Source organism: Halomonas alkalicola, from assembly GCF_030704205.1.
GTDB lineage: Bacteria > Pseudomonadota > Gammaproteobacteria > Pseudomonadales > Halomonadaceae > Halomonas > Halomonas alkalicola.
In genome coordinates this window covers 2,428,300-2,656,136 of record NZ_CP131913.1, presented here as the reverse complement: position 1 = coordinate 2,656,136, position 227,837 = coordinate 2,428,300, and the positions used below count along the sequence as shown (strand labels likewise).

205 protein-coding genes, 4 tRNA genes and 11 pseudogenes (2 of these 220 only partly in view) are annotated in these 227,837 nt (G+C 67.9%); 61 read left to right on the top strand and 159 right to left on the bottom strand.

The window, feature by feature from the left end; all coding sequences use genetic code 11:
• The 10 genes in view from smc to ccmA are tightly spaced (at most 19 nt apart) and all read right to left on the bottom strand, a layout consistent with a single transcriptional unit that may run on beyond the window.
• A protein-coding gene (gene smc, locus B6N23_RS12620) for a chromosome segregation protein SMC (RefSeq protein WP_305499419.1) crosses the window boundary here: on the bottom strand, positions 1-2,866 show its 5' portion. The gene continues 620 nt to the left of window position 1, outside the view; only the first 2,866 of its 3,486 coding nucleotides appear in the window; it begins with the start codon at positions 2,864-2,866; its stop codon lies beyond the left edge, outside the window.
• A gap of 19 nt (positions 2,867-2,885) precedes the next feature.
• A complete protein-coding gene (ccmI, locus tag B6N23_RS12615; RefSeq protein ID WP_305499416.1) occupies positions 2,886-4,136 on the bottom strand; it encodes a c-type cytochrome biogenesis protein CcmI in 1,251 nt (416 codons plus the stop codon).
• Entirely contained in the window at positions 4,133-4,606 is a 474-nt protein-coding gene (locus B6N23_RS12610) for a cytochrome c-type biogenesis protein (RefSeq protein ID WP_305499411.1), read from the bottom strand. Before B6N23_RS12610 ends, ccmI begins: the two co-directional genes overlap by 4 nt.
• Positions 4,597-5,130, bottom strand: a complete 534-nt coding sequence (locus B6N23_RS12605) for a DsbE family thiol:disulfide interchange protein (RefSeq protein WP_169959277.1) — start codon at positions 5,128-5,130, stop codon at positions 4,597-4,599. The genes B6N23_RS12610 and B6N23_RS12605 overlap by 10 nt, the downstream gene beginning before the upstream one ends.
• Positions 5,127-7,145, bottom strand: a complete 2,019-nt coding sequence (locus B6N23_RS12600) for a heme lyase CcmF/NrfE family subunit (protein WP_302139541.1) — start codon at positions 7,143-7,145, stop codon at positions 5,127-5,129. Before B6N23_RS12600 ends, B6N23_RS12605 begins: the two co-directional genes overlap by 4 nt.
• 12 nt (positions 7,146-7,157) lie before the next feature.
• Positions 7,158-7,679, bottom strand: coding sequence for a cytochrome c maturation protein CcmE (gene ccmE / locus B6N23_RS12595; protein WP_169959644.1), 522 nt, complete (start codon positions 7,677-7,679; stop codon positions 7,158-7,160).
• 1 nt (position 7,680) lies between these two features.
• Positions 7,681-7,920, bottom strand: a complete 240-nt coding sequence (ccmD, locus tag B6N23_RS12590; protein WP_305499402.1) for a heme exporter protein CcmD — start codon at positions 7,918-7,920, stop codon at positions 7,681-7,683.
• The gene (locus B6N23_RS12585; RefSeq protein ID WP_305499400.1) at positions 7,920-8,660 is read right to left on the bottom strand and encodes a heme ABC transporter permease; all 741 of its coding nucleotides are present in this window, start codon (positions 8,658-8,660) and stop codon (positions 7,920-7,922) included. Before B6N23_RS12585 ends, ccmD begins: the two co-directional genes overlap by 1 nt.
• A gap of 14 nt (positions 8,661-8,674) precedes the next feature.
• Positions 8,675-9,418, bottom strand: a complete 744-nt coding sequence (gene ccmB, locus B6N23_RS12580; protein WP_169959280.1) for a heme exporter protein CcmB — start codon at positions 9,416-9,418, stop codon at positions 8,675-8,677.
• Positions 9,405-10,052, bottom strand: coding sequence for a cytochrome c biogenesis heme-transporting ATPase CcmA (gene ccmA / locus B6N23_RS12575; protein WP_305499397.1), 648 nt, complete (start codon positions 10,050-10,052; stop codon positions 9,405-9,407). The genes ccmB and ccmA overlap by 14 nt, the downstream gene beginning before the upstream one ends.
• A 216-nt stretch (positions 10,053-10,268) precedes the next feature.
• Here ccmA and lexA point away from each other — a divergent pair, with 216 nt between their 5' ends.
• Together lexA and B6N23_RS12565 are read left to right on the top strand one after the other, a co-directional pair.
• The gene (gene lexA, locus B6N23_RS12570) at positions 10,269-10,754 is read left to right on the top strand and encodes a transcriptional repressor LexA (protein ID WP_302139544.1); all 486 of its coding nucleotides are present in this window, start codon (positions 10,269-10,271) and stop codon (positions 10,752-10,754) included.
• Positions 10,754-11,371 carry an IMPACT family protein gene (locus tag B6N23_RS12565; RefSeq protein ID WP_305499393.1) on the top strand — a complete coding sequence of 206 codons (618 nt, stop codon included), beginning with the start codon at positions 10,754-10,756 and terminating at the stop codon, positions 11,369-11,371. The genes lexA and B6N23_RS12565 overlap by 1 nt, the downstream gene beginning before the upstream one ends.
• 75 nt (positions 11,372-11,446) lie before the next feature.
• Here the strand turns inward: B6N23_RS12565 and B6N23_RS12560 are convergent, their stop codons facing one another.
• The 3 genes and pseudogenes from B6N23_RS12560 to B6N23_RS12550 all read right to left on the bottom strand — a co-directional run bounded on the left by B6N23_RS12560 (position 11,447) and on the right by B6N23_RS12550 (position 14,929).
• On the bottom strand, positions 11,447-12,778 hold the full coding sequence (locus tag B6N23_RS12560) for a sodium ion-translocating decarboxylase subunit beta (protein WP_305499391.1): 1,332 nt from the start codon (positions 12,776-12,778) through the stop codon (positions 11,447-11,449).
• An 11-nt stretch (positions 12,779-12,789) separates the two neighbouring features.
• Positions 12,790-14,623, bottom strand: a pseudogene (oadA, locus tag B6N23_RS12555) (sodium-extruding oxaloacetate decarboxylase subunit alpha).
• A 54-nt stretch (positions 14,624-14,677) separates the two neighbouring features.
• The gene (locus B6N23_RS12550) at positions 14,678-14,929 is read right to left on the bottom strand and encodes an OadG family protein (protein WP_169959286.1); all 252 of its coding nucleotides are present in this window, start codon (positions 14,927-14,929) and stop codon (positions 14,678-14,680) included.
• A gap of 180 nt (positions 14,930-15,109) precedes the next feature.
• Between B6N23_RS12550 and B6N23_RS12545 the strand changes: the two genes are divergently transcribed.
• Positions 15,110-16,069 carry a tRNA dihydrouridine synthase gene (locus B6N23_RS12545; RefSeq protein ID WP_305499388.1) on the top strand — a complete coding sequence of 320 codons (960 nt, stop codon included), beginning with the start codon at positions 15,110-15,112 and terminating at the stop codon, positions 16,067-16,069.
• 170 nt (positions 16,070-16,239) lie between these two features.
• Here B6N23_RS12545 and B6N23_RS12540 read toward each other — a convergent pair.
• The 9 genes from B6N23_RS12540 to B6N23_RS12500 all read right to left on the bottom strand — a co-directional run bounded on the left by B6N23_RS12540 (position 16,240) and on the right by B6N23_RS12500 (position 23,339).
• Positions 16,240-16,316 (bottom strand) — tRNA-Arg (locus tag B6N23_RS12540).
• Between the two features lie 48 nt (positions 16,317-16,364).
• Positions 16,365-16,441, bottom strand: a tRNA-Arg gene (locus B6N23_RS12535).
• Between the two features lie 53 nt (positions 16,442-16,494).
• Positions 16,495-16,587: transfer RNA gene (locus B6N23_RS12530), tRNA-Ser, on the bottom strand.
• 80 nt (positions 16,588-16,667) lie between these two features.
• The gene (csrA, locus tag B6N23_RS12525; RefSeq protein ID WP_119023335.1) at positions 16,668-16,865 is read right to left on the bottom strand and encodes a carbon storage regulator CsrA; all 198 of its coding nucleotides are present in this window, start codon (positions 16,863-16,865) and stop codon (positions 16,668-16,670) included.
• Between the two features lie 196 nt (positions 16,866-17,061).
• Positions 17,062-18,312: an aspartate kinase gene (locus B6N23_RS12520; protein WP_305499386.1), complete on the bottom strand. Its 1,251-nt coding sequence runs from the start codon at positions 18,310-18,312 to the stop codon at positions 17,062-17,064.
• Between the two features lie 106 nt (positions 18,313-18,418).
• A complete protein-coding gene (gene alaS, locus B6N23_RS12515; protein WP_305499384.1) occupies positions 18,419-21,031 on the bottom strand; it encodes an alanine--tRNA ligase in 2,613 nt (870 codons plus the stop codon).
• A 134-nt stretch (positions 21,032-21,165) separates the two neighbouring features.
• Complete coding sequence (locus tag B6N23_RS12510) at positions 21,166-21,654, bottom strand: regulatory protein RecX (protein ID WP_305499382.1); 489 nt, start codon at positions 21,652-21,654, stop codon at positions 21,166-21,168.
• Between the two features lie 3 nt (positions 21,655-21,657).
• Positions 21,658-22,719: a recombinase RecA gene (gene recA / locus B6N23_RS12505; RefSeq protein WP_305499380.1), complete on the bottom strand. Its 1,062-nt coding sequence runs from the start codon at positions 22,717-22,719 to the stop codon at positions 21,658-21,660.
• A 107-nt stretch (positions 22,720-22,826) separates the two neighbouring features.
• Positions 22,827-23,339 (bottom strand): CinA family protein, encoded by a 513-nt coding sequence (locus tag B6N23_RS12500; protein WP_169959292.1) that lies wholly within the window; start codon positions 23,337-23,339, stop codon positions 22,827-22,829.
• A 106-nt stretch (positions 23,340-23,445) separates the two neighbouring features.
• Here B6N23_RS12500 and mutS point away from each other — a divergent pair, with 106 nt between their 5' ends.
• Together mutS and fdxA are read left to right on the top strand one after the other, a co-directional pair.
• Positions 23,446-26,034 carry a DNA mismatch repair protein MutS gene (gene mutS / locus B6N23_RS12495; RefSeq protein WP_305499378.1) on the top strand — a complete coding sequence of 863 codons (2,589 nt, stop codon included), beginning with the start codon at positions 23,446-23,448 and terminating at the stop codon, positions 26,032-26,034.
• Between the two features lie 323 nt (positions 26,035-26,357).
• Positions 26,358-26,681, top strand: a complete 324-nt coding sequence (gene fdxA, locus B6N23_RS12490; protein WP_102627034.1) for a ferredoxin FdxA — start codon at positions 26,358-26,360, stop codon at positions 26,679-26,681.
• A gap of 506 nt (positions 26,682-27,187) precedes the next feature.
• Here fdxA and eno read toward each other — a convergent pair.
• From eno to pilM, 12 genes are all read right to left on the bottom strand, one after another.
• A complete protein-coding gene (gene eno / locus B6N23_RS12485) occupies positions 27,188-28,480 on the bottom strand; it encodes a phosphopyruvate hydratase (RefSeq protein ID WP_305499371.1) in 1,293 nt (430 codons plus the stop codon).
• 33 nt (positions 28,481-28,513) lie between these two features.
• Positions 28,514-29,365: a 3-deoxy-8-phosphooctulonate synthase gene (gene kdsA, locus B6N23_RS12480; protein ID WP_305499369.1), complete on the bottom strand. Its 852-nt coding sequence runs from the start codon at positions 29,363-29,365 to the stop codon at positions 28,514-28,516.
• 4 nt (positions 29,366-29,369) lie between these two features.
• Entirely contained in the window at positions 29,370-31,025 is a 1,656-nt protein-coding gene (pyrG, locus tag B6N23_RS12475) for a CTP synthase (protein ID WP_305499367.1), read from the bottom strand.
• 379 nt (positions 31,026-31,404) lie between these two features.
• Complete coding sequence (locus tag B6N23_RS12470; protein ID WP_110068888.1) at positions 31,405-32,823, bottom strand: FAD-dependent oxidoreductase; 1,419 nt, start codon at positions 32,821-32,823, stop codon at positions 31,405-31,407.
• A 125-nt stretch (positions 32,824-32,948) separates the two neighbouring features.
• Positions 32,949-37,400 carry a glutamate synthase large subunit gene (gene gltB / locus B6N23_RS12465; RefSeq protein ID WP_305499363.1) on the bottom strand — a complete coding sequence of 1,484 codons (4,452 nt, stop codon included), beginning with the start codon at positions 37,398-37,400 and terminating at the stop codon, positions 32,949-32,951.
• Positions 37,401-37,857: 457 nt separating this feature from the next.
• Entirely contained in the window at positions 37,858-38,964 is a 1,107-nt protein-coding gene (aroB, locus tag B6N23_RS12460; RefSeq protein WP_305499361.1) for a 3-dehydroquinate synthase, read from the bottom strand.
• A gap of 5 nt (positions 38,965-38,969) precedes the next feature.
• Positions 38,970-39,512, bottom strand: a complete 543-nt coding sequence (gene aroK / locus B6N23_RS12455; protein WP_169959299.1) for a shikimate kinase AroK — start codon at positions 39,510-39,512, stop codon at positions 38,970-38,972.
• Positions 39,512-41,566, bottom strand: a complete 2,055-nt coding sequence (locus tag B6N23_RS12450) for a type IV pilus secretin PilQ (RefSeq protein ID WP_305499358.1) — start codon at positions 41,564-41,566, stop codon at positions 39,512-39,514. Before B6N23_RS12450 ends, aroK begins: the two co-directional genes overlap by 1 nt.
• A 99-nt stretch (positions 41,567-41,665) precedes the next feature.
• Positions 41,666-42,196: a pilus assembly protein PilP gene (locus B6N23_RS12445; RefSeq protein WP_305499356.1), complete on the bottom strand. Its 531-nt coding sequence runs from the start codon at positions 42,194-42,196 to the stop codon at positions 41,666-41,668.
• Positions 42,193-42,816, bottom strand: coding sequence for a type IV pilus inner membrane component PilO (locus B6N23_RS12440; protein WP_305499354.1), 624 nt, complete (start codon positions 42,814-42,816; stop codon positions 42,193-42,195). Before B6N23_RS12440 ends, B6N23_RS12445 begins: the two co-directional genes overlap by 4 nt.
• On the bottom strand, positions 42,813-43,394 hold the full coding sequence (locus B6N23_RS12435) for a PilN domain-containing protein (protein ID WP_305499352.1): 582 nt from the start codon (positions 43,392-43,394) through the stop codon (positions 42,813-42,815). Before B6N23_RS12435 ends, B6N23_RS12440 begins: the two co-directional genes overlap by 4 nt.
• Positions 43,391-44,452, bottom strand: coding sequence for a type IV pilus assembly protein PilM (gene pilM, locus B6N23_RS12430; protein ID WP_305499350.1), 1,062 nt, complete (start codon positions 44,450-44,452; stop codon positions 43,391-43,393). Before pilM ends, B6N23_RS12435 begins: the two co-directional genes overlap by 4 nt.
• Before the next feature lie 257 nt (positions 44,453-44,709).
• Here pilM and B6N23_RS12425 point away from each other — a divergent pair, with 257 nt between their 5' ends.
• Positions 44,710-47,238, top strand: coding sequence for a penicillin-binding protein 1A (locus B6N23_RS12425; RefSeq protein ID WP_305499348.1), 2,529 nt, complete (start codon positions 44,710-44,712; stop codon positions 47,236-47,238).
• A gap of 101 nt (positions 47,239-47,339) precedes the next feature.
• Positions 47,340-48,089 (top strand): DUF481 domain-containing protein, encoded by a 750-nt coding sequence (locus B6N23_RS12420; RefSeq protein WP_305499346.1) that lies wholly within the window; start codon positions 47,340-47,342, stop codon positions 48,087-48,089.
• Positions 48,090-48,176: 87 nt separating this feature from the next.
• On the opposite strand, the gene B6N23_RS12415 is transcribed toward B6N23_RS12420, so the two are convergent.
• Both B6N23_RS12415 and rpmE read right to left on the bottom strand, forming a co-directional pair.
• Positions 48,177-49,445: a malic enzyme-like NAD(P)-binding protein gene (locus tag B6N23_RS12415; RefSeq protein ID WP_169959306.1), complete on the bottom strand. Its 1,269-nt coding sequence runs from the start codon at positions 49,443-49,445 to the stop codon at positions 48,177-48,179.
• 237 nt (positions 49,446-49,682) lie between these two features.
• Positions 49,683-49,895, bottom strand: coding sequence for a 50S ribosomal protein L31 (gene rpmE / locus B6N23_RS12410; RefSeq protein ID WP_110068898.1), 213 nt, complete (start codon positions 49,893-49,895; stop codon positions 49,683-49,685).
• A 189-nt stretch (positions 49,896-50,084) separates the two neighbouring features.
• Here rpmE and B6N23_RS12405 point away from each other — a divergent pair, with 189 nt between their 5' ends.
• From B6N23_RS12405 to tatC, 13 genes are all read left to right on the top strand, one after another.
• Positions 50,085-52,328 (top strand): primosomal protein N', encoded by a 2,244-nt coding sequence (locus tag B6N23_RS12405; RefSeq protein ID WP_305499344.1) that lies wholly within the window; start codon positions 50,085-50,087, stop codon positions 52,326-52,328.
• Positions 52,329-52,483: 155 nt separating this feature from the next.
• Positions 52,484-54,169: an arginine--tRNA ligase gene (gene argS / locus B6N23_RS12400; RefSeq protein ID WP_305499342.1), complete on the top strand. Its 1,686-nt coding sequence runs from the start codon at positions 52,484-52,486 to the stop codon at positions 54,167-54,169.
• 3 nt (positions 54,170-54,172) lie between these two features.
• Complete coding sequence (locus B6N23_RS12395) at positions 54,173-54,907, top strand: SPOR domain-containing protein (RefSeq protein ID WP_305499340.1); 735 nt, start codon at positions 54,173-54,175, stop codon at positions 54,905-54,907.
• 205 nt (positions 54,908-55,112) lie between these two features.
• Positions 55,113-55,631 carry an ATP-dependent protease subunit HslV gene (gene hslV / locus B6N23_RS12390; protein WP_119022368.1) on the top strand — a complete coding sequence of 173 codons (519 nt, stop codon included), beginning with the start codon at positions 55,113-55,115 and terminating at the stop codon, positions 55,629-55,631.
• An 11-nt stretch (positions 55,632-55,642) separates the two neighbouring features.
• Positions 55,643-56,965 carry an ATP-dependent protease ATPase subunit HslU gene (hslU, locus tag B6N23_RS12385; protein ID WP_305499338.1) on the top strand — a complete coding sequence of 441 codons (1,323 nt, stop codon included), beginning with the start codon at positions 55,643-55,645 and terminating at the stop codon, positions 56,963-56,965.
• 227 nt (positions 56,966-57,192) lie between these two features.
• Positions 57,193-57,576: a gamma-butyrobetaine hydroxylase family protein gene (locus B6N23_RS12380; protein ID WP_305499336.1), complete on the top strand. Its 384-nt coding sequence runs from the start codon at positions 57,193-57,195 to the stop codon at positions 57,574-57,576.
• 93 nt (positions 57,577-57,669) lie between these two features.
• Positions 57,670-58,437: a bifunctional demethylmenaquinone methyltransferase/2-methoxy-6-polyprenyl-1,4-benzoquinol methylase UbiE gene (gene ubiE, locus B6N23_RS12375; RefSeq protein ID WP_119022371.1), complete on the top strand. Its 768-nt coding sequence runs from the start codon at positions 57,670-57,672 to the stop codon at positions 58,435-58,437.
• A 7-nt stretch (positions 58,438-58,444) separates the two neighbouring features.
• Positions 58,445-59,095, top strand: coding sequence for a ubiquinone biosynthesis accessory factor UbiJ (locus B6N23_RS12370; protein WP_119022372.1), 651 nt, complete (start codon positions 58,445-58,447; stop codon positions 59,093-59,095).
• Positions 59,095-60,717 carry a ubiquinone biosynthesis regulatory protein kinase UbiB gene (ubiB, locus tag B6N23_RS12365; RefSeq protein WP_305503797.1) on the top strand — a complete coding sequence of 541 codons (1,623 nt, stop codon included), beginning with the start codon at positions 59,095-59,097 and terminating at the stop codon, positions 60,715-60,717. Before B6N23_RS12370 ends, ubiB begins: the two co-directional genes overlap by 1 nt.
• Positions 60,718-60,750: 33 nt before the next feature.
• On the top strand, positions 60,751-61,086 hold the full coding sequence (locus B6N23_RS12360; protein WP_169959309.1) for a phosphoribosyl-ATP diphosphatase: 336 nt from the start codon (positions 60,751-60,753) through the stop codon (positions 61,084-61,086).
• Between the two features lie 50 nt (positions 61,087-61,136).
• Complete coding sequence (gene tatA, locus B6N23_RS12355; protein ID WP_302139575.1) at positions 61,137-61,397, top strand: Sec-independent protein translocase subunit TatA; 261 nt, start codon at positions 61,137-61,139, stop codon at positions 61,395-61,397.
• A gap of 6 nt (positions 61,398-61,403) precedes the next feature.
• On the top strand, positions 61,404-61,844 hold the full coding sequence (gene tatB, locus B6N23_RS12350; protein ID WP_305499331.1) for a Sec-independent protein translocase protein TatB: 441 nt from the start codon (positions 61,404-61,406) through the stop codon (positions 61,842-61,844).
• Positions 61,841-62,611, top strand: a complete 771-nt coding sequence (tatC, locus tag B6N23_RS12345) for a twin-arginine translocase subunit TatC (protein ID WP_305499329.1) — start codon at positions 61,841-61,843, stop codon at positions 62,609-62,611. The genes tatB and tatC overlap by 4 nt, the downstream gene beginning before the upstream one ends.
• Positions 62,612-62,726: 115 nt before the next feature.
• Here the strand turns inward: tatC and elbB are convergent, their stop codons facing one another.
• Entirely contained in the window at positions 62,727-63,389 is a 663-nt protein-coding gene (gene elbB, locus B6N23_RS12340) for an isoprenoid biosynthesis glyoxalase ElbB (protein ID WP_305499328.1), read from the bottom strand.
• A 220-nt stretch (positions 63,390-63,609) separates the two neighbouring features.
• On the opposite strand from elbB, the gene hemB reads away from it, so the two are divergent.
• The gene (gene hemB / locus B6N23_RS12335; RefSeq protein ID WP_379686757.1) at positions 63,610-64,608 is read left to right on the top strand and encodes a porphobilinogen synthase; all 999 of its coding nucleotides are present in this window, start codon (positions 63,610-63,612) and stop codon (positions 64,606-64,608) included.
• Between the two features lie 43 nt (positions 64,609-64,651).
• Positions 64,652-66,862, top strand: a complete 2,211-nt coding sequence (gene ppk1 / locus B6N23_RS12330; RefSeq protein WP_305499321.1) for a polyphosphate kinase 1 — start codon at positions 64,652-64,654, stop codon at positions 66,860-66,862.
• Positions 66,863-66,913: 51 nt separating this feature from the next.
• Here the strand turns inward: ppk1 and B6N23_RS12325 are convergent.
• The 8 genes and pseudogenes from B6N23_RS12325 to rho form a co-directional block, all read right to left on the bottom strand.
• A pseudogene (locus tag B6N23_RS12325) lies at positions 66,914-67,433 on the bottom strand (DUF3087 family protein).
• 223 nt (positions 67,434-67,656) lie between these two features.
• On the bottom strand, positions 67,657-68,706 hold the full coding sequence (locus B6N23_RS12320) for a 3-deoxy-7-phosphoheptulonate synthase (RefSeq protein ID WP_305503795.1): 1,050 nt from the start codon (positions 68,704-68,706) through the stop codon (positions 67,657-67,659).
• A gap of 367 nt (positions 68,707-69,073) precedes the next feature.
• Positions 69,074-69,214 carry a hypothetical protein gene (locus tag B6N23_RS12315; protein WP_305499319.1) on the bottom strand — a complete coding sequence of 47 codons (141 nt, stop codon included), beginning with the start codon at positions 69,212-69,214 and terminating at the stop codon, positions 69,074-69,076.
• 71 nt (positions 69,215-69,285) lie between these two features.
• On the bottom strand, positions 69,286-69,414 hold the full coding sequence (locus B6N23_RS12310; RefSeq protein ID WP_276110390.1) for a hypothetical protein: 129 nt from the start codon (positions 69,412-69,414) through the stop codon (positions 69,286-69,288).
• Between the two features lie 58 nt (positions 69,415-69,472).
• Positions 69,473-70,186: a dihydromonapterin reductase gene (gene folM / locus B6N23_RS12305; protein ID WP_305499313.1), complete on the bottom strand. Its 714-nt coding sequence runs from the start codon at positions 70,184-70,186 to the stop codon at positions 69,473-69,475.
• Entirely contained in the window at positions 70,183-70,962 is a 780-nt protein-coding gene (locus tag B6N23_RS12300; protein WP_110068917.1) for an NAD(P)H-flavin reductase, read from the bottom strand. Before B6N23_RS12300 ends, folM begins: the two co-directional genes overlap by 4 nt.
• Before the next feature lie 18 nt (positions 70,963-70,980).
• Positions 70,981-72,468, bottom strand: coding sequence for a 4-hydroxy-3-polyprenylbenzoate decarboxylase (ubiD, locus tag B6N23_RS12295; protein ID WP_169959318.1), 1,488 nt, complete (start codon positions 72,466-72,468; stop codon positions 70,981-70,983).
• A gap of 262 nt (positions 72,469-72,730) precedes the next feature.
• The gene (rho, locus tag B6N23_RS12290; RefSeq protein ID WP_169959319.1) at positions 72,731-73,990 is read right to left on the bottom strand and encodes a transcription termination factor Rho; all 1,260 of its coding nucleotides are present in this window, start codon (positions 73,988-73,990) and stop codon (positions 72,731-72,733) included.
• Positions 73,991-74,412: 422 nt separating this feature from the next.
• Here rho and ppx point away from each other — a divergent pair, with 422 nt between their 5' ends.
• Positions 74,413-75,921, top strand: a complete 1,509-nt coding sequence (ppx, locus tag B6N23_RS12285; RefSeq protein WP_305499309.1) for an exopolyphosphatase — start codon at positions 74,413-74,415, stop codon at positions 75,919-75,921.
• Positions 75,922-75,951: 30 nt separating this feature from the next.
• Here the strand turns inward: ppx and tilS are convergent, their stop codons facing one another.
• From tilS to rpsB, 18 genes and pseudogenes are all read right to left on the bottom strand, one after another.
• Entirely contained in the window at positions 75,952-77,244 is a 1,293-nt protein-coding gene (tilS, locus tag B6N23_RS12280; RefSeq protein WP_305499307.1) for a tRNA lysidine(34) synthetase TilS, read from the bottom strand.
• A gap of 21 nt (positions 77,245-77,265) precedes the next feature.
• The gene (accA, locus tag B6N23_RS12275) at positions 77,266-78,219 is read right to left on the bottom strand and encodes an acetyl-CoA carboxylase carboxyl transferase subunit alpha (RefSeq protein WP_302139584.1); all 954 of its coding nucleotides are present in this window, start codon (positions 78,217-78,219) and stop codon (positions 77,266-77,268) included.
• Between the two features lie 196 nt (positions 78,220-78,415).
• Entirely contained in the window at positions 78,416-81,922 is a 3,507-nt protein-coding gene (dnaE, locus tag B6N23_RS12270) for a DNA polymerase III subunit alpha (protein WP_305499304.1), read from the bottom strand.
• 203 nt (positions 81,923-82,125) lie between these two features.
• The gene (gene rnhB / locus B6N23_RS12265) at positions 82,126-82,752 is read right to left on the bottom strand and encodes a ribonuclease HII (RefSeq protein WP_305499302.1); all 627 of its coding nucleotides are present in this window, start codon (positions 82,750-82,752) and stop codon (positions 82,126-82,128) included.
• Positions 82,749-83,963: a lipid-A-disaccharide synthase gene (gene lpxB, locus B6N23_RS12260; protein WP_305499300.1), complete on the bottom strand. Its 1,215-nt coding sequence runs from the start codon at positions 83,961-83,963 to the stop codon at positions 82,749-82,751. The genes rnhB and lpxB overlap by 4 nt, the downstream gene beginning before the upstream one ends.
• Positions 83,964-83,965: 2 nt before the next feature.
• Positions 83,966-84,733 carry an acyl-ACP--UDP-N-acetylglucosamine O-acyltransferase gene (gene lpxA, locus B6N23_RS12255; RefSeq protein WP_305499298.1) on the bottom strand — a complete coding sequence of 256 codons (768 nt, stop codon included), beginning with the start codon at positions 84,731-84,733 and terminating at the stop codon, positions 83,966-83,968.
• On the bottom strand, positions 84,730-85,173 hold the full coding sequence (gene fabZ, locus B6N23_RS12250) for a 3-hydroxyacyl-ACP dehydratase FabZ (protein ID WP_305499296.1): 444 nt from the start codon (positions 85,171-85,173) through the stop codon (positions 84,730-84,732). The genes lpxA and fabZ overlap by 4 nt, the downstream gene beginning before the upstream one ends.
• A 105-nt stretch (positions 85,174-85,278) precedes the next feature.
• Positions 85,279-86,316 (bottom strand): UDP-3-O-(3-hydroxymyristoyl)glucosamine N-acyltransferase, encoded by a 1,038-nt coding sequence (gene lpxD / locus B6N23_RS12245; protein ID WP_305499294.1) that lies wholly within the window; start codon positions 86,314-86,316, stop codon positions 85,279-85,281.
• A gap of 23 nt (positions 86,317-86,339) precedes the next feature.
• Positions 86,340-86,822: an OmpH/Skp family outer membrane protein gene (locus tag B6N23_RS12240; RefSeq protein WP_305499292.1), complete on the bottom strand. Its 483-nt coding sequence runs from the start codon at positions 86,820-86,822 to the stop codon at positions 86,340-86,342.
• Between the two features lie 63 nt (positions 86,823-86,885).
• On the bottom strand, positions 86,886-89,225 hold the full coding sequence (gene bamA, locus B6N23_RS12235) for an outer membrane protein assembly factor BamA (RefSeq protein ID WP_305499290.1): 2,340 nt from the start codon (positions 89,223-89,225) through the stop codon (positions 86,886-86,888).
• Positions 89,226-89,476: 251 nt separating this feature from the next.
• Positions 89,477-90,836, bottom strand: a pseudogene (rseP, locus tag B6N23_RS12230) (RIP metalloprotease RseP).
• Between the two features lie 40 nt (positions 90,837-90,876).
• Entirely contained in the window at positions 90,877-92,082 is a 1,206-nt protein-coding gene (ispC, locus tag B6N23_RS12225) for a 1-deoxy-D-xylulose-5-phosphate reductoisomerase (protein ID WP_305499289.1), read from the bottom strand.
• A 1-nt stretch (position 92,083) separates the two neighbouring features.
• Positions 92,084-92,884 (bottom strand): phosphatidate cytidylyltransferase, encoded by an 801-nt coding sequence (locus B6N23_RS12220; RefSeq protein ID WP_305499283.1) that lies wholly within the window; start codon positions 92,882-92,884, stop codon positions 92,084-92,086.
• On the bottom strand, positions 92,877-93,665 hold the full coding sequence (gene uppS / locus B6N23_RS12215; RefSeq protein WP_305499281.1) for a polyprenyl diphosphate synthase: 789 nt from the start codon (positions 93,663-93,665) through the stop codon (positions 92,877-92,879). The genes B6N23_RS12220 and uppS overlap by 8 nt, the downstream gene beginning before the upstream one ends.
• 66 nt (positions 93,666-93,731) lie before the next feature.
• Positions 93,732-94,289 (bottom strand): ribosome recycling factor, encoded by a 558-nt coding sequence (gene frr, locus B6N23_RS12210; protein WP_110068933.1) that lies wholly within the window; start codon positions 94,287-94,289, stop codon positions 93,732-93,734.
• Between the two features lie 4 nt (positions 94,290-94,293).
• A complete protein-coding gene (pyrH, locus tag B6N23_RS12205) occupies positions 94,294-95,055 on the bottom strand; it encodes a UMP kinase (RefSeq protein WP_169959333.1) in 762 nt (253 codons plus the stop codon).
• A 110-nt stretch (positions 95,056-95,165) separates the two neighbouring features.
• Positions 95,166-96,035 carry a translation elongation factor Ts gene (gene tsf, locus B6N23_RS12200; RefSeq protein ID WP_110068935.1) on the bottom strand — a complete coding sequence of 290 codons (870 nt, stop codon included), beginning with the start codon at positions 96,033-96,035 and terminating at the stop codon, positions 95,166-95,168.
• 176 nt (positions 96,036-96,211) lie between these two features.
• On the bottom strand, positions 96,212-96,958 hold the full coding sequence (gene rpsB / locus B6N23_RS12195; protein ID WP_169959334.1) for a 30S ribosomal protein S2: 747 nt from the start codon (positions 96,956-96,958) through the stop codon (positions 96,212-96,214).
• Positions 96,959-97,256: 298 nt separating this feature from the next.
• On the opposite strand from rpsB, the gene map reads away from it, so the two are divergent.
• The 7 genes from map to B6N23_RS12160 all read left to right on the top strand — a co-directional run bounded on the left by map (position 97,257) and on the right by B6N23_RS12160 (position 105,107).
• Positions 97,257-98,048, top strand: coding sequence for a type I methionyl aminopeptidase (gene map / locus B6N23_RS12190; protein ID WP_305499276.1), 792 nt, complete (start codon positions 97,257-97,259; stop codon positions 98,046-98,048).
• Positions 98,049-98,052: 4 nt separating this feature from the next.
• Positions 98,053-100,737 carry a [protein-PII] uridylyltransferase gene (locus tag B6N23_RS12185; protein WP_305499274.1) on the top strand — a complete coding sequence of 895 codons (2,685 nt, stop codon included), beginning with the start codon at positions 98,053-98,055 and terminating at the stop codon, positions 100,735-100,737.
• A gap of 100 nt (positions 100,738-100,837) precedes the next feature.
• Positions 100,838-102,091, top strand: a complete 1,254-nt coding sequence (gene dapC / locus B6N23_RS12180) for a succinyldiaminopimelate transaminase (protein ID WP_305499272.1) — start codon at positions 100,838-100,840, stop codon at positions 102,089-102,091.
• Positions 102,091-102,435: an arsenate reductase gene (locus tag B6N23_RS12175; RefSeq protein ID WP_305499268.1), complete on the top strand. Its 345-nt coding sequence runs from the start codon at positions 102,091-102,093 to the stop codon at positions 102,433-102,435. Before dapC ends, B6N23_RS12175 begins: the two co-directional genes overlap by 1 nt.
• A 78-nt stretch (positions 102,436-102,513) precedes the next feature.
• Positions 102,514-103,539, top strand: a complete 1,026-nt coding sequence (gene dapD / locus B6N23_RS12170) for a 2,3,4,5-tetrahydropyridine-2,6-dicarboxylate N-succinyltransferase (RefSeq protein WP_305499266.1) — start codon at positions 102,514-102,516, stop codon at positions 103,537-103,539.
• Positions 103,526-104,698, top strand: coding sequence for a succinyl-diaminopimelate desuccinylase (gene dapE / locus B6N23_RS12165; protein WP_305499265.1), 1,173 nt, complete (start codon positions 103,526-103,528; stop codon positions 104,696-104,698). Before dapD ends, dapE begins: the two co-directional genes overlap by 14 nt.
• A gap of 7 nt (positions 104,699-104,705) precedes the next feature.
• Complete coding sequence (locus B6N23_RS12160) at positions 104,706-105,107, top strand: hypothetical protein (protein ID WP_305499263.1); 402 nt, start codon at positions 104,706-104,708, stop codon at positions 105,105-105,107.
• Between the two features lie 93 nt (positions 105,108-105,200).
• Here B6N23_RS12160 and B6N23_RS12155 read toward each other — a convergent pair whose 3' ends face one another.
• On the bottom strand, positions 105,201-105,665 hold the full coding sequence (locus B6N23_RS12155) for a cold-shock protein (RefSeq protein ID WP_305499261.1): 465 nt from the start codon (positions 105,663-105,665) through the stop codon (positions 105,201-105,203).
• 94 nt (positions 105,666-105,759) lie between these two features.
• On the opposite strand from B6N23_RS12155, the gene B6N23_RS12150 reads away from it, so the two are divergent.
• Entirely contained in the window at positions 105,760-106,005 is a 246-nt protein-coding gene (locus B6N23_RS12150; RefSeq protein ID WP_305499259.1) for a SlyX family protein, read from the top strand.
• A 164-nt stretch (positions 106,006-106,169) separates the two neighbouring features.
• On the opposite strand, the gene trxB is transcribed toward B6N23_RS12150, so the two are convergent.
• Positions 106,170-107,120 carry a thioredoxin-disulfide reductase gene (trxB, locus tag B6N23_RS12145; RefSeq protein ID WP_305499257.1) on the bottom strand — a complete coding sequence of 317 codons (951 nt, stop codon included), beginning with the start codon at positions 107,118-107,120 and terminating at the stop codon, positions 106,170-106,172.
• 318 nt (positions 107,121-107,438) lie between these two features.
• Here trxB and acnA point away from each other — a divergent pair, with 318 nt between their 5' ends.
• Positions 107,439-110,195, top strand: coding sequence for an aconitate hydratase AcnA (gene acnA / locus B6N23_RS12140; RefSeq protein ID WP_305499255.1), 2,757 nt, complete (start codon positions 107,439-107,441; stop codon positions 110,193-110,195).
• 252 nt (positions 110,196-110,447) lie between these two features.
• Here acnA and B6N23_RS12135 read toward each other — a convergent pair whose 3' ends face one another.
• From B6N23_RS12135 to radC, 9 genes are all read right to left on the bottom strand, one after another.
• Entirely contained in the window at positions 110,448-112,127 is a 1,680-nt protein-coding gene (locus B6N23_RS12135; protein WP_305499253.1) for an NAD-dependent malic enzyme, read from the bottom strand.
• A gap of 141 nt (positions 112,128-112,268) precedes the next feature.
• Positions 112,269-113,477, bottom strand: coding sequence for a YeeE/YedE family protein (locus tag B6N23_RS12130; protein ID WP_305499250.1), 1,209 nt, complete (start codon positions 113,475-113,477; stop codon positions 112,269-112,271).
• Between the two features lie 214 nt (positions 113,478-113,691).
• Positions 113,692-114,717 (bottom strand): tryptophan--tRNA ligase, encoded by a 1,026-nt coding sequence (locus tag B6N23_RS12125; RefSeq protein ID WP_305499248.1) that lies wholly within the window; start codon positions 114,715-114,717, stop codon positions 113,692-113,694.
• A 70-nt stretch (positions 114,718-114,787) separates the two neighbouring features.
• Positions 114,788-115,222, bottom strand: a complete 435-nt coding sequence (locus tag B6N23_RS12120) for an acyl-CoA thioesterase (RefSeq protein ID WP_305499246.1) — start codon at positions 115,220-115,222, stop codon at positions 114,788-114,790.
• A gap of 75 nt (positions 115,223-115,297) precedes the next feature.
• Positions 115,298-116,491 carry a class I SAM-dependent rRNA methyltransferase gene (locus B6N23_RS12115; RefSeq protein WP_305499244.1) on the bottom strand — a complete coding sequence of 398 codons (1,194 nt, stop codon included), beginning with the start codon at positions 116,489-116,491 and terminating at the stop codon, positions 115,298-115,300.
• Positions 116,492-116,507: 16 nt separating this feature from the next.
• Positions 116,508-117,353 (bottom strand): bifunctional DNA-formamidopyrimidine glycosylase/DNA-(apurinic or apyrimidinic site) lyase, encoded by an 846-nt coding sequence (mutM, locus tag B6N23_RS12110; protein WP_305499242.1) that lies wholly within the window; start codon positions 117,351-117,353, stop codon positions 116,508-116,510.
• Between the two features lie 136 nt (positions 117,354-117,489).
• Positions 117,490-117,645 (bottom strand): 50S ribosomal protein L33, encoded by a 156-nt coding sequence (gene rpmG, locus B6N23_RS12105; protein ID WP_086509014.1) that lies wholly within the window; start codon positions 117,643-117,645, stop codon positions 117,490-117,492.
• A gap of 41 nt (positions 117,646-117,686) precedes the next feature.
• On the bottom strand, positions 117,687-117,923 hold the full coding sequence (gene rpmB, locus B6N23_RS12100) for a 50S ribosomal protein L28 (RefSeq protein ID WP_110068955.1): 237 nt from the start codon (positions 117,921-117,923) through the stop codon (positions 117,687-117,689).
• A gap of 328 nt (positions 117,924-118,251) precedes the next feature.
• On the bottom strand, positions 118,252-118,926 hold the full coding sequence (gene radC, locus B6N23_RS12095) for a RadC family protein (protein WP_305499235.1): 675 nt from the start codon (positions 118,924-118,926) through the stop codon (positions 118,252-118,254).
• Between the two features lie 136 nt (positions 118,927-119,062).
• Between radC and coaBC the strand changes: the two genes are divergently transcribed.
• The 5 genes from coaBC to slmA all read left to right on the top strand — a co-directional run bounded on the left by coaBC (position 119,063) and on the right by slmA (position 123,962).
• Positions 119,063-120,337 (top strand): bifunctional phosphopantothenoylcysteine decarboxylase/phosphopantothenate--cysteine ligase CoaBC, encoded by a 1,275-nt coding sequence (gene coaBC, locus B6N23_RS12090; protein WP_305499233.1) that lies wholly within the window; start codon positions 119,063-119,065, stop codon positions 120,335-120,337.
• Positions 120,338-120,365: 28 nt separating this feature from the next.
• Positions 120,366-120,842, top strand: a complete 477-nt coding sequence (gene dut, locus B6N23_RS12085; protein WP_119022422.1) for a dUTP diphosphatase — start codon at positions 120,366-120,368, stop codon at positions 120,840-120,842.
• 37 nt (positions 120,843-120,879) lie between these two features.
• Positions 120,880-122,274 (top strand): phosphomannomutase/phosphoglucomutase, encoded by a 1,395-nt coding sequence (locus B6N23_RS12080; RefSeq protein ID WP_305499229.1) that lies wholly within the window; start codon positions 120,880-120,882, stop codon positions 122,272-122,274.
• A 79-nt stretch (positions 122,275-122,353) separates the two neighbouring features.
• A complete protein-coding gene (argB, locus tag B6N23_RS12075) occupies positions 122,354-123,262 on the top strand; it encodes an acetylglutamate kinase (protein ID WP_305499227.1) in 909 nt (302 codons plus the stop codon).
• An 88-nt stretch (positions 123,263-123,350) separates the two neighbouring features.
• Complete coding sequence (slmA, locus tag B6N23_RS12070; protein WP_119022425.1) at positions 123,351-123,962, top strand: nucleoid occlusion factor SlmA; 612 nt, start codon at positions 123,351-123,353, stop codon at positions 123,960-123,962.
• 99 nt (positions 123,963-124,061) lie between these two features.
• Here slmA and rpoH read toward each other — a convergent pair whose 3' ends face one another.
• From rpoH to ftsY, 4 genes are all read right to left on the bottom strand, one after another.
• On the bottom strand, positions 124,062-124,928 hold the full coding sequence (rpoH, locus tag B6N23_RS12065; protein ID WP_305499224.1) for an RNA polymerase sigma factor RpoH: 867 nt from the start codon (positions 124,926-124,928) through the stop codon (positions 124,062-124,064).
• 140 nt (positions 124,929-125,068) lie between these two features.
• Positions 125,069-126,046 (bottom strand): permease-like cell division protein FtsX, encoded by a 978-nt coding sequence (gene ftsX, locus B6N23_RS12060; RefSeq protein WP_305499222.1) that lies wholly within the window; start codon positions 126,044-126,046, stop codon positions 125,069-125,071.
• Complete coding sequence (gene ftsE / locus B6N23_RS12055; RefSeq protein ID WP_119022428.1) at positions 126,043-126,711, bottom strand: cell division ATP-binding protein FtsE; 669 nt, start codon at positions 126,709-126,711, stop codon at positions 126,043-126,045. The genes ftsX and ftsE overlap by 4 nt, the downstream gene beginning before the upstream one ends.
• Positions 126,708-128,219, bottom strand: a complete 1,512-nt coding sequence (ftsY, locus tag B6N23_RS12050) for a signal recognition particle-docking protein FtsY (protein WP_305499217.1) — start codon at positions 128,217-128,219, stop codon at positions 126,708-126,710. Before ftsY ends, ftsE begins: the two co-directional genes overlap by 4 nt.
• A 90-nt stretch (positions 128,220-128,309) precedes the next feature.
• Here ftsY and rsmD point away from each other — a divergent pair, with 90 nt between their 5' ends.
• The gene (gene rsmD, locus B6N23_RS12045; RefSeq protein WP_305499215.1) at positions 128,310-128,957 is read left to right on the top strand and encodes a 16S rRNA (guanine(966)-N(2))-methyltransferase RsmD; all 648 of its coding nucleotides are present in this window, start codon (positions 128,310-128,312) and stop codon (positions 128,955-128,957) included.
• A gap of 305 nt (positions 128,958-129,262) precedes the next feature.
• Entirely contained in the window at positions 129,263-129,463 is a 201-nt protein-coding gene (locus B6N23_RS12040) for a cell division protein ZapB (protein WP_305499212.1), read from the top strand.
• A 6-nt stretch (positions 129,464-129,469) separates the two neighbouring features.
• Here the strand turns inward: B6N23_RS12040 and B6N23_RS12035 are convergent, their stop codons facing one another.
• The 8 genes from B6N23_RS12035 to B6N23_RS12000 form a co-directional block, all read right to left on the bottom strand.
• The gene (locus tag B6N23_RS12035; RefSeq protein WP_305499210.1) at positions 129,470-130,036 is read right to left on the bottom strand and encodes a GNAT family N-acetyltransferase; all 567 of its coding nucleotides are present in this window, start codon (positions 130,034-130,036) and stop codon (positions 129,470-129,472) included.
• Positions 130,026-130,832, bottom strand: coding sequence for a hypothetical protein (locus B6N23_RS12030; RefSeq protein ID WP_305499207.1), 807 nt, complete (start codon positions 130,830-130,832; stop codon positions 130,026-130,028). The genes B6N23_RS12035 and B6N23_RS12030 overlap by 11 nt, the downstream gene beginning before the upstream one ends.
• The gene (locus B6N23_RS12025) at positions 130,829-131,140 is read right to left on the bottom strand and encodes a BolA family protein (RefSeq protein ID WP_305499205.1); all 312 of its coding nucleotides are present in this window, start codon (positions 131,138-131,140) and stop codon (positions 130,829-130,831) included. Before B6N23_RS12025 ends, B6N23_RS12030 begins: the two co-directional genes overlap by 4 nt.
• A 331-nt stretch (positions 131,141-131,471) precedes the next feature.
• Complete coding sequence (locus B6N23_RS12020) at positions 131,472-132,878, bottom strand: MFS transporter (RefSeq protein WP_305499203.1); 1,407 nt, start codon at positions 132,876-132,878, stop codon at positions 131,472-131,474.
• Positions 132,879-132,952: 74 nt separating this feature from the next.
• Entirely contained in the window at positions 132,953-133,339 is a 387-nt protein-coding gene (locus tag B6N23_RS12015) for a hypothetical protein (RefSeq protein ID WP_110068971.1), read from the bottom strand.
• A 221-nt stretch (positions 133,340-133,560) separates the two neighbouring features.
• Positions 133,561-135,102, bottom strand: coding sequence for a lysine--tRNA ligase (gene lysS, locus B6N23_RS12010; RefSeq protein ID WP_305499194.1), 1,542 nt, complete (start codon positions 135,100-135,102; stop codon positions 133,561-133,563).
• A 4-nt stretch (positions 135,103-135,106) separates the two neighbouring features.
• Positions 135,107-136,205 (bottom strand): peptide chain release factor 2 gene (prfB, locus tag B6N23_RS12005; RefSeq protein WP_369424592.1). Its coding sequence is split into 2 segments (ribosomal slippage): positions 135,107-136,129 and positions 136,131-136,205, totalling 1,098 coding nucleotides; the frame shifts between segments, so codons are not numbered across the junction.
• 208 nt (positions 136,206-136,413) lie between these two features.
• Positions 136,414-137,766 carry an OmpP1/FadL family transporter gene (locus B6N23_RS12000; RefSeq protein WP_305499192.1) on the bottom strand — a complete coding sequence of 451 codons (1,353 nt, stop codon included), beginning with the start codon at positions 137,764-137,766 and terminating at the stop codon, positions 136,414-136,416.
• 323 nt (positions 137,767-138,089) lie between these two features.
• Between B6N23_RS12000 and B6N23_RS11995 the strand changes: the two genes are divergently transcribed.
• Positions 138,090-138,581, top strand: coding sequence for a MerR family transcriptional regulator (locus B6N23_RS11995; RefSeq protein WP_110070883.1), 492 nt, complete (start codon positions 138,090-138,092; stop codon positions 138,579-138,581).
• Between the two features lie 35 nt (positions 138,582-138,616).
• Positions 138,617-141,178 carry a heavy metal translocating P-type ATPase gene (locus tag B6N23_RS11990; RefSeq protein ID WP_305503791.1) on the top strand — a complete coding sequence of 854 codons (2,562 nt, stop codon included), beginning with the start codon at positions 138,617-138,619 and terminating at the stop codon, positions 141,176-141,178.
• Positions 141,179-141,363: 185 nt separating this feature from the next.
• Here B6N23_RS11990 and B6N23_RS11985 read toward each other — a convergent pair whose 3' ends face one another.
• From B6N23_RS11985 to B6N23_RS11955, 7 genes and pseudogenes are all read right to left on the bottom strand, one after another.
• A complete protein-coding gene (locus tag B6N23_RS11985; RefSeq protein ID WP_169959366.1) occupies positions 141,364-141,558 on the bottom strand; it encodes a hypothetical protein in 195 nt (64 codons plus the stop codon).
• Entirely contained in the window at positions 141,555-142,145 is a 591-nt protein-coding gene (locus tag B6N23_RS11980) for an ATPase (RefSeq protein WP_302139631.1), read from the bottom strand. Before B6N23_RS11980 ends, B6N23_RS11985 begins: the two co-directional genes overlap by 4 nt.
• 247 nt (positions 142,146-142,392) lie before the next feature.
• The gene (locus B6N23_RS11975; RefSeq protein ID WP_305499187.1) at positions 142,393-143,454 is read right to left on the bottom strand and encodes a transposase; all 1,062 of its coding nucleotides are present in this window, start codon (positions 143,452-143,454) and stop codon (positions 142,393-142,395) included.
• 191 nt (positions 143,455-143,645) lie between these two features.
• On the bottom strand, positions 143,646-143,885 hold the full coding sequence (locus B6N23_RS11970) for a hypothetical protein (RefSeq protein ID WP_369424590.1): 240 nt from the start codon (positions 143,883-143,885) through the stop codon (positions 143,646-143,648).
• A gap of 17 nt (positions 143,886-143,902) precedes the next feature.
• A pseudogene (locus tag B6N23_RS11965) lies at positions 143,903-145,157 on the bottom strand (IS256 family transposase).
• A 504-nt stretch (positions 145,158-145,661) separates the two neighbouring features.
• A pseudogene (locus tag B6N23_RS11960) lies at positions 145,662-145,871 on the bottom strand (hypothetical protein); the annotation flags it as partial.
• Positions 145,872-145,899: 28 nt separating this feature from the next.
• The gene (locus tag B6N23_RS11955) at positions 145,900-146,454 is read right to left on the bottom strand and encodes a transposase (protein WP_305499184.1); all 555 of its coding nucleotides are present in this window, start codon (positions 146,452-146,454) and stop codon (positions 145,900-145,902) included.
• Positions 146,455-146,577: 123 nt separating this feature from the next.
• On the opposite strand from B6N23_RS11955, the pseudogene istA reads away from it, so the two are divergent.
• The 4 genes and pseudogenes from istA (at position 146,578) to B6N23_RS11935 (ending at position 149,818) form a co-directional block, all read left to right on the top strand.
• A pseudogene (gene istA / locus B6N23_RS11950) lies at positions 146,578-147,886 on the top strand (IS21 family transposase).
• On the top strand, positions 147,886-148,680 hold the full coding sequence (istB, locus tag B6N23_RS11945; RefSeq protein ID WP_305499182.1) for an IS21-like element helper ATPase IstB: 795 nt from the start codon (positions 147,886-147,888) through the stop codon (positions 148,678-148,680). Before istA ends, istB begins: the two are co-directional and overlap by 1 nt.
• Before the next feature lie 97 nt (positions 148,681-148,777).
• Positions 148,778-149,188: a GspH/FimT family protein gene (locus tag B6N23_RS11940; RefSeq protein WP_379687610.1), complete on the top strand. Its 411-nt coding sequence runs from the start codon at positions 148,778-148,780 to the stop codon at positions 149,186-149,188.
• Positions 149,189-149,239: 51 nt separating this feature from the next.
• The gene (locus B6N23_RS11935; RefSeq protein WP_305499174.1) at positions 149,240-149,818 is read left to right on the top strand and encodes a hypothetical protein; all 579 of its coding nucleotides are present in this window, start codon (positions 149,240-149,242) and stop codon (positions 149,816-149,818) included.
• Between the two features lie 438 nt (positions 149,819-150,256).
• On the opposite strand, the gene B6N23_RS11930 is transcribed toward B6N23_RS11935, so the two are convergent.
• The 22 genes and pseudogenes from B6N23_RS11930 to rplU form a co-directional block, all read right to left on the bottom strand.
• Positions 150,257-151,381 carry a pilus assembly PilX family protein gene (locus B6N23_RS11930; RefSeq protein ID WP_305499173.1) on the bottom strand — a complete coding sequence of 375 codons (1,125 nt, stop codon included), beginning with the start codon at positions 151,379-151,381 and terminating at the stop codon, positions 150,257-150,259.
• Between the two features lie 49 nt (positions 151,382-151,430).
• On the bottom strand, positions 151,431-151,991 hold the full coding sequence (locus B6N23_RS11925; RefSeq protein WP_305499172.1) for a PilW family protein: 561 nt from the start codon (positions 151,989-151,991) through the stop codon (positions 151,431-151,433).
• A complete protein-coding gene (gene pilV / locus B6N23_RS11920) occupies positions 151,988-152,446 on the bottom strand; it encodes a type IV pilus modification protein PilV (RefSeq protein WP_305499170.1) in 459 nt (152 codons plus the stop codon). Before pilV ends, B6N23_RS11925 begins: the two co-directional genes overlap by 4 nt.
• Complete coding sequence (locus B6N23_RS11915) at positions 152,430-152,855, bottom strand: GspH/FimT family pseudopilin (RefSeq protein WP_305499168.1); 426 nt, start codon at positions 152,853-152,855, stop codon at positions 152,430-152,432. The genes pilV and B6N23_RS11915 overlap by 17 nt, the downstream gene beginning before the upstream one ends.
• A 248-nt stretch (positions 152,856-153,103) precedes the next feature.
• A pseudogene (locus tag B6N23_RS11910) lies at positions 153,104-154,525 on the bottom strand (IS1380 family transposase).
• A gap of 93 nt (positions 154,526-154,618) precedes the next feature.
• Positions 154,619-155,035, bottom strand: coding sequence for a type IV pilin protein (locus tag B6N23_RS11905; RefSeq protein WP_305499166.1), 417 nt, complete (start codon positions 155,033-155,035; stop codon positions 154,619-154,621).
• Positions 155,036-155,512: 477 nt separating this feature from the next.
• On the bottom strand, positions 155,513-155,782 hold the full coding sequence (locus tag B6N23_RS11900) for a BrnA antitoxin family protein (protein WP_305499164.1): 270 nt from the start codon (positions 155,780-155,782) through the stop codon (positions 155,513-155,515).
• A 25-nt stretch (positions 155,783-155,807) separates the two neighbouring features.
• Positions 155,808-156,776 carry a 4-hydroxy-3-methylbut-2-enyl diphosphate reductase gene (gene ispH, locus B6N23_RS11895; protein WP_305499161.1) on the bottom strand — a complete coding sequence of 323 codons (969 nt, stop codon included), beginning with the start codon at positions 156,774-156,776 and terminating at the stop codon, positions 155,808-155,810.
• Positions 156,777-156,793: 17 nt separating this feature from the next.
• Positions 156,794-157,054 (bottom strand): hypothetical protein, encoded by a 261-nt coding sequence (locus B6N23_RS11890; RefSeq protein WP_305499158.1) that lies wholly within the window; start codon positions 157,052-157,054, stop codon positions 156,794-156,796.
• A gap of 47 nt (positions 157,055-157,101) precedes the next feature.
• A complete protein-coding gene (locus B6N23_RS11885; protein ID WP_305499156.1) occupies positions 157,102-158,049 on the bottom strand; it encodes a DUF4351 domain-containing protein in 948 nt (315 codons plus the stop codon).
• A 9-nt stretch (positions 158,050-158,058) separates the two neighbouring features.
• The gene (gene fkpB, locus B6N23_RS11880; protein WP_305499154.1) at positions 158,059-158,505 is read right to left on the bottom strand and encodes an FKBP-type peptidyl-prolyl cis-trans isomerase; all 447 of its coding nucleotides are present in this window, start codon (positions 158,503-158,505) and stop codon (positions 158,059-158,061) included.
• 13 nt (positions 158,506-158,518) lie between these two features.
• Positions 158,519-159,010 carry a signal peptidase II gene (gene lspA / locus B6N23_RS11875; RefSeq protein WP_305499151.1) on the bottom strand — a complete coding sequence of 164 codons (492 nt, stop codon included), beginning with the start codon at positions 159,008-159,010 and terminating at the stop codon, positions 158,519-158,521.
• 55 nt (positions 159,011-159,065) lie between these two features.
• Positions 159,066-161,909 carry an isoleucine--tRNA ligase gene (gene ileS / locus B6N23_RS11870; RefSeq protein ID WP_305499149.1) on the bottom strand — a complete coding sequence of 948 codons (2,844 nt, stop codon included), beginning with the start codon at positions 161,907-161,909 and terminating at the stop codon, positions 159,066-159,068.
• Positions 161,910-161,919: 10 nt separating this feature from the next.
• Positions 161,920-162,957, bottom strand: coding sequence for a bifunctional riboflavin kinase/FAD synthetase (ribF, locus tag B6N23_RS11865; RefSeq protein WP_305499145.1), 1,038 nt, complete (start codon positions 162,955-162,957; stop codon positions 161,920-161,922).
• Positions 162,958-163,588: 631 nt separating this feature from the next.
• Positions 163,589-164,739: pseudogene (locus B6N23_RS11860) on the bottom strand (IS110 family RNA-guided transposase).
• 154 nt (positions 164,740-164,893) lie between these two features.
• A complete protein-coding gene (gene murJ, locus B6N23_RS11855; protein ID WP_305503789.1) occupies positions 164,894-166,417 on the bottom strand; it encodes a murein biosynthesis integral membrane protein MurJ in 1,524 nt (507 codons plus the stop codon).
• 197 nt (positions 166,418-166,614) lie between these two features.
• The gene (rpsT, locus tag B6N23_RS11850) at positions 166,615-166,881 is read right to left on the bottom strand and encodes a 30S ribosomal protein S20 (RefSeq protein ID WP_302139648.1); all 267 of its coding nucleotides are present in this window, start codon (positions 166,879-166,881) and stop codon (positions 166,615-166,617) included.
• 208 nt (positions 166,882-167,089) lie between these two features.
• On the bottom strand, positions 167,090-168,229 hold the full coding sequence (gene proB, locus B6N23_RS11845; protein WP_305499139.1) for a glutamate 5-kinase: 1,140 nt from the start codon (positions 168,227-168,229) through the stop codon (positions 167,090-167,092).
• Positions 168,230-168,281: 52 nt separating this feature from the next.
• The gene (locus B6N23_RS11840; protein ID WP_169959383.1) at positions 168,282-168,506 is read right to left on the bottom strand and encodes a DUF433 domain-containing protein; all 225 of its coding nucleotides are present in this window, start codon (positions 168,504-168,506) and stop codon (positions 168,282-168,284) included.
• A gap of 44 nt (positions 168,507-168,550) precedes the next feature.
• Positions 168,551-169,738, bottom strand: a complete 1,188-nt coding sequence (gene cgtA, locus B6N23_RS11835) for an Obg family GTPase CgtA (RefSeq protein ID WP_305499135.1) — start codon at positions 169,736-169,738, stop codon at positions 168,551-168,553.
• Positions 169,739-169,838: 100 nt separating this feature from the next.
• Positions 169,839-170,096, bottom strand: coding sequence for a 50S ribosomal protein L27 (rpmA, locus tag B6N23_RS11830; RefSeq protein ID WP_110070533.1), 258 nt, complete (start codon positions 170,094-170,096; stop codon positions 169,839-169,841).
• 31 nt (positions 170,097-170,127) lie between these two features.
• Positions 170,128-170,427, bottom strand: a complete 300-nt coding sequence (rplU, locus tag B6N23_RS11825; protein WP_305503787.1) for a 50S ribosomal protein L21 — start codon at positions 170,425-170,427, stop codon at positions 170,128-170,130.
• Between the two features lie 295 nt (positions 170,428-170,722).
• Between rplU and ispB the strand changes: the two genes are divergently transcribed.
• Together ispB and B6N23_RS11815 are read left to right on the top strand one after the other, a co-directional pair.
• Positions 170,723-171,718 carry an octaprenyl diphosphate synthase gene (gene ispB, locus B6N23_RS11820; RefSeq protein WP_305499133.1) on the top strand — a complete coding sequence of 332 codons (996 nt, stop codon included), beginning with the start codon at positions 170,723-170,725 and terminating at the stop codon, positions 171,716-171,718.
• 79 nt (positions 171,719-171,797) lie between these two features.
• Positions 171,798-171,874, top strand: a tRNA-Pro gene (locus tag B6N23_RS11815).
• 145 nt (positions 171,875-172,019) lie between these two features.
• Here B6N23_RS11815 and B6N23_RS11810 read toward each other — a convergent pair.
• From B6N23_RS11810 to B6N23_RS11795, 4 genes are all read right to left on the bottom strand, one after another.
• Complete coding sequence (locus B6N23_RS11810; RefSeq protein WP_305499130.1) at positions 172,020-172,472, bottom strand: universal stress protein; 453 nt, start codon at positions 172,470-172,472, stop codon at positions 172,020-172,022.
• A 93-nt stretch (positions 172,473-172,565) separates the two neighbouring features.
• Positions 172,566-174,080, bottom strand: a complete 1,515-nt coding sequence (locus B6N23_RS11805) for an SLC13 family permease (RefSeq protein ID WP_305499128.1) — start codon at positions 174,078-174,080, stop codon at positions 172,566-172,568.
• Between the two features lie 39 nt (positions 174,081-174,119).
• Complete coding sequence (locus tag B6N23_RS11800; RefSeq protein WP_305499126.1) at positions 174,120-175,694, bottom strand: phospholipase D family protein; 1,575 nt, start codon at positions 175,692-175,694, stop codon at positions 174,120-174,122.
• Entirely contained in the window at positions 175,687-175,926 is a 240-nt protein-coding gene (locus tag B6N23_RS11795; RefSeq protein ID WP_110070530.1) for a hypothetical protein, read from the bottom strand. Before B6N23_RS11795 ends, B6N23_RS11800 begins: the two co-directional genes overlap by 8 nt.
• A 180-nt stretch (positions 175,927-176,106) precedes the next feature.
• Between B6N23_RS11795 and B6N23_RS11790 the strand changes: the two genes are divergently transcribed.
• Together B6N23_RS11790 and rapA are read left to right on the top strand one after the other, a co-directional pair.
• Positions 176,107-176,907, top strand: coding sequence for a TlpA disulfide reductase family protein (locus tag B6N23_RS11790; RefSeq protein WP_305499123.1), 801 nt, complete (start codon positions 176,107-176,109; stop codon positions 176,905-176,907).
• A 299-nt stretch (positions 176,908-177,206) separates the two neighbouring features.
• Positions 177,207-180,155 (top strand): RNA polymerase-associated protein RapA, encoded by a 2,949-nt coding sequence (rapA, locus tag B6N23_RS11785; RefSeq protein WP_305499121.1) that lies wholly within the window; start codon positions 177,207-177,209, stop codon positions 180,153-180,155.
• Positions 180,156-180,180: 25 nt separating this feature from the next.
• On the opposite strand, the gene B6N23_RS11780 is transcribed toward rapA, so the two are convergent.
• On the bottom strand, positions 180,181-181,086 hold the full coding sequence (locus B6N23_RS11780; RefSeq protein WP_305499119.1) for a TIGR01777 family oxidoreductase: 906 nt from the start codon (positions 181,084-181,086) through the stop codon (positions 180,181-180,183).
• Between the two features lie 116 nt (positions 181,087-181,202).
• Between B6N23_RS11780 and B6N23_RS11775 the strand changes: the two genes are divergently transcribed.
• The 9 genes and pseudogenes from B6N23_RS11775 (at position 181,203) to B6N23_RS11735 (ending at position 189,967) form a co-directional block, all read left to right on the top strand.
• On the top strand, positions 181,203-182,240 hold the full coding sequence (locus B6N23_RS11775; protein WP_305499116.1) for an NAD(P)/FAD-dependent oxidoreductase: 1,038 nt from the start codon (positions 181,203-181,205) through the stop codon (positions 182,238-182,240).
• Between the two features lie 76 nt (positions 182,241-182,316).
• Positions 182,317-183,237 (top strand): MerR family transcriptional regulator, encoded by a 921-nt coding sequence (locus tag B6N23_RS11770; RefSeq protein ID WP_379686265.1) that lies wholly within the window; start codon positions 182,317-182,319, stop codon positions 183,235-183,237.
• Between the two features lie 7 nt (positions 183,238-183,244).
• A pseudogene (gene phrB / locus B6N23_RS11765) lies at positions 183,245-184,667 on the top strand (deoxyribodipyrimidine photo-lyase).
• Between the two features lie 32 nt (positions 184,668-184,699).
• Positions 184,700-185,140, top strand: coding sequence for a nuclear transport factor 2 family protein (locus B6N23_RS11760; RefSeq protein ID WP_305499114.1), 441 nt, complete (start codon positions 184,700-184,702; stop codon positions 185,138-185,140).
• Between the two features lie 51 nt (positions 185,141-185,191).
• Positions 185,192-185,983, top strand: a complete 792-nt coding sequence (locus tag B6N23_RS11755) for an SDR family NAD(P)-dependent oxidoreductase (RefSeq protein ID WP_305499112.1) — start codon at positions 185,192-185,194, stop codon at positions 185,981-185,983.
• Entirely contained in the window at positions 185,980-187,341 is a 1,362-nt protein-coding gene (locus tag B6N23_RS11750; protein ID WP_305499110.1) for an NAD(P)/FAD-dependent oxidoreductase, read from the top strand. The genes B6N23_RS11755 and B6N23_RS11750 overlap by 4 nt, the downstream gene beginning before the upstream one ends.
• Positions 187,338-188,165, top strand: coding sequence for a DUF1365 domain-containing protein (locus tag B6N23_RS11745; protein ID WP_305499108.1), 828 nt, complete (start codon positions 187,338-187,340; stop codon positions 188,163-188,165). The genes B6N23_RS11750 and B6N23_RS11745 overlap by 4 nt, the downstream gene beginning before the upstream one ends.
• Positions 188,162-189,433, top strand: coding sequence for an SAM-dependent methyltransferase (locus tag B6N23_RS11740; protein ID WP_305499107.1), 1,272 nt, complete (start codon positions 188,162-188,164; stop codon positions 189,431-189,433). Before B6N23_RS11745 ends, B6N23_RS11740 begins: the two co-directional genes overlap by 4 nt.
• Before the next feature lie 3 nt (positions 189,434-189,436).
• Positions 189,437-189,967: a DUF2878 domain-containing protein gene (locus tag B6N23_RS11735; RefSeq protein WP_379688504.1), complete on the top strand. Its 531-nt coding sequence runs from the start codon at positions 189,437-189,439 to the stop codon at positions 189,965-189,967.
• Here the strand turns inward: B6N23_RS11735 and B6N23_RS11730 are convergent.
• Positions 189,926-191,784 (bottom strand): annotated as a pseudogene (locus B6N23_RS11730) (putative bifunctional diguanylate cyclase/phosphodiesterase). The gene B6N23_RS11735 and the pseudogene B6N23_RS11730 sit on opposite strands and share 42 nt — an antisense overlap.
• Before the next feature lie 221 nt (positions 191,785-192,005).
• Here B6N23_RS11730 and fabA point away from each other — a divergent pair.
• Positions 192,006-192,521 (top strand): 3-hydroxyacyl-[acyl-carrier-protein] dehydratase FabA, encoded by a 516-nt coding sequence (gene fabA / locus B6N23_RS11725; protein WP_119022599.1) that lies wholly within the window; start codon positions 192,006-192,008, stop codon positions 192,519-192,521.
• A 14-nt stretch (positions 192,522-192,535) separates the two neighbouring features.
• A pseudogene (fabB, locus tag B6N23_RS11720) lies at positions 192,536-193,758 on the top strand (beta-ketoacyl-ACP synthase I).
• Positions 193,759-193,895: 137 nt separating this feature from the next.
• Here the strand turns inward: fabB and B6N23_RS11715 are convergent.
• The 4 genes from B6N23_RS11715 to B6N23_RS11700 all read right to left on the bottom strand — a co-directional run bounded on the left by B6N23_RS11715 (position 193,896) and on the right by B6N23_RS11700 (position 197,720).
• The gene (locus tag B6N23_RS11715; RefSeq protein ID WP_302139667.1) at positions 193,896-194,666 is read right to left on the bottom strand and encodes a lysophospholipid acyltransferase family protein; all 771 of its coding nucleotides are present in this window, start codon (positions 194,664-194,666) and stop codon (positions 193,896-193,898) included.
• Positions 194,663-195,556, bottom strand: coding sequence for a sugar nucleotide-binding protein (locus B6N23_RS11710; protein WP_302139668.1), 894 nt, complete (start codon positions 195,554-195,556; stop codon positions 194,663-194,665). The genes B6N23_RS11715 and B6N23_RS11710 overlap by 4 nt, the downstream gene beginning before the upstream one ends.
• 36 nt (positions 195,557-195,592) lie before the next feature.
• Entirely contained in the window at positions 195,593-196,246 is a 654-nt protein-coding gene (locus B6N23_RS11705; RefSeq protein ID WP_302139670.1) for a single-stranded DNA-binding protein, read from the bottom strand.
• Positions 196,247-196,331: 85 nt separating this feature from the next.
• A complete protein-coding gene (locus tag B6N23_RS11700) occupies positions 196,332-197,720 on the bottom strand; it encodes an MFS transporter (RefSeq protein ID WP_305499102.1) in 1,389 nt (462 codons plus the stop codon).
• A gap of 161 nt (positions 197,721-197,881) precedes the next feature.
• Here B6N23_RS11700 and uvrA point away from each other — a divergent pair, with 161 nt between their 5' ends.
• Positions 197,882-200,743 carry an excinuclease ABC subunit UvrA gene (gene uvrA / locus B6N23_RS11695; RefSeq protein WP_305499100.1) on the top strand — a complete coding sequence of 954 codons (2,862 nt, stop codon included), beginning with the start codon at positions 197,882-197,884 and terminating at the stop codon, positions 200,741-200,743.
• Between the two features lie 230 nt (positions 200,744-200,973).
• Here uvrA and rplQ read toward each other — a convergent pair whose 3' ends face one another.
• From rplQ to rpoB, 34 genes are all read right to left on the bottom strand, one after another.
• On the bottom strand, positions 200,974-201,366 hold the full coding sequence (rplQ, locus tag B6N23_RS11690) for a 50S ribosomal protein L17 (RefSeq protein ID WP_110070687.1): 393 nt from the start codon (positions 201,364-201,366) through the stop codon (positions 200,974-200,976).
• Positions 201,367-201,405: 39 nt separating this feature from the next.
• Positions 201,406-202,404: a DNA-directed RNA polymerase subunit alpha gene (locus B6N23_RS11685; RefSeq protein ID WP_110070686.1), complete on the bottom strand. Its 999-nt coding sequence runs from the start codon at positions 202,402-202,404 to the stop codon at positions 201,406-201,408.
• A 79-nt stretch (positions 202,405-202,483) separates the two neighbouring features.
• The gene (rpsD, locus tag B6N23_RS11680) at positions 202,484-203,104 is read right to left on the bottom strand and encodes a 30S ribosomal protein S4 (RefSeq protein WP_110070685.1); all 621 of its coding nucleotides are present in this window, start codon (positions 203,102-203,104) and stop codon (positions 202,484-202,486) included.
• 12 nt (positions 203,105-203,116) lie between these two features.
• The gene (gene rpsK / locus B6N23_RS11675; RefSeq protein ID WP_013331014.1) at positions 203,117-203,503 is read right to left on the bottom strand and encodes a 30S ribosomal protein S11; all 387 of its coding nucleotides are present in this window, start codon (positions 203,501-203,503) and stop codon (positions 203,117-203,119) included.
• A gap of 39 nt (positions 203,504-203,542) precedes the next feature.
• Positions 203,543-203,899: a 30S ribosomal protein S13 gene (rpsM, locus tag B6N23_RS11670; RefSeq protein WP_110070684.1), complete on the bottom strand. Its 357-nt coding sequence runs from the start codon at positions 203,897-203,899 to the stop codon at positions 203,543-203,545.
• A gap of 123 nt (positions 203,900-204,022) precedes the next feature.
• Positions 204,023-204,136, bottom strand: coding sequence for a 50S ribosomal protein L36 (gene rpmJ / locus B6N23_RS11665; RefSeq protein ID WP_031384759.1), 114 nt, complete (start codon positions 204,134-204,136; stop codon positions 204,023-204,025).
• A 77-nt stretch (positions 204,137-204,213) separates the two neighbouring features.
• Positions 204,214-205,545, bottom strand: a complete 1,332-nt coding sequence (gene secY / locus B6N23_RS11660) for a preprotein translocase subunit SecY (RefSeq protein WP_305499074.1) — start codon at positions 205,543-205,545, stop codon at positions 204,214-204,216.
• Positions 205,546-205,980, bottom strand: coding sequence for a 50S ribosomal protein L15 (rplO, locus tag B6N23_RS11655; RefSeq protein WP_110070682.1), 435 nt, complete (start codon positions 205,978-205,980; stop codon positions 205,546-205,548).
• A gap of 3 nt (positions 205,981-205,983) precedes the next feature.
• Entirely contained in the window at positions 205,984-206,166 is a 183-nt protein-coding gene (gene rpmD / locus B6N23_RS11650) for a 50S ribosomal protein L30 (RefSeq protein ID WP_110070681.1), read from the bottom strand.
• A 5-nt stretch (positions 206,167-206,171) separates the two neighbouring features.
• Positions 206,172-206,672: a 30S ribosomal protein S5 gene (gene rpsE / locus B6N23_RS11645; RefSeq protein ID WP_110070680.1), complete on the bottom strand. Its 501-nt coding sequence runs from the start codon at positions 206,670-206,672 to the stop codon at positions 206,172-206,174.
• Positions 206,673-206,683: 11 nt separating this feature from the next.
• Positions 206,684-207,034 (bottom strand): 50S ribosomal protein L18, encoded by a 351-nt coding sequence (gene rplR / locus B6N23_RS11640; RefSeq protein WP_305499071.1) that lies wholly within the window; start codon positions 207,032-207,034, stop codon positions 206,684-206,686.
• A 9-nt stretch (positions 207,035-207,043) separates the two neighbouring features.
• Complete coding sequence (gene rplF / locus B6N23_RS11635) at positions 207,044-207,574, bottom strand: 50S ribosomal protein L6 (RefSeq protein WP_110070679.1); 531 nt, start codon at positions 207,572-207,574, stop codon at positions 207,044-207,046.
• A 9-nt stretch (positions 207,575-207,583) separates the two neighbouring features.
• The gene (gene rpsH, locus B6N23_RS11630) at positions 207,584-207,976 is read right to left on the bottom strand and encodes a 30S ribosomal protein S8 (protein WP_110070678.1); all 393 of its coding nucleotides are present in this window, start codon (positions 207,974-207,976) and stop codon (positions 207,584-207,586) included.
• A gap of 32 nt (positions 207,977-208,008) precedes the next feature.
• Positions 208,009-208,314, bottom strand: coding sequence for a 30S ribosomal protein S14 (gene rpsN / locus B6N23_RS11625; protein ID WP_110070677.1), 306 nt, complete (start codon positions 208,312-208,314; stop codon positions 208,009-208,011).
• A gap of 11 nt (positions 208,315-208,325) precedes the next feature.
• Complete coding sequence (gene rplE / locus B6N23_RS11620; protein WP_023007540.1) at positions 208,326-208,865, bottom strand: 50S ribosomal protein L5; 540 nt, start codon at positions 208,863-208,865, stop codon at positions 208,326-208,328.
• An 18-nt stretch (positions 208,866-208,883) separates the two neighbouring features.
• Entirely contained in the window at positions 208,884-209,201 is a 318-nt protein-coding gene (gene rplX, locus B6N23_RS11615) for a 50S ribosomal protein L24 (protein WP_023007541.1), read from the bottom strand.
• A 14-nt stretch (positions 209,202-209,215) separates the two neighbouring features.
• The gene (gene rplN / locus B6N23_RS11610; protein ID WP_110070676.1) at positions 209,216-209,587 is read right to left on the bottom strand and encodes a 50S ribosomal protein L14; all 372 of its coding nucleotides are present in this window, start codon (positions 209,585-209,587) and stop codon (positions 209,216-209,218) included.
• Between the two features lie 52 nt (positions 209,588-209,639).
• Complete coding sequence (gene rpsQ / locus B6N23_RS11605; protein ID WP_110070675.1) at positions 209,640-209,900, bottom strand: 30S ribosomal protein S17; 261 nt, start codon at positions 209,898-209,900, stop codon at positions 209,640-209,642.
• Between the two features lies 1 nt (position 209,901).
• The gene (gene rpmC / locus B6N23_RS11600) at positions 209,902-210,093 is read right to left on the bottom strand and encodes a 50S ribosomal protein L29 (protein ID WP_110070674.1); all 192 of its coding nucleotides are present in this window, start codon (positions 210,091-210,093) and stop codon (positions 209,902-209,904) included.
• Positions 210,093-210,506 carry a 50S ribosomal protein L16 gene (gene rplP / locus B6N23_RS11595; protein WP_305499063.1) on the bottom strand — a complete coding sequence of 138 codons (414 nt, stop codon included), beginning with the start codon at positions 210,504-210,506 and terminating at the stop codon, positions 210,093-210,095. The genes rpmC and rplP overlap by 1 nt, the downstream gene beginning before the upstream one ends.
• 15 nt (positions 210,507-210,521) lie before the next feature.
• Complete coding sequence (gene rpsC, locus B6N23_RS11590; RefSeq protein WP_110070672.1) at positions 210,522-211,220, bottom strand: 30S ribosomal protein S3; 699 nt, start codon at positions 211,218-211,220, stop codon at positions 210,522-210,524.
• 11 nt (positions 211,221-211,231) lie between these two features.
• Complete coding sequence (gene rplV / locus B6N23_RS11585; RefSeq protein ID WP_010626471.1) at positions 211,232-211,564, bottom strand: 50S ribosomal protein L22; 333 nt, start codon at positions 211,562-211,564, stop codon at positions 211,232-211,234.
• Positions 211,565-211,582: 18 nt separating this feature from the next.
• The gene (rpsS, locus tag B6N23_RS11580; protein WP_009098993.1) at positions 211,583-211,858 is read right to left on the bottom strand and encodes a 30S ribosomal protein S19; all 276 of its coding nucleotides are present in this window, start codon (positions 211,856-211,858) and stop codon (positions 211,583-211,585) included.
• Positions 211,859-211,880: 22 nt separating this feature from the next.
• Positions 211,881-212,708, bottom strand: a complete 828-nt coding sequence (gene rplB / locus B6N23_RS11575; protein WP_119022611.1) for a 50S ribosomal protein L2 — start codon at positions 212,706-212,708, stop codon at positions 211,881-211,883.
• A 17-nt stretch (positions 212,709-212,725) separates the two neighbouring features.
• Positions 212,726-213,022 carry a 50S ribosomal protein L23 gene (gene rplW / locus B6N23_RS11570; protein ID WP_110070670.1) on the bottom strand — a complete coding sequence of 99 codons (297 nt, stop codon included), beginning with the start codon at positions 213,020-213,022 and terminating at the stop codon, positions 212,726-212,728.
• Positions 213,019-213,624 (bottom strand): 50S ribosomal protein L4, encoded by a 606-nt coding sequence (gene rplD / locus B6N23_RS11565; protein WP_119022612.1) that lies wholly within the window; start codon positions 213,622-213,624, stop codon positions 213,019-213,021. The genes rplW and rplD overlap by 4 nt, the downstream gene beginning before the upstream one ends.
• Positions 213,625-213,638: 14 nt before the next feature.
• Entirely contained in the window at positions 213,639-214,277 is a 639-nt protein-coding gene (gene rplC, locus B6N23_RS11560) for a 50S ribosomal protein L3 (protein ID WP_119022613.1), read from the bottom strand.
• 162 nt (positions 214,278-214,439) lie between these two features.
• Complete coding sequence (rpsJ, locus tag B6N23_RS11555; protein WP_021819602.1) at positions 214,440-214,751, bottom strand: 30S ribosomal protein S10; 312 nt, start codon at positions 214,749-214,751, stop codon at positions 214,440-214,442.
• Between the two features lie 161 nt (positions 214,752-214,912).
• Complete coding sequence (tuf, locus tag B6N23_RS11550; protein ID WP_119022614.1) at positions 214,913-216,106, bottom strand: elongation factor Tu; 1,194 nt, start codon at positions 216,104-216,106, stop codon at positions 214,913-214,915.
• A gap of 29 nt (positions 216,107-216,135) precedes the next feature.
• Complete coding sequence (gene fusA / locus B6N23_RS11545) at positions 216,136-218,256, bottom strand: elongation factor G (protein ID WP_305499012.1); 2,121 nt, start codon at positions 218,254-218,256, stop codon at positions 216,136-216,138.
• A gap of 98 nt (positions 218,257-218,354) precedes the next feature.
• Positions 218,355-218,825, bottom strand: a complete 471-nt coding sequence (gene rpsG, locus B6N23_RS11540; protein WP_110070665.1) for a 30S ribosomal protein S7 — start codon at positions 218,823-218,825, stop codon at positions 218,355-218,357.
• A 131-nt stretch (positions 218,826-218,956) separates the two neighbouring features.
• Positions 218,957-219,331 (bottom strand): 30S ribosomal protein S12, encoded by a 375-nt coding sequence (rpsL, locus tag B6N23_RS11535; RefSeq protein ID WP_110070664.1) that lies wholly within the window; start codon positions 219,329-219,331, stop codon positions 218,957-218,959.
• Positions 219,332-219,489: 158 nt separating this feature from the next.
• Complete coding sequence (gene rpoC, locus B6N23_RS11530) at positions 219,490-223,710, bottom strand: DNA-directed RNA polymerase subunit beta' (protein WP_169959411.1); 4,221 nt, start codon at positions 223,708-223,710, stop codon at positions 219,490-219,492.
• An 83-nt stretch (positions 223,711-223,793) separates the two neighbouring features.
• Positions 223,794-227,837, bottom strand: partial view of a DNA-directed RNA polymerase subunit beta gene (gene rpoB, locus B6N23_RS11525; RefSeq protein WP_305498997.1) — the 3' portion only. 36 nt of this gene lie beyond the right edge of the window; only the last 4,044 of its 4,080 coding nucleotides appear in the window; its start codon lies off the right edge, out of view; its stop codon occupies positions 223,794-223,796.

Below are 227,837 nucleotides of genomic sequence, written 5' to 3'. Positions count from 1 at the left end.
GGATGCGCTCGCCGAGCTCCTCCAGGCGAGTCTGCCAGGCGGACTCGGTGGCGTTGGGGTCGAGCCCCTCGGCCAGCTCGCGCTCCTCGAGGCCCAGTTCGCGCAGCTGCTCGTCCTGGGTCTCGGCCTTGAGGTGCAGGGCCTGAACCTGCATGCGCGCCTCCTGGAGGCGTTCGCGAATGCCCTCCAGGCGGCGCTCATGGCCCTGGCGCGCCTGCTCGTCCTCGCGCAGGCGCTCCACCAGCTCGGCGGAGCGGGCACGCACCGCGTTGAGGGCGCGCTCCTCGCGCTCGCGGCGGTCGAGCAGCTCGTCGAGGCGTTCGCGGCGCTCCTCCTCCGGCTCGCGCAGCAGCTCGCGCTCCTCCTCGAGCTCCTCGCGGCGCCCCTGCAGGCGTTCGCGTGCCTCGGCGGCGCGCCCCTGCTGTTCGGCGAGGCCGGTGCGCTCGGCGGCCAGGCGCTCCTGCTCGAGGGCCAGGCGCTGCAGCTGTTCGGCCAGGGGGCGCTGGCGGGCCCGCAGCGAGGCGAGCCGCTCCCGGGCGGCCTGCCGCTCGCGCTCGAGCCGCTCGCGGCGCTCGGCGCCCTCCTCGAGCCGCGTCATGGCCTGCTGCCAGCGGTCGCGCGCCTCCTCGATGTCGAGCCGCGCCTCCTCGCGCGCCTCGGCGAGGCCAGCGAGCTCCTCGGCCAGTTCGGCGGCGCGGCCCTCCAGGTGCTCCAGGCGGCTGGCCAGCCCGCTCTGCTGCACCGCCAGCTGCTGGCGCTGCTGATCCAGGTCGCGCTCCTCGAGGCGGCACGCCTCCAGGTCCCGCTCGGCCTGCTCGGCGCTTTCCAGCTGCTCGGCCAGCCGCCGCTCCTGCTCCTCCAGGCGAGACTCGACGGCCGCGCAGGCGGCCTCGGCCTCGGCCTGGCGGCGACGGCTCACCAGCAGGGCATCGGGGCCATCGCCCAGCCCGCGATGGCGCATCCAGCCTGCGCCCAGCCAGAGGCCGTCGGGGGTGATCAGGCTCTCGCCGGGGGCGAGGGTCTCGCGCTCGGCCCAGGCGGCCTCGCGGCTCTCGACGCAGCGGATGGTCGCCAGCCAGCGGGCGGCGGCGCCCGCGCCCCGGACGCGGCTCGCCAGGGTGCCGGCGGGCGCCTCGCTCTCGCGCGCCTCGACCAGCCCCAGCTCCGCCGGAGGCGCCGTCAGGGCGGCGGGGTCCAGGGAGGCCAGTCGGGCCCGCAGCCAGGGCGCCAGCACCCAGGACACCGCGGCCTCCCAGCCGTCATCGACCGAGAGGCACTCGCCGAGGCGCGGAGCCTCGGCGAGGCCCAGCCCGGCCAGGTGGGCATCCAGCGCCTCGTCGTGATCGGCCAGCCCGGCCTGGATCAGCGCCTCCAGGGAGGCGAGCTCCCCCTGCAGTTCACTGCGGCGCTGACGCTGCTCCTCGCGGGCGGCCTCGCTGTCGCGGGCCGCCTCCCGGGCCGCGTCGCGGGCCTGCTGCAGGCTCTCGCGGCGCGCCTCCAGGGACTCGCGCCTGAGCTCCAGCTCGGCCAGCCGCTCGGCGAGCTCGGCCCGCTGCTCGGCCAGCGCCGCGATGTCGGGCAGCTCCGCCTGCTGCTGGCGGCGGCGCTGTTCATCGGCGCCGAGGCGCTCCAGGCGTGACTCCTGCTCGCGCAGGCGATCCTGGCCGCGTTCGGCCTCGCGACTCGCCTCGCGCCACTGCTCACTGAAGGCCTCCCAGGCGGCGTCGGCCTCCTCCGCCTCGGGCTCGGCCTCCTCGAGGGCCGCCTCCAGCTCCTCGAGCTGCTCGGCCAGGGCCTCGCGCTCCGGGGTGAGGGTCTCCAGGCGCTCCTCAAGGCGCGCCAGCCGCTCGCCGTCGTCCTCGCCCAGGCGCGCCAGCTCCTGGAGGTCGCGGTGGGCGGCCTCCAGGTCGCGGGCCAGCTGGGCATCGCGGGCGCGGGCATGCTCGAGATCCTGCTCCAGCCTGGCGATGGCGGTGGTGGTCTCGAAGAAGCGTGACTGCTCGGCGTCGAGTTCGGCGGCCAGGCGGTCGTGGTCGACCCGGGCCTCCTCGAGGCGAGTCTCGCACTGACGCAGTCCCAGCACCTCGCGCTCCACCGCGGTCTCGAGCTCGCCGACCCGGCTCTCCTCCTCGCCCTGACGGGCGCGCAGGGCCCGGGCGCGCAGCAGGGCCAGCTCGCCCTTGACCCGGTGCTCCTCGTTCTTGAGCTGCTGGTAGCGGCGCGCGGCCTCGGCCTGGCGCCGGAGGCGCTCGAGCTGCTTGTCGAGCTCCTCGCGGATATCCTCCAGGCGATCCAGGTTCTCCTGGGTGCGGCGCATGCGGCTCTCGGTCTCTCGGCGTCGCTCCTTGTACTTGGAGATGCCGGCGGCCTCCTCCAGGGTGGCACGCAGCTCCTCGGGGCGCGCCTCGATCAGGCGCGAGATCATGCCCTGGCCGATGATGGCGTAGGAGCGCGGACCGAGGCCGGTACCGAGGAAGAGGTCGGCGATGTCGCGGCGGCGACACTTCTGGCCGTTGAAGAAGTAGGAGGACTGGGCGTCGCGGGTCACCACCCGCTTGACGGCGATCTCGGCATACTGGGCGTAGATGCCGCCCATGGCGCCGTCACGGTTGTCGAAGAGCAGCTCGATGGCGGCCTGCCCCACCGGCTTGCGGCCGGTGGAGCCGTTGAAGATGACGTCGGTCATCGACTCGCCGCGCAGGGTCTTGGCGGAGGACTCCCCCATGACCCAGCGCACCGCGTCGATGATGTTGGACTTGCCACAGCCGTTGGGCCCGACGATGGCGGTCATGTTGCCATCGAAGGGCACCGTGACCGGGTCGACGAAGGACTTGAAGCCAACCAGGCGGATCGACTTGAGGCGCATCGGCGACTATCCGCCGAGGCTAGTCGAAGACACGGTCGACCACCACCTCGACGGGCTCGCCGTCGGTGGCACCCACCGGCACCCCCTCGCGATCGCCGAACAGGTCGCCGGCCTGGGGGGCCGCGTCGCCGCTGGCCGAGACGCGCACCATCAGCCGCGCCTCGCGCACCTGGGCGAGGCTCGCCTCCGGCGACATGGCGTGGCGCTCGTCGAGGACCACCTCGGTGGGCAGCTCGCTGACCGGGAAGCGGGCCACGGCCAGGGGGGGCAGCTCGCCCTCCATATCGCGCGCCACCACGAACACCGTGGCCTGCTCGCCCAGGCGCCCCTCGAGGGCCTCATCCAGGCTGACCCGGACGCGGATGCCGTCTCCCTGGGCCTCGCCCATGGTCGGCTCCCGAGCCTCGGGCTCGACGCCCAGCCGCTCCTGAGCGACGCGGATGCCTTCCCGCAGCGCCTGGCCGGAGGCGGCATCCGACATGCCCGCGATGGCGCGCCGCCAGTAGTCGATGGCGCCTTCGTAGTCGCTGCGGTCGAAGGCCTCGATACCCAGCACCCCGAGCACCGTGGGCTGGCTGGAGTCGCGCTCCAGGGTCTCGTCCACCAGCGCCTGCACCCGGGGGGTCAGCTGGCGGTCGGCGACGAAGAACTCGATCTGGGCCAGCTGGCCAAGCAGCGAGGGGTGGCGCCCTTCGAGCTCGATCAGCCGCTCCAGGGCGTGGATCGCCTCACGGCCCTGGCCCATATCCCGGTAGAGCGGAAACAGCGAGGACCAGACGTTGGGATTGCCGGGCTGGCGCACGGCCTGCTCCTCGAGGCGCTCGATCAGCATCTCGATGGAGCCATCGGGGTGGTTCTGCACCTCCTGCTGCAGCGCGAGCAGGGTGAGGTCGCCCTCGGCACCTTCGCGCTGGTACCAGAGCACGCTGGCTGCCACCACCAGCACCATCACGATCGGCACGACCAGGCGGCCGGAGGCGGAGGCCTTGAGCGGCGCCCGCTTGAGGCCCTCGGTGTCCTCGAGCAGGCCGCGCTCGAGCTCCAGGCGATCCTCCTCGTAGCGGGCCTGGTCGATATCGCCACGCTCGAGGGCCGCCTCCAGGGACGCCAGGCGCCGCTGGAAGATCGCCACGTTCTGCTCCGCGGTACGGTCGTTGATCTCGTGGTCGCGCTGAGCGTCATGCACGGCACGCGCCCGGCGCAGCGGCGCGACCAGCAGCCAGAGTGCCGGCAGCAGCAGGACGGCGAAGGCAATCCATAACAGAGTCATTCGGTTCTCTCGCGGTTGATCAGGGCTTGCAGGCGGGCACGCTCCTCGGCAGAGAGCGCCTGCGCGGAGGCGTTCTGGCGGGACCGCACGATCAGCACCACCAGCAGGGTAGCGAGCAGCACCAGGCCGGCTGGCAGCCCCCAAAGCAGGAAGGTGCGGCCCTCCAGGCGCGGGTTGTAGAGCACGTAGTCACCGAAACGCTGCACCATGTGGTCGCGGATCTCGATGTCGGAAATGCCTTCATGCAGCAGCAGGTAGACGCGGTCACGCATGTCGCCGGAGACCGGTGCATCGGAGTCGTTGATCGCCTGGTTCTCGCAGGTGGGGCAGCGCAGCGAGGCCGTCAGGCTTCGGTAGCGCTGCTCCAGCACCGGGTCGTCGAACTCGCGCACCTCGATGGCCCCGGCCTGGGCCAGGCCGGCCACCAGCAGCAGGGCGAGCGTCGTGATCAGGTTTCGCATCAGCGCCATCTTTCCACCTCCGGCAGGATCTTTTCGCGCACCTCGCCCGGCGAGATGTAGCCCACGTGGTGATAGCGAATCACCCCGTCGGCATCCACCAGGAAGGACTCCGGCGCACCGAACACGCCGAGCTCGAAGCCCAGCTCGTTGTCCGGGTCGAAGATATTGATCTCGAAAGGATTACCGAACTCCTCGAGGAAGCCGAGGCCCTTCTCGCGGGTGTCCTTCCAGCTGATGCCGACCATGCGGACATCGTGGCGATGGGAGAGGTCGAGCAGCTGCGGCATCTCGCGCTTGCACTCCGGACACCACTCGCCCCAGACGTTGACCAGGGTGAGCTCGCCGGTAGTCAGCAGCGAGCGATCCACCCGGCGCTCCGGGTCCTCCAGGGTGGGGAGGTCGAACTCCGGGAAGTCACGGGCCATCAGCGCCGATTCCCGGTGGAAGGGGTTCAGCGAGAGCCCCTGGTAGAGGAACAGCGACAGCGCCAGGAAGCCAACCAGCGGCAGCAGCAGCAGCAGGCGACGATTCATGCAGCCGCCTCCTTGCCGGGGGCACCCGAGGCGGCCTTGAGCGCGGCCTCCTCGGGATCCGGCGCGGTGGCCAGGCGGCGGTAGCGCTTGTCGGCCACGGCCAGTACGCCGCCGATGGACATCAGCAGGCCGCCCAGCCACAGCCAGCGCACGAAGGGCTTGTACTGCACCCGCATGGCCCAGCTGCCGTCGCCCAGGTCCTCGCCCATGGCGACGTAGAGGTCGCGGAACAGGCCGGGGCGCAGTGCCACCTGGGTCATCGGCATGCCGGTGGCGATGTAGAGGCGCTTCTCGGGGTTCATGGTGAAGCTGCGCTCACGGTCGCCACGCTGCACCTCGATCACCGCGCGGTCGGCCAGGAAATTGGGGCCGCGACGATCGGTGAGCTCGATCATGGTGAAGGTGTAGCCGGCGACCTGGACGCTGTCGCCCGGCCCCATGCGCACATTGCGCTCGATGTTGTAGTTGGAGACGATCGCCACGCCGACGATGGTCACCGCCACGCCCAGGTGGCCGAGCTGCATGCCCCAGTAGGCCAGCGACAGCTTCTTGAGCCCCGCTCCGAGGGAGCTGGCGTGGCGGGTCTTGTCATAGAGATCGCGAAGCATGGGCAGCACGATCCACAGCGCGGCGATCAGGCCGATGGCCACCGGCGCGCTCCAGCGCTCGGCGAAGATCAGCGGCAGCGCCGCCCCCAGCACCACGGCCACCGCGGCGGAGAGCCACAGCCGCTGGATCAGCAGGCTCGGCGCGGTGTCCTTCCAGCGGGCGATCGGCCCGAGCCCCATGAACACGCACATGATCAGGGTCAGCGGCACGAAGAGCGCATTGAAGTAGGGAGGCCCCACGCTGATCTTGCCCAGGTCCAGGGCATCCAGGATCAGCGGATAGACGGTGCCCATCAGCACGGTGATGGTGATGATCACCAGCATCAGGTTGTTGATCAGCAGCAGGGCATCACGCGAGAGCCAGCCGAAGCCCACCTTGTGGCTGACCCGCGGGGCGCGCAGCGCGAAGATCAGCAGCGACAGGCCCACGGTGATCCCCAGCAGCATCAGGATGAAGAAGCCGCGGGAGGGGTCATTGGCGAAGGCGTGCACCGAGGTGAGCACCCCGGAGCGCACCAGGAAGGTGCCGAGCAGCGACAGCGAGAAGGTGGAGATCGCCAGCAGCAGGGTCCAGCTCTTGAAGGCGCCGCGCTTCTCGGTGACCGCCAGGGAGTGCATCAGGGCGGTGCCGGTCAGCCAGGGCAGCAGGGAGGCGTTCTCCACCGGATCCCAGAACCACCAGCCGCCCCAGCCCAGCTCGTAGTAGGCCCACCAGCTGCCCAGCGCGATGCCCACGGTGAGGAAGGCCCAGGCCAGGTTGGTCCAGGGGCGCGCCCAGCGCGCCCAGGCAGCATCCAGGCGCCCGCCCAGCAGGGCGGCGATGGCGAAGGCGAAGACCACCGAGAAGCCCACATAGCCCATGTAGAGCATCGGCGGATGCAGGATCAGGCCGATGTCCTGGAGCAGCGGATTGAGGTCCGCGCCGTCCGCCGGCATGTGCGGCAGGATCCGCTCGAAGGGGTTGGAGGTGACCAGGATAAAGAGCAGGAAGCCCACGCAGACCAGGCCCATCACGCCCATCACCCGGGCGACCATGTCGCGGGGCAGCTCCCGGGAGTAGCGCGCGGCGAAGTAGCCCCAGCCGGCCAGCATCAGGCTCCACAGCAGCACCGAGCCCTCGTGGTTGCCCCACACCGCGCTGAACTTGTAGTACCAGGGCAGCATGGAGTTGGAGTTGTTGGCCACGTTCATCACGCTGAAGTCGTCCAGCATGTAGCTCGTGGTCAGGCAGGCATAGGCGATGGCCACGAACAGAAACTGACCGGCCGCCATGGGCCGGGCATAGGCCATCCACAGCGGGCGACGGGTCGCCGCACCGGCCAGGGGCATCACCGCCTGCACCATCGCCAGCAGCAGGGCGATGACCAGGGCGTAGTGGCCGATCTCGGGAATCATCTTGGTCAGCATGGGCACTCCTGATCAGTACGAGCTGCTGGTGGCGCCGTCGCCGTTGGCTTCCTCGGCCTCCAGGCGCTTGGCCACCTCGGCGGCCTTCTGCTGGAAGTCCTCGGGCTTGTAGCCGGCGTCCACCAGCGCCTGGGCTACCTCGGGCGGCATGTAGTTCTCGTCGTGGCGCGCCAGCACCTGGTCGGCCTTGAGGTAGCCCTCGTGCTGCAGCTGGCCGACCACCACCACGCCCTGCCCTTCCCGGAACAGGTCGGGCAGGATACCGCTGTAGTGCACGCGCAGGTCGTCCACATAGTCGGTCACGTAAAATTCCACGTCCAGGCTGTCGGGGTTGCGTACTACCGTCCCCTCCTTGACCATGCCGCCGGCGCGGATCTGGCGCTCGAAGGGCGCCTCGCCGGCGGCAATCTGGATAGGGCTGAAGAAGAGGTTGATGTTGGCGCGCAGGGCATAGAGGGTCAGGCCCACGGCCACGGACGCCAGGGCGATCAGGCCCAGGATCACGTAGAGCTTCTGCTTGCGCTTCGGTGTCAGGCTAAGTGTCATGGCGATTACCACCCGTGTGATGTGAAACTCCAGCCATCTCGTTCTGGTTGGCACCCAGGCGCTCCTCGCGCCGCACCCGGCGCTGCAGGTTGCGCAGCAGCTGGCGACGCTCGGCGCGGGCGTGCAGGACGATCGCCACCAGCAGTGCGCCGGTCACGCCCCAGGCGGCCCAGACGTAGGGGGCATGGCCCCCCATGGCAATAAATTCGTTGAAGGATTCGAAGGTCATCAGCGTTCCTCCCCGGCCAGGTCACGCACCCAGCGCTTGTTGGACTCGCGGCGCAGGATCTCGCTGCGGGTGCGCATCAGGGTCAGGGCAATGAAGAAGCTGTAGAAGCCCAGCACCATGATCAGCAGCGGCGCCCACATCTCCATCGGCATGCCGACGCGCCCGGTGATGGTGAAGGTGGCCGGCTGGTGCAGGGTGTACCACCAGTCCACCGAGTACTTGATGATCGGGATGTTGATCACCCCCACCATGGCCAGCACCGAGGCGGCCCGGGAGGCGCTGTCGCGGCTCGTGAAGGCGCCGCGCAGGGCGATCACCCCCAGGTAGAGGAAGAGCAGGATCAGCATCGAGGTCAGGCGGGCGTCCCACACCCACCAGGTGCCCCAGGTGGGCACGCCCCACACCGCGCCGGAGAAGAGCGACACGAAGGTCATGGCCGCGCCCAGCGGTGCCATCATGGCGGCGGCCATGTCGGCCACCTTGATCTTCCAGACCATGTAGACCAGGCCACACACCGCCATGCTGACGAAGATGGACTGGGCCAGGAAGGCCGACGGCACATGCACGTAGATGATGCGGAAGCTGTTGCCCTGCTGGTAGTCGGCGGGGGCAAAGGCCAGGCCCCAGACGGTGCCGACCAGGATCAGCGCGGCCGCGGCGAGCCAGAAGAACGGCTGCAGCCTGGCCCCGATGGCGTAGAACCACTTGGGGGAACGCAACTTGTTAATAAAGGCCCACATGCTTCTTCCACCTCTCAACCGTTGATGCTGATACGCAGTGACGCCGCGATGGCCCAGGGGGCCAGCATCAGCGCCAGGGCCAGCAGGGCGCCCAGGATTGCCAGATGGGCGACGGCTCCGTCGCCGAGGATTGCCGCCTGTACCGCACCGGCGCCGAAGATCAGCACCGGGATATAGAGCGGCAGCACCAGCAGCGACAGCAGCACGCCGCCGCGGGAGAGCCCCACGGTCAGCGCCGCGCCGATGGCGCCGATCAGGCTCAGGCTGGCCGTGCCCAGCGCCAGCGAGAACGCCAGTGTCAGGTAGCTGCCGGCCGGCAGCGACAGCATGATCCCCAGCACCGGCGCCATCAGCGCCAGGGGCAGGCCGGTCAGCAGCCAGTGCACCGCCACCTTGGCCAGCGCCAGCATCGGCAGCGGCTGCGGCGTCAGCAGCAGCTGTTCGAGGGAACCGTCGTCGTAGTCACCGCGGAACAGGCTGTCCAGGGAGAGCAGCGCCGCCAGCAGCGCCGCCACCCACAGCAGGCCCGGGGCGATGGTGGCCAGCAGCTGCGGATCCGGCGAGATGCCGATCGGAAACAGGGTGATCACCAGCGCGAAGAACACCAGCGGGTTGAGCACCTCGCTGCGCCGGCGCATCAGCAGGACCAGGTCACGGCGTAGGGTCGCCCAGAGTGCGACCCCCAGGCCGCCGCCAGGTTCCCCGTGCCGTGACTCGCGGCTCTCGGCGGCCGCCAGCCGAGTCTCAGAGCCCGCCATGCGGCTGCCCTCCTCTGCCCAGGCGCACGCGGCGCAGCTCGTCGGTCTGCCTGAGCTCATGGTGGGTGGTGACCAGCACGCAGCCGCCGGCGCGGGCATGCACGATCAGTCGCTCCTCCAGCGCCGCCACGCCGTCGCGGTCGATGGCGGTGAAGGGCTCGTCCAGCACCCACAGCGGGCGCGGCGTCAGCTCCAGCCGCGCCAGCGCCACCCGACGCTGCTGCCCGGCGGAGAGCTGCCCGGCCGGCACATCCTCGAAGCCCACAAGCCCCACCGACTCCAGGGCGGCCAGGCGCGCCGCCTCGTTGCCGCGCTCGCCGGCCAGGGCCTGGTACCAGGTCAGGTTCTCCAGCGGCGTCAGGGCCCCCTTCACCCCCGGGGCATGGCCCAGGTAGAGCAGGCTCTCGAGAAAGGCCTGGCGCGATTCACGCATCGGCGCGCCGTTCCAGTAAAGCTCGCCCTGATAGTCGGCGAGCTGGCCGGAGAGGATCTTGAGCAGCGTGGTCTTGCCGCTGCCGTTGGGGCCTTCGATGCGAACGATCTCGCCCGCGTGGATATCCAGATCGAGATCCTCGAAGAGCCAGCGATCATCCCGCTCACAGGCCAGCTTTCGGGCTTGCAGGCTCAGGGTCAAGGCACACTCCGGGATGGGTAATTTGGCTCGAGACTCTACACGGAAAGCGGTTTTGCTGCCAGATTACCGCCTGCGTCAGCCGGTCGCGGTTGACCCGGGTCAAGCCACCCGCCGATGCCCTCCCCTTGCGCGATCGGCCGGCCCTGCTATGCTTGCCAGATACTGTATATACCAACAGTATCCAGCCGACCAGGCTGACGACAGGAGACCCACGCCATGCCCGAGGTCAACGCCCAGTTCCTTCTTCGCCGCCCCAACCTGCCCCTGGCCGAGGCCTGGGCCCTGCTCGACGAGGCGGACGCCACCGACGAACACCTGATCGAGGTGCCGCTGCTCGGCAGTGTCTCGGCGGGCCTGCCCATCGAGGCCTGCCTGGACAGCACCAGCATCCGGGTCCCCCGGCGCATGGTGCGCCGCAACACCTATGCGCTGCGGGTGCGCGGCGACTCCATGATCGATTGCAACATCTTCGATGGGGATGTGATCATCATCGAGCGCCAGGAGAGCGCCGAGAACGGCGAGACCGCCGTCGTGATGATCAACAACCAGGAGGTCACCCTGAAGAAGCTCTATATCGACCGCGCCGGCGTGCGCCTGCAGCCGGCCAACGAGCGCATGGCGCCGATCTTCCTGAAGAACAGCGACATCCAGGTGCTGGGGCTGGTGATGGGCGTCGTGCGCCAGGAGGAACTGGCCGCCTGATGCGTTACCCCGTCCCCGACCTGCCCGCCGGCACCTGGCAGGAGAGCGAGCTGGAGGTGGAGAAGAGCCGCTTCATCACCTGGCTGTGCCACGCCCACGACGCCGCCGCCTTCGAGGCGCTGCTGGTCGAGGCCCGGCGGCGCCACCCTGCGGCGAGCCATCACTGCAGCGCCTTCATCGCCGGCCCGCCCGGCGAGCAGGCCGCCATCGGCTTCTCCGACGACGGCGAACCCGGCGGCACCGCCGGGCGCCCCATGTATCAGGTACTGCAGGGCTCGGGGCTCGGCCAGGTGGGCTGCGTGGTGACCCGCTACTTCGGAGGCACCAAGCTGGGCACCGGCGGCCTGGCCCGCGCCTATGCCCAGGCCGTGACCCAGGGCCTGGAGAGCCTGCCTCACCGCCAGGTAGTGGAGCGCACGCCGCGTCGGCTGCAGGTGGCCTTCGCCGGCGAGGCCGAGGCCCGCGGCTGGCTGGCCAGCCGGGAGATCCCCGTGGAAGCCGCCGACTACGCCGCCGACGGCGTGGTGCTGACCGTGGGCTGGCCCAGCGACACCCCCATCGACCTCAGCGAGCTCGAATCGCGACTGCGCGGGCGGCTCACTCTGCTGGAGAGCTGACGCCCCCCCCCTCGCGTACCCACCGCGCAAACGGCGCCCCGCGGGGCGCCGTTTGCGTGACGGTACCGACGAGCCTCAGCCCAGGTACTTGATCATCACCCCCGCGGCCACCGCCGAGCCGATGACGCCGGCCACGTTGGGCCCCATGGCGTGCATCAGCAGGAAGTTGTGCGGGTTGGACTCCAGCCCCACCTTGTTGGCCACCCTGGCTGCCATGGGCACCGCGGAGACGCCGGCGGCGCCGATCAGCGGGTTGATCGGCATCTTGCTCATCACGTTCATCAGCTTGGCCATCAGGATGCCGGCGGCGGTGCCGATGGCGAAGGCCACCATGCCCAGCGCCATGATCCCCAGGGTCTCCAGGGCCAGGAAGCTCTCGGCCATCAGCCGCGAGCCCACGGCCAGGCCCAGCACGATGGTGACGATGTTGATCAGGGCGTTCTGGGCGGTGTCGGTCAGGCGCTCGACCACGCCGCACTCGCGCATCAGGTTGCCGAAGCAGAACATCCCCAAGAGCGGCGCGGCGTCCGGCAGGAACAGCGCCACCAGCATCAGCAGGGCCAGCGGGAAGACGATCTTCTCGAGCTTCGACACCGGGCGCAGCTGCGTCATGGTGATCTCACGCTCGCGCTTGGTGGTGAGCAGGCGCATGATCGGCGGCTGGATCATCGGCACCAGCGCCATGTAGGCGTAGGCGGCCACGGCGATGGCCCCCAGCAGCTCCGGGGCCAGCACGCTCGACACGTAGATCGAGGTGGGGCCGTCGGCGCCGCCGATGATGCCGATGGCGGCGGCCTGCTCGATGGAGAAGTCCATCCAGCCCAGGGCCGACACAGGGCCCACCGCGCCGAACACCGTGGCGAAGATGCCGAACTGCGCCGCCGCGCCCAGGAACAGGAACAGGGTGCGCGGGTTGGCCAAGAGCGGCCCGAAGTCGGTCATCGCCCCCACGCCCATGAAGATCAGCAGCGGGGCGATGCCCGAGGCGACCGCGACCTGGTAGAAGGTGTAGAGCAGGCCGTCGCCGTAGCCGACGTTCATGGCCACGTCCTTGGCGGCACGCAGCTGGTCCGGCGAGGCGCCGTTGTCGACCAGCGCCTTGAGGGTGGCCCGCCAGGCCTCCTCGCCGGCCAGCGGGTCCAGGGTCGCCCCCAGCGCCATGGCCATCTGGTGGAGCACCGCGGGGCGCGCCACCTCGATGGCCTGGTCCAGGGCCGAGATGGCCAGGCCCGCCTCGGGAATGTTGGCCAGTATCCCGCCGAAGCCGATAGGCACCAGCAGCAGCGGCTCGAACTTCTTGGCGATGGCCAGGTACAGCAGCCCCAGGCCCACCGCGATCATCAGCGTCTGGCCGAGGGTCAGGTTGTAGGCACCCGAACCCTCCCAGAGTGTCAGCAGATTCTCCATGGTCAGGGCCCTTAGAGCTCGATGAGGACGTCACCGACGGCGACGCTGTCGCCCTCGCCGACCTTGACCGCGGAGACGGTACCGGCGCTCGCCGCACGCACCTCGGTTTCCATCTTCATGGCCTCGAGGATGATCACCACGTCACCCGCCTTGACCGCATCGCCCGGGCGCACGTTGACCTTGAAGATGTTGCCGGCCAGCGGCGCGCTGATCACCTCGCCGGTTGCGGCCGGCGCGGCCTCGGCGGCGGGCTGGGCGGCAGTGCCCTGCGCCTGGACATCGGCGATCTCGCCGCCCTCGGCGACCTCGACCACGTAGGCCTTGCCGTTGACCTTGACGGTGTAGGTCTCGGGGCCGGCCGGGGCGCCTGCGCTGACGGCCGGCGCCCCGCCCTTCTGGGCAGCGACCGGCAGGTTGGCACCGGCGGCGTCCTTGCCCGGCGCCTGGGGCGCCGGCTCGAAAGCATCGGGGTTGTCGCGGTTCTTGAGGAACTTCAGGCCGATCTGCGGGAAGAGCGCATAGGTGAGCACGTCATCGATCTCGCGCTCGCCCTCGGCCAGGCGGATGCCGTCGGCCTTGGCCTTCGCCTTGAGCTCCTTGGTCAGCGTATCCATCTCCGCCTCGAGCAGGTCGGCGGGGCGGCAGGTGATGGGCGCCTTGCCCTCCAGCACGCGAGCCTGCAGCTCCTTGTTGAAGGCGGCAGGCGCGGCGCCATACTCGCCCTTGAGCAGCGCCTGGACCTCCTTGGAGATCGACTTGTAGCGCTCTCCCATCATCACGTTCATCACCGCCTGGGTGCCGACGATCTGGGAGGTGGGGGTGACCAGCGGGATGAAGCCCAGGTCCTCGCGCACCCTGGGGATCTCCTGGAGCACGTCGTCGAGCTTGTCGCCGGCGCCCTGCTCCTTGAGCTGGTTCTCCATGTGGGTGAGGCATGCCGCCCGGCACCTGGGCGATCAGGATGCGCGAGTCGATGCCCTTGAGCGAGCCCTCGAAGGCGGCGTACTTCTTGCGCACCTCGCGGAAGTAGGCGGCAATCTCCTCGAGCAGCTCGAGGTCCAGGCCGGTGTCGCGCTCGGTGCCCTGGAGGATCGCCACCACGGACTCGGTGGGGCTGTGGCCGTAGGTCATCGACATCGAGGAGATGGCGGTATCGACGTTGTCGATGCCCGCCTCGGCGGCCTTGACGATGGTCGATGTGGAGAGGCCGGTGGTGGCGTGGCACTGCATGTGGATCGGGATGTCCACCGCGGCCTTGAGCTTGGTGACCAGCTCATAGGCGTCATAGGGCTTGAGCAGGCCGGCCATGTCCTTGATGCACAGGGAATCGGCGCCCATGGCGGCGATGGTCTTGCCGAGCTCGACCCAGCCGTCCAGGGTGTGCACCGGGCTCACCGTGTAGGAGAGGGTGCCCTGGGCGTGGCCCTCGACGTTGCGCACCGCCTGAATGGCGCGCTCCAGGTTGCGCGGGTCGTTCATGGCATCGAAGACGCGGAAGACGTCGACGCCGTTGGTCTTGGCGCGCTCGACGAATCGGTCCACCACGTCATCGGCGTAGTGGCGATAGCCGAGCAGGTTCTGACCCCGCAGCAGCATCTGCTGGGGGGTGTTGGGCATGGCCGCCTTGAGCTCGCGGATACGCTCCCAGGGATCCTCGCCCAGGTAGCGGATGCAGGCGTCGAAGGTGGCGCCGCCCCAGGACTCCAGCGACCAAAAGCCGACGCGGTCGAGCTTCTCGGCGATGGGCAGCATGTCATCGAGGCGCAGGCGGGTGGCGAACAGCGACTGGTGGGCGTCACGCAGGACGACGTCGGTGATACCGAGCGGGCGAGCGGTGTCAGTCATTGGCTTGACCTTGTCGTAATTGAAGGGAACGTCGGGAAAGCGGGGAAGCCGGCGTCAGCGGCGATGGCGCTGACGGTAGCGATGCAGGGCGGCGCCGATCACCGCCATCAGCTCGTCATCCTGCCGGGCGGGTGCCGGCGAGCGAGCGGGCGTGGCGGCGGGCGCGGGCGGCTCGGGGGCGAAGCGCCGGATCACCAGCGACATCAGGGTGGTCACGATCACCAGAACGGTAAGAAAAACAAAAACGAAGCCCATGCCGAGCCCCATCAGGGCCAGGCCCTCCTCCAGCAGTTCCACATCCTGCATGCCGTGCCTCCGTATCAATCGTCAGCCACCGTGCCGCCAACACTCAGCAAGATAGCGTCTTGCGCAAATTTTCCGATGGTATAACCTGCCACACTCCCGTCAGATTGCAATGAGGGCATGGTGGAAGTCAGCGTTGTTAATTTACTACAAGACTGTAGCGGACGGCTCGGACTGGCGCCCATGGAAGGCGTCATCGACGCCCATACCCGTGACCTGCTGACCCGCCAGCCGGGCTTCGACTGGACGGTCACCGAGTTCGTGCGCGTCGTCGATGCCCGGCTGCCGCCGCGGGTCTTCCACAAGCACTGCCCGGAGCTGCTCGGCCCCAGCGTCACGACCCCGAGCCGGATACCGGTCCATCTTCAGCTGCTGGGCTCCGACCCCGCGACCCTGGCCGCCAACGCCTCCCAGGCGCTGAGCCTCGGCGCCGTGAGCCTCGACCTGAACTTCGGCTGCCCGGCCAAGCTGGTCAACCGCCACGACGGTGGCGCCTCGCTGCTGCGCGACCCGCGCCGCGTCTATGCCGCCGTGGCCGCCGTGAACGATGCCGTGGGCCACGCGATCCCGGTCACCGCCAAGGTCCGCCTGGGCTTCGCCGACAGCCGCCTGGCGCTGGCCTGCGCCCTGGCCGCCGAGGCCGGCGGCGCGCGCCAGTTGGTCGTCCACGCCCGTACCCGCAACGAAGGCTATCGGCCCCCGGCCCACTGGGAGTGGATCGGGCGCATCCGCTCTCGCCTGTCGATCCCGGTCGTCGCCAATGGCGACATCTGGACCCTCGAGGACTACTGGCGCGCCCGCACCCTCTCGGGCTGCCGCGACGTGATGATCGGCCGCGGCGCCCTGGCCGACCCCTGGCTGGCCCCGCGCATCCGCCACTGGCAGCTCACCGGCGAGCGCCTGCCGGCGACGCCCTGGTCGGCGCGGGCCGAGATCCTGACCCGCTTCGCCGAGCTTCAGCGCAGCACGCTTCCCGAGCGGGTCGTGGCCTCCCTGATCAAGCAATGGCTGAATCACATGCGCGTCAGGGACCCGGAGGCCGCCCGCCGCTTCGAGCGCCTCAAGCGGATCAATGACCTGGAGGCTCTGCTGGAGGGGCTGGCGACTCGGGAGGAAGCCGCAGGTGCCGCGGCAGGCGCATAAGCCGTAAACAAGCCATAAACCATAAAAAAGAGGCGCACGTCGCAATGGCGACGGCGCCTCAAACGATCGCGGAGTCACGCTCGAACTCGGGCGACTCCGGCTAGCAGAAAACGAAGGGGGCGACCCCGGAAAGCAGAAGACCCGCCCTCCTGAGAGGACGGGTCCAGATCTGGCGCGCCCGGGAGGATTCGAACCTCCGACCACCTGATTCGTAGTCAGGTACTCTATCCAGCTGAGCTACGGGCGCGTGGTGCGATGATTAGCGTGATCGCCATCACGTGGAAATGTTCTGAAGTGGCGCGCCCGGGAGGATTCGAACCTCCGACCACCTGATTCGTAGTCAGGTACTCTATCCAGCTGAGCTACGGGCGCCCTGTCTTCAATAGTGTCGACCCTATGATTGCGAGACCTGAGCCTTGCGGTCATGGCGGAGAGGGAGGGATTCGAACCCTCGATGAGGCTATAAACCCCATACTCCCTTAGCAGGGGAGCGCCTTCAGCCACTCGGCCACCTCTCCCTCATCGACACGGGGCGTATCCTACCGTTTATGAAGCGCTTTGTCCAGCGACGCCTGTTTCTTTTTTCATGGGCGCGGGATCAGTCGTCGTGGCCGGAGGCGGCCTCCTCGCCCTTCTCGCGCTGGATGCGCTGGTAGATCTCCTCGCGGTGCACGGCGACGTCCTTGGGGGCATTGACGCCAATCCGGACCTGATTCCCCTTGACGCCCAGCACCGTCACGGTGATGTCGTCTCCGATCATCAGGGTCTCGCCGACTCGGCGGGTCAGGATGAGCATGGCTGATCTCCTTCTCAGGCTTGTTCTGAAACTCGGCGGCGGCATGTTCGCCGCGGGAAGCACACCGAGTCATTATGTGGCACAGCGTCGTCCGTGACCAATTCGGCAGCCGATGACACCTGACCTCCCCGCTGAAGGGAAGCCCCGTCACGGGCCTCCCTGTCAGCGTAGAAGGTGTCGGTCGCCCGGGGCAGCCTTATTCGCTCTCGATATCGCTCTTGTCGAGGCCGAAGGCGGTATGCAGGGCGCGCACGGCGAGCTCCATCTGCTTCTCGTCGATCACCACGGAGATCTTGATCTCGGAGGTGGAGACCATGCGGATATTGATGCTTTCGTCGGCCAGCACCCGGAACATCTTGGAGGCCACGCCGGCGTGGGAGCGCATGCCGACACCCACCAGGGAGACCTTGGCGATGTTCTCGTCGCCGCGCACCTCACCGCCGCCCAGATCGGGGATCACCTGCTCCTCGAGGATCCGCAAGGTCTTCTTGTAGTCGCCCTTGGCCACGGTGAAGGTGAAGTCGGTGTAGTCACCGGCCGGCGCCACGTTCTGGACGATCATGTCCACTTCGATGTTGGCATCGGCGATCGGGCCCAGGATGCGCGAGGCGACGCCCGGCACGTCCGGGGTGTTGAGCAGGGTCAGCTTGGCCTCGTTGGCGGTGAAGGCGATACCGGAGATCAGCGGTTCTTCCATGGAGTCCTCGTCTTGGTCGGAGTCTGCAACGATCAGGGTGCCGGGGCCATCCTCGAAGCTGGAGAGCACGCGCAGCGGCACGTTGTACTTGCCGGCGAATTCGACGGAGCGAATCTGCAGCACCTTGGAGCCTAGGCTGGCCAGTTCCAGCATCTCCTCCACGGTGATGGAGTCCAGGCGCCGGGCCTTGCTGCAGACCCGCGGGTCGGTGGTGTAGACGCCGTCGACGTCGGTATAGATCTGGCACTCATCCGCCTTCAGCGCGGCCGCCAGGGCCACACCGGTGGTATCGGAGCCGCCGCGGCCGAGGGTGGTGATGTTGCCCTCTTCATCCACGCCCTGGAAGCCGGCGACCACCACCACCTTGCCCTCGTCCAGGTCGTCCTGGATCTCGTCGGTCTCGATGCGCTGGATGCGCGCCTTGGTGTGGGAGCTGTCGGTGAGGATGCCCACCTGGGAACCCGTGTAGGAGGTGGCCGGCACGCCCAGCTTGTGCAGCGCCATGGCCAGCAGGGAGATGGTGACCTGCTCGCCGGTGGAGACCAGCATGTCCATCTCGCGCGGCGTCGGCTCGTCGTTGATCTCGTTGGCCATGCCGATCAGGCGGTTGGTCTCGCCGCTCATGGCGGAGACCACGACCACGACCTGATGGCCGCCGTCGCGGAACCCCTTGACCTTCTCGGCCACGGCCTTGATGCGCTCCACGGAGCCCACCGAGGTGCCGCCGAATTTCTGTACGTATAGTGCCATATGCCGATTTTCCCTCGTGAGTCGAACGCCAGGGGCGCCCGGATGAGTGAAAGGTGAATCCCTGCAAACAGGGCCGGTACCCTGCGGTCACCGGCCCTGTGGATGGTTACTGGAGGCGCGCCTCGACCCAGGCGGGCACGCTCGCCAGGGCCCCCGGCAGGGCGGCGGCGTCGCTGCCCCCGGCCTGCGCCATGTCGGCACGGCCGCCGCCCTTGCCGCCCACCTGGGAGGCCACGTGGTTGACCAGCTCGCCCGCCTTGACCCGACCGATGAGGTCATCGGTGACGCCGGCAATCAGGCTGACCTTGCCGGCCTCCTTGTCCGCCACGCCGAGCACCACGATGCCGGAGCCCAGCTTGTTCTTGAGCTGGTCCAGGACGTTGCGCAGCTCTTTGGCGGAGACCCCCTCCAGGCGGGTCGCCAGCACCTTGACCCCGGCGACCTCGGCCGCCTGGCTCAGCATGTCGCTGCCGGCGGCGCTGGCCAACTTGGCCTTGAGCCGCTCGAGCTCCTTCTCCAGGCTGCGGTTGCGCTCCACCAGCGACTCGACCCGCTCCTCGACCTGCTCCGGCTTGGCCTTGAGGCGCTCGCCGATGCGGTTGAGGCGGGACTCCTGCTCGCGGAACCAGGCCAGCGCCCCCTCGCCGGTGATCGCCTCGATGCGGCGCACCCCGCTGGCGATGCCCTGCTCGCTGACGATATGGAAGCAGCCGATGTCGCCGCTGCGCGCCACGTGGGTGCCGCCGCACAGCTCGATGGAGAAGTCGTCGGCGCCGATGGTCAGCACCCGCACGCTGTCGGCGTACTTGGCCTCGAACAGCGCCGCCGCCCCCTTCGCCTTGGCCTGGTCCAGGGTCATCTGCTCGATCTTCGTCGCCGCATTGGCGAGGACCTGCTCGTTGACCAGGCGCTCCACCTCGGCGAGCTGCTCGGGGGTCACGGGCTCGAAGTGGCTGAAGTCGAAGCGCAGGCGCTCCGGCGTCACCAGCGAGCCCTTCTGGGCCACGTGCTCGCCCAGCACCATCCGCAGCGCCTTGTGCATCAAATGAGTGGCGGAGTGGTTGCGGATGGTAGCGGTGCGCAGCTCGGCGTTGACCTCGGGACGCACCTCGGCGCCCACGGCGAGCGCGCCCTCGAGCAGCACACCGTGGTGCAGGTGGTGGCCGGACTGCTTCTGGGTGTCGGTGACCAGGAAGCGGCCGCCATCGGCGAGGTGCAGGTAGCCGGTGTCGCCCACCTGGCCGCCGGACTCGCCGTAGAAGGGGGTGCGGTCGAGCACCACCAGGCCGCGCTGCTCCGGCGCGAGGCCGGCCAGGGCGTTGCCCGCGTGGTCGACGATGGCGGTGACGGTAGCGCTGTCCTCCAGGCGGTCGTAGCCGGTGAAGGTGGTCTCGCCCTCGAGATCGAGGGCGGCGCCGTAGTCGGCACCGAACTGGCTGGCGGCCCGGGCCCGCTCGCGCTGGGCCTCCAGAGCGCGCTCGAAGCCGATCTCGTCCAGGGTCACGCCGCGCTCGCGGCAGACGTCGGCGGTGAGGTCGTAGGGGAAGCCGTAGGTGTCATAGAGCTTGAACACCGTCTCGCCGGGGAGCACCTCGCCGTCGAGGTCGGCCAGCGCCTCCTCCAGCAGGCCCATGCCGTGCTCCAGGGTGCGGGCGAACTGCTCCTCCTCCTTGAGCAGCACGCGCTCGATCTGGTGGCGCGCCTCGCGCAGCTCGGGGTAGGCGTCGCCCATCTCGGCATCGAGCGCCCCCACCAGCTTGTGGAAGAAGTTGCCCTGGGCGCCCAGCTTGTGGCCGTGGCGGATGGCGCGGCGGATGATCCGACGCAGCACATAGCCGCGCCCCTCGTTGGAGGGCAGCACGCCGTCGGCGATCAGGAAGGCGCAGGAGCGGATATGGTCGGCGATCACCCGCAGCGAGGGGTTGCGAGTGTCGGCATGGCCGGTATGGCGCGCCGCCGAGGCCAGCAGGTTCTGGAAGAGGTCGATCTCGTAGTTGGAGTGCACCCCCTGCATCACCGCGGCGATGCGCTCCAGGCCCATGCCGGTATCGATGGAGGGCTTGGGCAGCGGGTGCAGGGTGCCCTCGGCGTCGCGCTCGAACTGCATGAAGACCAGGTTCCAGATCTCGATATAGCGGTCGCCATCCTCCTCCGGGCTGCCGGGGGGGCCGCCCCACACCTCGGGGCCGTGGTCGAAGAAGATCTCGGAGCTGGGGCCGCAGGGACCGGTATCGCCCATCTGCCAGAAGTTGTCCTCGTCGAGCTTCGAGAAGCGTGCCGGGTCGATGCCCATCTCCTCCTTCCAGATCGCCTCGGCCTCGTCGTCGCTGATGTGGACCGTCACCCAAAGCTTCTCCTTGGGCAGGCCCAGGGTCTCGGTGAGGAAGGTCCAGGCGAAGCGGATGGCGTCGCGCTTGAAGTAGTCGCCGAAGCTGAAGTTGCCCAGCATCTCGAAGAAGGTGTGGTGGCGGGCGGTGTAACCGACGTTGTCCAGGTCGTTGTGCTTGCCGCCGGCGCGCACGCAGCGCTGGGACGAGGCCGCCCGCACGTAGGGGCGCGGGTCACGCCCCAGGAAGACGTCCTTGAACGGCACCATGCCGGCATTGGTGAACAGCAGGGTCGGGTCGTTGCCCGGCACCAGGGAGCTGGAGGGCACGACGGTGTGGCCGTGCTCCTCGAAGTAACTCAGGAAGGCCTGTCTGATGTCTGCGCTTTTCATGGGGTATCCGTGGCGATGGGCAGGGTGACCGTCGGCAACGAGGCCACCCGGGGCGTTCGCAAAGGGAGACATTATAGCGCAGCTGTCAAGGGACTGAAGAGGCAGCACCCGCAAGAACGGGGCGGATCCTGCCATTAGTCGAGATCCGGTGCCGAGTCCCAGGCGTGATCCAGGGCGTGACGCACCTGCTCGAAGTCGAAGCCGCGACCGGCCAGGAAGCGCTCGCGCCGGGCGCGCTCGCGGGGGGTGTCGCCGGGGCCGGAGAAGCGCCGGGCGAGGGTCTCGCAGGCCAGGGCGAACCAGTCGACCCCGCCCTGCCCCTCCTGCTCGCTGAAGGCGCTGCGCACCAGCTCCCGCTCGATGCCGCGCTGCGAGAGCGCCTGGCGGATCTTCAGCGGGCCCTGGCCGCGCAGGATGCGCGAGCGCAGGAAGCTCTCGGCGAAGCGGGCGTCGGACTGCAGGCCCTGCGCCTCGAGGGCATCGAGGCACTCGCCGATGGCCGCCGGCTCGTGCCCCTTGGCCGCGAGCCGGGTGGCCAGCTCGGCGCGGGAGTACTCGCGCCGGGCCAGAAGGCGGATCGCATCGTCACGTGGCGTGGCGTCGGAATCGGCCTGCGCGAACATGGCTTACAGCAGGTCGTCCTCGCGGCCGGCCTCGGCCGCCGCGGGCTCCTCGGCTTCCTCCTTGGGGGCCGGAGCGGCGAGCAGCTGGGCGCGGATCTGGCTCTCGATCTCCTCCATGATGGCCGGGTTGTCCTCGAGGAACTGGGCGGCGTTGGCCTTGCCCTGGCCGATCTTGTTGCCCTGGTAGCTGTACCAGGCGCCGGCCTTGTCGACCAGGCTGCACTGCACGCCCAGGTCGATCACCTCACCGGCGTGGTAGATGCCCTTGCCGTAGAGGATCTGGAACTCGGCCTGGCGGAACGGCGGAGCCACCTTGTTCTTGACCACCTTGACCCGGGTCTCGTTGCCGGTGACCTCGTCGCCCTGCTTCACCGAGCCGGTGCGACGGATATCCAGACGCACGCTGGCGTAGAACTTCAGGGCGTTGCCGCCGGTGGTGGTCTCGGGGCTGCCGAACATCACGCCGATCTTCATGCGGATCTGGTTGATGAACACCACCAGGCAGTTGGCGTTCTTGATGTGGCCGGTGATCTTGCGCAGGGCCTGGGACATCAGGCGCGCCTGCAGGCCGACGTGGGAGTCGCCCATCTCGCCCTCGATCTCGGCCCGCGGGGTGAGTGCGGCCACCGAGTCGATGATGATCACGTCGACGCCGCCGGAGCGCACCAGCATGTCGCAGATCTCGAGGGCCTGCTCGCCGGTGTCGGGCTGGGAAACCAGCAGGTCATCGAGGTTGACGCCGAGCTTCTCGGCGTAGCTCGGGTCCAGGGCGTGCTCGGCGTCGATGAAGGCGCACACCTTGCCCTGCTTCTGGGCCTGGGCGATCACCGAGAGGGTCAGGGTGGTCTTGCCCGAGGACTCCGGGCCGAAGATCTCCACCACGCGGCCGAAGGGCAGGCCGCCGATGCCCAGTGCGATGTCGAGCCCCAGGGAACCGGTGGACACCGACGGCATGACCACCCGCGGGGCATCGCCGAGGCGCATCACGGTGCCCTTGCCGAACTGGCGCTCGATCTGGGAAAGCGCGGCGCTCAGCGCCTTGGAGCGGTTGTCATCCTGAGCCATGTCGGATCTCCTGGTCGAGGTGTCTGAATACTGTATGACTGGACAGTAGTATGGCGAAAAAGGGTGGGGAGGACCAGTGCAAATTCGGCCCGGATACGGGGCGGGGCTCAGCGAGCCTCGAGGCGACGGACCAGACCCACCAGGGCCTCGCGCACCGCCTGCTCGCGCACCGCACGGCGATCACCGGGATAACGATGGCACTCGGCGCTGGCGCCCCCGGCATCGCCCCAGGCCAGCCATACGGTGCCCACCGGCTTCGCGTCGCTGCCGCCCCCGGGGCCGGCCACGCCGCTGATCGCCACGCCGAGGCCGGCGCCGCTGTCGCGACAGGCGCCGACCACCATGGCCTCCACCACCTCGCGGCTCACCGCCCCATGGGCCTCGAGCAGCGCCTCGGGAACGCCCAGCAGGCGGGACTTGGCGGCGTTGGAGTAGGTCACGTAGCCGGTCTCGAACCAGTCGGAGCTGCCGGCCACCGCGGTGATGGCGCTGGCCACCCCGCCGCCGGTGCAGGACTCGGCGGCGGTGATCGTCACGCCCCGCTCTCGACAGAGCCGGCCCAGGCGCTCGGCCAGGGTGATGAGGTCGAGGTTGGCCAGGCTGGCGGCGGAACGGGGCATGGGGCGGTCTCCTGAGTCATCTGCAATCGCTCCTGACGGAGCCGATGCCTGGACGGTAGAATACTGGCTTTTGCCAGCGAGTGCAGAGCCTCAACAGGGAGCTCCGATGTCACAGGCCGCAAGCCCCTCTCATACGCCGATGATGGTCCAGTACCTGAAGATCAAGCGCGACCATCCCGACGTGCTGCTCTTCTACCGCATGGGCGACTTCTACGAACTCTTCTTCGACGACGCCCGCCGCGCGGCGGCGCTGCTCGACATCACCCTGACCCAGCGCGGCCAGTCGGCCGGCAAGCCGATCCCCATGGCCGGGGTCCCCTACCACAGCGCCGAGGGATACCTCGCGCGCCTGGTGGCGGCCGGCGAGTCGGTGGCGATCTGCGAGCAGGTCGGCGACCCGGCCACCAGCAAGGGGCCGGTGGAGCGGCGCGCGTGCGCATCGCGCATCGTCACCCCCGGCACCCTCTACGACGAGGCGCTGCTCGACGCCCGCCGCGACAACCTGCTGGTGGCCGTTCACGCCGCAGGCGAGCGCATGGGCCTCGCCTGGCTGGAGCTCTCCAGCGGGCGCTTCAGCGTGCTGGAGGTCGAGGGTGAAGGCGAGATGCTGGCCGAGCTCCAGCGCCTCGACCCCGCCGAGCTGCTGGTGGCCGAGAGCCAGACCCTGCCCCCGGCCCTGGAGGGCCGGCGCGGCCTGCGCCGTCAGGGCGACTGGCTGTTCGACCTGGAGAGCGCCACCCGCCTGCTGTGCGACCAGTTTCGGGTCCAGGACCTGCGCGGCTTCGGCTGCGCCCATCTCACCGCGGCCCTCACCGCCGCCGGCGTGCTGATCGAGTACGCCCGGGACACCCAGCGCTCGGGCCTGCCCCATGTCACCGCCATCGGCGTGGAGAGCCGCGACGATGCCGTGGTGATCGACGCCGCCAGCCGCCGCAACCTGGAGATCGACATCAACCTCGGGGGCAGCGGCGACAACACCCTGGCCAGCGTGCTCGACACCACCGCGACGGCCATGGGCTCGCGGCTGCTCAAGCGCTGGCTCAACCGCCCGCTGCGCGACCGCGAGCGGGTGCAGGCCCGCCAGGCCGCGGTGGCGCTGCTGCTCGAGGCCGAGGGGTTCGTGGCGCTGCGCGAGTCGCTCAAGGCGATCGGCGACGTGGAGCGCATCCTGGCCCGGGTCGCCCTCTACAGCGCCCGCCCGCGGGACCTGGCCCGGCTGCGCGATGCCTTCAACGCCCTGCCGGCACTGGAGCAATCGCTTGCCGACTATCCCGAGGGCACGGCGCTTGACGAGCTCCGGCGCCATATCCGCCCCTACCCGGCGCTCGCCGATACCCTGACCCGCGCCCTGATCGAGAACCCGCCGGTGGTGATCCGCGACGGCGGGGTGATCGCCGAGGGCTTCGACGCCGAGCTCGACGAACACCGCGGCCTGGCCGAGCATGCCGGCGACTACCTGGTGAGGCTGGAGACCCGGGAGCGCGAGCGCACCGGCCTGCCCGGCCTCAAGGTGGGCTACAACCGGGTCCACGGCTACTACATCGAGATCCCCCGCGCCCAGGCCAGGGACGCCCCGGCGGACTACGTGCGCCGCCAGACCCTGAAGAACGCCGAGCGCTTCATCATCCCCGAGCTGAAGGAGTTCGAGGACAAGGCGCTGTCGGCGAAGTCGCGGGCGCTCGCCCGGGAGAAGCTGCTCTACGACGGCCTGCTCGACACCCTCAACGCCGAACTCGACGCCCTGCAGGCCAGCGGCCGCGCACTGGCCGCCCTGGACGTGCTGTGCGCCTTCGCCGAGCGCGCCCAGGCGCTGGACTTCGTGCGGCCGCGGCTGGCCGAGACCCCCGGCATCGCCATCCGGGGCGGCCGCCACCCGGTGGTGGAGCAGGTCTCCGACGCCCCCTTCGTGCCCAACGACCTGGTGATGGGCGACGACCGCCGCATGCTGGTGATCACCGGCCCCAACATGGGGGGCAAGTCCACCTTCATGCGCCAGGCGGCGCTGATCGTGCTGCTCGCCCATACCGGCAGCTTCGTGCCGGCGGACGCCGCCGAGATCGGCCCGGTGGATCGCATCTTCACCCGCATCGGCTCCTCGGACGACCTGGCCGGCGGGCGCTCCACCTTCATGGTGGAGATGACCGAGACCGCCAACATCCTGCACAACGCCACCGACGAAAGCCTGGTGCTGATGGACGAGATCGGCCGCGGCACCAGCACCTTCGACGGCCTCTCGCTGGCCTGGGCCAGCGCCGAGCAGCTGACGCGTACCCGCGCCTTCACCCTGTTCGCCACCCACTACTTCGAGATGACCGCCCTGCCCGAGCAGGCCGAGGGGGTGGCCAACGTGCACCTGACGGCCGCCGAGCACCGTGACGGCATCGTCTTCATGCACCGCGTGGAGGAGGGCCCGGCGAGCCAGAGCTACGGCCTGCAGGTGGCCCAGCTCGCCGGCGTGCCCCAGGGGGTGATCGCCCGGGCCCGGGAGAAGCTCGCCCAGCTGGAGCAGCAGGAGGTGGACCAGGGCAGCCGGACCGCGCAGCGACTCGGTGACCATCCCCCGATGCCGCAGCAGAACGACCTCTTCGCCAGCGCCCCCCATCCTCTGGTGGAAGAGCTCGGCGGCCTGGCCCTGGATGACCTGACGCCGCGCCAGGCCCTGGCGCTGCTCTACCGCTGGCGGGAGTCATTGTAAGGTGCACGGAGTTACCAAGCCGTGTCAGCGAAAGGCGCCGGAGACAGGTCGGAGAGGGGGTCCGAGGACCAGGGATGGCCGAGGTAGCGTACAGGGAGGTATTCATAGCGCCCCCGAACAGGCCTGTCGCCGGAACAGCCTTGAGCGATCCAGCCATCTGCGATGGTCCTGAACATGCCGTCCTTCGTCTTGCTAGGCCAGGGGGCCGCGACTAGAATGGTCTGATTCACCGCCGCCTTAGCATAAGAAACACGGCTTTTATAACCGTTTCATCAACTATCCACAGTGGCCGTGCGACGCCGGCCCGAGGAAGGGAGAGTGGCATGACATTCGTCGTCACCGAGAACTGCATCAAGTGCAAGTACACCGACTGTGTCGAGGTGTGCCCGGTGGACTGTTTCTATGAAGGCCCCAACTTCCTGGTGATCCACCCCGACGAGTGCATCGACTGCGCCCTGTGCGAGCCGGAGTGTCCCGCCGAGGCGATCTTCTCGGAAGACGAATTGCCGGAGGGCCAGGAGCCGTTCATCGAGATCAATGCCGAGCTCGCCGAGGTATGGCCCAACATCAGCGAGAAGAAGGACCCGCTGCCCGACGCCGAGGAGTGGGACGGCAAGCCGGGCAAGCTCGAGCAGCTGGAGCGCTGAGAGCGTCGCCTGCCTCGCACGCGGGCGCCAGCACGAAAAAAGGAACGCCGAATGTCTCGCGACATTCGGCGTTCCTGCTTCTGCCTGCCATGCTGGAGAACACCGGCAAAAAAGGCGGCCCGCAGGCCGCCCGCTCCAAGCTGTTCCTTGAGCGGCTCCCTCCGCCCGACTCCCGTGATGCCTTCCCTGCCCGGAAGCAGCCTCCTGCCGCACCTGGCGCATCACTCAGCATCCCGTTGCATCCTGCCGGGAGCAGCAATGCTGCCCCCTTGTCCCGAGTTCATTGTGGCAGAGCTGCATTGCAACACAAGCGCGACCAACGGCGACCAACCTCGACCGGCGCGCTGGCCCAGCAGCGGAAATCCAAAAAAACACGTTAAATAACATATGGTTAAAAAAAGACCGACGCCAAAGGCATCGGTCTTTCCGCTGAACCCGAGCAAATCTCTTCGCCAAATTGTCAGCGATTTCCTACACGGGTTCCCGCCAGAGGCAACAGTGTTCGCTTACTGGCCCCTGATGGCCGAGAGCCCCGGGTAGCGGGCGCGCTCGCCCAGCTCGTTCTCGATCACCAGCAGGCGGTTGTACTTGGCGACGCGATCGGAGCGACACAGCGAGCCGGTCTTGATCTGGCCGGCGCAGGTGCCCACGGCGAGATCGGCGATGGTGGTGTCCTCGGTCTCGCCGCTGCGGTGGGAGATTACCGCGGTGAAGCCGGCGTCCTGGGCCATCCTGATGGCGTCCAGGGTCTCGGAGAGCGAGCCGATCTGGTTGAACTTGATCAGGATGGAGTTGCCGATCTGCTCGTCGATGCCGCGCTTGAGGATCTTGGTGTTGGTGACGAAGAGATCGTCGCCCACCAGCTGCACGCGATCGCCCAGCTTGTCGGTCAGCGCCTTCCAGCCGGCCCAGTCGGACTCGTCCATGCCGTCCTCGATGGAGACGATGGGGTAGTCATCGCACAGGCCGGCCAGGTAGTCGGCGAAGCCCTGGGCGTCATACTGCTTGCCCCCGCCGGCGAGGTCGTACTGGCCATCCTTGAAGAACTCGGAGGAGGCGCAGTCCAGGGCCAGGGTGACGTCGCTGCCCAGCCGGTAGCCGGCGTCCGACACCGCCTGCTTGATCACCGCCAGCGCCTCGGCGTTGGACTCGAGGTTCGGCGCGAAGCCGCCCTCGTCGCCCACCGAGGTGGAGAGCCCCTTCGCGGAGAGCACCTTCTTCAGGGCGTGGAAGATCTCGGCGCCCATGCGCAGGCCTTCGCGGAAGTTGGGCGCGCCCACCGGCTGCACCATGAACTCCTGGATGTCGACGTTGTTGTCGGCATGCTCGCCGCCGTTGAGGATGTTCATCATCGGCACCGGCATGCTGTACTGGCCCGGCTGGCCGAAGAGCTCGGCGATATGGGCGTAGAGCGGCACGCCCTTGGCGTTGGCGGCGGCCTTGGCAGCGGCCAGCGACACGGCCAGGATGGCGTTGGCGCCAAGCTTGGCCTTGTTGTCGGTGCCGTCGAGGGCCAGCATGGCGTCATCCAGGCCGCGCTGATCGCGGGCATCCATGCCGACCAGACACTCGCGAATGGCACCGTTGACCGCCTCGACCGCCTTCAGCACGCCCTTGCCCAGGTAGCGGCTCTTGTCGCCGTCGCGCAGCTCCAGGGCCTCGCGGGAGCCGGTGGAGGCGCCGCTGGGCGCGCAGGCCACGCCCACGGCACCGCTCTCCAGCCGCACCTCGGCCTGGACGGTGGGGTTGCCGCGGGAATCGAGCACCTCGAGGGCGCGAATGTCGACGATCTTGGTCATGCGAGTTTCCTCAGTTGTGTCAGCGATGGAACATTATTGGATGTCGAGGGGCGCGAAGCCCTTCACCAGCTCATCGATGGCCTTGAGCTGGGCCAGGAAGGGCTCGAGCTGGGCCAGCGGCAGCGCGCAGGGGCCGTCGCAGAGGGCGGCGTCGGGGTCCGGGTGGGCCTCCAGGAAGAGGCCGGCGAGCCCTACGGCCACCCCGGCACGCGCGAGCTCGGCCACCTGGGCACGACGCCCGTCGGCGCTGTCGGCGCGCCCACCGGGGCGCTGCAGCGAATGGGTCACGTCGAAGAACACCGGGCGGCCGGTCTGCTTCATCTCGCCGAAGCCGAGCATGTCCACCACCAGGTTGTTGTAACCGAAGCTCGAGCCGCGCTCGCAGAGGATCACCCGGTCGTTGCCGGCCTCCTCGCACTTGCGAATGATGTGGCGCATCTCGTGGGGCGCCAGGAACTGCGGCTTCTTGATGTTGATCACCGCCCCGGTGCGCGCCATGGCGACGACCAGGTCGGTCTGGCGGGCCAGGAAGGCGGGCAGCTGGATAACGTCGGCGACCTCGGCCACGGGGGCGGCCTGCCAGGGCTCATGGACGTCGGTGATAATCGGCACACCGAAGCGCGCCTTCACCTCGGCCAGGATCTCGAGTCCCTTCTCCAGGCCCGGGCCCCGGTAGGAGTGGATCGAGCTGCGATTGGCCTTGTCGAAGCTCGCCTTGAAGACATAGGGCATGCCGAGGCGTCCGGTCACCTCGACGTAGGCCTGGGCCACTTCGAGAGCCAGCTCGCGGGACTCCAGCACGTTCATGCCGCCGAACAGCATCAGCGGCAACGAATTGCCGGCCTCGAGGCCGGCAATGGAGACATGACGCTCGGGTGCGCTCATCCCGTTACTCCTGGTGGGAGGACTGCGCGCGGGTGCGCGCCGCCTTGTGCTCCAGCGCCGCGTTGACGAAGCCGGTGAACAGCGGGTGGCCGTCGCGGGGGGTGGAGGTGAACTCCGGGTGGAACTGGCAGGCCACGTACCAGGGGTGGTCGGGCAGCTCGACCATCTCCACCAGGGAGTTGTCGACGCTCTTGCCGGAGACCACCAGGCCCGCCTGCTCGAGCTCCTCGATGAACTGGTTGTTGACCTCGTAGCGGTGACGGTGACGCTCGACGATCTCGTCATTGCCGTAGGCCTCGCGGGCCTTGCTGCCGACCTTGAGACGGCACACCTGGCCGCCCAGGCGCATGGTGCCGCCGAGGTCGGAGGCGGCGTCGCGCAGCTCGATCTTGCCCTCGGGGGTGATCCACTCGGTGATCAGGCCCACCACCGGATGCTGGGTGTCGTGGGTGAACTCGGTGGAGTCGGCGTCATCCCAGCCGGCCACGTTGCGGGCGAATTCGATCACCGCAACCTGCATGCCGAGGCAGATGCCGAGATAGGGAATGCCGTTCTCCCGGGCATAGCGGGCCGTGGCGATCTTGCCCTCCACGCCGCGCTCGCCGAAGCCGCCCGGCACCAGGATGGCGTCCTTGCCGGCCAGGCGCTCGGTGCCGTGGCGCTCGATGTCCTCGGAGTCGATGTAGTCGACGTTGACCTTGACCCGGGTCTGGATGCCGGCGTGGATCAGCGCCTCGTTGAGCGACTTGTAGGCGTCGAGCAGCTCCATGTACTTGCCGACCATGGCGATATTGATCGACTTCAGTGGGTTGAGCTTGGCGTCGAGGACCTTGATCCACTCGTTGAGATCGGCCTCGTCGGCCGTGAGCCGCAGCTTGTCGCAGACGATCTCGTCCAGGCCGTGCTCGTGGAGCATGATCGGGATGCGGTAGATGGTATCGGCATCCTGCAGCGGGATGACCGCCCGCTCCTCCACGTTGGTGAACAGCGCGATCTTGCGGCGCTCGCTCTCCTCGAGCTCCACCTCGCTGCGGCAGATCAGGATGTCCGGCTGGATACCGATGGAGCGCAGCTCCTTGACGCTGTGCTGGGTCGGCTTGGTCTTGGTCTCGCCGGCGGTCTTGATATAGGGCACCAGGGTCAGGTGCATGAAGAGCGCCCGGTTGGCCCCCAGCTCGCTTCTGATCTGGCGGATGGACTCCAGGAAGGGCAGCGACTCGATGTCGCCCACGGTGCCGCCGATCTCCACCAGCGCCACGTCGAAGCCCTCGCCACCCTCAAAGACCCGGCGCTTGATCTCGTCGGTGATGTGCGGGATTACCTGGACGGTACCGCCCAGGTAGTCGCCGCGGCGCTCCTTGCGCAGCACGTGCTCGTAGACCCGACCGGTGGTGAAGTTGTTGCGCTGGGTCATCTTGGTGCGGATGAAGCGCTCGTAGTGGCCCAGGTCGAGATCGGTCTCCGCGCCATCCTCGGTGACGAATACCTCGCCGTGCTGGAAGGGGCTCATGGTGCCCGGGTCCACGTTGATGTACGGGTCGAGCTTGAGCATGGTGACCTTGAGGCCGCGCGCCTCGAGAATCGCCGCCAGCGAGGCCGACGCGATGCCCTTGCCGAGAGAGGACACAACGCCGCCGGTCACGAAGATATATCGTGTCATGGAGAACCTGTCGAAACGTGATCATGAGGCTCGGCAGGAAGCCGCGCCAGGATGGGACGACAGACTAGCAGAACACGACCAATGGCTCAATTTCGGCCAGCCGCCTGATCCGCGGCTTACCCGGCGACAGGCCCTGGCGGCGCTGCCCCTAGGTGGAGCCAAAAGGCAGGCAGACCAAGCCGGGGAGCCCGCCGCCGGCGCCACGCCGAGCGAAACCCTGATACTCCGCTCGCGGCCCGCGCGTCGCCGCACAACATAATCCCTCACGGGTGCGGCTCGCTCGCCATCCCTGGCGAGCGCCACGCGGCCGCTTCGCTTCACATCAGCGCTCGGCTAAAGGCTTGCGCGACGGGTTCCCAGGCTCTCCGTGTAGCGCCACTTAGACGCCCAGATAGTCCAGGATGCCCTCGGCGGCCTGGCGACCCTCGTGGATGGCGGTGACCACCAGGTCGGAGCCGCGCACCATGTCGCCACCGGCGAAGACCTTCGCGTGGCTGGTCTGGAAGCGGAACTGGCCCTGCTCCGGCGCCTTGACCCTATCGCGCTCATCCACCTCGATGCCATGGTCGGCGAACCAGGCGGGCGGGTCCGGCTGGAAGCCGAAGGCAATCACCACGGCGTCGGCCGGAATCACCTCCTCGGAGCCCGGCACCACCTCGGGGCGGCGGCGTCCGTTCTCGTCGGGCTCGCCCAGACGGGTGCGCACCACCTTGACCCCCTCCACCTTGCCCTCGCCCACCACCGCCACCGGCTGGCGGTTGAACAGGAACTCCACGCCCTCCTCGCGGGCGTTGGCCACCTCGCGGCGCGAGCCCGGCATGTTCTCCTCGTCGCGGCGATAGGCGCAGGTCACGCCGCTGGCGCCCTGGCGGATGGCGGTGCGGTTGCAGTCCATGGCGGTGTCGCCGCCGCCCAGCACCACCACGCGCTGGCCCTTGAAGGAGATGTATTCGCCGGGGTCCTTCTCGAAGCCCAGGCAGTGATTGACGTTGGCGATCAGGTAGTCCAGCGCCTTGTGCACCCCGGGCAGATTCTCGCCGGGGAAGCCGCCCTCCATGTACTTGTAGGTGCCCATGCCCATGAAGACGGCATCATACTGCTCGAGCAGCTGGTCCATGGTGATGTCGCGGCCGATCTCCACGTTGAGGCGGAACTCCACGCCCATCTCCTCGAACACCGCCCGACGACGCTCCATCACGCTCTTCTCGAGCTTGAACTCGGGGATGCCGAAGGTCAGCAGGCCGCCGATCTCAGGGTTGCGATCGAACACCACCGGCTTGACCCCGTTGCGCGCCAGGATGTCGGCGCAGCCCAGGCCCGCCGGCCCGGCGCCGATCACCGCGACCTTCCGATCGGTCCAGGTCACCTGGGACATGTCCGGGCGCCAGCCCATGGCGAAGGCGGTATCGGTAATGTACTTCTCCACCGAGCCGATGGTCACCGCGCCGAAGCCGTCGTTGAGGGTGCAGTCGCCCTCGCAGAGGCGGTCCTGGGGGCAGACTCGGCCGCACACCTCGGGCAGCGAGTTGGTCTTGTGGGAGAGCTCCGCGGCCTCGAGGATGTTGCCCTCGGCCACCAGCTGCAGCCAGTTGGGAATGTAGTTGTGGACCGGGCACTTCCACTCGCAGTAGGGGTTGCCGCAGTGCAGGCAACGGTGCGCCTGGCTGGCCGCCTCCTGGGGCTTGTAGGGCTCGTAGATCTCGGCGAACTCCCGCGAGCGGGTGCGGGCGTCCTTCTTCTGCGGGTCCTGACGACCCACGTCGATGAACTGGAAGTCGTTGCTCAGACGGTTGGCCATGTCGATTCTCCTGGAAGTCCTGTTGGTCACCCCGGCCGGACCCTGGGCCCGGCGGGGCGAATCACCTGTTGTCGAGGGCGTTATTCCGGCTGACGCCGCCTCTTATTCCGGCTGTCGCCGCCTCTCTACTCCGGCTGACGCCGGGATTGGGCCAACAGGCTGTTCAGGCTTGCCGCCTTGGGCTTCACCAGCCAGAAGTGGCGGATGAAGTCGCTGAAGTCGTCGAGGATGGCGCGGCCGCGGGCCGAGCCGGTCTCGTCGACGAACTCCTCGATCACCTCGCGCAGGTGGCGGCGATAGGCTTCCATGGTCTCCGTGTTGACGCGGTGGATCTCCACCAGCTCGTGGTTGTAATTGTCGACGAAGGTACGGTCCTCGTCGAGCACGTAGGCGAAGCCGCCGGTCATGCCCGCGCCGAAGTTGACGCCGGTCTCGCCGAGCACCGCCACCAGGCCGCCGGTCATGTACTCGCAGCAGTGGTCGCCGGCGCCCTCGATCACCGCGTGGGCGCCGGAGTTGCGCACCCCGAAGCGCTCGCCGGCGGTGCCCGCGGCGAACAGCTTGCCGCCGGTGGCGCCATACAGGCAGGTGTTGCCGATGATCGCCGTCTTGTGGCTCTCGAAGCGGCTGCCCGCCGGCGGGGTGATCACCACCTTGCCGCCGTTCATGCCCTTGCCGACGTAGTCGTTGGCGTCCCCTTCCAGATAGAGGTTGAGACCGCGGGCGTTCCAGACACCGAAGCTCTGGCCCGCCACGCCGATGAAGCGCGCGGTGACCGGCGCCTCCTCGAGCCCCGCCTCGCCGTAGCGCTTGGCGATGGCCCCGGAGGTGAGCGCCCCCACGCTGCGGTCGCAGTTGGTGATGGTGAAGGAGAAGTCGCCGCCGGACTTCGCCTCGATGGCGTCCGCCAGCGCCGCCAGCACCTCCTGGTTCTTGGCACCCGGGTCGTGGGGTACGTTGCGGCTTACCTGGCAGAACTGCGGGGCCTCGGCCGGCACGAAGTCGTTGCCCAGCAGCGGGGTCAGGTCGAGCCTGCGCTGGGAGGCGGTGACACCCTCCAGCACCTCGAGCAGGTCGGTGCGGCCGATCAGGTCGGTGAGCTTTCGCACGCCCAGCATGGCCATCAGCTCACGCACCTCCTCGGCGATGAAGCGGAAGTAGTGCTTGACCATGTCCACGGTGCCGCGGAAGTGCTCGCCGCGCAGGAAGTCGTTCTGGGTGGCCACGCCGGTGGCGCAGTTGTTCAGGTGGCAGATGCGCAGGTACTTGCAGCCCAGCGCCACCATGGGCGCGGTGCCGAAGCCGAAGCTCTCGGCGCCGAGGATCGCCGCCTTGACCACGTCGAGGCCGGTCTTCAGGCCGCCGTCGGTCTGCAGGCGGATCTTGTCGCGCAGGCCGTTGATGCGCAGCGCCTGGTGCACCTCGGGCAGGCCCAGCTCCCAGGGGGAACCGGCGTGCTTGATGGAGGTGATGGGGCTCGCCGCGGTGCCGCCGTCGTAGCCGGAGACGGTGATCAGGTCGGCGTAGGCCTTGGCCACGCCGGTGGCGATGGTGCCGATGCCGGGCTCGGAGACCAGCTTCACCGAGACCTGGGCCTCCGGGTTGACCTGCTTGAGGTCGAAGATCAGCTGGGCCAGATCCTCGATGGAGTAGATGTCATGGTGCGGCGGCGGCGAGATCAGGGTCACGCCGGGCACGGAGTAGCGCAGCCGGGCGATCAGGTCGTTGACCTTGCCGCCGGGCAGCTGGCCGCCCTCGCCGGGCTTGGCGCCCTGGGCCACCTTGATCTGCAGCACCTCGGCGTTGACCAGGTAGGCCGGGGTGACGCCGAAGCGCCCGGAGGCGATCTGCTTGATCTTGGAGGAGCGGATGGTGCCGTAGCGGGCCGGATCCTCGCCGCCCTCGCCGGAGTTGGAGCGCCCGCCCGCCTCGTTCATGGCCTGGGCCAGGGCCTCGTGAGCCTCCGGCGACAGCGCGCCCAGCGACATGCCGGCGCTGTCGAAGCGCGGGATCAGGTCCTCGACCGCCTCCACCTCCGAAAGCGGCAGCGGCTCGGCGGCCGGCTTCAGCTTGAGCAGGTCGCGGATGGTGGCCGGCGGACGCTCGTTGACCAGGGCGGCAAACTTCTTCCACTTGGCGTAGTCGCCCTCCTGCACCGCCTCCTGCAGCGCCTTGACCACGTCGGGGTTGTAGGCGTGGTACTCATGGCCGTGCACATACTTGACCAGGCCACCCTGGGAGATCCCCTTGCGCGGCGTCCAGGCATCGCGGGCCAGCCACTCCTGCTGCAGCTGCAGCTCGGCGAAGCCGGTGCCCTGGATGCGCGAGGCCATGCCGGTGAAGCACAGCTCCATCACCTCGTCGGCCAGGCCCACCGCCTCGAACAGCTGGGAGCCGCGGTAGGAGGCGAGCGTCGAGATGCCCATCTTGGAGAGGATCTTGTAGAGCCCCTTCTGCAGGCCCTTGCGGTAGTTCTCGCGGGCGTCGGCCGGGTTGCCGGTGAGCTCGCCGGTGCGCTGCATGTCGGCCATCACCTGGTAGGCGAGCCACGGGAAGACCGCGGTGGCGCCCACACCGAACAGCACCGCCATCTGGTGGGCGTCGCGGGCATAGCCGGTCTCCACCACGATGTTGGCCCGCGGGCGCAGTGCCAGGCGACTGAGGTGGTGGTGGACGGCCCCCACGGCCAGGGCCGCGTGGATCGGCAGCTCGCCCCGCTCGAGGTCGGCATCCGACAGCACCAGCACCACCTTGCCATCGTGCACGGCCGCCTCGGCCTGGCGGCAGAGCTCGCGAATCGCCGCCTGCAGCCCCATTGCCTCGGGGTCGTAGGCCATGCGCAGCCGATGGGGCGCGAAGGTCGGGTCATCCTGCTCCACCAGGGCGGTGAACTTGCGCGGCGAGAGCACCGGGGTGGTCAGGATAATGCGGTGGGCATGCTCCGGCGTCGCCTTGAAGACGTTGAGCTCGGCGCCGATGCAGGTCTCCAGCGACATCACGATCGCCTCGCGCAGCGGGTCGATGGCAGGGTTGGTGACCTGGGCAAACTTCTGGCGGAAGTAGTCGGTCAGCAGGCGCTGCTTGCCGGAGAGCACCGCCATGGGCGTATCGTCCCCCATGGAGCCCACCGCCTCCTGGCCGCTCTCGGCCAGGGGACGCAGCAGCTGGTCGCGCTCCTCGAAGCTCACCTGGAACATCTTCTGAGCGACATTGAGGGCGTCGGTATCCATGTTGTGGAAGCTGGCCAGCTCGGTCAGCGCCGACTCCAGGTAGTGGGCCTCCTGCTTCAGCCAGCGCTTGTAGGGGTAGGCCGACTTGAGGCGCTCGTCGATGTCGCCGGTGTGTAGCACCTCGCCGGTCTCGGTATCCACGGCCAGTATCTGGCCGGGGCCCACGCGCCCCTTGGCCACCACATCCTCGGGCTTGTAGTCGTAGGTGCCGATCTCGGAGGCCAGGGTGATGAAACCGTTCTTGGTGATCACCCAGCGAGCCGGACGCAGGCCGTTGCGGTCCAGCATGCAGAGCGCCTGGCGGCCGTCGGTCATCACCACGCCGGCGGGGCCGTCCCAGGGCTCCATGTGCATGGAGTTGTACTCGTAGAAGGCGCGCAGGTCGCCGTCCATCAGCTCCACGTTCTGCCAGGCGGGGGGCACCATCAGGCGTACCGCGCGGTGCAGCTCCATGCCGCCCGTCAGCAACACTTCCAGCATGTTGTCCATGCTCGAGGAGTCGGAACCCGTGGTGTTGACGATCTCGTCGAGCTCGGCGATCTCGGGCAGCCGCTCACAGACGAAGTTCTCCTTGCGGGAGTTGGCCCAGCCGCGGTTGGCCTCGATGGTGTTGATCTCGCCGTTGTGGGCCAGCAGGCGGAAGGGCTGGGCCAGGGGCCAGCGCGGCGCGGTGTTGGTGGAGAAGCGCTGGTGGAAGACGCAGATCGCGGTCTCCAGACGCTCGTCGCCGAGGTCCCGGTAGAAGGCCGGCAGGTCCACCGGCATCACCAGGCCCTTGTAGGAGATCACCTGCTCGGAGAGCGAGCAGACGTAGAACTCGGACTCGCTGCGCAGGGCCTGCTCGGCCAGGCGGCGGCCCATGAAGAGGTCGACCTCGAAGGTCTCGACGCCGCCGTTCTTGCCCGGCTCCACGAAGAGGTGGCGGATCCTCGGCAGGCACGCCAGCGCCATGGGGCCACAGACGCTCGGGTCCACCGGCACGTCGCGCCAGCCGCGGATCACCAGGCCGCGGGCGCGCAGCTCGCCCTCGAGGGTATCGCACGCCTTGGCGGCACGTGCGTCATCGTCGGGCAGGAAGACCGCCCCCACCGCGAAGCGCTCACCCAGGTCGACACCGAGAGCTTCCTGCGCGATCTGGCGCATAAAGGCCTCGGGCATCTTGAGCAGCAGGCCGCAGCCGTCGCCGGTCTTGCCGTCGGCGGCGATGCCGCCACGGTGGGTCATGCAGGTGAGCGACTCGATGGCGGTGCGCAGCAGCTGATGGCTGGCGCGCCCTTCCATGTGGGCGATCAGGCCGAACCCGCAGTTGTCGCGGAACTCGCCGGGCTGATGGAGACCTCTGTTCATTGGCGTGCCTCGGATAAAGGTGATTTCTTTTGCAGCTCTACCGTGATATTTTAATAGGTTTTTATTTTTTTACGTCACGCCCCGCAAGGCGTCAGGCTGCACGACAAAAGGCCGCCCAGCATAGACACTCCGCCGGGAAACGCGCAACGCCAGCAGTGAAGCATCAATCAAAAAACACCTGAAAATCCGCGACTTGCAGAATCCCCCCGGACGAAAAAAGCCTGTCTCTCAATGACTTGCAGAACACATAGACGAATCTTCAACGATTGAATGCCGATACTAGACTTTAGTCTAACATACCCCTGAAACCCCATGCTGATAGCGCATAAGTCATGCGGATTCTCGGCATGACCCTCGCCGGCGCCCCATGCCGCCCGGCAGAGCCCCCACCAACGACGACGCCCGCACAACAGGGGTGCGGGCGTCGAGATCGGGTGCCAACGGCGTCGGAGGCGGATCAGCCGCGGGGAAATGCCTCGATCAGCGCCTCCAGCAGCTCGGCCGGGGTCTCGTCGAAGAGGCAGGCATCCCCCAGCGTGCGCAGCAGGATCAGACGCAGGCGGCTGTCGACGTTCTTCTTGTCGAGCCGCATGCGGACCAGGAAGTCCTCCACCGACATGTCGGCAGGCGCGGCCAGCGGCAGCCCGGCGGCCCCGATGATGGCCCTGGTGCGCGCCACCTCGGCCTCGGAGAGCCAGCCCAGCCGCGCCGAGAGCTCGGCGGCCATCAGCATGCCGGCCCCCACCGCCTCGCCGTGCAACCAGACCCCGTAGCCCTGGTGCGCCTCGATGGCGTGCCCGAAGGTGTGCCCCAGGTTGAGCAGCGCCCGGACCCCCTGCTCGGTCTCGTCCTCGGCGACGATCTCGGCCTTGAGCGCACAGCTGCGCTCGATGGCACGGGTCAGCGCCGATGCCTCCAGGGCCCGCAGGGCGGGCATCTCGGCCTCCAGCCAGGCCAGGAAGTCGGCATCGCGGATCAACCCGTACTTGATCACCTCGGCGAGCCCCGCGGAGAGCTCCCGGGGCGGCAGGGTGGCCAGGGTGTCGGTGTCGATCAGCACGGCACGGGGCTGCCAGAAGGCGCCGATCATGTTCTTGCCCAGCGGATGGTTGACCCCGGTCTTGCCGCCCACCGAGGAGTCCACCTGGGAGAGCAGGGTCGTCGGCACCTGGATGAAGGCCACCCCGCGCTGATAGCAGGCGGCCGCATAGCCGACCATGTCGCCGATCACCCCGCCGCCCAGGGCGATCAGGGTACAGCGGCGGTTGAAGCCCGCCTCCAGCAGGGCATCCCAGATGCGCGACACGCTGGCCAGGGTCTTGGTGGCTTCGCCGTCGGGCAGCACCAGCTCACGCACCTCGACGCCTGCCGGCAGCGAGGCCCGGCAGCGCTCCAGGTAGAGCGGTGCCACCACCTCGTTGGTGACGATCATCACCTGGCGGCCGGCCAGCCAGGGCGCCAGCACACCGGGCTCGCCCAGCAGGCCGGGGCCGATATGGATGGGATAGCTGCGTTCGCCCAGCGCCACCTCGAGGTTGCGCGGGCCTGTCAGAGTCTCGCTCATGGGCCTCATGCCTTGCATTGCAGGGGGTCGACCAGCCGGGTGACGCGCCTGACGATATCGTTGACCACGGCCCGGGGGCCACGGCGGTCGGTACGCACGGTGACGTCGGCGGTGGCCCGATAGAGGGGGTCGCGCACGCCGAACATCTCGCGCAGCACCGCCTCCCTGTCCGGCCGCTGAAGCAGCGGCCGGTTGCGGTCCTTGGCGGTGCGCTTGAGCTGCTGCTCGACGGTGGTGTAGAGATAGATCACGGTGCCGCGCTCGCGCAGCATGCGGCGGTTCTCCTCGCGCAGCACGGCGCCGCCACCGGTGGCGATCACCACCCCCTCGAGCCGCGTCAGCTCGTCGATCATCTGGGTCTCGCGGTCGCGGAAGCCGAGCTCCCCCTCCACGTCGAAGATCCAGGGGATATCGGCGCCGCAGCGGTCCTGGATCTCGTGGTCGGTATCGAAGAAGTCGCGAGAAAGTTCGGCCGCCAAGAGGCGGCCGATGGTGCTCTTGCCGGCCCCCATGGGGCCGATCAGTATCAGGTTGGGTAGTGCCTGCATCAGCGAAGGGCCACGCCGTCGTCCAGTATCCGGGGAGTGATGAATACCAGCAACTCTACCTTCTCGTTGCTCTGTTGGGTATAGCGGAAGAGGTTGCCGATCACCGGCAGGTCGCCCAGGAAGGGGGTCTTGACCAGGTTGCGCAGCTCTTCGGTCTGCAGGATACCGCCCAGCACCACGGTCTCACCGTTGTCCACCAGCACCTGGGTCTCGATCTCGTTCTTGTTGATCGGCGGCTCCTCGCCGGGCTGGAACTCGCCGAAGGTGTCGTTGGTGATGGACACGTCCATGATGATGCGATTGTCCGGGGTGATCTGCGGCGTCACCTCCAGCGACAGCACCGCCTCCTTGAAGTCCACCGCGGCCGCGCCGCTGGCCGCGGACTCGCGGTAGGCCCGCTCCTGGCCCTGCTTGATCACCGCGGTGCGCTGGTTGGCGGTGATCACCCGCGGCTGGGAGATGGTATAGCTGCGCCCTTCGCTCTCCATGGCGCGCAGCTCCAGGTCGAGCAGCACGTCACCGGAGAGATAGCCGAAGGCGAAGCTGGTCATGCCGCCCACGCCGCGGTCGGTGGAGCCGAAATCCACGGCCAGGCCACCCAGGCCCGAAATGGGCGTGCCGTCCGAGGCACCGCCTAGGTTGAAGCGGCTGCTGGAGGTGCTCGAAACACCCCAGTTGACCCCCAGCTCGCGGGTGGCGCTGTCGCTGGCGATGACGATGCGCGCCTCGATCTGCACCTGGCGCACGGCCACGTCGAGGCGGTCCAGGGTGCGCATGATCTCGTCGATCTGGTCGGCGGTGTCCTGGATCAGCAGGGTATTGGTGCGCTGATCCACCGCCACCCGGCCGCGCTCGGTCAAAAGCCCGAACCCTTCGCCGCCGCGCAGCAGCGCCGCCAGGTCGGAGGCGCGCGCATAGCGCACCTGGACATACTCGGTGGTGAGCGGCGCCAGCACCTCCATCTGCTCGCGGGCCTGCAGCTCCTGGCGCTCGATGTTGGCCAGTTCGCTGGCCGGGGCCACCACGATGACGTTGCCCTCCTGGCGGCTGGCAAGGCCGTGGCTCTTGAGCACCAGGTCCAGCGCCTGGTCCCAGGGCACGTCCTCGAGGTTCAGCGTCACCCGACCCTGGACGCTGTCGCTGGCCACCAGATTGAGGCCGGTGAAGTCGGCGATGATCGCCAGCACCGAACGCACCTCGATGTCCTGGAAATTGAGGGTGATGCGCTCGCCGGTGTAGGGGAACTGCTCGCGGACCCGCTGCTCGCGCTGCTGCTGGGTGACCGGCTGGGCCTCGATGGTGAGCTGCCGCCCGCTCTGGGTGGAGACCATGGCGAACTCGCCGGCCCCCTCGATATCGAGGGTCACGCCATCTCGGCCGACCCGCGGGGTGACGCGGCGCAGCGGGGTGCCGAAGTCGCTGACGTCATAGACCTGATCCAGGGAGGCCGGCAGCTCCACGCCGCGCAGGTCGGCGGTGATGCGGTTTCGCCCGCTCTCGCGCACCCGGGCATCGACCCCGGCACGGTCGAAGGTGACCACCAGGCGGCCGGCGCCGCCCTCGCCGCGGCGGAAGTCGATGTTCTCGACGCTGGGACCGCTGGCCACCGACCGGCTGGGGGCCGGCTCACTGGGGGCCGACGCCGGTGCCGGCGCCGCTACCCGTGCCACGCCGGTATCGGCCGCGCCGCCACCGATGGCCAGGCGCAGGCGATTGCCCTGCTCGCGGGTGTTGTAGGGCAGCGGCCCCTCGAGATCGAACACCAGGCGGGTGCGGGAGCCGGCCTCCAGCGCCGTGACCTGCCGCACGCCACCGATCCCCAGGGCGTAGCTGCGCTGGTCGAGGCGGTTGGCGGTCTCCATCAGGTCGATGGTGAGCCGCGCCGGGTCGTCCAGGCGATAGCCACGCACCTCGGGCACCGGGCCGGCGAACTGGAGGTCGACCTCAAGCTCGCCCCCGCCGCCCTGCCGGAAGTCGAGCCCCTCCAGGGAGGAGGCGGCCAGGGCGCCGGCGGAGAGCGCCAGCAGCAAGAGTGTCGCGAATCCACGCTTCATGATCGGTAGCATTGTTCCCTTCCCCCGCTTGTCGCCCATCCCTGCCGGTGGGCGGCGAATCGCTTGCCTGGTGGTTTATCCGGATCTCGTTATCAGGATCTAGTCGTTGAGCGTCATCTGCGTCGTGCGCTCGATCCAGCCACCTCGCCCGGTGGGCACAACCTCGATCAGCTGCACCGAGGAGGAGGTGATGCTGACGATGCGGCCAAAGTCGCTGCCCAGGTGATTGCCCACGCGCAACCGGTGCACCGTGCCGCTCGGCGCCCGGACCAGCGCCGAGGGCTGCCCGCCATGGGTCAGGGTGCCGACCAGGTCGAGTTGGCCGAGGCCGTAGGCCTCCAGGGGCTCCCGCGGGCGGGTCAGGTCCGGCGCCAGCTCCTCGGAGCCGCGCGGCGGCTGCTCCGTTTCTGGCAGCCTGGCGATGAACGGACTGCGCCGATCGGCCTCGTCGTAGGGCAGCGCCTCATAGTCGGGAATATCGGGCAGCTCCACCCGCGGGGTCGCACCGGGGTTGCTGCGGATCTCGGCCAGCTCGCGGTCGAGCATGCCGAGCTGAGGGTCGGAACATCCCGAAAGCCCCAGCAGCAGCACGACCGCCAGTGCCGCCGAAAGACGGTTGGCTCGGCTCATGGCGCCCCCTCCTCGCTCTGGCGGTAGCTGTAGGTCCGCGCCAGCAGGGAGAGCCTGAGCCGCTGGCCGCTGCCCCCCTCCGGCGACAGGGTCATGTCGTGCAGGGTGACGATGCGCGGCAGAGCCGCCACGCCGGCCAGGAAGGTAGCGATGCGGTGGTAGTCGCCCTGCACCTGGATATCGAAGGGCTGCTCGATATAGTGCTCCCGGGTGACCGTGCCGCGCAGGCGAATGGAGTCGATGGCGAGCTGATTGTCGATGGCGGTCTCGCTGATGTTGTCGATCAGCGAGGGCACCTCGGCGCCGGTGGGCAGCATCTCGCGCAGTTCGCTCATGCGCGCCTCGAGGACGCCCATCTGTTCGCGCATCGCCTCGAGATTCGCCGCCTGGGCCGCCTTGCTGCGGTAGTCGCGGATCAGCTGCGCCTCCTGGCCACGCACCCGTTCGAGCTCCTCCTTGGCGGGAGCCGCCAGGTACCAGTGCATGCCGTAGAAGGTCGCGCCCAGCAGCAGCAGGCAGCAGAGCAGCTGCAGCGACCAGGGCCAGACGCCGGCCTCCTTGATGTCCAGTTCGCGCCAGTCCAGCTCGCGCAGGCGACGCATCTCTCCCTTGAGACTCATGACCCTTCCTCCGCCGACGCCTGATTCGCCTCCGCCGCCCGGGGCAGCTGCTGACTCATGCTCAGGCTGAAGCGACGCCGCTCACCGCCCCCCTCGGCCTCCACCTCTGAGAGCACCGGCTCGGTGAAGGAGGCGGCCGCCGCCAGCGCGCGCAGCTGGTCGGAGACCTGGCGGTTGTTCTCGGCCAGGCCGGTCAGGCGCAGGCTGTCACCCTGGCGGGTGAGCTGGCTGTAGTGGACGCCGTCCACCAGGCTTGAGGTCAGGTCGCTCAGGACATGGACGGTCTGGGTGCGCCCCATCTGCAGTTCGGTGAACACCCGCACCTGCTCGAGCATCTGGTCGCGGATCGCCTCCAGCTCGCTGATCTCGCGGATCGCCGAGTCGAGCTGGCGACTCTGGGCCTGGATATGGGCATTGCGCTGCTGCTGGGCCTGGGCTTCCTGCTGGTAGTGCCAGGTCAGGCCGTAGCCGCCCCCGAGGCCGAGCAGGGCGGCCAGCCCCAGCGTCACGAAGAAGCGCTTGCTGCGACGGGCCCGGCGCTCCTCGCGCCAGGGCAGCAGGTTGATCTCGATGGTCATGGGCGGGACCTCATTGCCAGGCCGCAGGCGGCAAGCAGCGCCGGGGCATCACCGGAGAGCGTCTGGACATCGATGCGGCTGTTGACCTTCATCCGCGCCAGGGGATTGGCGATGGAGACCTCCATGCCGCTCTCCTGGGCCAGTCGCTCGGCCAGGCCGGGCAGCATGCTGGTGCCGCCGGCCAGCACCATGCGACGCACCTCCTGCTTGCGACCGGCGGTGTAGTAGAGCTGCAGGGAGCGCCCGACCTGCTGCTCCAGGGTATCCAGGAAGGGGCCGAGCACGCTGCGCGGATAGTCCTCGGGCAGGCCGCCGCGCTTCTTGGCCAGGCCCGCCTCGTCGAGGCTCAGGCCGTAGCGGTTGCGGATCTCCTCGGTGAGCTGGCGACCACCGAATACGGTGTCGCGGCTGTAGACCACACGCCCCTCGCGCAGCACGTGAAAGGTGTTCATGGTGGCGCCGATATCCACCAGGGCCACGCAGTCCTCCTCGCCGGAGGAGGCGGGCAGCTGATGGCGCACCTCGGTGAAGGCGCGCTCCATGGCGAAGGTCTCGACATCCACCGCCTCGGGGGTCAGCCCCGCCTGCAGCACGGCATCGGTCAGCTGGCTGACATCCTGCTGCCGACAGGCCACCAGCAGCACGTCCTGCTGGTCGGCGTAGCGGGCATTGAGGCCCAGCCGCTGGAAGTCGAAGGCAACCTCACTGAACGGAAAGGGGATGTGCTTGTCTGAATCAAGCTGAATGCGCGCCTCGATCTCATCATCGCTGAGCGAGGCCGGCAGCGTCAGCGTCTTGGTGATGGCCGCGCTGGCAGGTACCGCGACCGCGGCGCGGCGGGTATGCGGCTTGGCCTGCTGGACCGCCCGGGAGAGGGCATCGACCACCTCCCCCATGTCCTGGATGCGACGCTCGACCACGGCGTCCTCGCGCAGCGGCCGCACCGCGTAGCTCTCGACCTGGTAGCTGGCGCCAGCACGCCTGAGTTCCACGAGCTTGACGGTTGCCGAGGTGATATCGACACCGATCAGTCCCTTGCTGGATGCTCTGAATCGCATCTCGGTCCGCCCCTGCTGATCCATGCGAATGACCGCTTGTTATTTCGCTCACCCCTCGCAATAGGAAGAGTCTGAGCCCCGCGGTCTAGCCCCTGTAAGCAGAGGTTACATGATATTGCTGAATCTCACACGGCTAGCCGCAAACCTGCACCCTCAACGCTGGTGACCCTGCGCCTGGATTCCTATAATGGCGTCTCAGTCGCCCCGACCCGTCCTCTTCGCGACGCTCCAGTTCCCTGCACGGATACCGCCCTTTCATGACGTTTATCAGAACCCTGTTCTTTTCCCTGGTCTGGCTGCTGGTGTCCCTCACCGCGGCCGTGACCCTGGGCGTGGTGGGCGCCGCGCTCTACTTTGCCCCCGGGCTGCCCGATGTGCGCCAGCTTCAGGACTTCGAGCTGCACTCCCCGCTGCGTATCTTCACCCGCGACGGCAAGCTGATCGGCGAGTTCGGCGAGGAGCGTCGTATGCCGGTGGAGTTCGACGAGATCCCCGGTGACTTCATCCAGGCACTGCTGGCCGCCGAGGACGCCAATTTCTTCGAGCACCGCGGCGTCGACCCCAGAGGCCTGGCGCGCGCCGCCGTGGAGCTCGCCTCCAGCGGCGGCGAGATCCAGTCGGGCGGTTCCACCATCACCATGCAGGTGGCGCGCAACTACCTGCTGACACTGGACCGCACCTTCACCCGCAAGATCCGAGAGATCCTGCTGGCCCTGCAGATGGAGCAGGTGCTCACCAAGGAGGAGATCTTCGAGCTCTACGTCAACAAGATCTTCCTCGGCAACCGCGCCTATGGCATCGCCGCCGCCGCCGAGACCTACTACAACCGCCCGCTGTCCGAGCTGACCCTGGCCGAGAAGGCGATGATTGCCGGCCTGCCCAAGGCGCCGTCGGCCTTCAACCCGCTGGCCAACCCGGAGCGCTCGCTGATCCGCCGCAACTGGATCCTCTACCGCATGCGCCAGCTGGGCCATATTGACCAGGCCGCCTACGACGAGGCGGTCCAGGCGCCGATCACCGCCCGCCGCTACGTGGCCCAGACCGAGGTGGACGCCGACTACGTGGCGGAGATGGCCCGCCAGTTCGCCGTGGAGCGCTTCGGCGAGGAGGCCTACACCGGCGGCTACCGCATCCACACCACCCTGGACGGCGAGCTGCAGCCCTTCGCCCGCCGCGCCCTGGCCGACGGCCTGATCGCCTACGACACCCGCCACGGGTGGCGCGGCGCCGAGCAGCGCGACCTTCCCGCGAGCCTCGTGGAGGCCCAGGCGCGCACCGACCGTCGCGGCCTGGAGGAGGAGCTCGACGAGTCCCCCGAGATCCTGGAGACCGCCCAGCGCGCCGCCGAGCGCAGCCAGACCGAGATCGAGGGCATCGAGGGCGATGTCAGCAACTGGGTTCAGGTGCTGGAGCGCACCGCTGGCCTCGGCCCGCTGCAGCCGGCCATCGTGGTGGAGAGCAGCGGTCGCGAGATGCGCGTGCTGACCCGCGGCGGCGAAGTGCGCACCATCGCCTGGGACGGGCTCTCCTGGGCGCGGGCCTACCGCAGCCCGCGGGCCCGCGGCCCCGAGCCCGGCTCCGCCGCCGAGATCGCCAGCCGCGGCGACCTGGTCCGCGTGCTGGAGCGCGAGGACGGCAGCCTGCGCCTGGCCCAGCGCCCGGACGCCGAAGGCTCCCTGGTGGTGATGCACCCCGACACCGGCGCCATCCTGGCGCTGCAGGGCGGCTTCAGCTTCCAGGCCAGCAAGTTCAACCGCGCCGTACAGGCACAGCGCCAGTCGGGCTCGATCTTCAAGCCGTTCATCTACCTGGCGGCCCTGGACAGCGGCCTGATGACCGCGGCCAGCGTGGTCAACGATGCCCCGGTGGTGGTCCAGGACGGCAGCAGCGAGCTGTGGCGGCCGGTCAATGCCAGCGGCGACTTCCTCGGCCCGACCCGCCTGCGGGTGGCGCTCGCCCGTTCGCGCAACCTGGTGACCATCCGGGTGCTGCAGGAGGTGGGGCTCGATGCCACCATCGACTTCCTGGAGGGCTTCGGCTTCGCCAGCTCACGCCTGCCCCGGGGGCTCTCCCTGGCGCTGGGCAGCGCCGACCTGACCCCGCTGGAGATGACCAACGCCTATGCGGTGCTGGCCAACGGCGGCTACCAGGTCGCTCCCTGGTTCATCGAACGTGTCACCCGCGGCGACGACGAGCGGCTGATCGAGGAGGCCACCCCCATGGTGGTGTGCCGCGAGTGCTCCAACGGCCAGACCGAGGTGGAGATCGACGGCCGGCTCCACCCGGTGGCACCGCGCGTGGTCGACCCGATGTCCGCCTACATCCTGACCGACATGCTGCGCGACGTGATCGACAGCGGCACCGGCCGCGCCGCCCAGTCGCTGGGCCGTGGCGATATCGTCGGCAAGACCGGCACCACCAACAACCAGCGCGACGCCTGGTTCGCCGGCTACAACGCCGACCTGGCCGTCACCGTCTGGGTCGGCAAGGACAACAACGAGACCATCGCCGAGTACGGCGCCAATGCGGCCCTGCCGATCTGGATCGACTTCATGGGGGACGCCCTGGAGGGCCGTCCCGAGGCGAAGCATCCGCGGCCCGCCAGCCTGGTCACCGCCCGGGTCGACCCGGACAGCGGCCGCCTGCTGCCCGACGGCCACGGCGGCGGCATCAGCGAGCTCTTCCATCCGGATCACCTGCCCAGCTTCCAGCCGCAGCGCGTCGAGCGCGAAGTGGAGCAGCACAGCGGCTCCCAGGGCACCGGCGCCTACGAGGCGATCTTCTAGTTAGTGCTGCCTGCCGGGGCGGCAAGGATGCCGCCCCCCCCTCTCTCGCACCCCGATGCCACACCCGCTGGGATCCACTCACCGGACATCTGGGGATGCCCATGCCACACCTTGCCAGCCGCCTGATGATCCTGGCGCTGGGGTTAGCCGCCAGCGGCGCCACCCTCGCCAGCCCCTTCTACGCCCCGCCGCCCATCGACGAGACGCCCCACGGCTTCAGCGGCGAGGCCGAGCTCGGCTATACCCACCTCGCCGGCAATACCGACAGCCAGACCCTGATCGGCAAGAGCCAGCTGACCTGGTGGCGTGATCGCTGGACCCATCTGCTGCGCGGCGAGGTGCGCCACGTCTCCCGGGACGGCGAGGCCAGCGCCGAACAGTATCGCCTGACCGGGCGCGAACGCTACGACCTGGAGGGCCCCCACTACCTGTTCGGCTTCGCCCGCTGGGAGAAGGATCGCTTCAGCGGCTACGACCAGCAGCTGGCCGCCATCGCCGGCTACGGCCGCGACCTGATCGAGGGCGAGCGCCATCGGCTCTCGCTGGAGGCCGGCCCCGGCTATCGCCGCGACCGCATCGATACCGAGCCCGACGCCTCCCTCGCCGTGGCCTACGGGGCCCTGGACTGGCACCTCGAGGCCACCGAGACCACCACCCTCAAGCAGGAGCTCTCGGTGGAAGCCACCGACGACAACACCACCTCCCGCTCGCTCTCCTCGCTGACCGCGCGGTTCAACTCGCGCCTGGCGCTGCGCCTCTCCCACGAGATCAAGCGCAACTCGCAGCCCCCGGAGGGCGCCGAGGCGCGCACCGACCACACCACCAGCGCCTCGCTGCTCTACAGCTGGTAGGCGCCCCAACCCCCAGACACGAAGACGCCGGCCCGAGGGCCGGCGTCGCGGAGGCTGATGAGCCGTACGTACGTTACACGCCGTACGTTACACGCCGTAAACGTCGTCCACGCTCTTCAGCGGATAGTGGGAGGGGTAGGGCCGACGCGCCACGCCGGAATCCACCGCCGCCTGGGCTACCGCGGAGGTGATCCTCTCCAGCAGGCGCACATCCACCGGGGTGGGGATGATGTACTCGCGGCCGAAGCTCATCTCGCTCTTCTCGTAGGCATCCAGCACCTCCTGGGGCACCGGCTCGCGGGCCAGGTCCTTCAGGGCGTGAACCGCGGCCACCTTCATCTCCTCGTTGATGCGGGTGGCACGCACGTCCAGGGCACCGCGGAAGATGAAGGGGAAGCCCAGTACGTTGTTGACCTGGTTCGGGTAGTCCGAGCGGCCGGTGGCCATGATCACGTCGGGGCGCACTTCGCGGGCCAGGTCGGGGTGGATCTCCGGGTCCGGGTTGGTGCAGGCGAAGACCACCGGGTTGGGCGCCATCTTGCGGATGTGGTCGGCGCTCATCAGGCCGGGGCCGGAGAGTCCGACGAAGACGTCTGCGCCATCGATGGCGTCATCCAGGGTGCGCTTGTCGGTGTCAACGGCGAACATCGCCTTGTAGGGGTTGAGATCCTCGCGACCGGTGTGGATCACGCCCTTGCGGTCGAGCATCACGAGGTTCTCGGCACGCGCACCGCAGGCCACCAGCAGCTTCATGCAGGCAATGGCCGCAGCGCCGGCACCCATGCAGACGATGCTGGCGTCCTCGAGGCGCTTGCCGGCGATCTCCAGGGCGTTGAGCATGCCCGCCGCGGTCACGATGGCGGTACCGTGCTGGTCATCGTGGAAGACCGGGATGCTGCACTGCTCGATCAGCGCCTGCTCGATCTCGAAGCACTCCGGCGCCTTGATATCCTCGAGGTTGATGCCGCCCCAGGTATCGGCGATGCGCGCCACGGTGTCGATGAAGGCCTGGGGGCTCTCGGAGTTGACCTCAATGTCCACGGAGTTGATGCCGGCAAAGCGCTTGAACAGCACGCCCTTGCCCTCCATGACCGGCTTGCTGGCCAGGGCGCCCAGATTGCCCAGCCCCAGGATGGCGCTGCCATCGGAGATCACCGCCACCAGGTTGCCCTTGCCGGTGTAGCGGTAGGCGTTCTCGGGGTCGCGAGCGATCTCGCGGCACGGCTCGGCCACGCCCGGGCTGTAGGCCAGGGCGAGGTCCTTGGCGGTAGCGGTGGGCTTGGTCAGCTCGATGGAGAGCTTTCCGGGGATGGGCTTGGCGTGATAGTCCAGCGCGGCCTGTCTTGCATCACTCATAGAGGGTGGGTTCCGGTCAGGGTGAAATCGTCCGCCCACGATATAGAAAAACCTTCCACCGCTCAAGTCTCGCGGTTTTCTCGCCTTTTGTACGCTCGTTTGACGCCGATGGCAGCCATTTGCTGCAACTTATGCCTGGCGAGCCAGCCATAAGCCATCCCTTATCACAGCACCCAGCATGAAAAAAACACGCCACGATGGGCGGGTTTTTCGACGGTCCGGGGAACGCCTGGGCGATCAGCGCTTGATCGCGGCACCGAAACGCTTGTTGAAGCGCTCGACGCGACCACCGGTGGTCGCCTGCTTCTGCTTGCCGGTGTAGAAGGGGTGGCACTGGGAGCAGACGTCCAGGGAGAAGTCGTGGCCGGAGGTGGAGCCCACCTGGAAGCTGGCGCCACAGGAGCAGGTCGCGTTGACCGTCTTGTATTCGGGATGGATACCTTGTTTCATCTTGAGCCTCGTTGAGCTGCATGCCGCCACCTGATCTGCTGCCAGGCACCGCATACGGGTTGTCTATCGGTCGCGCTGACTGATGGTCACGTAGACCGCAAGCGCGAGTGCAAACCGGTCGTTCCGCCCTGGCCGAACTCGGCAGGCAGGGAGGCGCAGCATTCTAGCAGAGCCAATCCCGGAGGCCAATTGCCCATCTCGACTCCGCCCCCGCGCGTGCTGGGCGTCGCGGTTCCCTCGCCGCTGCGCCGACTGTTCGACTATCGCCCTGCCGGTGCGCCGCCGCCCGGCGGCTGGGCCCCGGGGCTGCGCGTGAGGGTGCCCTTCGGGCGGCGCGAGGTGGTCGGCGTGGTGATGGAGTGCCGCGAGCGCAGCGAGCTGCCGCTGGCCGAGCTCAGGCCCGTCGCCGCCTGCCTGGACGCCGCACCGCTGCCCGCCGACTGGCTGTGGCTGTGCCGCTTCACCGCCCGCTATTACCAGCACTCCCTGGGGGACACCCTGCACCAGGCCATGCCGGTGCTGCTGCGCCAGGGTCGCGCCCTGGAGGGGCGTACCCGGGAGCGCTGGCAGCTCACCGCCGCGGGCCGTGACGCGCCCCCCGAGTCCCTGTCACGCGCCCCGCGCCAGGCCGAGCTGCTGGCGATGCTCGCCCAGCACCCCCACGGCCTGGCCGCCCAGGCGATCCTGGCCCAGTCATTTTCCCGCGACCAGCTCAGGGCCCTGGCCGCCAAGGGGCTGGTGGCGTCCCGCGAGGAGCCGCTCACCGCCCGCTCCCGGCCAGACGCCGACCAGCTGCTGGCGGAGCCTGCCCCTGCCCTGCCCCTCAACCGCGAGCAGGCCACGGCGCTGGCCGCCCTGCACGAGCGCCTGGAGGCCTATCACCCCTGCCTGCTGGAGGGAGTCACCGGCAGCGGCAAGACCGAGGTCTACCTGCAGCTGATCGAGGCGGTGGTGGGGCGCGGGCGCCAGGCGCTGGTGCTGGTGCCGGAGATCGGCCTCACCCCCCAGACCCTGGCCCGCTTCCGCAAGCGCTTCCGGGTGCCGGTGGTGGCCCTGCACTCCGGCCTCACCGACCACGAGCGGCTGGACGCCTGGGAAGCCGCCGCCAGCGGCCGCGCGCCCATCGTCATCGGCACCCGCTCGGCGATCTTCACCCCGCTGGCGCGCCCCGGCGCCATCATCGTCGACGAGGAGCACGACGGCTCCTACAAGCAGCAGGACGGCCTGCGCTACCACGCCCGGGACCTGGCGGTGGCCCGCGCCCACCATCACGGCATCCCGCTGCTGCTCGGCAGTGCCACCCCTTCGCTTGAGAGCCTGGCCAAGGCGCACAGCGGCGAGTGGCGCCATCTGCCGCTGACCCGCCGCGCCACCCGCCATGCCCCCGCCCGGCTGGAGCTGATCGACCTGCGCGGCCGGCCCCGCCAGGGCGGCCTGATCCCGCCAGTGCTCGACGCCATCCGCGAGACCCTGGGCGCCGGTCACCAGGTGCTGGTGTTCATCAACCGCCGCGGCTTCGCGCCGACCCTGGCCTGCCACGCCTGCGGCTGGCTGGCCGAGTGCGACGCCTGCGACGCCCGCATGACCCTGCACCGCCAGCCGCCGCTGCTCGCCTGCCACCACTGCGACCGCCGCCGGGCGCTGCCGAATAGCTGCCCGCAGTGCGGCAGCATCGACCTGCGCCCCCTGGGCAGCGGCACCGAACGCACCGAGGAGACCCTGGCCGGCCTCTTCCCGAAGGTGCCGGTGCACCGCATCGACCGCGACAGCACCCGCCGCCGCGACGCCTTCGAGCAGGCGCTGGCCGAGGTGCGCCGAGGCGAGCCCTGCCTGCTGGTGGGCACCCAGATGCTGGCCAAGGGCCACCACCTGCCCCACGTCACCCTGGTGGTGGTGGTCAACGCCGACGCCGGCCTCTATGCCAGCGACTTTCGCGCCCTGGAGCAGAGTGCCCAGCTGCTGGTCCAGGTGGCCGGCCGCGCCGGCCGCGCCGCCCACCCCGGCCGGGTGCTGGTACAGACCATGCACCCGGATGACCCCCACCTGCGCCTGCTGGCCGAGCGGGGCTATGCCGCCCTGGCCGAGCAGCTGCTCGCGGAGCGCCGCGCCGCCGCCCTGCCCCCCTTCCGCTTCCTGGCGCTGCTGCGCCTGGAGAGCGCCAGGGAAGAGGCCGCCGGCGAGCTCGCCCGGCGCGCCGCCGCCGCGCTGCGCGGCTGGCTGGCCGAGCGCGAGAGCGCGGTGGAGTGCCTCGGCCCGGTGCCGGCCCCCATGGAGCGCCGCCAGGGGCGCTACCACCTGCAGGTGATGCTCAGCGCCGAACGGCGCAGCGCCCTCCACGAAGCCTGCGCCTGGCTGACCGCCTGGCTGGAGGCCGCGCCCGAGGCGCGCCGCACCCGCTGGTCGCTGGATATCGACCCCCAGACGCTCAGCTGACGCCCGCCCTTTAAAGCCGCGCCACAATTGCCGATAATGGCCGGCCGTGCCCGCTCCGGGCTCCGCTTCCATGCCCGCGCCGCGGGCGAGCGCCTCGTTAGCGCCGGTTCATCGGCCGCTCGCCCCGCTCGACGCCACAGGACATCCGACGCTCCATGAAAGAGACCATCGTTTCGCTGCTCGAAGGCGCCCTCGACACCCTCCGGCAGCAGGGCGTGCTGCCCGCCGACCTCGCCCCGCCCATCAAGGTCGACCCGACCCGGGACAAGGCCCACGGCGACTACGCCACCAACCTCGCGCTGATGCTGGCCAAGCCCGCCGGCAGGAAGCCCCGGGAGCTGGCCGAGGCCCTGATCGCCGCCCTCCCCGAGAGCGACGCCATCCGCCGGGTGGAGATCGCCGGCCCCGGCTTCGTCAACTTCTTCGCCGCCACCGACGCCGCCGCCCAGGTGGTGCGCCAGGTGCTCGACTCAGGCGACGCCTATGGCCGCAGCCTGACCGGGCAGGGCGCCAAGGTGCAGGTGGAGTTCGTCTCCGCCAACCCCACCGGGCCACTGCACGTGGGCCACGGACGCGGCGCGGCCATCGGCGACTGCATCTGCCGCCTGCTCGAGGCCACCGGCTACGACGTCACCCGCGAGTTCTACTACAACGACGCCGGCGCCCAGATCGGCAACCTGGCGCTCTCGGTGCAGGCCCGCGTCAAGGGACTCGACCCCGACCACGAGAGCTGGCCCGCCGACGGCTACCGGGGCGGCTACATCATCGATGTGGCCAACGCCTACCTGGCCGGCGAGACCCTCCACGCCGACGACCGCCACGTCACCGGCAAGGGCGACCCGGACGACCTCGAAGCCATCCAGGAGTTCGCCGTGGCCTACCTGCGCCGCGAGCAGGACCTCGACCTCAAGGCCTTCGGGGTGCACTTCGACGTCTACTTCCTGGAGTCCTCGCTCTACCGCGACGGCAAGGTGGAAGCCGCCGTCGAGCGCCTGGTGGCAAACGGCCACACTTATGAGCAGGACGGCGCCCTGTGGCTGCGCACCACCGCCTTCGGCGATGACAAGGACCGGGTGATGCGCAAGAGCGACGGGCAGTACACCTACTTCCTGCCGGACGTCGCCTACCACCTCGACAAGTGGCAGCGCGGCTTCACCACCGTGGTCAACGAGCAGGGGGCCGACCACCACTCCACCGTGACCCGGGTCCGCGCCGGCCTGCAGGCGCTGGAGGCCGGCATTCCCCAGGGCTGGCCCGACTACGTGCTGCACCAGATGGTGATGGTCACCCGCTCCGGCGTGGAGGTGAAGCTCTCCAAACGCGCCGGCAGCTACGTCACCGTCCGCGACCTGATCGACGAGGTGGGTCGCGACGCCACCCGCTTCTTCCTGGCCGCTCGTCGGGCCGACTCCCAGCTCACCTTCGACATCGACCTGGCGCGCTCCCAGTCCAACGACAACCCGGTCTACTACGTGCAGTACGCCCACGCCCGGGTGTGCAGCGTGATGCGTCGCGCCGAGGCCGACGGTCTGGCCTTCGACCACGCCCAGGCGATGGCCTGCCTGGGCCGGCTCGAGGAGGCCCAGGAGAAGGCGCTGATGAACCGCCTGGCCCGCTACCCCGAGGTCGTCGAGCACGCCGCTGCCAACCGGGAGCCCCAGCAGGTCGCCCAGTACCTGCTGGACCTGGCCGCCGACTTCCATACCTGCTACAACGCGGTGAAGGTGATGGTCGAGGATGACGCCCTGCGCAACGCTCGCCTGGCCCTGGGCCTGGCGACCCGCCAGGTTCTGCGCAACGGCCTGGACCTGATGGGAGTCAGCGCCCCCGAGGAGATGTAACCCATGGCGACCCGCAAGCAGACGCCGCCGAAGCGTCGAGGCGCCACCAGCAGTCGCCGCCAGGCCAGCAGGCCGCGCCGCGAGTGGCGCTTGCCCGGCTGGGTATGGGGCCTGGCCGGCCTGGTGGGCGGCTTCCTGCTCTCCCAGCACCAGCACGGGGTGGCGCCCTGGCAGGTCGAGGACTCGCCCCTGGCCACGGTGCTGCCGCGCAGCGCCCCGCCGGAGCCCGAGGCCGCGGCACCGGCGAAGCCCAGCGAGCCGCGCATGCCCACCTTCGAGTTCTACACCCTGCTGCCGGAGTCCGAGGTGATCGCCCCGCGCGGCGAGATGCCCTCCTCCACGGCGCGCCCGCCGGCGCCGCCTCCCGCCGAGGAGACGGCCGCCGCCGAGGCCGGCGACGACCCCATTGCCCAGGTGATCGCCGCCAACCTGGCCGCCGACCGCAGCGAGGCAGCGAGCCCGGCCGCCGAGCCAGCCCCCCAGGCCGCCGCCGACAATGGCCACCGCTACATGCTGCAGGCCGCCTCCTTCCGCGAGTCCGGCGACGCCCAGCAGCTGCAGCGCCGCCTGCGCGACTTCGGCCTGCTGGCCCAGGTCAGCGAGGTCAAGGCCTCCGGCGGCGAGACCTGGCACCGCGTCCAGGTCGGCCCCTACGACGACAACCGCGAGCTCAGCCGCGCCCAGGACCTGATGGTCACCCAGGGCATAGAGCCGCTGCTGATCCGGCTCCAGAACTAGCGGCTCCAGAACTATCCGCCCCCGGAGCCAGGCCAGCGCCGATTCACGGCGGCGCTCGCGCCCTGAGTCGGCGAGCTCCCTGACGTCTTGAATTCAGGGCTTACCGCCCGCACCTCTCCCTTCAGCCTATTCGCTGCGCCCGGGTCATCCCCGCGGCGCCGAAAGTCATCGGGAGCCCTCCGCTCCCCCAAGGAGACACTCCTCCATGACCACGATCGTATCCGTTCGCCGCGGTGACCAGGTGGCGCTGGCCGGCGACGGCCAGGTGTCGCTGGGCAACACCGTGATGAAGGGCAACGCCAGCAAGGTCCGCCGCCTCTACCGCGGCGAGGTGCTGGCAGGCTTCGCCGGCGGCACCGCCGACGCCTTCACCCTCTTCGAGCGCTTCGAGGCACAGCTGGAGAAGTACCAGGGCAACCTGGTCAAGGCCGCCGTGGAGCTGGCCAAGGACTGGCGCACCGACCGCGCCCTGCGCCGCCTGGAGGCGCTGCTGGCCGTGGCCAACAAGGACGCCTCGCTGATCATCACCGGCAACGGCGACGTGGTGGAACCCGAGCGCGGCATCATCGCCATCGGCTCCGGCGGCAACTTCGCCCTGGCCGCGGCCCGGGCGCTGCTCGAGAACACCGACCTCTCGGCCAAGGAGATCACCGAGAAGTCGCTGGCGATCGCCGGTGACATCTGCGTGTTCACCAACCACCACGTCACCCTCGAAACGCTCTGAAAGCTGCCCCCATGACCCAGATGACCCCACGCGAGATCGTCCACGCCCTGGACCAGTACATCATCGGCCAGCAGGACGCCAAGCGCGCCGTGGCCATCGCCCTGCGCAACCGCTGGCGCCGCATGCAGCTCGACGCCGACCTGCGCCAGGAGGTGACCCCCAAGAACATCCTGATGATCGGCCCCACCGGGGTGGGCAAGACCGAGATCGCAAGGCGCCTGGCCAAGCTGGCCCGCGCCCCCTTCATCAAGGTGGAGGCCACCAAGTTCACCGAGGTGGGCTACGTGGGCCGCGACGTGGACTCCATCATCCGTGACCTGACCGAGGCCGCCATCAAGCTGGTGCGCGAGCAGGCCAAGGAGGAGGTGGGCCACCGCGCCGAGGACGCCGCCGAGGACCGCATCCTCGACGCCCTGCTGCCGCCGCCCCGCGGCCAGGAGGACGCGCCCCGCCAGGACAGCGGGACCCGCCAGATCTTCCGCAAGAAGCTGCGCGAGGGTCAGCTCGACGACAAGGAGATCGACATCGAGCTGACCCAGCAGGGCCCCGGCATCGACATCATGACCCCGCCGGGCATGGAGGAGATGACCCAGCAGCTGCAGAGCCTCTTCTCCGGCATGGGCAAGCAGAAGAGCGAGACCCGCCGGGTCACGGTGAAGGACGCCTTCGCCCTGCTGCGCGACGAGGAGGCCAGCAAGCTGGTCAACGAGGAGGAGATCAAGAGCCGTGCCATCGAGGCGGTGGAGCAGCACGGCATCGTCTTCCTCGACGAGATCGACAAGGTGGCCAAGGGCAGCGGCCAGTCCAGCGGCGGCGAGGTCTCCCGGGAGGGGGTGCAGCGCGACCTGCTGCCGCTGATCGAGGGCTCCACGGTCTCCACCAAGTACGGCATGGTGAAGACCGACCACATCCTGTTCATCGCCTCCGGCGCCTTCCACCTGTCGCGCCCCTCGGACCTGATTCCCGAGCTGCAGGGTCGCCTGCCGATCCGCGTCGAGCTCAACGCCCTGACCCCGGACGACTTCAAGCGCATCCTCACCGAGCCCTCCGCGGCGCTCACCAAGCAGTACCAGGCGCTGCTGGCCACCGAGGGCCTCGAGATCGAGTTCACCGCCGACGGCATCGAGCGCATCGCCGAGATCGCCTGGCGGGTCAACGAGGGCACCGAGAACATCGGCGCGCGCCGACTGCACACGGTAATGGAGCGCCTGCTGGAGGAGGCTTCCTACAAGGGCAGCGACATCGGCAGCCCGCTGACCATCGACGCCGCCTACGTGGACTCCCAGCTCGGCGAGCTGGCCATGGACGAGGACCTGTCGCGGTATATCCTGTAATCCTGAGCAGCCGACGTTGGCAGCCTGGAAGCAGGTGTCGCACTCAGCGATCCCGTGAGCGCTGAAGCAGGCGAATCGCGGGCTGCGCGACGCCGGGGGCAGGTCGTAGAGGGGGTCCTATGCCAGGGATGGCATCGGTAGCGTCCAGGGATGGATTCACAGCGCCCCCTCGTAGACCTGTCGCCGGAGTAGTCGCGCTTTCACCAAGCCTGGACTGGAGCTGTGCCATGAGCGCCCCCACCCCCACCCGAGTGCACTACCACCGCAAGGCCCAGGAGCTGGAGCTCGGCTACGAGAACGGCGAGAGCTACCGGCTTGCGGTGGAGTACCTGCGGGTCTTCTCCCCCTCCGCCGAGGTGCGCGGCCACGGCCGCGGCCAGGAAACCCTGCAGGTCGGCAAGAAGTTCGTCGGCCTCAAGGACATCACCCCCGCCGGCCGCTACGCCCTCAAGCTGCACTTCGACGACGGCCACGACAGCGGCCTCTTCAGCTGGGACTACCTGTGGTGGCTGATCGAGCAGCGCGAGGCCAACTGGGCGGACTACCTGCAGCGCCTGGAGGACGCCGGCGCCAGCCGCGAGCCGCTGGGCATCGAAATCAGGCAGCTCTAACCCCCGTCAAGACAATCGCCATCGCGGGACGCTACAATGTCGCCCATTCGAGGCAGCGGCCTCTCCCATGCAGCGATTCGGGAGCCCCATCGCATGAGCGCCAACCCCAGCTCCAGGGACAAGCAGACCACCCACTTCGGCTACCAGGAAGTGCCCGTCGAGGAGAAGGCCACCCGGGTGGCCGATGTCTTCCACTCCGTGGCCGCCCGCTACGACGTCATGAACGACCTGATGTCCTTCGGCATCCACCGCCTGTGGAAGCGCCTGACCATCGAGCGCGCCGGGGTGCGCCCGGGTCACAGCGTGCTCGACATCGCCGGCGGCACCGGCGACCTGACCCTCAAGTTCTCGCGCCTGGTGGGGCCGCGCGGGCGCGTGGTGCTGGCCGACATCAACGAGTCCATGCTGCGCGTGGGCCGCGACAAGCTCCTCGACCGCGGCGTCGGCGGCAACGTCGAATACGTCCAGGCCAACGCCGAGTGCCTGCCCTTCCCGGACAACACCTTCGACTGCATCACCATCGCCTTCGGCCTGCGCAACGTCACCGACAAGGATGCCGCCCTGCGCTCCATGGCCCGGGTGCTCAAGCCCGGCGGACGCCTGCTGGTGCTGGAGTTCTCCAAGCCTCCGAGCGCCCTGCTCTCGAAGGTCTATGACGAGTACTCCTTCCGGCTGCTGCCGAAGATCGGCGAGGTGGTCGCCAACGATGCCGACAGCTATCGCTACCTGGCCGAATCGATCCGCATGCACCCCGACCAGGAGACCCTCAAGGGGATGATGGAGGCGGCCGGCCTGGAGCGCGTCGAGTACACCAACCTCACCGGGGGCATCGTCGCCCTGCACCGCGGCATTAAGCTCTGAGGTGGGCATGGCGTTGACCCCGACCCTGCTGCTGGCCGGCCTGGAGCGCACCCTCAACACCCTGCTCGCCCGCGACCCGGCGGCCCCCTCGCGGCTGGCCCGGCTCGCCGGCCAGCGGCTGCTGCTGCGCCTGGAGAACCCCGAGCTGGCCCTGGCGATCCACTACCATGCCCACGGCCTCGACCTGCTGCGCCCGGACGACGCCGACGAGACGGCCTTCGACGCCGTGGTGGAGCTGGACGCCGAGACCGCAGGCGCCCTGCTCGGTGGCGCCTCCCTGGAGCGGCTGATGTTCCAGGGGAGGCTGGCGGTGCGCGGGCGTATCCCGCTGCTGGAGGCCACCCGCGACCTGCTGCTCGACCTCGACCCGGACTGGGAGGGCGAACTGGCCCGCTGGCTGGGCGATGTGCCGGCCAACAGCCTCGCCGAGGGGTTGCGCCGCCTGGGCCGCTTCGGGCTGCGCACCCGGGAGGAGTTCTGCGCCGACCTCTCCGAATACCTGGTGGAGGAGGCGCGCTGGCTGCCCGGCCGCCCACAGCTGGAGGTGCTGCGCGACCACCTCACCGAGCTGGAGATCGCCACCGACCGCCTGGAGGCACGCCTGGCGCGCCTGCACCGCCGCCTGGCGGCGCAGCAGGCCGAGCGGGTGACGCCATGATGCTGCTGCGGCTGCTGCGCATCCTCTGGGTGATCACTCGCTATCGGCTCGACACCCTGATTCCCCTGGAGCGCCTGCCCTGGGCGCTGCGCACTCTCTTCAGGCTCTCGCCGCTGCGCCTGGTGCCCATCGGCGAGCGCTCTCGCGGTGCGCGCCTGCGCCTGGCGCTGGAGTCGCTGGGCCCGATCTTCGTCAAGTTCGGCCAGGTGCTCTCCACCCGCCGCGACCTGCTGCCGGCGGACATCGCCGACGAGATGAAGCGCCTGCAGGACCAGGTGCCCCCCTTCCCCGGCGACCAGGCGCTGGCCGTGGTGGAGGAGCAGCTCGGCATGACCGTGGCGCTGGCCTTCGCCCGCTTCGATGCCGAGCCGCTGGCCTCGGCCTCCATCGCCCAGGTGCATGGCGCGCGCCTGCACAGCGGCGAGGAGGTGGTGGTCAAGATCATCCGCCCCGGCATCGACCGGGTGATGCGCCAGGACATGGCGCTGATGTACCGCTTCGCCAGGCTGCTGACCCTGGTCCCCGAGGCGCGCGGCCTGCGCCCGGTGGAGGTGGTGCGCGACTACGAGGCGACGCTGTTCGACGAGCTCGACCTGCACAAGGAGGCCGCCAACACCTCCCAGCTCAAGCGCAACTTCAAGAACTCGCCGCTGCTCTACGTGCCGGCGATCCACTGGGAGCTGACCCGCCAGCGCGTCATGGTGCAGGAGCGCATCTACGGCGTTCCGGTGGCCGACATCGCCGCCCTCGAGGCCCAGGAGACCGACCTCAAGCGGCTCGCCGAGCGCGGCGTGGAGATCTTCTTCACCCAGGTGTTCCGCGACAACTTCTTCCACGCCGACATGCACCCCGGCAACATCTTCGTCGCCCGGGAGCATCCCCATGACCCCCAGTACATCGCCATCGACTGCGGCATCGTCGGCAGCCTGACCCGCGAGGACCAGGACTACCTGGCCCGCAACCTGCTGGCCTTCTTCCACCAGGACTACTACGAGGTGGCCGCCCTGCACATCGAGTCGGGCTGGGTCGGCGAGAACACCCGAGCCAACGAGTTCGCCGCGGCGATCCGCACGGTGTGCGAGCCGATCCTCGAGAAGCCTCTCAAGGACATCTCCTTCGGCCAGGTGCTGCTGGGCCTGTTCCAGACCGCGCGGCGCTTCGACATGGAGGTGCAGCCCCAGCTGGTGCTGCTGCAGAAGACCCTGCTCAACATCGAGGGGCTGGGCCGCCAGCTCTACCCCGACCTGGACCTCTGGAAGACCGCCAAGCCCTTCCTGGAGCAGTGGATGAAGGAGCGCGCCGGCACCCGGGGCTTCTGGGAGTCCCTCAAGCGCCAGGCGCCCGAGCTGACCCGCCAGCTGCCCGAACTGCCGGTGCTGGCCCACCAGGCGCTCTCCCAGATGGACCAGGAAAAGCGCCAGCGCCGCCGCCAGGGCGAGGCACTGGGAGGCATCCGCCAGCAGCTGATTCGCGAGGGCCGGCGCGGCCGCCGCCTGCGCCTGGGGCTCCTGCTGGTGGCCCTGGCGCTGGCCTGGCAGCCGCTTAGCCAGTGGGCCGCCGGCCAGCCCTGGCCCGCCCTGGCCGCCGCCGTCCTCGGCCTGGCCCTGCTGGCCTGGCACTGACCCCCCTCCACCCACGTCACGGAACCTTCATCCATGAGCGATATTCTCGAGCGCCTGCAAGCTGTCCTGGATCAACGCCGCCAGGGGGATCCGCAGGATTCCTACGTCGCCGCCTTGCATCACAAGGGCCTGAACAAGATACTCGAGAAGGTCGGCGAGGAAGCCACCGAGACCCTGCTGGCCGCCAAGGATGCGGAGCGTGGAGGCGAGGCCGAGCGTGAGGCGTTGATCGCCGAGACGGCCGACCTGTGGTTTCATAGCCTGGTGATGCTGTCGCACCTCGACCTCGACCACCGCGCCGTGCTCGACGAGCTGGGCCGCCGCTTCGGCGTCTCCGGCCACGACGAGAAGGCCGCCAGGCAGCAATAGATTCTTACGGCTCCCGGACAGGCCGGGGCCCCGTTCCAGAGGAAGCACACATGTTAGGTGGTATCAGTATCTGGCAGCTGCTGATCGTACTCGGCATCATCATCCTGATCTTCGGCACCAAGAAGCTGCGCAACGTCGGCAGCGACCTGGGGGGCGCCGTGAAGGGCTTCAAGAAGGCCATGCACGAGGAGGAGAAGGGCGAGGAGAAGGACGACACCCAGACCCAGGCCCGCGTGGACCACAAGGAAGAGACCAACACCTACGACGTCCAGGCCGAGCGCAAGCCCGAGGAACAGGAAGAGCGCAAGTAAGCCGCCATGTTTGACATCGGCTTTCTCGAACTCATGTTCATCGGCGTGGTCGGCCTGCTGGTGCTGGGCCCGGAGCGGCTGCCCAAGGCGGCGCGCACCGCGGGGCTGTGGATCGGCAAAATCAAGCGTACCGTCTCCGGCATGCAGCGCGAGATCAGCGCCCAGCTCGAGGCGGAGGAGCTGCGCCAGAAGCTCAACGAGCAGCAGAAGAAGCTCGACGAGAGCGTGCGCCAGGTTCAGCGCGACGTGGAGAGCCTCGCCGAGCCCGACCGCCCTGCCGAGAGCAAGCCGGACCAGGCCCCCGCGCCCAGCGCCGAGCAGCGCCTGGACGACGCCCTGGCCCGCGCCCGCCGCGACGGCGCCGGCAGCCAGGGGCCGGCTGACGATGCGCGTCCCGATGAACGCCCCGAGCCCACCGCCGCCGACAAGGACGCCTCCTCCCGATGAGCAAGACCGGTGACAGCCCGGAACAGCACCAGGCCACCCTGATCGAGCACCTGATCGAACTGCGCTCGCGACTGCTGCGCAGCGTGGTGGCGATCCTGGTGATCTTCCTGGGCCTCTACGCCTTCGCCAACGACATCTACACCTTCGTGGCCCAGCCGCTGATGGCGCTGCTGCCGGAGGGGTCGCAGATGATCGCCACCGAGGTGGCCTCGCCCTTCCTGGCGCCTTTCAAGCTGACCCTGGTGGTGGCGGTGTTCATCGCCATTCCCTATGTGCTGCACCAAGCGTGGGCCTTCGTGGCCCCCGGGCTCTACGACAACGAGAAGGCCCTGGCGCTGCCGATCCTGGCCTCCAGCGTGCTGCTCTTCTACGCCGGGGCGGCCTTCGCCTACTACGTGGTCTTCCCGCTGCTGTTCCAGTTCTTCACCCAGACGGGGCCGGAGAACGTGGCGGTGATGACCGACATCAACGCCTACCTCAACTTCGTGCTCAAGCTGTTCTTCGCCTTCGGGGTGGCCTTCGAGATCCCCATCGCCACCTTCCTGCTGATCGCCTCGGGCGCCACCACGGTGGAGAGCCTGTCGAAGAAGCGCCCCTACATCATCCTCGGCTGCTTCGTGGTGGGCATGCTGCTCACCCCCCCGGACGTGATCTCCCAGAGCCTGCTGGCGGTGCCCATGTACCTGCTCTACGAGGTGGGCCTGCTGTTCGGGCGCCTGGCACGCCGCAAGAAGCAGCGGCGCGCGGCGGAGGAAGACGAGGCCTGAGCGGCAAGCGCAAGGCATCCGTCTGGCCCTGCCCAAAAGTGAACCCCGCAGGCTTGAGCCTGCGGGGTTCTTGGTTTCCGGACGCCTGCGGCTCGGGGAGCCTGCCGCTTGCGGCTCAGCGATCCATCAGCTCGTCGATGCGGTCGACCAGCTTGAAGATGCCGGTGGCCGCCTCGCTGATGCGGGTCGCCAGCATGTAGGCCGGGGTGGTGACCACGCGGTTCTCGAAGTCCACCACGATCTCCTCCACGCCGCAGGTGCGGTGCAGCCCGCCCATGGCGCTGATGGCGCCGGAGACACCCGGGTCGTGGCCGATGGTCACGGCGATGCCATTGCCCAGCAGCTTGGGCACCATCACCGGCGCGATGCACATCAGGCCGATCGGCTTGCGGGCGTCAAAGAAGCCGGCCAGGGCCTCCCGGAGCTCGCCCAGCACCTCCATGCCGGCCCCCGCCTCGGCGAAGCTCGACAGGTTCTTGGCCGCCCCGAAGCCGCCGGGCAGGATCACCGCGTCGAAGTCGTCGGCGGCCAGCTCCGCGAGCGGCGAGATCTCGCCGCGGGCCAGACGCGCAGACTCCGTCAGCACATTGCGCGTCTCGCCCTCGGCCACCTCACCGCTGCGATGGTCGATCACGTGGTGCTGCTCGATGTCCGGGGCGAAGCAGCGATAGCCGATGCCCAGCTGGTCGAGCCGCAGCAGGGTCAGGGTGGTCTCGTAGATCTCGGAACCGTCGAAGACACCGCAGCCCGAGAGAATCACCGCCACCTGTTTGCTCATGCCTGTCTCCTTGCAGGGGTCACCCGCCGGCAGGCGGGCCCGATAATCGAATCCCACACTCTAGAGCGAACGTCCGGGTGCGACAAGGCGAGACTTTCGGCGCACCGGCGCGCTGATATACTCGGAGTCAGCCGCAGCGCCACTGTCATCCAACCGTCATCCTGTGTCGCCACAATGCCGTCAGGCCGGCGACCCACGCTGGAGAATCGCCTTGAGCTTCATGACCACCCGCCAGTTTCCCGCTACCCGCCTGCGCCGCATGCGCCGCGACGACTTCTCGCGTCGGCTGATGCGCGAGCACACCCTGACACCGGCCGACCTGATCTGGCCGGTGTTCGTGCTGGAGGGCGAGAACCAGCGCGAGGCCGTGCCCTCGATGCCCGGCGTCGAGCGTCTGTCGCTGGACCTGCTGATCGAGGAGGCCCGCGAGGCCTTCGAGCTGGGCATTCCCGCCCTGGCGCTGTTTCCGGTGATCGACCCGGCCCTGAAGAGCGAGCTGGCCGAGGAGGCCTACAGTGCCACCGGGCTGGTGCAGCGCAGCGTGCGCGCCCTCAAGGAGGCCCTGCCCGAGCTCGGCATCATCACCGACGTGGCCCTGGACCCCTACACCAGCCACGGCCAGGACGGCATCATCGACGAACAGGGCTATGTGCTGAACGACCGCACCGTGGAGACCCTGCTCAAGCAGGCACTCTCCCACGCCGAGGCCGGCGCCGACGTGGTGGCCCCCTCGGACATGATGGACGGCCGCATCGGCGAGATCCGCCGGGTGCTGGAGCAGGAGCACCTGGTCAACACCCGCATCATGGCCTACAGCGCCAAGTACGCCTCGCGCTACTACGGCCCCTTCCGCGATGCGGTGGGCTCCTCCACCAACCTCGGAAAAGCCGACAAGAGCACCTACCAGATGGATCCTGCCAACGGTGACGAGGCGCTCCATGAGGTGGCCCTCGACCTGGCCGAGGGCGCCGACATGGTGATGATCAAGCCTGGCATGCCCTATCTCGACGTGGTGCGTCGGGTCAAGGATGAGCTCAAGGTGCCCACCTTCGCCTACCAGGTGAGCGGCGAATACGCCATGCACATGGCCGCCTTCGAGAACGGCTGGCTGGACGCCGACAGCGTGATCCTCGAGTCGCTGACCTGCTTCAAGCGTGCCGGCGCGGACGGCGTGCTGACCTACTTTGCCAAGCGGGCCGCCCGCCTGCTCGCCCAGTGATGGAGGGGGCTCGGCCCCTTCCTGGACCCCGAGAGAGTTGCCCATGGAAGACCGTAGCCCCGAATCCGTCCCCCTTGTCGCCGGGCCCGCCGACGTCTCGAGCGAGGAGGCCCTGCCCGAGCCACCGGCCCCGCGCCTCAACCAGACCCGCACCGGCATCAAGCCCAAGGCGCTGCCGGAGGCGGAGGCGGACCTGGCCGACCCCAGCCTCTACTTCAACCGCGAGCTCTCGCATCTGCAGTTCAACATGCGGGTTCTGGAGCAGGCCCTGGACGAGTCGCATCCGCTGCTCAATCGGCTGATGTTCCTGCTGATCTTCTCCTCCAACCTGGACGAGTTCTTCGAGATCCGGGTGGCCGGCCTGAAGCACCGGGTGGCCCTGGGCGACGACAGCACCGGCATCGACGGCCGCTCGCCGCAGTCGGTGCTCGGCGAGATCTCGCAGATCGCCCACGAGCAGATCGAGCGCCAGTACCGCATCCTCAACGAGGCCCTGCTGCCGGCGCTGGAGGAGCGGGGCCTGCGCTTCCGGCGGCGCAGCGACTGGACCGAGGCCCAGCGCGCCTGGGTGCGCGACTACTTCGATGAGGAGATCATGCCGGTCATCAGCCCGATCGGGCTGGACCCCTCCCACCCCTTCCCGCGGCTGGTCAACAAGAGCCTCAACTTCATCGTCCAGCTCGAGGGCAAGGACGCCTTCGGCCGCGAGGGGGGGCTCGCCATCCTGCCGGCCCCGCGCTCGCTGCCACGGGTGATCGCCCTGCCTGCCGAGCTGTGCGAGGAGGGCTTCAGCGAGGCCGTCTTCCTCTCCTCCATGATCCACGCCCACGCCGAGGAGCTCTTCCCGGGCATGAGGGTGCGCGGCTGCTACCAGTTCCGGCTGACCCGCAACGCCGACATGACGGTGGACCCGGAGGAGGTCTCGGACCTCGCCTCGGCGCTGCGCGGCGAGCTGCTGGCACGGCGCTACGGCAGCGGCGTGCGCCTGGAGGTGGTAGACACCTGCCCGGACGAGCTGGCGGACTTCCTGCTCAGGGAGTTCGCGCTCTCCGAGCAGGACCTCTACCGGGTCAACGGGCCGGTCAACCTGACCCGCATGATGGCGCTGCTGGGGGACCTGGATCGCCCGGAGCTCTTCTACCGTCCCTTCTCCCCGGGGCTGCCCAAGAACTTCAAGAAGGAGGGCAGCCTGTTCGATGCCATCGCCGCCGGCGACATCCTGCTCCACCACCCCTTCCAGGCCTTCTCGCCGGTGGAGGAGCTGCTCGCCGAGGCGGCCCGGGACCCCTCGGTGCTGGCGATCAAGCAGACCCTCTACCGCACCGGCGCCGACTCCCCCATCGTCACCTCGCTGGTGGAGGCGGCGCGTGGCGGCAAGGAGGTGACCGTGGTCATAGAGCTGCGCGCCCGCTTCGACGAGGCGGACAACCTGGCGCTCGCCTCACGCCTCCAGGAGGCCGGCGCCATCGTCATCTACGGGGTGATGGCCTACAAGACCCACGCCAAGATGATGCATATCGTGCGTCGCGAGAAGGGGCGGCTGCGCTACTACGTGCACCTCGGCACCGGTAACTACCACTCGAAGACGGCCAAGCTCTATACCGACTACAGCCTGCTCACCGCCGACGAGGCGCTGTGCGAGGACGTCCACCAGGTGTTCCAGCAGCTCTCGGGGATGGGGCGTGCCCGGCATATCGAGACTCTGCTGCACGCGCCCTTCACGCTCCACGAAGGCATGGTGGCGATGATCGACCGCGAGGCGGAGCACGCCCGCAAGGGGCGCCGCGCCCACCTGATCATCAAGTGCAACTCGCTGACCGAGCCCAAGCTGATCCAGGCGCTCTACCGGGCCTCCCGCGCCGGGGTGGAGTGCGACCTGATCATCCGCGGCATGTGCTGCCTGCGGCCCGGGATTCCCGGCGTCTCGGAGAATATCCGGGTGCGCTCGATCATCGGCCGCTTCCTGGAGCACACCCGGGTGTTCTACTTCCAGAATCACGGCAAGGCCGAGGTGTGGGCGTCCAGCGCCGACTTCATGAGCCGCAACATGTTCCACCGGGTGGAGACCTGCTTCCCGCTGCGCGACAGGAAGCTGGCCGCCCGGGTCCGCAAGGACCTCGAGACCTACCTGGTGGACAACTGCCAGAGCTGGCGGCTGCAGCCGGACGGCAGCTACGTCAAGCAGACCCCCGGCGACGCCGCGCCGATCAGCGCCCAGGAGACGCTGCTCTACGCCTACGCCGCCAAGGCGTGAGGGGGTGTGCCGCCGCGCCGATAGCGCGACTGCAGAGGCCTGGGGAGGGAGTCAGCCGCGCTTGAAGGCGGCGAGGTCCTCGGGGTCGAAGCCGTCGACCCGCTCGGGCAGGCCACGCTCCTGGCGGGCCAGGCGTACCCGCTGGCGCTCGGCGAGCAGCTCGGCGTCGTCATCCAGGGTGCGCCCGTTGAGCTCGGCGAGCTGGGCCATGCCCTGGTGATAGAAGGTGAGGAGGGTTAAGGCCGTGCCGTTGCCGTTGCCCCTCCTCCACGCCGCGGCGCAGCGCGGGGAGGTAGCCGCTGACCCGGGAGAGGTGGTGCTTGAGCTGCCAGACATAGCGCATCTCGGTCATCCAGGGGCGCTCGCGCAGCACCGCGAAGGTCAGGCTGGTGGCCACCAGGCCCAGCAGCACCCCCAGCGCATTGAGCCAGAAGCCGCCATCGAAGGCCGCCTGCAGCAGCTGGGCAAAGACCAGTCCGAAGACGATCAGCTGGCCGGCCATGGCCAGGCTGATCATCTTCGCCTTGCGCCGGTAGGTCTCGGGAGCGTGGGTTTCGAACCGGAATGACATGGGGCCTCCAGGGTGGCGAGTCGGAAATCGGGGTGATTATCCCGACTCCCTCCCCTGGGGTACAGGGCTAACCCGGTGGCCAGTACCACGGAGCTGCTCCGGCGGCAGGCCTGTTCGGGGGCGCTGTGAACCCCTCCCTGGGCGCTACCGACGCCATCCATGGCGTAGGACCCCCTCCAGACCTGCCCCCCGCGCTCCTCACGCCGGCAGTGACTGTGCTGTGCTACCGCAGCCGCTCAGCGGCGCTGAGCAGCAGGTGCTCGGTGGTCTCCCAACCGATGCAGGCATCGGTAACCGAGACGCCGTGGCGCAGCCGGCCGGGTGACAGCGCCTGCTTGCCCTCGTGCAGGTGGCTCTCGATCATCAGCCCGGCCAGGGCGCTCTCCCCCGCCAGGCGCTGGGCCAGCACATCGAGCAGCACCTCGCTCTGGCGACGGTGGTCCTTGCGGGCATTGGCGTGGCTGCAGTCCACCATCAGCCGCGGCGTCAGGCCGGCCTCCTCCAGCGCGCGGCGTGCCGCCTGCACGTGGGCGGCCTGGTAGTTGGGCTCGCCGTGGCCGCCGCGCAGCACCAGGTGGGTGTGGGCGTTGCCGGCGGTCTCGCGCACCACCGGGCGGCCGTCCGGGTCGAGCCCGAAGTGCTGGTGCGGGTGGGCGGCGGCGCGCATCGCATCCAGGGCCACGCCGATGTCGCCGCCGGTGGCGTTCTTGAAGCCGACCACGGCGTCGAGGCCGCTGGCCAGCTCGCGGTGCAGCTGGGACTCGGTGGTACGCGCGCCGATCGCCACCCAGGCCAGCAGGTCCTCCAGGTAGGGGGCCAGCATCGGCTGCAGCAGCTCGGTGGCCACCGGCAGGCCCAGCTCGGCCACCTCCCGCATCAGCCGCCGGGATACCTCGAGGCCGCGTGCCATGTCGCCTGAACCATCCAGGTCGGGGTCATAGGCGAGCCCCTTCCAGCCCACGGTGGTACGTGGCTTCTCCACATAGACCCGCATCACCAGCAGCAGGCGATCCGCCACCCGCGGGGGCAGCTCGGCCAGGCGCCGGGCGTACTCGAGCGCCGCCTCCGGGTCGTGGACGGAACAGGGGCCAACCACCACCAGCAGGCGGTCGTCGCGGCCGGCGAGGATATCCCGGATCGCACGGCGCTGAGCCTCGACCCGCCGGGCAAGCTCGGGGGTCAGGGGCAGTTCGCGGCGCAGCTCGCCAGGGGTGGGCAGTGGGCGGGCCGGCTGAGCGGCGGAACGGGCGTTGGCATCGGGTTGCGCCGCCATCGGGGCAGGGCGGGCGGTGTCATCGAGGGCAGCGGCGGCAAGGGAAGCGTTCATGGGGCATCAACTCCGGGTAGCGGTCATACATCGTGTCGGTCGGGTGCCACCGATGGTGCTACGGTCGGAGGTGGCGCAGTGGCACGACCGCAGCTCGCTAAATCGCCAATAGCCGTAATAGCCGGTAACGCCGGTCAGCGGGCGAATGGCGAAAGCGATGGGTGCGATCATGGTGCCTCTCCTCTCTGTCATCTTGATGTCCGGGTGAATCGACTGCCCCAGAACGCAGAACCCCCGGGGCGGGTGGCCTTCCGGGGGTTCTGTCGGGAGGCGACCCTGGTGGGGCGTGCCTCCCGGCGATGTCGTCTGCTGCTCAGGACATGGCCGCCGGCACACCGGTCATAAAATAGCCATACCAGTAACCCCGGCTGCGCATCGCCGAATCGAGCCCACGCGCAGCGGCGCCGGCAGAAGCGGCGAGGCGGCGGTGCATGTCGATGGTGGGTGCGGTCATGGTCATCTCCTGAGTACTCCTTCATCGTGCCCCATCGTCGTCGGGCTGGCAAGGGCGCGAAGGGGCGCGGTTCAGCCGGCGACGACCTGATACCAGCCGACGGTGGCCGGCAGTGCGCTCATGCTCACCAGCACGATCAGGCCCAGGGCCACGGCCAGAAAGCCGGAGTCATCCTTGAAGTTCTCGTCATGTCCCGCCATCTGTCACTCCTTCTTTGAGGGTGGTCTTTGTCAAGGGAGGTGTGTTGCCGGCAATAGTCTAGCGAAGATGCCGCCCGCCATCGACCGGCAGGGTGACGCCGGTGACGTAGCGGTTGTCGAGCAGGTAGCGCAGGCTCTGGTAGATCACCCCCGGGCCCGGGACCATCTGCATGGCGGACTTGGCGCGGGCCTTCTCGGCATAGGCCTCCTCGTCGCCCTCGTTGAGCATGATCAGCGCCGGCGCGATGGCGTTGACCTGAATCGCCGGGGCATACAGGGCGGCGAACGACAGGGTCAGATTGTCGAGCCCTGCCTTGGTGGCGGCATAGGCGGCATGCTTCTTCGAGCCCTTCTGCACCACGTAGTCGGTCATGTGCACGATGTCGCGCTGGGGCTCGCTGCACGCTTCGAGCAGCTCCCGCGCATGCAGGTTGATCAGGTAGGGCGCCAGCATATGGATGCGAAACAGCCGCTCGAAGGTGGCGCCGGCCTCGGGGCCGGTGGAGTCCGGGGCCCAGTCGCTGGCGTTGTGGACAATCGCCCGCAGCGAGGGGGTCGCCTCCTTCAGCCGCGCGATGAAGTCGAGAATGCCCGCCTCGCTGGCGAAGTCGGCAGGCAGGGTGACGATGCCGCGACTGCGCAGCGCCTCGAGCTCGGGGCGCTCGCGGCGATAGCTGATGATCACCGGGTGGCCGTCGTCCACCAGGCGCTCGGCGCAGTGGCGGCCCAGGCGCTGGGCGCCGCCGGTGATCAGGATGGGCGAGGCGCTCATCCGCGCGCCTCCTTGATCAGGCTGCCGGTGACCGGGATCAGCGGGTCGCGGGGCGCATAGGCGAAGACGTCGGAGAAGGTCCGCGAGGGCGAGAGCCCAAGCGAGGCCAGCACGTCGACGCAGGCGTAGACCATGCCCGGCGAGCCGGAGAGGTAGACATCCTGGCCCGAGACGTCATCGAGCGCCGCGGCCAGGGCCTGGTCGATGCGTCCGCGATGGCCGACCACCCGCTCGCCGCTCCAGGGCTCCTCCGGCGAAAGCTCGGTCACCGGGTGGAAGCAAAAGCCGGGGTGGGCCTCGGCCCACTCCCGGGGGAGCCGCTCCAGGTAGAGCTGGCGGCGCTCCCGGGCGGCCCACCACAGATCGATCTGCCGCTCGGGGTTGGCCGCAAGCGCCGCCTCGGCGATCGCCTTCATCTGCGAGAAGCCGGTGCCCGCGGCGATCAGCAGCAGCGGGCGCTCGCTGTCGGGGTCGAGCACGCAGTCGCCGCCGGGCAGCCTCAGGGTCAGCCGGCGAGCCACCTGGACCAGGTCACGCATGCGCGCGGAATTCTCGCGCTCCGGCCAGTGCTGGATATGCAGCTCGATCACCCCGTCGCCGCCGTGGGCGTTGGCGATGGAGAAGGGTACCCAGGTCTCGTCGTCCAGCTTGAGCTCCAGGTACTGGCCCGGCGCATGGGCCACCGCCTCGGGGCGGCCCTCCAGCTGCACCCGGAAGACGTCCGGGGTGAGGTCCTCGACCTCGTCGACCAGGCAGGTCAGGGTCCTTGGCGTCATGAATGCCTCATGCGGTTGTCAGGGGGTCGTGTTGTCGGGGAGCTCGATGCCCAGCTCGTTCCAGCGCTCGCTGACGCGGGCCTTGACGGCCTCGTCCATGACGATGGGCACCCCCCACTCGCGGTCGGTCTCGCCGGGCCACTTGCTGGTGGCATCCAGGCCCATCTTGGAACCGAGACCGGAGACCGGCGAGGCGAAGTCCAGGTAGTCGATGGGGGTGTTCTCCACCATCACGGTGTCCCGTGCCGGGTCCATGCGGGTGGTGATGGCCCAGATCACGTCCTCCCAGTCCCGGGCGCTGACGTCGTCATCGAGCACCACCACGAACTTGGTGTACATGAACTGGCGCAGGAAGCTCCATACGCCCATCATCACCCGCTTGGCGTGGCCCGGGTACTGCTTCTTCATGGTCACCACCGCCATGCGGTAGGAGCAGCCCTCCGGCGGCAGGTAGAAGTCGACGATCTCCGGGAACTGGCGGCGCAGGATCGGCACGAACACCTCGTTGAGCGCGAGCCCGAGGATCGCCGGCTCGTCGGGCGGCCGGCCGGTGTAGGTGGAGTGATAGATGGCATCGCGGCGCATGGTCATGCGCGTCACCGTGAACACCGGGAAGGTGTCCACCTCGTTGTAGTAGCCGGTATGGTCGCCATAGGGTCCCTCGGGGGCCATGTCATCCGGGTAGATGAACCCCTCCAGGATGATCTCCGCCGAGGCCGGCACGTCCAGGTCGGCGTGGCCGCACTTGACCAGCTCGGTGCGCGAGCCGCGCAGCAGCCCGGCGAAGGCGTACTCGGAGAGCGAATCCGGCACCGGGGTCACCGCGCCGAGGATGGTCGCCGGGTCGGCGCCCAGCGCCACCGCCACCGGGAAGGGCTCGCCGGGGTGGGCCTTCTGGAACTCCAGGAAGTCCAGCGCCCCGCCGCGGTGGGAGAGCCAGCGCATGATCAGCCGGTTCTTCGACAGCTTCTGCTGGCGATAGATGCCGAGGTTCTGGCGCTTCTTGTGGGGCCCGCGGGTGATCACCAGCGGCCAGGTGACCAGGGGCGCGGCGTCGCCGGGCCAGCAGTGCTGGATCGGCAGGCGGTCGAGGTCGACCTCGTCGCCCTCGTACACCTTTTCCTGCACCGGCGCCGAGCGGACCTTCTTCGGCCCCATGCTCATCACCTGCTTGAAGATCGGCAGCTTGTCCCAGGCGTCACGAAAGCCCTTGGGGGGCTCAGGCTCCTTGAGGAAGGCGAGCAGCTCGCCCACCTCGCGCAGGGCGGCCACGGAGTCCTGGCCCATGCCGAGGGCAACCCGCTTCGGCGTACCGAAGAGGTTGCCGAGCAGCGGCATGTCGTGCCCCTTGACGTTCTCGAAGAGCAGCGCCGGGCCGCCGGCGCGCAGGGTGCGATCGCAGATCTCGGTGATCTCGAGGTAGGGGTCCACCTCGGCGGTGATGCGCTGGAGCTCGCCCCGGGCCTCCAGGGCGCTGATGAATTCCCGCAGGTCCTTGTACTTCATTCGGTTTTCCCGGTTGCAGTACGACGAAAGGGGCAGCATAGCATGCTACCCCCCTGTCTTTCGTACAACTATTGCACAGTTTTCTGCGCTCGGCGGCCCTTGCGCTGCTGACGAAACCCTTCAAGGCGAAGGCGTTGAAAGCTGGCCGTAGCGAGCGAAGGCGAGACAAGGCGGAAAACAGCGAAAGCGCGGAGTTTACTTCAGTAAATGAGCAGCTTGAGCTGTTTTCCAACGCAGTATCGCCAAGCGCAGCAGGCCAGAATCAACGCCGTTTCATGGCCTCGAAGAACTCGATGTTTGTCTTGGTATCCTTGAGGCGGTCGATCAGGAACTCGGTGGCCGCGGTGTCATCCATGGGGTTGAGCAGCTTGCGCAGGATCCACATGCGCTGCATCTCGTCCTCGGAGGCGAGCAGGTCCTCGCGGCGGGTACCGGAGCGGCGGATGTTGATGGCCGGGTAGACGCGACGCTCGGCCAGCTTGCGGTCCAGGTGCGCCTCCATGTTGCCGGTGCCCTTGAACTCCTCGAAGATCACCTCGTCCATCTTGGAGCCGGTGTCCACCAGCGCCGTGGCGATGATGGTCAGGCTTCCGCCCTCCTCGATGTTGCGCGCCGCGCCGAAGAAGCGCTTGGGCTTCTCCAGGGCGTGAGCGTCCACGCCACCGGTCAGCACCTTGCCGGAGCTCGGCACCACGGTGTTGTAGGCGCGTGCCAGGCGGGTGATGGAGTCGAGCAGGATCACCACGTCCTTCTTGTGTTCCACCAGGCGCTTGGCCTTCTCGATCACCATCTCGGCCACCTGCACGTGGCGGGCCGGCGGCTCGTCGAAGGTCGAGGCCACCACCTCGCCGCGCACGGTGCGCGACATCTCCGTCACCTCTTCCGGGCGCTCGTCGATCAGCAGGACGATCAGATGGCACTCGGGGTTGTTGCGGGTGATGGAGGTGGCGATGTTCTGCAGCATCAGCGTCTTGCCCGCCTTGGGCGGGGAGACCAGCAGGCCGCGCTGGCCCTTGCCGATGGGCGCCGTGAGATCGATGATCCGCGCCGTCAGATCCTCGGTGGAGCCGTTACCGATCTCCATGCGCAGCCGCTCCTGGGGGAACAGCGGCGTGAGGTTCTCGAAGAGGATCTTGTGCTTGGCGTTCTCAGGCTTGTCGAAGTTGATCTCGCTGACCTTGAGCAGGGCAAAGTAGCGTTCGCCCTCCTTGGGGGGGCGGATCCTGCCGGAGATGGAGTCGCCCTTGCGCAGGTTGAAGCGACGGATCTGGGAGGGCGACACATAGATGTCGTCGGGCCCGGCCAGATAGGAGCTGTCGGCACTGCGCAGGAAGCCGAACCCATCCTGAAGGATCTCCAGCACACCATCGCCATAGATCGGCTCACCGCTCTTGGCATGCTTCTTGAGGATGGCGAAGATGATGTCCTGCTTGCGGGAGCGCGCCAGGTTGTCGATGCCCATCTCGCGGGCGATCTCCAGGAGATCCGGCACTGACTTTTGCTTGAGGTCGGTAAGATTCATCGGTGTGTTCAGAGATAGCTCGTGGAAGCCGGGCGTCGATGCGCCGCGTTTGGCGGGAGGCGAGACGATAACGCCGCGTGGGGTGCGTTCAGAGCCCGGAGAGGCTGCCACTCGTCACATTGGATCCCGATGGCCATGGGAGAGGCAACCGCAGGGGGCGCCGGCCGAGGGAGTCGAGGGAGCAGATTCGGTTTCGCCTGACCAGCGGCTACGGCGGGGCCGGCTATCGCTGGACATTGTGGGCTGACTGACGACTTGAAGTTGACCGAGACGGGATCGCCGCAGGACGGTCGGAAAGCATTCGGAACAGGCGAACATCACGATACTAGACAAGGGCCCTTGGGAACGCAAGCCCCGTGGTGATTGACAGGGCGGGGGTCGCGCCGCAACCTTTCCCCCTCAGCCAACCTCAGGGACTCACCATGACCTCGCCAGCGGAGCCGGCCCCCACCCGACGCCTCGCCGCCATCGATCTCGGCTCCAACAGCTTTCACCTGCTGGTCGCCAACTATCAGGACGAGCGGCTGCAGGTCGTGGCGCGGCAGGGAGAGAAGGTGCAGCTGGCCGCAGGCCTCGACGACGAGGGCCTGCTTGACGAGGCCACCATGCAGCGCGCCCTGGACTGCCTGGCCCGCTTCGCCCCCTTCGTGGAGGACATCGCCCCGGGGCAGCTGCGGGTGGTGGGCACCAATGCGCTGAGGGATGCGGCCAACAGCCAGGCGCTGATCGAGCGCGCCGAGGCCCTGCTGGGCTGCCCCATCGAGATCATCGCCGGACGCGAGGAGGCACGTCTGATCTACCTGGGCGCCGCCCATGCCCTGGCCGAGGAGGGGCGCCGGCTGATCGTCGACATCGGCGGCGGCTCCACCGAGTTCATCATCGGCGAGCGCTTCGAGCCGCTGGCCCTGGAGAGCCTGCGCATGGGCTGCGTGACCTTCAGCCGGCGCTTCTTCGACAACGGCGAGATCTCCGACAAGCGCATGCGCCGCGCAGAGCTTGCCGCCCTCTCGGAGCTCGCCAATATCCGCCGGCAGTACCGCGAACTGGGCTGGGAAGATCCGGTGGGGTCCAGCGGCACCATCAAGGCGGCCGCTGCGGTGCTGCATGCCGCCGGAGAGGCGCCGGAAGGGGTGATCACCCGGGAGGGGCTGGCCGCCCTGCGCGAGCGGCTGATCAAGTGCCGGCGCCTGGATCGGGTCGCCATGGAGGGGCTCAAGCCCGATCGCGCCCGAGTCTTTCCCGCCGGCATCGCGGTGCTCGGCGCCGTCTTCGAGGCCTTCGGCCTCGAGCAGATGCGCTATGCCGACGGCGCCCTGCGCGAGGGGGTGCTCTACGACATGGCCGGGCGCAACAGCCCGGAGGATTCGAGGCTCAAGAGCCTGGAGCTGCTCGAGCGCCGCTACGGGGTGGATGAGCGCCAGGCCAGCAACGTGGCCGCCAGCGCCGCGGCGCTGTTCGACCAGGTGCGCGACGCCTGGGGCCTGGACGACGACCAGGCGCGCTTCCTGAGCTGGGCCGCCCGCCTCCACGAGATCGGCCTGGCGATCTCCCACAGCCAGTTCCATCGTCACGGGGCCTACCTGCTGGAACACTCCGACCTGGCCGGTTTCTCGCGCCCGGAGCAGCGCCTGCTGGCCTTCCTGGTGCGCGCTCACCGCCGCAAGTTTCCGCTCAAGGAGTGGCAGGCCCTGCCCGCCTCCGTCCAACCTTCCCACGCGCGCCTTGCCCGCCTGCTGCGCCTGGCGGTGCTGCTCAATCACAGCCGGCCGGAACAGCCGCCCGGCACACCGCGCCTCTCGACCGACGGCGAGGCATTGCGCCTGTGGCTGGAACCCGGCGAGGACCCCATGCTGCTGGTCACCGACCTCGAGCAGGAGTGCGTCTACCAGCAGGCGGCCGGCTTCGGCCTGGAGCTGCTGCCGGCCAGCTGAGCGCCGATCAGGCCACCACGGGAGGGGCCTTCACGGCGACGCACGCCACCCCGCCGCCACCGCCAGCCAGCGCTCGCCCACCGGGTCGAGCAGCGCCACCACCGTCTCGGCCCCGCCCCTGTCGAGATGCCACACCACCAGCAGCCGCTGGCGCTCCCAGGGCGGCACCGCCCGCTCCTGCAGCAGCCGCTTGAGGTCCCGGGAGCCGCGACCGGCCAGGCGCAGCCGCTCACCGCCGCGCCGCGGGCTCAGGCGCAGCCCGCCACCCACCCTGGCCGCCTCCGGCCACAGCCGCACGTCACACTCCCCCAGCGGCGTCGACAGCGGCGCATCGCCGCCCCACGCCCCCTGCCAGCTTGCCGGCAGGGCGGGCAGCGGCGCCATCAGGTGGAGCACGCCGCGCCACAGGCGCGCCTCGCCGCCCGGCCAGGCCACCCGCGCCTCGGCGTCGCTGCGCGCGTCCAGCTGATCGAGCAGCGTCGCCAGGCGCGCCGCCGGCGGTGCCGGCAGGGCCAGTCGCACGCAGGCATGACGCACCAGCAGCCGCTGGCGGGCGAGGGTGAGCGCCACCAGCCGCGACACCGGCAGCCGGGCAGGCTCACCGCCGAGACGCTCGAGGTCGAGCTCGGCCAGCTCACCCAGCAGCCCCTCGGCCTCACCGGCCAGGGCCGCGCTGCGCGCCAGCGCCGCGGCGGCGTGGGGCCAGCGCGCCGTCAGCGCGGGCAGCACCGTGCGGCGCAGGAGGTTGCGATCGAGCCCCTCGTCGGCGTTGGAGGGGTCCTCCACCCAGGCCAGCCCCAGGCGAGCCGCCTCGGCCTCAAGCGATGCCCGGGAGACCGCCAGCAGCGGCCGCGCAAGCGCCCTGCCCCGCCAGGCCCGCAGCGGCGGCATGCCGGCCAGCCCACGCACGCCGCTGCCGCGAAGCGCGGCGAGCAGGAAGGTCTCGGCCTGATCGTCGCGGTGCTGGGCCAGCCACAGGGTCTCGCCGACGGCGACGCGACGGGCGAAGGCGGCATAGCGCGCCTCCCGGGCCACCCCCTCCAGCCCCTGCCCCGCGGCGAGATCCACCGTGACCCGCTCGACATAGAACGGCACGCCGAGCCGCGAGCAGAGCCGGCGACAGTGACGCTCGAAATCGTCGGCCGCGGCCTGCAGGCCATGGTGCACGTGGAGGGCACGCAGCGGGCGGGGATGGCGCCGGCACGCCTCGGCGGCGAGCGTCAGCAGCAGCGCGGAGTCGAGCCCGCCGGAGAGGGCCACCCAGACGCAACGCCCCGGCGGGGTCTCCGCCAGGGCGCGATCAATCGTGGCTTGCAGGGGCATGGCCGAGCGCAGAAAGGTCCGTCAGACCGGAGCGCCGTAGCTCATCAGGCGCTCATAACGACGCGCCAGCAGCGCATCGGTATCCATCGCCTCGAGGCGCTCGAGGCTGGCCAGCAGCGCCTCCCTGACCCGCTCGGCGGTGGTAACCGGCTGGCGGTGGGCGCCGCCCAGCGGCTCCTCGATCAGGGTATCCACGAAGCCGAGCTCGCGAAGGCGCTCGGCGGTGACGCCCATGGCCTGGGCGGCGTCGGAGGCCTTGTCGGCGCTGCGCCACAGGATGGAGGCGCAGCCCTCGGGGGAGATCACCGAGTAGGTGGAGTACTGCAGCATGGCCAGCTCGTCACAGACGCCGATGGCCAGTGCCCCCCCGGAGCCGCCCTCGCCCACCACGGTGGCGATGATCGGCGTACGCAGGCGCGACATCACCGCCAGGTTGTAGGCGATGGCCTCGGACTGGCCGCGCTCCTCGGCATCGATGCCGGGATAGGCGCCGGGAGTGTCGATGAAGGTGAGCACCGGCATCTTGAACCGCTCGGCCATCTCCATCAGGCGGCACGCCTTGCGATAGCCCTCGGGGCGCGGCATGCCGAAGTTGCGGCGCACCTTCTCCTTCACGTCGCGGCCCTTCTGGTGGCCGATCACCATCACCGGACGGTCGTCGAGGCGCGCCACGCCGCCGACGATGGCGGCATCATCGGCGAAGTGGCGGTCGCCGTGGAGCTCGTCGAAGTCGGTGAAGACGTGCTCCAGGTAGTCCAGGGTGTAGGGACGCTGGGGATGGCGGGAGAGCTGCGAGACCTGCCAGGGGGTGAGGTCCTTGAAGATGGACTCGGTGAGCTTGCGGCTCTTCTCCTGGAGGCGCTCGATCTCGTCGCTGAGGTTGAGCTGGCTGTCGTTGCCGACCAGGCGCAGCTCCTCGATCTTGGCCTGGAGCTCGGCGATGGGCTGTTCGAAGTCGAGATAGTTGGGATTCATTGGCGAGTGGCCTTGTGGTGTTTCACCGCCGGCCCCCGTGGCGGGCAGCGGCGCGAAAAATGAAGTGGCTGGCATTATCGCACCCTCAACGAGCGGCGCAAGGCGGTGCACGGCTGGAGCGCCTTCGCTGAGGGGCGCCGGGTCAGCCCCGACTCTTGCCGCAGCGGACCAGGAAGAGGCAAGCCCTGACCCAGGCTCAGCGGTACTTCAGCCGCACCCCGTCCTGACCCTGCACCTCGCGCAGGCGGATCAGCAGCTCATCGGTGGGCGAGACCTTCCAGGCGGCGTCGAGCTCCAGCCAGCCGGTGGCCTCGGCGTTGCGGTAGCGCAGGCGCACCGGCAGGCCCTCGGCGTCGCGATGGGGGTCGAGGCTCGCCCGCAGCGAGTCCACCAGCCGGCCGTTGATGGCCGCACCGTCCAGGGAGAGTTCCACCGCCTGGCCGTAGCGGGTGCGCGCCGCCACCATCGGGGTGATCTCCTTGCCACGCAGGCGCAGCCCGCCGGAGTAGTCGTCGGAGGAGACCTCCCCCTCGACGATCAGCACCTGGTCGGGCTCGAGCTGGCCGCGCAGCTGGTCATAGAGCTCGCCGAACAGCGACGCCTCGATGCGCCCGGTGCGGTCGTCCAGGGTCAGGAAGGCCATGGTGTCACCGCGCTTGGACTTCATGGTGCGCACCCCCACCACCAGGCCGGCGACCCGCTGGGGCTCACGCGACGGCTTGAGGTCGCTGATGCGCGTCGAGACGAAGCGCTCGAGCTCCTTCTCGTACTCGTCGATGGGGTGACCGGTGAGGTAGAGCCCCAGGGTCTCCTTCTCGCCGGCCAAGCGCTCCTTGTCGGTCCACTCGCGCACCCGACGATACTCGGCGTAGACGTCGCCGCCCTGGGCCTCCTCGTCGGCGAAGGCCTCGCCGAACATGTCGACCATGCCCAGGTTCTGGTTGGTCTGGGTCTGGGCGGCGGCCTTGAGGGCGTCATCCAGCGCCGCGGCCAGCACGGCGCGGTTGGGGCCGAGGCTGTCCAGGGCGCCGGAGCGGATCAGCGCCTCCAGGGTGCGCTTGTTCATGCGCTTGGGGTCGACGCGGCGGCAGAAGTCGAAGAGATCCTTGAAGGGCCCCTCGGCCTCGCGGGCCTCGACGATGGCGCCGATGGGCCCCTCGCCCACGCCGCGGATGGCGCCGAGGCCGTAGACCACCCGGGCCTCGTCATCCACGGTGAACTTGTAGCCGCCGACGTTGACGTCCGGCGGAGTCACGGTGAGCCCGAGGTTGCGGCACTCCTCGATCAGCGGCACCACCTTGTCGAGGTTGTCCATCTCAGTGGAGATCACCGCTGCCATGAACGGGCCAGGGTAATGAGCTTTTAACCAGGCCGTTTGATACGAGACCAGCGCATAGGCCGCCGAGTGGGACTTGTTGAAGCCGTAGCCGGCGAACTTCTCCACCAGGTCGAAGATGTTGCCGGCGAGCTCCTTGTCGATGCCGTTGGCCGCACACCCCTCCATGAAGCCGGCACGCTGCTTGGCCATCTCCTCGGGCTTCTTCTTGCCCATGGCGCGACGCAGCATGTCGGCCTGGCCCAGGGTGTAGCCCGCCAGCACCTGGGCGATCTGCATCACCTGTTCCTGATAGAGGATGATGCCGTAGGTGGGCTCCAGCACCGGCTTCAGCCACTCGTGCTGGTAGTCCGGGTGCGGGTAGGAGATCTCGGACCGGCCGTGCTTGCGATTGATGAAGTCGTCCACCATGCCCGACTGCAGCGGGCCGGGGCGAAACAGCGCGACGAGAGCGATCATGTCGTCCAGGGAGTCGGGCAGGAGGCGCTTGATCAGCTCCTTCATGCCGCGGGATTCGAGCTGGAACACCGCCGTGGTCTCGGCGCGCTTGAGCATCTCGAAGGTGGGCGCGTCATCCAGCGGGATGCTGTCGATATTCAGCGGCCCCTGCCCCTCCACCGCGCGCACCTTGTCGACCATCTCCAGCGCCCAGTCGATGATGGTCAGGGTGCGCAGGCCCAGGAAGTCGAACTTGACGAGCCCGGCCTCCTCGATGTCGTTCTTGTCGAACTGCACGACGAGCCCCGCGCCCTCCTCGTCGCAGAGCAGCGGCGAGAAGTCGGTGAGCTTGGTGGGGGCGATCACCACTCCACCGGCGTGCTTGCCGGTGCCCCGGGTGATGCCCTCCAGCTTGAGCGCCATCTCCCAGATCTCGGCGGCCTCCTCGTCGGCCTCGACGAACTCCCTGAGGGCCGGCTCCGCCTCGATGGCCTTGGCGAGCGTCATGCCCACCTCGAAGGGAATCAGCTTGGAGAGCTTGTCGCCCAGCGAGTAGGGGCGCCCCTGGGCCCGGGCCACATCGCGCACCACCGCCTTGGCGGCCATGGTGCCGAAGGTGACGATCTGGGAGACGGCGTTGCGGCCGTAGCGGTCGGCCACGTACTCGATGACCCGGTCGCGCTTCTCCATGCAGAAGTCGACGTCGAAGTCGGGCATCGAGACCCGCTCGGGGTTGAGGAAGCGCTCGAAGAGCAGGTCGTAGCCGATGGGGTCCAGATCGGTGATCTTCTGGGCGTAGGCCACCAGGGAGCCGGCGCCGGAGCCGCGGCCGGGGCCCACCGGGACGTCGTTGTCCTTGGCCCACTGGATGAAGTCCATCACGATCAGGAAGTAGCCGGGGAACCCCATCTGGATGATGACGTCGAGCTCGAAGTCGAGGCGCTTCCGGTAGCGCTGGTCGATCTCGGCGTACTCGGCGCCGTCCCGGGGGTAGCGCTCGGCGGGGAACAGGAAGTCGAGGCGCTCGGTGAGACCGTCGTGGGAGACCTTGCGGAAGAACTCGTCCTGGGTCATCCCCTCGGGGATCTCGAACTCCGGCAGGAAGATCTCGCCCAGGCGCACGTCCACGCTGCAGCGCGCGGCGATCATCACGCTATTCTCGAGCGCCTCCGGGATGTCCGAGAAGAGCTCGGCCATCTCCTCGGGGCTCTTGAGGTACTGCTCCTCGGTGTACTTGCGCTCGCGGCGCGGGTCGTCGAGCGCCCGGCCCTCGCCGATGGCGACCCGGGTCTCGTGGGCCCAGAAGTCCTCCTTCTCGAGGAAGCGCACGTCGTTGGTGGCCACCACCGGGGTGCCGCTCTCCACGGCCAGCGCCACCGAGAGGTGCAGGCACTCCTCCTCCAGGGGGCGGCCGGTGCGGGTCAGCTCCAGGTAGAAGCGCCCGGGGAAGGCGGCGTTCCACTCCTCGAGCAGCGCGCGGGCCTCGTCGCCATGGTCGCTGAGCAGGTAGCGCCCCACCTCGCCGTCGCGCCCGCCGGAGAGGGCGATCAGCCCCTCGCTCTGGGCCAGCACCCACTCCCGCTTCAGCTCGGCACGCCCCAACCGCTGCCCCTCCATCCAGCCCCGGGAGATCAGCTCGGTAAGGTTGCGATAGCCCGTGTCGTTCATGGCCAGCAGGGTGAGCCGGTAGGGGTGCTCCTCGTCATGGGGATTGGCGAGCCACAGGTCGGCGCCGATGATCGGCTTGAGCCCGGCACCCTGGGCGCCCTTGTAGAACTTCACCAGGCCGAAGAGGTTGGCCTCGTCGGTGACCGCCAGCGCCGGCATGCCCTGCTCCGCCGCGGCCTTGACCAGCGGCTTGAGGCGTACCAGGCCGTCGACCAGGGAGTATTCGGTGTGGACGCGGAGATGAACGAAGGGCGTGGTCATAGGGGGCTCGGGGCTTGGCGGTGAATAGTCATTGCAGGAAGCGCGGGGCTATCCCGGCAGTATCGCTCGGAGCTGACCCGGCGACAGGTCTATGCGGGGGCGCTGTGAATACTTCCCTGTACGCTACTTTTGCCATCCATGGCAAAAGACCCCCGCGACGACCTATCCCCGGCGCTCCTCGCTCTCGATGGCGACTCGCTGGCCTAGAACAGCGCCAGCTGGCGCTTGACCGGGGCGAAGGAGCGGCGGTGCTCCGGCAGCGCGCCGAGGCGCTCCAGGGCGGCCAGGTGCTCCCGGGTCGGGTAGCCCTTGTGGCGGGCGAAGCCGTAGTCGGGATGCCGGGCGTCGAGGGCCCGCATCTGGGCATCCCGGGCCACCTTGGCGAGTATCGAGGCGGCGGCGATGGCGGGGTGGCGGGCGGCCCCCTTGACCACCGCCTGTCCCGGCAGATGATGCCCGGGCAGGCGATTGCCGTCCACCAGCAGGTACTCCGCCACCGGGTTCAGGGCGTCGATGGCCCGGCGCATGGCCAGGTGGGTGGCATGATAGATATTGAGCGCATCCACCTCGGCGGGGCTGGCCTCGGCCACGGCGAAGGCCAGGGCCCTCTCGCGGATCTCGACGTCCAGGGCCTCGCGGCGCCGGGCGGAGAGCGCCTTGGAGTCGGTGAGCCCCTCGATCGGGCGCGCCGGGTCGAGGATCACCGCGGCGGCCACCACCGCCCCCACCAGGGGCCCGCGGCCCACCTCGTCGACGCCGGCCAGGCGCTCGCCGCGGTAGTTCACCACCAGCGGGGGCAGCTCGGCGGCCTTGCCCCTTGCCGAGGTCACGATGCCGCCTCCCCGGCCCGCTCCGGGGCTACGCTCTCGGGCAGCGGCCGGCCGGCCACCAGGGCCTCGATGGCCTCCGCCGCCCGGCGGCTGGCGTCGCGCTGCAGGCCCGCATGCATCGCCGCGAAGCGCGCCTCCAGGGCGACGCGGCCCGGGGCGTCGTCGAGCATCGCGCCGAGCCGGTCGGCGATCGCCTCGGGGCTCGCCGCCTCCTGGATCAGCTCCGGCACCAGGGTCTCCCGGGCGATCAGGTTGGGCAGCGAGATCCACTCGGTCTTGACCAGACGCCGGGCGAGCCAGTGGGTCGCCGGCGCCATCCGATAGGCCACCAGCATCGGGCGGTGGCAGAGCATCGCCTCGAGCGCCGCGGTGCCGGAGGCGAGCAGCACGGCGTCACTGGCCACCATCGCCTCCCGGGCCTGGCCGTCGAGCAGGGTCAGCCGCTCGGCAAGCCCGGGGTGGCCGGCCAGCAGCGCCGCGAGCTCCTCGCGCCGCTTTGGCGTGGCCGCCGGCACCACCAGGTGCAGGCCCGGGCGCGCCGCACTGAGCCGTTCGGCGGCGGCGAGAAAGGTCTCGCCGAGAAAGCGGATCTCGTTGGCCCGGGAGCCGGGCAGCAGCGCCAGCACCTCGCCCTCGCCGGGCAGGCCCAGGGCGGTGCGCATGGCAGTCCGGTCGTTCTCGAGGGGCAGCTCGTCGGCCAGCGGGTGGCCGACGAAGGCCACCGGCACCCGGTGGCGGGCGTAGAAGGCTGCCTCGAAGGGCAGGAAGGTGAGCATGGCATCCACAGACTTCGCGATGCCCTTGACCCGCCCCTGGCGCCAGGCCCACACGGAGGGGCTGACGTAGTGGGCGGTGGTCAGGCCCGCCTCGCGCAGCTGCCCCTCCAGGCCCAGGTTGAAGTCCGGGGCGTCGATGCCGACCATGATGTCCGGCTGCCAGGCCAGGGCATCGGCCCTGAGGGTGCGACGCACCCGGATCAGCCCGGGCAGGTGCTTGAGCACCTCGACGAGGCCCATCACCGAAAGGGTCTCCAGGGGGAAGCGGCTGTCGATCCCCTCGCGGATCATGCGCGGGCCGCCGATGCCGCGGAACTCGACGCCGGGATGGCGGGCCCTGAGGGCGCGCATCAGCCCGGCACCAAGGATGTCGCCGGAGAGCTCACCGGCGACCAGATAGACTCGCCGCACCGCCTGCCGCTCGGCCGTGGCCATGATCAGCGGATGATGCCGCGGGTCGACGCCTCGATGGAGGCGGCGAAGGCCTCGGTCTCGGGCAGGTCGAAGCGGCCGCGGATCTCGGCCAGCGCCTGCTCCACGGTAAGCCCCTGGCGGTAGACCAGCTTGTAGGCCTCGCCCAGCGCGCGCATCGACTCCCTGGAGAAGCCGCGGCGCTTGAGCCCCACCAGGTTGAGGCCGTGGGCCTGGGCCGGGTTGCCGTTGATCATCACGTAGGCCGGGGTGTCCTTGGTGATGATGGAGCCGCCGCCGGCCATGGCGTGGGTGCCGAAGTGGCAGAACTGGTGCACCGCGGAGAGGCCGCCGAGGATGGCGAAGTCGCCGAGCTTGACGTGGCCGGCCAGGGTCACCTGATTGGCCAGGATGCAGTCGCTGCCGATCACGCAGTCATGGCCCACGTGCACATAGGCCATGAAGAGGTTGCGCGAGCCGATGGTGGTCTCGCCGCGGTCCTGGACGGTGCCGCGATGCAGGGTCACCCCCTCGCGGATCACGTTGTCGTCGCCCATCACCAGGCGGGTGGGCTCGCCGGCGTACTTCTTGTCCTGGCAATCCTCGCCTACCGAGGCGAACTGGAAGATACGCGTGCGCGCCCCCAGCGTCGTGGGCCCCTTGATGACCACATGAGGGCCGATGCGGCTGCCGGGCCCGATCTCGACGTCGGGGCCGATCACCGTGAAGGGGCCCACCTCGACGTCATCGGCGAGGCGCGCGGCGGGGTCGACAAGGGCGGTGGGATGGATCAAGCAACCTTCCTCTCGGCACAGATGATCTCGGCCTCGCAGGCCAGCTCGCCGTCGACGGTGGCCTGGCAGGCGAATTTCCAGATGCCCCGCTTCTCGCGGATCACGTCGGCGCGCAGCTGAAGCTGGTCACCGGGCATCACAGGACGCTTGAAGCGCACCTTGTCGCTGCCCACCAGGTAGTAGACATAGCCGTCGGCGGGCAGCTTGTTGACGGTCTTGAAGCCGAGGATGCCGCAGGCCTGAGCCAGCGCCTCGATCACCAGCACGCCGGGCATGATGGGGTGATGGGGAAAGTGCCCATTGAAGAACGGCTCGTTGATGCTGACATTCTTGTAGGCGACGATGGATTCGCCGAGGCTCAGCTCGGTGACCCTGTCCACCAGCAGAAAAGGATAGCGGTGGGGCAGGTAGTCTCGAATCTCGTTGATGTCCATTACCATCGTCACAACCTCTGAAGTATCGGGAGCCCCGCCGTCCCGGCGGGTGCGAGCCGACGGCGCGGGCCGTCGGGCAGGCGGGGGATTATAGCGCCCCGGGCGCGACCCTCAACCGTCGCGCCCCTTCTCGAGCCGCGAGAGCCGCTTGGCGATGTCGTCGAGCTGCTTGAAGCGCACCGCGTTCTTGCGCCACTGGGCGTTCTTCATGGCGCCGGTACCGGAGGAGTAGACCCCGGGCTCGGTGATCGAGTTGGTCACCAGGCTCATGCCGGTGACCTGGACCCCGTCGCAGAGCGTCAGATGGCCGGAGAGCCCCACGCCGCCGCCCAGCATGCAGTGCTTCCCGACCCGGGTGGAGCCCGCGATGCCCACGCAGCCGGCCAGGGCGCTGTGGTCGCCGATCTGCACGTTGTGAGCGATCTGTACCTGGCTGTCGATCTTGACGTCGTGGCCGATGATGGTATCACCCAGAGCGCCCCGGTCGATGCTCGAGCAGCTGCCCACCTCGACGTCATCGCCCAGTATCACCCCTCCCAGCTGGGCGATCTTGTGCCAGCGCGCCCCGTCGTGGGCGAAGCCGAAGCCGTCGCCGCCGATCACGCAGCCGCTGTGCAGGATGGCGCGCTGGCCCACCACCACGCCGTGGCAGACGGTGGCGTTGGCGTGGAGCCGGGAGCCGGCGCCGATGACGCTGTCGGCGCCGACCACGGAGCCGGGCCCGATGATGACGTCATCGCCCAGGGTCACGCCTGCCTCGATGACGGCGCTGGGACCGATCTCGACCCGCGCCCCCAGGCTGGCGGAGGGATCCACCACCGCCGAGGGGTGCACGCCGGCGGGCGGGCGCCCCGCCAGGGGGTCGAAGAGACGAGAGAGCGCCGCATAGCCCAGGTAGGGGTTGTCGAGCTCGAGGCGCGCCGTGGGGCAGGTCTCGCCGTGCTGCGGATGGAGCAGCACGGCCGCGGCCCGGGTCTCCGGCAGGTCCTTGAGATAGGCGCGGTTGGCCAGGAAGGCTACCTGGTCCGGGCCGGCCTCCCTGAGGGTGGCCAGCCCGCTGACCCGGCGGTCGGCGTCACCGACCAGCCGGGCGCCCAGGCGCTCGGCGATGTCGGCAAGGGTGAGGGTCGGGGTGTCGCGTCGGGTCATGGCTTGGGTCCGCTGGTGCCGGCTCAGAACAGGGAGTTGAGGATCTGGGTCACTTCGCCGGTCAGGTCGGGCAGATCCTGGTTGGCGTGCAGCACGCCCTGGGGCTCGACGAGGACGTCGATGCCGTGGCGAGCGATCACCTGCTCGACGGCCTGCTCGAGCCGCGACTCGGCGTCGCTCAGGAAGCGCTGCTCGGCCTCCTGCTGGGCCTGCATGATCTCGCCGACCAGGCGGTTGAGCTCGGACGCCTTGCGGTTGGCCTCCTGGCGCTCGCTGTCCGTAAGGCTGCTGGCGCGCTGCTGCAGCTGGGAGAGCTCCTGGTCGAGCGCCTGGGCCTGGCGCTGCTGGCTGCCGATACGGCTCTCCAGGTCGCTCATGGAACGCTGGGCGGCATCGGTCTGCATCAGCGCCCGGCGCCAGTCCAGCACGGCCACCTCGGCGGCCTGGGCCGGCAGGGCCAGGGCGGCCAGCAGGAGAAGGCTCAGGGCAGCGGTAAATTTACGCATGGTAGGGCTCCTTGGCCGGGCCACCCCTCCGGGGCGGCCCTTCGATCTGAAGGGCTGGCGAGATCAGAAGGTCTGGCCAAGCGAGAACTGGAAGAACTGGGTGTCGTCGCCGCTCTCGTCGTTGAGCGGCTCGGCGATGCTGAAGGTCAGCGGACCCACCGGCGTCAGCCAGGAGAGCCCCACGCCGACGCTGTAGCGCAGGTCGCCCAGGTCCACCCCGGAGCTGCAGTTCGAGGTGCCGGTCTCGGTGGCATAGCAGTCGGTGAGGAAGGTGTTGCCCGCATCCAGGAAGAGCGAGGTCTGCAGGGAGCGACGGTCCTCGATGAAGGGCAGCGGGAAGAGCAGCTCGGCGCTCCCCTGCATCAGCACGTTGCCGCCCAGGGTCCGGTCGCGCCCACCGGTTTCCGGCGGCGTGGTGCGCTGGCCCAGGGTGTTGGCGGTGAAGCCGCGCACCGAACCGAGGCCGCCGGCGTAGAAGTTCTCGTAGAAGGGGTAGGGGTCGCTGCCCACCACGTCGGCATAGCCCACCTCGCCGCTGAACTTCAGCGCCCAGTCGTGGTTGTCATCGAGGGGGAAGAGCTGGCGGGCCTGGGCGCGCAGCTTGTAGTACTCGGCGTCGCTGCCGGGCACCGCGGTCTCCAGGGAGAGGCGCTGGTAGTTGCCGGCGGTGGGCATGATGCCGCGGTTGAGGTTGTTGCGAGTCCAGCTGGCGGTCAGCTTGAGGCTCTGGGCATCTTCGCCCTGGTCCTCCACGTACTGCTGGATCTCCTGGGCGGTGTCGCGATAGGTCTTGACCGTCAGATCCTCCACCGCGGCGCCGAAGTTGAGACGGGTGATCTCGTTGATCGGGTAGCCGAAGTTGATCCCCGCGCCGTAGGCGTCGGTGGAGTAGGTGGAGATGTCGGAGTCCTCGTAGTCGGTCTCGCGGTAGTAGAAGTTGTAGCCGCGGGAGATGCCGTCGAGGGTCCAATAGGGGTCGGTGAAGCCGAAGTTGACGCTGGTGAAGGTGTCGCTACGCTGAGCGCCGATGTTCACCCGGTTGCCGGTGCCCAGGAAGTTGGTCTGGGAGAGGCCCAGACCGTAGATGACCCCGGCGCTCTGGGAGAAGCCGACGCTGGCGGAGATGGAGCCGGAGGGCTGCTCCTCCACGGTGTAGGTGACGTCGAGCTTGTCGGGCTCACCGGCCACGGGCCGGGTCTCCACGTCCACCTGGCGGAAGAAGCCGAGGCGCTCGAGGCGCTGGCGGGACTGGGTGATCGACTGGGTCGAGGCCGGCGCCCCCTCCAGCTGGATCATCTCGCGGCGCAGCACCTCGTCCTGGGTGGTGGTGTTGCCGATGAACTCGATGCGGCGCACATCGGCGCGGCGGCCGGCATCGACCCGGAACGCCAGGTCCACGGTGTCGCCCGAGGCGGAGACCTCGGGAATGCCGTCCACGTTGGCGAAGGCGAAGCCCTCGGCGCCGAGGCGCGCGCGCAGCGCCTCGGAGGAGGCGGTCACGTCGCTGCGCGAGAAGACCTCCCCGGACTCGACCCGCAGCAGCTCTCGGGCCTCCCGCTCGCTGATCTGCAGGTCGCCCACGAAGCGCACGTCGCCGATGCGGTACTGGCGACCCTCGTCGACGTTGACGGTGATGAAGATCTGCGACTTGTCCGGGCTGATCGAGACCTGGGTCGACTCGACGTTGAAGTTGACGTAGCCGCGGTCCAGGTAGAAGGAGCGCAGGCGCTCGAGATCGCCGGCCAGCGCCTCGCGGGAGTACTCGTCCCGGGAGAACCAGCCGAAGATGCGGCCAGGGCGGTCGTTGAGCTCGAAGACGTCGCGCAGGGTGTCGTCATCAAAGGCGCGGTTGCCGACGAGGTTGATCTGGCGGATGCGCGCCACGGCACCCTCGTTGATCTCCACGTCGACCTGCACACGGCCCTCGTCGATCTCGCGCACGCTGGTCTCGATGGTGGCGCTGTAGCGCCCCTGCCCCTGGTAGACGCCCTCCAGCTCGCGCTGGATCTCCTCCAGGGTGGAGAGCTGCAGCACCTCGCCCTCGGCGAGGCCGGCCTGGCGCAGGCCCTGGCGCAGCTCATCGTCACCGATGCGGCGGTTGCCGCTGATATTGAGACGGCTGATGGTGGGTCGCTCCACCACCTGGATGATCAGCACGTCGCCGTCCCGGGCGAGGCTGATATCCTCGAACAGGCCGGTGGCAAACAGGCTGCGGGTCGCCTCGGCCAGCTCGCGGTCATCGACGCGGTCGCGAGCGCTGACGGGAAAGGCGTTGAAGACGGAGGCGGCGGAGACTCGCTGCAGGCCTTCCACACGAATGTCCGAAACCTCGAAGGGTTGGGCCTGGGCCGTCCCGGCCCCGACGAGCAGCAGTGCCGCCAGTCCGATGGTCTTGATTCTCATGCAGTCGATTCGCTCGCGTTGATCTGCCAAACCTGTCCAGACAGGCACCTTATACACTTGTGCGGCTCGCTGACAAGGCGATCATCCAGACCTTGTCATTCGGGGCTGATCCGGCGACAGACCTGCGAGGAGGCGCCATGAACCCCTCCCTGGGGGCTACCTAGACCATCCCTGGTCCACGGACCTCCTCTTCGGTCTGTCCCCGGCGCCCCGGTCGAGACGCACTCCACTCGCCCCTCGCGAGGCCTTGCCTACCAGAGCCGCATCAGATCGAAATAGATCGCCATCAGCATCAGGGTCCCCACCAGCGCCAGGCCGATGCGCAGGCCGATCGCCTGGGCCTGCTCGGAGACCGGGCGGCCACGCACCACCTCCACGAAATAGTAGAGCAGGTGGCCGCCGTCGAGCACCGGGATCGGCAGCAGGTTGAGCACCGCCAGGCTGATGGAGAGATAGGCCAGGAAGCTGACGAAGCTCTCGAGCCCCGCCCGGGCCGAATCGCCCGAAATCTGGGCAATGGTGATCGGGCCCGAGAGGTTGGAGGGCGAGATCAACCCCACCAGCATCTTGCGGATGGCATCCAGGGTCAGCAGGGTCATCTCGCCGGTGCGGGATACCGCCTCGCCCACTGCGGCCACGGGGCCGTAGCGGATCTCGCGGCGGTACTCCTCGGGCCACGCCACCGGCGCCACGCCGGCGCCGATGTAGCCGATGGTCACGCCTTCCTCCAGGGTGTTGCTGCCGGGGGTGATGGCAAGGCTCAGCCGCTCGCCGTCGCGCGCCACCTCGAGGGTCAGCGCCTCGCCGGGGCTTGCCCGCACGATGTCGACGAAATGCATCCAGTCGTCCACCGGGGTGCCATCCACCGCCAGGATCTCGTCGCCGGCCTGGAGGCCGGCGGCGTCGGCCGCCTCCCCGGGCATCAGCTGGCCCAGCACCGCCGGGAAGGGCGGGCGCCAGGGGGTCACGCCGAGGCTCGGCAGCGGCTGGGGCGGGTCCTGGCGCACCAGCCAGTTCTCCACCGGCAGGCGATACTCGCGGGGCTCGGCGGTGGCGTCGCTGCGGGCGTCGACGGTGAGCTCGCCGCTCATGCCGATGGCAGCCACCAGCTTGAGGTTGATCTCGTCCCAGCCGCGCACCGCCTCGCCGCGCACCGCGACGATCTCCTGGCCGGCGACGAGGCCGCCGCGCTCCGCCGGCGACCCCCCGCTCGACGCTGCCGATCACCGGCGCCACCGTGGTGGTGCCGGCCACGAACAGCGCCCAGTAGGCGACGATGGCGAGCAGGAAGTTGGCCAGGGGACCAGCGGCGACGATGGCGATCCGCTGCCATACCGTCTTGCGGTTGAAGGCCTGGCCGAGCTCGTCCTCGGGCACCGGCGCCTCGCGCTCGTCGAGCATCTTGACGTAGCCGCCCAGCGGGATGGCGGCCACGGCGAACTCGGTGCCATGGCGGTCGACGCGGGACCAGATCGGCGTGCCGAAGCCCACCGAGAAGCGCAGCACCCGGACGCCACAGCGCCTGGCCACCCAGAAGTGGCCGAACTCGTGGAAGGTGATCAACAGGCCCAGCACCACGATGACGGCCAGGATGTTCTGGATCAGGCCCAAGTCGCTCTCCTCCTGGAATCGGGTTGGAATGGCATCGGTGTCAGCGGTTCGCCAGCCGGGTCACGGCGGCACGCCGCGCGCGGGCATCGGCGTCCAGTACGGTCTCGAGGTCGCGCACGGCCTGGACCGGCTCGGCATCGCGCACCCGGGCCACCAGCTCGGCGATGCCGGTGAAGCCGAGGCGACCCGCCAGGAAGGCCTCCACCGCCACCTCGTTGGCCGCATTGAGCACCGCCGGCGCCGTCCCCCCCGCGGCCATGGCCTCGCGAGCCAGGCGCAGGCAGGGGAAGGCGGCCTCGTCCGGCGCCTCGAAGTCGAGCCGGGCGACCCGGAAGAGGTCCAGCGCCTCGACGCCGGCCTCGATGCGCTCCGGCCAGGCCAGCCCGTAGGCGATGGGGGTGCGCATGTCGGGGTTGCCCAACTGGGCGATCACCGACCCGTCGCTGTAGGCGGCCATGGAGTGGATCACGCTCTGGGGGTGCACCACCACCTGCACCTGCTCCGGCCGGGCGTCGAACAGCCAGCACGCCTCGATCAGCTCCAGCCCCTTGTTCATCAGGGTGGCGCTGTCCACCGAGATCTTGCGGCCCATGGACCAGTTGGGGTGGGCGCAGGCCTGCTCGGGTGTCACCTCGGCCAGCCGCTCGGGCGACCAGCCGCGGAAGGGGCCGCCGGAGGCGGTCAGCAGCAGCTGGGTCACGCCGTGGCGGGCGAGCCCCCCGCGATGCTCCACGGGTAGACACTGGTAGATGGCATTGTGTTCGGAATCGATGGGCAGAAGGGTCGCGCCGCTCGTCGCCACCGCCTCCATGAAGAGCGCCCCGGACATCACCAGGGCCTCCTTGTTGGCCAGCAGCACCCGCTTGCCGGCATGCACCGCGGCAAGCGTGGGCAGGAGCCCCGCGGCGCCGACGATGGCCGACATCACCACGTCCACCTCGCGCGCCTCGGCCACCGCCACCAGGGCCGCCGGGCCGGACTCGACCTCGGTCGCCACGCCGGCCTCGGCCAGGCGCGCCCGCAGCCAGGCCGCGTCGCGCTCGTCGCCGAGCACCGCTACCGCGGGCCGGTGGACGAGGCACAGCGCCAGCAGGGGCTCCCGGGAGCGGTGGGCGGTCAGCGCATGGACACGATAGCGCTCGGGGTGGCGGGCGATCACGTCCAGGGTGCTGGTGCCGATGGAGCCGGTGGCCCCCAGCACGGTGACTGCCTGGCGGCGCCAGGCGCCGCGCTCTGCTGCGGCCACCCTAGAGCACCCCGAGCATCAGCAGGGCGAAGAGGGGCAGCGCCGCGGTGAGGCTGTCGATGCGGTCGAGCACGCCGCCATGGCCAGGCAGCAGCTGGCTGGAGTCCTTGATGCCGCGAAAGCGCTTGAGCATGCTCTCGAGCAGGTCGCCCAGCACCGAGACCAGGGTCACCACCAGGGTCGCCAGCAGCAGGGCCAGCCCGCCGCCGAGGCCGAGCCCCTGCCAGGCGGCGAAGATCAGGGCAAGCGCGGCGGTGGCGACGAGGCCGCCGGCCACCCCTTCCCAGCTCTTGCCCGGGCTCACCCTGGGCGCCAGCTTGCGCCGCCCGAAGGCGCGGCCGGCGAAGTAGGCGCCGATATCGGCACACCACACCAGCAGCAGCACGAAGAGCAGCCAGACCGCGCCGGTATCGCGCAGCACGTTCAGCCCCACCCAGGCGGGGAGCAGCACCCAGACTCCCATGGCCAGGCGCCGCGTGGACGACTGCCCCTTCCCGCCGCGTGCGGGGTAGTGAACCACCCAGTAGAGATTGGCCAGCCAGCCGGCCACGCCCAGCCACAGCGGCCAGGCCATCAGGGCCCCACCGCTGAGCCAGAGCATCAGCATCGCCATGCCCAGCACGCCTACCAGCATCAGCCGGTTGTCGGGCCGGCGGATGCCCGCCAGGTTGGTCCATTCCCAGCCGGCCAGCAGCACGATGGCCGCCGTGAAGAGGGCGAAGAACCCGCCGGACAGGCCAAACAGGCCCGCCAGCATCAGCGGCGCCAGCCAGGCCGCGGTGATGATGCGCTGTCTAAGCACCTTGTTGCGCCTCGATCTGTTCGTCGGTCATGCCGAAGCGCCGCTGGCGCCGCTGGAAGTCCTCCAGCGCCAGGTCGAAGGCGTCGGCGTCGAAGTCGGGCCACAGGCGTGGCGTGAAGTGGAGCTCGGCGTAGGCCAGCTCCCAGAGAATGAAGTTGGAGATGCGCTGCTCGCCGCTGGTGCGGATGCAGAGATCCACCGGCGCCACCCCGGCCAGGCTCAGTTGAGAAGCGAAGGCGGCCTCGTCGATGGCCTCGGGATCCATCTCGCCGGCGGCCACCCGCTCGGCGAGGCGGCGCGCCGCCCGGGTCAGGTCCCACTGGCCGCCATAGTTGGCGGCGATCACCAGGTGCAGCCGGGTGTTGTCGCGGGTCTTGGCCTCGGCCCGGGCGATGTGCTTCTGGATCGAGTCCGAGAAGGCCGAGAGATCACCGATCACCGAGAGCCGGATGCCGTTCTGGTGGAGCTTGCTGACCTCGCGCTTCAGCGCCAGCAGGAACAGCTCCATCAGGGCGCTGACCTCGGCCCGGGGACGCTTCCAGTTCTCGCTGGAGAAGGCGAACAGGGTGAGGGTCTCGACCCCGCGCTCGGCGGCACGCCGGATGGTGGCGCGCACCGCCTCCACGCCGCCATGGTGACCGCGCACGCCGGAGAGGCCACGCGCCCGCGCCCAGCGGTTGTTGCCGTCCATGATGATCGCCACATGACGTGGCAGCGGGCCCCCCGGGGTGGCAGGCGTGCCCTCCGTGGCGCTGGAATCTGGGGTGAGCGGTGACGTCATGGGGTCTCGCATCGGGGAGTGGACAGCGAAGGCAGGAGGCCGCCCTCCTGGCGGCCCCGGACTTGCTCAGATCTGCATCAGATCGTGTTCCTTCAGCTCCAGCGTCTTGTCGATCTCGGCGATGTACTTGTCGGTCAGCTTCTGGATCGCGTCCTCGGCCTGGCGCTGCTCGTCCTCGGTGATCTCCTTCTCCTTGAGCAGGGACTTGAAGTCACCGTTGGCATCGCGGCGCACGTTGCGCACCGCCACCCGGGCGTGCTCGGCCTCGGAGCGCGCCTGCTTGATGTAGCCCTTGCGGGTCTCCTCGGTGAGCATCGGCATCGGCACGCGGATGTTGTTGCCGGCGGTCGAGGGATTCAGGCCGAGATCGGCGGCCATGATGGCCTTCTCGACCTTGGGCACCATGCTCTGCTCCCAGGGCACCACCGAGAGGGTACGGGCGTCCTCGATGTTGATGTTGGCCACCTGGTTGAGCGGCACCTGGCTGCCGTAATACTCCACGGTCACCGCGTCCAGGATGCTGGAGTGGGCGCGCCCGGTACGGATCTTGTTCAGGTTGCCATGCAGCGCTTCCACGCTCTTCTTCATGCGGGATTCTGCATCTTTCTTGATGTCATTGATCACGGTGTCAACCTCTGTCTATCAGCGTGCCTTCCTCGCCGCCCACCACCAGGTTGAGCAGGGCGCCCGGCTTGTTCATGTTGAAGACGCGGACCGGCATGTCATGGTCACGCACCAGGCAGATAGCGGTCAAATCCATGATGCCGAGCTTCTGGTCCAGGGCATCGTCATAGCTGAGCTGGTCGTACTTGATCGCATCAGCGTGCTTGACCGGGTCCTTGTCGTAGACTCCGTCCACCTTGGTGGCCTTGACCACCACGTCGGCGTCGATCTCGATCCCGCGCAGGCAGGCCGCGGAATCGGTGGTAAAGAAGGGATTGCCGGTACCGGCGGAGAACAGTACCACATCCCCGGAGGTGAGATAGCGGATGGCGGTACGGCGGTCATAGTGCTCCACCACGCCGCTCATGGGGATCGCGGACATCACCCGGGAGCGGATATTGGAACGCTCCAGGGCGTCGCGCATGGCCAGGGCGTTCATCACCGTGGCCAGCATGCCCATATGGTCACCGGTCACCCGATCCATGCCGGCCTCGTTCAGGGCGGCACCGCGGAACAGGTTGCCGCCGCCGATCACGATGCCGACCTGCACCCCGATCCCCACCAGCTGGCCGATCTCGAGGGCCATGCGGTCCAGCACCTTGGGGTCGATGCCGAAATCGTGCTCGCCCATCAGCGCCTCGCCGGAGAGCTTGAGCAGGATTCGCTTGTACTTCGACTTGTCGGTGCGGGCCTTGGGTGAGGTCTCGACGTGATCGGATGGGGACATGGCATCTCTCCTGGGGCATCAGCATTGGCATGGGGGCGGCCGGTGCACCGGCCGGATACGCGATGGCGTGCGCTCGCGCGCACGCCATCATCCTGCAGGAACCTCTGACCTCAGCTGCGCTTGGCCTGTTCCATCACTTCCTTGGCGAAGTCGACCTCTTCCTTCTCGATGCCCTCGCCCACTTCGAAGCGGGTGAAACCGAGGACCTCGCCGCCGGCCGCCTTGGCGAACTGGGCAACGCTCTGGTCCGGGTTCTTGACGAAGGGCTGCTCGGTCAGGCTGTTCTCGGCCAGGTACTTCTTCAGGCGGCCCTGGACCATCTTCTCGGCGATCTCGGCGGGCTTGCCGGCCATGTCGGGCTGGGCGAGGATGATGTCCTTCTCCTTGTCCAGCTGCTCCTGGGGCATGTCCTCGGGGCGCGCGACGGCCGGGTTGATGGCGGCGACGTGCATCGCGATGTCCTTGGCCACTTCGGCGTTGCCGCCCTTGAGCACGGTCAGCACGCCGATGCGGCCGCCGTGGACGTATTCGCCCACCAGGCCACCCTCGAGGGCGTCGACCACGACGCAGCGACGCACGCCGATGTTCTCGCCGATCTTCTGGACCAGCTGCTCGCGAGCGGCTTCCAGATCGCCGGCCATCACGGCGGCCACGTCTTCGTTCTTGGCGGCGAAGAAGGCGTCGGCGACCTTGTCGGCGAAGGCCTTGAAGTTGTCGTCACGGGCGACGAAGTCGGTCTCGGAGTTGATCTCGACCATCACGCCGTAGCTGCCATCCTCGGCCACGCGGGTCACCACGGTGCCCTCGGCGGCGGTGCGGCTGGCCTTCTTTGCGGCCTTGAGGCCGGAGCTCTTGCGCAGGTTCTCGATGGCGACCTCGATGTCACCGCCGGCCTCGGTGAGGGCCTTCTTGCACTCCATCATGCCGAGTCCGGTACGCTCGCGCAGTTCCTTGACCTGGGAGGCGCTGATAGCTGCCATGGGGTTCACCTCTGAATCTGTGTGTCAACGGAGAGCGGACCCGTCGCTGTGACGGATCCGGCGAATGCTGAGAAAAAAGGGGGCCGCGGCCCCCTTCTCGTCTGTCCGGCTGCCGTGGCATCGACCACCGAGGCATCAACCACCGTGGCGACGGCCACCGAACAGACTAGCCGCGATCACTCGGCGGCGCTGTCGCTTTCCTGGACCACCTCGTCGGTGACCTCGACGAACTCGTCGGGACGACCTTCCTTCGCACGGGTGCAGGCGTCGGCGATGGCCTTGACGTAGATCTGGATGGCGCGGATGGAGTCATCGTTGCCGGGGATCACGTAGTCGACGCCGTCCGGATCGGAGTTGGTATCCACCACGCCGATGACCGGGATGCCGAGCTTGTTCGCCTCGTTGATGGCGATGCGCTCGTGGTCAACGTCGATCACGAACAGGGCGTCGGGCAGGCCACCCATCTCCTTGATACCGCCAATGGAACGCTCGAGCTTGTCCTGCTCGCGGGTCGCCATCAGGACTTCCTTCTTGGTCAGCTTCTCGAAGGTGCCGTCCTCGCGCATGGTCTCGAGGTCGCGCAGACGCTTGATGGACTGACGGATGGTCTTGTAGTTGGTCAGCATGCCGCCCAGCCAGCGGTGGTTGACATAGGGCTGACCGGCGCGCTTGGCCTCTTCCTTGATGATCTTGCTGGCGCTGCGCTTGGTACCGACGAACATGACCTTGTTGTTGGACGCGGCCATCTTCTCGACCACATCGATGGCCTCGTTCAGGGCCGGCAGGGTATGCTCGAGGTTGATGATGTGGATCTTGTTGCGGGCACCAAAGATGAACTTGCTCATCTTCGGGTTCCAGTACTTGGTCTGGTGACCGAAGTGAGCGCCTGCCTTGAGCAGGTCACGCATATTGACGTGTGCCATGGATGACTCCTGGAAAATCGGGTTAGGCCTCCACGCACCCCATGGATCCGACCGCCGAAGCCCTCTGGAGGAGCCGCGACAGCACCCGGGACCATGTGCCGGTGCATGTGTGTTTTCAAGGCGTTACATTGATACACACCCACCCTGCCACCACACCGCGCATACCCTTCACGGCGACACGTCGACGTGCGCGGACGGGAAAGGACGGGCGATTGCAGGAAGGCGCGCAGCTTTATACCATGGATCATCCGCAAGTTGAAGTCGCCCGGGCGACCCCACCCCCCACCCTCGAGATTCCATGAACGTACCCATCAAGACGCCCGACGAGATCGAGAAGATGCGCGAGGCGGGCCGTCAGGCCGCCAGCGTGCTGGAGATGATCACCCCCTTCGTCGCGGCCGGCATCACCACCGGCGAGATCGACCGCCGCTGCCACGACTATATCGTCGACGTGCTCGGCTCCACCCCGGCCCCGCTCGACTACCACGGCTTCCCGAAGTCGGTCTGCACCTCCATCAACCACGTGGTGTGCCACGGCATTCCCGACGACGGCAAGGCCCTGAAGAAGGGCGACATCATGAACCTGGATGTCACCGTCAGGACCGCCGACGGCTACCCCGGCGACTCCAGCGTGATGTTCGTGATCGGCGAGACCATCCAGGGCGAACGGCTGTGCCGGGTCACCCAGGAGTGCCTCTACCGCAGCATCGCCCTGGTGCGCCCGGGCGCGCGCCTCTCCGAGCTGGCCCGCGCCATCCAGAGCCACGCCGAGGCCAGCGGCTACTCGGTGGTGCGCGACTTCTGCGGCCACGGCATCGGCGCCGGCTTCCACGAGGAGCCCCAGGTGCTGCATTACGACGGCTATGCCCCCGAGGCGGACATCGCCCTCGAAGCCGGCATGTGCTTCACCATCGAGCCGATGATCAACGTCGGCGACTCCCGCACCAAGGTGCTGCGCGACGGCTGGACCGCGGTGACCAAGGACCGCAGCCTCTCCGCCCAGTGGGAGCACACCCTGCTGGTGACCGAGACCGGCGTCGAGGTGCTCACCGCACGCCGCGACGAAGACCTCTCCTTCCTGGAGCGCTGAGCCGATGCTGCTCCACCACTACCGCTTCGCCCCCGACGAGAGCCTGTTCGATAGCGACGCCTTCCGCGCCGAGCTCGCCGGCAGCCGCTCGCCCATCGCCCCCTTCAAGGCGGCGCTGCGCGAGATCCAGGCGCGACTCGACGGGCGCTTCCGGAACGGCGCCGACATCCGCGACCTGATCCACGGTCGCGCCTGGTGCCTCGACCGGCTGCTAGCGGTAGCCTGGGAGCAGCATGAGTGGCCCGCGGGCGAGGGTCTCGCGCTGCTCGCCGTGGGCGGCTATGGCCGCGGCGAGCTGCACCCCCACTCCGACGTCGACCTGCTGCTGCTGCTCGAGAAGGACGACGACGCGCCCTACCGGGAGACGCTCACCGCCTTCGTCACCTTCCTGTGGGACATCGGCCTGGAGATCGGCCACAGCGTGCGCTCGCTCTCCGACTGCGAGCGCGAGGCAAAGGCCGACGTCACGGTGATCACCAACCTGCTGGAGAGCCGCACCATCGCCGGCCCCGAGCGGCTGCGCGAGGCGATGAAGGCGCGCCTCGCCCCCGACCGGCTATGGCCCGCCGACCGTTTCTTCGAGGCCAAGTGGCAGGAGCAGATCAGCCGCCACCATCGCTTCAACAACTCCGAGTACCACCTGGAGCCCAACCTCAAGAGCTCCCCCGGGGGCCTGCGCGACATCCAGATGATCGGCTGGGTGGCCAAGCGCCACTTCGGCAGCCAACGCTACGAGGACCTGGTCGCCAACGGGTTCATGAACGACGCCGAACTGCGCATCCTCAGCCAGGGCCAGGCCTTCCTGTGGCAGGTCCGCTACGCCCTGCACATGCTCACCGGCCGCGCCGAGGACCGCCTGCAGTTCGACCACCAGCGCACCATCGCCGAGCTGTTCGGCTTCCGCGACACCCCGGAGCGGCTGGCCGTCGAGCAGTTCATGAAGCGCTACTACCGCCACGTGACGGCCCTGGCCGGCCTCAACGACATGCTGCTGCAGCACTTCGACGAGGCGATCCTGCACGCCGGCGAGGAGCTCGAGACCACCCCGCTCAACGACCGCTTCGAGATCCGCGGCGGCTACATCCAGGCGCGCTCGCGCACCGTCTTTCGCGACCGGCCCGCGGCGCTGCTGGAGCTCTTCCTGCTGATGGCCGAGCACCCCGAGATCGAGGGGGTGCGCGCCGACACCATCCGCCTTATCCGCGACCACCGCCACCTGATCGACGACCTCTACCGCGACGACGTGCGCCACCAGAGCCTGTTCATGGCGCTGCTGCGCTCCGGCGGCAACGTGGCGCGCCAGCTCAGGCGCATGAACCGCTACGGGGTGCTCGGCAAATACCTGCCGGAGTTCGGCCGCGCCGTGGGCCTGATGCAGCACGACCTCTTCCACATCTATACCGTGGACGCCCACACCCTGCGCCTGCTGAAGTTCATCCACGGCTTCCGCAAGCCCGAGGCCCGTGAGACCTTCCCAGTGGCCGCCAACGTCGTCCATCAGCTGCCCAAGCTGGAGCTTCTGTGGATCGCCGGGCTCTACCACGACATCGGCAAGGGGCGCGGCGGCGACCACTCGCTCCTCGGCGCCCGGGACGTCGAGGTCTTCGCCGAGCGCCACGGCCTCTCGACCCGCGACACCCGCCTGGTGAGCTGGCTGGTGGAGCACCACCTGACGATGTCGATGGTGGCCCAGAAGCGTGACACCACCGACCCCGACGTGATCGCCGATTTCGCCCGCCTGGTAGGCGACGAGACCCGCCTCGACTACCTCTATGTGCTCACCGTGGCCGACATCAACGCCACCAACCCGACGCTGTGGAACGGCTGGCGCGCCTCGCTGCTGCGCCAGCTCCACGCCGAGACCAAGCGCGCCCTGCGCCGCGGCCTCGAGAACCCCCTGGAGCGCAATGACTGGGTCAACGAGACCCGCGACGAGGCGCTCTCGCTGCTCGCCGCGGTGGGGGGCGACATGGCAAGCGTACAGCGCCTGTGGGAGTCGCTGGGCGAGGAGTACTTCCTGCAGTACGCGCCCAGCGAGATCGCCTGGCAGACCCAGGGCATCCTCGCCCACGGCGGCAGCTCGCTGCCGCTGATCCTGATCAGCGCCCCGGCCGAGGACATGGCCGAGGGCGGCACCAAGGTGTTCATCCACACCCGCTCGGTGGACGATCTGTTCGCCGCCACCGCCGCCGCCCTGGACCAGCTCGGCCTCTCCATCCACGACGCCCGCATCGCCACCTCCAGCAACGACTGGACGCTCAATACCTTCATCGTGCTTGACGACCAGGGTCAGGCGATCCGCGACCCGGCGCGCATCGAGGAGATCCAGGCCCACCTGGTGGAGGAGCTCGACGACCCGGATGACTACCCCGAGATCGTCACCCGCCACACCCCGCGCCAGCTGCGCCACTTCCGGGTTCCCACCGAGGTGATCATCGAGCAGGACCCCGCCAACGAGCGCACCCTGCTCGAGCTGATCGCCCCGGACCGCCCCGGCCTGCTGGCCCGGGTGGGGCGCATCTTCATGGAGCAGGACATCGCACTCTCCGCGGCCAAGATCGCCACCCTGGGCGAGAAGGTGGAGGACGTCTTCTTCATCACCGACAAGGCCGGCCGGCCCCTCACCGACCCGGAGCGCCAGGCGCGCCTGCGCAAGCGGCTGGTAGAGGTGCTGGATGTCTCCGGCTAGGGGCGTTTGAGGCCTTCCCCGGCCTTCCCTATAATCAAGCCCCCTCCGCTCATGACAACGACGCCCGAGGCCACGGCCGGCGAGGCGCGCCTGGATACCCATGAACCCCGATCTCGACGCCCTCAAGCCCTACCCCTTCGAGAAGCTGGCCGCCCTCAAGGCCGGCGTGACGCCCCCCGAGGGCCTGGCCCACGTGCCGCTGACCATCGGCGAACCCCAGCACGCCCCCTACCCCGCGGCGCTGGCCACCCTGGTCGAGCACCAGGCCGAGTTCGCCCGCTACCCGGCCACCGCGGGACTGCCCGAGCTGCGCGAGGCGATCGGCGGCTGGGCCACGCGGCGCTTCGGGCTCGCGGGGCTCGACCCCGAGCGCCAGGTGCTGCCGGTCAACGGCACCCGGGAGGCGATCTTCGCCTTCGTCCAGGCCGCACTCGACCGCACCCGCCCGGCCCGGGTGGCGATGCCCAACCCCTTCTACCAGATCTACGAGGGGGCCACCCTGCTCGCCGGCGGCGAGCCGCTCTACCTCGACTGCACCGCCGAGAGCGGCTTTCGCCCCGACTTCGACGCCGTGCCCGCCAAGATCTGGCGCGAGGTGCAGATCCTCTTTCTCTGCTCGCCGGGCAACCCCACCGGGGCGGTGACGCCGCTGGCCGAGTTCCAGAAGCTGATCGCGCTGGCCGACGAGCATGACTTTATCATCGCCTCGGACGAGTGCTACTCGGAGCTGTACCTGGACGAGACCGCCCCGCCGCCGGGGCTGCTGGAGGCCTGCGCGGCGCTCGGCCGCCACGACTACCGGCGCTGCCTGGTGTTCCACTCGCTCTCCAAGCGCTCCAACCTGCCGGGGCTGCGCTCCGGCTTTGTGGCCGGCGACGCCGAGCTGATCGCTCCCTTCAAGCGCTACCGGACCTACCACGGCTGCGCCATGGCCCTGCCGGTGCAGCGCGCCTCGATCACCGCCTGGAACGACGAGGCCCACGTGCGCGCCAACCGCGACGCCTACCGCGAGAAGTTCGCCGCGGTGACCGAGATCCTCGCCCCGGTGATGGGGTTCCCCGCCCCGGAGGCGAGCTTCTACCTGTGGCCGGCGGTGCCCGGCGGCGACGACGAGGCCTTCACCCGGGCGCTCTACGCCGAGGAGCACGTCAGCGTGCTGCCCGGTTCCTATATGGGTCGTCCCGCTGCCGACGACAGGATGGGTCGTCCCGCTACCGACGACGGGATGGGTCGCGCCGGCTCGAACGGCACCAACCCCGGCAGCGGCAGGGTCCGTCTGGCGCTGGTGGCCGAGGTCGACGCCACGGTCGAGGCGGCCCGGCGGATTCGCCGATTCATCGAGAGGAGAGGCTGATGTTCACCCTGTACGGCATCAAGAACTGCGATACCTGCCGCCGCGCCCGCAAGGCGATGGACGGCTCCGGCATCCCCTACCAGTTCCACGACCTGCGCGAGGATGGCCTCTCCGCGGCCCTGCTCGAACACCTGCTCGAGAAGGTGCCGGTGGTCGAGGCTCTCAACAAGCGCAGCACCACCTGGCGCAATCTCCCGGACGAGCAGAAGCAGGGGGTGGACGCCAACAGCGCCCGCGAGCTGCTGCTCGCCAACCCCACCCTGCTCAAGCGCCCGCTGCTCGACACCGGCGAGGCGATCCTCGTCGGCTACCGCGACGGCGACTACGACGACCTGCAGGGCTAGGTCACCCGATTACGGCAGGCCGCCAAGACGCTGGCGGCCTGCCCCCACAACACACGCCACCTCCACAAGGACACAGACATGCTCAGCTTTGCACTCGGTATCGGCACCCAGAACACTCAGGGCGACTGGCTGGAAGTCTACTACCCGGCCCCCCTGCTCAACCCCGACGCCAGCCTGGTGGCGGCCGCCACCAAGGTGCTCGACGCCCCCGCCGGCAACGCCGCGGTGAGCTTCCTGCCCGAGCAGTGCACCGACCTGGCCGCCGCCCTGCGCGAGGCCGGCCACGCCGACCAGGCGGAGCTGGCCGAATCGCTTGCCGCCAGCACCCGCCCGCTGGTGGCCATGTTCCTGGAGAAGGACGGCGCCCCCGAGTCGGCCCCGGAGGTCTACCTCAAGCTGCACCTGCTCTCCCATCGCCTGGTCAAGCCCCATGGCCTCGACCTCACCGGCATGTTCGGCCTGCTGCGCAACGTGGCCTGGACCAGCGAAGGCCCCATCGACATCGAGGAGCTGCCCGCTCGCCGCCTCAAGGCGCGCCTGGCCGGCCGTACCCTCTCGGTGGACTGCGTCGACAAGTTCCCGAAGATGACCGACTACGTGGTGCCGGGCGGCGTGCGCATCGCCGACACCGCCCGGGTGCGCCTGGGCGCCTACCTGGGCGAGGGCACCACCGTGATGCACGAGGGCTTCGTCAACTTCAACGCCGGCACCGAAGGCCCCGGCATGATCGAAGGCCGCATCTCCGCCGGCGTGATGGTCGGCAAGGGCTCGGACCTCGGCGGCGGCTGCTCCACCATGGGCACCCTCTCCGGCGGCGGCAACATCGTCATCAAGGTGGGCGAGGGCTGCCTGATCGGCGCCAATGCCGGCATCGGCATCCCCCTGGGCGACCGCTGCACCGTGGAGGCGGGCCTCTACCTCACCGCCGGCGCCAAGGTCACCCTGCTCGACGACCAGGGCCAGGAGGTTCGGACCGTGGCCGCCCGCGAGCTGGCCGGCCAGGATGACCTGCTGCTGCGTCGCAACTCCCAGAACGGCCGTATCGAGTGCCTGACCAACAAGAGCGCCATCGCGCTCAACGAGGCGCTGCATGCCCATAACTGATCCGGCCGGCCTCTCCCCCACCCTGCAGCTCGCCTTCGAGCTGATCCGGCGCCCCTCGGTGACGCCGGATGACCTGGGCTGCCAGGCGCTGATGATCGAGCGCCTCGCGGCGCTCGGCTTCCACATCGAGCGGCTGCCCTTCGGCGAGGTGGAGAACTTCTGGGCCACCCGCGGCCATCACGGTCCGCTGCTGGCCTTCGCCGGCCACACCGACGTGGTCCCCAGCGGCCCCCCCACCCGCTGGGACTACCCGCCCTTCGAGCCCTGCATCGACGACGACGGCATGCTGCGCGGCCGCGGCGCCGCCGACATGAAGGGCAGCCTCGCTGCCATGGTCACCGCCGTGGAGCGCTTCGTGGCGGCCCACCCGGAGCATCACGGCCAGATCGGTTTTCTGATCACCTCCGACGAGGAGGGCCCCGCGGTGGACGGCACCCGCGCCGTGGTGGAGCACCTGCGCGAGCGCCACGAGCGGCTCGACTACTGCATCGTCGGCGAGCCCTCCTCCACCGCCCGGCTGGGCGACGTGATCAAGAACGGCCGGCGCGGCTCGCTGGGCGGCGTGCTGCATATCAAGGGGGTGCAGGGCCATGTGGCCTACCCGCACCTGGCACGCAACCCCATCCACCAGGCGCTGCCGGCCCTGGACGCCCTGACCCGGGAGCACTGGGACAGCGGCAACGACTTCTTCCCGGCCACCAGCTTCCAGATCTCCAATATCCGCTCCGGCACCGGCGCCACCAACGTCATCCCCGGCGAGGTGGAGATGGTCTTCAACTTCCGCTTCTCCACCGAGCTGACCCACGAGCAGCTGCGCCAGCGCACCGCGGCGATCCTCGACGCCCACGGCCTCGACTACCAGCTCGACTGGACCCTGAACGGCGAGCCCTTCCTCACCGCCGAGGGTGAGCTGGTCGAGGCGGCCGTGCTCGGCGTGGAGGAGGTGATGGGGCATCGCCCGGAGCTCTCGACCTCGGGGGGTACGTCAGATGGCCGCTTTATCGCCACCCTGGGCAGCCAGGTGGTGGAGCTGGGCCCGCTCAACGCCACCATCCACCAGGTCAACGAGCGCATCCGCGCCGCCGACCTGGACGAATTGAGCCGAGTCTATGAGGCGATCCTGAAGCGCCTGTTCATCAACGGCAGCGCCCGACCCTGAGGCCGACATGACATCCGACAGCCAAGCGCGCTATCCCGATATCGAGATCTACCTGGCCCGGCCCTCGGTGGAGGCCATCGGCGAGTGGCTCATCGCCGCCATCGGCGCCGCGCCGCTCTCGCCTGCCGGCAAGGGCAAGTGGCGCACCCGCGGCCAGCACGACGGCGAGGAGGTCCCGGTGCTGCTGGTGGAGAAGGCCGCCGACGGCTTCGCCAGCCTGTGGTTCGACAGCCCCCACACCCCCTGGGAGAGCGATGCGGCCTGCGCACGCGCCGCCGCGGCGCAGGTGGGCTGCGAGGTGCGCTGCTCACTGGGCGGCTGGCACCCCGGCGACGACCCGGACCGCTTCCTCAAGGTGCTGCCCGACGGCAGCGAGAGCGAGATCGACTGGCCCGACTCGGGGCACTGAGCCCTTCCGCATCGGCTGCCCCCACAACGCCGGCTGCCCTCACAACGACAGCGCCCCGCACGATGGCGGGGCGCTGTCTGGAGCGGGCGTTCTTCAGGTAATGACGGTGACGTCGTCGGCCTGCAGGCCCCTCTCATTCTCGATGATGTGGTAGCGGACCTTCTGGCCCTCGGCCAGGGTGCGATGACCGCGTCCGCGGATGGCACGGAAGTGGACGAAGACATCCTCGCCGCTGTCGCGGGTGATGAAGCCGTACCCCTTGTTGACGTTGAACCACTTCACCTCGCCGATCTCGCGATCGTCGTTCTCGACCTCGGCCAGATTGACCAGCTGCGGGGTGAGCGCGTTGACCGCCAGGGTGGCGACCAGCAGCAGCAGGAAGACCGCCAGCGCCGCGGCCACGTAGACCACGGCGATGCCGCCGATCTCGAGGCTGGCGAACAGCGCCTCGGCGAGTTCGCCGCCGGCGAGGTGCACGAACAGGGCAATCAGCAGGGGCGCGGGGGCGGCCAGCAGCAGGCTGACCAGGCTGCAACGAAACATGACCTTTCGATTCATGGACTCGAGTGACTCTCTTGTTGGTGATGAACGTAATAGACAACTACAGGCAGGTGCCACGGTGAACGATGACACGCAGCGGGACGATTCTAGCATGAGCGCCGATCGGGCGTCCCTTGACCTGGCACAGCGCCTCGAGGCGCTGGAGAGCCGGATCGCCCACCAGGAACACTGGCTCGACACCCTGGACGAGGCCGTCGCCACACAGGAGCGGCGGCTTACCCGGCTGGAGCGCATCAACGACCTGATGCAGGAGAAGCTGCGCGAGCAGCAGCGGGCGCTGCAGGAGGGAGATGCGACGGCCCCCGGCCCTCTGGACGAGGTGCCGCCGCATTATTGACCCGAGCTTCAAGGAGCATGAGCGGCGCCGGGGATAGGCCTGGAGGGGGTCTTTTTCCAGGGAAGGAAAAAGTAGCGTACAGGGACGTATTTACAGCGCCCCCGATCTGGTCCGGCACCCCGGGGCCTGTCGCCGGGTAAGCCGCCTCGGATCTTGTCGCTGGTTTACAGCTCGTCCAGGTAGCGCTCAGCGTCCAAGGCCGCCATGCAGCCGCTGCCGGCGGAGGTGATCGCCTGGCGGTAGACATGGTCCATGACGTCGCCGGCGGCGAACACGCCCGGCACGCTGGTGGCGGTGGCGTTGCCGTCGAGGCCGGACTTCACCCGGATATAGCCGCCGCTCATCTCGAGCTGGCCCTCGAAGATGCCGGTGTTGGGGCTGTGGCCGATGGCGATGAACACGCCGGGCGCCTGGAGCTCCTTGGTCTCGCCGGTCAGCGTAGACGTCAGGCGCACGCCGGTCACCCCGGTGTTGTCGCCCAGCACCTCCTCCAGGGTGTGGTTCCACTCCAGCACCACGTTGCCGTTCTCGGCCTTCTTGAACAGCTTGTCCTGGAGGATCTTCTCGGCGCGCAGGCTGTCGCGGCGGTGCACCAGGGTCACCTTCGAGGCGATGTTGGCCAGATAGAGCGCCTCCTCCACGGCGGTATTGCCGCCGCCCACCACCACCACCTCCTGGTTGCGGTAGAAGAAGCCGTCGCAGGTCGCGCAGGCGGAGACCCCCCGGCCCATGAACTGCTGCTCCGAGGGCAGCCCCAGGTAGCGGGCGCTGGCCCCAGTGGCGATGATCAGGGCATCGCAGGTGTAGGTGCCGTTGTCGCCCTTGAGGGTGAAGGGCCGCTGGCGCAGCTCCACCTCGTGGATATGGTCGAAGAGCACCTCGGTGTCGAAGCGCTCGGCGTGGCGCTTCATGCGCTCCATCAGCTCCGGCCCCTGCACGCCGGCGTCGTCGCCGGGCCAGTTGTCCACGTCGGTGGTGGTGGTCAGCTGGCCGCCCGCCTGCATCCCGGTGATCAGCAGCGGCTTCAGGTTGGCACGGGCCGCATAGACCGCGGCGGTATAGCCGGCCGGGCCCGAGCCCAGGATGATCAGGCGTTCGTGACGCACATCGCTCATGGAAGACACCTCGTGGATAACGTTCAGGTTCTGAAGTGGCGCCATTGTAGCAGCCCGCGCCGGGATCCGGGCGCGGTGGGCGGCGCCATAGCGCAGGGCTATCGCCGCCGTCAGCCTTCGTGCATGGGGACTCCCCGGCCGTCGTCGGCCTGTCACGGGACGACGCCATCCTGGGATGGCCCTTGCCATGGAAGATGGCGGCCCGGCGTCACCGTTTCAAGCGGCCTGACGGGCAGCGGTTGAAAACGCCGCCTATCATGACCATGTCTCTAGAGTACCAGGATGGTTCGTTCACTCTCCGCGATGAGGAGGACACCGATGAGCACCGACGCGACCCCCGATACCCTCAAGACCCTCGAGGTCGGCAACAGGACCTACCACTACTACAGCCTACCCGAGGCCGCCGCGGCGCTGGGCGACATCGAGCGGCTCCCCAAGACGCTGAAGATTCTGCTCGAGAACCAGCTGCGCTTCGCCGATGACGAGAGCGTCACCCGGGAGGACATGCAGGCGCTGGTGGACTGGCAGAAGGAGGCCCGCTCCGACCGCGAGATCGGCTATCGCCCGGCCCGGGTGCTGATGCAGGATTTCACCGGCGTGCCCGGGGTGGTGGACCTCGCCTCCATGCGCGCCGCCGTGGAGGCCCTGGGCGAGGACCCGGCGCGCATCAACCCGCTCTCCCCGCTGGACCTGGTCATCGACCACTCGGTGATGGTAGACAAGTTCGGCAACGCCACGGCCTTCCGGGACAACGTGGCCATCGAGATGGAGCGCAACCGCGAGCGCTACGAGTTCCTGCGCTGGGGCCAGCAGGCCTTCGACAACTTCCGGGTGGTCCCCCCCGGCACCGGCATCTGCCACCAGGTCAACCTGGAGTACCTGGGCCAGACGGTGTGGACGAAGGAGGAGGACGGCCGGACCTTTGCCTACCCCGACACCCTGGTGGGCACCGACTCCCACACCACCATGATCAACGGCCTGGGCGTGCTCGGCTGGGGCGTGGGTGGCATCGAGGCCGAGGCCGCCATGCTCGGCCAGCCGGTCTCGATGCTGATTCCCGAGGTGATCGGCTTCAAGCTCACCGGCAGGCTGCGCGAGGGCATCACCGCCACGGATCTCGTGCTCACCGTGACCCAGATGCTGCGCAAGAAGGGCGTGGTGGGCAAGTTCGTGGAGTTCTACGGCGACGGCCTCGCGGACCTGCCCCTGGCCGACCGCGCCACCATCGCCAACATGGCACCGGAGTACGGCGCCACCTGCGGCTTCTTCCCGGTGGACGAGGAGACCCTCGACTACCTGCGCCTGACCGGCCGCGACGACGCCCAGGTGGCCCTGGTGGAGGCCTACTGCAAGGCCCAGGGGCTGTGGCGCGAGCCCGGCGCCGAACCGGTCTTCACCGATACCCTGGCGCTCGACATGGGGGAGGTTGAGGCCAGCCTGGCCGGGCCCAAGCGCCCCCAGGATCGCGTGGCGCTGAGCGACATGGCCGCCGCCTTCGAGGCGGTCATGGAAGAGGACGGCAAGCCGCTCTCCTCCACCGAGGCCAGCGTGGAGAAGGGCAAGCTGATGTCCGAAGGCGGCCAGACCGCCGTGGGCGTCGAGCGCAGCTTCGACCATAGTGACAGCCAGGCGGTGGACCTCGACGGCGACCAGTTCCAGCTCGACCCGGGCGACGTGGTGATCGCCGCCATCACCTCCTGCACCAACACCTCCAACCCCAGCGTGATGATGGCGGCGGGCCTGCTGGCCAGGAAGGCCCGCGAGAAGGGCCTGACCACCCGGCCCTGGGTGAAGACCTCGCTGGCCCCCGGCTCCAAGGTGGTCACCGACTACCTGGCCACCGCCGGCCTCGACGAGGATCTCGACGCCCTGGGCTTCCACCTGGTGGGCTACGGCTGCACCACCTGCATCGGCAACTCCGGGCCGCTGCCCGAGCCCATCGAGCGCGCCATCGAGGCGGGCGACCTCACCGTGGCCTCGGTACTCTCCGGCAACCGCAACTTCGAGGGCCGGGTACACCCGCTGGTCAAGACCAACTGGCTCGCCTCGCCGCCCCTGGTGGTGGCCTACGCCCTGGCCGGCAACGTGCGCTGCGACCTGACGACGGACCCCATCGGCACCGGCAAGGACGGCGAGCCGGTCACCCTCAGGGATATCTGGCCGAGCCAGGCGGAGATCGCCGAGGCGGTGGCCAAGGTCAACACCGCCATGTTCTCGAAGGAGTACGCCGAGGTGTTCGACGGCGACGAGACGTGGCAGGCCCTCGAGGTGCCCCGGAGCAAGGTCTACGAATGGTCGGAGGACTCCACCTACATCCAGCACCCACCCTTCTTCGAGGGCATGGGGCGCGAGCCCGACGCCATCGAGGATGTCGAGGACGCCCGTATCCTGGCGCTGCTCGGCGACTCGGTGACCACCGACCACATCTCACCGGCCGGCAGCATCAAGCCCGACAGCCCCGCCGGGCGCTACCTGCAGGAGCGCGGCATCAGGCCGGTGGACTTCAACTCCTATGGCTCACGGCGCGGCAACCACGAGATCATGATGCGCGGCACCTTCGCCAACGTGCGCATCAGAAACGAGATGCTCGACGGCGTGATCGGCGGCGAGACTCGCCACGTCCCCTCCGGCGAGCAGATGGCCATCTACGACGCCGCCATGCGCTACCAGCAGGAGGGAACGCCCCTGGTGGTGATCGCCGGCAAGGAGTACGGCACCGGCTCCAGCCGCGACTGGGCCGCCAAGGGCACGCGCCTGCTCGGGGTGCGGGCGGTGATCGCCGAGTCCTTCGAGCGCATCCACCGCTCCAACCTGATCGGCATGGGCGTGGTGCCGCTGCAGTTCCCCGAAGGGGAGAGCCGCCAGAGCCTCGGCCTCAACGGCGACGAGCGGGTCTCCATCGCGGGGCTCGCCGAGCTCACCCCGGGCGGCAAGGTGAAGGTCACCATCAAGAGCGACAAGGGCGAGAAGCACATCGAGGCGCTCTGCCGCATCGACACCGCCAACGAGCTGGAGTACTACCGCCACGGCGGCATCCTCCACTATGTGCTGCGCCGTATGATTGGGGCCGCCTAGGTGGAGCCGCCTAGGTAGTCTGGCCTGCCGCCGATGACGCCTTGAGCGCTGCCATGTAAACCAGAAAGGCCCTGCCGGTGAACCGGCAGGGCCTTTTTCATCTCATTACATAGTGCTTCTGATTCACGTCACGAGCGAAGATAGGCTGGCTGCCGCCGGAGCAGAGCAACCGGAGTTGACTGGCTGCTCAATGAGGATTGCGAGCACCGCCGGCGGCCAGCATATCGAGCGCAGTAGTGAATCAGTGCACTATCAGAAGGAACGGCGGCGGTAGAGGCGATACTCCGGGACCCAGCAGTTGCGCTCGATGGCCGCCCGCAGCTTGATGCCGTCGGTCCTCAGCGCCACCCCTTCGCCCTGGGCCTGGGCGGCCACGTCGAAGGCGATCGCCTTGGAGAGCTCGCGGATCTTCGAGAGCGGCGGCAGCAGCGCGCCCTCCCCCTCCTTGACGATGGGCGCCTCCCGGGCCAGCGCCCGGGAGGCCGCCATCAGCATGTCGTCGGTGACCCGCTTCGCGCCGGAGGCCACCACGCCCAGGCCGATGCCCGGGAAGATGTAGGAGTTGTTGCACTGGGCGATGGGGTAGGTGTGCCCCTCGTACTCCACCGGCGCGAAGGGGCTGCCGGTGGCCACCAGGGCCGCGCCCTCGGTCCAGCGGATCACGTCCTCGGGCAGCGCCTCGGCCTGGGAGGTGGGGTTGGAGAGCGGCATGATCACCGGCCGCTCGCAGCCGGCGTGCATGGTGCGCACCACCTCCTCGGTGAAGATGCCCGGCCGGCCGCAGACGCCGATCAGCACCGTGGGCTTGATCCGGCGAATCGTCTCCACCAGCTCCTGGCCCTGCCAGCCCTCGGTCAGCGCCGGGTCATGGGCCAGGCGCTTCTGGAAGTCACGCAGCCAGGTCTGCTCCGCGGTGACCAGCCCCTCGCGGTCGACCATGAAGACCCGGGCGCGGGCCTCCTTCTCGGTGAGCCCCTCGGCCTGCATGGCCACCACCACCTGCTCGGCAATGCCGCAGCCGGCAGACCCCGCCCCCACGAAGACCACCCGCTGTTGGCCGATGCCCTCGTCGCGCGCCTCGCAGGCGGCCATCAGGGTGCCCACCACCACCGAGGCGGTGCCCTGGACGTCATCGTTGAAGCAGCAGAGCTCATCGCGATAGCGCTCCAGCAGCGGCACCGCGTTGGCCTGGGCGAAGTCCTCGAACTGCAGCAGCACATTGGGCCAGCGGCGCTTCACCGCCTCGATGAACTGGGCGATGAAGGCGTCGTACTCCTCCTGGCCGATGCGCTCATGGCGCCAGCCCATGTACATGGGGTCGTCGAGCAGCGCCTGGTTGTTGGTGCCCACGTCGAGCATGATCGGCAGGGTGTAGGCAGGGCTGATGCCGCCGCAGGCGGTGTAGAGCGCCAGCTTGCCGATGGGGATGCCCATGCCGCCGCTGCCCTGGTCGCCGAGGCCGAGGATGCGCTCGCCGTCGGTCACCACGATTACCTTGACCTGATTCTTGGTGGCGCTGCGCAGGATGTCATCCATGCGATCGCGATCCGGGTAGGCGATAAACAGCCCGCGGTGGTTGCGATAGATGTTGGAGAACTCCTGACACGCCTTGCCCACGGTCGGCGTATAGATGATCGGCAGCATCTCCTCGAGGTGTTCGGACACCAGGCGGAAGTAGAGGGTCTCGTTGTCGTCCTGGATGGCACGCAGGTAGATATGCTTGTCCAGGTCATTCTGGCACTGGCGATACTGCCGGTAGGCCCGCTCCAGCTGCTCCTCGATGGACTCCACGCACTGGGGCAGCAGGCCGATCAGATTGAACTCGATGCGCTCCTCCTGACTGAAGGCGCTGCCCTTGTTGAGCAGCGGCATCTCCAGCAGCGGAGGGCCGGCATAGGGAATGTAGAGGGGGCGCTTGGTGTCGTTGGTCATCTCGGCTCTCGGTGCGGTGACTGGAACGGGTCGTTAGCGCTCTGGCGGCGCTTTTGGAATACTTTACCACGCCCCAAAAGCGCGCGCCCCGGCCTGGGCCGGGGCGCGAGATCACGCGAAATTCACCTTGCGAGACGGGGCTCAGCAGCCCTTGGCCGCCGGCTGGCGGGCCGCCTCGCCCTCGAAGAAGAGCGGGCGCAGCCGCACGCCGATCATGTTGCCGGCGAAGGCGGCGATGAGCCACACCCAGCCGTGCAGGCTGCCGGAGGCGATGCCGCCGAAGTAGGCGCCGATGTTACAGCCGAAGGCCAGGCGGGCGCCATAGCCAAGCATGATGCCGCCGATCACCGCCGCCAGCACCGACTTGGCCGGGATGCGGAAGTTGGGGGCGAAGCGCCCGGCCAGGGAGGCGGCGACCAGGGCGCCGACCATGATGCCGACGTTCATCACCGTGGTGATGTCGCTCCACACGCTGGCCTGCAGGGCCGCGGCGTTACCCGGCGCCTGCCAGTAGCCCCAGCCGGTCACGTCGCCGCCCAGCAGCTCGAAGCCCTTGGCGCCCCACAGGGCGAAGGCGCCGGTGACGCCCCAGGGGCGGCCGGCCAGGGCCAGGGTGGCGTAGTTGAGCAGTGCCAGGGCCACGGCGCCGAAGAGCAGCGGCCAGGGGCCAGTCAGCCAGCGCTGGTTGCCGGCGTCGATGCGCGGCGTCTGCTCCAGCTGACCATGGCGGCGCTTCTCCATCACCACGGTGAAGGCGGCGATGGCGGCGAAGAGCGCGAGGCTCACCACGATGCCGCCGCCCACGCCGGCAGTCTGCACCAGGGAGACCGGCTGGAAGGCGGGCAGGCTCTGCCACCAGGCGAAGTGGGCGGTGCCGATCACCGAGCCCACCACGAAGAACAGCAGGGTGATCAGCATACGGGCGTTGCCGCCGCCGGCGGTGAAGAGGGTGCCGGAGGCACAGCCGCCCCCCAGCTGCATGCCGATGCCGAACAGGAAGGCGCCGAAGATCACCGAGACGCCCACCGGGGCCACATAGCCGCTCACCGGACTGCCGAAGAGGGTGCCGGCGCCCAGGGCGGGGAAGAAGAGCAGCACGGCGATGGCCAGCATCACCATCTGGGCGCGCAGGCCGCGGCCGCGGCGCTCGGTGATGAAGACCCGCCAGGCGGCGGTGAAGCCGAAGGCGGCATGGTAGAGCACCATGCCCAGCAGGCCGCCGATCACCATCAGCACGCCGATACGCGCGCCGAAGGCGGCGCCGACGGCAAGGGCACCCAGCAGCAGGGCGCCGGCGGCCACCGCGGGTACGGCAAGTCGTGAGCGTCGGGTCAGGGCGAGTTCACTCATGGAGGGCTCTCTCGGTAGCATCAGGACAGGCGGGGCGCGCCCGTGGAGGAGGGCATGCTAATCATCTATGCAAAGAACGCAAAAGAATTTAAATGAAAATCCTAAGACGAAAATGACATAAATTAATAAGCACTATCACCTCGATAGCGTCAGGGCATGGGTATAAACGGCGAAAGGGGCCAGAAGGCCCCTTTAACGACAGCCGGGTTGGCGATCAGACGAAGCGGCCCAGGCCCACCGCCTGGCGCAGGCGATCCATGAAGGGCGCCGCCTCGGCCCGGGCGCGTTCGGCGCCCTTATGCAGCACCGCCTCGATGTGGCCGGGGTCCTCCAGCAGTGCCTGGTAGCGCTCGCGGGGCTCGCGCAGCTGCTCGTTGAGGGTCTCGAAGAGACGGTTCTTGGCCTCGCCCCAGCCGATGCCGTTCTCGTACTCGGCACGCATGGCGGCGGTCGCCTCCGGACCGGAGAAGGCCGAGTAGATCTGGAACAGGGTGCAGGTGTCGGGGTCCTTGGGCTCGCCAGGCTCCAGGGAGTTGGTCTTGATCTTGCGCACCAGCTTGAGCAGCTTCTTCTCGGGCGTGAACAGCGGGATGGTGTTGTTGTAGCTCTTGGACATCTTGCGCCCGTCCAGGCCATTGAGCACCGCCACGTTGTCGTCGACCACCGCCTCGGGCTGGGCGAAGTAGTCGCCCTTGTAGAGGTGGTTGAAGCGCCCGGCGATATCGCGGGCCATCTCGATGTGCTGGATCTGGTCGCGGCCCACCGGCACCTTGTTGGCGTTGAACATCAGGATGTCGGCGGCCATCAGCACGGGGTAGCCGAACAGCCCCATGGTGATGCCCTTGTCGGGGTCCTGGTTGCCGGCGGACTCGTTCTCCGCCACCGCGGCCTTGTAGGCGTGGGCGCGGTTCATCAGCCCCTTGGCGCAGACGCAGGAGAGCATCCAGGTGAGCTCGGGGATCTCGGGAATATCGGACTGCTGATAGAAGATGGCATTGTCGGTATCCAGCCCCAGCGCCAGCCAGGTGGCGGCGATCTCAAGGCGCGCCTCCTGCACCCGGCGCGGCTCCTGGCACTTGATCAGCGCATGCAGGTCGGCCAGAAAATAGTAGGACTGCACGTTCGGGTCCTGGCTCGCCTCGATGGCGGGCTTGATGGCCCCGACGTAGTTGCCCAGGTGGGGCGTACCGGTGGTGGTGATGCCGGTGAGAACGCGGGTCTTCGCGGAAGCTGCACTCATGGGGAAAGCGGACTCTGCTGTTCGGAAATGCCCGCTATGGTAACGCGGGCTCCCCCACAAGGCGACCAGGTCACTCGGCCACGGCCGCCTCGCCGTAGATTCGCCGATACTCCTCGGGCAGCCGCCGGGGACGACCGCTGGAGAGTTCGATGCAGGCGAAGCGAGTGCGGGCCTTGAGCAGGGTCCTTCCGTCCGCCGGGCGGACCAGCTGGAAGCGACGGATCAGGGTCAGGCGGCTGTCGGCGGCGATGATCCAGGTGGCCAGGGCCAGGCGGTCACCCTCGAAGGCCGGCGCCAGGTAGTCCAGCTCATGGCGATGCACCGCCATGCCGCGATCCAGCTCGCGGTAGCGCGCCAGGGTCAGCCCCAGGGAGTCGGAGTGGGCCCAGCTCACCTGCTCGATCCAGCGCAGGTACTCGGCGTTGTTGACGTGGTCGTACTCGTCGATGGCCGAGGGCTCGACGACGAGCTCGATGAAAAAGGGCTCGGGAAGATCCCACTCCATGGCACGCTCCTCGCAGATCCATCGGGGGGCGCTGCGCCCCCGCCGCTCCAGCGGGCGTCGAAGACGCCTTCTTCGTCAGTCCCGGAAGACCCGCACGCCCAGGGCCTTGAGGTAGCTGGTCTCCGGAATCGCCGGGTGCACCGGGTGGTCCGGCCCCTGATGGCCCTGGAAGAGGATCTGGCCGTGGCGGTCCTGGTGGCGCACCGCACCGCGCACCACGTCCACCAGCCGCTCCGGCGCCAGGTGCATGGAGCACGACGCCGACAGCAGCAGGCCATCGCGGCCCAGCAGGCGCATCGCCTCGCGGTTGAGCTTGCCGTAGGCATGCTCGCCGACGGGGATGTCCTTGCGCTTCTTGATGAAGGCCGGCGGGTCGAGGATCACCACGTCGAACTCTTCGCCGTCGGCCTTGAGCGCCGCCAGCGCCTCGAAGGCATCGCCCTCGCCCACCGCCACCCGCTCGTGAAGGCCGTTCAGGGCGGCGTTCTCGGCCACCCGTTCGAGGGCCGCCGCGGAGGAATCCACGCAGAGCACCTCGCGGGCGCCGTGGGCGGCTGCCTGCACGCCCCAGCCGCCCACGTAGCTGAACAGGTCCAGCACCCGCTTGCCGGCCACGTACTGGTTGAGCCAGGCGCGGTTGACGCGGTGGTCATAGAACCAGCCGGTCTTCTGGCCGTCGAGCACCGGGGCGGCGAAGCGCACGCCGTTCTCTTCCAGCAGCACGGGATCACCCACCTCGCCCTTGACCACCTCCACGCCGAGCTCGAGGCCCTCCTGACGGCGGCCGCTGGTGTCGTTGCGCAGCACCACCGTGGTCGGCGCGAGCACCTTGTCCAGGGCGTCGAGCAGCTCGGGCAGCACCGCCTGCATGCCGGCGGTGTTGAGCTGCACCACCAGGGTGTCGGCGAAGCGGTCGATCACCAGGCCCGGCAGCAGGTCACCCTCGCCGTGCACCAGCCGGTAGTAGGGCGCGGCGAAGAGGCGCTGGCGCAGGGCCAGGGCCTGGTTGAGGCGATGCACCAGCAGCGAGCGGTCGAGCCCCTGCTTGGGGTCCCGGGAGACCAGCCGCGCGCAGATCAGCGAGTTCGGGTTGACGTAGGCCACGCCCAGCGCCTTGCCGTTGGCGGCCTCCACCACCACCTGCTGGCCGGGCGCAAGGCCCTTGAGCGGGGTGGCGCCGGTGTCGATCTCGTTGGAGTAGAGCCACAGGTGGCCGGCCTTGAGGCGGCGGTCGGCGTGCTTGTTGAGGCGCAGGGAGGACAGGGTCATGGGAATCTCTCGAGAATCAGGTCTGGCAGTGGGGACAGTAGACGCTGGCCCGCTGCCCGAGGGTGACGAGGCGCAGTTCGGCGCCGCACTGCCGGCAGGGCTGGCCGTGGCGGCCGTAGACGTTGAGGCGCTGCTTGAAGTAGCCCGGCTCGCCGGTGCCACCGACGAAGTCGCGCAGGGTGGTGCCGCCCTGGGTGATGGCGGCGGCCAGCACCTCCCGGGCGGCGGCGGCCAGGCGGTCGTAGCGCTCGCGGGAGATGCGCCCGGCGGCGCGGCGCGGGTCGATGCCGGCCATGAACAGCGCCTCGGAGGCGTAGATGTTGCCCACCCCCACCACCACAGCGTTGTCCATCAGGAAGGGCTTCACCGCCACCCGGCGTCCGCGGGAGAGCGCGAAGAGCCGCGCGCCGTCGAAGGCCTCCGACAGGGGCTCCGGCCCCAGGCGGGCCAGGCGCAGGTCCTGCTCGGGGGTACCGGCGAGCCAGTCGACGAAGCCGAAGCGGCGCGGGTCGTGGTAGCGCAGCAGGGCGCCATCCTCGAACACCAGGTCGACGTGGTCGTGCTTCCTGGGCAGCTCACCGACCCGGGTGATGCGCAGGCTGCCGGACATGCCCAGGTGCCACAGCAGGGTGCCGCCGGCCAGATTACCGCAAGCTGAGTCGCCCCCGGCCAGCGGCACCAGCAGGTACTTGGCGCGCCGGGCCAGCGTCCCGATGCGCGCCCCCACCAGGCGCTCGGCCAGGTCGGCGGGCACCGGCACCCTCAGCCGCGGCTGGCGCACGATGACCTCGGTGATCTCGCGCCCCTCCACGTGGGGGGCGATGCCGCGGCGGGTCGTCTCGACTTCGGGCAGTTCGGGCATGATGTATCGCTCGGCTCGGCCGCCTGGGGGCCTCCACAAGGGGGGCTCTGCCAAGAGCCCTACAAACGCCTGAACCCGGCCAGTGGAGCCGGGTTCAGGGGGACAGGCAAGAACACCTGCGGAAGACGACCAAGGCTTACTTGATCTTGGCTTCCTTGTACATCACGTGCTTGCGGACAACCGGGTCAAACTTCTTGAACTCGAGCTTGTCCGGGGTGTTCCGCTTGTTCTTGTCGGTGGTGTAGAAGTGGCCGGTACCGGCACTGGACACCAGCTTGATCTTGTCACGCATGACTGCTGCTCCCTGAATGGATATCGCTTAGACGGGGTCGCCTAGACGGCTTCGCCGCGCTTGCGGATGTCGCTGAGCACCGCGTCGATGCCCTTCTTGTCGATCACACGCATGCCCTTGGAGGAGACGCGCAGCTTGACGAAGCGGTTCTCGGACTCCACCCAGAAGCGATGGGTGTGCAGGTTCGGCAGGAACCGACGACGGGTCTTGCGCTGGGAGTGTGAAACGTTGTTACCAGTCACCGGGCGCTTGCCGGTAACCTGACATACTTTTGACATTGGAGCCTCCAACCGCTGGGCCAGGTGTTCGGCGCCTGATGCGCGAACCCTGAGTGTTCAAAACCTGTCGGGCAAACCGGGAGATCCCGTGAAATTTGACCCCAGGGAATTCAAAGGCTGCACTTTATACCAGAGACCGCCACGCCGGGCAAGCGCGCAGCGCAGATCCAGCAGGGCATAAGGTGGCGCCGCAACGGGGCGTGGCGCACGTGGCCAACCGATGGCGGAGAGCATGCTTGCGACCCTGAATCCCGGACGTCAGATCGACGTCAAACCCAGGAACCGAGCGCAGCCGGGCGCGCAGTTTATCAAAGCGCCCGATAAAGCGCTAGAGCCACCCCCGCTCGGCAAAGGAGACCACCTCGCCATCCCCCACCACGAAGTGGTCCAGCACGCGGATCTCGAAGAGCCCCAGCGCCTCGCGCAGCCGATCGGTGATGCGCCGGTCGGCATCACTGGGCTCGGCCACCCCGGACGGGTGGTTGTGGGCGAAGATGATCGCCCCGGCCCCCAGCTCCAGGGCACGACGGGCCACCTCCCGGGGGTAGACCGAGGCGCTGTCCAGGGTGCCGCGGAACAGCGACTCGTAGCGGATCACCCGGTGCTGGCTGTCGAGGAAGAGCGCGGCAAACTCCTCGTGCCCCAGGTGGCGCAACTGCGCGGCGAGGTAGGAGCGCACCAGGGTGGGCGAGGTCAGCGCCTCGCCCCGGGCCAGCTGGCTGGCCAGGTGGCGCCGGGAGAGCTCCAGCGTGGCCTGCAGCTGTACGTACTTGGCGCTGCCCATGCCCCGGGCGGCGCAGAAGCGCTCGCGGTCCGCCTCCAGCAGCTGGCGCAGCCCACCGAACTCCAGCAGCAGGTCGCGGGCCAGGTCCACCGCCGAACGGCCGGGCAGCCCCACTCGCAGGAAGATCGCCAGCAGCTCAGCGTCCGACAGCGCCTCCGACCCCAGCGCCAGCAGCTTCTCCCGGGGGCGCTCCCCCTCCGGCCAGTTCCTGATCGACATTGCCGCCTCCCTGCCCTGTCTTGTCCTGTCCTCTTGAGCTCAGTGTAGCCGCTCTTCCTGTGAGGTCGGCTCGTCTACGCAAGGTGGGGCGCCGGTGGTAAGGTAGGCGGCTGATATCACCGCCGGGAATTCGTCCATGCCATCGCCCTCCCGCCGCGTACTGCTCGGCATCAGCGCCGGCATCGCCGCCTACAAGAGCGCCGTGCTCGCCCGCCTGCTCAAGCAGGCTGGCTGCGAGGTGCGCGTCGTCATGACCGAGGGCGCCCAGGCCTTCATTACCCCGCTCACCCTGCAGGCGCTGACCGGCGAGCCGGTACGCACCTCGCTGCTCGACCCGGAAGCCGAAGCCGGCATGGGCCACATCGAGCTGGCCCGCTGGGCCGATACCATCCTGATCGCCCCCGCCACCGCCGACCTGATGGCACGGCTGGCCGCCGGCATGGCCGACGACCTGCTGACCACCCTGTGCCTGGCCAGCGAAGCCGAGAAGGTGATGGCCCCGGCCATGAACCAGGCGATGTGGCGCCACCCGGCGACGGCGCGCAACGCCGCCCGGCTCGTGGAGGACGGCTGGCGCCTGCTGGGGCCTGCGAGCGGCGACCAGGCCTGCGGCGACGTGGGGCCCGGGCGCATGCTGGAGCCCGAGGCGATTCTCGCGGCGCTGCTGGACGCGAGCCAGGTGTCGAACACCGGCGACGCCCCGGCCGCGGGCATGGCCGTGACCATCACCGCCGGCCCCACCCGGGAGCCGCTGGACCCGGTGCGCTACCTCTCAAACCACAGCTCCGGCAAGATGGGCTACGCCCTGGCCGAGGCCGCCGCCGCCCTGGGTGCCCGTGTTACCCTGATCAGCGGCCCGGTCAACCTCCCCTGCCCGGCGGGCGTGGCGCGCCTCGAGGTGGAGACGGCCCTCGAGATGCACGAGGCCGCAATGCGGCTGGCAGAGCAGAGCGATCTGTTCATCGGCTGCGCCGCGGTGGCCGACTACCGCGCCGAGCAGGCCGCCGAGCACAAGATCAAGAAGGTCGAGGGCGAGGAGGGGCTGACCCTGCGGCTGGTCAAGAACCCCGATATCATCGCCAGCGTGGCCGCCCTGCCGGAGGCCCGGCGCCCCTTCGTGGTGGGCTTCGCCGCCGAGACCCGTGACCTCGCGGCTTATGCCCGGGACAAGCTTACCCGCAAGAGGCTGGACATGATCGTGGCCAACGACGTCTCCCGCGAGGGGCTCGGCTTCGGCGCCGACGACAACGCCGCCCTGGTGCTGTGGCGGGAGGCGGCCCGGCAGGAGAAGGCGTCGCCGGAAGGCGACGCTCTCGCCGAGGAAGAGCTCGCACCCCAGACCAAGTCACGGCTCGCCATGGCGGTGATGCACCGCGCCCTCGCCTGCCTGCAGGCGCGCCGGCACCCCTGAATCCGACCCACGACCCTGGAATCTCCCGATGTCCGACACCCCCCGACCCGCCGCTCGGCCCCGCCTGGCCGTGAAGCTCCTCGACGAGCGCCTGCGCGACTATCTGCCCGGCTACGCCACCGACGGCTCCGCCGGCATGGACCTGCGCGCCCTGCTCGAGGCGCCCCTGACGCTGGCCCCCGGCCAGTGCGAGCTGGTGCGCACCGGGCTCGCCATCCATATCGCCGACCCCGGCCTCGCCGGCCTGATCCTGCCCCGCTCGGGGCTGGGCCACAAGCACGGCATCGTGCTCGGCAACCTGGTCGGCCTGATCGACTCCGACTACCAGGGCGAGCTGATGATTTCGGTGTGGAACCGCGGCCAGGCCCCCTTCACCCTCGAGCCCTTCGAGCGACTGGCACAGTATGTGCTTGTTCCCGTGGTGCAGGCCGAGCTCGAGCTGGTCGACGACTTCGACGCCAGCCGCCGCGGCGCCGGCGGCTTCGGCAGCTCGGGCCGCCACTGACATCCGCCCCGACGCGACCCACAGGACAAGGACACCCATGACAGACGAGATCCAGACCGCTCCCGCCTCCATCTTCCGCGCCTACGACATCCGCGGCATCGTCGACGACACCCTGACCGAGCCGGCCGTCGAGGCGATCGGCCGCGCCATCGGCAGCGAGGCCGCCGCCCGCGGCGAGTCCACCGTGGTGGTGGCCCGCGACGGCCGCCTCTCCGGCCCGCGCCTCCAGGCGGCCCTGACCCGCGGCCTGAACGCCGCCGGCCGCGACGTCATCGACATCGGCATGGTGCCCACCCCGGTGCTCTACTTCGCCACCCACGTGCTGGACGGCACCGCCTCCGGCGTCATGGTCACCGGCAGCCACAACCCGCCGGACTACAACGGCTTCAAGATCGTGCTGGCCGGCGAGACCCTCTCCGGCGACGCCATCACCGCCCTGCATACGCGCATCACCACGGGCGACCTGACCGAGGGCACGGGCAGCGTGCGCGAGGTGGACGTGCGCAATGCCTACCTGGCGAGAATCCTCTCCGACGTGCGCCTGGCGCGCCCGCTCAAGGCGGTGGTGGACTGCGGCAACGGCGTGGCCGGCGAGCTCGGCCCTGCGCTGGTGGAGAAGCTCGGCGCCGAGACGCTGCCGCTGTTTGCCGAGATCGACGGCACCTTCTCCAACCATCACCCGGACCCGGGCAAGCCCGAGAACCTGGTGGACCTGATCCGCGTGGTGAAGGAGAGCGGCGCCGACATCGGCCTGGCCTTCGACGGCGACGGCGACCGCCTCGGCGTGATCACCCCCTCCGGCCGGCTGATCTACCCCGACCACCTGATGATGGCCTTCGCCGAGGACATGCTCGAGCGCAACCCGGGCGCCAAGGTGATCTTCGACGTCAAGTGCACCGGCAACCTGGCCCGGGTGATCGACGAGGCCGGCGGCGAGCCCGAGATGTGGCGCACCGGCCACTCGCTGATCAAGGCGCGCATGAAGGAGACCGGCGCTGCACTTGCCGGCGAGATGAGCGGCCATATCTTCTTCAAGGAGCGCTGGTACGGCTTCGACGACGGCCTCTACGGCGCCGCCCGCCTGCTGGAGATCCTCTCCCGCCAGGACCTCGACGCCGACGCCTTCTTCGACCGCTACCCCCAGGACATCGGCACCCCGGAGATCAACATCACCGCCACCGACGAGACCAAGTTCGACCTGGTGGCCCGCCTGGCCCGCGAGGGGGAGTTCGGCGAGGAGGGGGTGAAGACCACCCTGGACGGCATTCGCGTCGACTACCCGGACGGCTGGGGCCTGTGCCGCGCCTCCAACACCACTCCGGTGCTGGTACTGCGCTTCGAGGGCAAGAGCGAGACGGCGCTCGAGCGCATCAAGGCGCAGTTCGCCGCCGCCCTGGCCAGGGTCGCCCCCGAGCTGGACGTGGCGCTCTGAGCCCACGGGATCGATGACCGCCGCCGCGCCCGCGGCGGCTCCGCCAAGAGCAAGAGCACGAGCAAGAGAAGGGAACGACATGACCGAACAGACCCGCGACCCGCGCCTGGTAGTGGAAGTGCTCTCCGAGGCGCTGCCCTATATCCAGCGCTTCACCGGCAAGACCGTGGTGGTGAAGTACGGCGGCAACGCCATGACCGAGGACACCCTGATCGACTCCTTCGCCCGCAACATGGTGCTGATGAAGGAGGTGGGCATCAACCCGGTGGTGGTCCACGGCGGCGGCCCGCAGATCGGCGACCTGCTCAGGAAGCTCAACATCGAGTCGCGCTTCGTCAACGGCATGCGGGTCACCGACGCCGAGACCATGGACGTGGTGGAGATGGTGCTGGGCGGCCTGGTCAACAAGGGCATCGTCAACCTGATCAACCAGTGCGGCGGCAAGGCGATCGGCCTCACCGGCAAGGACGGCAGCCAGATCCGCGCCCGCCAGCTCAAGGTCGAGCACCAGACCCCGGAGATGACGGTGCCCGAGATCATCGACATCGGCCACGTGGGCGAGGTGGAGCACATCTCCACCGACCTGATCGAAATGCTCGCCGAGCGCGACTTCATCCCGGTGATCGCCCCCATCGGCGTCGATGCCGAGGGCCACAGCTACAACATCAACGCCGACCTGGTGGCCGGCAAGGTGGCCGAGGCCCTGGGCGCCGAGAAGCTGATGCTGCTGACCAACGTGGCCGGCCTGATGAACGCCGAGGGCGAGGTGCTCACCGGGCTGACCACCGCCCAGGTGGACGAGCTGATCAGTGACGGCACCATCCACGGCGGCATGCTGCCCAAGATCCGCTGCGCCCTGGAGGCGGTCAAGGGCGGCGTGAAGAGCGCCCATATCATCGACGGCCGGGTGCCCCACGCCACCCTGCTGGAGATCTTCACCAACGCCGGGGTCGGCACCCTGATCACCGACACCACCACGGACGCGTGACGCGCCGGCCGCGGGCTCGGCGTCTCGCTTTGCGCGATGCGGGGTCCGCGGCTAGCATGGGTCGACCATCAGAAAAGAAAAGAACACTATGACGCAGGCAACCCCCACGCCCAGCCGCCGCGAGCAGATCCTGCAGGCGCTGGCCCTGATGCTGGAGGAGGACAGCGGCAAGCGCATCACCGTGGCCGCCCTGGCGAAGCAGGTCGGCGTCTCCGAGGCCGCCCTCTACCGCCACTTCCCCAGCAAGGCGCGCATGTTCGAGGGGCTCATCGAGTTCATCGAGGAGACGCTCTTCGCGCGCATCACCCGCATCCTCGAGGAGAGCCCGGAGGCGCTGCCGCGCTGCGGGGCGCTGCTCACCCTGCTGCTGGCCTTCGCCGAGAAGAACCCCGGGCTCTCCCGGCTGCTCGACGGCGGCGTGCTCACCGGCGAGACCGCACGCCTGCGGGTGCGCATCCACCAGCTCTTCGAGCGGCTCGAGACCCAGCTCAAGCAGGTGCTGCGCGAGGCGGAGCTGCGCGAGGGGCGCCGCCTCTGCCTGCCCGCCTCCGCCGCCGCCAACCTGCTGCTGGCCGCCGCCGAGGGGCGCATCAGCCAGTACGTGAGAAGCGACTTCAAGCGCCGCCCCACCGAGCACTGGGAGGCACAGTGGGCGCTGCTCTCGGCCCAGCTGCTGCGCGAGAGCCCGCAGCCGGCGTAGCCGGTCCCTCTCCCGTCAATGAATAACCCCCTCCGGACTCTCATCCGACGGGGGTTATCTAGGTTTGGCACCACTGAAAAGTGAAGCTGCCTTCCGGGCTTACGCTGCCAGGGCGTCACCGATCTGCTGGCGGATCTTCTTCATGGCGTTCTTCTCGAGCTGGCGGATGCGCTCGGCGGAGACGCCGTAGACGTCGGCCAGCTCGTGCAGGGTAGCCTTCTCGTCGGCCAGCCAGCGGCGCTGCAGGATGTCCCGGGAGCGCTCGTCCAGGGCGGCCAGGGCCAGCTGCAGACGGTGGGTGGCATCGTCCTCCCAGTCGCTCTCCTCGAGCCGGACGGCCGGGTCGGCGGAGGCATCCTCGAGGTAGTGCACCGGCGCCTGCCAGCTGCTCTCCTCGTCCTCGCCCGGGGCGGCATCGAAGCCGGCATCGTGGGCGGAGAGGCGGCCCTCCATGTCGCGCACCACCTCGGGCTTGACGTCGAGGTCCTTGGCGATGGCGTCGACCTCGTCGCCGCTCAGCCAGGCCAGGCGCTTCTTGGCGCTGCGCGGGTTGAAGAACAGCTTGCGCTGGGCCTTGGTGGTGGCGATCTTCACGATGCGCCAGTTGCGCAGCACGAACTCGTGGATCTCCGCCTTGATCCAGTGCACCGCGAAGGAGACCAGGCGCACGCCCTGGTTGGGATCGAAGCGCTTGACCGCCTTCATCAGGCCGACGTTGCCCTCCTGGATCAGGTCCGCCTGGGGCAGGCCATAGCCCGAATAGCTGCGGGCGATATGCACGACGAAGCGCAGGTGCGACAGCACAAGGCGGCGGGCGGCCTCCAGGTCGCCTTCGTCATGCAGGCGGAAGGCCAGCTCGCTCTCCTCCTCGGCGGTCAGCAGCGGGATGCTGCGGATCGCCTGGAGGTAGCCGTTGAGGTCGTGCCCCGGGGAGAGATGGCCCACCGGAAGAAGACTGGTGCTCATGTGCAGGATGTCTCCTTGTCAGCCCAGAAATACATTGGCGTTCAACTACGTTAGACGCCAGGAACAGGGTAATGTTCCATGGAACCACGCCCAGGGCGTGGTTTCCGGCGTCTGGCGGCCTCGTCGCGGGCCTCGTGCCGCTAGCGCGGCCTCACCTCGGCAAGATGGCGGCTCACCGCGATCCAGGCGCCCAACCAGCCCAATAGTATACTACAGCCCACGAGGGTCGCGGAACCGGCGGCGCCCAGCCGCGGCAGGCTGAACGTGGCGCCGTAGCTGGCCGCCAGGGCCGAGACGGGGGCGGCCAGCCATTCGCTGCCGAGCGTCAAGAGCCCCCAGGCCAGCAGGCCGCCGCCGAGCCCGTACCAGGCCCCGCTGTAGAGGAAGGGCCGGCGCACGAAGGCGTGGGTGGCGCCGATCAGGGTCACCACCTCGATCTCCTTGCGGCGGTTCTCCACCGCCAGGCGGATGGTGTTGCCCACCACCAGCAGCACCCCGCCGCCGAACAGCACTGCCAGCGCCAGGGCGACGCGGCGCCCCAGCTCGGCCAGGTGGCGCAGGCGCTCGATCCAGGCCAGGTCCAGGCGCACCTCCTCGACCCCCGTCATCGCCTCGAGCTCCCCGGCCAGGCCGCGCACCGCCTCGGGCGAGGGGTCCCGCGGGGTCACCACCACGCTGGCCGGCAGCGGGTTCTCCTCCAGGCGCCCCAGGGCGTCGGCCAGCCCCAGCGCCTGCTGGAACTCCGCCATGCCCTCGGCCGCGGTGATCAGCCGGGTGCGGCCGATCGCCTCATTGGCCGCCAGCGCCTCCTCGACCCGCTCGGCCTGGGCCTCGTCCACGTGGTGGGCCAGGTAGACGGTCAGGGTGGCGCTCTCGGTCAGCTCGGCGTCCAGCAGCCGGGCGCCGTCCAGGGTCAGCCACAGCGCCGCCGGCAGCACCAGGGCGATGGCGATGGCCAGCATGGTTACCAGGCTGCCGATGGGCGCCTTCAGCAGCCGCCAGGCGCTGTCCAGGGCCATGGCCCGATGGTGGCGTAGCCAGCCGCGCAGGCGGCTCGACGAACGGGTGCGGTGGGTGCGGGCCCCGCGGGGCGGCGGCGGGGCGGGACGGCGACTCATGCGGCCTCCTGATCGGCCACCAGCCGCCCGTCGCGCAGGCGCAGGATGCGGTGGCGCAGCCGGGCGATCAGCGCCAGGTCGTGGCTGGCGATCATCACCGTGGTGCCGATGCGGTTGAAGTCCTCGAAGAGCCCCATGATGTCGGCGGAGAGCTGGGGGTCGAGGTTGCCGGTGGGCTCGTCGGCCAGCAGCAGGGCCGGCTTGTTGACCACCGCCCGGGCGATGCCCACCCGCTGCTGCTCGCCGCCGGAGAGCTCGATGGGCAGGGCCTTCTCGCGATGCAGCAGCCCCACCTTGTCCAGCGCCGCCCGCACCCGCCGCGCCGCCTCCCGGGGCTCCACGCCCTGGATCTCCAGGGGCAGCGCCACGTTGTGGAAGATCGAGCGGTCATGGAGCAGCTGGTGGTCCTGGAAGACCACGCCGATCTGGCGCCGGTAGAAGGGCACCTGGCTGGCGTGGAGCCGGTCGATGTCATGGCCCGCCACCAGGATTCGCCCCCGGGAGGGGCGCTCCAGGCGCATGATCAGCCGCAGCAGGGAGCTCTTGCCGGCCCCGGAGTGGCCGGTCAGGAACACCATCTCGCCGCGGCGCACGCGGAAATCGAGGTTGGCGAGCGCCTCGAAGCGCCCGCCGTAGCGCTTGCCCACGTGCTCGAAGACGATCATTGCGCGGCGTCGTTCCCGTCCCGGTCGAACAGGGCGTCGACGAACTCGCCGGCCGCGAAGGGCCGCAGGTCATCCAGCGACTCGCCGACGCCGATGAAGCGGATGGGGGTGCCGAGCTGCTTGGCCAGGGCGAAGATGATGCCGCCCTTGGCGGTGCCGTCGAGCTTGGTCAGGGTCACCCCGGTGATGGGCACCGCCTCGTTGAAGGTGCTGGCCTGGGAGAGGGCGTTCTGGCCGGTGCCGGCGTCGAGCACCAGCATCACCTCGTGGGGGGCGGTGGCGTCCACCTTGCCCATCACCCGATGCACCTTCTTGAGCTCCTCCATCAGGTGGGCCTTGTTGTGCAGTCGACCGGCGGTGTCGGCGATCAGCACGTCGACGCCGCGGGCCTTGGCGGCAGCCACGGCGTCGAAGATCACCGAAGCGCTGTCGGCCCCGGTGTGCTGGGCGATCACCGGCACCTTGTTGCGCTCGCCCCACACCTTGAGCTGCTCCACCGCGGCGGCGCGGAAGGTGTCGCCGGCAGCCAGCATCACGCTGCGCCCCTCGCGCTGGAAGCGCTGGGTGAGCTTGCCGATGGTGGTGGTCTTGCCGACGCCATTGACCCCCACCACCAGGATCACGAAGGGCCCTTCGCCCTTGGGCGGCAGGGTCAGCGGCTGGCTGACCGGCTCCAGCATGGCGGCCAGCTCCTCCTGCAGGGCGCGGTAGAGCGCCTCGCTGTCCTGGAGCTCCTTGCGGGAGACCCGCGCGGTGAGGCGATCGATGATCTCGGTGGTGGCCTCGATGCCCACATCCGCCAGCAGCAGCTGGGTCTCGAGGTCCTCCATCAGGTCGTCGTCGATCTGCTTCTTACCGAGGAACAGGTCCGCCAGGCCGTCGGTGAGGTTGGCGCGGGTCTTGCCGAGGCCCGCCTTGATACGCGCGAACCAGCCCTTCTTCTCGCCGGCCTGGGGCTTCTCCTGCAGCGCAGCGCGCGCGGGCTCGGGCTCGGGCTCGGGCTCGGGCTCGGGCTCGGGCTCGGGCTCGGGCTCGGGCTCGGGCTCGGGCTCGGGCTCGGGCTCGGGCTCGGGCTCGGGCTCGGCAGCAGGCTGCGCGCTGGCCGCCTCGGGCTCAACGGCCGGGGCCTCGGCGGCGGTTTCCAGCGGCTCGGCCGATGCGGAAGCCTCCCGGGTCTCGAGCGCCTCGACCCTGTCGGCCTCCTCGACGACAGGCTCGGGGGCCGGCTCGACTGCCGGTTCGTGCTCCTGTGCGGAAGCCGACTCGGGCTCGGGGCGCGCCTCCAGCGCCTCCTCGGCGGGCGCTTCTTCGGCAGGCGCCTCCTCGACGGGGGGCTCCGCAGGCTCGACGCGCTCGGGCTCGACGAGCTCAGGCTCGGCGCGGACCTCGGGCTCGGCCGCGGCCTCGGGCTCCTCGGTCGCCTCGGCGACCGGTTCCAGGCGCTCCTGCTCTTCGCGGGTCGCCTCGTGCTCCTGCTGCTTCTTCTTGCGCTTGAAAAAACCGAACATGGACAGAATCAGCCTTGCGAATAATCGAATCGCCACATCCTACCACCGCCCACCATGACTGTGGATAAGCCCCCGGGTACAATCCCCGCCATGACACGACGCCCATCACCCCCCCGCCGCTCCGGCAGGCCCACCGGCGGCCAGCCAGGCGGCAAGAGCGCCGGCCGCCGGGTCGCCGGCCGCCTGAGGATCATCGGCGGCGACTACCGCCGCCGGCTGCTGCCGGTGCTCGACAGCCCCGGCCTGCGCCCCACCCCGGACCGGGTCCGCGAGACCCTCTTCAACTGGCTCGCCGCCGCCCTGCCCGGCGCCCGGGTGCTGGACCTCTTCGCCGGCACCGGGGCGCTGGGCCTGGAGGCGCTCTCCCGCGGCGCCGGCGACGCCACCTTCGTGGAGCGCGACGCCCGGGTGGCCGGGCAGCTCGGCGAGAATCTGGCGACCCTGGGCGCCATGGAGCGAGGCCGGGTGGTCACCGCCGATGCCACCGCCTTCCTGGCCGGACCGCCGACGCCCTGCTCGCTGGTGTTTCTCGACCCGCCCTTTCGCCAGGGGCTCGCCGAGCCCTGCTGTGCGGCCCTGGAGGCAGGCTGGCTTGCGGAGGACGCCTTCATCTACCTGGAGTGCGAGGCGGGCCTGACACCGGTCGTGCCGGCCACCTGGCGGCTGCACCGCGAGGTGCGCGCCGGCGACAGCCACGGGCGGCTCTACCGCCGCGCGACAACTCCACAATCCAACTAGCGAATGGCGCTGGGGATAGGCCGGAGAGGGGGTCCGAGAACCATGGATGGCCGAGGTAGCCTACAGGGAAGTATTCATAGCGCCCCCTCGAGGGCCTGTCGCCAGAACAGCCATGAGCGTCGCGCCACGACGACGCTTGCTGAGTCCCGGGCGCGGCGTTACGCTGCTGCCCATTCATCCCGCCATCAAGCAACCTCGCCCCGCCCCGGGGCACCGGCTCGGCCTCGAGGAGTGTTCAAGCAGGACCGGTCGCAAGGACCATTTCGAAGGGCCATCCCGGAAGGACATCACATCAGGAGAACAGCATGAGCATCGAACTCTTCAACCGCCTCGAGCAGAAGGTCACCAGCGCCGTGGAGGCCCTGGAGCTGCTGAAGATGGAAGCCGAGGAGCTGCGCGAGGAAAACGCCCGCCTGAAGCAGGAGCGCGAGGAGTGGGAGCGCCGCCTGACCGGCGTGCTGGGCAAGCTCGACGAGATCGAGGCCGGCGAACCCCAGAGCGCCTGAGCGCCCTCAGCCGGCGCAGAGCGTAAGCGACATCAGCCGCGCATCCTCTCGCGCCGCACCCGCCGCCCCGGCCTGCCGGGGCGGCGTCGTTTCCTGACCTGGAAGCGACGCAGGCTGCGGTGCAGGGCACGGCGGGTAGTAGCCGCGACGCACGCCGTCATCGGTGAACCCCGCGGCTCGATAGAGGGCGATGGCAGGCGCATTGCCCGCCCGCACCTCCAGCAGCAGCCGCTCGCTGCCCCAGTCACGGGCCTGGTCGGCCACCACCGCGAGCAGCTTTCGCGCGAGGCCCTGGCCGCGCCGGGCCTCGTCCACCAGGATCGCCTGCAGTTCCGCCTCGAAGGGCAGCCGGGCCACCGCCGCATAGGCCGCCAGCTCATCACCACCCGCCTGACCATCGCCTACCATCAGGCCATACACCGCCATAGCGGGGTCCGCCAGGGTCGCCGCCAGCTGGGCCTCGGAGCCCCCCATCGGCCAGCCGCTGGCCTCTTCGAGCGCCGCCACGCACGGCAGGTCGGCCTCGGTCAGGCGCACCAACACCGGCTTGCTCGCGGTTGACCTAGCGTTCACCCGTCGCCTCCTCGCTCGAATCCCAGGCCCACCCCCAGGCCAGCAGCTGCGGCAGCAGCGCCCGCTTGGCCTCGGCGCTCTCGGCCAGTTCCCCGAGCGCCGGCCCCTGCCAGGCGGGCAGCGCCAGCGGCGGGCAGCGCCCGTCCTCCAGCGCCAGCACCTCGCCAAGCGACGCCTCCTCGCCGAACAGCAGCAGGCGCTCGGGCGACCAGCCGCGCCGGCGCGCGCCGGCGACAAAGGCCTGCAGCCCCTCGCGGGCCTCCTCCAGGGGCTCGTGCACCGTCAGCCCCTCCTCCAGCGGCCAGCGGAAGGGCTGGAAGACCGGCAGCGGCGAGGCGATCCCGGCGGCGCGCAGCAGGTTGGCCAGCAGCTGAAGCTCGGCGCGACCGGGTGGCCGCTCGCCGGCCAGCAGCAGCAGCCAGCGCCCCTCCAGGCAGGCCGCCTGGAAGGCGAAACGCAGCGGCTCCCGGGGGGCGACCGGCTCGGCGGGCACGGCATCGACGGGGGCTGCCGCCTCCTCCGCCGGGGGCGGATCGAGCAGCGCCCGGGCCATGCCGGGGCGTGGCGGGCGAGCCGCCCGCGGCGGATCCGGCTCGGCCGGGCGCGCCGGGGCCGCCTCGCGGGCCTCGTCCAGCAGCGCGTGCAGGCGCTCCCCGGGGGCCTCGGCGGGGGGCGCCTCGGGCAGCTCCCACTCGCAGGCCGGGGTCGGGCGGGCGTTGGGCAGCGCATAGCGCGCCACCCAGTCCGTCAGCCCCATGGCCTCCAGGTACTGGAGCCGCTGCGGCTCGGTGGTCACGACTTGCTGCCACCCCGACAGTCGGGCGAATCGGGCCGGCTCTGGCCGCTGGCCTGCCACTCGGCGGGAGTGTAGAGGTGCAGCGCCAGGGCGTGGACCGGGCCGGCCAGCTCATCGGCCAGCAGGGCATAGACCTGTTGGTGGCGCTTGACCGGCATCAGCCCCTCGAGACGCTCGGAGACGAGGGTGACCTTGAAGTGGGTCTCGGAATTGGCCGGCACATTGTGCCGATGGCTCTCGTTCTCCACCGCCAGAAAGACGGGCGCGAGGGCCTGCAGCTTCTCTTCGATGGTGGCCTGAATGCTCATGGCGGCTCCCGGATTGATCGAGTAAAGGGCTCTTCGCAGACTGGCGAGAGATTCTAAGTTGCCGTTGCCTTTCAAGCATTCACGGAGCTTGAAGCTACTGGTGGGAGATCGGCTCTGCCGACGGTTCGACGCCTCGACGAATGGCGCCGCAGGCGCCCCGGCGGTGTTGCTGGAGTTGGAGCACGCCGCCAGGAGCCCTTCGGTCTCCATTCGCCGGGCAAAGCCCAGCTCCCACAGTAGCGGATCAGCCGCAACAAAGATTCACGCGAGTTGGCGGAGAGCAAAATTGGCCTTCCATTATACGCTCTCTATCGAGCGGTAACGATGCAGCTCACTCGCCCGCGGCGGCCTGCTTGGCGCTCCGCTGGGCGGCGCCGGCCAGCGGCACCCGGGCCAGGCTCGCGCCCAGCGCCAGCAGCGTGGCCAGGGCGCCGAGCCAGAGCGTCGCCTGCACCGGCATGCCGGTGGCCAGGAAGGCGCCCACCAGGGCGACCCCGAACGACTGCCCCACGGTGCGCGAGGTGCTCATGATGCCGGAGGCGTTGGCGCTGCGCTCGCGGGGTACGGTGCTCATCAGCTCGCGGTTGTTGGGCGGCTGGAAGAGCCCGAAGCCGACCCCGCACAGCAGCATGCGCCACAGCACCTCGACCACCCCCGCCTCAGCGGGAAGCCGCGCCAGCAGCACGAGCCCTGCCAGCATCAGGGCGAGCCCGGCGCTCGAGAGCAGGCTGGGGTTCACGCGATCGGCCAGGCGGCCGGCGCGCGGGCCCACCAGCATGATGGCCAGCGGCCAGGGGGTGAATAGCCAGGCGGTCTCCAGGGGTGTGAAGCCCATCTCGCTCTGGAACAGGAAGGAGAGCGCCACGAAGGCGAGCCCCTGGCCCACGAAGGCGGTGCCCTGGGCCACCAGCGCCAGGCTGAAGCGCGGCTCATTGAAGATCGACAGCGGCATCAGCGGATGGCGGGCGCGCCGCTGGCGGCGCAGGAAGAGCAGCGCCGCCGCCACGCTCAGCGCCAGCCAGGCGGCCACCTGCGACGTCGGCATGCCGTGGCCGACGCCGTCCATGGCCAGGAAGAAGCCGCACAGCATGGCCACCGAGAGCAGCGCCCCGGCCAGGTCGAAGCCGCCGCGGCGACCCGCCTCCCGCGGCAGCGCCTTCCAGGCCAACACCACGGCCACCGCCCCCAGCGGCAGGTGCAGGGCAAACAACCAGGGCCAGTCCGCTACCGAGAGCAGCACGCCGCCGATGGCCGGCCCCGCCGCATAGCCGCCGGCCACCACCATGGCCGAGAGCCCCAGCGCCGAGCCCAAAAGGCGCGAGGGAAAGATGGAGCGGTAGAGCGAGGGCCCGATGGAGAGGGTCGCCGCCGCCCCCAGCCCCTGCAGGGCGCGGAACAGCAGCAGCGTCTCCAGACTGGTGGAGAGCGCGCAGCCCACGGAGGCCAGGGTGAAGATGCCCACCCCGGCCACGTAGATCCGCCGCCGGCTGACCAGCTCGCTGAGCGCGGCGAAGACCAGCAGGAAGGCGGCACAGCTGATCTGGAAGAGGTTGGTGACCCATACCGCCCGAGAGGCGGGCACCTCGAGCCCCGCTGCGATGGAGGGCAGCGCGATGTTGATCATGGTGGTATCCACCACCGCCATCAGGGTGCCGAGGATCAGCGCCAGCACGGCCAGGCGCCGCTCGGGGCCCGGCAGGCCATCGTCGCCGGGGCGGGACGCGAAGAGTCGGCTCATTCCATCTTCCATCGGGGTTCAACACGAAGAAACCGGCCGGAGCCGGTTTCATGCTGCCAGTTTTCGGGCGGGGCCTAGTCCTGGTCGACGTCCATCAGCAGCGAGTCGTCGACCTCGGAGATCTCGAGGGCCGCCTCGTCGTCGAGGTCGATGGCCAGGTAGCTGTGCTCCACCTGCAGGAAGCGCTGGAACAGCGGCCAGTCGATGGTCTCGGGCCACTGGCGCTCGTCCTCCTCCCAGGCGCGCAGCTCGGTCTCGAGGATCTCGAGGTAGCGCTCGCGCACGAAGCCCTCCAGGGCCTCCGGGGTGTCCATCTCGGGAATCAGATAGACCGTGCTTTCGCGCTCGACGTCAGCCAGGGCGATATCGTCATCCCCCATCGTCGGCTCAAGGGCATTGATCCAGTCCACGAAATGCTGGGTAGGGCGGACGCTCAGGGCAGAGCGGTTGAGCAGTTTCATGGTGGTCTCCTCGACGTCGAAACGATGACCATTATGGGCGCTGGCCGCAGGGTTTACCAATGCTTCCCGCACCAGAAACCACACGGGGCTGTTCCGGCGGCAGGCCTACGAGGAGGCGCTGTGAATACTTCCCTGTACGCTACTTTTGCCTTCCCTGGCAAAAGACCTCCTCTACGACCTGCCCCCGGCGCCCCTCATCCTCGGCAACTGACAGACGCCCCTCAATCCACCTCGGGGCGCATGGCCGGGAACAGCAGCACATCGCGGATCGAGGCGCTGTCGGTCAGCAGCATCACCAGGCGGTCGATGCCGATGCCCTCGCCCGCGGTGGGCGGCAGGCCATATTCGAGCGCGCGCACGTAGTCGGCATCAAAGTACATCGCCTCGTCGTCGCCGGCCTCCTTCTCCGCCACCTGCTCGCGGAAGCGCTCGGCCTGGTCCTCGGCGTCGTTGAGCTCTGAGAAGCCGTTGGCGATCTCGCGGCCGCCCACGAAGAACTCGAAGCGCTCGGTGACGAAGGGGTTGGCATCCTTGCGCCGCGCCAGGGGGCTCACCTCGGTGGGGTACTCGGTCACGAAGGTGGGCTGCTTGAGGCGGTGCTCCACGGTCTTCTCGAAGATCTCGATCTGGATCTTGCCCAGGCCCCAGCCGTCCTTGACGTCGATGTCCAGGCGCTCGGCGATCTGGCGGGCGGCGGCCTCGTCGGCCAGCGCCTCGGCGTGGATGTCCGGGTTGTATTCGAGAATCGCGTCGAACACGGTGATCCGCTTCAGCGGGCTGCCGAAATCGTACTCGTAGTGCTCGAGCACCTCGCCCTCGCTGTTGCGCACGGTGTTGACCACCGTGGTGGTGCCCAGCACCTCCTGGGTGATCGCGCGCAGCATCTCCTCGGTGAGGTCCATCAGGTCGTGGTAGTCCGCGTAGGCCTGGTAGAACTCGATCATGGTGAACTCGGGGTTGTGCCGAGTGGAGAGCCCTTCGTTGCGGAAGTTGCGGTTGATCTCGAAGACCTTCTCGAAGCCGCCTACCACCAGGCGCTTGAGGTAGAGCTCAGGCGCGATACGCAGGAACATGTCGATGTCCAGCGCGTTGTGGTGGGTCTTGAAGGGGCGCGCGGTGGCGCCGCCGGGGATCGCCTGCAGCATGGGGGTCTCCACCTCCATGTAGCCGCGCGCCTCGAAGAAGCGGCGCATGGCGCTGATCACCCCGGCGCGGGTCTCGAACACCTGGCGCGAGTCCGGGTTCATGATCAGGTCGACGTAGCGCTGGCGGTAGCGCGCCTCGAGATCGGTGAGGCCGTGGAACTTGTCCGGCAGCGGGCGCAGGCTCTTGGTGAGCAGCTTCGCCTCCACCATCATCACGTAGAGATCGCCCTTGCCGGACTTGTGCACCGGTCCGCGCGCCGCGACGATGTCGCCGATGTCCCAGCCCTTGATCTCCTCGAGGGTCTCCGCCGGCAGGCCCTTCTTGTCGACGTAGAGCTGGATCTGGCCGCTGACGTCCTGGATGACGACGAAGGGCCCGCGCTTGCGCATGATGCGCCCGGCCACGCTGGCCTGGCGGTCCAGCGCCTCCAGCTCTTCCTTCTCCTTGTCGCCCAGCTCAGCGATCAGCTCGGCGGCATGGCTGTCGCGGCGGAAGTCGTTGGGGAAGGCGCTCTCGCCGCGCTCGGCGGCACGCTCGCGGCGCGCGGCCAGCTTGGCACGGCGCTCGGCGATCAGGCGGTTCTCGTCCTGCTGCGGGGAGGGGCTCTCGTTGGCCATGTCGTTACAATCCTTGCTTGAGGCTGGCGACAATGAACTGGTCCAGGTCGCCGTCCAGCACCTTGTCGCAATTGCTGGTCTGCACGCCGGTACGCAGGTCCTTGATGCGCTGGTCGTCCAGCACGTAGGAGCGGATCTGGCTGCCCCAGCCGATATCGGCCTTGGAGTCCTCCGCCTCCTGCTTGGCGGCGTTGCGCTTCTCCATCTCGTGCTCCCACAGCCGCGCCTTGAGCTGCTTCATGGCGAAGTCGCGGTTGGCGTGCTGGCTGCGCTGGCTCTGGCAGGCCACCACGATACCGGTGGGCTCGTGGGTGATCCGCACCGCCGAGTCGGTGGTATTGACGTGCTGGCCGCCGGCGCCGCTGGAGCGGTAGGTATCGACGCGCAGATCCGCCGGGTTGATCTCGACCTCGAAGCTGTCGTCGATCTCCGGTGACAGGAACACCGAGCAGAAGGAGGTGTGGCGACGGCCGCCGGAATCGAACGGGCTCTTGCGCACCAGGCGGTGCACGCCGGTCTCGGTGCGCAGCCAGCCGAAGGCGTGGTCGCCCTGGATATGCACCGTGGCCGACTTGATGCCCGCCACCTCGCCGGCGGAGAGCTCGGTGATCTCGGCCTTGAAGCCGTGATGCTCGGCCCAGCGCAGGTACATGCGCAGCAGCATGTTGGCCCAGTCCTGGGCCTCGGTGCCGCCGGAGCCCGACTGGATGTCCAGGTAGGCGTTGTTGGGGTCCATCTCGCCGGAGAACATGCGGCGGAACTCAAGCTTCTCGAGGCTCGCCTTCATGCCGTCGAGCTCCTTCTGGACCTCGTCGGCCGTGGCCTGATCCTCCTCCATCTCGGCCAGCTCCAGCAGGTCACGGCTGTCCGCCAGGCCCTGCTCCAGCTCGTCGATGGTCTCGACGATCACCTCCAGCGAGGCGCGCTCCTTGCCGAGCTTCTGGGCGTAGTCCGGATCGTTCCAGATGGCCGGGTCCTCGAGCTCCCGGGAGACTTCCTCTAGCCGGTCTTTCTTCTCGGCATAGTCAAAGATACCCCCTCAGGACGTCTGTCCGCTCAGACAGGTCCTTGATGAGGTTGTGGATGGGGTTGGTTTCCAGCATGGCTCACTCGCCTGAATCTGCAGTGGAAAAGCGGCCGCCGCGGTGCGGCATCGCGCCGGGGCCGCGGCGGCTCGGAAAAGTCGTCCATTGTAGCGAACCTGGCGCCACCCCGCATCCGCCGCGGTGCGGCGTCTGGGCCTGCCCCGGGCCCAGATGCGGGAAACCCGGCCGAGGCCGGGTTTCCTGGGCACACCTGGCGGGCTGCCGCTCAGAAGCGGTAGGTCAGCTGGGCGCCGAAGCCATGGGCCTCGTTCTTGTAGTCGGCGGAGTAGGTGGCCCCACCGACCGGCACGCCGCCCGTTGCCTCGCTGGCCAGCAGGTCTTCACGCTCCTGGCTAACGCTTGTCCCGCGTTCGGTCAGGTAGGAGTAGGCGAAGTCCAGGGTGAGGTCGTCGGTCGGACTCCAGCCTGCACCGATGGAGAAGATCCGACGGTCATCTGAGGGGATACGCACGCTACGGCGATCATTATTGGTCGGAGTGAAGTCCAGGGTGATACCGGCACGCAGCGCCAGCTGCGGGTTCAGCTGATACTCACCGCCCAGCGAGTAGGCCCAGGCGTTGGAGTAGTCCTGGATTTCCTGGGTGATGGTGTCGCCCTGGCTGCCCGTTACCAGGATCTGGTCGAAGCGGCTCCAGCGCACCCAGGAGGCCCCCGCCATCAGCTTCAGGCGATCGGTCATCTCTTGAGTGATGGAGAAGTTGACGGTCTCGGGTGTAGTCAGGTCCAGGCTGGCATCATCGGCGAGGACCACATTGCCCGCGGGATCATAAGCGCGGAAGTCACCCGTCAAGGTGTAGTCCACCTTGGAGCGATAGGTCAGGCCCAGCGTCGTCTCGGGAACCGGCTGATAGATGACACCGATGTTGTAGCCCCAACCGTCGTCGTCACTCTCGACCCGCGAATCGATATCCCCGGCGGGGTTGAAGCTCGGATCGGTCGGCAGCTGTCTGCGAAGCTCACCATCCACCCTGTTGTAGGTGATGCCGACACCCACCGCCCACTGGTCATTGAAGCGATAGGAGACCGTCGGCTGGGCGCTAATGACCGTCACCTCGGTGTAATCACCGAAATAGCGCCCCTGGAAATCGTTCTCGTAGTCGGTCTTGGCGCCGAAGGGAGCATAGACGCCAAAACCGAAGGCCAGCCGCTCATTGACCGGCTGCGCATAGAAGGCAAAGGGCACTAGAGTCCCAGGCACCATGTCGCCTTCATTACCACCGGGAATGTCACCGATGGGCACCTGTACCCCCATGGGAGCTCCACCCTGAGCAACTCCCGCATCCAGCGTACGCTGAGCTTGCACGTTCTTGATATCACTATTGACGTTCAGATAGGTCCCGCCCGCGGTCACCTGGGCGCGGTCCAGGAACGACATGCCGGCCGGGTTGCCGAAGACGATGGAGGCGTCGTTGACGTTGGAGCTGCGGCCGGCGTGGCCATAGCCCTGGCCGCTGACGCTCTGCTCGTTGATCTGGTAGCCGCCCGCATGGGCCTGGCTGGCAAAGGCGGCGGCGGCGATGGCCACGGCCAGGGAGAGGCGATTGAACTTGTTCTTCATGTGATCCATCCCTTGGGGTTCTGTTATTCACGCTGATACTGGCGTGTGCTCTCGGCGGAGACAGGCGCGTGCCCTCCCCTTTTCGCGCAACCCAACGGTCGTTTCAACCCCAAACGCTCGTTTTAATGCCGTAATTGCTAATACTTTGGTCGCACAGCTGTTTGATTGATCGAACTTTCAGTGAGTTAGCCAACACCACTTCGCTGTGCCGGAACCGCCATGGCCTTCTCCCACGCTCGCCTTGACCCTTGGGTAACACATAGGTTTTACACTCAGGTTATCCGCAACCAGAACCAGATCGGGACCTGAGAGGCACCGTCATCATGAAAGTCAGCGAACTGGCCAGGGCCGCCGGCGTCACCGCCGAGACCGTCCGTCACTACGTGCGCGAGGGGCTGCTGGAACCCCGGCGCCACCCCGACAACGGCTACCAGCTCTTCGAGCGAGGTGACCTGGAGCGCCTGCGCTTCATTCATCGCGCCCGCAACCTGGGCTTCGGCGTGGCGGAGATCCGCGAGATCCTTGCCCACGCCGACCAGGGCGATTCCCCCTGTCCCATGGTCCGCGACCTGCTGGCCAGCCGGCTGCCGGAGATCCGCGCCCGCATCGAGGAGCTGCAGGCGCTGGCCGCCCGCATGGAACAGGCACTCGAGACCTGGGCCGAGATGCCCGACGGCACCCCGGACGGCCACAGCCTCTGCCGGCTGATCGAAAGCTTCCCCGAGCCCCTGCGTGACAACCTGCGCAAAAACCAGCAGCGCGGCGACGCCCCCCGCGCGCCTACCGGCGCCACATCCAGCGAGGAGACCCCGTGAACGCTCGCCCCCCACTCGAACGTATCGTGCCCGGCATGAGCTGCCAGGGCTGCGTGAAGCGCATGCGCGAGGCAATCCAGGCCCGGGACCCCGAGGCCGAGGTGGTCGGCACGCCGGCCGAGAAGCGCCTGGAAGTCACCACGCTGCTGAACGGCGAGGCCCTGGACCAGGCGCTGGTGGAGGCCGGCTATCCGCCCGGCGAGCTCGAGGCGGCCCCGGGCGAGAAAGAGCGTCCCGCGACCGAGCCCGAACCCGAACCCAAGACCCAGATCAAGACCACAGAACAGACGACACCCGCGCCGGCCTCATCGGCTCGCGACGAGCGCGCCACCACCCGGCGGCTCTCCATCGGCGGCATGACCTGCGCCAGCTGCGTGGCCAGCGTGCAGAAGGCGCTGGCACGCACGCCGGGCGTGGTCAGCGCGGAGGTCAACTTCGGCACCCGCACCGCCCAGGTGCGCGGCAGCGTGAGCGAGGCCGAGCTGATTGGCGCCGTGGAGGCGGCCGGCTACGAGGCCGAGCCGATCCTCGACCTGCGCCAGGCCGAGGAGGCGCGCGCCGAGAAGGACGCCCAGCACTATCGCCAGCGCCTCAAGGGCAGCGCCTGGTCCCTGGCGCTGGCGGTGCCGCTGATGGCCAGCATGTTCGTCTACCACCCCCACCCGGTGGGCATGGGCCGGCTCTTCTGGCTGGTGATCGGCCTCCTGACGCTGGCCGTGCTGGCCGGCCCCGGCCGCCACTTCTTCGTCAACGCCTGGAAGAACCTCAAGCACCACCAGGCCAACATGGACACCCTGATCGCCATGGGCACCGGTACCGCCTGGGTCTACTCCATGGCGGTGGTGGCCTTCGCCCCCTGGCTGCCCGCGGTGGCCCACGGCATCTACTTCGAGGCCTCGGCGATGATCATCGGCCTGGTGCTGCTGGGCAACGCCCTGGAGCTGCGCGCCCGGGGCCGCACCAGCGACGCCCTCAAGCGCCTGCTCGACCTGCAGAGCCGCACCGCCCGGGTGATCCGCGACGGTGAGGAGCGCGAGCTCGACATCGACGAGGTGCGCGAGGGCGACCATATCCGCGTGCGCCCCGGCGAGCGCCTGCCGGTGGACGGCGAGGTGACCGAGGGGCAGAGCCATATCGATGAGTCCATGCTCACCGGCGAGCCGCTGCCGGTGGCCAAGGCCGCCGGCGACGAGGTCAGCGCCGGCACCGTGAACGGCAAGGGCTCGCTGGTCTACCGGGCGACCCGCGTCGGCGCCGACACCAAGCTCGGCCGGATCACCGAGCAGGTGGCCAGCGCCCAGAACTCCCGCCCGCCCATCGGCGAGCTGGCCGACAAGGTCTCCAGCATCTTCGTGCCCACGGTGATGATCATCGCCGTGCTCACCGCCCTTGCCTGGTTCAACTTCGGCGCCGAGCCGCGGGTGATCCATATGCTTGTGACCGCCACCACGGTGCTGATCATCGCCTGCCCCTGCGCCCTGGGCCTGGCCACGCCGATCTCCACCATGATCGGGGTCGGCAAGGCCGCCGAGCACGGCGTGCTGGTAAGAAGCGGCGAGGCGCTGCAGATCGCCAGCAAGCTCACCACCCTGGTGGTGGACAAGACCGGCACCCTCACCGAGGGCCGGCCCAGCGTGACCGAGGCCGAGATCCTTGAAGGAGAAGAGCCGCAGGTGCTCGCACTGGTGGCGGCCCTGGAGCGCGGCTCCGAGCATCCCCTGGCCGCGGCCCTGCTCGCCTACTGCGAGGAACAGGCGGAAGAGGCCGGCGCAACGCCCGCCGAGATCCGCCACTTCGAGAGCGTGACCGGCGGCGGCGTAAAGGCCGAGACGCTTGAGGGCAAGCCGCTGCTGCTGGGCAACGCCCGCCTGCTGGAAGAGGCCGGGGTCGACCTGGCCGGCGGCAGGGAGAAGGCCGGCGAGCTGGAGGAGAAGGCGCGCACCGTGGTCTACCTCGCGGTGAATGGCAGGCTGGCCGCACTCTTCGGTATCAGCGACCCGCTGCGCCATGACACCATCGCGGCCATCAAGCGCCTGCAGGCCGACGGCCTCAAGGTGGTGATGCTGACCGGCGACAACGAGCACACCGCCGCCGCCATCGCCCGGGAGGTGGGCATCGACGAGTTCCGCGCGGGCCTCTTGCCCGAGGACAAGCACGCCGAGATCGAGCGGCTGCAGGCGGCCGGCGAGACCGTCGGCATGGTGGGCGACGGCATCAACGACGCCCCGGCGCTGGCCCGGGCCGACGTGGGCTTCGCCATCGGCCAGGGCACCGACGTGGCCATCGAGAGCGCCGGCATCACCCTGATGCGCGGCTCGCTGCACGGGGTGGCCTCGGCCATCGAGATCAGCCGGGCGACGCTCTCCAACATCAAGCAGAACCTGGTGGGCGCCTTCGGCTACAACACCCTGTGCATTCCCATCGCCGCGGGGGTGCTCTACCCCTTCACCGGGATGCTGCTCTCGCCAATGATCGCGGGGGCTGCCATGTCGCTCTCCTCCATCACGGTGGTGAGCAACGCCAACCGCCTGCGCCTGTTCAAGCCCCACAACGAAAAAGGCCCTGCGGAGCAGAGCCAGAAGGAGGTGACCTCATGAGCGTTATCGTGAATCTGACAGGGCTGGGGCTGATCGGGCTGATCGTATGGTGGTTCTGGGTGGCGAAAGCCTGAGCGGCCCCCAACACGCCAGCGGCCGGCATCTCTGCCGGCCGCTAGGTGATGCTTCAGGCTATGGGAAATGAAGGTCTACCCATCATTGGCCCACTCGACGAGCCTGCCTGATCAGCCCTTCGATTTCTGATCGTTTGAGGGCTGTTGGTAAGGCTGCTCAGGGGCATCCTCACCAACCAGTACCGGCTTGCCGTCCTGCCAGATGACGGCATAGTGGCCAAGACGACGCTTGCGCTCGAGGGTCTCGGCCACAGCTGCACGCAGGCTATCCAACATTGTCTGGGTATCAGGGGAAAGTTGATTCATAGTCGGGACTCCTTGGAAAGCATCTCGAATAGCGAGTCATTGAGAATCTGTCGATCTGGCCCATGCTGTTCGAATACGGGTTCCGGCGTGCCACCGTCATTCATGAAGCAGCGAGCATGGCTGACCAAGGGCGCATAAAGCGTCAGAAGATTATGCAGACTACGAGGAAATCGGCGCTGGATATCTTTGAGCGGAATATGGTGACCGCCATGAGAGACTCGTTCAGCAACACGTAATCGCGACATTTCGACTGTTGGCAAAGCCAGATAGACAAGCTCAACCTTCCAGTTTTCAGACAGGAGGCGCTTGACTAGCATAGAGTACCCCCGTCCGGACAGAGTCGTTTCAAAGGCAAAGTCTTCCTGGTCACTAATCGCTTCTTCAATTTCTCTCAGGAAGATACGGCTAGCCGCCAGGAGCTCTCTCTCTGGAGCAAGAGGCGAGAGGCCTGCGGCAATCAGGTCGGCATTGATAAAACGCGAGCAGTTAGCCACCTGCGGCAGATAGTTTAGCGCAAAGGTTGTCTTGCCAGCCCCATTCGGGCCGGCAACGATCCAGCAAGTCGCCGCGTGTTCTTTATGGGACATCACCAAGTCCTTCCGAAAAATGCAATTGGAAGGTGTCTTACACGACATGCACCATCCAAAAAAGCCAGGCCATGGTGGGAGAAAAGTGCAGCTATCTCATCAACCAAATCTCTCATGACTGATAAAGCCGCCGGGGAACAAGAATCGAATCTGGATACTGACTCGCACACTCTACCAAACCTTACGCATTGGGTCGACGTGGGCGGTGCGGATCCTACCTCCCCCCGCCCCTAACCCTAGAGACCGGTCAAGCCACCCGCCGCTCGAACACCTCCCGCGCCATCCGCATGCCCCTTAGATGTCGCGCCTGGCGGGCGGCGCAGCAGGCGCTGAGGCTGGCCGGCGTGCCCACGGCGCTACCGAAGCGCTTGAGCAGCGAGGTGGAGGCGGCGATGAAGGCTTCGGGGTCGATATTCAGACGGTCGAGTAGCCGCGGCACCCGCTCCTGGATCAGCCCGCGCTTATCCGCTCGCTGGCAGCGGCCAGTGGTCTCGACCAGCTCGAGATACTCCTCGAAGCCGAACGGGATGGCATTGGCCAGCTGCGCCGTGGCATCGAAAGGCATCAGGGGCGAAAGCGGCAGGGCATCGCACCAGGCCGGTACGCCTGTCGCAGCGGTTGGCACCGCTGCACCCTCTCCCGCCGACATGGGTTCACTCTCGCTCTCTGGCATCAGCCCGGCAAGGCGCTCTGCCACCGAGGTATGCGCGGAGCCTTCCGGCGTCTCGGCGATGCCGGCGCGGATGGGGTTCAAATCGACATAGGCCATGGCGCTGAGAATCGCTGCCTCGTCGAGCAGCGCCTGGCTCTTGAAACGCCCTTCCCAGAAGCGACCCTTCGCGCCGTCTTCCGCGTTGGCCTGACGGGCGATGGACTCGTTGAGCACCCGCATGAACCAGGAAATATCGGCCAGCCGCTCGCGGTATGTTGCTGCCAGCTTCGTCACCGCCGCCCTCTCGGCCGGCAGCTGTTCTGCTCCAGCACGATAGCGCTGCACCAACAGCGGCCCGGTGAACAGCGCTGTCCAGCGCCGCAGCACCTCGTCATCAGACCACTCCGCCGCCCGCAGCGTATCCACCCGAACCACCAAGTGGTAGTGATTGCTCATCACCGCATAGGCGGCCACGTCGATGGCGAATACCCCGGCCAACTGATGCAGGCGGTCGGCGATCCAGCCACGCCGATGCTCATAGCACTGGCCGCTGACGGAATCGGTGCCACACAGGAAGGCCCGGCGCACACAGCGGTTAACGAGGTGGTACCAGGGCGTGGCATCCAGCGAGACAAGCGCGGCACGGGGCTGAGTCATGGCAGTGCCCAATGGGTGGGGTGTTATCTCAACGTAGCCAGCCAGGAAGGGCTGTCAAGGAAGTGGGTGTCCTTTATATTTATCGTCCAGCGAGACAAGCGCGGCACGGGGCTGAGTCATGGCAGTGCCCAATGGGTGGGGTGTTATTTCAACGTAGCCAGCCAGGAAGGGCTGTCAAGTAAGTGGGTGTCCTATATATTCGACTCCGCCGCCCGCAGCGCATCCACCCTCACCACCAAGTGGTAGTGATTGCTCATCACCGAATAGGCGGCCACGTCGATGGCGAATACCCAGGCCAACTGATGCAGGCGGTCGGCGATCCAACCACGCCGATGCTCATAGCACTGGCCGCTGACGGAATCGGTGCCACACAGGAAGGCCCGGCGCACGCAGCGGTTAACGAGGTGGTACCAGGGCGGAGTTATTGTCAAATCCTGTGTACGGCAGGTCAGGCGGCAGTCCTGTCTGACTGATCGGTCAAGGGTTCGCCGTCCTTGAACTGGACGTTGTTCACGACCAGCTCCAGCTTGTTGAACCCCTTGATCCGCTTCCAGCGCTTCTGGGCGCTCTGAAGCAGCTTGAAGACCATCGCCAGGGTCGTCGCTCTGGAGCCGCAGTTCCGGCTGCGCTTGCTCCGCAGGCGGACCGTGGCGAAGGTCGATTCGATCGGGTTGGTGGTGCGGATATGCACCCAGTGTTCTGCCGGGTAGTCATAGAACGCCAGCAGCTCCTCCCGATCCTTGGCCAGGCACTCCATGGCTCTGGGGTACTTGGCCTCGAAGCGTTTCACCGTGCGATCGAAAGCCTTGTGCGCCTCATCGCGGGTCTCGGCCATCCAGATCTCATGGAGGTCGGCCTTGACCTTGGGCTGCACGGATTTAGGCAGTTTATTCAATACGTTGGCAGTCTTGTGGACCCAGCAGCGCTGGTGCTCGGTCTCTGGATAGACCTTGCTCAACGCCGCCCAGAAGCCCATGGCGCCGTCGCCAACCGCTAGCTTGGGGGCCGTCGTCAGCCCGCGCTCGCGTAGCCCCGTGAGCAGCTCTTTCCAGCTGGCCTCTGACTCACGCTGCCCATCCTCGACGACGACCAACTCCTTGCGGCCCTGCTCGGTGACGCCGATGATCACCAGCAGACACAGACGGTCATCCAAGCGCACGTTGCTGTACACGCCGTCTGCCCACCAGTAGACGTAACGCTGGTCTGCCAGGTCACGCTTTTGCCAGTCGGCATGCTCGTCCTCCCACTGCTTCTTGAGGCGAGACACGGTGTTGGCCGACAGTCCCTTGGCCTGGTCGCCCAGCAACGCCGCCAGCGCCTCCTGATAGTCGCCGGTGGAGACCCCCTTCAGGTAGAGCCAGGGGATCAGCTCCTCAATGCTGCGGGCCCGCTTCAGATAGGGCGGCAGCAGCGCGCTGCTGAAGGTGATCCCGTCACCGCTGCGGTCACGGACCCGGGGGACCTTGACCGCAACGTCGCCGATGCCAGTCTGTACCGTTCGTTTCGGGAAGATAGCCGTTGCGCACCACGGCTCGACGGCCGTCTTCCAGCGTCTTGTCGGCATATAGCTCCAAGAACGTACTCAACTCCGCCTCCACGGCCTTGGCGATCAGGTCTCGGGCCCCTTTGCGCAGCAACTCATGCAACGGATCAGTAGCGCCGGCGTCTGGCTGCGTCACGGCTTGGAGAGTAGAATTGCTCATGGCGTATCCATCCTATGCTGGTTGTGATCTGGCGTGATCAATCAGCAGGATACGCCACCCTCTCTACTTCCCTCCATACACAAGACTTGAGCTTAACTCCCAGGGCGTGGCATCCAGCGAGACAAGCGCGGCACGGGGCTGAGTCATGGCAGTGCCCAATGGGTGGGGTGTTATCTCAACGTAGCCAGCCAGGAAGGGCTGTCAAGTAAGTGGGTGTCCTTTATTTTACCCGTTGCTCATCTCATCCTCCTGATCGCTGCACTATAGCCTGTGCAGCTCTGGAGGGGGTCACTTCAGTGGTACCAGGGCGTGGCATCCAGCGAGACAAGCGCGGCACGGGGCTGAGTCATGGCAGTGCCCAATGGGTGGGGTGTTATCTCAACGTAGCCAGCTCGGAAGGGCTGTCAAGTAAGTGGGTGTCCTTTATTTTCTTTTATTTTCTTCGTTATCTCAACGTAGCCAGCCAGGAAGGGCTGTCAAGTAAGTGGGTGTCCTATTTATTTTATTGCTCATCACCGCATAGGCGGCCACGTCGATGGCGAATACCCCGGCCAACTGATGCAGGCGGTCGGCGATCCAGCCGCGCCGATGCTCATAGCACTGGCCGCTGACGGAATCGGTGCCACACAGGAAGGCCCGGCGCACACAGCGGTTAACGAGGTGGTACCAGGGCGTGGCATCCAGCGAGACGAGCGCGGCACGGGGCTGGGTCATGGCTGTGTCCGATGGGTGGGGTGTTATCTCAACGTAGCCAGCCAGGAAGGGCTGTCAAGTAAGTGGGTGTCCTATTTATAACCCTGAAACGCCCTTCCCAGAAGCGACCCTTCGCGCCGTCTTCCGCGTTGGCCTGACGGGCGATGGACTCGTTGAGCACCCGCATGAACCAGGAAATATCGGCCAGCCGCTCGCGGTATGTGGCTGCCAGCTTCGTCACCGCCGCCCTCTCGGCCGGCAGCTGTTCCGCTCCGGCACGATAGCGCTGCACCAACAGCGGCCCGGTGAACAGCGCTGTCCAGCGCCGCAGCACCTCGTCATCAGACCACTCCGCCGCCCGCAGCGCATCCACCCGCACCACCAAGTGGTAGTGATTGCTCATCACCGCATAGGCGGCCACGTCGATGGCGAACACCCCGGCCAGCTGATGCAGGCGGTCGGCGATCCAGCCGCGCCGATGCTCATAGCACTGGCCGCTGACGGAATCGGTGCCACAGAGGAAGGCCCGGCGCACACAGCGGTTAACGAGGTGGTACCAGGGCGTGGCATCCAGCGAGACGAGCGCGGCACGGGGCTGGGTCATGGCAGTGCCCAATGGGTGGGGTGTTATCTCAACGTAGCCAGCCATGTCAGGCGACATGGAAAACTGCCCCCCAAGCGACACCGAAAACTGACCCCTCCGTGAGTTCACCAGGAGGGTCCGCCCATGAAGAAATCCGGATATAACGTTCCCCACACTCAGGTACGAGGGGAACCGATGCAGAGCCCAGAGGATGTCGCCGCCATGCTCCGCCTGAAGGCCTGTGGCTGGGGGACGAAACGCATCGCCGATGAACTCGGTATCAGCAGGAACACCGTCAAGCGCTACCTGCGCCAGGGCGGCTGGGCGCCCTACGCAAGCCCGCAGCGCAGCAAGTCGCTGGAAGGGCTGGAGGAATGGCTGAAGGCCCGCTTCCTGCAGCATGCCGGCAACGCCGCCGTGGTCCTGCAAGACCTGCAGCTCGAACACGGCCTCACGGTCAGCCTGCGTACGGTGGAACGCGCCTGCGCGCCCTTCCGTCAGGCCCTGGCCGCCGAAGCCAAGGCCACGGTGAGGTTCGAGACTCCGCCCGGCAAGCAGCTCCAGATCGACTTCGGCAGCCGCCACATCACCATCGATGGGGAGTCGGTCAAGGTCTTCCTGTTTGTCGCCACCCTGGGCTACTCCCGCCGCCACTACGTCCGCGCCTTCCGGCACGAGCGGCAGTCGGCGTGGTTCGCCGGCCTGGAAGGCGCCTTCCGCCACTTTGGCGGCGTGCCGGAGCAGGTACTGCTGGATAACGCCCGGGCGCTGGTCGATCACCACAACGCGGCGACCCGCGAGGTGGTGTTCAACGAGCGGCTGGCGGCCTTTGCCCGCTACTGGGGGTTCCGACCGGTGGCCTGTGCGCCGTACCGCGCCCGCACCAAGGGCAAGGACGAGCGAGGCGTCGGCTATGTGAAACGTAACGCCATCGCCGGCCGCACCTTTGCCTCCTGGGCGGCGCTGGAGGCCCACCTGATCTGGTGGATGCGCGAGATCGCCGACCAGCGGGTCCACGGCAACCACCGGAGAGCTGCCGGCGGTGCGCTTCATCGCCGAACAGGCCAGCCTGCAGCCGCTCAACGACCGGGCGCCCTTCGAGCAGGCACGAGAGCTGAGCCGTCGGGTCCAGCGCGACGCCACCGTGGAGGTCGACACCAACCGCTACAGCGTGCCCTGGCGCCTGATCGGTGAGCCCGTCCAGGTCAGCGTGACCGACGGCGAACTGCGGGTGCACCACGCCGGCCGTGAAGTGGCCCGCCACCCGGAGCTGGGCGGGCGCCGCCAGGTGCGCTGCCTGCCGGAGCACCTGCAGGGCATCGTCGGCTACCGATCCCCCAAAGCGGACGCCGAGGAGGTCGTGGCGTCCAGCGAGATCGTGGCCACCTTGCCGCCGGCCGTGCTGCAGCGCGACCTGACCGAGTACGAAGCCGTGGTGGGAGGTGGCTGGTGATGACGATGCCCGAGACGGAGCGCCTGGATGCCATGCTGACGCGTCTCAAGCTGACCGCCATCCGCGAGCGGCTCGACACGCTGCTTGACGAAGCCGCACGCCGGGAGCTGACCCTGCGCGAGACGCTGGCCTACCTGTGCGAGCAGGAGGTGGCCCACAAGGAGCAGCGGCGCATCCAGATGGGCCTGAGCATCGCCCGCTTCCCGTTCCTGCGCACTCTGGAAGGGTTCGACTTCAGCGCCCAGCCTGCCGTCGATCCCGGTCAGATCCGTGAGTTGGCCTGCGGACGCTGGATCGCCAACGGCGATGCTCTGCTGCTGCTCGGCCCGCCGGGCGTGGGTAAGAGTCATCTCGCTGTGGCACTTGGCCGGGAAGCGGTCAAGGCCGGCTACTCAGTGCTGTTCACTACCGCCACGGCACTGATTACCCAACTGGTCCAGGCCCATGCCAATGGCGACCTGGAGGAACGGCTAAGGCACTTCGCCAAGCCCAAGCTATTGATCATCGACGAGCTGGGCTACCTGCCGCTGGAGCCGGGGGCGGCCAACCTGTTCTTCCAGCTGGTCACCCGGCGTTATGAGCGCGGCAGCCTGTTGGTCACCAGCAACCGAGCGGTCAGCGAGTGGGGCGAGGTGTTCGGTGACGCCGTGGTCGCCACGGCGATCCTTGACCGACTGCTGCATCACAGCCACGTCATCACCATCCGAGGCGACAGTTACCGACTGCGTGCCAAGCGCAAGGCCGGGCTGATCAAGCCCGACACCATCCACCATCACGATCAGGTCGTCAGGTAAGGGGGTCAGATTTCACTGTCGCCAGGGGGTCACTTTCTGATGTCGCTTGACAAGCCAGGAAGGGCTGTCAAGTAAGTGGGTGTCCTATTGTTTGCGCATGATCGCTCGGCAGGAGGTTTCAAGCGAGGTACTCCGCCTGAAGACGGCACTCTCCATGACCCGCAGCGCCGCCATTACGCGCCGCACTCAGGTAACGCTCTGCCCCACCGTCGACATGACCCAGTGCCAGGTTGCCAATAATGCGGAGGGTGATGCCTGGCGAGCAGCGCTTGCCATCTTCGAGGGCAGAGGAGAGCCCGGCGATGTGCTGCTACGCACCTTTGGCGAGAGCCGGGTCGAGCGCCTCACCTACCGCAACGACAACCTGCCGGTGCGCTATGGGGCACTCGGTAGGGCCGGCGGGCACTTCGGCACCTTCCGGATCTGTGGGCGGCTGGACCAGGGCGCCCGCGTTGTCGTCAATATCATGGGGCGGGTGCGCGTCGATTCCGCTCCATCCGAGTGCTAAGCTACGGGCCCTTGGCGCAGGAGGCGCCCCTTACTGAAAAGGACCCATCCCATGCTTGGCTGGCTGTTCGGCAGAACACCCGTGCGTGTCTGGGCGATCAAGCAGATCGATGACGCTACCCTGCACCTCTGCGGCGAGGGAAGGCTGGAATCCGGCCAGAAGCGTAAGCAGATGCTGGACGCGCTTCGCGCCGGCCGGTTTCATGGCGGCGTGCGCATGGGTGCCGGCATCGTTATCAACACCCGCCAGCTGGCCAGTGTGGTCCCGAGCGAAGACCTCACACTTTCCGATAACGGCGACACCGCCCAGTGGCAAGGGCGACGCTGGGTAGTCTCCTACGTCCCCCAGCGTAGTTGGCTGTTTGACGGCCCACTGGTGGCAGAGCCCAATCCCCTAGGCGGCCCACCCGCGCTGGTCAGCCGCGAAGACGTCTCGCATATCCGTCGCAACGTTCGTCAGGATGCGGCACCTCCGGGAGAGGTGGTATTCCGTCCTGTCAACGAACTGGAAGACCCCGAGAAGGACCTGCGCACCTCCATCGAGCAGGCCCAGCACTGGCGCAAGAATGCCAGACGGGGCTGGCGAAAGGACGGCACCTGGGGGCCGCTGGATGAGGTGGAAAGGGAGTGACATTCAGGATTATGGGCGAGCTTGAATGGGGGTCTGGCCCCGATTACGCGATGTTTTCTCCCCGGACCAGGATCACGCCCTCGAAGTAGTTGTAGCCGTCCCAGTAAAAGTCACCATCGACAACCAGCAGTCCGCCCGAAGGCTCGCCGTCACCATAGCAGGAAGGCACATCCCCCTCTTGCTCCTCCCCGACCCTGAGGGCACAGCTGCCATGGGGACCGCTAACGGAATCGCGGGAAGAGTGATCTGCTGGTTGACTCAACTGAGTTAATGAGGGTCTGCGAGTTAATGGGGGTCTGTCCCTCATTGGCCGCCTCAATCAAATACTAGATGAGCACCCACCTCCGCCTCGCCCTTTATTTAACTTACCCCAATCATTCCCGGCTGCCACTGAGCTTTTAAAAAGACCTAAGTCTAGCAACCCGACAACTCATCAAGTCAGATCTCTCGCCAAGACATGCCATTATCAGGAGAGCCCCCCCCAAGAAAACTTTCAATATCAAAAATCCCCACCAGGTTGCTCAGGGCCTCGCTGCTATAATTTAAACTTGCATTACCGCCCACATTCAAATCAAAATCATCCTCATGGCCATGGGAGCCTTCAGGCTTTAGCTTTAACACAGCACCGTAAAGATTAAAGGTTCCATTCGAAATATTGAACCGCCCCCCTTCTTCAACTATTATCAAGCCTTCATGATGAGCAGTGCCGTTGGCCCTTTCGATACTCCCCCCTTCACGCACTATAATTATACCGGCCGTAGCAGTGCCTCCATTAATCCTTACAGAACCAGTCACTTCAATAACAACTGGGTTTTCCCGCGTCCCGTGAGAGCCCATTCTATTGCTATTTCCTTTACCATCATATGTTACTACAGCAGGCGGCAGCTTGCCTATGGCATCCTCCCATGCCGCTCGCTTCTCGGGATAGCTACCATCCCCAGGAACCAAACCAAAATAATCAGCGACACTGTCTAGCTTAGGATCATGGTCGTAGCGGCAGCTATTACCTTGACAATTAAAAGGATTCCCAGAAACAGGATGATCATTACCGTCAAGAGCACCTTCGGCAGCACTCACTCTGTTTCTATTGCACCCAAATCCAAAACAATTAAATACTGCATCCAAGCCACCACCAGCACCAGGAATGCCAACAACAATGGTCCTAACAACTTCGCCAGATTGAGGACCAACCAGTCCTTCTGCTAAAATATAATGACTACTCCCATTCCCAGCAACCTTTCCATAAATACTCTCTAGCGCTTCTTTGCTAATACGAAGATAGCGACCAGCAACATTTTTAGGAAGCTTTTCAACATCTATGTACTGCCACTCAAAACCGTGTTCATCAACATAACTCAAAGACAGCTCGTCCAAGTCATCTCTCAGTTTGTAACCTTGTGAAGCAGCAAACTCAGCAGCCATCTGAGCATTTGCGGAAGCACGATAGTTTCCCGCCAGCCTCTCATCGATCTGCGAAGACTGTATGCTTGAAAGCCCCACCATCAGCGAGATAGTGAGCAGTGAAAGTACGACAACCAAGGCGGCGCCTTTCTGTGTTTTCATATGTCACCCCACGCTTTATAGCGAATTAATGACTAAAGCACTGTATTCGCTACCCTTCTGAAGCCTCGGCACTCACCGCTGCCGTGCGATTTACAGCCACGAACTCTAGCATGTCGTTTTCATCACCAGAGGTCATAAGCGTTAGCGTCACTCTGACCCCATAGCTATCGCTCGGACCAATCGGATCAATCAAAAAACCACCTTCGGAAAATCCGCCCACTAAATCTTCAGGGCCAATAGTTCCCGAACCTCCGTCAATGCACTCAATTTTCAACTGAAGAAAATGCTGTTCCTGTGCCTCAGCAAGGCGATATGTTTTCTCTACGACATCACAATTAGAATCAGACATATCGCCTCGATTGGACACCTGGAGGACCAGTTCTTCATCTCCGGGCCCACCATTGAATTCACTCCAGTGAGCACGCCGAATATCTCGCAGCAAGCCTTCAACGGCGAAGTTGACCGCCGCCTGCTTTTCGCTTAGCAACTCCACCTGACGATTGGTTTGAAATACCGTAAGAAAAAGCTGGCCCGCACCCAGGATAATGATCAGACCAATCACCATGGGCACCATCAGTTCAACGAGGGAGAACCCGCTATTACGTTTCATGGAGCGCTCCCCGGCAGCCTGACCGTATAGGTGAACGCTTCTCCACCTCCCTCAAACCTTTCCTCATCCCAAGCCACGGTGATAATAAACTCGCAGCCGGGACGAGGCTCTACAGGAGTATCATTCAATTCAGGAAGAAACTGTGACCACTGGGCAAGCCAGCTACCCTCGCCTGTACCATTAACAACATCCTCGTCTGGGCACTGGCGGTTCCCCGCAGCTGCCATTGCTTCCCACAGCCGCTCCTGGGCATCCTGTGCCGCCAGCGAGGCAATGGAGCGCTGGTAGGCCGCATGGGCGCCCTGCAGGGCCTTGAGCTGCATTGCGGCCACGCCCAGCAGCCCGACGGTGAGCACCAGCAGGGCAATCATTGCTTCAATCAGAGTGAAGCCACTCTCTGACTGATGCCTGAGTCCTAAACCACGCCCCTTTATCTTACTACTCTTGGCATTCATTATTGCCACGCCCTGAACGACCAAAATTATTGATTGTGATCACCCTGCACAGCTCGCCTCTTGACACTTCAATATCACACGCCCCAGCATCACAACCGCCACCATCAATTCGACCAAGACGATCAAACACCAAAATTCTTTCAGTAGCACTGACCCTGTTATTTCCCGCTTGACGCTGCCGAAGCAGGTCTTCATTACTTAAGCTCACCGAATACGACCAACCGGGCCCACCATCATCAACACTGAACTCTACCAGGTCCCTGCGTTTGATCGCTTCACTACGAGCATAGTTGAGCCCAGAGAGAATCTCATTAAAGTCACTAGCCAGCTGATTTCTTGCCATCATTGACTGAAATCCCGGCACCGCCACGGTGGCCAGAACAGTGGCTACCGCGAGAGTGACCAGCAACTCAATCAGCGTAAACCCGCCTTATTCACGAGGGCGCTGATTGAGCGGTCTGAAGGTACTGGCTGTTGGCATTGCTTATCAGGATTCGCCTCTTCAGCGCGAGTGGCTGTTGAGTAATGCCAGAACGCAGCCCTTTTCCTACTTACTTATAGCTCTTTGGAATCAATGGCGGCCGTCCAAGCAGCCGTGATCGCCGACCGCCGCTCCGGTCGCTCGCTTTCTGATGCTGTGGTGGTCTCGCAGGAGCGTCAGCTCAGTGCGGTCAGCTTCGGTAGCCCCTTCAGCAGCGTCGGCCACCACTTGTCGGCGGCGGCACCCAGATGAACGGTGATTCGCCGAGCGTGCAGCCTCAGCGTGGCGGCGACCTTGAGCACCTGCTCGCGCATCCGGCTCAGGCTCCAGCCTTGTCGGGTTTGCCGCTCCAGGAGGCAGCGCAGGCCATGCAGGACCTGGTAGGCGTAGAGACTGAGCAGCAAGCTCACCTCGTTGCGCGCCATCACGTCCTGAACGGTGGAGGCGCCGCGATCGGTCGACGAGAGGTGCACGTCGAGCGCCGACTTCACTTCGCCCATGTGCGCCTCGGCGCTGCCGCGCTTGCGATAGAGTGCTAGGACCTTCTCTGGCGGCCAGTCGAACTTGCTGAGGTTGGTGACCAGGAAGAAGGCATGCAGCAGCAGGTCATCGGGGCGCTCCTGCACGACCAGCACGACGCGCCGTGGTGCCGGCCAGGAACCGGCTTGGTACTCAAGGTCATGGCACCATTCTCGAGGCTGTTCAGGCGGTCGGCCGCGGGGCCGCTTCAGGTAGGGCGCCGCCAATTTTTGCAGGCCCTTGTGGCTGCGTAACCGGCCCAGATACTCGATGTCGCGCTCTTCCAGCGCCTCCAGCGTGTCGTTGTCGGTGAATCCGGCATCGATGCGCACCCGAACCTGGGCGCCAGTGCTCTCGTTGAGCCGCGTCACCAGATGGGGGATCCATGTATCGGCATTCTCAGCCGGGCCGGCGTTGCCCTCGCGTAGCAGGCCACCGACCATGTCGCCTGTTTCGGCCAGCGAGGCGACCAGCGGCGAGTAGATGCGGGTACCGTAAAGGGCCATGGTAGGCCGAGCCACCTTGGTGACCGTGGACCTCGATCGGCAGGCCGTCGATGTCCAGCGTCAGCTGCTTGGGGCGCTCGCCGTTCTTCAGCGAGGTCAGGCGCCAGAGCACCAGCCGCAGCAGGCCTTCGTGCACGGCATCGATGTTGTCGTTGCGGCCGAGGCAGGTCAGCAGCCGCGACAGCGTGGCTTGAGACGGCCGGTCCTGCGCCAATGGCGTCGTCCCGCGCGCGTCGCTACAGGCCAACTGCCAGAGCGGGTCACGGCGCAGCGTGTCGGTATCGCTGAGATCGATCCAGCCCATCGCGCGCTGCAGCACCAGGGTGCGTAGCTGACTGGCCAGGGAGTGGCGGATACGCAGCGGGTGACGCGGATCGACCAGGTTGTCTTCGAGCGCCTCAATCACGCCGCTGTTGTCGAGGGCTTCACGCAGCAACAAAGCGCCGCTGTCGCTGGTGGTGCGGTGGCCGCTCAGCTCGACACGGACAGAGCCGTCGTGCACGAGGGCGTCCAGGTGGATAGGCTTTCACCCATAGCGGATGGCTCCCTTGGATCAGGTTCTTGGCGGAACACACTGAATTTTCAAGAGGATACCATCCGCTATCTTCGTTTTCAGGCCGGTCTCATGAATAAGGCGGGGTAAAGCCTTTCACTCTCGTTATCATCTTACCAACATCCCGCCGGGCCACGCGTTCCATCACTACTCAGTGTTAGTGTCTCACAGCCCGCTGGCACACGTGTTCCATTTGTGGCTTCCAGCGTAAAGGTTGCACCCGGCTCACCATCAAAGTCGATTGTTGTGTAAACGCCTTCCGGCGAAGAGGTAGTTATCAAACAGTCTTCTTCATAGGAGTAATTCTGGGTGTAACAACGCTCCATTTCCCCTGCCGCCTGCATCAGTCCCGCCTGACCATCGGAGAGGCGTGAGCGCTCCACATACCGCTGATAACTCGGGATAGCGATCGACGCCAGAATGCCGATGATGGCTACCGCAATCATCAATTCGATGAGCGTGAAGCCGGCGCTGCGCCGGGTGCTGCCTGGGGGGCCCGAGGGCCTGCGTCGGGTGCTCGGTTGGGTCACGCCGCGCCTCTCCTGCGTTCGTTACGTTCAGTTTCAGTATGTATCAGAGCCGCGCTTTTCGATAGGGTGCTAGGGCAAAAATGCCCGGCCGGTGAGCGATGGCTTACAGTGTAGCGCCTGGTACGCGAGGAAGCAGGCGTGTGGCGTGATTGCCGGGCGCCTGCGGCGCCTCACCGCTGCGCGGTGTTCGCCCGGGGAACCCGGGCTCCCACCAGTAGTCCCGCTGCTGGAGGTACGAGCCAGGCGCTACCTCAGTGTGATGCCCGCACCCGCCGGAACGCTTCGCCTCCCTCATCAACAGCAACGCCGCCGTCACTTCCATGACGGCGGCGTTACCGTTGGTGCACGCCTCGGGCGCGCTACTCGCTGACGATCACCCGCTCGCGCAGCTCGCGGGGCATGGAGAAGGTGATGGTCTCGGCGCGGCCGTCGAGCTCCTCGGGGGCGGCGGCGATCTGCTCGGCTCGACGTTACCGATCACCCGTGGCGATGTTCTCTGATGTACTGCTTCAGAGCTTGGTCAATGCGTCGCTGCCAGCCTTCCCCCTCTGCCTTGAAGTGTTCAATCACTTCCGGTGATAAACGGATCGACGTCTTTACCTTCGTCGGCGAGCGCTGCTTGCCACGCTGGCCGATGGTGCGCTGCAGATTCGCGGGAAGGACCTCCGACATCGGGCGCATACGCTTCACATCGGCGTCGGTGAGCTCGCTAACCTCTCCGTCCTTATCCGTGAGTCGCATTTTCATTCAGACCGCCCTCCCTCAATTAGAACTACTCGCTGACGATCACCCGCTCGCGCAGTTCGCGCGGCATGGAGAAGGTGATGGTCTCGGCGCGGCCGTCGAGCTCCTCCGGGGCGGCGGCGCCCAGTGCCTGCAGGCGGGCGATCACGCCCTGCACCAGCACCTCGGGGGCGCTGGCGCCGGCGGTGACGCCCACCACGCTCACCCCTTCCAGCCAGGCGGGGTCGATCTGCTCGGCATTGTCGATCAGGTAGGCAGGGGTGCCGACCCGCTCGGAGAGCTCGCGCAGGCGGTTGGAATTGGAGCTGTTGGGGCTGCCCACCACCAGCACCAGGTCCGCCCCGGCGGCCAGCTCGCGCACAGCATCCTGGCGGTTCTGGGTGGCGTAGCAGATGTCATCCTTGCGCGGCCCCTCGATCTCCGGGAACTTGGCGCGCAGGGCGTCGATCACCTTGGCGGTGTCGTCCATGGAGAGCGTGGTCTGGGTGACGAAGGCGAGCCGGCTCGGGTCCTTCACCTCCAGCCTGGCCACGTCCGTGTCGTCCTCCACCAGGTAGATGGCGCCGCCATGGGAGGTGTCGTAGCGCCCCATGGTGCCCTCCACCTCGGGGTGGCCCTCGTGGCCGATCAGCACGCACTCCTGGCCGCGGCGGGCGTAGCGCAGCACCTCCAGGTGGACCTTGGTGACCAGCGGGCAGGTGGCGTCGAACACCTTGAGGCCGCGGCGCTCGGCCTCCTCCTGAACGGCGCGGGAGACGCCGTGGGCGGAGAAGATCACGATGACGTCGTCGGGCACCTCATGGAGCTCCTCGACGAAGATGGCGCCACGCTCACGCAGGGTGTCCACCACGAAGCGGTTGTGGACCACCTCGTGGCGCACGTAGATGGGCGCCCCGAAGACATCCAGCGCCCGGTTGACGATCTCGATGGCACGATCGACACCGGCGCAGAAGCCGCGCGGGTTGGCCAGCCGGATCTGAACGGAGTTAGCTTGCATAGGATTGCCTTGGTGCGTCAGTCAAAAATTTCGTCGAGGCTGTCTGCGGTCAAGATATGTTCGACCCATAGCTCCTGTTCCTCAAGCCCAGAATGGCTCACCTTCGACACTATGTCTGGGGGAAGCTCGCCGAACTTCACCGTTAGTAATTTCAACAACATTTCGGCACGGCCAATGACCCTGCCCAACTGAAAGCCCCGCTGAAAGCCTCGCTTTGCTGCAATGCGCTCAAACGATGTGACATACGGCATTTGCACTTCCTCCTCGAAGCGAGCCATCTGGGCTTCCAGCTTCTCCCCCGATGCCGTGGTGTGCGTCTACGGAGTCAGTCGAAGATGTCATTCAAGCTGCCGGCGGTCAGGACACTCTCGCCCCACCGATCAAGCTCGTCCACCTCGGCTTCAGTCACTCTTGCTTCGATGTCCCCTGGTAGCTCACCGAATTTAAGAGTCAGCTGCTTGAGCAGCAACGCCACACGCCCGCTCTGTGCGCCCTGCTGCATACCGCGTTTTTCCGCGATGCGCTCGAATGATGTGACATAGGCCATCTGTACCTCCTCCTCGAAGCGAGCCATCTGGATCTCCAGCTGCTCCTCCAGCGCGGGCGGCAGCTCCAGCATCCAGTCTATCAGCCTCAACAGCTCCAGCACCTCCGCACGCGTAAAACCATGCTGGTACAGGCGCTTCATCAGGGCGAACTTGGTTACCAGGCGAGCGCCTGCGTCACCCTTGGTGCGGTGTGCTTCCAGTTGAGCCATCACTACGACAGCAAAGGGGTTGGTGCTGTTCTCGAGCGCCCTGCGGTCATTGCCCACCTGCTGCAGGTCCACCACTGGAAAGCTGAAGGAGAGGTGGGTCTGCCACAGCCCTTGCTCGTGACGGCCAAGCGCATGGTGGCGACCTTGATCCGTGAGAATAGCCAGGCTGGCAATACGCCGCTGGGGATACTTGTCCTGCAACCGGTAGTAGTAGCGATACATCCTGGCATTGAAGTGTCGATCGGCCCTGCCCTGCACCTCAACGTGAATCAACACCCAGGTCTCGCTGCCATCTAGCGTATACACCTTGACCAGCTTGTCGGCATGTCGGCGACCGGCTTCGGTATCACGCACGACCTGCTGCAGCTCCTTGTCGAGAAACTCGTGAGGTCGCTGCCAATCGATCTCCCGGTACATCTCCGGCATCAGCAGCTGGAGGAACTGAGGAAAGTAGTGCTCCAGCGCTTCCTTCCAGGGAGAGTCGAAGTCGCTGCTACCTCCGGCCGCCTTGCTCATCAAGCCTCCTCAGTGCGTCGTCGCGCGCTTCACGTCGATCACTTCCACCTCGAAGGTCAGGGTACGCCCTGCCAGCGGGTGGTTGAAGTCCACGTCGATCATGTCGCCGTCGATGGCGCTGATCACCCCGGGCAGCTCGCCGCCGGAGGGGTCGGAGAAGGACATCACGGTGCCTACCTCCAGCTCCTCGTCGCCGAAGTCGTCGCGCTTCAGGCGCTGGATGTTCTGGGGGTTGTGCTGGCCGAAGGCGTGCTCCGGGGTGATCTCGAAGCTTGCGCTCTCACCGGCGGCCATGCCCTTCATGGGGTGCTCGAAGCCTGGCGGCAGGTTGCCGTCGCCCACCTGGAAGGTGGCGGCGGCCTTGTCGCGGGTGGAGTCCACCACGGTGCCGTCTTCCAGCTTGAGGGTGAAGTGCAGGGTCACTTCCATGCCCTCGTCGATGCGGTAGTCGCTCATTGCGCTCTCTCTATCAGGAATTGCGTTGCCGCGCGCGGCGCTTCTCGCCGAACACCGACTCCCAGATCAGGCCGATGGCCCCCAGGGTGATGCCGATGTCCGCGACGTTGAAGGCCGGGTAGTACCAGCCGGCGACGTGGAAGGAGAGGAAGTCCACCACGTAGCCGTGCACCAGGCGGTCGTAGAGGTTGCCCAGGGCGCCGCCGATTATGGCGGCAAGCGAGCACGCCAGCAGCGTCTCGTCGCGCTTCAGCCGGGTCAGCCAGATGGTCAGGCCGACGCTGGCCCCCACCGCGATGGCGGCGAAGAACCAGCGCTGCCAGCCGGGGTGATTGGCCAGGAAGCTGAAGGCGGCGCCATAGTTGTGCAGCAGCGTCAGGTTGAAGAACGGCAGCACCTCCACCGGCCGGGCGTACTCCAGCCAGGCGCTGGCGGGGTACTTGGTGGCGAGGTCCAGCACGATGATCGCCACGGCCAGCCACAGCCAGCGCAACGGGCGCTGCATGGGCGGCACCTCTGGGTGGCTGGCAGGGCCGCCGCCGGTGTGCTTGGCGTGCGAATCAGGCATACAGGCGCGTCTCGCCGGGGCCCTCGGGCAGGTTGCTCACGCAGCGCCCGCACAGGTCGTCGTGGCCTTCGTGGCTGCCCACGTCCTCGCGGTGGTGCCAGCAGCGCTCGCACTTCCTGTGCGGGCTTCCGGCCACGGCCACCTTCAGGCCGGCAAGCTCGGTGGCCTCGGCGCCCTCGGCCTGCTCACCGTCGGCGAGCGGCTTGAGGGTCACGTCGCTGGTCAGCATCACGAAGCGCAGCTCCTCGCCCAGCTTGGCAAGCGTCGCCTGCAGGGTGTCGTCCACGTAGAGGGTGACCTCGGCGGCCAGGCTGCCCTTGATGGTCTTGGCGTTGCGGGCGTCCTCCAGGCACTTGTTCACCGCCTGCTTCACCTCGAGCACCTGCTCCCAGAAGTCGCGGCCCATCTCGGCGCCGTCGTCCAGGGTGGCAAGGCCCTGGTAGTACTCCTCCAGCAGCACGCTGTCGCCGCGCTCGCCGGGGATGTTCTCGAAGATCTCCTCGGCGGTGAAGCTCAAGATCGGGGCGACCCAGCGAGCGAGCGCCTCCACCACGTGGTAGAGGGCGGTCTGGGCGCTGCGCCGCGCCAGGGAGTCGGTCTGGGTGGTGTACTGGCGATCCTTGATCACGTCCAGGTAGAAGCCGCCCAGCTCCCGGGCGCAGAAGCCGTGGACCTGCTGGTAGACGTCGAGGAAGCGATACTCCTGGTAGGCCTTCTCGATGCGTACCTGCAGCTGGGCGGCGCGGTCCACCACCCACTGGTCCAGGGCCAGCATCTCACCGAAGGCCACGGCGTCGCGGCTCGGCTCGAAGCCGTTGAGGTTGGCCAGCAGGAAGCGCGCGGTGTTGCGGATGCGGCGGTAGACGTCGGCGGTGCGCTTCAAGATCTCGTCGGAGACCGCCATCTCGTTGCCGTAGTCGGTGGAGGCGACCCACAGGCGCAGGATGTCGGCGCCGAGCTTGTCCATCACCTCCTGGGGGGCCACCACGTTGCCCATGGACTTGGACATCTTGCGGCCCTGGGCGTCCACGGTGAAGCCGTGGGTGAGCAGCCCGCGGTAGGGCGGGTGGCCGTCGATGGCGCAGCCGGTGAGCAGCGAGGAGTGGAACCAGCCGCGGTGCTGGTCGGAACCCTCCAGGTAGAGGTCGGCCACGGGGCCGCTCTTGTGGCCGTGGGGGTGCGAGCCGCGCAGCACGTGGCGGTGGGTGGTGCCGGAGTCGAACCAGACGTCCAGGGTGTCGGTGACCTTCTCATAGTCGGCGGCCTCCTCGCCCAGCAGCTCCGCCGGGTCGAGGCGGAACCAGGCGTCGATGCCCTCCTTCTCCACGCGCTTGGCGGCCTCCTCCATCAGTTCCACGGTGCGCGGGTGCAGCTCGCCGGTGGCCTTGTGCAGGAAGAACGGGATCGGCACGCCCCAGTTGCGCTGGCGGGAGATGCACCAGTCCGGGCGGTTGGCGATCATGCTGTGCAGGCGCGCCTGGCCCCAGGCCGGGGTGAACTGGGTGGCCTCGATGCCCGCGAGCGCGCGCTCGCGCAGGGTCTTGCCGTGACTGCCCTTCACGTCCATGCCCACGAACCACTGGGCGGTGGCGCGGTAGATCACCGGGGTCTTGTGGCGCCAGCAGTGCATGTAGCTGTGGGTGATCGGCTCGTGGTGCATCAGCGCGCCGACCTCGCGCAGCTTCTCGACGATCTGCGGGTTGGCCTTCCAGATCATCTGGCCGCCGAAGTAGGGCAGGTCGTCGGCGTAGACGCCGTTGCCCTGCACCGGGCTCAGGATCTCCTCGAAGGCCATGCCGTGCTCGCGGCAGGTGACGAAGTCATCCATACCGTAGGCGGGGGCGGAGTGGACGATGCCGGTGCTGCCCACCTCGGCCTCGACGTAGTCGGCCAGATAGACCGGCGAGAGGCGATCGTAGAAGGGGTGGCGGAAGCGGATGCCGTCGAAGGCCTCGCCGCGGGCGGTGGCGATCACCTCGCCGGTGAGGCCGAAGCGCGAAAGGCACGATTCGACCAGCTCCTCCACCAGCACCAGCAGCCGCTCGCCGGTATCCACCAGCGCGTAGGTGAACTCGGGGTGGACGTTGAGTGCCTGGTTGGCGGGGATGGTCCAGGGGGTGGTGGTCCAGATGACGATGGCGGCGGGCTTGGGCAGCGCGGCCAGGCCGAAGGCGGCGGCCAGGCGGTCGGCGTCCTCCACCGGGAAGGCCACGTCGATGGCGTCGGACTTCTTGTCGGCGTACTCCACCTCGGCCTCGGCGAGTGCCGAGCCGCAGTCGAAGCACCAGTTGACGGGCTTCAGGCCCTTGAAGACGTAGCCCGCCTCGACCATGTCGGCCAGGGCCCGGATCTCGCCGGCCTCGTTGGCGAAATCCATGGAGCGGTAGGGGTTGTCCCAGTCGCCCATCACGCCCAGGCGCACGAAATCGGCCAGCTGGCCCTGGATCTGCTCGCCAGCGTACTCGCGGCACAGCTCGCGGGCGCGCTCGGCGGCCAGGTGCTTGCCGTGGGTGGTCTCGACCTTGTGCTCGATGGGCAGGCCGTGGCAGTCCCAGCCGGGCACGTAGGGGGCATCGAAGCCGGCCAGGTTCTTCGACTTGACGATGATGTCCTTGAGGATCTTGTTGACGGCGTGACCGATGTGGATGCTGCCGTTGGCGTAGGGAGGGCCATCGTGCAGCACGAACAGCGGCTTGCCCCGGCGCTCCTCGCGCAGGCGGTGGTAGAGGTTCTTCTCCTGCCACTCGGCCAGGCGCTCCGGCTCGCGCTTGGGCAGCATGCCGCGCATCGGGAAATCGGTTTCTGGCAGGTTCAGAGTGTGCTTGTAGTCGCTCATATCCTGGGGGTCAGCCGTCGTCGTGGTCGGCGGGGGTCCCCGCCGAGGAATCGGAAGTCACGGCCTCGCGCGCCAGCGGCGCCGATGCCAGAGGAAGAGAATCGTCGTTATTGAAGGTGGGGCGCTGTAAAAAATAGGCGCGGGCGCGGCGCTGGTCGGCCCCGATCTGGCGCTTGAGGGCGTCGAAGTGCTCGAACTTCACCTCGCCGCGCAGCTTGGCGCAAGGGAAGACGCGCAGGCGCTCGCCGTAGAGGTCGCCGTCGAAGTCGAACAGGTGAACCTCCAGCACCGGCCGGGTGCTGCCCACCGTGGGGCGCCAGCCGATATTGGCCACGCCAGGCAGGCGCCGGCCGTCGGGCAACTCGCTGACCACCGCATAGACACCCTGCAGCGCCAGGGAGCGCACCGGCTGGGGCAGGTTGGCGGTGGGCACGCCGATGGTGCGGCCGAGCTTCTGATCGGCCACCACGCGGCCGCCCAGGCGATAGGGCCGCCCCAGCAGCCGGGCCGCCGCCTCGAAGTTGCCGCTGGCCAGCAGGGTGCGGATGCGCGTGCTGGAGACCCGGTCGTCGTCGACGGTGAAGGTGCGGGTGTGCTCGACGCTGAAGCCGTGCCGCTCGCCCACCTCGGTGAGCAGGTGGAAGTCGCCGCGGCGATCGCAGCCGAAGCGGAAGTCGTCGCCCACCACCAGGTGGCGCACGCCGAGGCCCTCGATCAGCACCTTCTCGATGAAGGCCTCGGCGGTGAGGCCGCGCAGGGCGTCGTTGAAGGGCAGGCAGAGCACCCGCTCCACCCCCGCATCGCCCAGCAGGCGCACCTTGTCGCGCAGCAGGGTGAGCCGCGGCGGCGCCTGGTCGCCGGCGAAGAACTCCCGGGGCTGGGGCTCGAAGACCACCACGGTGACCGGCAGCTGCAGCTTGGCGGCCTGCTCGCGACACTGGTCGAGAATCGCCTGGTGGCCGCGGTGGACGCCATCGAAGTTGCCGATGGTGGCCACGCAGCCGCGGTGCTCGTCGCGCAGGTTGTGTAGTCCTCGGATCACTTGCATGGCGTTGCTCGAGCCCCGCTGGCTTGGTGAATGCGAAAGGTAAGTGGCGCAAGGATGGTCATAAAGTGGGCGATTATACCGGACCGCCGGCCCCTTGACAGCCGGGGCGGGCTTGGCCACTGGCAATCCAGCGCGATTCGCTGCGGCCACCCTGTGGGAGCTGGGCTATGCCCGGCGAATGGAGACCGAAGGGCTCCTGGCGGCATGCGCCAACGCTAGCAACACCGCCGGGGCGCCTGCGGCGCCATTCGCCCGGCAGAGCCTGGCTCCCACAAAGTCCGGTCAGCCCTCATTCGCCCGGCGGAGCCTGGCTCCCACAAAGTCCGGTCAGCCCTCATTCGCCCGGCGGAGCCTGGCTCCTGGTATGGATTGACCCGTCAAGGGTTCGGTTGTCTCTGTTGTCTATTGTCGTCCTCAATGCCTTCGGATCAGGAAGCGAGGGGCTATCAGCGACGGTGGATCTCTCTGGTATTCGTGGGTTGGGTACCGACCTGTCATCACTTCGTCGCGGAGCTGCCCTGGTCTACGAGCGAGGGTCACCCTGCCCCGGAGGGCGGGGGCCTCATAGGAGCGTCAGGGGTTCTCCCACCGGCCCGACGCTCCCTGACCCGAAGGCACTGGGACGGAATGATCATGCCGTGGCTCGGCTGCCGTGCGGCTTGCCCATGGCCTCGCAGGCAATCGCCCACAGGAAGCCGGTGAGCTCCCGAGCCACGGCCGTCACCACCTGTTGCTTGGCCTTGCCCGTGGCCGCCAGCCGGCGGTAGCGCCCACAGAGTCGTTTCTGTGCGCGGCCCAGGCTATCGCCTGCACCGTCGGCGAGGTCCTCTCGGCCCGCTGCTCAATAATGCGCGTCTTGCGGGCCGGAAAGCGGTAGCTCCAGGCAGCCTCCACCAGGACGCGTCGTACATGGCCATTGCCGGTCTTGGTAATGCCACCCTGGCGTCGGCTACCCCCGCTCGAGTGCTCGCTGGGCACGAGCCCCCAGATAGGCCATCAGCTGACAGGGCGAATCAAAACGGCTGATATCCCCCAGCTCAGCCATCACCGTCATGGCGGTGATCAGGCTGACGCCGCGCATCGCCTGGATGGCTTCGACCACCGGGGCCAGCGACCAGTCCGGCAGTGCTGCCTCCATCTGCCTCTCCAGGCCGGCCACGCGGCGCTGCGCTTCGCGCACCGCCTCGATGTACTCCTGCAGCACGATCTGCTGAACCGGGGTGTCGAAGCGCACCGTTTCCAGCCAGCGAAAGTGGGCAGGAATCCACTTGCTCTTGCCGGGGTAGGCCTTGCCGTGTCGCAGCAGGAAGGCGTTCAGCCGCTGACGCGCCTTGAGCTCGATGGCCTTCATATCCTCCCGAGCCCGCGTCAGGTCGCGTATCGCTTCCTGTTCCGGCGTGGGTACCCAGACGGGGGTGAGTTCTCCAGAGCGCGACAGGCGGGCCAGCATCTGCGCATCGCGGCGGTCAGTCTTGACACGATCGCGCCGGCACGACGCGGGATCAGGGTCGGTGCTACCACCTCACAGTCATGGCCGCTGGCCTGGACCTGGTGATAGACCCCGTAGCCGCAGGGTCCGGCCTCGTAGCTGAACAGCAGGGGCTGCCCGTCGAAGCGTTCGCTCATCTGGCGAATCAGCTTGTCGATCGCCTTGGGTTCATTGGGGATCTCACCGCGAAACTCGGGCGTTTGCCGGCCTGCCTCAGCGACCGCCACCGAGATGCTGGCCTTATGCACGTCCAGGCCGATATAGGCGGCGTGAACGTAGCTGGCGGCGTTGATCCGCTCGGTGACAGTGCGGTCGACAACGGATCGCTGAGTTGCGTTAGACTGTTTCATGACCTGCCTCCCTCAATAGTGGCTCTGTGTTCTGGCCCAACCTCAACATAACCCACGACGTTGAGGTGGGGCAGGTCAATCCATCATGTCTACAAGGTCAGCTCTTCATCTTGAACTGCCGCAGGCGCACCCCGGTCAGCGCGAGCCAGGCGAAGTAAACGCCGGCGCCGGCCACCACCAGGGCGCCCAGCCAGGCCACCCGGGTCCAGACGCTCCAGCCCAGCCACGCCTGCCAGTCGGGCGCGATCAGCCACAGGCCGAGCCCCATCACCGCGCAGCCACCCAGCAGCTGCACCGCGTAGCGCCCCCAGCCGGGCTGGAACACCAGCACCCGTTCCTTGTGGAGCAGCCAGCCCAGCAGGCCGGCATTCAGGAACGCCGAGAGCGCCGTGGCCAGCGCAAGGCCGGCGTGGGCCAGGGGCCAGATCAGGATCAGGTTGAAGACCATGTTGGCGACCATGGCGATGATGCCGACCTTCACCGGCGTGCTGGTGTTCTGGCGGGCGAAGAAGCCCGGCGCCAGCACCTTGATCAGCATGAAGGCCACCAGGCCGAAGGCATAGGCGCGCAGGCTCATCGCCGCCATGGTGATGTCGTGCTCGGTCATGGCGCCGTAGTGGAACAGCGAGATCAACAGCGGCTCGGCGAGTATCGCCAGCGCCAGGGCAGCCGGCAGCCCCAGCAGCAGCACGGCGCGGATCGCCCAGTCGAGCATCTCGCTGAAGTGCTGGCCGGACTGAGCGGCGTGGCGCTTGGAGAGCGCCGGCAGGATCACGGTGCCAATGGCGATGCCGAACACCCCCAGCGGCAGCTCCACCAGGCGGTCGGAGTAGTAGAGCCAGGAGACGCTACCCGGCGCCAGCAGCGAGGCGAGGATGGTGTCGAGCAGCAGGTTGATCTGGGAGACCGAGACGCCGAACAGCGCCGGTGCCATCAGCACCATGATCTGCTTCACCCCGGGGTGCACGAAGCTCGGCCAGGGCCTGGGCATCAGCCCCAGGCGCACCAGGAAGGGCACCTGGAAGGCGAGCTGGGCGACGCCGGCGATCAGCACCCCCCAAGCCAGCGCCATGGCCGGCTCGGTCATCAGCGGGGTGAGCAGCAGCGCCGCGCCGATCAGCGAGAGGTTGAGCAGCACCGGGGTGAAGGCCGGGATGGCGAAGCGGTTCCAGGTGTTGAGCACGCTGCCGGCAAAGGCCGTCAGCGAGATCAGCAGCAGGTAGGGAAAGGTGAGCCGCAGCATGTCGGCGGTGAGCGCGAGCTTAGCGGGGTCGCGGCCGAAGCCCGGGGCGAACACCCACACCAGCCAGGGGGCGGCGACCATGAACAGCGCCGTGAGCAGCGCCAGCACCACGGTGAGGCTGCCGGAGACGGCATCGAGCAGCTCCTTCACCTCGCGCTTGCTGCCGCGGGTGGCGTACTCCGAGAGCACCGGCACGAAGGCCTGGTTGAAGGCCCCCTCGGCGAACAGCCGGCGCATGAAGTTGGGGATCTTGAAGGCGACGAAGAAGGCGTCGGCGCCGCTGCCGGCGCCGAACAGGGTGGCCACCACCACGTCGCGCACCAGGCCCATGACCCGGGAGAGCATGGTCATCACGCTGACCACCAGGCCCGAGCGCATCAGCCCGCCGGCCTTGGGGGCCACCACCTTGTCGTTCTCGCCCACCGGGGTGGGGGGCGTCTGCTCGCGATCCGTCACGTCTGCGTCCTCGACTGGCGTCCGGAGAGAAAGGCAGCCACAAAAAAACCGGCCGCAGCCGGTCTTTCTGCTGGAGGCCCGCCCTCAGGGGCGAGTCACTCCGATGGCATCCGGTCTGCTCAGGCAGCCAGCGCCTTGACGCGAGCGTTCAGGCGGCTCTTCAGACGCGCGGCGCGCTTCTTGGAGAGCACGTCCTTGTCGGCGATGCGGTCGATGACACGCTGCGCCTGCTGGAACTCGGCCATGGCCACGGCGTGGTCGCCGCCGTTGATCGCCTTGATGACGCGCTTGATGTAGGTGCGCACCATGGAGCGCTGACTAGATTTCAGTACACGACGGCCTTCGGCCTGACGGGCGCGCTTGCGAGCTTGCTTGCTGTTTGCCACTTGATGTCTCCTTGGAGATTCTTCGCCGCCCGTGTGATGACGGCATCGATAACGTATTGATCCGGCAGAAAAGTACACGACTTTCCGCCGGCTTGGCCATCTGGCCGACCGCTTGACATCAGCGATCGTTCACGGGCCGTGTCTGAGAGGATGGCGTATCCTATCACAGCCCGCGCGGCGCTTGCCATAGCGCCGGTGACAAGCGCGGCTACAACACCACCAGGTTGTCGCGGTGGATCAACTCCGGAGCCTCCATGAAACCGAGGATCGCCTCGATCTGGTGGCTCGGCTTGCCGAGCAGGCGCGCGGCGTCATCGGCGCCGTAGTTGACCAACCCCTTGGCCACGCGCTCGCCGGCCTCGTCGAGGCAGAGCACCATGTCGCCGCGGCGAAACTGCCCCGCCACCGCCTTGACCCCTACCGCCAGCAGGCTGGAGCCGCTCTCGCGCAGCACCTTCACCGCCCCGGCATCCAGGGTCAGGGTGCCGCGCACCTGCAGCTGGCCGGCCAGCCAGCGCTTGCGCGCCGCGATGGGGGCCTGGTCCGGGCGCAGCAGGGTACCCAGGCGCTCGCCCGCCATCAGCCGGGTGAGCACCTCGGGCTGGCGGCCGCTGGCGATGGCGGTGAAGGCGCCGGAGCGCGCCGCCAGGTGCGCGGCGCGGATCTTGGTCACCATGCCGCCACGGCCGAGCGCCCCGCCGCCGCCGGCCACCGCGGCCAGCGCCGGGTCGTCGGCGCGCCCCTCGTGGATCAGCCGCGCCTCGGGGTTGCCGCGCGGGTCGGCGTCGAACAGCCCCTCCTGGTCGGTGAGGATGATCAGCGCATCGGCCTCCAGCAGGTTGGCCACCAGGGCGCCCAGGGTGTCGTTGTCGCCGAAGCGGATCTCGTCGGTGACCACGGTATCGTTCTCGTTGATCACCGGCACCACCCGCAGGTCGACCAGGGTGCGCAGCGCCGAGCGGGCGTTGAGGTAGCGCTTGCGGTTGGAGAGGTCGTCGTGGGTCAGCAGCACCTGGGCGGTGAGCAGGCCGTGGCGGGCGAAGTGGCCCTCGTAGCACTCGGTGAGGCCGTTCTGGCCTACCGCGGCGGCGGCCTGCAGCTCGTGCACCGCCGAGGGGCGCGCCTGCCAGCCGAGACGCACCATGCCGGCGGCCACCGCGCCGGAGGAGACCAGCACCACCTCGATGCCGCGACGATGCAGCGCGGCGATCTGGTCGACCCAGCCGCCGATGGCGGTCTCGTCGAGGCCGCGACCGTCGTTGGTCAGCAGCGCGCTGCCGATCTTCACCACCACCCGCCGGGCGCCCGCCAGCGCCTCGCGGCCGGGATTCATAACCCCTTCCGTCATGTGAATTCCTGAAGTTTCGTGGGAAGAACTAGCTCGGCGTCGACCCAGAGGATCATGCCGCGAGGACGGGATGGTCGAGACGGCGCGCGGCAAACTGCAGAGACGCCAGGATATCCTCCTGCTCCAGATCCGGCAGCTCCTCGAGCACTTCCTGTGCGGTCAACCCTTGCGCCAGCAGGTCGAGCACGTCGACCACTCGAATACGCATGCCACGAATGCAGGGCCTGCCTCCGCACTGGGCAGGGTCAATCGTGATACGACTCAACAGGGCGTTCATCAGGCACCTCCCGTCTCCGACCCCTCTATCGCAAGTCTACTTCATCAGGGCGCGTATTCGACCTCGACGTCGTAATCGTCGTCATCGAAGTCGTCGTCGTCCTCATCGACCTTCTTGCGCCTGCGGCCCAGGCGCGCCTCGGTGCGGGCGACCGCCTCGTCCTCCATGCGAGCACGCATCTCGCGGGCCCGCTCGGCAGCCTCCTCGTCCTCGTTCTCGAGCTGGCGCTGCTCGGTGAGCCAGCGGTGGGCGGCCTGCACCAGGGCGTCGGTGCCGTCGGCGGAGATCGCCGAGATGCGGAACACCGGCCCCTCCCAGCCCAGGCGGCGCACGATCTCGTCGGCCTTCGCCTCGCGCTCCTCGGCGGGGAGCAGGTCGAGCTTGTTGAGCACCAGCCAGCGCGGCAGCTCGGCCAGCGCCGGGGAGAACTCGCCCAGCTCGTGGATGATCGCCTCGGCGACCTCCACCGGGTCGGACTCGTCGAAGGGCGCCACGTCCACCACGTGGAACAGCAGCCGGGTGCGGGTCAGGTGCTTGAGGAAGCGCAGCCCCAGCCCGGCGCCTTCGGAGGCCCCCTCGATCAGCCCCGGCACGTCGGCCATCACGAAGTGCTCGTGCATGCCGAGCTTCACCACCCCCAGGTTGGGCACCAGGGTGGTGAAGGGGTAGTTGGCCACCTTGGGCTTGGCGGCGGAGACGGCGCGGATCAGCGTCGACTTGCCGGCGTTGGGCATGCCGAGCAGGCCCACGTCGGCCATCACCTTCATCTCCAGGCGCAGGTTGCGGCGCTCGCCCGCGGTGCCCGGCGTGGTCCGCCGCGGCGCGCGGTTGGTGGAGGACTTGAAGTGGATGTTGCCAAGCCCCCGGCGCCCGCCCTGGGCCACCAGCACCACCTGCCCGATCTCGGTGACGTCGGCGATCACCTCGAGGGTCTCCTCGTCGATCACCGTGGTGCCCACCGGCACCTTGATGTGCAGGTCCTCACCGGCGCGACCGCTCATCTGCCGACCCATGCCGGGCTGACCGTTCTGGGCCTTGTAGAAGCGCTGGTAGCGGAAGTCGATCAGGGTGTTGAGGGCGTCATCACCGATCAGGTAGACGCTGCCGCCGTGGCCGCCATCGCCGCCGTCCGGGCCGCCCTTGGGCACATACTTCTCACGCCGGAAACTGAGGCAGCCATTGCCCCCATTGCCGGCCTCCACGATGATCGAGGCTTCGTCGACGAACTGCATCTGTCACTCTCCTGACGGCACCTGAGATCCCAACCGCCATAGTATATGTACAAGAAGGCCCCGCCTGGGCGGGGCCTTCCTGCTGCAAGCCTCAGGCGTCTCAGGCAGAGACGACGCTGACGAACTTGCGGTTCTTCGGACCCTTGGTCTCGAACTTGATCACACCGTCGTTCAGGGCGAACAGGGTGTGGTCGCGGCCGAGGCCAACGCCGACGCCGGCGTGGAACTTGGTGCCGCGCTGACGCACGATGATGTTGCCGGCGGTGACGGCCTGGCCACCGAACAGCTTGACGCCAAGGCGCTTGGATTCTGAATCGCGGCCGTTACGCGTGGAGCCGGCTGCCTTCTTATGTGCCATGGAAAAATCCTCCGTTCAGGGGATGGGCCGCTTACGCGGAGATCCCGGTGATCTTGACTTCAGTGAACCACTGGCGGTGGCCCTGACGCTTCATGTGGTGCTTGCGGCGACGGAACTTGATGATGGTGACCTTGTCGCCACGGCCGTGGGAGACGATCTCGGCAGAGACCTTGGCGCCTTCGACCAGCGGGGCGCCAATCTTGACGTCGTCGCCATCGGCAACCAGCAGCACCTCGTCGAAGTCGACGGACTCGCCGGTCGGGACTTCGATCTTCTCCAGCTTGAGGGTCTGGCCTTCCTGAACGCGGTACTGCTTGCCGCCGCTCTTGATAACTGCTTACATGCTTTTCTCTCCAGGACTCATCAGGGTTGGCTCTTGATCGACCTGCGGCGAGTGGCGCCTCTTCTGGCACCATCTGACAGGGAGCGGGATGAGTGGGCCGCGCATTATAACCGCGTGCCGATGGCGACACAACCCGCGCCGCGCCTGCCGCTGGCGCCGGCATGCCCACCCCGCGGCGGCTCGCCTTGACGCCCTTGAGGGGGCCCCATAGCATGGCCGGCAACCCAAGGCCAGAGGGGGCCGCCACGCCCCGGCCCCCATCAATTCCGTCGAAGCCGCCTCCATGACTGCCAATGTCTCCTCCCCCGCCGCCGCTCCATCGCCGATCCACGCCGTCGTGGCCGAGGATTTCGCCGCGGTCAACCGCACCATCATGGACCAGCTCAACTCGCGGATTCCGCTGGTGGAGACCATCGGCCAGTACATCATCGAGAGCGGCGGCAAGCGGCTGCGCCCGCTGCTGGTGCTGCTGGCGGCCCGGGCGCTGGGCTACCAGGGCGAGCGCCATGTGACCCTGGCCACCCTGATCGAGTTCATGCACACCTCGACCCTGCTGCATGACGACGTGGTGGACGAGTCCCATATGCGCCGCGGCAAGGCCACCGCCAACGACGCCTGGGGCAACGCCCCCTCGGTGCTGGTCGGCGACTTCCTCTACTCGCGCTCCTTCCAGATGATGGTAGGGGTGGGCTCCATGCGGATCATGGACGTGCTCTCCTCCGCCACCTGCGTCATCGCCGAGGGCGAGGTGCAGCAGCTGACCAACGTGGGCAACCCGGATATCGACGAGGCGGCCTACTTCGAGACCATCCAGGGCAAGACCGCCATGCTCTTCGAGGCCGCCAGCCACAGCGGCGCCATCCTCGCCGAGGCGACCCCGGAGCAGGAGTCCGCCCTGCAGTACTATGGCCGCTACCTGGGCCTGGCCTTCCAGCTGATCGACGACCTGCTCGACTACCAGGGCGACGCCGAGGCGATGGGCAAGAACGTCGGCGACGACCTGGCCGAAGGCAAGCCGACCCTGCCGCTGATCCAGGCCATGGCCGCCGGCACCCCGGAGCAGGCCGCGGTGATCCGCCGCGCGATCCGCAAGGGCGGGCTGGACCATCTCGACGAGGTGCTGGCCATCGTGAACGCCACCGGCGCCCTCGACTACACCCGCACCCGGGCCGAGGAGATGGCCGACCTGGCCCTCGCACAGCTCGAGAAGCTGCCTGCCTCGCCCTATCGCGACAGCATGGCCGATCTGGCCCGCCTGGCGGTCGAGCGCAAGGCGTGAACCGGCCCGCCGCGCAGGGCTTGCAAAGCGCCCCGCGGCGGGTATAATGCGACCCCGTTGAGGCATCAGCCCAACGCGTCGGAGCGTAGCTCAGCTTGGTAGAGCGCTGCCTTCGGGAGGCAGAGGTCGTAGGTTCGAATCCTGTCGCTCCGACCAACGAATTCAAGGCCTTGCGGTTATCCGCAAGGCCTTTTTCGTGTGCCCCTCTTGTCACCGCGTCACTTGCCGCACCTCTCTTGTCTCTTGTCTTGTCACCCCTGCGCTTCTTCATCCTTTCGCTGGGCGGTGAGGCGGCGGCGCGTCAGGTCACGGTGATCACGCTGCAGCCGGCGGTGTGGCTGACCCGGTGGGAGACGCTGCCCACCACCATGCCCCTGAGATCGCTCATGCCGCGGCTGCCCATGACGATCGCATCGGCATTGAGCTCCTCGGCGGCCTCGATGATGCGCTCGCCGGGCTTGCCCTGGCGTACCAGCTCCTTGACCTCGATGCCGGCCAGGTCGACGGCGGCCTTGGCCTTGTCGATCACCTGCTGCCCGGCCTTGCGCATCCCTTCCGCCAGCTTCTCGCGTTCGACCTCGGACATGGGCTCGGTGCTGCCGCCCACCAGAATGCCGATGTTGTCGGGCGCCGACTCGGGGACATTGAGCAGGTGGAGGGTGGCGCCGCCGCTGCGCGCCAGCTCGGCCGCCACCGCAAGCGCTCTTTCCGCGTGGATGGAGCCGTCGACGGGAACCACTAGGGTCTTGTACATGGCGTGACTGCCCTTTTCACAGTGTTGAAGGAGGAGGCATTCGCCCCACTTCCTACAGACTAGACCCTGCGGGCGTTTCGGCCATGTCCTGGATCAGGCCGCCCAGCCGAAGCCGAGGATCGGCATCGCCAGGGCAAAGACCACCAGAATGATCACCAGCAGCGCCGCGACGCTGATCAGGGCCCCGGCGCGCACCATCTCGGCCACGCTGAGCTTGCCGCTGGCGAATACCACGGCGTTGGGCGGCGTCGCCACCGGCAGCATGAAGGCGCAGCTGGCCGCCATGGCCACCGGCACCGAGAGCAGCAGCGGGCTCGCCCCCAGGCTGACGGTGAGCGAGGCGGTCAGCGGCAGGATCGCCGCCGCGGTGGCGGTGTTGCTGGTGACGTGGCTCATCAGCATCACCGCCAGCGCCACCATGGCCACCATGGTCCAGGCGGGCCAGCTGCCGAAGACGCCGAGCCCCTCGGCCACCACGGCGGCCAGGCCGCTGCCCTCGATGGCGGTGCCGAGGCTGAGCCCGCCACCCACCATGATCAGCACGCCCCAGGGCAGGTGCTTGGCGCTCTCCCAGTCCATCAGGAACTGGCGCTGGCGCCAGCGCGCCGGCACCACGAACAGCAGCAGCGCCCCGATGATGGCGATCCCGGCATCGCTGAGCTCCACCCCCAGGCCCCCCTCCAGCAGCGGCCGGGTGATCCAGGCCAGGGCCACCAGAACGAAGATCGCCGCCACCCGCTGCTCGGGCCGGGTCATGCGCCCGAGATCCCGGGCCTGGTCGGCGAGCATCTCGGCCACCCCGGGCACCTCGCGGCGCTCCACCGGGTAGACCCAGCGGGTGAGCAGCCACCAGGCCAGCGCCAGCAGCAGCAGCGAGGGGGGCACGGCCACCGCCATCCACTGGGCGAAGCCGATCTCGATGCCGTAGCTCTCGCCCATGAAGCCCGCCAGCAGGGCGTTGGGCGGGGTGCCGATCAGGGTGCCCATGCCGCCGATGTTGGCGGCCAGGGCGATCCCCAGCAGCAGCGTCAGGGCCATATGGTGGCTGGCGCCGGCGCCGCCCTGGCGCTCCAGCATGGCCAGCACGGATAGACCGATGGGCACCATCAGCGCGGCGGTGGCGGTGTTGCTGACCCACATGCTCAGCGCCGCGGTGGCGAGCATGAAGCCCGCCACCAGCCGGTCCGGGCGGCTGCCCGAGACCCGCAGCACCAGCATGGCGATGCGCCGGTGCAGGCCCCAGCGCTGGATCGCCTCGGCCAGCAGGAAGCCGCCGAGGAAGAGGAAGATCAGCGGATTGGCGTAGGGGGCGGCCACCGAGTGGATGGTGCCCACGCCGAGCAGCGGCAGCAGCGCCACCGGCAGCAGGGCGGTGACGGCGATGGGTACCGGCTCCAGCACCCACCACACCGCCATCCAGGCGGTCAGCGCCACCACCTGCCAGGCCGCCGCCGGCATGTCCGCCGGCGCCTCCATCCACAGCAGCAGTGCCGCCGCCAGGGGGCCGAGAAAGAGGCCGAGGGTGACCTGGAGTCGCTCGCGCCGGGCCTGGCGCCGCTCCGCGTCCTGGCTCGCCTCCTCGGCGTCTCGGGTCTGGGGGTCATTCATCGCGTCTCTCCTTGCTCGCGTCTCGACGGGCGGGGCGCGCTACAGCCAGCGCTCCAGCCGCAGCAGGCGGGTCAGCCAGGCGTTGGCGTGTCGCCAGGGGCCGCCGGGCTCCCGGGCGAGGCGGACCATCTCGTCGTCATGGCGTGTCTCCCATCCCAGCCGGCCGTCGTCGAGGGTCACCCGGTAGCTCAGCTCGGGGCTCGCCCCCTCCTCCACCAGTTCGCGAAACTCCCGGGCCAGGCCCTCGCTCTCGGCCAGCACGCCCAGCTCGCTGTTCCACCATACCGAACGCGGGTCGGCGTTGGCCGAGCCCACGAAGACGGTCTCCTCGTCTATCGCCAGGGCCTTGATATGCAGCGCCGAGGCGGAGGTGCCCGGCATGCCCATGGTGGCCCCCTCGCCGTCGGCGTGCTCGGCGCGCAGCTCGAAGAGCGCCACGCCGCTCTTCAGCAGCGCGCGGCGATGGGGCATATAGGCCCCGTGGACCACCGGCACATCGGTGGCCTCCAGGGAGTTGGTGACCACCTCCACCGCGACGCCGGACTCCGCCAGCTCCTGCAGCACCCGGCTGCCCTCGGCGGTGGGCACGAAGTAGGCCGAGACCAGGCTCAGGCGCGCCTCGGGGGCCACCCGCGCCCACAGCTGCCCCGCCATGGTCTCGTCCAGGGCCGGGCGGCCGCGCCAGGCCGGCTTGCCCGGCGGGTCCCACAGCGCCTCGGCCTGCCCCCAGTGCAGGACATCCACCAGGCGCTGGCGATCGCGTTCCTCGTGGCGCTCGCGCAGCGCCTGGAAGTAGTCGGAATCGCTCTCCTCGGCGAGCCGGGCGGCAAGCTCCTCGCGCAGGGCCCGCCAGGCGTCGGCCTCGACGCGGTGGTAGCGCCCCCCGGGCTGGGCCAGGCCATGGTTCCAGTAGAGATCGAAGCTCATCGACAGCGGCTCGACCACCGCCCCCACCGCCAGCAGGTCCAGGTCGGCGAAGTTGCGCGGCTCGCTGGCGTTGTAGTACTCGTCGCCCAGGTTCCGGCCGCCGGCGATGGCCAGGGCGTTGTCGGCAATCCACAGCTTGTTGTGCATGCGCCGGTGGTGGCGCGGCAGCACCGGGATGGTGGCCAGCACCCGGGTGGCCAGGTTGGCGCGCCCCACCGGAAGCGGGTGGTAGACGCGCACCTGCAGGTTGGGGTGGCTGTCCAGGGCGGCCAGGCGCTGGCCCTGCCCCACAGCGCCGATGTCGTCGATCAGCAGGCGCACCTCGACGCCGCGCTCGGCGGCGTCCAGCACCCGGGCCAGCAGCACCCGGGTGGTCAGGCCATCGCCCATCAGGTAGGTCTGGATGTCGAGGCGGCGCTCGGCCCGGGCGGTGAGCAGGCCACGCACCGCGAAGGCATCCTTGCCGTTGGCCAGCAGGGCCAGGCCGCTCTGGCCCGGGTGGGCCTCGGCTTGCTCGGCGGCCCAGCGGCCCAGGGGGGTCTCGGCGACCTCCCAGGGCGGCAGCGCCGTAGTGTGCACGCGCGGCTGCGGGGCGCCGGCGCAGCCCGCCAGCAGCAGCAGGAGCGCCAGCAGCGGGGCGAGCCGGAGCCGTGGCGGCCCGCCGGCGGGCCGCCACGGCTCAGGCATCGCCATCGTCGTCGGCCAGCCGTCGCGCCAGCGCCTTGCGCGCCTTGTTGCGGCGATAGAGCCGCACCAGGGCGATGCCGAGCGCGGTGGCGACCATGGCCGCCAGGGTCCAGCCCTGCCAGTAGCGGGCGGCGTCGCCCATCATCGTCTCCAGGGTGATGATCAGGATGAAGCCCAGCGCCTGGCTGGCGATGGCTAGGGCGCGCAGGGTGTCGAAGGCAGGCTTGGCCATGCAGGCTCCCATGACGAGGGTGGCGGACGGATGACAGCCCTGCCGCCCGGCAGTAGGCTTGGCAGGGTCAGGGTATCGACGCAGGCAGCGCCTTTTCGGGTGACCAAGTGTACCCGCTCGCGCGCCGGTCGCCGACCCTGCATCGCCACGACCCTGCCCCATTGTTCAGGAGCCCGCCCCATGGATGCCATCGCCCTCGGCCCCGTGCTGCTCTCGGTGCCGCGCCTCTACGCGCTGGGCGCCGCCCTGCTGCTGCTGGCGCTGAGCGCCTGGCTGCTGGGACTGCCGCGGAGCGAGCACGCCCGCTGGTTCAACGGCCTGGTGCTGGCCTGGCTGGTGGGGGCGCGCACCGGCCACGTGCTGCTGCACCTGGAGGCCTATGCCGCGGCCCCGCTGGACATCCTCAAGCTGTGGCAGCCGGGCTTCCACGGCCTGTGGGGGCTGGTCGCCGCGCTGCTGTGGACCGGCTGGGCCCTGCGCGACCATCTGCTGCGGCTGATCGGCGCCATGGCGCTGACCGTGGGGGCGGCGAGCCTGTGGCTGGTGATGGTGACGCTGGCCCCCCTGGGCAGCGGCCTGACCATCGACGCGCTGCCCGATATCACCCTGGAGACCCTCGACGGCGAGACCATCAACCTGCGCGACCTGCAGGGCGAGACGGTGGTGCTCAACCTGTGGGCCACCTGGTGCCCACCCTGCCTGCGCGAGATGCCACTGCTGGCCGAGGCCGACGCCCGCGACGGCGTCACCGTGGTGGTGGCCAACCAGGGCGAGGAGCTGCTGCAGGTGATCCGCTACCTGGACGACCAGGGGCTCGAGTTCCGCTACCCGCTGCTCGACCCGCGCCAGGAGCTGATGGTGCTGCTGGAGGCGCCAGGGCTGCCCACCACCCTGCTGTTCGACGCCTCCGGGCGCGCCGTGGAGCGCCACGTGGGCGAGCTCTCCCGGGCCCAGCTCGGCGCCTGGCTAGATCGTCACTGAGACACGCCCCATCGGTATGGCCCGACGCGACAGACTCTGTTGCAGTTGCCTGCAGCGAGAGGCGCCGGGGGCAGGCCGGAGAGGGGGTCCTATGCCAGGGATGGCATCGGTAGCGTACAGGGATGTATTCACAGCGCCCCCTCGAGGGCCTGTCGCCGGAATAGCCTCGAGCAACGGCCCGAGACGAATCACCACGCTTAAGCCGCGCCGCCCTTTGCTGTAAGATACCGCGCCCTGTTCGGCCCGCCCCGTCCCGGCGGCCATGAGCGCACCCACTCTTCAGCATCCTCCGAGGCATCATGAGCGACTTCTCCCCCCGCCAGCGCTGGATCAGCGACGGCGAGGCCGAACTCGGCCTGGGCACCATCCTGAGCTGCGATGCGCGCAGCGTCACCGTGCTGTTCGGCGCCAGCCAGGAAACCCGCACCTACAGCAGCCGCCAGGCCCCGCTGACCCGGGTGGTGTTCGGCAGCGGCGACCGCATCCGCGCCGCCGAGGGCTGGACCCTGACCGTGGACGACACCAAGGAGATCGGCGGCCTGATCGTCTATATCGGCGAGGACGAGCGGGGCGAGCTCACCGAGCTGCCCGAGGCACGGCTCGCCGACACCATGCAGTTCGACCAGGCCCGCGACCGCCTGCTCACCGGCCAGGTGGACCGCAACGACTGGTTCGAGCTGCGCTTCCGCACCCTGCACCACCACCATCGCATCGAGCAGAACCCCGCGCTGGGCCTGGCTGGGCCGCGCATCGACCTGATCCCGCACCAGCTCTACATCGCCGACGAGGTCTCCCGGCGCCACGCCCCCCGGGTACTGCTGGCCGACGAGGTGGGGCTGGGCAAGACCATCGAGGCGGGCCTGATCCTGCACCGCCTGCTGCTCACCGGGCGTGCCGAGCGGGCGCTGATCCTGGTGCCGGCGAGCCTCTGCCACCAGTGGCTGGTGGAGCTCTTGCGCCGCTTCGCCCTCGAGGTGACCCTGCTCGACGAGCAGCAGAGCCAGGCCCACGGCGATACCAACCCCTTCGAGGCCGGGCAGATCATCCTGGCCAGTCAGGACTGGCTGTTCGCCAACCCCCACCGCCAGTCCCAGGCCCTGGCCTGCGCCTGGGACCTGCTGATCGTCGACGAGGGCCACCACCTGGACTGGAGCGAGGAGCAGATGGGCCCCGGCTACGCCTGCGTGGCGCGCCTGGCCGGCGAGAGCGAGGGGGTGCTGCTGCTCACCGCCACCCCCGAGCAGATGGGCGTGGCGAGCCACTTCGCCCGCCTGCGCCTGCTCGACCCGGACCGCTACCATAGCCTGGAGCGCTTCCGCGAGGAGGAGGCCCACTACGTGGAGGTGGCCGAGGCGATCGATGCCCTGGAGCGCCTGCCCGGCGATGACGCGGACCGCGACCGGGTCGCCGCGGTGATCAACGAGGCCGACAGCCTGGCGCTGCTCGCCACCCTGGCCAACCCCGAGGCCAGCGAGGCCCAGCATGCGGCTGCCCGGGACCAGCTGCGCGACCAGCTGCTCGACCGCCACGGCACCGGCCGGGTGATGTTCCGCAACAGCCGCCGCCACGTGGGCGGCTTCCCGGAGCGGCGCCTGCACGTCACCGAGCTGGCCCCGCCCTCGGCCTACCGCCGGGTGCTGCGCAAGCTGGAGCGCGACGAGGACTACCTCGACGAGCTGCTGATCGAGACCGGCCTCGACCACCCCGAGGTGCTGATCTACCTGGACGCCATGTACCGGGCCCTGGCCGACGACCCGCTCAACGAGGAGCCCTGGTGGCAGATCGACCCGCGGGTCAACTGGCTGCTGGAGCGGCTGGCCGACGACGGCGAGGGGGGGCTCGCCGGCGACAAGGTGCTGGTGATCGCCCATGATCGGGAGACCGCCCAGGGCCTGGCCGAGGCGCTGCGCGTGCTGGGCGGCTACCACGCGCCGGTGTTCCACGAGGGGCTCTCCCTGGTGGAACGCGACCGCGCCGCGGCGGCCTTCGCCGACGAGGAGGAGGGCTGCCAGGTGCTGGTCTGCTCGGAGATTGGCTCCGAGGGGCGCAACTTCCAGTTCTGCCGCCACCTGGTGATGTTCGACCTGCCGCTGCACCCGGACCAGCTGGAGCAGCGCATCGGCCGCCTGGACCGCATCGGCCAGCGTCACGCCATCGAGATCCACGTGCCGGTGTTCGAGGCCAGCCCCGGCGAGAAGCTGCTGCGCTGGTACCGCGACGGCATGGACGCCTTCAGCGCCCCCCACGGCATCGGCAGCGAGATCTTCGATGCCTTCGGCGACGCCCTGGCCGAGGCGCTGGTCGACGACGAGGGCATGGCGGAGGTGATCGAGGAGACCCGGGTGCTGTTCGAGAGCCGCCTGGCCGAGCGCGACGCCGGGCGCAACCGCCTGCTGGAGCTCAACGCCTGCCGCCCCGGCCGCGCCGAGGCGGTGGCGGCGGCGATCCGCGAGCTGGACGAGGACCGCGCCCTGCCCCGCTACCTGGACCTGGCCCTGGACATCTTCGGGGTGGACAGCCAGGAGCTGGGCGGCGGCATCCAGCACCTGCTGCCGAGCCCCCAGATGCTCGACGGCCTGCCCGGCCTGGCCAAGGGCGAGGAGGGCTTCTCGGCCACCTTCTCGCGGCTGCGCGCGCTCTCCCGGGACGATGTCCAGCGCCTCTCCTGGGAGCACCCGCTGCTGCGCGAGATGATGGGCCGGATCCTGGACGGCACCATGGGCAACACCGCGCTGGCGCTGCTCCGGCACCCGGCGCTGCCCCCCGGGCGGATCATGGCCGAGCTGGTGTTCCGCACCCACTGCCCGGCCCCCAGGAAGCTGCACCTCAACCGCTTCCTGCCGCCCACCGCGGTGCGGGTGCTGCTCGACGAGTCGGGCGTCAACCTGACCGACAAGATCTCCTTCACCGGGCTCTCGAAGAACCTGCAGAAGGTCAAGAAGGCGATGGCGCGGGACCTGATCCGCAGCCGCCTGGAGGTGCTGCGCGAGCTGCTCGACCGCGGCGAGGCCGAGGCGGAGCGCGAGCTGCCCTCCATCACCGAGGCGGCCCAGGGGCGCATGCGCGAGGCGCTGGATGGGGAGCTGGCCCGCCTGACGGCCCTGGCACGCCACAACCCGGCGGTGCGCGAGGACGAGCTCACCGCGCTGCGCGCCGAACGCCAGGCGCTGGACGAGGCCATCGAGGGCACCCGGCTGCGCCTGGACTCGGTGCGGGTGATCGTCACGGTGGGCGAAGAAGCAAGGTAGACGGGGCTGTTCCGCCGACAGGCCTTCAGCCCAGAATATCCGCCAGGGCGGCTTCCAGGGTCTCGAAGCGGAACTGGAAGCCCTCCTCCTGAAGGCGCTTCGGGCGCATGTCGGCGCCGGTGAGCAGCAGCCGCGACATCTCGCCGAAGGCGGTCTCCAGCACGATGGCCGGCACCGGGAAGATGGCCGGGCGCCTGAGCTGCTTGGCCAGGGTGCGGGTGAACTCGGCGTTGGTCACCGGATGAGGGGCGCTGCCGTTGAAGGGGCCCTCGAGCTCGTCGTTGTCGAGCAGGAAGAGGATCGCCCGCACCAGGTCCTCGCGATGGATCCAGGGCATGAACTGCTGGCCCGTGCCGAAGCGTCCCCCCAGCCCGAACTTGAAGGGGGGCAGCATCTTCTGCAGGCTGCCGCCGCCGCTGTCGAGCACCAGGCCGATGCGCAGCAGCACCACCCGGGTGCCGAAGTCGGCCGCCTCGCGGGCGGTGTCTTCCCAGCGCTTGCAGAGCCGGTGGGCAAACTCGTCGTGGGGCGGCGTCTCTTCGCTGACCTCGCGCCCCTCCTGGTCGCCGTAGTAGCCCATGGCCGAGCCCGACACCATCACCCGAGGCGCTCCGCTGCCGCTGGCCTTGAGCTGCTCGCAGAGGATCACCAGGTCGCGGGTGATGTTGACCCGCGAGTCGATCAGCCGCTGCTTCTGGTCATCGCTCCAGCGCCGGGCGGCGATGGATTCGCCGGCCAGGTTGTCGATGGCGTCCGGCGGGGTGTCCACGAAATCCAGCACCGAGCGGCGAATGTCCGCCCCCGCGGGCAGTCGCCCTTTCACCGCCGCCGGGTCCCGCGACACCACCAGCAGCCGGTGTCCCGCCTCGACCAGGCGCTGGCACAGCCGCTGCCCCACGAATCCGCTGCCGCCGGTGATCAGCACTCGCATCGCGCTCTCCTGTTACCTGTAATGACGTCTAATGGATGACGGGTATCTGCCATAGGTTATACAGCTGTTGTACACTTCTGCTAGTCTAGCTGAAAACCACCAAGAGTGACGCTGCCATGCGCTCTGATCCCCCTCCTGCTACCGCCATCATCGGGGCCGGCATCGCCGGCCTGGCCTGCGCCCGGGCGCTGGATGCCGCCGGCCTGCCGGTGACCCTGTTCGACAAGGCGCGCGGCGCCGGCGGGCGAATGTCCAGCCGTCGCCTGCCCGAGGCGGTGCTCGACCTGGGGGCCCAGTTCTTCAGCGTCCGCGACCCCGCCTTTCGCCGCGCCGTGGCGGCGTGGCGAAAGGCCGGCTGCATCGCCCCCTGGCCCACCTCGCTGTGGTCGGCCCAGGAGGGGCGCTGGGCGCGCCACGAGGATGACCTGGAGCGCCTGTGCGGTGCGCCGCGCGTGAGCGCCGTGACCCGCCACCTGGCCGAGGGGCTGACGCTGCAGGCCGCAACGCGCATCGAGCGCCTCGAGGGCAGCGCCGGGGCGTGGCAGCTGGTGGACGAGCATGGCGCGCACCACGGCCCCTTCGCCCGGGTGGTGATCAGCACACCCTCCCCCCAGGCCCACCCCCTGGTGGCACCTCACGACGCCACCCTGGCCGAGGCCTGCGAGGGGGTGATCCAGCGCCCCTGCTGGGCCGCCTGGGCGCTGTTCGATGCCCCCCTGCCGGCGCTGCCCGGGGTCGATGCCGACTGGCAGGCGGTGCGCCTGGCCGACGCGCGGCTACGCTTCGTCACCCGCAACCAGCTCAAGCCCGGGCGCCAGGCGCAGGGCGAGAGCCTGAGCCTGCTGGCCAACCTCGAGTGGAGCGAGGCGCGCCTGGAGGACAGCCCCGAGACCGTCGTCGAGGCGCTGCTCGAGGCCTTCCAGCAGGCGCTGCCCGAAGGCGTCCGGCTGCCGGCGCCCAGCGCGCTGGGCGCCCATCGCTGGCGCTACGCCCAACCCGACGTCTTCGCCACCGGCGAGGCCGTCAACCGCGACTACCGCCTCTCGGCCAGCGGCCTGGCGCTGTGCGGCGACGGCTGGCGCGGCCCGCGGGTCGAGGACGCCTGGCTCTCCGGCCACCATCTCGGCGAGGCCCTGGTGGCCGACGCCACCTGAACCGACCGTGACAGGAGTTCGCCATGTCATCCGCCCAGACACCCACTGCCTCCAGGATCGGGAGGTCCTGCACGCCATGAACGACCACTCACAGCACGCCGGCGATACGCCCCTCTACCCGATCCGCGAGGTCTCCCGCATCACCGGCGTGAACTCGGTGACGCTGCGCGCCTGGGAGCGACGCTACGGGCTGATCAAGCCCCAGCGCACCCCCAAGGGGCACCGCCTCTACGCCCGGGAAGACATCGAGCGGGTGGAGCAGATCCTGCAGTGGCTCAACCGCGGCGTGCCGGTCAGCCAGGTGGGCGAGCTGCTCGACCGCCCCGAGGCCAGCGAGGCCCCGCCGGCCGACGCCAGCGACTGGCCGGGCCAGCGCGCGCAGCTGGTCACCGCGGTGGAGGCCCTGGACCTGGCACGCCTGGAGACCCTCTACGCCCAGTCGCTCTCGCTCTATCCGGTGGCGGTGTGCCTCGCCGAGCTGTGGGCGCCCGTGGTGCAGGCGCTCGAGGAGCGCTGGGGCGAGCGGCTCGGCGATACCCTGCAGCGCCTCAGCCTGGAGGCCTTCCTGCGCACCCGCATCGGCACCCGCCTCTACCACGCCAACGGCCAGGCGCCGGGCCCGGTGCTGCTGATGGTGCCGCTGCCCGACGACCCCGGCACTTTGTGGCAGCTGCTGGCCGCCCTGGCGGCCAGCGATCGCGGCTATCGGGTGTCGCTGCTGGACACGCCGCTGCCCTTCGGCGAGCTGCCCCTGGCGGTGGAGGCGCTGGGCGCCGCCGGCGTGCTGATGACCGGCAGCCACGCCGGACGCAGCGACCTGGTGCGCCGCCAGCTGCCGCGCCTGGCCGAGCAGCTCGAGGTCCCGCTGACGCTGTGCGGCCCGGTGGCCCGCATCCGCGAGGCCAACCTGACGGAGAGCGGCGTCGCGGTGCTGGGCGACGACCTGGGCCTGGCGATGGCGCGGCTCGGCGACCTGATGCCCCCGCTGTCGAGGTAGGTCCGCCATGCCCCTGACCCTGATGTGGTTTCGCAGCGACCTGCGCGTGCAGGACAACCGCGCCCTGGCCGCGGCCGCCGCCCGCGGCCCGGTGGTCGCCGTCTTCCTACGCGCCTTGCCCCACTGGCGGCGCCACGGCCACGGCGCCAGCCCGCTCGACTTCCGCGCCCGGGGCGTGGCCGCCCTCGGGGAGGCCCTCGCGGGGCTCAACATCCCGCTGCTGCACCGCGACATCGAGGACTTCAGCGAGTCCCCGGCGGCGCTGATGGCCATCGCCCGGGAGACCGGCGCCAGCGCCCTGCACTTCAACCACGAATACCCGCTGGACGAGCAGCGCCGCGACGCCGCCGTGCTCGCCGCCTTCCGTGATGCCGGGCTCGAGGCCCATGGCCACCACGACAGCGTGGCCTTCGCCCCGGGGGAGCTGCTCACCGGCAAGGGCGACTATTATGGCGTCTTCACCCCCCCCTCGCGAAGAGCTGGCATCGCCAGCTGACGGCGGAGCGCCTGGCGCTGGCCGACACCCCCGCCCCCCCCCCGGAGACCGGCATCGCCAGCGACCCGCTCCCCGCGCTGCCCGAGCTCGAGGATGCGCCCATCGACGGCCGCCAGTGGCCCGCCGGCGAAGGCCCCGCCGCCGACCGCCTGGAGCGCTTTCTTTCTGCCGCTTCCGTGGCCGCTACTACGCGAAGCAGCGCGACTTTCCGGCGATCCGCGGCACCAGCGAGCTCTCCCCCTACCTGGCGCTGGGCATGATCTCCCACCGCCAGTGCCTGCAGGCGGTGCTGGCCGAGAACGACGGCAGCCTCGCCGAGGGCGATGCCGGCCTGGTGGCCTGGGTCAACGAACTGGTGTGGCGCGAGTTCTACCGCCACGTGGCGGTGGGCTTCCCCCAGGTGTGCCGCCACCGCCCCTTCCAGGCTCATACCGAGGCGCTGGCCTGGCGCGACGACGACGAGGGCTTTACCGCCTGGTGCGAGGGGCGCACCGGCTACCCCATCGTCGATGCCGCCATGCGCCAGCTCGTCGCCACCGGCTGGATGCACAACCGCCTGCGCATGATCACCGCCATGTTCCTCTCGAAACACCTGCTGATCGACTGGCGCCGCGGCGAGGCCTTCTTCCTGCGCCATCTGGTGGACGGCGAGTTCTGCGCCAACAACGGCGGCTGGCAGTGGGCCGCCTCCACCGGCACCGACGCTGCCCCTTACTTTCGCATCTTCAACCCCACCACCCAGTCCCAACGGTTCGACCCCGAGGGCACCTTCCTGGCCGAGTGGCTGCCGGCGCTGGCCGGGCTGCCAGCGAAGGCCCGCCACGCGCCGCCCCGTGACCTGCTCGGCGGCGTCGACTACCCCGCCCCCATCGTCGACCACAAGGCGGCACGGGCACGGGCCCTCGACGCCTTCAAGGCGCTGAAGGCCGACTGACACCGCGGTAACGACCGATTCAGGAGCTCCCCATGGCAGCGACAGCAGACCAGCGGCTGGAGGCCTTCTGCGCCTTCTTCAATAAGCCAGACAAGAGCTGTACAAAAGATCTCTACGAGTTCTATACTCCCGATGTGCTCTTTATAGACCCGCTTCACCGGATAGAGGGCGCAAGAGCCCTGGAACGCTACTTCGCGACCCTGTACGAGAACGTGACAGCGTGCCGCTTCGACTTTCACGAGCGACAGCGTTCGGGCGATCAGGCCTTCGCCACCTGGACCATGCACCTGACCCATCCGCGGCTCGATGGGGGGCGCGAGATACGGGTATCGGGCTGTTCGCACCTGACCTTCGCTGCGGATGGCCGGGTGGCCCGGCACCAGGACTACTTCGACGCCGGCGCCATGCTCTACGAGCGCCTGCCGCTGCTCGGCGGCGCCATCCGCCTGGTGAAACGACGACTCGACGGCTGACGGAACCCCGGCGGCCACCCCGGCAGCAGGACGCCGATCACTGGAGGTTGCATGTCCCTATCCGGCACCCAGCGCATCTGGCTCACCGGCGCCACCTCCGGCATCGGCCGCGCCCTCGCCGAGCGCCTGCTGGCCGATGGCCACCGGGTCGCGCTCAGCGCCCGGGGCGAGGCCGACCTCGAGGCGCTGGCCGCCGGGCGCGACAACGCCCTGCTGCTGCCCCTGGACGTGAGCGACCGCGCCGCGGTGGCCCGCGCCGGCGAGCGGATCGCCGAGGCGTTCGGTGGCCTCGACCTGGCGCTGCTCAATGCCGGCACCTGCGAATACCTGGAGGCCGGCCGGTTCGACGTCGACCTGGTGGAGCGGGTCTTCGCCCCGAACTTCCACGGCGCCGTTTACTGCATCGATGCGGCCCTGCCGCTCTTGCGCCGGGCCCGCGCCGAGGGCGGCCGGCCGCTGCTCGCCGCCACCTCCAGCGCCGCGGCCTATCTGCCGCTGCCCCGCGCCGAGGCCTACGGCGCCTCCAAGGCGGCGCTCAGCCACTTCCTCGAGGCCCTGCGCCTGGACCTCCACGGCGAGGGCATCGGCGTCAGCCTGATCCACCCCGGCTTCGTGAAGACTCCGCTCACCGATCGCAACGACTTCGCGATGCCGCTGCGCATCGAGGCCGACCAGGCCGCCGAAGCGATCCTCGACGGGCTCGCCCGCCGCCGCCTGGACATCCACTTCCCGCGCCGCTTCACCCTGCTGGTGAAGCTGATGGGCATCCTGCCCCCGGCGCTGCGCCACCGCCTGGGCCTGCGCCTGGTGCGCACGGCCACCACCACGGAGACCGCTCCATGACCGCCTTCCATCGCCACCCCGGGGCGCCGGAGCCCTCCCGCCGCATCGCCGTGATCGGCAGCGGCATCGGCGGCATGGCCGCCGCCTGGTACCTCTCCGGCCGCCACCAGGTGACCCTCTTCGAGGCCGCCGACCGCCTGGGCGGCCACACCGCCACCGTGGATGTCGAGCTGGACGGCAGGCACTACGCGATCGATACCGGCTTCATCGTCTTCAACGACTGGACCTACCCCCACTTCCGGCGCCTGCTGGCGCAACTCGGGGTGCCCTCCCAGCCCACCGAGATGAGCTTCTCGGTGCACGAGACAGCACGAGACTTCGAGTACAACGGCCACACCCTGGCGAGCCTCTTCGCCCAGCGTCGCAACCTGCTGCGCCCGAGCTTCTACCGCCTGCTGCGCGACATCCTGCGCTTCAACCGCGAGGCGACCCGGGCGCTGGAGGCCGGCACCCTGGACCCGGCCATGACCCTCGGCGAGTGGCTCGAGACCAACGGCTACAATGACGCCTTCCAGCGCCACTACCTGCTGCCCATGGGAGCCGCCATCTGGTCGGCGAGCCTGCAGGACCTGCGCGACTTCCCGCTGCAGTTCTTCGTGCGCTTCTTCCGCCACCACGGCCTGTTGTCGGTGAACGACCGCCCCCAGTGGTACACCCTGGTGGGTGGCTCACGGAGCTATATCCCGGCGCTCACCGCCCCCTACGCCGACCGCATCCGGCTCTCGACGCCGGTGCAGGGCATCCGCCGCCTGGTCGACGGGGTCGAGCTGCACACCGCTGCCGGCACCGAGCGCTTCGACGAGGTGGTGCTGGCCTGCCACGCCGACCAGGCCCTGGCCCTGCTGGAGGACCCGACGCCCACCGAGCGCGAGGTCCTCGCCGCGCTGCCCTACCAGGACAACGAGGTGGTGCTGCACACCGATACGCGCCTGCTGCCCCGCCGGCGGCGCGCCTGGGCGAGCTGGAACTACCGCCTCGACGGGCGCGGCGCCGACGAGCGCATCTCGGTGACCTATGACATGAACATCCTCCAGCGCCTGGCGGCGCCCCACACCTTCTGCGTCACCCTCAACGATGGTGACGCCATCGACCCGGACAAGGTGCTGGGACGCTTCACCTACGCCCACCCCCAGTTCACCCTGGCCGGCGAGGCGGCCAAGGCGCGCCACGCCGAGATCTCGGGTCCCGCCTTCCGCACCCACTACTGCGGCGCCTACTGGCGCAACGGCTTCCACGAGGATGGGGTGTGGAGCGCGCTGCGGGTGGCCCGTGGCCTGGGCTGCGACGAGGAGGGGCCGAGCCTGGTGGCAGGCGTGCCCGCGGCGGCGCCCGCCTCCCTCGAGGGCAGCGCGGCATGAGCCACGCGCCCCGCTCGCGAATCTATCGCGGCAGCCTGCGCCACCGGCGCTTCCTGCCGCGCCACCACGCCTTCTCCTACCAGGTGTGGATGGCCTGGCTGGACCTGGACGAGCTTCCCGGGCTCTTCGACGGGGTGCCCGGCTTCAGCGCCCGGCGCCCGGCGCTGGCACGCTTCCGGCGCGAGGACTATCTCAAGGACTATCTCAAGGACGATCTCAAGGACGACCTCAAGGGCGAGCTCACCCCCCATGACCGCCCCCTCAAGCAGGCGGTACGCGAGGAGCTGGAGCGCCAGTTGGGCTTCGCCCCCGATGGCCGCATCTGCCTGCTGACCCAGCTGCGCACCTTCGGCGTCGGCTTCAACCCGATCTCGCTCTATTACGCCTTCGATGCCGAAGGCGAGCTGCGCGCCGTGCTCGGCGAGGTGACCAACGTGCCCTGGGGCGAGCGCATGCGCTACGCCTGCGCGGTGGAGCCGGCTCGCCGCGTCCACCAGGCGACCTTCGACAAGGCGATGCACGTCTCGCCCTTCAACCCCATGGACATGGTCTACCGCTGGCGCTTCAACACTCCGGAAGAGCGCCTGCTGATGCACATGGAGACCTGGCAGGGCGAGGCGTGCCACTTCGACGCCACCCTGACCCTGGAGGCCCGGCCGGCGACCCGGGGCGTGCTGCTCGCCACCCTGGCACGCCAGCCCTGGATCAGTCTCAAGACCCTGGCCGGCATCCACTTCGAGGCCCTGCGCCTGTGGCTCAAGCGCGTGCCGATCCACGACCACCCCGGCCCAGACCCGAGTTCCCGCAAGGAGAGGTCCACGTGAACACCCTGCGCTCTGCAAGCACCACCCGCCCCCTCGTGGAGGAGGCCGACCGCCTGACCCGCTGGCTGCGCCCCCGGCTGCTCGACCAGCTCGACCGCCTGGAGGGCGGCCAGGTGACCCTGATCGAGGGGCACCGCCGCCACCAGCTGGGCCAGGGTGGCCCCCTGAAGGTCACCCTGGTGGTGCGCGACAGCCGCGCCTGGAAGCGCCTGGCGCTGGGCGGCGCCGTGGGCGCCGCCGAGGCCTATATGGACGGGGACTGGGATACCGATGATCTGGTGGCCCTGGTGCAGCTGCTCGCCGCCAACCTGGAACGGGTCAACGGCGAGATGGAGAACGGCACCGCCCGCCTGGGCCGCTGGCTGCTCTCCGCGCTCTATCGCCTGCAGCGCAACAGCCTCAAGGGCTCGCGGCGCAACATCGCCGCCCACTACGACATCGGCAACGAACTCTTCGCCACCTTCCTGGACGCACGCCACCTGATGTACTCCAGCGCCGTCTTCCCCTACCCGGAGGCGAGCCTGGAGGAGGCCTCCACCTTCAAGCTGGACCTGATGCTGGACCGCCTCGACGTGCGGCCCGAGCACCACCTGCTGGAGATCGGCACCGGCTGGGGGGGACTGGCCATCCACGCCGCGCGCACCCGCGGCTGCCGGGTCACCACCACCACCATCTCCGAGGAGCAGTACGCCCATACCGCGCGGCGCATCGAGGAGGAGGGACTCGGGGATCGCATCACCCTGCTCAAGCAGGACTATCGGGAGCTCGAGGGGCGTTTCGATCGGCTGATCTCGGTGGAGATGATCGAGGCGGTGGGGCACCAGTACCTGGACACCTACCTGGCCACCCTGGACCGCCTGCTGGCCGACGATGGCCTGGCCATGCTGCAGGCCATCACCATCCGCGACCAGCGCTTCGAGGCGGCCAAGCGCGAGATGGACTTCATCAAGCGCTACATCTTCCCGGGCGGCTTCCTGCCCTCCCACCGCGCCATCCTCGACGGCCTGGCCCGGCGCACCTCGATGAACGTGCTGTCCCTGGACGAGATCGGCACCCACTACGCGCGCACCCTGCGCGAATGGCGCCACCGCTTCGAGGCCAACCTCGAGCGGGTGCGCAAGCTGGGCTATGACGAGCGCTTCATCCGCATGTGGCGCTACTACCTCTGCTACTGCGAGGGCGGTTTCCTGGAGCGCAGCATCGGCACCTGCCACCTGCTGCTGGCCAAGCCTGGCGCACGCCCCGCTCCGCTGACCGGCAGCCACTGAGGCATGGCCATGGTCTCGGCCCTGCGCCAGCCCGCCACCCGGCGCAGCCTGCTCAACCTGGCGGCCTTCGAGCTGGGCTGGCTGGCCTGCGTGCTGGGGGGCTCCTGGGTCGCGGTGCCGGCCGCCGCTCTCCTCCTGGGCCTTCACCTGGCCTGGCAGGCGCGGCCCGGCGAGTGGCGCTGGCTGGCCGGCTTCGCGGCGCTGGGGCTGGCGGTGGACGGTGGGCTCACGCTGGCCGGCGGCTTCGAGTTCGGCGACCAGCCGCTCGCCTTCGGGGTGCTGCCGCTCTGGCTGTGGCTGCTGTGGCCGCTCTTCGCCACCCTGCTCCACCACTCCCTGGCCTGGCTGTGGCAGCGCCCCTGGCTCGCCGTGCTGGGCGGCGCCATCAGCGGCCCCTTCTCCTACTACGCCGGCGCCCGCCTCGCCGATGTGACCCTCGCCCCCTGGCTGCTGCCCGCGCAGGCGCTGGTGTGGGGGCTGCTCTGCCTGTGGTTAACCGTTCGCCTCGGCCACGGCGAGCGCTCCCGCGCCTGACCCCTGCGGCTGACGGCGCGCCTCGAGGGCGGCGGCCGGCTCCGGCCGCGCATAGAGGAAGCCCTGAACCAGATCGCAGCCCGCGGCCCGCAGGAAGTCACGCTGCGCCTCGGTCTCGACCCCCTCGGCGATCACCTCCAGGTCCAGCCCCCGGGCCATGGCCAGCACCGCGGTGACGATGGCGGCATCGGCGCGGTCGCCGGGCAGGGCGTGAATGAAGGCGCGGTCGAGCTTGAGCTTGTCCAGCAGCAATTTCTTGAGATAGCCCAGCGACGAGTAGCCGGTGCCGAAATCGTCGATGGCGACGGGGTGCCCCAGCGCGCGCAGCGCCTCCAGGCGCGGGGCGATGTCGCCGGCGCGCTCGTCGAGCAGCACCGACTCGGTGATCTCCAGCCCCAGCAGCCGCGCCGGCACCCCGTGGCGGGCCAGCCCCGCGCTGAGCGCCGACTCCAGCTCGCCCTGGAACATCTGCAGCGCGGAGACGTTGATCCACACCGGCAGCTCGGGCATCCCCAGCCGGCGCCAGCGCGCCTGGCAGGCCAGCGCCTCGTCGATCACCCAGTTGCCCAGCGAGGCCATCAGGCCGTGGCGCTCGGCCAGGGGGATGAAGTCGGCCGGTGAGATCAGCCCGTCCCGGGGGTGGCGCCAGCGCAGCAGGGCCTCCCAGCCCACCAGGCTGCCGTCGTCCAGGCGGTGCTGCCCCTGATAGTGCAGCTCCAGCTGGGCGCCGACGGCCAGGGCGTGGCGCAGGTCGTTGACCAGCCCCAGCTGCGGGCTCTCCTGCACGTCCAGGGCGGGGCGGAAGCGCTGGCTGTGATTGCGCCCATGGCGCTTGGCGGAGTAGAGCGCCGACTCCAGGCGCTGGAAGAGGGTATCGGACTCGCGGCCATCCTCGGGGGCGCGGCAGCTGCCGATGGTGAGCCCCAGGCGCAGCGAGTGCCCCTGCAGCTCGAAGGGCTCGGCGAGGTGAGCGTGGAGGCCGGCGACCCACTTGTCGTGATCGTCGAAGGTGGTGGTGCGGATCACCATGAACTCGTCGCCGCCCAAGCGCCCCACCACGCCGCCGGCCACGTGGTGGGCCAGGCGCTGGCCGAAGCGCGCCAGCAGCCGGTCGCCCTGCTCCACGCCGAGGGCGTCGTTGATCGCCTTGAAGCCGTCGATGTCGACCAGCGCGATGTCGAGGCTCTCCCCGGCGCGCAGGTGGCGCAGCCGCGAGGCCATCAGGTCATGGAGGCGCCGCCGATTCGGCAGGCCGGTGAGGGGATCCTCGAAGCCGATCCGACGCAGGTCGCGCTCACGCGCCTTGTGCATCGAGATGTCGGTGAACAGGCAAACATGGTGGCTGAGCCGCCCGCTGGCATCGCTGATGGCCCGCACGCGCAGCCACTCGGGGTACTCGTCACCGTGCTTGCGCCGGTTTCACATCTCCCCCTCCCAGCGCCCGGTGGCCTGCAGAGTCTGCCAGTAGCGCTCGAAGAAGGCGGTGTCGTGGCGCGGGGCCGCCAGCGAGGTGGCATTGCGGCCGCGCACCTCCTCGAAGCTGAAGCCGGTGATGCGGGTGAAGGCGGGGTTGACGGCGAGGATCCGGTTGGCGGCGTCGGTGATGATGACGCCATCCTCGGTCAGCGCCAGCGCCTCCTGGCCCAGCCGGGCGTGCTGGTGCTCGCGGCGCACCTGCCGCCAGGCATCCGCCAGGCCGACCGCCACCAGCGTCAGGGCCACGCCGCGCAGGAGCAGATCGGGCAGCCAGAGGGTCGCCGTGAGGCCGACCAGGCCCACCCACAGCAGCGGGCGGTTAGGGAGAAGGGTGGCCACATGGCGTTGGTCGACTCATGGGTGATATGGGTAGGGCTCATCAGCCTATCGGCAGAACGGACGTTTACTGTACCCCTTCGGGGCACCCGGCCATTCCACGCTGACGTCGGAGATGGGCACTCGGCGTGCATTCCCCCTGCGCGGACAGTAGACTTAACGCCAGTCGCCTGGCGGCGCCCTGTCGCCTGCCGTGCACAATAACTTCGACCTTCGGAATGACCCAGTGACCAAGCAACACTCCTTTGATCGCGAAGAACTGCTGGCCTGCTCCCGCGGCGAGCTGTTCGGCCCCGGCAATGCCCAGCTGCCTGCCCCCAACATGCTGATGCTCGACCGCATCACCCGCATCTACGAGGATGGCGGTGACTTCGGCAAGGGCGAGCTGATCGCCGAGCTGGATATCCACCCCGACCTGTGGTTCTTCGACTGCCACTTCCCCGGCGACCCGGTGATGCCCGGCTGCCTGGGCCTTGACGCCATGTGGCAGCTGGTCGGCTTCTATCTGGGCTGGCTCGGCAACCCCGGCCGCGGCCGCGCCCTGGGCTGTGGCGAGGTGAAGTTCACCGGCCAGATCCTGCCCGATGCCAAGAAGGTCACCTACAAGATCGATATCAAGCGCATCATCACCCGGCGCCTGATCCTCGGTATCGCCGACGGCACCGTGTCGGTCGATGGCCGCGATATCTACCAGGCCACCGACCTGCGCGTGGGCCTGTTCACCTCCACCGCGAACTTCTGAATCAGGAGGCTTCCATGCGACGAGTGGTAGTCACCGGCCTGGGTATCGTGTCCTGTCTGGGCAATGACCGTCAGGCCGTTCTCGAGGCGCTCAAGGAAGGGCGTTCCGGTATCCGTTTCAAGGAGGAGTACGCCGAGCGCGGCTTCCGCAGCCAGGTGGCAGGGGTGGTCGATATCGACCTCGACGCCCTGATCAACCGCAAGCTGCGCCGCTTCATGGGCGACGCCGCGGCCTTCGCCTATGTGAGCATGGCACAGGCCATCGAGGACTCCGGGCTGACCCCGGAGATGGTCTCCAACGAGCGCACCGGCCTGATCGCCGGCTCCGGCGGCGCCTCCAGCGCCAACCAGGTCGAGGCCGCCGACGTCATGCGCGAGAAGGGCCTGCGCCGGGTGGGGCCCTACCGGGTCACCCGTACCATGGGCAGCACCGTCTCCGCCTGCCTGGCCACGCCCTTCAAGATCAAGGGGATCAACTACTCGATCTCCTCGGCCTGCGCCACCTCCGCCCACTGCATCGGCAACGCCATGGAGCAGATCCAGATGGGCAAGCAGGACATCGTCTTCGCCGGCGGCGGCGAGGAGGAGCACTGGACCCTCTCCTGCCTGTTCGACGCCATGGGCGCCCTCTCCACCCAGTACAACGAGACCCCCGACAAGGCCTCCCGCCCCTATGACCAGGCCCGCGACGGCTTCGTCATCGCCGGCGGCGGCGGCATGCTGGTGCTCGAGGAGCTGGAGCACGCCCGCGCCCGCGGCGCGAAGATCTATGCCGAGGTGGTCGGCTACGGCGCCACCTCCGACGGCCACGACATGGTCGCCCCCTCCGGCGACGGCGCGGTGCGCTGCATGCGCCAGGCCAGGCCATGGCCACGGTGGACGGCAAGATCGACTACATCAACACCCATGGCACCTCCACCCCGGTGGGCGACGTGGCCGAGCTCAAGGCGATCCGCGAGGTGTTCGGCGACACGACGCCGGCCATGAGCTCCACCAAGTCGCTGACCGGCCACTCCCTGGGCGCCACCGGCGTACAGGAGGCGGTCTACTCGCTGCTGATGATGGAGAACGACTTCATCGCCGCCTCGGCCAACGTCGAGACCCTCGACGAGCAGGCCGACGGCTTCGACATCGTGACCCAGCGCCGCGACGGCGTGAAGATCGAGCGGGTGCTCTCCAACAGCTTCGGCTTCGGCGGCACCAACGCCTGCCTGGTGCTGGAGAAGTTCAAGGACTGAGCTCGAGGGCTAAGCTCAGTGACTGAGCAAGACAGCGTGACTGGCTGAAACGAGAACGGCGCCCCGCGGGGCGCCGTTCTCGTTGTGGCCGACGGGTGGCGGCAGCGGGGCCTGCCTGGCGGCCAGGCCACAAAGTGTCAGCGCCTGGCGGACACCTCGAGCGGAGCCGCCTCGCCCCCCGCGGCGGCCGGGCGCGGCACCTCGGAGATCTCGGCCAGCCGCGCCTCGATCCACGCCTCGACCTCGACCAGCACCTCCTCCGGCGTGCGGCCATCGGTCTCGATGGGCGGCCCCACCACCAGCGACAGCCGCCCCGGGTTCTTGACCCAGTGGCGCCCCGGCCAGCGCTCGCCGGCGTTGTGGGCCACCGGCACCACCGGCACCCCGGCGCGGCAGGCGATCACCGCCCCGCTCTTGTTGTAGCGCTTGCGGTGCCCCGGAGCCACCCGGGTCCCCTCCGGGAAGATCAGCACCGAGAGCCCCTCGTCCAGGCGCTGCTTGCCCTGGGTGAGTACCTGCTTCATGGCCCGGGCGGGACGGGAGCGATCCAGGGCGATGGGGTGCAGCAGGCGCAGCCCCCAGCCGAACAGCGGGATGCGCAGCAGCTCCTGCTTGAGCACGGTGCACACCGGCGGCTTGAGGATCTGCAGGTAGATGGTCTCCCACTCGCACTGGTGGTTGGCCAGGATCACGCAGGGCCCCGCGGGCAGCCGCTCGCGCCCACGGATCTCGTAGCGCACCCCGCACGCCCAGCGAAACCAGGCGGTGATCAGGTGGTTGTAGACGTTGAGCAGGCGGTAGCGGCTGCCGAGCGGCAGCAGCGGCGCCAGCGGCAGGAAGAGCACCCCGCACACCAGCATGATCAGGAAGTAGCCGACGTAGAAGAGCAGGCTGCGCAGGACATTCATGGGGACGACGGTTCCTCCGGCGGCTCGGGGTCGCGACGGTTGGCCTCGCACCAGGCATCGAGCATCCGCCCCACCTCCAGCCGCCAGGGTTTCTGGTGGACGCCGAATACCTCCAGCACCCGCCGGCAGTTGAGCACCCGGCGCAGCGGATGGTCATGGTGGTGGTGCATAGCCTTCACCTCGCCCAGGGCGACCCGCTCGCCGAGCCCCTCGAGCCGGGTGGCGAGCTGGGTACGCACCATGGAGACGAAGGTGTAGACGCTGACTGGCTCGGTACCGGCCAGGTGGTAGCTGCCCCAGGCCTCGGCGCCGCAGTGCTGCTGCTGGAGCATGCCGATCAGCGACATGGCCACGGCGTCCGCCGAGGTGGGGCAGCAGGTGACGTCGGCCTCGCCGCGCACCTCGCGCCCGGCCACCAGGGTATCGATCAGCTCTCCCAGCCAGGCATGGCCGCCCTCGAGGGCGAACAGGGGCCCCAGCCGCACGATCAGGTGGCGCGGACACTCGGCGCGGATGCGATCGCCGGTGGTCACCAGGCGGCGCAGGCTCTCGTCCCGGGGCCGCGGGATGACGTGCTCGTCGATGGGCTCGGCGAAGCCATCCTCGTAGAGCTGGTCGGAGACGCACCACACCAGCGCCACCCCGGCCTCCCGGCACACCTCCATGCACCGCTCCACCGCCTCGGCGTGGGCGGTGACCTCCGCCGGCGCGGCGCGGATGGGGCGCGACAGCGGGGGGATGACCAGCGCATCCGGCGCCACCTCGGCGAGCCGCTCGGCATCGATCACGCTGCCGGCGTCGATGACCAGCTCGGTATCGGTGCGCCGGTTGGCCTCGCGAGCCAGGGCCAGGCTCAGGCAGTGGCCGGCATCCAGTATCAGCAGCTTCACTCGTGCTCCTCCCTGCGCCCGACGGGTCGTTCCACCTTAGAACGGAATCTCGTCATCGAAGTCGTCGAAGCTGCCCGGATCCGGCGCCCCGTAGTTGCCCTGCTGGTTGCCCTGCTGCTGCCCCTGCTGGGGCGGCGCGGGGCGCTGCTGGGGCTGGGCCGGACGCTGGGGAGCACCGCCACCCTGGGGCTGGCCGCCGCCGAAGTTGCCGGCCGGCTGCGGCGCGCCGCCGTAGCCCCCCTGCTGGGGCTGGCCACCGAAGCCGCCGCCCTGCTGGGGCGCACCACCACCGTACTGGCCACCCTGATAGCCGCCCTGCGGGGCCTGGCCACCGCCCTGGAAATCACCGCCGCCACGAGAGTCGAGCATCTGCATGTCGTTGACCACGATCTCGGTGCTGTAGCGATCCTGGCCGTCCTGACCCTGCCACTTGCGGGTCTGCAGGCGGCCCTCGACGTAGACCTTGCTGCCCTTCTTGAGGTACTGCTGGGCGATCTCGGCCAGCTTGTTGAACAGCACCAGGCTGTGCCACTCGGTGCGCTCCTGGCGCTGGCCGCTCTGCTTGTCCATCCAGGTATCGGTGGTGGCCAGCCGCAGGTTGGCCACCGGGGCCCCGGAGGGCATGAAGCGAACCTCGGGATCCTGTCCCAGGTTGCCGATCAGAATGACCTTGTTGACGCCACGGGCCATGTTGGACTCCTTGCTGTCATGAATGCATGTGTCTGCAGGCAGGCCTGCAGGATGGCGCATCGCGCGCCCGCTTGCGAGCCGCGTTTCAGGCGCGCTCCTTGCCAGTATCGATCACCTTCGCCAGGGCCTCCTCGTCGAGGCGCCGGCGATCCACCTTGAGGTAGGCCAGCCGCTCCTCGGGCACCACCAGCACGTCCTCCACGCCGGCCACCTCGGCGAAGCGAGCCGCCAGGGCCTCGAGGGCCGCGCCCTGGTGCTCGTCATCCAGCGCCACCACCTCGCTGGCCAGGTGGGGCGGCGGGGTCATGCCCGCCATCAGCGCCAGCCACACCAGCACCAGCAGCCCGGCGCCGACGAACACCGCGGAGAGCCCCCACTGCTGGGCCAGGAAGCCGCCCAGCACGCCCCCCAGGAAGGCGCCGAGGAACTGGCTGGTGGAGTAGATCCCCATGGCGGTGCCCTTGGCCCCCGCCGGCGCCAGCTTGCTGAGCATCGACGGCAGGGTCGCCTCGAGCAGGTTGAAGGCCACGAAGAAGAGCCACAGCCAGGCCAGCAGCCCCCACAGGCTGCCGCCCAGGCCGGCCAGCCCGCCGAGGCTCAGGGCAATGGCGGCGATGGCGGTCAGGCACATCGCCTTCATCTGGCGACGCTTCTCGGCCAGGATCACCAGCGGCACCATGCCGAGGAAGGCCAGCAGCATCACGCCCAGGTAGGTGAGGCCATGACGCTCCACCGCGATCCCGGCCTCCACCAGCCGGAAGGGCACGGCGACGAAGATCGCCATCAGGATCAGGTGCAGGGCGAAGATCGAGAGATCCAGGCGCAGCAGGTCGGCACGTCCTAGGGTCCTGCCGAGCTGGGCCCGGTCGATGCCCACGTCGCGGTGGCGCAGGCGGCGCGGCGCCGGGGGCACCAGCTTCCACAGCACCACCAGGCCCAGGGTGGCCAGCACCGCGGTGAACCAGAACACCGCCGAGAGCCCGAAGGCGGCGGCCAGCCAGGGGCCCAGCACCATGGCCACGGCGAAGGCCACGCCGATGGAGAGGCCGATGGTGGCCATGGCCGCGGTGCGCACCTGCTCGCGGGTCTGGTCGGCGAGCAGCGCCATGATGGCGGCGGCCACCGCCCCGCTGCCCTGCAGGCAGCGCCCGAGGATCACCCCGCCGATGGTGTCGGCCTGGGCCGCCACCACGCTGCCGACCATGAACAGCACGAGGCCGAAGGCGATCACCGGCTTGCGGCCGAGGCGGTCCGAGAGGGCGCCGAAGGGGATCTGCAGCAGCGCCTGGGTGAGCCCGTAGACACCCAGCGCCAGGCCCACCAGCAGCGGCGTGGCGCCGGTGAGCTCGTCGGCATAGAGGGCCAGCACCGGCAGCACCATGAACAGGCCCAGCATGCGGGTGGCATAGAGGCCGGCCAGGCCGGTGATGGCGCGCCGCTCGCTGGCAAGCAGCAGCCCGGAAACCTTTCGCATAGGGAGGATGACGTTCCATGCCGGGGCGCGAGGCGCCCTTGAGTGAATCGCATATTCTAGCGGCTCGCCACCACCCAGGGAAAGCCGCGGCCTGGCGCCGCTTTGCCGCCGGCGCGGGCGGGCCCGTATAATCGTTCTTTTGCCGTGCGCCCGAGGTGGGAATGGACAGGATTCTGGTCAGGGGTGCCCGCACCCACAACCTGAAGGATATCGATGTCGAGCTGCCCCGCGACAGGCTGATCGTGGTCACCGGGCTCTCTGGCTCGGGCAAGTCGTCGCTGGCCTTCGACACCCTCTACGCCGAGGGCCAGCGTCGCTACGTGGAGTCGCTCTCCACCTATGCGCGCCAGTTCCTGTCGATGATGGAGAAGCCCGACGTCGACCATATCGAGGGGCTCTCGCCGGCGATCTCCATCGAGCAGAAGTCCACCTCCCACAACCCGCGCTCCACCGTGGGCACCATCACCGAGATCTACGACTACCTGCGCCTGCTGTTCGCCCGGGCCGGCACTCCGCGCTGCCCGGAGCACGGCGAGGACCTCGAGGCCCAGACGGTCTCGCAGATGGTCGATCAGGTGCTGGCGCTGCCCGAGGGCAGCAAGCTGATGCTGCTGGCGCCGGTAGTCAGGGGGCGCAAGGGGGAGCACCTGCAGCTGCTGGCCGAGCTGCGCGCCCAGGGCTTCGTGCGCGCCATGGTGGATGGCCAGGTGCTGGAACTCGACGACATCGCGCCGCTGGACAAGAACAAGAAGCACGACATCAGCGTGGTGGTGGACCGCATCAAGGTCCGCGAGGGGCTCCAGCAGCGTCTGGCGGAATCCTTCGAGACGGCGCTGGGCCTCTCCGACGGCATCGCCATGGTCCATTTCATGGACGTCGAGCATGACGACATCGCCTTCTCGGCGCGCTTCGCCTGCCCCGTCTGCGGCTACTCCATCGCCGAGCTCGAGCCGCGCATGTTCTCCTTCAACAACCCGGCCGGCGCCTGCTCGAGCTGCGACGGCCTCGGCGTGCAGCAGGTCTTCGATCCCGAGAAGCTGATCAGCCACCCGGAACTCTCCCTGGCGGAGGGGGTAATCAAGGGCTGGGATCGCCGCAGCGTCTTCTACTTCAACCAGCTGCAGTCGGTGGCAGAGCACTACCGCTTCACCCTCGAGACCCCCTGGCAGGAGCTCGCCCGCCACGAACGCGAGGTGATCCTGCACGGCAGCGGCCACGACGAGATCGCCTTTCACTACGTCAATGACCGCGGCCGCAAGGTCACCCGCCAGCACCCCTTCGAGGGCATCCTCCCCAACCTGCAGCGCCGCTACCGCGAGACCGAGTCCAACATGGTCCGCGAGGAGCTGGCCCGCTACATCACCGTGCAGCCCTGCCCCGCCTGCCACGGCTCGCGGCTGCGCAAGGAGTCGCGGCACGTCTTCATCGACGAGCGCAGCCTGCCGGAGATGGTGCACCTGCCCATCGGCGAAGCCTGGGCCTACTTCAAGACCCTGGCGCTGCCGGGCCGGCGCGGCGAGATCGCCGAGAAGATCATCAACGAGATCCGCGCCCGACTGGAGTTCCTGGTCAACGTGGGCCTGGACTACCTGACCCTGGAGCGCAGCGCCGACACCCTCTCCGGCGGCGAGGCCCAGCGCATTCGCCTGGCCAGCCAGATCGGCGCCGGCCTGGTGGGTGTCATGTACATCCTCGACGAGCCCTCCATCGGCCTGCACCAGCGCGACAACGACCGCCTGCTCAAGACCCTGGAGCACCTGCGCGACCTGGGCAACACCGTGATCGTGGTGGAGCACGACGAGGACGCCATCCGCGCCGCCGACCATGTGCTGGACATCGGCCCCGGCGCCGGCGTCCACGGCGGGCGTATCGTCGCCCAGGGCACCCCGGCGGCGGTGATGGCCAATCCCGACTCCCTCACCGGCCAGTACCTGGCCGGCACCCGCCGCATCGAGGTGCCGCCGTGGCGGATTCCCGGCAACCCGGAGAAGGTGCTGCGCCTGGTGGGCGCCACCGGCAACAACCTTCAGGACGTGACCCTGGAGCTGCCCCTGGGGCTCTTCATCTGCGTCACCGGCGTTTCCGGCTCCGGCAAGTCGACGCTGATCAACTCGACGCTGATGCCGATCGCCGCCCGGGAGCTCAACCACGCCACCAGCCTCACCCCGGCCGCCCATGAGCGCATCGAGGGCCTCGATCAGCTCGACAAGGTGATCGACATCGATCAGAGCCCCATCGGGCGGACCCCGCGCTCCAACCCGGCCACCTACACGGGGATCTTCACGCCGATCCGCGAGCTCTTCGCCGGGACCCAGGAGGCGCGCTCGCGCGGCTACAAGCCCGGCCGCTTCTCGTTCAACGTCAAGGGCGGGCGCTGCGAGGCGTGCCAGGGCGAGGGCATGATCAAGGTGGAGATGCACTTCCTGCCCGACATCTACGTGCCCTGCGACGTCTGCAAGGGCAAGCGCTACAACCGCGAGACCCTGGAGATCCAGTACAAGGGCAAGTGCATCGACGAGGTGCTGGCGATGACCGTGGAGGAGGCGCTGGCCTTCTTCAGCCCGGTCCCCGCCATCGCCCGGCGCCTGCAGACCCTGCTCGACGTGGGGCTCTCCTACGTGCGCCTGGGACAGAGCGCCACCACCCTGTCCGGCGGCGAGGCCCAGCGGGTCAAGCTGGCCCGGGAGCTGGCCAAGCGCGACACCGGCAAGACCCTCTACATCCTCGACGAGCCCACCACCGGGCTGCACTTCGAGGACATCCGCCAGCTGCTCACGGTGCTGCACCGCCTGCGCGACCACGGCAACACCATCGTGGTGATCGAGCACAACCTGGACGTGATCAAGACCGCCGACTGGCTCGTCGACCTGGGCCCGGAGGGGGGCTCCGGCGGCGGGCGCATCATCGCCGAGGGCACCCCGGAGCAGGTGGCGAAGATGGAGGCCTCCCATACCGGGCGCTTCCTTGCGCCGCTGCTGGAGCGGGCCGAGCACAGCAAGAAAAAGGCTGAAAGCGTCACCTGATGCCCCAGAGGGCAGCGGCGCCGGGGGCAGGCCTGGAGGGGGTCCTACGCCAGGGATGGCGTCGGTAGCGCCCAGGGAGGGGTTCACAGCGCCCCCGCTCAGGCCTGTCGCCGGAAAAGCCGCGGATTCAGCCCACTCACCGGAACTCCTCTCAGCATGCCCAAGATGAAAAAAACCGGCCCCTCGAGAGGGGCCGGTTTGGCGTGCCTTGGCGGAAGGCCGGTCGAGGATCACTCCTCGGCGGCAGCTTCCTCGGCCTCGACGACCGGACGGTCGACGAGCTCGACATAGGCCATGGGCGCGTTGTCGCCGGTACGGAAACCGCACTTGAGGATACGGACGTAACCGCCCGGACGCTCGACGTAACGCGGGCCCAGCTCGTTGAACAGCTTGCCCACCGCTTCCTTCGAGCGGGTGCGGGCGAAAGCCAGACGACGATTGGCGACGCTGTCCTGCTTGGCCAGGGTGATGAGCGGCTCGATGACGCGACGCAGCTCCTTGGCCTTGGGCAGGGTTGTCTTGATGACCTCATGCTCGATCAGCGACACGCTCATGTTCTTGAACATGGCCTGGCGATGCGAGCTGGTCCGATTCAGATGACGACCACTCTTACGATGACGCATGGTTGTGATTCCTTACCAAACTGGGACTCGGGTCGGCGCTCACGCGGAGGCCTTGTCGTCCTTCAGGCTAGCCGGCGGCCAGTTTTCCAGCCGCATGCCCAGGGAAAGACCGCGCGCTGCCAGAACGTCCTTGATCTCGTTCAGGGACTTCTTGCCGAGGTTCGGCGTCTTCAGCAGCTCCACCTCGGTGCGCTGGATCAGATCGCCGATGTAATAAATGTTCTCGGCCTTCAGGCAGTTGGCGCTGCGAACGGTCAACTCGAGATCGTCTACGGGGCGCAGCAGGATCGGATCGATGTGATCCTCCTCCTCCTCCACTTCCTGTTCCTTGTCGGCTTCCAGGTCGACGAACGCGGCCAGCTGATCCTGCAGGATGGTCGCGCTGCGACGGATCGCCTCTTCGGGATCCAGGGTGCCGTCGGTCTCCAGGCTGATGATCAGCTTGTCGAGGTCGGTGCGCTGTTCGACACGCGCGGCCTCGACGCTGTAGGAGACCCGACGCACGGGGCTGAAGGTCGCATCCAGCTGCAGGCGGCCGATGGCACGAGACTCGTCGTCTGCCCCGATGCGAGCGTCCGCCGGCTCATAGCCGCGGCCGCGTGCCACCTTGAGCTGCATCTTCAGCTCGGCGCCCTCGTTGACGTGGGCGATGACGTGCTCGGGATTGACGATCTCGACGTCGTGGTCGAGGGCGATGTCACCCGCGGTGACGACGGCCGGGCCCTGCTTGTTCAGCGAGAGCACCGCCTCATCGCGGCTGTGCATCTTGATCGCCACGTCCTTGAGGTTCAGGAGGATCTCGATGACATCTTCCTGGACCCCTTCGATCGCGCTGTACTCGTGATCGACACCGCCGATCTCGACTTCCACCACGGCGCAGCCGGGCATGGACGAGAGCAGGATACGACGCAGTGCGTTGCCCAGGGTGTGGCCGAAGCCACGCTCGAAGGGCTCGAGCACGATCTTCGCGTGATGTGCGCTGATCTCTTCGACCTTGATGTCGCGCGGGCGAAGAAACTCGGTCACTGAACGCTGCATATGTACACCTTTCAGGCTGCCAAACGGATACTCGGTACTCTGAGCCGGCCCCCGCGAGGGGGCCGGGCGCTAGCAGCGCTTACTTGGAGTACAGCTCGACGATCAGGGCCTCGTTGATGTCGGCCGTCAGGTCGCCACGCTCGGGCAGCGCCTTGAACGTGCCTTCCATCTTCTTGGCATCGACCTCGATCCAGGTCACATCACCGCGGTTGGCGGCCAGTGACAGGGCACTCTGGATGCGCGCCTGGTTCTTCGCCTTCTCGCGAACGGAGACCACATCACCCGGCTTGACCTGGTAGGAAGCCACGTTGACGGTGCGGCCGTTCACGGCGATGGCCTTGTGGCTGACCAGCTGCCGAGCTTCGGAGCGGGTAGAGCCATAGCCCATGCGGTAGACGACGTTGTCCAGTCGGGATTCGAGGAGCTGCAGCAACACTTCGCCGGTCGCGCCCTTGAGACGGGCCGCTTCCTTGTAGTAGTTGCGGAACTGCTTCTCGAGTACGCCATACATGCGGCGCACTTTCTGCTTCTCGCGAAGCTGCAAGCCGTATTCGGAAATACGCTGACGACGCTGGCCGTGCACACCCGGAATCTGCTCGGATTTGCACTTCTTCTCGAAGGGAGTCACACCGCTCTTCAGGAAGAGGTCGGTGCCTTCACGACGAGACAGTTTGCACTTCGGTCCAATATAACGAGCCATGAATCTGTCTCCTTAAACGCGGCGTTTCTTCGGCGGACGGCAGCCATTGTGGGGAATGGGCGTCGCGTCGGTGATGCTCTGCACGCGGAAGCCGGCGGCATTGAGTGCGCGCACGGCGGATTCACGGCCAGGACCGGGGCCCTTGACCAGCACGTCGACGTTTTTCACACCATACTCGGCTGCAGCGGTCGCTGCACGCTCGCTTGCTACTTGAGCAGCGAACGGGGTGCTCTTGCGAGAACCACGAAAACCCGAACCACCGGCAGTTGCCCAGGAAAGAGCATTGCCCTGGCGGTCTGTGATCGTAATGATCGTGTTGTTAAAAGAGGCGTGGATATGCGCAACGGCATCCACTACCTGCTTTTTAACCTTCTTGCGATTGCTACGCGGGTTAGCCATGTTGATGTATCTTCCTGTCTTTACGCCAGAACGTGCGTGTTATTTGCGGATCGGCTTGCGCGGGCCCTTACGGGTACGCGCATTGGTCTTGGTACGCTGACCACGCAGCGGAAGACCACGACGATGACGCAGACCACGGTAGCAACCCAGGTCCATGAGACGCTTGATATTCAGCGTCACATCACGACGAAGGTCACCTTCTACGGTGTACTTGCCGACCTCGGAACGCAGGGTATCCAGCTCTTCGCTGGACAGATCCTGGATCTTGGTGGTCGGCGCGATGCCGGACGCGGCACAGATGTCCTGTGCACGAGTGCGGCCAATCCCGAAGATATAGGTCAGCGAGATCGCCGCATGCTTGTTGTCCGGGATATTGACGCCTGCAATACGGGCCATCAGCTTACTCCGAAATTTGAGCGGCTTGCTCGTTGGGTCTACTACAAAAGGCGCAACAGCATACCCCTTTCCCCGCGAGAGGGCAAGAGGCATGCCGGCACCCGGTTCAGTACAGCGTCAGGTTCAGCCCTGGCGCTGCTTGTGCCGCGGCTCGGTGCAGATGACGCGCACGGCGCCATTGCGACGAATGATCTTGCAGTTGCGGCACATTTTCTTTACGGAAGCACGAACTTTCATCGTTCCATCTCCAAGGTTGGCTCGCACCGCGAGCCGATCGCTCGCCCCGCGGTGCGCCAATTCACGTGCGGCGCGCCTCAGCGCATGATGCCGCCGCTACCGTAGCCTTTCAGGTTGGACTTCTTCATCACCGACTCGTACTGGTGCGACATGAGGTGCGACTGCACCTGGGCCATGAAGTCCATGATGACCACCACGATGATCAGCAGCGCGGTACCGCCGAAGAAGAACGGCACGTTCCACGCCACGATCAGGAACTGGGGCATCAGGGAAACCGCAGTGATGTACAAGGCGCCGAACAGGGTCAGACGGGTCATGACCTTGTCGACGTAGCGAGCGGTCTGCTCGCCCGGACGAATCCCCGGCAGGAAGGCACCCGACTTCTTGAGGTTGTCGGCGACGTCCTTGGGATTGAAGACCAGCGCTGTGTAAAAGAAGCAGAAGAATACCCCCGCCGCGGCGAAAAGCAAGATGTGCAGGGGCTGCCCCGGCCCGAGGGCCTGGGAAGCACGCTGCAGCCACTCGAGGCCGTCGCCGGCACCCACCCACTGACCCAGCGAGGCCGGGAACAGCAGGATGCTGGAGGCGAAGATCGGCGGAATGACGCCCGCCATGTTCACCTTCAGCGGCAGGTAGCTGCTCTGGCCGGCGTACATCTTGTTGCCGACCTGACGACGCGGGTAGTTCACGGTGATGCGACGCTGGCCGCGCTCGATGAACACCACGAAGGCCACGGTGGCGACACCCAGCACGGAGAGTGCCAGCAGCGGCAGCACGTTCCAGGCGCCCTCGTTGCGAGCCAGCTCGAAGGCCTGGCCCACGGCACCCGGAAGGCCCGCGACGATGCCGGCGAAGATCAGCAGCGAGATGCCGTTGCCGATCCCCTTCTCGGTGATCTGCTCGCCGAGCCACATCAGGAACACCGCACCACACACGAAGGTGACGATGGCGGTGAAATAGAAGCTGAAGTCGGCCGTGTAGGCGATACCCTGGCTGGCCAGGCCCACCGACATGCCGGTGCCCTGGACCAGGGCGAGCAGCACGGTACCGTAGCGGGTGTACTGGCTTATCTTGCGACGACCGGCCTCGCCTTCCTTCTTGAGCTGCTCAAGATGGGGCGAGACCGCGGTCAGCAGCTGCATGATGATCGACGACGAGATGTAGGGCATGATGCCCAGCGCCATGATGCTCATGCGCTCCAGGGCGCCACCCGAGAACATGTTGAACATGCCCAGGATGGTGCCCTGCTGCTCCCTGAACAAGGCAGCAAGCTGGTCAGGATTCATACCGGGCACGGGGATGTGGGCACCGATCCGGTACACCACGATGGCGAGGAGCACGAAGCGCAGACGCGCCCACAGTTCACCCAGACCGCTGCCCATCGCCGGCACTTTTCCTGACTTGGCCATTTAGTCCTCTACCTTGCCACCGGCGGCTTCGATCGCAGCACGGGCACCCTTGGTGACCTTGATGCCGCGGACGGTAACCGCCTTGTTCAGTTCGCCGGAGAGGATCACCTTCGCGTGCAGCGTGGCGTCCTTCAGCACGTTGGCCTGCTTCAGGGTCTCCAGGGTGACCTCGTCACCGGCGACCTTGGCGAGCTCGCCCAGGCGCACTTCTTCGGAGACCAGCGACTTCATGGAGGTGAAGCCGAACTTCGGCAGACGACGCTGCAGCGGCATCTGACCGCCCTCGAAGCCGGGCTTGACGCTGCCGCCGCTGCGCGACTTCTGGCCCTTGTGGCCGCGGCCGCCGGTCTTGCCCAGACCGGAGCCGATGCCACGACCGACGCGCTTCTCGGCGTGCTTGGAGCCCGGTGCCGGGCTCAGGCTATTGAGTTTCATGGATTACTCTCCCTCAACGCGCACAAGGTAGTTAACCTTGTGGATCATGCCGCGTACGGCAGGGGTGTCTTCCAGTTCAACCGTGTGACCGATGCGGCGCAGCCCCAGGCCCTTCATGGTGGCCTTGTGCTTGGGCAGGATGCCGATGGTACTGCGGGTCTGGGTAACCTTGAGTGTTGCTGCCATGGTATTTACCCCGTGATCGCTTCGACAGACAGACCGCGCTTGGCGGCGATGTCTTCCGGCGCTTGCATGGCAGTCAGGCCCTTGACGGTAGCCCGCACCACGTTCACCGGATTGGTGGAACCGTAGCACTTGGCCAGGACGTCGTGGACGCCTGCCAGCTCGAGCACGGAGCGCATGGCGCCGCCGGCGATGATGCCGGTACCCTCGGAAGCCGGCTGCATGTACACCTTGGAGGCGCCGTGACGGGCCTTGACCGGGTACTGCAGGGTAGTGCCTGCGAGGTTGACCTTGACCATGTTGCGGCGAGCCTGGTCCATCGCCTTCTGGATCGCGACCGGCACTTCACGCGCCTTGCCGCGACCGAAGCCGACACGGCCCTTGCCGTCGCCCACGACGGTCAGGGCGGTGAAACCGAAGATACGGCCACCCTTGACCACCTTGGCGACACGGTTGACCTGGACCAGTTTCTCCTGGAGGTCGCCGCTTTGCTGTTCGTTCTTCGCCATCGTAAAACCCTTTAGAATTCCAGGCCGCCTTCACGAGCGGCGTCGGCCAGAGCCTTCACGCGGCCATGGTACTTGAAGCCGGCACGATCGAAGGCCACCTGGGTGATGCCTGCTTCCTTAGCGCGCTCGGCAATCAGGGCGCCCACCTTGGCGGCGGCGTCAGCATTGCCGGTTTCACCCTCACGCAGGGCCTTGTCCAGCGTGGAAGCGCTGGCCAGGACCTTGCCACCATCCGGCGAGATAATCTGCGCGTAGATGTGACGGGGGGTACGGTTGACGCACAGGCGATACACGCCCAGCTCGCGGATCTTGGCGCGAGCGCGGCGGGCACGACGGAGACGAGATTCTTTCTTCGCGTTCATAACCCTGCCTTACTTCTTCTTGGCTTCTTTGCGACGCACCTGCTCGTCGGCGTACCGGACACCCTTGCCCTTGTAGGGCTCAGGCGGACGGAAGGCGCGGATTTCCGCTGCAGCGTGGCCGAGCTTCTGCTTGTCCGCGCTCTTCAGCACGATCTGGGTGTTCTTGGGCGTTTCCGCCGTGACACCCTCAGGCAGCGTGTAATCGACCGGGTGCGAGAAGCCCAGTGACAGATTGAGCGTCTGGCCCTTGGCCTGGGCACGATAACCGACGCCGATGATTTCGAGGGTCTTGGTGAAGCCTTCGCTCACGCCGGTGACCAGGTTCTGAACCAGGGCACGGGTGGTGCCGGCCATGGCCCAGCTCTTGGCGGACTCGCTCGGCGTGAAGGTCAGCTGACCCTCTTCCTGACCGATCACCACATCGGGGTGAATGGTCAGTGACAGTGTGCCCTGGCCGCCCTTGGCGGTCAGCTGGTTACCGTCGAGCTTGATCTCGACGCCAGCGGGCACTTTTACCGGATATTTGGCTACGCGGGACATTCCAAACTCCTAGAATACGGTGCAGATGACTTCGCCACCGACACCGGCCTTGCGAGCCGCGCGATCGGTCATCACACCCTGAGAGGTAGTGACAATCGCGATTCCCAGGCCATCGGCGACCTTCGGCAGCTCGCCCTTGCCCTTGTACTGACGCAGGGACGGCTTGGACACGCGCTGCAGATGCTCGATGACCGGCTTGCCCTCGAAGTACTTGAGGGTAACGGTCAGTTCGGGCTTGGCGCTCTCGGTCACCGCGAAGTCGGTGATGTAACCCTCGTCCTTCAGCACGCGGGCCACCTCGATCTTCAGCTTGGAGGACGGCATGGTGACCGTCTCCTTGGTGGCCATCTGCGCATTGCGGATACGGGTAAACATATCCGCCAGAGTGTCTTGCATGCTCATTTACATTGCGCTCCTGATATCTCTACGTGGCGTTACCAGCTGGACTTCTTCAGTCCGGGTACGTCGCCACGCATGGCGGCTTCACGCAGCTTGTTGCGGCCGAGGCCGAACTTGTTGTAGTAGCCGTGCGGACGGCCAGTGATGCGGCAGCGGTTGCGCTGACGCACCGGGCTGGAGTCACGCGGCAGCTGCTGCAGCTTCAGCGTTGCCTCGAAGCGCTCTTCATCGGAAGCGTTGACATCCTGGATGATCGCCTTCAGCGCGGCGCGCTTGGCGGCGAATTTCGCCACCAGCTGGGTGCGCTTGAGCTCACGCTCAATCATGCTCTTCTTTGCCATGGTCCCACCCCTTATTTCTTGAACGGGAAGTTCAGCGCGCTCAGCAGCGCACGACCTTCTTCATCGGTGTTGGCGGTGGTGGTGATGGTGACATCCAGACCACGGATCCGATCGATCTTATCATACTCGATCTCCGGGAAGATGATCTGCTCACGCACCCCCATGGAGTAGTTGCCACGACCGTCGAAGGACTTCGGGTTGAGACCACGGAAGTCACGAACGCGGGGGATCGCGATATTCACCAGGCGATCGAGGAAGTCCCACATGCGCTCGGAGCGCAGGGTCACCTTGATCCCGATCGGCCAGCCTTCACGCACCTTGAAGCCCGCGATGGACTTGCGCGCCTTGGTCACCATCGGCTTCTGACCGGAGAGCTTCTCCAGGTCACCGATGGCATTCTCGATCAGCTTCTTGTCGCTGGTCGCTTCGCCGATGCCCATGTTCAGAGTCACCTTGGTGATCCGTGGCACCTGCATCACGTTGGCGTAGCTGAACTGCTCTTTGAGTTGAGCCACCACCTCGTTCTGATAACGTTCTTTCAAGTTCGCCATTTTGCTACCCGACTCGCGTTAGGCGTCGATCTGCGTCTGCGTCGACTTGTAGATACGTACCTTGGTACCGTCTTCCTGAACCTGGAAGCCGACGCGATCCGCCTTACCGGTCTCCTGGTTGAAGATGGCTACGTTGGACGCGTGAATCGGAGCCTCGCGCTCGACGATACCGCCCTGATTGCCCGCCATGGGGTTGGGCTTGGTGTGACGCTTGATCATGTTCACACCGGACACGACAAAGCGGTCGTCCTTGAGGACGCGCTTGACGGTGCCACGCTTGCCCTTGTCCTTGCCGGCGATGACGATCACTTCATCGTCACGTTTGATTTTTTGCATATCCGCCTCGCTCCTTACAGCACTTCAGGCGCCAAGGAAATGATCTTCATGAACTTCTCAGTACGAAGTTCACGGGTCACCGGCCCGAAGATACGGGTACCGATCGGCTGTTCGTTGGTGTTGTTCAACAGAACTGCCGCATTTCCGTCGAAGCGGATCAGCGAACCGTCGGGACGACGGACGCCGCTACGGGTGCGAACCACCACCGCCTTGAGGACCTGGCCTTTCTTGACCTTGCCACGCGGAATGGCTTCCTTCACCGTGACCTTGATGATATCGCCAACGTGGGCGTAGCGACGGTGTGAACCGCCCAGCACCTTGATGCACTGCACCCGGCGCGCCCCGCTGTTGTCGGCGACATCCAGCATTGTCTGAGTCTGAATCATCGGTTTTCTCCAAACCTAATCTGACTGCACTGGTTTGACAGGCGTGAGCCGATCAGCCCTTGGCCTGCTCGACCACCTCGACCAGCTTCCAGGACTTGGTCTTGGACAGCGGACGGCACTCCTGGATGGAGACCGTGTCGCCTGCCTTCGCCTGGTTCGCCTCGTCATGGGCGTGCAGCTTGGTGGAGCGCTTGACGTACTTGCCGTAGATCGGGTGACGCACGCGGCGCTCGATCATCACGACGATGGACTTGTCCATCTTGTCGCTCACCACCTTGCCGGTGAGCGTACGAGCTTTCTTCTCTTCGGCCATCTCAGTCACCTGCCTTCTCGTTGAGCACAGTCTTCACCCGGGCGATGTCCCGACGAACCTGCTTGAGCAGATGAGTCTGGCTGAGCTGACCGGTGGCCTTCTGCATGCGCAGGTTGAACTGCTCGCGGAGGAGTTCGAGGAGCTGACCTTTCAGCTCGTCGACTGACTTTTCACGGATTTCCTGGGCTTTCATCACATCACCGTCCGTTTCACAAAGGTGGTGGATACGGGCATCTTTTGCGCGGCGAGAGTGAAGGCCTCGCGGGCCAGCTCTTCGGACACGCCTTCGATTTCATACAGGACCCGGCCCGGCTGGATCTGCGCGACCCAGTACTCGACGGAACCCTTACCCTTACCCATACGGACTTCGAGTGGCTTCTTGGAAATCGGCTTGTCCGGGAACACGCGGATCCAGATCTTGCCGCCACGCTTGACGTGACGGGGGATCGCGCGACGGCCGGCTTCGATCTGACGCGCAGTAATGCGGCCGCGACCGGTTGCCTTCAGGCCGTATTCCCCGAAGCTGATCTTGCTTCCGCGATGCGCCAGGCCACGGTTACGGCCTTTCTGCATCTTGCGGAATTTCATACGCTTGGGTTGTAACATCGACTCGCTCTCCCCTTACCTGGAACCTTTCTTCTTGGAGGGCGCGGCCTGAGGCTGCTTCGCCTTGGCGCGGACCTCTTCGATGCCCCCGAGGATCTCACCCTTGAAGACCCACACCTTGACACCGATGATGCCGTAGGTGGTCTTGGCCTCGAAGGTGGCGTAGTCGATGTCCGCACGCAGGGTATGCAGCGGAACACGACCTTCCCGGTACCACTCGGTGCGCGCGATCTCGGCGCCACCCAGGCGACCGGAGAGCTGCACCTTGATGCCGCCGGCGCCCAGGCGCATGGCGTTCTGAACCGCACGCTTCATGGCGCGACGGAACATGACGCGACGCTCGAGCTGGCCAGCGATGTTCTGGGCCACGAGCATGGCGTCCAGCTCGGGCTTGCGAACTTCTTCGATGTTGACGTGAACGGGCACGCCCATCATCTGGGTGACCTCACGACGCAGGCGATCGACATCCTCGCCCTTCTTGCCAATCACGATGCCCGGACGGGCGGTGTGAATGGTGATGCGTGCGTTGTTGGCCGGACGCTCGATGGTGATGCGGCTCACGGAGGCGTTCTTGAGACGCTCTTCCAGGAAGCGGCGCACTTCGAGGTCGTTGTTCAGCTTGTCGGCATAGGCGCCGCGCTCGGCATACCAGACCGACGTATGGTCCTTGACGATGCCCAGGCGAATGCCTGTCGGATTGACTTTCTGACCCATCTGGTCGACTCCTACTTCTCGGCTACCTTGACGGTGATGTGGCAGGTGCGCTTCAAGATACGATCCGCGCGGCCCTTGGCACGCGGCTTGATACGCTTGAGCGTCATGCCCTCATCGACGCAGATGGTCGAGACACGCAGCTCGTCGATATCCATGCCGTTGTTTTCTTCCGCATTCGCGATGGCGGACTGCAGCACCTTCTTGACCAGCTTGGCAGCCTTCTTCGGTGAGAAGGTCAGCAGGTCGAGCGCCTCGGCGACCGGCTTACCGCGCACCTGGTCAGCCACCAAACGGGCCTTCTGGGCGGATAAACGAGCGCCACGCAGCTTAGCTGTGACTTCCATCTCTCAATCCTCTCTGGCTTACCGTTTGGCTTTCTTGTCCGCCGCATGACCGCGATAGGTGCGGGTAGCAGCGAATTCGCCCAGCTTGTGGCCAACCATTTCCTCGGAGACATGCACCGGGACGTGCTGGCGACCGTTATGGACTGCAATGGTGAGCCCGACCATGTTGGGCAGGATCATGGAACGACGCGACCAGGTCTTGATCGGTTTACGGTCGTTCTTCTCCACTGCAGCCTCAACCTTCTTCAGCAGATGAAGGTCAATAAAGGGACCTTTCTTCAGTGAACGTGGCACAGCCGTTACCTCTTAAAGTGTGTTACTTGGCCTTGCGGCGACGAACGATCAGCTTGTCGGTGCGCTTGTTCTTGCGGGTCTTGTGGCCCTTGGTGGGGATACCCCACGGAGTCACCGGGTGACGACCACCACTGGTGCGGCCTTCGCCGCCGCCATGCGGGTGATCCACCGGGTTCATGGCCACGCCGCGAACGGTCGGACGCACACCTCTCCAGCGCTTCGCACCGGCCTTGCCAAGCTGACGCAGGCTGTGCTCGGAGTTGCTCACTTCGCCCAGGGTCGCGCGGCACTCGCTCAGCACCTTGCGCATCTCGCCGGAGCGCAGACGCAGGGTGGCGTAGTTGCCGTCACGGGCGACCAGCTGGGCGCTGGTGCCGGCGCTGCGAGCGATCTGAGCGCCCTTGCCAGGCTTCAGTTCGACGCAATGCACGGTGGAACCCAGCGGGACGTTACGCAGCGGCAGAGCATTGCCCTGCTTGATGGCCGCGTTCACGCCGGACTCGAGACGGTCACCCGCCTTCACGCCCTTGGGCGCGATGATGTAGCGACGCTCGCCGTCCAGGTACTTCAGCAGCGCGATGTGAGCGCTACGGTTCGGATCGTACTCGAGACGCTCGACGATGGCCGGAACGCCATCCTTGGTGCGCTTGAAGTCGATGATCCGGTAGTGCTGACGGTGCCCACCGCCCACGTGACGGGTGGTGATGCGACCGTTGTTGTTACGACCGCCGCTGCGCGACTGCTTCTCGAGCAGGGGCGCGTAGGGCTTGCCCTTGTGCAGGTCTTCACCAACGATCTTGACGACGTGGCGACGGCCGGCGGATGTGGGTTTGGTCTTGACGATTGCCATTGTCCGTACTCCTGCCCTTATTCGGCGCCAGAGAAGTCTTCAAGGGTCTCGCCGGCGGCCAGCGTAACGTAGGCCTTGCGATACCCCTTGCGGTGACCCAGACCGTGCGCGGTGCGCTTGGTCTTGCCCTTGACGTTCAGCGTCTGAACGCGGTCGACCTTCTTGCCGAACAGAGCCTCGACGGCCTTCTTGATCTCGGGCTTGGTCGCGTCGCTGGCCACCTTGAACACGTACTGGTTGCGTTCGGCAGCCATGGCGGCCTTCTCGGTCACGTGCGGACCCAGCAGGACCTTGAATACACGCTCCTGGTTCATGCCAGCTTCTCCTCGAATTTGCGCAGGGCGGAGACGGTGACCAGCACCTTGTCGAAGGCGACCAGGCTCACCGGGTCGGCGGCAGCCACGTCCACCACATCCACGTTGGGAATGTTGCGGGCAGCCAGGTAGAGCTTCTCGTCGACTTCCTCGGTGACGATCAGCACCTTCTCCAGACCCAGCTCCTGGAGCTTGGCGACCAGCTGCTTGGTCTTGGGCGCTTCGACGGAGATCTCCTCCACGGCCACCAGACGCTCCTGGCGAACCAGCTCGGAGAGGATGGAGCGCATCGCCGCGCGGTACATCTTGCGGTTGACCTTCTGGCTGTGGTCCTGAGGACGAGCCGCGAAGGTCACGCCGCCGCTGCGCCACAGCGGAGAGCGGATGGTGCCGGCGCGAGCGCGACCGGTGCCCTTCTGACGCCACGGCTTCTTGCCGCCACCACGCACGTCGGAACGGTTCTTCTGAGCGCGAGTGCCCTGACGACCACCGGCCAGATAGGCGGTGACGACCTGGTGCACGAGCGCTTCATTGAATTCTTTGCCAAAGGTGGCGTCGGACACTTCGACGGTGCCGGCGCCGGCAGCAAGATTCAGATTCATCGGTGATTTCCCCTTCAGCCAGCTTTCACGGCGCTGCGCACGACGACGTCACTACCGGTGGCACCGGGCACGGCGCCCTTGACCAGCAGCAGATTACGTTCGGCATCGACACGCACGACTTCGAGGCTCTGGACGGTGCAACGGACGTTGCCCATCTGGCCGGCCATCTTCTTGCCCTTGAACACGCGGCCCGGCGTCTGACACATGCCGATGGAGCCCGGTGCGCGGTGGGACAGGGAGTTGCCGTGGCTGTTGTCCTGGGTGCGGAAGTTCCAGCGCTTGATGGCGCCCTGGAAGCCCTTGCCCTTGGAGGTGCCGGTCACGTCGATCTTCTGACCAGCTTCGAAGAGGGATACGGTGAGTTCGCCGCCCACTTCCGGAGCCTCTTCGCCTGCAGCCAGGCGGAACTCCATCAGCGAACGACCGGCCTCCACACCTGCCTTGGCGTACTGACCCGCCTGGGCTTTGGTGAGGTGCTTGGCCTTGCGAGAACCGGCTGTCACCTGAATCGCCGCGTAGCCGTCGGACTCGACGGTCTTGACGCGAGTGATGCGGTTGGGTGCAACCTCGATCACGGTTACGGGCACAGAAGCGCCATCCTCGGTAAAGACGCGGGTCATCCCGGCCTTCTTACCGACTAAACCGATAGTCATACTCAGTCTCCTTTAGTGTACGGGGCTATCACCCGCTATGGCTGCCCTTTCCAGAGCATTTCACTAGCACGTTGTATGGCGCCTCACGGCGCGGCGGCTGCTGCTCATGCCCGCTTTTGTGCAGAGGCGATGAGCGCTGGGCCGCGAGTGTCTAGTGTGGAATCAGTCGAGCTTGATCTGCACGTCCACGCCGGCGGCGAGGTCGAGCTTCATCAGGGCATCAACGGTCTTTTCCGTGGGCTCGACGATGTCGAGCACACGCTTGTGAGTACGAATCTCGTACTGGTCGCGCGCGTCCTTGTTGACGTGCGGCGAGATCAGCACGGTGTACCGCTCGCGGTTGGTCGGCAGGGGGATCGGACCACGAACCTGGGCGCCGGTACGCTTGGCGGTCTCAACGATCTCCGCGGCGGACTGGTCGATCAGGCGATGGTCGAAGGCCTTCAACCGAATGCGAATCTTCTGGTTCTGCATTAGCCCTTAACTCCAATGGATCTCGACGGCGCGAGCCGTCTACCCACGCATTCAAAGGATGCGCATTATAGGTGCGCCGCGGATGAGTGTCAAACACTCTCCGCGGTGCGCAGAAAGGGGGCCCCGCGAGGAGCCCCCTTCGATCATCGAGAAGCCGAGGCTTACTGGACGATCTTGGCCACGACGCCGGCGCCGACGGTGCGGCCGCCTTCACGGATGGCGAAGCGGAGACCTTCGTCCATGGCGATCGGGGCGATCAGGGTGATGACCATCTTGACGTTGTCGCCCGGCATCACCATCTCGACGCCTTCCGGCAGCTCACAGGTACCGGTGACATCGGTGGTACGGAAGTAGAACTGCGGACGGTAGCCCTTGAAGAAGGGAGTGTGACGACCACCCTCTTCCTTGGACAGCACGTAGACTTCGGCTTCGAAGACAGTGTGCGGCTTGATGGAGCCCGGCTTGGCCAGCACCTGGCCACGCTCGACCTCGTCACGCTTGGTGCCGCGCAGCAGGGCGCCGACGTTCTCACCGGCACGACCTTCGTCGAGCAGCTTGCGGAACATCTCGACACCGGTAACGGTGGTCTTGGTGGTGTCACGGATACCGACGATCTCGATCTCTTCGCCGGCCTTGACGATGCCGCGCTCGATACGACCGGTCACCACGGTGCCGCGGCCGGAGATGGAGAAGACGTCCTCGATCGGCATCAGGAACGGCTGGTCGATGGCACGCTCCGGCTCCGGGATGTACTCGTCCAGGGCCTTGATCAGGTTGGCAACGGCGGTGGTGCCCATGCCGTTCTCGTCTTCACCGTTCAGCGCCATCAGGGCGGAGCCGGTGATGATCGGGGTGTCGTCGCCCGGGAAGTCGTACTCGTTCAGCAGCTCGCGAACTTCCATCTCGACCAGCTCGAGCAGCTCTTCGTCGTCGACCATGTCGGCCTTGTTCAGGAACACGACGATGTACGGAACGCCAACCTGACGGGACAGCAGGATGTGCTCGCGGGTCTGCGGCATGGGGCCGTCAGCGGCGGAACAGACCAGGATAGCGCCGTCCATCTGGGCAGCACCGGTGATCATGTTCTTGACGTAGTCGGCGTGCCCCGGGCAGTCGACGTGCGCGTAGTGACGCACTTCGGACTGGTACTCCACGTGAGAGGTGGCGATGGTGATGCCGCGCTCACGCTCTTCCGGGGCGTTGTCGATGGTGTCGAATGCACGCCATTCGCCACCGAACACCTCGGCGGAGACGCGAGTCAGGGCCGCAGTCAGAGTGGTCTTGCCGTGGTCGACGTGACCGATGGTGCCGACGTTGACGTGCGGTTTGGAACGCTCAAATTTTTCCTTAGCCACTGCTATAACCTCTTTACGTTAGCTAACGGTTACCCGTTTTGGTTGATGACGGCTTCAACGACGCTGGACGGCGCCTCTTCGTAATCCGCAAACTCCATGACGTAGCTTGCGCGGCCCTGGGTCTGAGAACGCAGATCGGTCGCGTAACCGAACATCTCAGCCAACGGAACCCGAGCGCGGATGATCTTGCCCATGGACGAGTCATCCATACCCTGCACCAGACCGCGACGGCGGTTCAGGTCGCCCATGACGTCACCCATGTAATCCTCGGGGGTCACGACCTCGACCTTCATCACCGGCTCCAGCAGCACGGCCTTGGCCTTCTTGGCGCCTTCCTTGACGGCCATGGACGAAGCGACCTTGAACGCGGTCTCGTTGGAGTCCACGTCGTGGTAGGAACCATCGTACAGCGTAACCTTGACGTCGATCATCGGATAGCCCGCGATGACACCGTTCTGCAGCTGCTCGTAGGCCCCTTTCTCGACGGCCGGCACGTATTCCTTGGGAACCACGCCGCCGACGATCTCGGAGGCGAATTTGAAGTGCAGGTCTTCATCTTCGCCCTTGTCTTCCTTGGTGAGCGGCTCGATGCGCAGCCAGACGTGGCCGTACTGGCCGCGACCGCCGGACTGACGCACGAACTTGCCTTCCTGCTCCACCGTGCCACGAATGGTCTCGCGGTAGGCGACCTGCGGCTTGCCGATGTTGGCCTCGACCTTGAACTCGCGACGCATGCGGTCGACGATGATGTCGAGGTGCAGCTCGCCCATGCCGGAGATGATGGTCTGACCGGTCTCTTCGTCGGTCTTGACGCGGAAGGAGGGATCCTCCTGGGCCAGCTTGCCCAGCGCCACGCCCATCTTCTCCTGGTCGGCCTTGGACTTCGGCTCCACGGCGACCGAGATCACCGGATCCGGGAACTCCATGCGCTCCAGGATGATCTTGTGCTCCTGGTCGCACAGGGTGTCACCGGTGGTGACGTCCTTGAGGCCGATACAGGCGGCGATGTCGCCAGCGCGCACTTCCTTGATCTCCTCGCGGGAGTTGGCGTGCATCTGGACGATACGGCCGACGCGCTCCTTCTTCGACTTCACGGAGTTGAAGACGCTGTCGCCCGAGTTCAGCACGCCTGAATAGACGCGGATGAAGGTCAGGGTACCGACGAAGGGGTCGGTGGCGATCTTGAACGCCAGGGCGGCGAAGGGAGCGGCGTCGTCGGCCTCGCGGGTCGCGACGGTGCCGTCCTTGTCGTCCAGCTCACCCTCGATGGCCTTGACCTCGGTGGGAGACGGCAGGTACTCGACCACCGCGTCCAGCACCGCCTGCACGCCCTTGTTCTTGAACGCCGAGCCGCAGGTGACCAGCACGATCTCGTTGCTCAGGGTGCGACGACGCAGGCCGGCCTTGATCTCTTCCTTGGTCAGCTCACCGCCTTCCAGGTACTTGTCCATCAGTTCGTCGGACGCCTCGGCGGCGGCCTCGACCATCTGCTCACGGAACTCTTCGGCCTTGGCCTGAAGCTCGGCGGGGATGTCGACCAGCTCGTAGGAGGTACCGAGGTCTTCCTCGTTCCACTTGATGGCCTTCATCTCGATCAGGTCGATGACGCCCTGGAACTCTTCCTCGGTGCCCCAGTTGATCTGGATCGGCACGGCGTTGGCGCCCAGGCGATCCTTGAGCTGGTCGACCACCATGAAGAAGTCGGCACCGGTGCGGTCCATCTTGTTGACGAACACCATGCGCGGCACTTCGTACTTGTTGGCCTGACGCCACACGGTCTCGGTCTGCGGCTGAACGCCGGAAGAGCCGCACAGCACCACGACGGCACCGTCGAGTACCCGCAGGGAACGCTCCACCTCGATGGTGAAGTCCACGTGCCCAGGGGTGTCGATGATGTTGATGCGGTGCTCATCGAACTGGTGGTTCATGCCCTTCCAGAAGGTGGTCACGGCAGCGGAGGTGATGGTGATGCCCCGCTCCTGCTCCTGCTCCATCCAGTCGGTGGTGGAGGCGCCTTCGTGAGTCTCGCCCAGCTTGTGGTTGACACCGGTGTAGAACAGCACGCGCTCGGTCGTGGTGGTCTTGCCGGCATCGACGTGAGCGACGATACCCAGGTTGCGGTAGCGGTTAAGTGGAGTCTTGCGAGCCACGGTGGAACTCCCCGTTGGTTGGCGATGCGTTTAAAGGCACTGCGCTGGCGAGCGCAGCACGTCCCCGACGGGGAGGCGCTGCACCCACCACGCCGCACTCAGAAGCGGTAGTGCGAGAAAGCCTTGTTGGCTTCCGCCATGCGGTGCACGTCTTCACGCTTCTTGACCGCGGAGCCCTTGCCTTCGGCGGCGTCCAGCATCTCGCCGGCGAGGCGCTGCACCATGGTCTTCTCGCCACGGCGGCGAGCGGCGTCCACCAGCCAGCGCATGGCCAGCGCCTGGCGGCGGGACGGACGGACCTCCACGGGCACCTGATAGGTCGCGCCGCCGACGCGGCGGGACTTCACTTCGACCATCGGCTGGATGGTTTCCAGCGCCTTGTCGAAGATCTCCAGCGGGTCTTCATTACTACGCTCGGCAACCCTGTCCAGCGCACCGTAGACGATGCGCTCAGCTACGGACTTCTTCCCGCTGAACATCAGGTGGTTCATGAACTTGGCCAGACGCTCACTTCCGAACTTGGGATCCGGGAGAATCTCGCGTTTCGCCGCAACTCTTCTTCTAGGCATGATAAGCCCTCTGTGGAAGGGTCCTTCAGGTAAACCCGGAACTCCCGCGCGGCCCTGTTGAGCCCGCGACGCCCGACCTTACTCTTATCAGACCGATATCAATTCTGGGTGTCGTTGCGTACCGAGGCCGATCAGGCCTTGGGACGCTTAGCGCCGTACTTGGAACGGCCCTGCTTGCGGTTCTGCACGCCGGAGGTGTCCAGGGCGCCGCGCACGGTGTGATAGCGCACACCGGGAAGGTCCTTGACGCGACCGCCACGGATCAGGACCACGGAGTGCTCCTGGAGGTTGTGGCCTTCACCGCCGATGTAGGAAGAGACCTCGAAACCGTTGGTCAGGCGCACGCGGCAGACCTTACGCAGGGCCGAGTTCGGCTTCTTCGGGGTGGTGGTGTAGACGCGGGTGCAGACGCCGCGCTTCTGCGGACAGGCCTGCAGCGCCGGCACGTCGCTCTTGCTGACGGGGCGCTTGCGCGGCTTGCGCACGAGCTGATTGATCGTTGCCATGGGTAGTAGCTGACTCCAATGGGTTGCCTTGGCCTTTTTCAGCGGGTGCGGGCGCACCCACCCCACTGTTAAAGGCTGCGCATTCTAATAGCTGACCCCATGCCCCGTCAAGACCGGGAGGCCGTCGCCTGGACGGCCCCGCGATCCCGGGGCGCGGGTCAGAGTTCCTCGTCGCCGGAATCCAGCGCGGTGAGCTGGGCGCCCAGCTCCTGCTCGACGTCGTAGGCCGACGGCGCCAGCTGGCGCTCGGTGCCTTCGCGCCGGCGACGACGCTCCTCGTGGTGGGCGAGGCCGGTACCGGCCGGGATCAGGCGTCCCACCACCACGTTCTCCTTCAGGCCGCGCAGGTAGTCGCGCTTGCCGGTCACCGCCGCCTCGGTCAGCACCCGTGTGGTCTCCTGGAAGGAGGCCGCGGAGATGAACGACTCGGTGGCCAGGCTGGCCTTGGTGATACCCAGCAGTACCCGCTGGTACTTGGCCGGGAATTTCTCTTCCTTCTCGAGGCGGGCATTCTGCTCCAGCACCCGCACCAGCTCGACCTGGTCGCCGGGGATGAAGTCGGAATCGCCGGAGTCGGTGATCTCCACCTTGCGCAGCATCTGACGCACGATCACTTCGATGTGCTTGTCGTTGATGCCCACGCCCTGGAGGCGGTAGACCTCCTGGATCTCGGCGGTGATGTACTTGGCCAGCTCAGCCACGCCCAGCAGACGCAGGATGTCATGCGGGTTGCTGGGACCGTCGGAGATCACCTCGCCCTTCTCGACGCTCTCGCCCTCGAAGACCGCGATCTGACGCCACTTCGGAATCAGCGCCTCGAAGGGATCGCCGCCGCCTTCCGGAGTGATCGTCAGACGACGCTTACCCTTGGTCTCCTTGCCGAAGCTGATCACGCCGCTGATCTCGGCGAGGATCGCCGGCTCCTTCGGCCTGCGCGCCTCGAACAGGTCGGCCACGCGGGGCAGACCACCGGTGATGTCCTTGTTACCGGACGCCTCCACCGGGATACGTGCGACGATCTCGCCGACGCCGATCCGGGCGCCGTTGTCGGCGGTGACGATGGCCTTGCCGGGCAGCAGGTACTGCACCGGCGTGTCGGACCCGGAGAGGGTGACCGGCTTGCCGGCGTCGTCGCTGAGCAGGATCATCGGGCGCTTGTCGCGGCCGGCCATGGGGCGCGCCGCCGACTCGATAACCTCGATGGAGGAGAGGCCGGTCATCTCATCCACGCTTCGGTGGATGGTCAGGCCCTCGTCCATGTCGGCGTACTGCACGGTACCCTCGGCCTCGGCGACGATGGGGTGGGTATGCGGATCCCACTTGGCCACCACCTGGCCGGCCTCGACGGGGTCGCCGTCCTTGACGGAGAGCTCGGCGCCGTAGGGCAGCTTGTAGTACTCGCGCTCGCGGCCGTGGTCGTCGGCGACGGCCAGGGCGCTGGAGCGGGAGACCACCACCAGCTTGCCGTCGGCACGCTCCACGTACTTGATGTTGTGCAGGCGCACGCGGCCACCGTGCTTGACCTGGACGCTGTCCACCGCGGAGGCACGGGAAGCCGCGCCGCCGATGTGGAAGGTCCGCATGGTCAGCTGGGTGCCCGGCTCACCGATCGATTGGGCGGCAATGACGCCCACCGCCTCGCCGATGTTGACCTGATGGCCGCGGGCCAGGTCGCGACCGTAGCACGAGGAGCAGACGCCGTGAGCGGTCTGACAGCTGATGGCGCTGCGCACCACGATCTCGTCGACGCCCATGGTGTCGAGTTCGGCACACCACTTCTCGTCGAGCAGGGTGCCACGCGGAATCAGCACCTCCTCGGTGGCCGGATCGATGACGTCCTTGGCGACCACGCGGCCGAGGACCCGCTGGGCCAGGGAGACGATGATGTCGCCGCCCTCGATCACCGGGTGCAGGGTCAGGCCCTCTTCGGTGCCGCAGTCGATCTCGGTGATCACCATGTCCTGGGCCACGTCCACCAGACGACGGGTCAGGTAACCGGAGTTGGCGGTCTTGAGTGCCGTATCCGCCAGACCCTTACGCGCGCCGTGGGTCGAGATGAAGTACTGCAGTACGTTCAGGCCTTCACGGAAGTTGGCGACGATCGGCGTCTCGATGATGGAGCCGTCCGGCTTGGCCATCAGGCCACGCATGCCCGCCAGCTGGCGGATCTGGGCGGCACTACCCCGCGCGCCCGAGTCGGCCATGATGAAGACGCTGTTGAAGGAGTCCTGCTCGACCTCGTTGCCGTGACGGTCGACCACGGTCTCCTTGGAGATGCCGACCATCATCGCCTTGGCCACCTTGTCGTTGGCCTTGGACCAGATGTCGATCACCTTGTTGTACTTCTCGCCGGCGGTGACGAGACCGGAGGAGAACTGGTCCTCGATCTCCTTCACCTCCTCCTCGGCGGCCTCGACGATCTCGGCCTTGGCGTCCGGGATGACGAAGTCGTTGACGCCGATGGAGGCGCCGGACCAGGTGGCCAGGCGGAAGCCGGTGTACATCAGCTGGTCGGCAAAGATGACGGTCGGCTTGAGGCCGGCACGACGGTACACCTCGTTGAGCAGCGCCGAGATCGCCTTCTTCTTCATCGGCTGGTCGATCAGCGCGAAGGGCACGCCCTCCGGCAGGATGCGGAACAGCAGCGCACGACCCACGGTGGTGTCATACAGGCGGCGATGACGGCTGCGCTCGCCGGTCTCCTCGTCGACGTCCACCTCGTCCAGGCGGACCTTGACGCGGGCATGCAGCGCGACGTTCTGGGTACCGAAGGCGCGCTCCACCTCGTCGAGGTTGGCAAACACCATGCCCTCGCCCTTGGCGTTGATCTTCTCGCGGGTCATGTAATACAGACCCAGCACCACGTCCTGGGACGGCACGATGATCGGCTCGCCGTTGGCCGGCGACAGCACGTTGTTGGTGGCCATCATCAGCGCACGGGCCTCGAGCTGGGCTTCCAGGGTCAGCGGCACGTGCACCGCCATCTGGTCACCGTCGAAGTCGGCGTTGTAGGCGGCACACACCAGCGGGTGCAGCTGGATCGCCTTGCCCTCGATCAGCAGCGGCTCGAAGGCCTGGATGCCGAGGCGGTGCAGGGTCGGGGCGCGGTTGAGCAGCACCGGGTGCTCGCGGATGACGTCGGCGAGGATGTCCCACACCTCGGGCAGCTCGCGCTCGACCATCTTCTTGGCGGCCTTGATCGTGGACGCATGGCCCAGCGACTGCAGCTTGGAGTAGATGAACGGCTTGAACAGCTCCAGGGCCATCTTCTTGGGCAGGCCGCACTGGTGCAGGCGCAGGGTCGGGCCCACGGTGATGACCGAACGGCCGGAGTAGTCGACGCGCTTGCCCAGCAGGTTCTGACGGAAGCGACCCTGCTTGCCCTTGATCATGTCGGCCAGGGACTTCAGCGGGCGCTTGTTGGAGCCGGTGATGGCGCGGCCGCGGCGACCGTTGTCCAGCAGGGCGTCCACCGCCTCCTGCAGCATGCGCTTCTCGTTGCGCACGATGATGTCCGGCGCATTGAGGTCGAGCAGCCGCTTGAGGCGGTTGTTGCGGTTGATCACACGACGGTAGAGGTCGTTGAGGTCGGAAGTCGCAAAGCGGCCACCGTCCAGCGGCACCAGCGGACGCAGGTCCGGAGGCAGCACCGGCAGCACCTCCATGACCATCCACGCCGGCGCATTGCCGGAGTTGTAGAAGGCCTCGAGCAGCTTCAGCCGCTTGGAGAGCTTCTTGATCTTGGTCTCGGAGTTGGTCTGGGGGATCTCTTCGCGCAGGCGATCGATCTCCTCGGCCAGGTCGATGTCCTTGAGCAGCGCCTGGATTGCCTCGGCACCCATGCGGGCGTCGAAGTCGTCACCGAACTCCTCGAGGGCCTCGAAGTACTGCTCGTCGTTGAGCAGCTGGCCGCGCTCGAGGGTGGTCATGCCCGGATCGATCACCACGAAGCTCTCGAAGTAGAGCACGCGCTCGATGTCGCGCAGGGTCATGTCCAGGAACATGCCGATGCGCGACGGCAGCGACTTCAGGAACCAGATGTGCGCGACCGGGCTTGCCAGCTCGATGTGGCCCATGCGCTCGCGGCGCACGGCGGCCTTGGTGACCTCCACGCCGCACTTCTCGCAGATGATCCCGCGATGCTTCATGCGCTTGTACTTGCCGCACAGACACTCGTAGTCCTTCACCGGGCCAAAGATCTTGGCGCAGAACAGGCCATCACGCTCCGGCTTGAAGGTCCGGTAGTTGATGGTCTCCGGCTTCTTCACCTCGCCGTAGGACCAGGAGCGGATCATGTCCGGAGACGCCAGGGTAATCTTGATCGCGTCGAACTCTTCGGACTGAGACTGCGATTTGAGGACTTTCACCAAATCTTTCATGGGGTCGGCTCCGCTGCGGAGTTGTCATGGGCGGGGGCGGCTTGCGCCCCCGCGGACCGTCATTCTGTGAAGCGTCGGCCGCCTCAGCTCTCGAGCTCGATGTCGATGCCCAGCGAGCGGATTTCCTTCACCAGTACGTTGAAGGATTCCGGCATGCCCGCCTGCATGGTGTGGTCGCCATCCACGATGTTCTTGTACATCTTGGTGCGGCCCTCCACGTCGTCGGACTTGACGGTGAGCATCTCTTGGAGGGTGTAGGCGGCGCCGTACGCCTCCAGGGCCCACACCTCCATCTCACCGAAGCGCTGACCACCGAACTGCGCCTTGCCGCCCAGCGGCTGCTGGGTGACCAGGGAGTAGGAGCCGGTGGAACGGGCGTGCATCTTGTCGTCCACCAGGTGGTTGAGCTTGAGCATGTACATGTAGCCGACGGTCACCGGACGGTCGAAGGCGTCGCCGGTACGGCCGTCATAGAGCGTCATCTGGCCGGAGTCCGGCAGGTCGGCCAGACGCAGCAGGTGCTTGATCTCGTGCTCGTCGGCACCGTCGAACACCGGCGTGGACATCGGCACCCCCGCCTTGAGGTTCTTCGCCAGGGCGATCACCTCGTCGTCGCTCAGGGTCTCGAGCTCCTCGACCCGGGTACCCGGGGTGGAGTTGTAGACCTGGCCCAGGAACTCGCGGATCTCGGCCACCTGCTGTTCGCGGGCGTCGCGCAGCAGGGCCTCGATCTTGCGACCCAGCCCCCAGGCGGCGAGGCCCAGGTGGGTCTCGAGGATCTGACCGACATTCATGCGCGACGGTACGCCCAGCGGGTTCAGGACCACGTCCACCGGCTCGCCGTTGTCGTCGAAGGGCATGTCCTCGATGGGCATGATCGCCGAGATGACACCCTTGTTACCGTGACGGCCGGCCATCTTGTCGCCCGGCTGCAGGCGGCGCTTCACCGCCATGTAGACCTTGACGATCTTGAGCACGCCCGGCGCCAGGTCGTCGCCCTGGGTCAGCTTGCGCTTCTTGTCCTCGAAGCGCTCGTCCATCTCGCGGCGGCGATTCTCGAGCTGCTCGTCGGCCTGGGCCAGCAGCTCGTTGAGGGCCTCGTCCTGCAGGCGCAGCTTGAACCACTGCTGGCGCGGCAGCTCCTCGAGGTAGCTCTCGGTGAGGAGATCGCCCTTCTTCAGCTTGGGACCGCCATTGACGGCCTCGCCGTTCAGGGTGCGCTTGAGGCGCTCGAAGGTGGCGTCCTCGGCGATGCGGTAGGTCTCCTGGAGGTCCTTGCGCACCTCGTCGAGCTGCATCTGCTCGATGGCCAGCGCCCGGGAGTCCTTCTCCACGCCGTCGCGGGTGAAGACCTGAACGTCGATGACGGTCCCCTTCATGCCGGTGGGGGCACGCAGGGAGGTGTCCTTCACGTCGGAGGCCTTCTCGCCGAAGATCGCGCGCAGCAGTTTCTCTTCCGGCGTCAGCTGGGTCTCGCCCTTGGGCGTGACCTTGCCGACCAGGATGTCGCCCGGGCCGACCTCGGCACCGATGTAGACCACGCCCGCCTCGTCCAGCTTGGAGAGTGCCGACTCGCCCACGTTGGGGATATCGGAGGTGATCTCTTCCGGCCCCAGCTTGGTATCGCGGGAGACGCAGGTCAGCTCCTGGATGTGGATGGTGGTGAAGCGGTCTTCCTGGACCACCCGCTCGGAGAGCAGGATGGAGTCCTCGAAGTTGTAGCCGTTCCAGGGCATGAAGGCGATGCGCATGTTCTGGCCCAGGGCGAGGTCGCCCATGTCCACGGAGGGACCGTCGGCCAGGATGTCACCGCGCGCCACCTGGTCACCGGGGCGCACGATGGGGCGCTGGTTCTGGCAGGTGTTCTGGTTCGAGCGCACGTACTTGGTGAGGTTGTAGATATCGACGCCGGCCTCGCCGCCGATGATCTCGTCCTCGCCGACCCGGACCACGATGCGCTTGGCATCGACGGAATCGATCACGCCGCCGCGGCGCGCCACGGCGCAGACGCCGGAGTCACGGGCCACGAAGCGCTCCATGCCGGTACCGACCAGCGGCTTGTCGGCACGCAGGGTGGGCACCGCCTGACGCTGCATGTTGGCCCCCATCAGGGCGCGGTTGGCGTCATCGTGCTCGAGGAACGGAATCAGTGCCGCGGCCACGGAGACCACCTGGCGCGGGGAGACGTCCATCAGCGTCACCTGCTCGGGACGCATGAAGGTGGTCTCGCCCTTGTGGCGCACCTGCACCAGGTCATCCACCAGCTTGCCGGCCTCGTCCACGGTCGCCGAGGCCTGAGCGATGACGAAGTCGCCCTCCTCGATGGCGGAGAGGTGCACCACCTCGTCGGTCACCTGGCTCTCCACCACCTTGCGGTAGGGGGTCTCGAGGAAACCGTAGCTGTTGGTGTGGCTGTAGGTGGCCAGGGAGTTGATCAGGCCGATGTTGGGACCTTCCGGCGTCTCGATCGGGCACAGGCGACCGTAGTGGGTCGCGTGAACGTCGCGCACCTCGAAGCCGGCCCGCTCGCGGGTCAGGCCGCCCGGGCCGAGCGCGGAGACGCGGCGCTTGTGGGTGACCTCGGAGAGCGGGTTGTTCTGGTCCCTGAACTGGGAGAGCTGGCTGGAACCGAAGAACTCCTTGACCGCCGCGGCGACGGGCTTGGCGTTGATCAGGTCCTGGGGCATCAGGCCCTCGCTCTCGGCCATGGAGAGACGCTCCTTGACCGCGCGCTCTACGCGCACCAGGCCCACGCGGAACTGGTTCTCGGCCATCTCGCCCACGCAGCGGATGCGGCGGTTGCCCAGGTGATCGATGTCGTCCACTTCGCCGAAGCCGTTGCGGATGTGGATCAGCTCCTTGAGCACGTCAAGGATGTCGCGACGATCCAGCACGCCGGAGCCGGTGTCGCTCTCGCGACGCAGGCGGCGGTTGAACTTCATGCGACCGACCCCGGAGAGGTCGTAGCGGTCCGCGGTGAAGAACAGGTTGTGGAACAGGGTCTCGGCGGACTCCTTGGTGGGCGGCTCGCCCGGACGCATCATGCGGTAGATCTCGACCAGCGCCTCGAGCTGGGAACCGGTGGTGTCCAGCCTGAGGGTGTCGGAGATGAAGGGACCGCAGTCGAGATCGTTGGTGTAGAGGGTCTCGAGGCGAGTGATGCCCGCTTGGCCCAGCTTCTCGAGCAGCTCCGGGGTGATCTCGGTGTTGCAGGGGCAGAGCAGCTCGCCGGTGTTCGGGTCCACCTGGTCACGGGCCAGGGTCTTGCCGAACAGGTACTCCATCGGCACCTCGAGACGCTCGAGGCCGGCCTTCTCCAGCTGGCGAATATGCTTCTGGGTGATGCGACGGCCTTCCTCGACGATCACGCCGCCATCGGCGTCCTTGATGTCGAAGGTGGCGGTCTCGCCGCGCAGGCGCGACGGCACCAGCTCCACGGAGAAGCCGGACTTCTCGACGTGGAAGACGCTGGTCTCGAAGAACTCCTCGAGGATCTCCTCGGCGCTCATGCCGAGCGCACGCAGCAGCACGCTCGCCGCCAGCTTGCGGCGACGGTCGATACGTACGAAGACGCTGTCCTTGGGATCGAACTCGAAGTCGAGCCAGGAGCCGCGGTAGGGAATCACGCGGGCCGAGTAGAGCAGCTTGCCGGAGGAGTGGCTCTTGCCCTTGTCGTGGTCGAAGAAGACGCCCGGGCTGCGGTGCAGCTGGGAGACGATGACACGCTCGGTGCCGTTGACCACGAAGGTGCCGTTCTCGGTCATCAGGGGGATCTCCCCCATGTAGACTTCCTGCTCCTTGATGTCCTTGATCGCCTTGTTGGACGAATCCTTGTCGTAGATGATCAGGCGGACCTTGACGCGCAGCGGGGCCGAGTAGGTGACGCCACGCAGCTGGCACTCCTTGACATCGAAGGCCGGGGTGCCGAAACGGTAGCTCACGTACTCCAGGGCGGCGTTGCCGGAGAAGCTCTCGATCGGGAAGACGGACTTGAAGGCGGCATGCAGGCCGACTTCCATCCGCTCTTCGGGCGAACGGTCCTGCTGGAGGAAGTCGTAGTAGGAATCAAGCTGGATCGCCAGCAGGTAGGGCACATCCATCACTTGGGGCAGTTTGCCGAAATCCTT

Bases quoted from the DNA above. Each gene is read 5' to 3' on its own strand.
- kdsA (WP_305499369.1), bottom strand. From the start codon at position 29,365: ATGAGCGCACCCGAGCGTCATGTCTCCATTGCCGGCCTCGAGGCCGGC.
- aroB (WP_305499361.1), bottom strand. From the start codon at position 38,964: ATGAGCGAGACTCTGACAGGCCCGCGCAACCTCGAGGTGGCGCTGGGC.
- dapC (WP_305499272.1), top strand. From the start codon at position 100,838: ATGAACCCCGATCTCGACGCCCTCAAGCCCTACCCCTTCGAGAAGCTG.
- B6N23_RS12440 (WP_305499354.1), bottom strand. From the start codon at position 42,816: ATGAGTCTCAAGGGAGAGATGCGTCGCCTGCGCGAGCTGGACTGGCGC.
- dnaE (WP_305499304.1), bottom strand. From the start codon at position 81,922: ATGACCACGCCCTTCGTTCATCTCCGCGTCCACACCGAATACTCCCTG.
- aroK (WP_169959299.1), bottom strand. From the start codon at position 39,512: ATGCAGGCACTACCCAACCTGATACTGATCGGCCCCATGGGGGCCGGC.
- B6N23_RS11980 (WP_302139631.1), bottom strand. From the start codon at position 142,145: ATGTCCCATAAAGAACACGCGGCGACTTGCTGGATCGTTGCCGGCCCG.
- B6N23_RS12450 (WP_305499358.1), bottom strand. From the start codon at position 41,566: ATGAAGCGTGGATTCGCGACACTCTTGCTGCTGGCGCTCTCCGCCGGC.
- B6N23_RS11890 (WP_305499158.1), bottom strand. From the start codon at position 157,054: ATGGCTCGCTTCGAGGAGGAAGTGCAAATGCCGTATGTCACATCGTTT.
- ppx (WP_305499309.1), top strand. From the start codon at position 74,413: ATGACCTCGCCAGCGGAGCCGGCCCCCACCCGACGCCTCGCCGCCATC.
- fabZ (WP_305499296.1), bottom strand. From the start codon at position 85,173: ATGGTAATGGACATCAACGAGATTCGAGACTACCTGCCCCACCGCTAT.
- accA (WP_302139584.1), bottom strand. From the start codon at position 78,219: ATGAATCCCAACTATCTCGACTTCGAACAGCCCATCGCCGAGCTCCAG.
- B6N23_RS11760 (WP_305499114.1), top strand. From the start codon at position 184,700: ATGGCAGCGACAGCAGACCAGCGGCTGGAGGCCTTCTGCGCCTTCTTC.
- rpsD (WP_110070685.1), bottom strand. From the start codon at position 203,104: ATGGCTCGTTATATTGGACCGAAGTGCAAACTGTCTCGTCGTGAAGGC.
- B6N23_RS12510 (WP_305499382.1), bottom strand. From the start codon at position 21,654: ATGTTCGCGCAGGCCGATTCCGACGCCACGCCACGTGACGATGCGATC.
- B6N23_RS12610 (WP_305499411.1), bottom strand. From the start codon at position 4,606: ATGGCGCTGATGCGAAACCTGATCACGACGCTCGCCCTGCTGCTGGTG.
- B6N23_RS11735 (WP_379688504.1), top strand. From the start codon at position 189,437: ATGGCCATGGTCTCGGCCCTGCGCCAGCCCGCCACCCGGCGCAGCCTG.
- lexA (WP_302139544.1), top strand. From the start codon at position 10,269: ATGCCCGAGGTCAACGCCCAGTTCCTTCTTCGCCGCCCCAACCTGCCC.
- rpmC (WP_110070674.1), bottom strand. From the start codon at position 210,093: ATGAAAGCCCAGGAAATCCGTGAAAAGTCAGTCGACGAGCTGAAAGGT.
- rplW (WP_110070670.1), bottom strand. From the start codon at position 213,022: ATGAACCAGGAGCGTGTATTCAAGGTCCTGCTGGGTCCGCACGTGACC.
- secY (WP_305499074.1), bottom strand. From the start codon at position 205,545: ATGGCCAAGTCAGGAAAAGTGCCGGCGATGGGCAGCGGTCTGGGTGAA.
- B6N23_RS12000 (WP_305499192.1), bottom strand. From the start codon at position 137,766: ATGAAGAACAAGTTCAATCGCCTCTCCCTGGCCGTGGCCATCGCCGCC.
- B6N23_RS11705 (WP_302139670.1), bottom strand. From the start codon at position 196,246: ATGGCCCGTGGCGTCAACAAGGTCATTCTGATCGGCAACCTGGGACAG.
- B6N23_RS12435 (WP_305499352.1), bottom strand. From the start codon at position 43,394: ATGACCATCGAGATCAACCTGCTGCCCTGGCGCGAGGAGCGCCGGGCC.
- acnA (WP_305499255.1), top strand. From the start codon at position 107,439: ATGAGCACCGACGCGACCCCCGATACCCTCAAGACCCTCGAGGTCGGC.
- B6N23_RS12550 (WP_169959286.1), bottom strand. From the start codon at position 14,929: ATGCAGGATGTGGAACTGCTGGAGGAGGGCCTGGCCCTGATGGGGCTC.
- B6N23_RS11715 (WP_302139667.1), bottom strand. From the start codon at position 194,666: ATGAATGTCCTGCGCAGCCTGCTCTTCTACGTCGGCTACTTCCTGATC.
- radC (WP_305499235.1), bottom strand. From the start codon at position 118,926: ATGTCGATCAGGAACTGGCCGGAGGGGGAGCGCCCCCGGGAGAAGCTG.
- fkpB (WP_305499154.1), bottom strand. From the start codon at position 158,505: ATGAGCGACTACCGCATCGACGAGGGCATGGAAGTGACCCTGCACTTC.
- B6N23_RS11805 (WP_305499128.1), bottom strand. From the start codon at position 174,080: ATGAATGACCCCCAGACCCGAGACGCCGAGGAGGCGAGCCAGGACGCG.
- rpsM (WP_110070684.1), bottom strand. From the start codon at position 203,899: ATGGCCCGTATTGCAGGCGTCAATATCCCGGACAACAAGCATGCGGCG.
- B6N23_RS12120 (WP_305499246.1), bottom strand. From the start codon at position 115,222: ATGGAGTGGGATCTTCCCGAGCCCTTTTTCATCGAGCTCGTCGTCGAG.
- csrA (WP_119023335.1), bottom strand. From the start codon at position 16,865: ATGCTCATCCTGACCCGCCGAGTCGGCGAGACCCTGATGATCGGAGAC.
- lpxB (WP_305499300.1), bottom strand. From the start codon at position 83,963: ATGGCCACGGCCGAGCGGCAGGCGGTGCGGCGAGTCTATCTGGTCGCC.
- fdxA (WP_102627034.1), top strand. From the start codon at position 26,358: ATGACATTCGTCGTCACCGAGAACTGCATCAAGTGCAAGTACACCGAC.
- ispB (WP_305499133.1), top strand. From the start codon at position 170,723: ATGACTGCCAATGTCTCCTCCCCCGCCGCCGCTCCATCGCCGATCCAC.
- tatA (WP_302139575.1), top strand. From the start codon at position 61,137: ATGTTAGGTGGTATCAGTATCTGGCAGCTGCTGATCGTACTCGGCATC.
- hemB (WP_379686757.1), top strand. From the start codon at position 63,610: ATGACCACCCGCCAGTTTCCCGCTACCCGCCTGCGCCGCATGCGCCGC.
- pyrG (WP_305499367.1), bottom strand. From the start codon at position 31,025: ATGACACGATATATCTTCGTGACCGGCGGCGTTGTGTCCTCTCTCGGC.
- B6N23_RS12135 (WP_305499253.1), bottom strand. From the start codon at position 112,127: ATGACCAACGACACCAAGCGCCCCCTCTACATTCCCTATGCCGGCCCT.
- lpxD (WP_305499294.1), bottom strand. From the start codon at position 86,316: ATGACCCGACGCGACACCCCGACCCTCACCCTTGCCGACATCGCCGAG.
- dut (WP_119022422.1), top strand. From the start codon at position 120,366: ATGTCCGACACCCCCCGACCCGCCGCTCGGCCCCGCCTGGCCGTGAAG.
- ileS (WP_305499149.1), bottom strand. From the start codon at position 161,909: ATGAGCGACTACAAGCACACTCTGAACCTGCCAGAAACCGATTTCCCG.
- B6N23_RS12015 (WP_110068971.1), bottom strand. From the start codon at position 133,339: ATGAAACTGCTCAACCGCTCTGCCCTGAGCGTCCGCCCTACCCAGCAT.
- B6N23_RS12300 (WP_110068917.1), bottom strand. From the start codon at position 70,962: ATGACGCCAAGGACCCTGACCTGCCTGGTCGACGAGGTCGAGGACCTC.
- B6N23_RS12240 (WP_305499292.1), bottom strand. From the start codon at position 86,822: ATGCGTAAATTTACCGCTGCCCTGAGCCTTCTCCTGCTGGCCGCCCTG.
- rsmD (WP_305499215.1), top strand. From the start codon at position 128,310: ATGACACGACGCCCATCACCCCCCCGCCGCTCCGGCAGGCCCACCGGC.
- B6N23_RS12160 (WP_305499263.1), top strand. From the start codon at position 104,706: ATGACATCCGACAGCCAAGCGCGCTATCCCGATATCGAGATCTACCTG.
- B6N23_RS11755 (WP_305499112.1), top strand. From the start codon at position 185,192: ATGTCCCTATCCGGCACCCAGCGCATCTGGCTCACCGGCGCCACCTCC.
- B6N23_RS11940 (WP_379687610.1), top strand. From the start codon at position 148,778: ATGATCGCTCGGCAGGAGGTTTCAAGCGAGGTACTCCGCCTGAAGACG.
- trxB (WP_305499257.1), bottom strand. From the start codon at position 107,120: ATGAGCGATGTGCGTCACGAACGCCTGATCATCCTGGGCTCGGGCCCG.
- slmA (WP_119022425.1), top strand. From the start codon at position 123,351: ATGACGCAGGCAACCCCCACGCCCAGCCGCCGCGAGCAGATCCTGCAG.
- murJ (WP_305503789.1), bottom strand. From the start codon at position 166,417: ATGCGCTCGGGCCTGGTGGTCAGCGTGATGACCATGCTCTCCCGGGTC.
- pilV (WP_305499170.1), bottom strand. From the start codon at position 152,446: ATGAATGCCAAGAGTAGTAAGATAAAGGGGCGTGGTTTAGGACTCAGG.
- B6N23_RS11685 (WP_110070686.1), bottom strand. From the start codon at position 202,404: ATGCAGCGTTCAGTGACCGAGTTTCTTCGCCCGCGCGACATCAAGGTC.
- bamA (WP_305499290.1), bottom strand. From the start codon at position 89,225: ATGAGAATCAAGACCATCGGACTGGCGGCACTGCTGCTCGTCGGGGCC.
- rpoC (WP_169959411.1), bottom strand. From the start codon at position 223,710: ATGAAAGATTTGGTGAAAGTCCTCAAATCGCAGTCTCAGTCCGAAGAG.
- pyrH (WP_169959333.1), bottom strand. From the start codon at position 95,055: ATGTCCCCATCCGATCACGTCGAGACCTCACCCAAGGCCCGCACCGAC.
- rpsC (WP_110070672.1), bottom strand. From the start codon at position 211,220: ATGGGTCAGAAAGTCAATCCGACAGGCATTCGCCTGGGCATCGTCAAG.
- rpsQ (WP_110070675.1), bottom strand. From the start codon at position 209,900: ATGGCCGAAGAGAAGAAAGCTCGTACGCTCACCGGCAAGGTGGTGAGC.
- tatC (WP_305499329.1), top strand. From the start codon at position 61,841: ATGAGCAAGACCGGTGACAGCCCGGAACAGCACCAGGCCACCCTGATC.
- uvrA (WP_305499100.1), top strand. From the start codon at position 197,882: ATGGACAGGATTCTGGTCAGGGGTGCCCGCACCCACAACCTGAAGGAT.
- B6N23_RS12520 (WP_305499386.1), bottom strand. From the start codon at position 18,312: ATGGCACTATACGTACAGAAATTCGGCGGCACCTCGGTGGGCTCCGTG.
- B6N23_RS11990 (WP_305503791.1), top strand. From the start codon at position 138,617: ATGAGCTGCCAGGGCTGCGTGAAGCGCATGCGCGAGGCAATCCAGGCC.
- B6N23_RS12420 (WP_305499346.1), top strand. From the start codon at position 47,340: ATGCCACACCTTGCCAGCCGCCTGATGATCCTGGCGCTGGGGTTAGCC.
- B6N23_RS12600 (WP_302139541.1), bottom strand. From the start codon at position 7,145: ATGCTGACCAAGATGATTCCCGAGATCGGCCACTACGCCCTGGTCATC.
- tsf (WP_110068935.1), bottom strand. From the start codon at position 96,035: ATGGCAGCTATCAGCGCCTCCCAGGTCAAGGAACTGCGCGAGCGTACC.
- B6N23_RS12560 (WP_305499391.1), bottom strand. From the start codon at position 12,778: ATGGAGAATCTGCTGACACTCTGGGAGGGTTCGGGTGCCTACAACCTG.
- ccmI (WP_305499416.1), bottom strand. From the start codon at position 4,136: ATGACTCTGTTATGGATTGCCTTCGCCGTCCTGCTGCTGCCGGCACTC.
- ccmD (WP_305499402.1), bottom strand. From the start codon at position 7,920: ATGACCTTCGAATCCTTCAACGAATTTATTGCCATGGGGGGCCATGCC.
- B6N23_RS11780 (WP_305499119.1), bottom strand. From the start codon at position 181,086: ATGCGAGTGCTGATCACCGGCGGCAGCGGATTCGTGGGGCAGCGGCTG.
- cgtA (WP_305499135.1), bottom strand. From the start codon at position 169,738: ATGCAGTTCGTCGACGAAGCCTCGATCATCGTGGAGGCCGGCAATGGG.
- ccmB (WP_169959280.1), bottom strand. From the start codon at position 9,418: ATGGCGGGCTCTGAGACTCGGCTGGCGGCCGCCGAGAGCCGCGAGTCA.
- rplB (WP_119022611.1), bottom strand. From the start codon at position 212,708: ATGGCAATCGTCAAGACCAAACCCACATCCGCCGGCCGTCGCCACGTC.
- B6N23_RS12360 (WP_169959309.1), top strand. From the start codon at position 60,751: ATGAGCGATATTCTCGAGCGCCTGCAAGCTGTCCTGGATCAACGCCGC.
- recA (WP_305499380.1), bottom strand. From the start codon at position 22,719: ATGGCTCAGGATGACAACCGCTCCAAGGCGCTGAGCGCCGCGCTTTCC.
- B6N23_RS11975 (WP_305499187.1), bottom strand. From the start codon at position 143,454: ATGACTCAGCCCCGTGCCGCGCTTGTCTCGCTGGATGCCACGCCCTGG.
- B6N23_RS11700 (WP_305499102.1), bottom strand. From the start codon at position 197,720: ATGCGAAAGGTTTCCGGGCTGCTGCTTGCCAGCGAGCGGCGCGCCATC.
- coaBC (WP_305499233.1), top strand. From the start codon at position 119,063: ATGCCATCGCCCTCCCGCCGCGTACTGCTCGGCATCAGCGCCGGCATC.
- elbB (WP_305499328.1), bottom strand. From the start codon at position 63,389: ATGAGCAAACAGGTGGCGGTGATTCTCTCGGGCTGCGGTGTCTTCGAC.
- ppk1 (WP_305499321.1), top strand. From the start codon at position 64,652: ATGGAAGACCGTAGCCCCGAATCCGTCCCCCTTGTCGCCGGGCCCGCC.
- rpsB (WP_169959334.1), bottom strand. From the start codon at position 96,958: ATGGCACACGTCAATATGCGTGACCTGCTCAAGGCAGGCGCTCACTTC.
- rpmG (WP_086509014.1), bottom strand. From the start codon at position 117,645: ATGCGTGACAAGATCAAGCTGGTGTCCAGTGCCGGTACCGGCCACTTC.
- pilM (WP_305499350.1), bottom strand. From the start codon at position 44,452: ATGCGATTCAGAGCATCCAGCAAGGGACTGATCGGTGTCGATATCACC.
- rpmJ (WP_031384759.1), bottom strand. From the start codon at position 204,136: ATGAAAGTTCGTGCTTCCGTAAAGAAAATGTGCCGCAACTGCAAGATC.
- B6N23_RS12125 (WP_305499248.1), bottom strand. From the start codon at position 114,717: ATGAGTGCAGCTTCCGCGAAGACCCGCGTTCTCACCGGCATCACCACC.
- rpsG (WP_110070665.1), bottom strand. From the start codon at position 218,825: ATGCCTAGAAGAAGAGTTGCGGCGAAACGCGAGATTCTCCCGGATCCC.
- B6N23_RS12020 (WP_305499203.1), bottom strand. From the start codon at position 132,878: ATGAGCCGACTCTTCGCGTCCCGCCCCGGCGACGATGGCCTGCCGGGC.
- mutS (WP_305499378.1), top strand. From the start codon at position 23,446: ATGTCACAGGCCGCAAGCCCCTCTCATACGCCGATGATGGTCCAGTAC.
- tilS (WP_305499307.1), bottom strand. From the start codon at position 77,244: ATGCCCCTGCAAGCCACGATTGATCGCGCCCTGGCGGAGACCCCGCCG.
- rplF (WP_110070679.1), bottom strand. From the start codon at position 207,574: ATGTCCCGCGTAGCCAAATATCCGGTAAAAGTGCCCGCTGGCGTCGAG.
- B6N23_RS12425 (WP_305499348.1), top strand. From the start codon at position 44,710: ATGACGTTTATCAGAACCCTGTTCTTTTCCCTGGTCTGGCTGCTGGTG.
- ftsX (WP_305499222.1), bottom strand. From the start codon at position 126,046: ATGAGTCGCCGTCCCGCCCCGCCGCCGCCCCGCGGGGCCCGCACCCAC.
- proB (WP_305499139.1), bottom strand. From the start codon at position 168,229: ATGACGGAAGGGGTTATGAATCCCGGCCGCGAGGCGCTGGCGGGCGCC.
- B6N23_RS11955 (WP_305499184.1), bottom strand. From the start codon at position 146,454: ATGACCCAGCCCCGTGCCGCGCTCGTCTCGCTGGATGCCACGCCCTGG.
- lspA (WP_305499151.1), bottom strand. From the start codon at position 159,010: ATGCAGCGCCCGTTGCGCTGGCTGTGGCTGGCCGTGGCGATCATCGTG.
- mutM (WP_305499242.1), bottom strand. From the start codon at position 117,353: ATGCCCGAACTGCCCGAAGTCGAGACGACCCGCCGCGGCATCGCCCCC.
- B6N23_RS12395 (WP_305499340.1), top strand. From the start codon at position 54,173: ATGGCGACCCGCAAGCAGACGCCGCCGAAGCGTCGAGGCGCCACCAGC.
- B6N23_RS12320 (WP_305503795.1), bottom strand. From the start codon at position 68,706: ATGGCGGCGCAACCCGATGCCAACGCCCGTTCCGCCGCTCAGCCGGCC.
- map (WP_305499276.1), top strand. From the start codon at position 97,257: ATGAACGTACCCATCAAGACGCCCGACGAGATCGAGAAGATGCGCGAG.
- rho (WP_169959319.1), bottom strand. From the start codon at position 73,990: ATGAATCTTACCGACCTCAAGCAAAAGTCAGTGCCGGATCTCCTGGAG.
- rpoH (WP_305499224.1), bottom strand. From the start codon at position 124,928: ATGAGCACCAGTCTTCTTCCGGTGGGCCATCTCTCCCCGGGGCACGAC.
- rpsH (WP_110070678.1), bottom strand. From the start codon at position 207,976: ATGAGCATGCAAGACACTCTGGCGGATATGTTTACCCGTATCCGCAAT.
- uppS (WP_305499281.1), bottom strand. From the start codon at position 93,665: ATGACGTCACCGCTCACCCCAGATTCCAGCGCCACGGAGGGCACGCCT.
- B6N23_RS12175 (WP_305499268.1), top strand. From the start codon at position 102,091: ATGTTCACCCTGTACGGCATCAAGAACTGCGATACCTGCCGCCGCGCC.
- rapA (WP_305499121.1), top strand. From the start codon at position 177,207: ATGAGCGACTTCTCCCCCCGCCAGCGCTGGATCAGCGACGGCGAGGCC.
- B6N23_RS12185 (WP_305499274.1), top strand. From the start codon at position 98,053: ATGCTGCTCCACCACTACCGCTTCGCCCCCGACGAGAGCCTGTTCGAT.
- rpmD (WP_110070681.1), bottom strand. From the start codon at position 206,166: ATGGCAGCAACACTCAAGGTTACCCAGACCCGCAGTACCATCGGCATC.
- rplC (WP_119022613.1), bottom strand. From the start codon at position 214,277: ATGACTATCGGTTTAGTCGGTAAGAAGGCCGGGATGACCCGCGTCTTT.
- ispH (WP_305499161.1), bottom strand. From the start codon at position 156,776: ATGCAAGCTAACTCCGTTCAGATCCGGCTGGCCAACCCGCGCGGCTTC.
- argS (WP_305499342.1), top strand. From the start codon at position 52,484: ATGAAAGAGACCATCGTTTCGCTGCTCGAAGGCGCCCTCGACACCCTC.
- B6N23_RS11790 (WP_305499123.1), top strand. From the start codon at position 176,107: ATGGATGCCATCGCCCTCGGCCCCGTGCTGCTCTCGGTGCCGCGCCTC.
- rpsJ (WP_021819602.1), bottom strand. From the start codon at position 214,751: ATGCAGAACCAGAAGATTCGCATTCGGTTGAAGGCCTTCGACCATCGC.
- B6N23_RS11925 (WP_305499172.1), bottom strand. From the start codon at position 151,991: ATGAAACGTAATAGCGGGTTCTCCCTCGTTGAACTGATGGTGCCCATG.
- rplD (WP_119022612.1), bottom strand. From the start codon at position 213,624: ATGAATCTGAATCTTGCTGCCGGCGCCGGCACCGTCGAAGTGTCCGAC.
- B6N23_RS11840 (WP_169959383.1), bottom strand. From the start codon at position 168,506: ATGAACGCCCTGTTGAGTCGTATCACGATTGACCCTGCCCAGTGCGGA.
- ftsE (WP_119022428.1), bottom strand. From the start codon at position 126,711: ATGATCGTCTTCGAGCACGTGGGCAAGCGCTACGGCGGGCGCTTCGAG.
- rplQ (WP_110070687.1), bottom strand. From the start codon at position 201,366: ATGCGTCATCGTAAGAGTGGTCGTCATCTGAATCGGACCAGCTCGCAT.
- B6N23_RS11810 (WP_305499130.1), bottom strand. From the start codon at position 172,472: ATGTACAAGACCCTAGTGGTTCCCGTCGACGGCTCCATCCACGCGGAA.
- B6N23_RS12115 (WP_305499244.1), bottom strand. From the start codon at position 116,491: ATGACCCTGTCCTCCCTGCGCCTCAACAAGCACGCCGACCGCCGCCTC.
- B6N23_RS12565 (WP_305499393.1), top strand. From the start codon at position 10,754: ATGCGTTACCCCGTCCCCGACCTGCCCGCCGGCACCTGGCAGGAGAGC.
- B6N23_RS12315 (WP_305499319.1), bottom strand. From the start codon at position 69,214: ATGACCGCACCCACCATCGACATGCACCGCCGCCTCGCCGCTTCTGCC.
- dapD (WP_305499266.1), top strand. From the start codon at position 102,514: ATGCTCAGCTTTGCACTCGGTATCGGCACCCAGAACACTCAGGGCGAC.
- B6N23_RS12040 (WP_305499212.1), top strand. From the start codon at position 129,263: ATGAGCATCGAACTCTTCAACCGCCTCGAGCAGAAGGTCACCAGCGCC.
- B6N23_RS11935 (WP_305499174.1), top strand. From the start codon at position 149,240: ATGCTTGGCTGGCTGTTCGGCAGAACACCCGTGCGTGTCTGGGCGATC.
- hslV (WP_119022368.1), top strand. From the start codon at position 55,113: ATGACCACGATCGTATCCGTTCGCCGCGGTGACCAGGTGGCGCTGGCC.
- B6N23_RS12080 (WP_305499229.1), top strand. From the start codon at position 120,880: ATGACAGACGAGATCCAGACCGCTCCCGCCTCCATCTTCCGCGCCTAC.
- B6N23_RS11985 (WP_169959366.1), bottom strand. From the start codon at position 141,558: ATGAATCAACTTTCCCCTGATACCCAGACAATGTTGGATAGCCTGCGT.
- B6N23_RS12310 (WP_276110390.1), bottom strand. From the start codon at position 69,414: ATGGCGGGACATGACGAGAACTTCAAGGATGACTCCGGCTTTCTGGCC.
- gltB (WP_305499363.1), bottom strand. From the start codon at position 37,400: ATGAACAGAGGTCTCCATCAGCCCGGCGAGTTCCGCGACAACTGCGGG.
- rplN (WP_110070676.1), bottom strand. From the start codon at position 209,587: ATGATTCAGACTCAGACAATGCTGGATGTCGCCGACAACAGCGGGGCG.
- B6N23_RS12470 (WP_110068888.1), bottom strand. From the start codon at position 32,823: ATGGCCAACCGTCTGAGCAACGACTTCCAGTTCATCGACGTGGGTCGT.
- ubiE (WP_119022371.1), top strand. From the start codon at position 57,670: ATGAGCGCCAACCCCAGCTCCAGGGACAAGCAGACCACCCACTTCGGC.
- argB (WP_305499227.1), top strand. From the start codon at position 122,354: ATGACCGAACAGACCCGCGACCCGCGCCTGGTAGTGGAAGTGCTCTCC.
- B6N23_RS12130 (WP_305499250.1), bottom strand. From the start codon at position 113,477: ATGAGTGAACTCGCCCTGACCCGACGCTCACGACTTGCCGTACCCGCG.
- B6N23_RS12415 (WP_169959306.1), bottom strand. From the start codon at position 49,445: ATGAGTGATGCAAGACAGGCCGCGCTGGACTATCACGCCAAGCCCATC.
- B6N23_RS11750 (WP_305499110.1), top strand. From the start codon at position 185,980: ATGACCGCCTTCCATCGCCACCCCGGGGCGCCGGAGCCCTCCCGCCGC.
- B6N23_RS12025 (WP_305499205.1), bottom strand. From the start codon at position 131,140: ATGAGCATTCAGGCCACCATCGAAGAGAAGCTGCAGGCCCTCGCGCCC.
- B6N23_RS12585 (WP_305499400.1), bottom strand. From the start codon at position 8,660: ATGTGGGCCTTTATTAACAAGTTGCGTTCCCCCAAGTGGTTCTACGCC.
- hslU (WP_305499338.1), top strand. From the start codon at position 55,643: ATGACCCAGATGACCCCACGCGAGATCGTCCACGCCCTGGACCAGTAC.
- rplO (WP_110070682.1), bottom strand. From the start codon at position 205,980: ATGAAACTCAATAGCCTGAGCCCGGCACCGGGCTCCAAGCACGCCGAG.
- rpsE (WP_110070680.1), bottom strand. From the start codon at position 206,672: ATGGCGAAGAACGAACAGCAAAGCGGCGACCTCCAGGAGAAACTGGTC.
- ubiD (WP_169959318.1), bottom strand. From the start codon at position 72,468: ATGAAGTACAAGGACCTGCGGGAATTCATCAGCGCCCTGGAGGCCCGG.
- rpmB (WP_110068955.1), bottom strand. From the start codon at position 117,923: ATGTCAAAAGTATGTCAGGTTACCGGCAAGCGCCCGGTGACTGGTAAC.
- lysS (WP_305499194.1), bottom strand. From the start codon at position 135,102: ATGGCCAACGAGAGCCCCTCCCCGCAGCAGGACGAGAACCGCCTGATC.
- rplP (WP_305499063.1), bottom strand. From the start codon at position 210,506: ATGTTACAACCCAAGCGTATGAAATTCCGCAAGATGCAGAAAGGCCGT.
- alaS (WP_305499384.1), bottom strand. From the start codon at position 21,031: ATGAAAAGCGCAGACATCAGACAGGCCTTCCTGAGTTACTTCGAGGAG.
- B6N23_RS11745 (WP_305499108.1), top strand. From the start codon at position 187,338: ATGAGCCACGCGCCCCGCTCGCGAATCTATCGCGGCAGCCTGCGCCAC.
- B6N23_RS11770 (WP_379686265.1), top strand. From the start codon at position 182,317: ATGAACGACCACTCACAGCACGCCGGCGATACGCCCCTCTACCCGATC.
- B6N23_RS11795 (WP_110070530.1), bottom strand. From the start codon at position 175,926: ATGGCCAAGCCTGCCTTCGACACCCTGCGCGCCCTAGCCATCGCCAGC.
- folM (WP_305499313.1), bottom strand. From the start codon at position 70,186: ATGAGCGCCTCGCCCATCCTGATCACCGGCGGCGCCCAGCGCCTGGGC.
- B6N23_RS12150 (WP_305499259.1), top strand. From the start codon at position 105,760: ATGAGCGCCGATCGGGCGTCCCTTGACCTGGCACAGCGCCTCGAGGCG.
- B6N23_RS11800 (WP_305499126.1), bottom strand. From the start codon at position 175,694: ATGCCTGAGCCGTGGCGGCCCGCCGGCGGGCCGCCACGGCTCCGGCTC.
- rplR (WP_305499071.1), bottom strand. From the start codon at position 207,034: ATGAACGCGAAGAAAGAATCTCGTCTCCGTCGTGCCCGCCGCGCTCGC.
- B6N23_RS12500 (WP_169959292.1), bottom strand. From the start codon at position 23,339: ATGCCCCGTTCCGCCGCCAGCCTGGCCAACCTCGACCTCATCACCCTG.
- B6N23_RS11885 (WP_305499156.1), bottom strand. From the start codon at position 158,049: ATGAGCAAGGCGGCCGGAGGTAGCAGCGACTTCGACTCTCCCTGGAAG.
- B6N23_RS11775 (WP_305499116.1), top strand. From the start codon at position 181,203: ATGCGCTCTGATCCCCCTCCTGCTACCGCCATCATCGGGGCCGGCATC.
- istB (WP_305499182.1), top strand. From the start codon at position 147,886: ATGACGATGCCCGAGACGGAGCGCCTGGATGCCATGCTGACGCGTCTC.
- B6N23_RS11900 (WP_305499164.1), bottom strand. From the start codon at position 155,782: ATGAAAATGCGACTCACGGATAAGGACGGAGAGGTTAGCGAGCTCACC.
- rpsN (WP_110070677.1), bottom strand. From the start codon at position 208,314: ATGGCAAAGAAGAGCATGATTGAGCGTGAGCTCAAGCGCACCCAGCTG.
- ubiB (WP_305503797.1), top strand. From the start codon at position 59,095: ATGCTGCTGCGGCTGCTGCGCATCCTCTGGGTGATCACTCGCTATCGG.
- rplV (WP_010626471.1), bottom strand. From the start codon at position 211,564: ATGGAAGTCACAGCTAAGCTGCGTGGCGCTCGTTTATCCGCCCAGAAG.
- B6N23_RS11930 (WP_305499173.1), bottom strand. From the start codon at position 151,381: ATGAAAACACAGAAAGGCGCCGCCTTGGTTGTCGTACTTTCACTGCTC.
- rplE (WP_023007540.1), bottom strand. From the start codon at position 208,865: ATGGCGAACTTGAAAGAACGTTATCAGAACGAGGTGGTGGCTCAACTC.
- rpmA (WP_110070533.1), bottom strand. From the start codon at position 170,096: ATGGCACATAAGAAGGCAGCCGGCTCCACGCGTAACGGCCGCGATTCA.
- B6N23_RS12545 (WP_305499388.1), top strand. From the start codon at position 15,110: ATGGAAGGCGTCATCGACGCCCATACCCGTGACCTGCTGACCCGCCAG.
- ftsY (WP_305499217.1), bottom strand. From the start codon at position 128,219: ATGTTCGGTTTTTTCAAGCGCAAGAAGAAGCAGCAGGAGCACGAGGCG.
- B6N23_RS12380 (WP_305499336.1), top strand. From the start codon at position 57,193: ATGAGCGCCCCCACCCCCACCCGAGTGCACTACCACCGCAAGGCCCAG.
- eno (WP_305499371.1), bottom strand. From the start codon at position 28,480: ATGACCAAGATCGTCGACATTCGCGCCCTCGAGGTGCTCGATTCCCGC.
- B6N23_RS12370 (WP_119022372.1), top strand. From the start codon at position 58,445: ATGGCGTTGACCCCGACCCTGCTGCTGGCCGGCCTGGAGCGCACCCTC.
- dapE (WP_305499265.1), top strand. From the start codon at position 103,526: ATGCCCATAACTGATCCGGCCGGCCTCTCCCCCACCCTGCAGCTCGCC.
- B6N23_RS11995 (WP_110070883.1), top strand. From the start codon at position 138,090: ATGAAAGTCAGCGAACTGGCCAGGGCCGCCGGCGTCACCGCCGAGACC.
- rplX (WP_023007541.1), bottom strand. From the start codon at position 209,201: ATGCAAAAAATCAAACGTGACGATGAAGTGATCGTCATCGCCGGCAAG.
- B6N23_RS12605 (WP_169959277.1), bottom strand. From the start codon at position 5,130: ATGAATCGTCGCCTGCTGCTGCTGCTGCCGCTGGTTGGCTTCCTGGCG.
- B6N23_RS12155 (WP_305499261.1), bottom strand. From the start codon at position 105,665: ATGAATCGAAAGGTCATGTTTCGTTGCAGCCTGGTCAGCCTGCTGCTG.
- B6N23_RS12445 (WP_305499356.1), bottom strand. From the start codon at position 42,196: ATGAGCCGAGCCAACCGTCTTTCGGCGGCACTGGCGGTCGTGCTGCTG.
- ribF (WP_305499145.1), bottom strand. From the start codon at position 162,957: ATGCAAGTGATCCGAGGACTACACAACCTGCGCGACGAGCACCGCGGC.
- rpmE (WP_110068898.1), bottom strand. From the start codon at position 49,895: ATGAAACAAGGTATCCATCCCGAATACAAGACGGTCAACGCGACCTGC.
- rpsK (WP_013331014.1), bottom strand. From the start codon at position 203,503: ATGGCTAACCCGCGTAGCAATCGCAAGAAGGTTAAAAAGCAGGTAGTG.
- rpsL (WP_110070664.1), bottom strand. From the start codon at position 219,331: ATGGCAACGATCAATCAGCTCGTGCGCAAGCCGCGCAAGCGCCCCGTC.
- tatB (WP_305499331.1), top strand. From the start codon at position 61,404: ATGTTTGACATCGGCTTTCTCGAACTCATGTTCATCGGCGTGGTCGGC.